Below are 227614 nucleotides of genomic sequence, written 5' to 3' on the forward strand. Positions count from 1 at the left end.
CGCGCATCGCCGAGATTGGCGTCGCAGGAATAGGAGAAGACGCGGCCGATCTCCTGCCCCAGTTCATGCGCCATGCCGCGAAGCTCGGCGGTGAAAGCCAGCGATCCCCGCCGGACCTCGCCGACATTGCCGGTCCGCATGATCACCGCCTGCCCCGGATCGGCCCAGTTGGCGCGGCGAAGCTCGATCGCCGCATTGTCCCAGAGCCCGGCCAGCAGGTCCGCTTCCGTCAGGCTGTCGGAGGAGAGCGCGCCGTCCACCTCCAGGTCGTCGACGGAGAGCCCCAGCGAGCTCTTCGCCTCCGACGCAGTGAAGCCGCTCGCCGCCGCGTACGCCACCCCATCGACCGTGAGATCGCGGTCGTGGTCGGTGAAGCCCAGCACCACGCCATCGGTGCGCACCAGCTTCCAGCACCAGCACAGCGTCGTCGCACCGCCGTCGAGATGGGCCTGCAGGCCGGAGGGCAGCGTCTTCATAACCGGATCTCGATCAGTTCGATGTCGGGAAGCGTTCCGGCACGCCAGGAAGCCAGCGTGGCGTCGAGCGTGTCGGAGTTGAAGCGCACAGGCACGTCGAATTCAAAGCCGGCCGTGATCGCGACGCCGTTTGCGGGCGCGGCATCGAAGGTCAGCAGGCCGGTCGTGGCGTCGACCGTCCAGCCGGAACTCCGATCGCCGCCACCGACGGCGACACTCACACTGCCCGCAACGGGCTTCGTGATCTTGCGCGTCCACGGCGCGAACTTCGCGCCATAGACCTTCACCAGCTGGAAGCTCTTCGTCGCTCCATCGCCGGTGCCGATCGGCTGATCCAGCGCCGTCGGCTTCTGGCCAGGACGGGTGGACTGGAAGTCGGTGATATCCTTGAACCGGAACCCATAGAGCCGGCCGCGTCGCTCCTCGAAGAACACGTGCAGGTCATAGAGGTCGTCCGCCGTGCGAAGCCCCTTCGTCACGTTGTACTTCCGCCGCGAATTCGACCAGGAGGCGTTCCGCTCTTCCCGTCCGTCGTTGAGATCGACGATCTCCGTCTTCCGCTCCGGGCCACCGGATGATCCATTCGAGACCCGGAACGGGAACGACACCTCATGAAAGCTTGCCATCAGCGTGCCCGTTGCGCGCCCTGCAGGACCTTGTAGAGCCCGCCGGCGATTTGAGTTTTCGACTTGCGGAACGACTGGGCATCGTTGGCGATGACGGTCATGTTGAGCGCAGTCTGATTATTGACGTTGGTCCCACCGCTCCGCTGTTGGGCCGAACGGAAGCCGCTGAGGTTCGGGATCACCAGTTCACCCTTCTTCAGGATCGCCGGCATCTCTCCTGGCTTCAGTCCGGCAATCCCGCCGGAATGATAGCGGGGCGCTCCGGAGAAGACGCCCGACGGAACGGATCGGCGCGGTGCGCCGCCGCCGACAATGCCGCCCTGGTGATGAACCGAGGCGCTCGTCGTGCTGCTTCCCCCAAGCAGGCCGGAAAACAGACTGGTCAGGATGCCACTGCCGCCCGAGGTGCCGGTCTTTCCAAAAAGGGTGCTGATCACGTCGTTTTCGGCAAGGTCGAGCAGCTTGCTATCGATGCCGCCGATCACGTCGCTCAGCGCCTCGGCCCCGGATTTCCCCTCGCGAAGATCGGAAACGAAGGTGCTGAGGGCGCTCTTCGCCGACGAACGCACCTCATCCATGCGGCCGGTGAGTTCCTTGAGCGCTGCCTGTTGTTTTTGCTGCGCAACGATCTCGTTCGCTCGCGCGGCCGCCAGCTGATCGACCTTCTCCGTGTAGGCGGCCAGGTCGGTGACGCCGGCCGCCTTGAGCTTGTTCTCCAGGTCCTGCTTCGCCGCCGCCGTTTCCATGGCAACGTTGGAGCGGTTCACCGCGGTGACCTGCAGGCCAACCGCATCCGTCTCACGGCTGTAGGAGGCCAGGACCTGGTCGGCCTTCTTGGAAAGCTCTTCCTGCTGCTTGACCTGGTCGAGCATGCCGGGCGCCTTGGTCAGCACCCCCGGCCCATATTGCAGCGTCTCTTTAGAGAAGCTGCCCTTGCCAGCGCTCACGGCCTTCACCTTCGCCGGGCCAGCATTGTAGGCGAGCACAGCCTTCTCGATGTCGCCATTGAACATGTCGATCAGCAGGCGAAGATATTTCGCGCCCGCCATGATGCTCTGTGACGGATCCGAGGTGTTGGTCACACCCATGTCGGACGCGGTCCCGGGCATCAGCTGCATGATGCCACGAGCCCCCGCGGGTGATACGGCATCGTTGTTGAACTTTCCGCGCGTTTCCCACCAGCCGACCGAGGAGAGCAGATTGGGATCGACGTTGTACTTGTCGCCGGCGGACAGGAACGTCGATCGGTATTGATCCGGCACGTCGGCGACCGAATGAGCATACGGGCTGGACTTCGCCGCGTACTCCTTGTTGTAGGCGGCGATCTCTTTCGCTTGCGCTTCTTTCAGACGCTCGATCGCGCCCTGAGCGCCCCTGGCGCCCTTGATGAGCCCGGCGAAGCGTTCATTGATCGCCGCCAGACCGCGTGCATAATCGGTAAGCCCGGCATTCTGCAGGCTGGCATCGGCGGCCTTAAGGGCCTGTGTTGCCGTCTCCGCAGCCGCGATCCGAGCCGTTCTCTGGCTGCCTTCCAATAATTCGAGAGAGGCTTTTTCCGCGGATCGCGCACTCTGTGCACCCGTGGACGATGATCCCCCCGCGTGCTGCTGAAGCAGCCCCAATGCGCTCTGCTTCGGGATCAGCGAGTCCCCGATCTTTTCGAGAACCTCCAGGTCCTTTTGAAGACCGGGCGCCTGCCTGACGATGTCGTCCAGCCGCTGATGGAAGGTCTCGACGGAAGGGATCGCATCATTCTTCAGAGCGTCAATGATCTCCTGCAGGTTGTTCGCCAGCGGCTTCAGGACCGGATTGTCCGCCATGCCTGACATCTGCAACTGCGTGGAGATCGGGTTGAAGAGCTGGCTCTTCAGCCCATCAACGGATTCCTGCCCGCCCCGGATCTTACGATTCGTGTCAAGAAGAGGCATGCCGTTGATGGCGTCGCTCATCTTGGTGATGCGGTCGCTCGCGCCATCGGCACTTGTGCCGATGGAGTCCAGCCACTTGGTGAATTCCTCAGCTTCCTCGCTCGCGTGCGCCGACGAGCTGGCAAGGTAAGACGCACCAGCGGAAAGCACACCGATACCGGCAATGGCCAGGTTGGCGGGCGTCAGCATAGCGGCAAGCAACGTTCCGAAGCTTGTCACCGAAGCCCCGGCACTGCCACTCCCCATCCCAAACGCTTCGGCCACTTCGCTTCCCTGCTGGGCAAGGATCGTCATCGGGTTGGCGCCTGCCGAGAGCGAACCGAGGGTGTGATGAAGGGCTGATTGCAGCATCATCACCTGCACACGGCTGGCGCCGATCGGCTTGCTGATATCGAGGCCGGTTTCCGCCTGTTTGCCGAATGCCGTCATTTCGCTGCGGGTGCGACGGAAGCTCGCCTGGATGCGCGTCGCCGCACGGTCGGCACTGGTTGCAGCAGCGTCGAAGTTCTTCTCGAAGCCACCAGTTCCGGTCTCGGCCAGAGTGCCCTCCATCTGCCCGAACCGCTTCTCGATCTGCGCCGCGCGCTGGTTCGTCGTCGCGACGGCGCTCGACATCATCTTCTCGAACTTGTTGATCTGCGCTTCGAGCTGCACGACCAGCCGATCGGTTTCGGTGCTTGCGGCCATTCAAAACCTCACTGCGCTGTTGGCGATGATTGCCGCCTCGAATTCTTCGTCGGTCGGCGCTTCCGTCCGCGCACCACCATTGGCAGCGAGGTAGCCGTCGACCAGCGCCGAGAACTCCCAGAGGGACATCCGGTCGATCTGTTCCGGAGCGAAGCCTAGGGCGCCTCCGGTTCCGTAGAAGGCGGCGAAGCGGAACCGTCCGTCGGGGAGGGCTTCGTCTCCCCCTGCTCCGCCGCCTGCGGTTTTCCCACGGGCTCCTCCGGGCTTCCCATGATGGCGGCGCCGATGATAGCCTGCGCCACGGGAACGCTCTCCAGCAAGGGTCGCTCGTCGACGTAGCGGGCGACAAGCACGAGAGCCTCGGTCGGGCGAAGCGCACCGCCGCCGATCAAACCGAGGCGGATCGTCTCGCGGACTTCGTCGATCCGCCAAATGCCCGTCATCAACCGGTTGAGGACCTCGTATGGTCCGGCATTGCACTTGTCCTGGAGTTCCCGCAGTTCGCCGATGCCGAGCCGGAACCGGTGCTCGGAATCACCCCAAGGAAAGACGACCTCTCCATGCCGGCTCATCAGACGACCGGGGCCGCGGTAAAGGCGCCGACCTCGCCGTCGGACTTCAGCGTGAGCGACACCGTCGCCTTCGATCCACGATCGCCGGTGATCGACCACTCCGTCAGCTTGAACTCGCCGCTCCAGTATCCCTTGTCGGCAACCCAGACCTGGATCGTCTTGGCATCGTCGCTGCGGAACCAGGTATCCCAGAACGCGATATCGGAAGTGTCGAGCTTGCCGGCGCCGGTGATCGTGGCGTTCAGCCCGTCCTTGGTTGTCTGGTTCCAGCCCGGCGCTTCTGGAGCATCGCAATCCGGCACCACGTCATCGTTCGAGGTCGACCCCCACTGAATGCCACGCTCGGCATTGATCAGGCAGGGATGCACGAAGACCTGCGGCGATGCGCCGTCGCCGACTTTGATCAGGAGCCGCGTGCCGCTGATCGTCGAGGGACTCGTCATGGATATATCTCCTGTAGGAAATCCGCGCTCGGCGGATCAGAGGGGTTCGACCAGATACCGGAAGGTCAGGACGCCATGGGCGGTAAGCCCGTCGCCGGGATCGGTGAGATAGTGGGACCGGTAGAACTGCCCCACGATGGTGGCGAAGCCCTCCATCGGGATCGGGCCTCCAAGCGCCGCACGCACCGCGCCGCCGATCGACTTCGCTTCGACCTTGCCGGGGCGGCGCGACCAGACATGCACGTCGACAAAGATCTCGGAGCCGTCCGAGCATCCGTCGCCGTCATCGTTCACCTGGTCCTCGCCGATGACGACATAGGGAAAGCTCTTCTGCTCCGGCACGCTGTCATAGACACGGCCGCTGATCAGGGCGACCAGCGACGCCGACGCGGTCAGTTGCTCGTAGACCGCCTTCTGGACGGCCAGCGCCGGATCGCTCATGTCCCCGCCGCCCCGTCCTTGATCGCCTTGCGCATGGCGCGCGTAACCCGGCTCTTGAAGCGCTTCTTGTTGGCCCGATACGAGGGATAGAAGAACGGCTCTGCGGCCATCTTCTCCGTGCCGAACTCGACAGCCAGCGCGTAATCGTAGGTCACCCCGGCGCCTTCCCGGACCGGCCGGGTCGTCGTCGGCCCACCCGCCTGCACCTGGTAGCCGAGGTAGCCCTTCTCCTCGCTCAATTCCGTGGCTGTGATGCTGTCACGCAGCACACCCTTATCGACCACCACGAGGCGCTTCTGCAGCAGGACCAGTTCGTCGGCATTCTGAGCAAGAGCGGCCTTCGTGGCTTCCTTTACCCTGGCAGGCAGCGCTTGCAGCACCTTCGCCAGGCGCTCGCGGTTCCGGACCTTCGCCATCAGCTCGCCACTCCCGCCTTGCAGGTCAGCGTGATCCACTGCCGGCGGCCTTCCATGTCCTCGGCCGTCTGGATCGCGAACTCGCGCTCCGAGCCATCATCGCGGAGGTGGATTGCACGCCAGTCAGCGGTGATGGCGCGCGTCTTCTCGTCGAACCGCAGCACGATCGTTGCCGGCTGAACGCCCTCCAGGCGGCTCGCGAGAACTTCCTCGCCGCCCCGCATCATCTGCACGGCCGCGCGGCGCTCGAATTGAGCCTGCCAGGCCGAGACGGAATTGCCGAACCCGTCCTTTTGCGGCGTGCGCCTCTCCAGGCGCACACGCTCACGAAGCTGTCCGGACGTTATCGGCATCGGGCTTCTCCTCGCGATCGACGCGCTTGCCGCAAACGGACGCTTCGGCCGCATCGGCGCAGGCGCGGCTCACCAGCTCCGTCGTGCCCGCCGGATAGTGGATCGTGATCCGGCCGCCGCGTCCCGGCACGTGCCACGGGAAGTCGCGCGTGAAGGCGATGCGCGGCATCAGAGCGCCCAGACCCGGAAGGGTGCGAGAAGCGCCTGTACGCCGAGGGGCATCTCGGTGATGACGCTGTTGCCGACCGCGACGGCTTCCCGGTTCATGTACCAGTGCCCGAGCATCAGCAGGATAGCCTGCTTGATCGGTGCCGGCACGTCCTCATAGCCGGCGGTGTAGCGGATACGGACCGTTTCCGGCCCGTGATGGGCCTCCGGCCAACTCTGCCAGAAATCATGCACGAGGCGTGGAGAATCGGTGCCGATGAGACGCCGATCCGCGGCGTCCATCACCTGCTCTGTGCCGCTTCGATCGCGGTAACGGATCTCATCGACGGAAATGATCGGCGGATAGGGCAATTCGATGCCGGTGCTGCAGTGATACGGGAAGGTGTCAAGCCGCAGCTCCAGCACCTGCTTGCCGATTGCCCTCCCCAGCCATCCGGCTGGGCCATCGATCGATCCTGCCGCCGCTGCCAGATAGGCTGCGATGCTCAGATCGTCGTCGCCGGACTCCACGCGAAGATGACGCTTCGCCTCATCCAGCGTGACCACCTCCTCTGGTGGAGCGATGACAGCGACCTGCATCACTTCGACCCGGACGGCTTTGCAGCCTTGTTCTTCGGCTCCGGCGTCATCTTGTTCTGCGGCAACGGCGCCAATTTCTCCCCCATGTCGCCGATCAAGCCGCTGCGCCGAAGCTCACGCGCCCTGGCTTCTGAAAGCAAAACCCCGCTACCACGCTTCACATAACCGTCCTCGCCTTCAGGAGCGGCGAAGCCCTTCAGAGCTGCATATTCGCGCATGGATGATCTCCGGCATCAGGAGGAGCCGGCGAGTGCCGGCTCCGGTTCTCGGTTAAGTGCTCAGCCGGTGACCGGCGCGGCGAACTCGCCATGCACGAAGCTGGCGGGACGGAAGACCGCGAGGCCGAGCCGCTCCTCCGCTCGGATCGTCACCATGTTCTTGACGAAATTATCCCCATCCTCGGTCGAGACCTGGACGTTGGCCTCCTCGCGGTCGAAGACCTGCGCCGCCATGTTGAAGGCGCCGACCATGAACTCGCCCAGGGGCATCGCATTGGTGTCGACGACAGGGATGCCCCAGAGGTTCTGCCCGTTGTTCACGATCGGATTGGACCAGATGTAGTTCCCGTCGGCGTTCTTCAGGGTCTCGATGTCGGTCCAGTCCACCGGGTTCATGACGATGCCGCTGGCCCTGTATTCACCGATGCGGACCTGCAGCATCGCACGACGGATCGTGTCGATCGCCGTGTCGCCGGCCCGGCGAAGGGCATCGTTGAACACGGTCGCCTGCGGGATCAGGCCAAGCAGGTTCTGCCCCGTGCCATCACCGGCGAGGAGCTGCTGCTCTTCGACGTACATCAGACCATAGCGCAGGCGGCCGTCGACATAGGACTGGAGCGCCGGCACGTCCGCCAGGACCTGCACGGAGGCCTTGATCCAATGGGCAATAGTCCGCACCACGGTCGTCTTCAGCTCGAATGCCAGATCCGACTGCGGCTTCAGCGCGCCTTCGGCGACCGTCGCCGCCATGTTCTGGAAGCCGCTTTCCTGCACATACTCGATCGACGGCGATGCCGTGCGGCCGGGCATGATCAAGTCGCGGATCGTCATCGGCCGATCGGGCGGCGCGATGATGCCGGGCAGGCGGTTCGGCGTAATTGCCGCGCCGATGCCCCCCGTGCCGGTCGTGCCGCTGTTCAGGTTCGTCACGGCTTTCAGCGCCATGCGAGCCGTGCCACGGCCCTTGGCGACAAGCGACTTGAAGTCCTCGTTATCGGTGAACTGCTCACCGATCGACTTTTGTGCCTGGCCGCCACCGGCACCTGCCCGACGCGCCATCTTCTGCTCGACTTCCATCAGCCGCGCCTGGAGGTCGGAACCTTCCTTGGCGAGCTTCTCCAAGCCACCCTTCGTGTCGTCGAGGACCTTGCCGTGTTCCTTAATCTCGGCAGTCGCCTTTTCAGCGAAGGCCTTGATCTCGGCATCGCGCTGGTTCAGCGCATCGAGCACCTGCTTGAACTCGACGCGATCGGCCGCGGGATCGCCCTGGCCGGCATCTTTGCGCGCGAACTGGCCGCGCTGGTATTCGAACGGCTTCATGGCCGTGTCTCCTAGAATGAGGGCAGTTTGAAGCCAGACAGCTGCGTCAGCAGCGACTTGGCGGCTTCGGTTTGGATCGCCTCGCCCTCGGACTCACTCCGGAGCAGATGAGACAGGCCGCGATTGGCGAGCACCGCGGACTGTGATTTCGAGAAGCCGGCCTCGCGCAGGAACTTCTCGAATTCGGGAAGCGTGGGAAGCGAGCCATGGGCCAGCTTCATCTTGATCGCGTCGACCCGGGCCTCATCGTTCGCCGGGAAGGTGACGAGCGAGATCTCGACCAGGTCGAGCTGGTTCAGGGTGCGGATGCCGGTTTTCTCGTCGTACGACGAGTTGCGGACATAGTATCCGATGGAGAGACCGGACACCGCGCCGGCCTTCATCAACGCATAGGCTTCCTTGGCCTGGGCAACGTCATCCTTGAGGAGGCGGCCCTTCACCTGCAGGCCGGTCGCGTCCTGCTTCAGGTCCTCATAGACGCCGATCGGCTGACCGCTACGGTGCTGCCAGAGCACCGGCACGGGTCGGCCCTTCGCCTTGATGTCGGCCAGCGTGGCGGAAAACGCGCCGGGTGCCACCACCTCGTTGTAGCTGTCGATGGCGCCGAAGACGGAGCCGTACCCAGAGAAAAGGCCGTCATCGCTGACGGCCTTCACTTCGAGATCGAAGTCCCTGATCTTCAGGGCCGCGTGCTTAAGCTGCATGTTGGCGTTCCTTGTCGTCGATCCCGAGCCAGGCGCGGAAGGCGGCCTTGGCCGCCTCGTTGCCCTGCAGGCTGCCGAGCTGGTCGAGCGGCGCGAGGTTGGTCTGGGCCGTCAGGGCATCGCCACCCGGCTTCTTCGGCAGGTTCAGCTTCGAGCGGCCCTCGTTGCGGGTCATCAATGCGTTCTGGACCATGGTGGAAAGGAAGGCAGCCTTTGCCGCGCTGTCCGCCTGCAGCAGCCCCTCCCGATTGAATTCGGCATAAAGGGTCCGGCGATCTCCCGGCCGGATCAATTGCTTGCGGATCCGCTGCTCAATCCGGTTCAGCATAGGATTGAGGCCCGTCGTCAGCCAGCCGAGCAGGATTTGCTCGACGCCCGATCCCCACATGGTCTGCCCATCTCCGGCATGGCCCACCATGATCGGCGGCACCCCGAACCAGCGGCAGATTTCCTCGATGTTGAAGCGCCGCGTCTCCAGGAGCTGGGCGTCTTCCGGGTTCATCGTCAGCTGCTGGTACTTTAGCCCGGCTTCGAGGATCATCATTTTGCCGGCGTTCGTCGAGCCGACATACTGCTTCATCACCTCGGCGAGCTGCGTCCGCTGGGCGTCCTTCAACACCTGGTCGGAGGTGAGGACGCCGGCGACCTGCATGCCGTTGCCGAACATTTTCGCGGCCGTTTCATCCGCAGCGATTGCGGAGCCCATGGTCTGGACGCCGAACCGGATCGGCGACAGGCCGACATCCCCACCAAAACCAAAGGCGCGAAGGTGCAGCATCTTTTCGCGCGGAAGATCCTCGATCTGCCCGCGATCAATGAAGCGATAGCGGAGCTCTCCCTCTTGCGTCCGATAGGGCTGCACCTTGTCGGAATCGAACGGCTGCAGTGCTGTGATCCGCTCGCCAGATGTCGCGATTTCGGCGTAGGCGTTGCCGTTGGTGCAGAGCCAAGCGACCATCCCTTCCCAGAATTCGACGGTCGTCTGATCATCGTTCGGGCTGTCGAGCAGGATTTCTGCGAGGGGATGATCATCCCGCCCCACTCGGCCGCCGTCCGACTGCTTCTCGTAGAAGCCCATCGGCAGTCCGGCGACTGCTTGAGCCGTCAGGCGGATGCAGGACCATACTGCCGAGAGTTGCAGGGCTGTGTGGTTGGTGACCGCCTTCCCCGCATGGCTTCCGCCGCCAAAGAACGCCTGGAAGAAGGCCCCATCTGTCAGGCTGATGGATCTGCCGCGCCAGCGATCGAGCACTCCCATCAGATCACCATGATCGGGTTCGCGAGGAATTGATCCAGATTGACCCCGGTCTCGCCGATGGTCGCGACGCCGATGCTCATGGCGAGCGAGACCATGCCGTCGATGCGGCTGGTGGCCTTGTCCTTGTCGAACATGCGGTGCCCCGTTCGGTTTTGCTCGAAGACCACGCCGGCCGCGCACATCGTCATCACCGGGTTCGGGTCGACAACGATGCGCGTTTCCAGCAGCGCCGCCTCAAGCTTGTTGATGGAATCCGGCATCCACAGCGCGACATCTTCCGCGCCGGCCGGGCCATCGTCTTTCTCGCCGACCACACGACGCCTGAAGCCCTGCGGATGGACGACACAGGGTAGCGTCACCCCGATATCGTCCAGCTGATCGCCAAGGTTCTCCAGCCCGTATTGGTCGCAGCCGATCTGCAGGGGATCGTAACGGGCGCAGAGTGATGCCAGCGCGCTCGCCACCCACCGATAGGAGACACGGTTGCCCGGCACGGGCTCCATGTGCCCCTGCTTTGCCCAGAGATCGTAGGGCGCCCGGTCGATGCGAGCGCGGTCGACCAGCGTATCTGCCGGCGTCCAGAACCAGGTCCGGCTGGCGAAGCGCCAGGCGTCGCGTTTCGCTTCCAGCACCCAGGTCAGGGTAAAGGCGGTCAAATCCCGTGTGCGGGAGAGATCCAACCCCCCGAAGCAGGGTACGCCCCGATCGGTCAGTTCGTCCGGATCAACCTCGCCTTGGCAGGCTTCCCAGATCCGCCGCGGGATCGCCGCCGTCTCGCTTTCCGTCCAGACGCAGAAGTGCAGGCGCCGCACCAGGCCGTCCTTTGACGGCATCCCGACCGCTTCCTGCACCTGCTCGCGGATAAACGGCTTCTGGATAGAGATCCCCAGATTGGGATTGGCCTTCACCCAGCAGTCTTCGTCCGCAAACGGATCGTCGCCTTCGTCCAGCGAGCAGATAAAGGTGAACCAGGCATCGTTCTCGATGACGCCAGTGACCACCTTGGTGGAATATTCGTGCTCCTGCCAGCACACCGATTTCCGGTCGAAGCCGGAATTGGTGATCTCGAAGATCAGCGCTTCCTGGTTGCCCTTGGTGCCGGCCCGGAGCATCTCGATCACGCTGTTGTCTCGGTGCTCGTGCACCTCATCGATGAGCGCGCAGTAGGGTCGGATGCCCGACTTGCCCTTCTTCTCCGACGAGATCGGCTTGAAGAACGACCCCGACTTTGTATGCGTCAGCTGCCACACCGGGTTGAGACCGCTCGGTTCCAGTCGCCGCTTCAGCGCCCGCGACCGCTCCCACATGGCAACGGCGTCCCGGAAGAGGATCGCGGCCTGGTCGCGATCCGTCGCGGCCGAATAGATCTCCGCCCGCAGCTTGCCATTGGCCGAGCACATGTAGTGCCCGATGCCAGCCGCCAGCGGCGACTTGCCGTTGCCCTTGCCGATCTCGCAATAGCCACGGCGAAAGCGCCGGAAGCCATGCGCGTTCTTCCAGCCGAACAGCGAGCCGACGATGAAGGCCTGCCAGGGCTGCAGCACGAACGGCACCGCCTTGCTGACGATGCCACCGTCGTCGCCGGGCAGCTCCACCTCGACCGTGAGCACGTCACGGAAGAAGCCGATCGCGCGCTCGGCCGCGGCAAGATCCCAGAAGAGACCGCGATCCGGCCCGCGCTCCAGGTCGGCCAGGTGGCGCTGGCATGCCGCCCGCACCAGTGGACCGGCGACGATATCCTTCGCCACCACCGCCTCGGCATAGGCGGTCGTGCCATCCTCCAACCGTTCAGGCATTGTCAGAAGTAGCCGTCGCTCGGATCGAAGAGATCGCCCTGCCCGACTGCCATGTTGCGCTCATCCGCCGGCGACAGGCCGAGCATGGCGACCAGCGAACGCCAGTGCCGCCAGGTCTCGTTGAGCTGCGCTACTTCCGGTCGGCTCTTCATCTGAGAGCCGTTCCGACCGGTGACCTCGTAGGTCTCATCGTCGAGCTCCGGCATACGCTCGCGGAGAGCCCTAAGCCTGACGACCGCCCGGCAGTATTCCACGACGGTGTCGACGAAGTGCGATTTGAGGCGACCGATCGCGGGATCAGCCAGCAGCGGCGCGACGCGATCCCATTCGCGGCGCAGTTCCGGTGTCAGGTTGCGCGGGCGAAGCCGCCGGGCTTCCCGTATGGCCGTGTCCCGGCGCAGCTTCTCGGCATCGACGCCCGCATCGGAGCGCATGGGCACGACATTGTCGAGCTTCGGCTTGCGTCCCTTCATGGTGATACGCCCTCAAGCCCGACCCGAAGCTCAATCGCGGAGCTCCCCGGCATGGGCTTTCTCTATTTAATTCCAGCTTTTTGCGCGCGAATGGTGGAGCCCGGTCCGCGGCGGGAAGGGCCTGGACTTTCGATACCCCCTCCCGGCAGGCCATATCCGCCTACTTGGCGCGGGAAGCGCTCTACCTCAGGTACGGAGTCTCACTTCCACCGCGTGGCACATCCAGCCAAACCGTCCCGCCGAGGAGCTCGTTCGCCAGCTCTTCCGCGAGCCGTTCAGGCTGCTCCGCCATGAAGTCGAACCAGTCGCTCCCATTGCGTTGAATTCGACGCCGGTTGTTAGGATGCCGATCCTGAGCTGTGGCTTTGGCCAAAGGCACCACCCCCTTCACCCGGCTCATAACGCCTCCTGGAGGGCACCGCGCAAGCTCAACGGCGAACGATCCTCCGTGGCGGTTGAACTGGAAAGAGATCAGATCACCACCCTCCTCGGTCAACCTCCGAAAATGAGGGAACGAGCCTGTGAACCCAGCCAATCGCAGGCGTGGCAGAGCCAACGCTTGCAAGGCCGCAGTCATCTCAGTTCGCGATGCCATAACTCCATAATAGCGGACTGCAGGCCGAGATCACAATCGAACCAGCTGCGGCCAACCAGCGGCTTCACCTCAGTCTCTGTCCTTCGGCCAGCCATCAGCCCCGAACGTCAGCACCTCGCGGCCGTGTTCGGCGCGTTGCTTGTCTCGGTTATGGTGGCGGGGGCAGAGGGACTGGAACGGTCCAACCCAGAACTTGCCCTCGTCTCCCCGGTGCGGCTCGACGTGGTCGCAGACCGTCGCCGGCGTGAGGTCGCCATGCTCCAGGCAGAAGCGGCAGAGCGGTTCGGCCTGCAATTGCCGCAGCCGTAGCGATCGCCAGCGCGCCGTCTTGTACCAGGCGCGCCACTCGTATCGGTCGCTCCGGCGCTGATCCGCTTCGCGCCTGTCCTGCACCCTTGATCCGGGACGAGGCGTCGGGCGCGGCATGCTTGGCTCCAGATACGACAACGCCCGGAAGCGAGGACATCGCTCCGGGCGCAAATCATGAAGTGACGCATAACTGCTCTTAACCCCGGGGGTTGTCAACGCCCTTTCTTCCAACTCTCACGCCCGCTGAGCTGGCATGCGCGACCGGAGTCGCTTCAACGGCCCTCCGGAACGGCGCGCCCTCTGCGGCCATCTCTGCCCCTTCCCCGCGAACAGCGCGGATGTGCGACCGGTCTGCCTTCTCCGGCCACCAGTGATCCGCCAACTGCGTTAGTGCGATCCGTAGCCGCATTCCAACATGCTCGCGCATCTGCCGCCCTTCGGACTGGAACGCTTCGCGAGCAGCATCCTCGACCGACTGCCCCTCGCCCACAATGCGCCTTACCACTGCGCCGTCGATCTGCCCCAGCACCGCCGCCGCTTCCCGCAACACGCCCGCAGCCCAGAGCTGATCGTCCGTCGGCGATGCCGTGCCGGGCACGCCGGCACGCGGGCTGACATCGAGGGCGCAGCGGATCGAGCCCGGGCAGGTCTCGAAGGCGTTGCGGTACATGTCGGCCGCGCTGCGCTGGCGAATGTCGATCTGCCGGCGGCGGTGCATGGCGGCGATGGTGTCGACGATGCGCTCGACCCGGTCCATGCCGTGCGCCCGGCCGTAGGGGCTGTCGACCAGTTCCGGCTGCGTCTCGCGGCGGTCCGCCTGCGTCTTCGGTGCCCGGGCCTGCCGCTTGGCGCCACCTTTCCCAGTCTTGCCCGCCTTCCCGGCCTTGCGAGGATCGCGAGGGTTGGACGAGGGTTCCGGGGCAACCCTCGCGGTCTCTTTTCCCTTTTCCTTCATAGACTTCGTCTCTTCCTTCGAGGGTTGCGAGGGTTTGGTGGAGTTTCTAGAAAGATTTTCGTTTTCCATCAGAGCCCCCAAGCCGGATATCTCTCACACGCGTACGCGCGCGCGACCCTCGCGACCCTCGCAAGGGTCGTGTTAAGTGATTGATTTTGTTTATTATTGTTGTTCGCGAGGGTCATGCCAGACCCTCGCGCAACCCTCGCGACCCTCGCATCAGAAGCTGTCCTCCCATCGATCGCCGGAGGATTTTTTCTGCCGCGTCGGGTCTTCCGGCACGTCATGCAGGCGCACGTTTTTATACTTGCGAATACGTCCGCTGATCTTCTCGATGCCTTTTTGAGGCATCAGCACCGCGAAGGTCTTCTCGCTGTAGGGTCGCACCGAGCTGGCGTGGCACCAGGCGGAATAAGCGAGATAAACGTCCCGCGCCGTCTCGTCATGGCCCTCCGCTGGCTCCACGCAGGCCGTCAGGAACTCGCCCAGCGGATCCATATCGGCGCGGTAGCTTTCCGTCGCCTGGTGGATCTCCGGCGGCACCACGAGCCCGCCTTCCAGATAGGCCAGCAATCCCTCCAGCAGCCAGTTGAGGATGCCGGCGCTCTCGGCCGCGAACTCCGCCAGCACCTGCTCCATCGGCCGCCTTTCTGCCGGTGGAATGGTCACGGTCCAGGGGATCAGCTTGACGCGTCGCCAGATGCCCTCGTCAATGCCGCCGATGTCCGGCTTTTCGTTGCAGGAACCCACCGCCTTGAAGGCGGGGATCAGGTCGAAGAAGCGGCCGTGCAGGTGGCGCACCGGCATCTTCTCGCCGCCGGTCAGCATCTTCAGCGTGTTCTCGCGGAAGCCCTGCCCGCGCGGCAGCTCTGCGCAGCGGACCATGCGCGCGCCGGGCAACCGGGCGAACTCTGGCGTGGCCTGATCACCGCGGCGCTGCAGCTCGCCCGTCAGCGCCTCCGCCGGCAGCGTCTGGGCATAGGAGCCCATCAGCCGCGCCAGCGCCTCCATGTAGGTCGACTTGCCGTTGGCGCCGAGGCCGTAGTTCAGCACGAAGGCCTGCTCGACAATGCCGGTCAGCGCCAGGCCGTGATAGACCTGCAAAAAACGCCGGATGCCCGGGTTGGGCTGGAAGCGCTCCATGAAGGCCGCCCAGGTTGGACACGTCGCCTCCGGATCGTAGGCGACCGGCATCAGCTTGGAGATCCGATCGTCGCGCCGATGCGGATCGAGGCGCACCTGCCATATCTCACGGGTGGCATCGGGATCCGGACATTCGGGATCGGCTACCTTCACCATGCGCAGCGTACCGTTGCGCACGTTCATCGCCAGCGGTTCAACGTCGAGATCGTCGGGCGCCACGGTGCAGTGAGGCAGTGCCTGGGCAATCATGCCGTTGAGCCGGGACGTGTTTCCGCAGGAGATCGCAAACTTGCGCCGCCCCGTCTTCCGCCCGCCCAGCGCCTTGCGCGCCACCTTGGCGGCTTCGATGGCGGTTAGGTCGGATTCGTCCCGGTCATGGACGGCTTTTTTCTCCGCCATCCGGCCGGCCTCGATCGCCGTCTCCTCCCATGGCATCGCCGCCAGCACGTCGGCTTCCGCCACGATGCGCTCCGCCACGATCTGGGCATAGCGCTGCATCGCCTCATCGCCGCCCTGCGCGTCCCAGTGGGCGCCGGCCCAGACATGCTGGCCGACGTCGCGCACGTTCAGGATGTCGTCGCCGAACCAGGTGCGCAGTCGCCGGGCGTTTCCGGTGTCGTTCTGCGGCTCGGCGGCCGCGCGGGCGAGACGTTCGGGGTCGAGGTCGTCGAATTGAACGGTGGAGCCATCGTCCACGGGATCGTCATCGCCGTCCTCAGGCTCCTCCCCGTCCCCCTCGCGGGCGCTGGCGACGTCCTCATTCGCTCTTCGCGAGTCCGGCTTTCCAGCCGACTGGGGGGCTGCGGGGCCGGCGAGAGAAGGACCCTCGGGAGGGTCGGAAGGTAAGGGAGCGCGGAGCGCCGCCCCCGGGCGGCGCCCGTTATTCCCCCTCGCGATCTCCGCGAGATCACGAGGGCTGTCCATGCCGGCGCGGATCGAGCGTTCGATGTTGCGATCGACCAGCACCCAGCCGTCGACCTGGGCGAGCCCGTTCCGATCGACCGCGCCGCGCATGCCGGCGACGACGACGCTCTCGGTTAGCACGCCGGCGCCGACCAGCTGGCCCAGCACGAAGCCGCATTTGTTCAGCGTATGCCCGCGCGTGCCCCGCCCGGCCCGCTCCAGCTCCCGAAGCTCGTTGTCGAGCGCGGAGAGGCCATAGCGGCGGATCCGCTCGTCATCATGCGCGCGATCGGCGCCGGCAGCATGAGAGGGCGCGGGAGAGACTGCCGCGGCTTGTGGCGCATCCCGCCGGTGCTTCTCCAGCACGAAGCGGATCAGCTCCGGCGGCGCCGCCGGCGGATCGAAGTCGTCGAGCCCGCTATCTTCTTCCCAGAGATAGGCGACGCCGTCGCAGCCATCGTCCTTGGCCTTGCGCCCGCGACGGGTGGAGGGCGGCAGGATGACATAGCCGCCCGTGCCGCGCACATCGACGTCGGGGATCACGCCGGCGCGGTTGCCGATCTCCAGCCCATCCGGCATCGCGAACCAGAGATGCAGGCCGCCGCGCGGCGTGCGCACCATCGGGCACGGGGGAAGCGCGAAGGGCGCGCTCAGCTCCTGCTCCAACGCTGCCGCGAAGCCGGCAGCATCGTCGACGCCCTCGCCTTCTGCCCGCAGTTCAGCGAGGCGCTCGATCACCAGGCCGAGCAGTCCCTCGGCCGTCGCGCCGTCCTTGGGATCCAGGTCGACCACAAAGGCGCCGATCGGCGCGCCCGTGGGCACACCGATCATGGCGTTAGGGTGCTTTTTCCACCAGGCGCGGATCCGCTCCGGATCGGCCGAGGCGTTCTTGAGCCCATGTTCCGTCAGCGGCTGCTTGGTGTTGGGATGGCAGGGAAAGACCGGCCATCCGCGCAAGCCATAGCCCAGCGCGTGCGCAATCATGTCGGGCATCTCGGGTCCTAGAACGGGATCTCGTCGTCCAGATCGTCATGGCGCGGCGGCGAGCTCGCCTCCCCGCCGCCATAGCCGGCGTCGTTGTCGGGCAGGCCCGGCCGGCCACCGCCGCCGGAGCCGAGCAGGTTCAGCTTGGCGTCGAAGCCGTTCAGCACGATCTCGGTCGTGTAGCGGTCAGTATTGCCCTGGTCGGTCCACTTCCGGGTGCGGATCTCGCCCTGGATGAAGAGCGGCGTGCCCTTGCGCACATATTGCTCGACGACGCCGACCAGCCCCTCGGAGAAGACGACGATGTGATGCCACTCCGTCGCCTGCTTCTTCTCCCCGCTCTCGCGATCCTTCCAGCTCTTGGTTGTGGCCAGGCTGAAGCCTGCCACCGGCTTGCCCGACGCGGTGCGGCGGATCTCGGGATCGCGCCCGACATTGCCGATCAGCATCGCCGTGTTCATGCCCTGCATTTTCGAACCCCTTCGGATTGACCGACGCTATTTCCGTAACTACATAAATTCAGATGTTGATCTGGGACGAAGCCAAGTACGACGCGAACGTCGCAAAACACGGCATCGAATTCACGGAGGCAGAGCGGTTCGACTTTGCCTCGGCTCGGACTGTGATTGACGACCGATTTGACTATGGCGAGGTGCGGGAGATCGCTTTCGGATACATCGGGACGCGTCTCCACGTGCTGGTCTTCAGCAGACGAGGCAGCGACCTCCGGGTGATCAGCCTGCGGAAGGCAAATGCACGCGAAAGGACGTTCTATGAGCAAGCGCAAGCCTGAGCATATCTCGCAGGAGGATTGGGACGCGGTGGATTCGCCGCCTCTTTCCGACGAGATGCTTGCCCGGATGAAGCCCGTCCGCGAGGTTGCTCCCGAGCTGATTGAGATGCATCGGCAACGTGGCAGGCCACGCTCCGACGATACCAAGCGCTCAACAACGCTGCGCCTTTCTCCAGATGTGCTTGACCACTTTCGATCCACTGGCCCTGGCTGGCAGACCCGCATCGACGAGACGCTCCGAGCAGCTATCGTAAGGAATCCGTCGACCGGCAGGTTCTCCCGCGTCACGAGCGACGACAAAAAAATCAATGCAATCTCGGCGAAGGACGATAACAGCAGGTCCTCCAGACTGACCCGAGGGAATGAACCGAAAGGATCTAAAGGAGCAGCCTGACTCATCGCTCGCCCCGCCTCAGCACCGCGCGAACCTCGCGCGCGTTCGCCTGGATCTTGTTGAGCAGCGCGACGGCCTCATCGAGCACGTCGGCGAAGAACAGCTCCGCCTTGTCCGGCCGGCAAAGCGAGCCACGGGTGGCGAGCAGCGCATTGCGCTCGCGGATCATCTCGCTCTCGTAGGAAAGCCGCCCAATCATCTCGATCAGCGAGATCTTCTCGCGCTCTTGAGTCTCACTCATTCCGGCAGCTCCCGGCGCAGATGTTCGAGGTGAGCGCGAAGCCGCGAGGCGACGTCCATCTGCTCGTCCAGCTCGCGGATTGCGCAGTCGAGTTCGCGGCGATCCAGCACGCCGTCGGAAAGGCCCTCGGTGACGGACTGCCAGACTTCGGCGGTTTCCTTCACCAACCGCGCCACGATCTCGCAGATGTTCTCCGTGGCGGCGCTGGCGACGCGGGTCAGGCCGAAGCCGAGGATCGCTGCGTAGGTTTGCAGGATGAAGGGCTGCGGCGCCCGCCGGTCGATATCCAGCGCCACGTCGATCGGCACGAAGCGCTTGGCGTAATGCGCCTTGCCATAGCGGGTGAGATCGCCGGCTTCGACGCGGGTTGCCCATTGCATGGAGACCGGGCCGCCCGCCTGTTCGATTGCTGTCTCGGTGATCGACTTCAGCGCCCGGCGCTCCTGAGGCGTGGAGGGTCGGAGCTTCTCAATCAGGCTCATGCCGACCTCCGGAAGAAAAAAACCGGGCGGGCAAACGGCAGGAAAGCCCGCCCGGCCTCACGCGCGCTGGACTGGAGGAAAATCCGCGACGTGATAGGATGCCGCTCATGTGGATGAGCATGGCATGGAACTGGTTCGCTCTGCTGTTCGGCGCCTGGACGATCGTGGCGGCGATCATCTGCGTGCCAATCATCCTGCGTGACGAGCGACGTGCACGCCGGAAGCGAGAGGCTGCGGAGAAGCATTAGGCCCCTCTCCCCTGGAAACGATTGGCCGGGGAATTTCCAAGCCAGGCTTGCTGGCGTCGTGCATGGTTCTCTTCGGAATCGCCGGCGCCGAGGCTGCGGGCGATCCGGCGGCTGCTGGCCTGCCGGGCGATAGCCTTCATGCGGTCGAGGAAAGGAACGATGCGATGTGCAACGACGCACGGGGACTTGAGCCAGGGTTGGAGGATCTGCTCGCTCTCTCCGCTCCAGTCCGTGATGCGATTGAGCTTGTTCAGTTCGGCTATGAAAAGCTTGTGATCGATCTCCTCGATGGCGATCGTGGCGCGGCCGATTTCGATTGGCAGCTCGCCCGCGATCAGGCGCTCAAGGCGATCAAGATCTTCCCGATGGACGGCGCGGCCCCGGATCACGAACTGCAGGCAAAGCGCGTGGCTCTCGCCGCCATGGGTCGAGCCTTCGACCGGCTCGCCGCAACCTTCGGGCATGATGAAGGCGCGGATGGCTCGCCGATATGTCCAGCCGATCAAAGCCCGCCGCGACTCTGACCAGCAAACCATCAAAGGCCTGTCATGACCCTGCCTGTTACCGATGCTGCCATTCCCGATGCAAACGGCGTCGGCGCCCGCCTCGCCTTCTCCATCCTGCAGGAAGCCTTCCTTGACATGGCTGTCGCTCTCGGGAGGATCGATCCGGATAAGGCCGGCGACCTCATCACCGCTCTGGAGATCAATGCCGTCGCGCGGCTGAAGAGCTTCGGGGATGCCGCCGGTCCGGCCAGCGTTCCCGTGCAGCGCAATGCAGCCGCTTCCGTCCGTGAGGTCACGAAGGAAGCAAAGCAGCGGATCGCGGCAGCCCGGACACGGAATTGAGGATGCTGTCATGCGGCAGCCCTCTGCTGGGCAACAAGGGGCCGGGGCACGTCATCTGGCCAAGGTTCGCCTTCCGGCCAGTGATGACCAAACCAGGTGACCGCGTGCTCATAGCTTCCCGTGGTCAGGTCTTTTCCCGCGCGAAGACCGCCGAGCCTCTTTCCGTCATTGAAGAGGATCGTGGAGAGGCGCGAAAGCGAGATGCCTCTGCAGCCAGCATAGGCTTCTGCCAGAACGACGATGTGATCTTTGAGCCGCATGGGAGCAGACTATGCGGTTCAACAACCGCACTGTCAACGGTTCTTAAACCGCTATTGCCCCTCGTCGCGTGCGGTTAGAATACCGCATATGAGTGGAAGCATCGCAGAACGCATTGAACAAAGACTGGCAGTGATCGGGATGACCGCCCGCGCTGCCTCCCTTTCCGCGGGTCTCAGCGGGGATGCAATCCGCAACATACAGCGGAAAGCCGACACGAGCCCGGACTCCGCTCCGCGCGGCAGCACGTTGAAAAAGCTGGCCAAAGTTCTTCAGGCCTCGGAGCAATGGCTTCTCACTGGAGAGGGTCCACTCGAGGCAAAGAACGAGATCCCGGTCATGGGATATATCGGCGCCGGCGCCGAGATCCTTCCTGAGTACGAGCAAGTACCGCCTGAGGGCATTTGGCAGGTGGAGCTACCGATCCCCATTTCCGAGGAAATGGTTGCTTTCGAAGTGCGAGGAGACTCCATGCTTCCTCGATACGATGAGGGTGACGTGATTGTCGTCTACGCGGAGCAGCAGAGACCGGCTGAGAGTTTCTTCGGAGAAGAAGCTGCAGTCCGGACGAGCGATGGCAGACGCTTCCTAAAGCGCATCACCCGGGGATTTGAACCGCGCACCGTGAACCTGGAAAGCTTCAATGCCAAAACCATCGAGAGCGTGTGTCTCGAATGGATTGGGGAGATCTGGATTACAGTGCGTTCCGGCCAGCGACGTCGATTGAACCTCCGGGAGAACCTTCGAGGCTCGGCCACGCTCGACGATACGGAATAGGGTTTTAAAACCGCTCGTCTACTTGACGCGGTTTTAAAACCGCTACATGTTGCTCCTGCGTTGAACAGGAGCAGTCATGAACACGCTCATTTCCGAAACTGAAACCGCATCTGATGATCGCGTCATTGCGCTAGACCTGATCGTCGCCCAGATCGGTAACACCGTACTCGTGCGCGCAGCGAACGGCACCGTCGGCTACATCACGGCAGCCGTATGGCTGGAGCCGCTAAGCACCGACGAGATCGTCGATGCGCTCTCGGCCGACGAGGCCGACACCTACCGCAACCTCATGGATGCTCTTCGCGAGCAGGCGCCCAATCCCGATCCCGCCAAGCGGCTGATTGCGCTGACCGACTTCGTTGCTGATCGCCATGCCCTGACAGGGAACGTCACGCGCGACGAATTGCTCGACGCCGGCTTCGATGCCATCGAGATCGAGCAACTGATGCCCAAGGTCCGCAAGCGCCTGGCCGACCGCCAGGTCCGCGAAGCGGCCTGATCCGGCGTGCCATGGCCGCGCTCGGCTATGACCTCGCGATCGGCACGATCTTCCTCGTGACGATCGCCCTCGCTCTCGTCAGCCTTTCGCTGAGCCGGAGCGAGGTCGTCGCGGCAACAGGCCCGCGCAATCCCTTCCACACCCCCCGTCCCGGACACAACAGGAGCACGCAATGACGTTCCTGACAGACCTCAGCCAGGCTCAACGCACCGCTTTGGCAAGCGCCGCCCGTCAGCCCCTCTTTCGCGTCGCTCATGGCTGGCGAGCGCAGGGCAGCAACACAACCGTGAAGCTGGCCACCGCCAAGATCCTGACGGATCGCGGCCTGGTCACGGTCGAGCGAACCCGCTTCCGCCACCCGGCACTCGTGGCCACGGCCGAAGGCAAGCGCCTGAACAGATCCGCCCGCAAGCAGGCGGTCCCCTCCCGGCCAGACTTCACAGCCACCATCAGCATCGGGGGCCCGGCATGACCGAGAATACGAAGCTCGTGATCGACGAGGCGGGCAGCCGGGCAGCCGAACAGCAACTCGTCGGCATCGTTCCCAGCGACTGCATTCCCACATTGGTCAACGCTGTGGTCGGAGCCTACCTCACCGCCGCAGCCAGGAACGCGATCAAGGCCGAACATCAGCCTGACCACCGCGACGATCCGCTCGGGCACTTCCTCTCGCAATGCATGGTCGACGAGATCGGCCACACCGAGAAGGCCCGCGATATGTACGGGGCCTATCTCGACTGGTGTCGCGACCAGGACCTCCCGCCCTTCGGAGAGATCTATTTCCGGCGAGCACTCGCGGAAGAAGGCTTTCAACGTGCAGAGGACTGTCCTTCTGCCTATCGCGACGTTCGCCTGAAAGGAAAACCCGGGGGAGAGGATGAGTGACCCTGCCCCCGGTTCTCCCGAAGCGATCGCCGCCGGTTGCCTCTGCCCGGCGGCCGATCCGGAGCGGCCGATCTTTGCCGTTCACGTCCACTGCCCGCTCCACCGCCAGCTGATTGCGCAGAAGGTGGCCGAGCTGCTGGCCGAAAAACACCGAGGAGTGACATGGCCCGAACCAGCTCCCTCGCCTTAGCCATCCCGCCGCGCGGCCTGACGAGAGAGCAGGCAGCCGGATACCTTGGACTCACAACCTCGGCATTTGATCATTGGGTGAGGCAGTCGCGAATACCCGGCCCGCTGCCCGGGACACGAAGGTGGGATCGCAGCGCGATCGACTCCGCTCTGGACAAGCTCTCCGGCTTGACCACAACCTCGGCACCTTCTGCTTACGATCGCTGGAAGGCAGAACAGAATGCTGATGAAGACTAAGGGCATCCACCGCGTCAGGCGCGAACTCGCTGACGGCACGCTTCGCTACCACTACTACGCCTGGCGCGGCGGCCCGAAGTTCTGGAGCTCGGAGGTTGCCGTCGCGAGCCCGGCGCCTCAGGCATTCCAAGATGCGTATCGACAAGCGCAGGCACGCCGAGCTGCTCCTGTTCAGAGCGAACGGAACACGATTTCCGAGCTGATCGGCAAGTTCAAGATCGAGGTCATGCCCGGGCTGAAAGCCAGCACGCGGGAAAGCTACGACTTCTCTCTCCAGCTAATCGAGAAGAAATTCGGCCGGGCCGAGATCGGTGCCTTCACCGTTCCTGCGATGCGAGGCGATATCAAGGGCTGGCATCGTTCTTTCTCGGAAACGCCCCGTGCTGCCGACATGCGCCTGGGCGTCCTTGTCCGCCTGCTGAACTATGCCAAGGACGAGGGCCTGATCACCGGCCATTGCGCGGACGATATCGACCGCCTCCACAAGGTATCGCGCGCGGACATCATATGGACGCCGTCGGAGATCGAGAACTTCGCGGCCGAGGCACCTTTTCCGCTCTGGCTGGGCATCCATTTCCTGCGCCTCTCCGGCATGCGTCGCGGCGATGCCCTTCGCGTCCAGCTATCCGCGGACAAGGGCTCCTGGTTGGAGTGGCGGACCTCAAAGTCCAACGAACGGACCGAAGTGGTGATTCCAATTGTTCGCGAGCTGCGAGCCGTCCTCGACGCTGCCAAGCGCTATCGGGAAGCCAAGCGGGTCGAGAGCACTACGATCCTGTTCAACTCCCTCGGCCGCCCATGGACCCCGAGCGGCTTCTCGACGTCATTCGACCGCCGGCGCGAAGCTCTGGGGATCGAGAAGCACGTTCACGACCTCCGCGGAACAGCCGCCACAAAGTTCATGGAAGCGGGCCTTACCGATGGTGAGATCGCCGAGGTGATGGGCTGGCGCACGGACGATATCGCGAAGATTCGGAGCCGTTATGTGTCCCGCGCGGCGATCGTCTCCGCGGCCATCCGACGCCTCGAAGGGAACGGCTGAGGAACAGAAACTGTAAACCGCCTGTAAACGGTCGCAGAGGCTGGACACAGGCGTTTTTCTAAGGCAATGGCTTCAAAGCCCTTTTAGCGACAGGCCGGCTTAGCTCAGTTGGTAGAGCACCTGATTTGTAATCAGGGGGTCGGGGGTTCGAGTCCCTCAGCCGGCACCACCCCACTCGTTACGCCCTCGGCCGCGTTTGCTCTGCTCGGCGCAGTCATCGAGGGGTCAGCGATGGGTGCGCTCAGGTCTCCCGCCGCTGCGCCAAGTTGGTGACGTTGCAAGCGGAGGCTTTACCCCGCAGCGCTCTCACTCTTGCTTGCACCGCTAAGGCAGAGTTTCGAACCGACGCATCGCGCCTCGGATACGGATATCATTATACGCCGGAACTCTGGAACCGAGGCGGGAGGATCCGTCGCGGGACTTCCAGCGTTGGACCACGCCAGCTTCCATATCGAAAAAATCCAGCACCCGCAAAGCGGCGTGAATCCGCCCCGTCTCGTCCACCGTCGCAATGACATCGAGTTCCGCGGCGGAGTTCCGATCCGGGTCAGGAGGGCCGGCACTTCCGCCGGCATCCGCTTCTCTCTGCCGATCACGGCTGCCTGCCGCCCTCCTGACCCTTGCGTGATCTTCCGCTCGCTCCCCGGTCAGACCTGCTCCCACTCCGCTTCGACTTCCAAGGCGAGCTTGTCTTTCTTGCACGTGGCGAGTGCTGATTCCTTGCCTTCGTCGAAGAAGCGGATGGCGAATTCGCCGTCTTCCACCGAGCCCTCAAGCCGGGGCTCCGCCTGCTTTCCGGCATGGCCGACATAACGCAGGCTGGTGCCATAATGGGCGCTCCAGAAGAAGGGCGGCAGGCGGAAATCCCCGGTCGCGCCCATCAGCAGGCGGGCGACATGCTGGCCCTGCCGTTCGGCGTGCACCCAGTGCTCCACCCGGATATGCCCGCCCCCATGCGGGTCAGGATAGCGGGCGATGTCGCCTGCCGCGTAGATCCCTTCCGCCGAGGTTTCCAGCCGGCCGTTGACCACGACGCCGCCGCCCTTTTCCTTTGACGCGACTTTCAGCCCCGCCGCTTCGGCAAGCTCCGCGCGTGGCGCCACACCCGTGCCGGCGACCACGAAATCGGCTTCGAGCTTCGAGCCGTCATCCAGCGTCAGCGTCCTGCCGTCGAAGCCCTTTACCTTCCGTCCAAGATGGAAGGTGACGCCCTTCTTCTCATGCAGCCCTTGCACGAACTTGCCGCCCTCTATCCCCAGCGTCTTCCCCACCGGCACCTCGTCGGGTGAGATCACGTCGACCTGCAGTTTGCGGCCGATCATCGAGGCCGCGACCTCCAGACCGATATAGCTCGCGCCGATCACCGCGACCCGGCTCGCCTTCTCCGCCGCCTCGATCAGCGCGTCGGCGTCGGCGAGCGTTCGGAGCACATAGACGTTGGGACGCTCGAAGCCCGGAATGTCCGGCCGCTGCGGCTCGGCGCCGGTTGCCAGCACAAGCGCGTCATAGCCGATCCGCTCGCCGCCGGAGAGCGTGATCTCCTTCGCGGCCGGATCGATCGCCTCGACGTTCGTCTTCAGGCGCAGCGCGATCCCGCCCTCGCCCTTGCCCTCGCCCTCGCCAGCGGCGTAAAGCGGCTTGTCGGCGAGCGCTGCGTTCTCGCGCGACACCTTGCCGGCCAGATATTGCTTGGAACAGAAGGTCCGGTCGTAGGGCGCATCGCTGTCGTTGCTGATCATTGTTACGGAACCCGGGAAGGCGGAGCGAGCCAGCATTTCCGCGCAGGCGTGACCGGCGGCCCCACCGCCGACGATGACCACGCGGCGTGCGAGCGTCTTCTCCGGCGCGGGTCTGGAAATCGTCTCCCTTCCCTTGCCGACAACGATCCGGCCGTCACTTTCCTCGGCGCGGAAACAGCCGACGGGATCGAGTGCGGGCGCCGACACCGCCTCGCCTGTTTCAAGGCTGAAGCGGGCGTGATGCCAGGGGCAGCGAAGCTCGCCATGGACCATGATGCCCTTCGCGAGCGGGGCGCCGAGATGGGTGCATTTCGCGCCGAGGGCGAAGAGCTTGCCGCCGGACCGGGCGACCAGCACGTCCTCGCCGTCGAGCGTGCCGACCAGCATCTGGCCCTCCGTCAGGTCGGCGCTGGCAATGCCCTTTGCGAGATCCGGTTTTTCCTGCTGGTTTTCAGATGCCACGGTGCGCTCCTTCTTCGCTGGATCAGGATCGTGAACGCACGGGGGCGCCCGAAGGTCCAGCGAAGCGGGAGCGCCGCGTCTCAGCCCTTCACGGCGCCGGCCATCATGGAGCGGCCGATATGCTTGTAGGCGGCGAGGCCGACGAAGAGCGGCGGCAGGGTTCCGACGATCATGACGGCCGCGGCGATGCCCCAGCGCACGTCCCCGCCGCTGGCGGAGAAGAAGAAGGACGCGCCCACCGTCACCGGCACCGCGGCGCGGGTCGTCAGCATCAGCCCGAAGAGGAACTCGTTCCAGGAATAGATAAAGGAGAGGATCAGCGACGAGGCGAGCGCCGGCTTGGCCAGCGGAAAGACCACGCGCGTCAGGATCGCCATGGTGCCGAGCCCGTCCACGCGCGCCGCTTCCTCGATCTCCTTCGGCATGTCGCGCAGCGCGTTGGCGATCAGGATCAGCACCAGCGGCAGGTTGATCAGGCAGAGGATCAGGCCGAGACCGAAGCGGGTGTCGAGCAGGTGAACCTGCTGGTAGATCAGGTAGAGCGGGATTGAAAAGATGATCAGCGGGATGGCGCGAAGGTTCGTCACAATCGGCAGCAGCCAGCGCTCACCGGTGCCGAAACGCACCATGGCGTAGGCCGCCGGGAAGGCGAGCACGATAGACAACACCGCGCCGAAACCCGCCGAAATGAAGCTGTTGGCGAGGTAATGCAGCATGTCGAAGCGGTCCGACATGGCGAAGATCGCGCGGTAGTTTTCCAGCGTCGGCTGCTGGATGATCAGCGAGGCGCTGGACGCGATCTCGGAATCCGACTTCAGCGACGTGATCAGCGTGGAGATGATCGGGAAGTTCAGGACCAGCGCGGCGACGACCAGCACGAGCCAGCGGACGGCCATCATCAACGGCGAGGGCTTCATCGGCGGGCCCTCGCGAAACGGAGAAGCACCACCAGCACGACGAAGGAAAGGAGCAGCAGCACGATGGAAGCCGCGACCGCCTGGCCGATATCGTTCTGCTTGAAGAAGGCCTCGTAGATATAGATGCTGATGGTCGTGGTGCTGCCGCCCGCCCCGCTGCCGGTCAGGACATAGACGTTGTCGAAGACGCGGAAGCTGTCGATGAAGCGGATGAAGAAGGTCAGCAGGATCGTCGGCATCATCCAGGGAAAGTCGATGTAACGCAGCTGCGCCAGCGCGCGGATGCCATCCACGGCGGCCGCCTCGCGGATCTCGCCGGGGATCGCGCCATAGGACGAATAAAGGATCAGCAGCGCGAAGGGCGTCCATTGCAGGACCTCGATCACGGCAAGCGTCCAGAACGCGTTCTGCGGATCGAGGAACGCCGGGGAATCGCCCGTCCAGAGCACGAAATAATAGGGCAGCACGCCGACGAATTCGTGCAGGATCAGCCGGTACATGAGGCCGACCAGCGCCGGCGCCACCATCATCGGCAGCAGGAAAATCGCGATCAGGAACGACCATCGGGCCAGGATCGGCGCCAGGAAGATGGCCAGGAACAGGCCGAGCAACAGCTCCGCCACGGCCGTGACGAGCGCGAAGCGCAGGGAAAAGCCCATGGCGCTCCAGAAGGCGCCGTCATGCAGCACCTTCAGGAAATTGCCGAAGCCCTGAAGCGTCGGCGCGCGCAGGTTCTCGAAGCTGACCTGCGAGACGGAATAAAGCAGATCGATCGCCAGCGGCAGCGCCAGCATCACGAGAAGAAACGCCGTCACTGGCGCAATCAGCACAATGGAGTCGCGCCGGTCCGCTGCCTGCATGGGTAAAGCCTCTGCGAGAGGGAGATCGGCGGCATGTCGCCGCCGGGAGAGAGGACCGGCCCGGGGTGGGGGCCGGTCCGACAGCTTACTTCAGGAGCTTGCCCATCTCGTCGGAGGTTTCCTTGAGCGTCGCGTCGAGGTCCTTTGTGCCGGCCCAGTAGCCGGTGAACTCCTTGGCCTGGAGCTCGTAGACCTGCAGCGCGTTCGCCGTCGTGCCGCCGTTCATGATGAAGCCGTACTTGTTGGCGAATTCGCCGAGCGTCACGAGATCCGGCCGGTCGGTGGCGAGCTGCTGCGCGGCATCCCCCTGCAGAGCCGGAGAGCCGCCGGCCTTGGCATAGGTCACCATCGCGTCGGCGCTGGCGAGCCAGTTCAGGAACTTCGTCGCGCCTTCCTTGTGCTGGGACGACTTGTTGAGGCCGAGGCCCAACCCGTGGATGTGGGTGAAGCGCCCGGCCTCGCCCGCCGGAGGCGCAACAGTGCCGATCTTGCCGGCCACGACGGGACGCTTGGCCTTGTCGTTGAGGTCGGCGAAGGCGGCATTCCACTGCATCATGGTCGCGACCTGCCCGGAGCCGAAGGCGGCATTCGCCTCGGGGAACTCGTAGGAAAGCGAGTCCTTGGGCGACGTGCCGGCGTCATAGAGCTTCTTGTAGAGCTCCAGCGCCTTGCGGTAACCGGCTGAGTCGACGCTCACCTTGCCGTTCTCGTCCAGCCAGTTGCCACCCTCGGACCGGGCGGAGGACTGGAAGACCATCATGTTGAACAGGAGGTTCTTCATCTGCAGCACGGTGCCGTAGCGCGTCGGGCTGGAGGAGTTGATCCCCTTCGTGAAGAACAGCGCGGTCGCCGCGTAATCGTCCCAGGTCCACTGGTCCGGAGCCTTCGGCTCCAGCGTCTTGCCGAGGTACTTCTGCGAGATCTCGCCGTATGTCTTCTTCCAGGCGGCGTCGGACTCGAGCTTCTCGATCAGGTCCTTGCGGAAATACATGTAGATCAGCGAGAGGTCGGTCGGCACGCCGTACTGTTTGCCGTCGAATTGCTGGGTGGCGAGTACCTTATCGCTGAAGATCTGCTTCGCGCTGTCCGGCAGCGTGATCGGATCCATGAAGGGCGCGTAGCGGCCGATCGAGTAGGTCGCGACGAGGTTGATGTCGAACTCCGACGAGCCCGCCGCGAGATCGGCCTGCAGCTTGTCCCAGAAGCCGTCGCGGTTAAAGAAGATCAGCTTGACCTTGTCGTCCGCCGCGACGTCGGAACGGGCATTGTAGACCTCGACGGTCTTGCGCAGCGCCACTTCCTCCGGTCCGCCCGGCCAGCCGAGCACGGTGACGTCGGCCTGCGCGCTACCGGCGGCGAGCGCCAGAAGCGCGACCGTGCCGGCGAGAACTGACTTGAACCCCTTCATCATCTTCCCCTCCTCAGGCGCTTTGCGCCGTTGAAACCAGATCCGCGATCCCGAGCAGGCCGGCTTCGGCGCCGAGCGCCGCAGGCCTGATCTCCGGCCGCGTCAGTGCCGGCAGGTCCCCCAGCATGGAGCGGAGACCGTCGATGTAGCCCTCCGCCAATCCGACACCGCCGCCGATGACGAAGCGGGCGGGGTCGAAGAGCATCTGCAAGGAGCGAAGCGTGTGCGCCATGCGGGTCAGCGCTGCCTCAAGCAACTCCCGTGCCCAATCCTCGCCGGCCCGGCCGGCCGCGAAGATGGTGGGGGCATCGGCCGGGTGGCCGGCGGTCGCGGCAAAGCGGGCCAGCGCGGAGCCGGAGGCGAAATCCTCCAGCCGGGCAGCATCGCCCTTTCCCGTCTCGACCAGCATCTGGCCGACATGTCCGGCAAGGCCGCTGCGGCCGGAAAGCAGCCGGCCATTGCTGATCACGCCGCCGCCGATCCCGGTGGAGACGGTCAGGAAAATCATGTCGATCCCCTGCCCCGCCCCGAAGCGATATTCGCCCCAGGCGGCCGCCTGCGCATCGTTGACCGCCTGCACCGGCACGCCGAGGCGATCGGAAAGCCCCGCCACCAGCGGCAATCCATCGGGAACGGGCAGCGTCGCGGGGTTGAGCGCATGCCAGCGGCCGTCGCGCACGATCCCGGTCACCGCGGCGCCCGCCGCACCGAACGAGCCGCGCCACTCCGCTGCGAGATCGCCGATCAGGTCGAGCCAGGCATCGGCACCCGCCTCGCGCGGTGTCGCGGCCCGCCGCTGATCGAGAATGCGTCGGCCTTTCACCAGGGCGACGAGCGTCTTGGTGCCGCCGACATCGATCGCGAGGACGGGGCCGCCGTTCATGCTCAGAGCGCCGCCTTCCGCGCCGGGGCGGGCCGGGCTGCGCGGACGGCATCGAGGAACCAGGATGTGATGTGTTCGGGCCGCGTGATCGCGGAGCCCACGACGACGGCCGTCGCGCCGAGCCTTACCGCCGTCGCCGCGAGTTCGGGAGAATTGTAGCGCCCTTCGGCGAAGACCGGTGCGCCCAGCGCCACGCAGTCCCTCAGGAGATCGAGGTCGGGGCCCTCCGGCACGGTCCCGTCGGTATAGCCGGACATGGTGGTTCCCACGACGTCGACACCGGCCGCGAGCGCGGCCTCCGCATCGGAAACGACCGAGCAATCGGCCATGGCGAGCGCCCCGGCCCGGTGGGCTGCGGCGGCAAGATCGGCGACGCTGTCGGGGCGAACCCGCAGGGTCGCGTCGAAGGCCACGATGTCCGCGCCGGCCTCGGCGAGCTCGGCGACGTCCCGGACTCGCGGCGTGATGAAGACGGGGGTGTCGGGCTCGTCGCGCTTTACCAGACCGATGATCGGCAGCTTCGTGGCAGCGCGCACGGCCGCGACATAGCTCACGCCCTGAATGCGCAGTCCGGAAGCGCCGGCCGCTTCGGCGGCCAACGCAAAGGCCACGACGATGTCGGCCCGGTCCATCGACCCGCCGATGACCGGCTGACACGAAACGACCAATCCGCCACTCAGACCATCAAGCACCGACACGGGAACCTCGCAGAACCACCCGGCCAACAGGTCTACATCAGAAGAATACCAGATGCAAACCAGTGAAGCTGGGACTCATGATCAGCGGTGGAGTTCCACGAGGAAATCGTAGCTGTCGCCGCGGTAGCGGCTGCGGGCGAACTCAACCGTCTCGCCACCCTCGCCGAAGCAGCGCCGCTCGATATCGAGGATGGGCGAACCGACGGGAACTTCCAGCAGCGCCGCTTCCTCTTCGCTCGCCACGTCGGAACGCATCCGCTGCAGCGCGCGCACCGGGAGGTGGCCCTGCTGAGCCAGCGTTTCGTAGAGCGACTCGCTGACGAGATCCGGTTCGGGCAGGAAAGCGCCGGGAACGACGGTATTCTCCAGCGCCATGGGAATGCCACCGGCCGTGCGAAGGCGGCGGAAACGGCAGACCGCGGTGCCGGGAGAAAGCCCCAGCGCCAGGCATTCCTCCGAAAGCGCCGGCCCCTGCTCGCGGCTGAGCCAGCGAACGCCGGGCTCCAGGCCGCGCGCCAGCATGTCCTCGGTGAAACTGGAAAGGCCGGAGAGCGACTTTTCAACCCTCTCCGCCACGCTGGTTCGCGCGCCATGGCGCTGCACGAGCAGGCTGTCCTCGACCAGATCCTTGAGCGCGCGGCGCACGGTGACGCGCGACAGCGCCAGCTTCTGCGCGAGTTCCCGCTCGCCCGGTATCGCCTCGCCCGGTCGCAGGAGGTCCTGCCTGATCGCCGAGCGGAACGCATCCTGCAGCCGCTTGTAGAGCGCCGTGGAGCCCGGCTGGTCCAGTCGGCCGTTCTCCCGCAGGAAGGCGACGAGAGCGTCCTCGGTGCCGAGATCGCGCAAGCCTAGCTCGGACATGCCCGACTCCGCTTCATGATCAGTTGGTGCATTTGAATGATTTCATAGCTCATCCCCTTACGATGGTCGCAGGAAAAGAAGGTGGTAACCCTCGCGGGTGGCCAGTCCCCCGAACCGGTCCGCCGGTCCGCCCGCCGCGAAACGCCTCAGTGCCGTCGTGGCGAGAAGCTGGAGATCAATCCCCGCAATTGCGGCTCGTCGACCAGCAGGGCCGCGTCGTGCCGGGAAAGCCAGCGCATGTGCCGCTGACCCTTTTCCCGGAAGGTTTCCTCCTGCCCCGTCACTTCGAAGGGAAAGACGTCGACCCGGCAGAGCTCGAACCGATCCTTGAAGCGCTTGAAATATTCGTAGTTGCCGATCGGCTCCTTGCCGATCTTCCCGATCAGCCCGGCTTCCTCATTCGCCTCGGTGGCGGCCGCTTGTGCATTGGTCTTGCCCTTCATCGGCCATCCCTTCGGAATGATCGGGCGCAGAGTGCTGCGCGAGGTCAGGATCAGGATCTCAAGGGTGCCTGTTTCGGTCCAGCGGTAAGGGAGCGCTGCAACCTGCAGCCCGCGCTCTCCCTTCTTTCCCCGCTTCTTGAAAGCCATTCTTCTCCGCCCCACAGGTCCGACATCGCAAGTGCCGACTTCGGCGGCAGCCAATCGCCCAGCATTTCAGTTGCCGACCCAGCGTTTCATGACACTTTTGTGACAATTACATGACGATCCGGCCAGCCGAAAAGTGCCGGAGGGCATCGTTTCCCCCTGTTGAGGGATGTCCCAAGAGTTGATCCGCTCGTCCTCGACCGGTCAGGCCACAGCCGAGTCGTTGTCCTTTCGCCCGGCACGGCGGCGTTCCATGTCGTCGACGACCAGCGCGGCGAGATCCTTCAGGATCGCCCGGTCGGTCGCGTCGAGCTTCGGCCGGGGAACGCTGTCGGTCACGCAGAGCGCACCCAGCGGCTGCCCGCCTTCCCGGCTGACCAGCGGCGCGCCGGCATAGAAGCGGATCGCATCGTCGCCATTGGCGAGCGGGTTCTCCGCAAAGCGCGGATCCTTCTGCGTGTCCGGAATGACGAGCAACCCGTCGCCGGTGATCGTATGGGCGCAAAAGCTCACGTCGCGCGGAACCGTTTCCAGTTCGATCCCGTGCCGGCCCGTGAGGCGGAGTTCGTCGATTCCCACCAGCGACACAAAGCCGGTGGGTGTGTTCAGGAGGGTCGCCGCCAGGCGCGCGATGCGGTCGAGGCTCTCGGAAGGCTTGGTAACGCCGGCTTTCTCGTAGAGTCGAAGGACGGCCAGCCGTTCCTCCTCCCGCGCCGGGACAGGCGCCACGGGAGACCGCGGCACGTCTTCCGTTCGCATGCTGCGGTTTCGACCGTTCCGCTTGGCCTCGTACAGGTTCCGATCGGCCTCAGCCACCAGAGTACGACCGTTTTCGGCCGAATAGCCGGCGACCGGCATCATGCCGGCAACGCCGATGCTGACGGTGACGACGCCGCCGTTGGCGGCGTTTCCCTCATGCAGGATGCCCAGGTCCTCGATCGCCTTGCGAACGCGTTCGGCGACATGGGCGGCCCCCGCCTCGTCCGTGCCGGGAAGCAGCACCACGATTTCCTCGCCACCATAGCGGGCCGCGAGATCGCCGGGCCGGTTGATGCAGCCCTCCACCGCGGCGGCAACCTGCTGCAGGCACGTATCGCCCGCCTGATGGCCGTAGCGATCGTTGTAGAGCTTGAAGCGGTCGACATCCAGGAGCAGCAGGGAAAGCGGCGTCCCGTGACGCGAGGCACGGCGGCATTCCGCATCCAGCGCCTCGTCGAAACGGCGACGGTTGGCAAGCCCGGTCAACCCGTCGCTCGCAGCCAGCAGCGCGAGTTCCGAGTTCAGCGCGGCCAGCTTTATCTCCGCCGCCTTGCGCTTCGAGACATCGCGGAGAACGACGATAAAGCTTTCGTCCTGCTCGACGTAGCTGTACCGCCCCTCCATCCAGATATACTCGCCCTGCTTGTTGCGGATCCGGTATGTGGTGTCGGCCGTGCCGGCGTCGCTCCGGGCTGAATCGACAAGCCCGGCGACGGCTTGCCAGTCATCGGGGTGGATCAGCGCGCGGGGATGACCGCCGATGAGTTCTTCCGGTGTGTAGCCGAGAACCGCCAGCGAGGCGGGCGACACATAGGTGCGGAAAAGACCGCGATCCAGCCGCATGATGATGTCGCTGGCATGGTCCGCGAGCAGCCGGTACTGCGCGTCGGCCTTGCGCCGCTCGAGTTCAGCCCTGTTGCGACGACGCAGTTCCCGGGCCAGGAGCCCGCCGAAGCCTGCGGCGACGGCGCAGAGGGAGATCAGCATGCCGCCGATCATCCAGGCGCGCTTGCGCCAGCCGGCATAGATGTCCCGCTCGCCGGCCGCCACGTCGAGCACCAGCGGGAACGCCTTCACCCCGGTGAAGGAATAGATGCGCCGCACGTTGTCGACGGCAGAGCTCGCCGTGAAGTTTCCCGTCCCTTCCCTCACGAAGCGCCTGAAGTTCGAACTGGTGCCGATGCTCTTGCCGATCTGATCCGGATCGTAAGGCAGGCGCATGACGTAGGTCCCGTCCATCAGGAAGAGATTGATGGCGCCCGCGGGGCCTATCGTGGCGCCGCTGAAGAGATCCTTGAAGTAGTCCAGCCGCAGCGTTCCGACCACCACGCCACCGAAGCTTCCATCGGGGGCGACGATGCGACGGCTGAACGCGATGACCATGTCGTTGCCGGTCAGGCGGCGGCGGAAGGGATGGCTGATATAGAGGCCCACATCGGGCCGTTCCTTCTGCGCGACGAAGTATTCGCGGTCGCTGAAATTGTCCTGGCGTGGCGGCGATGCGCCGGAGTCCAAAACAACGTTGCCGGCCGCGTCCAGAACAAGGATCGCGCCCAGATACTTCGCCGTTGCCGCGCGGTCGAAGAGAACCTTTCGTTGCAGGTCCGGCGTCAGCCGCAGGAGGTCGGGATCGTGCAGCCCGTCCGTCGCCGATTGCAGCGACAGGTCGTAGCTTGTCAGCGTGCGGGTGATATCCTGCGAGAACGCGTTGAGGAGATTGTCCGCGCCCGTCAGAGCGCGACTTCCCGTGTCGTGGCGCAATTCCAGGAGCATGCTCACCGAGAGCGCGCAGAAACCCAGGATCAGCAGAATCACGACAGCCGCGATCAGGCGCGGGCCTCTGAAGATGGACGAGTTGCGCTTTGTTCCAAACACTCGACTGTCAGCCGATCTTCTATGCTCCGGAAATCCTAGAAAGCATGACTTGCGATAGGATTAAGGCGCGGGACGCAATCTTTAGCTCAGGTGCCGCCTCGACTTTCGGATGGTGGCCTACCACCGAAGGTCAAGTTTCGACAATCCATGGAAATGATACGTATCGGAGTACCGTGGGGTTTCAACGATGCGAAGCTGCGGTAACCGCGCGAAGAGGGTCGGTAGCGCCACCTGAAGCTCCAGCCGGGCCAACGGTGCCCCGATGCAGAAGTGAATGCCGCCTCCGAAGCTCGTGTGCGCCACCTTCGGGCGCTCCGGCCAGAGCCGGTCGGGATCGGGATAGACCGCCGGATCGCGATTGGCCGCGCCCAGCATTAGTCCGACCCGGTCACCCGTGCGGAACGGAATCCCTTCATATTCCAGATCCTCCAGCGCATACCGGGTGAACATGTGGAGCGGCGGGTCGAAGCGCAGCAATTCCTCCACGGTGTTCTCGGTCGCTTCCGGCGAGGCGAAGGCCCGCCCTGCGTCGATCCCCTCTTCCAGCAGCGCCTTGACCGCATTGCCTATGGCGTTGACCGTTGCCTCGTGACCGGCATTCAGGAGCAGGATGCAACTGGTGATCAGTTCGTCCTCGCTGAGCCTCTCCCCTTCCGCCTCCACGGAAATCAGATGGCTGATGAGGTCGCCTTCCGGCCGGTCCCGACGCTCGGTCACGTAGCCCTTGAGGAAGGCGACGAAGTCGAGCGTGGCCCTGACCGCCGCATCCTCGTCGGCGCGCGTGCGGCCGAACTGGTACATGGCGACCATCCGATGCGACCACTCCAGCAGTTGCGGCGCCATGGCGACGGGCACGCCCAGAAGCTCCGCGATCAGCGTCACCGGGATGGGGGTCGCGAAAGCGGCAAGCAGGTCGACCTCCCCTTGCCCTTCGAAACCGTCGACGAGTTCGCTGGCGAGCGCCGCGATGCGGGGCCGCAGGCGTTCAACCTGCCGCGAGACGAAGGCGCGGTTCACCAGCGTGCGCAGTCGCGTATGAACCGGCGGCTCGCGCTCCAGCATGGAATGGGCATCGACCTCATAGAAGGGCGCCACATGCGGCTCGATCTCCGGCCAGCCGAGCGCCTCGCGGCCGACGAGATGCGTGATCTCCCGACCGAACCGGCGGTCGCGAAAGAGCGCGGCGACGTTGCGGTGATCGAAGAAGCACCAGTGGCCGTATTCTTCCCAGAAGAGTGCCGGGCCGGCCTCCCGCATGTCTCGATAGAAGCGATAAGGATCCTGCACGAAGGCGGGATCGGTGGGCTCCTGGGAAAGGCGGCGGCGCGTCGGGTCGATCTTCATGCGCTCTTTTTGCGGGAAGCCAGCCGCCCCCGCAAGCCGCGCCGGACAGAGCGGGCCGTCTCTCAGCGCTCCCTGGAGCGGGTGATGATACGTCGCGCGCGGGGACTGACGGAGGGGGCACCGCGCGCCTCAACGGCGAGCCCCATTTCGATCAGCCGCTCCAGGATCGTGCGCGGCACCAGCCGGGATTCCGGCGCGCCGCGACTGACCCTGAGCAGCGCTTCCCATTCTTCGTCGGTGAGGTCGAGGCGATCCTGCATTCCGCCTTCCTAGGCAGCCACGGGCCGCGCCGCAATATGCGTTGGCCCCTGAAGCGCCATGTAATAGGGTCCGCGCGCAAGATCGAAGCAGCTGGAGCCGACCCGAATGGTCACGCGGTGCGCAATCTATTCGCCGAGCGGATTCGGCACGCCGGAGAACCCGTTCGGCAAGGATGTCGCCAATCTCGGCCTCTTCCGCGCCATCGCCCGGCATTCCGGCTATTCCGACATCAACTTCCTGCTTCACGCCCAGACGCCGCCGGAGCAGGTCGCGCAGGCGCTTCTCGGACGAGAGCGAACCGCCACCCGCATCAACACAGGCGGCCTGCTGAGCGTGGGACGCATGCGCGAGTCCGGCGTGCTGCTGCGCGGCAAGGCGGATCTCGCCGACCTCGCGTGGCTGCGGCGCGGCGCGGGCAGCGACCGTGATTTCAGCCTTGTCGGCCTGGTTCACTGCATCGCGCCTCCCGCGCTGCGCCGCTACATCGCCGATGCGGCGACGGCGCCGGTGCAGCCCTGGGATGCCCTGATCTGCACCTCGCCGGTCGTTCGCGACAATCTCGCCCGCATGTTCGAGGGCGTCAGCGATCATCTCTCCTCGCGCTTCGGCGGGAGCAGGCCGCCCTCGCCTCCCATGCCCGCCTTGCCCGTGATCCCGCTCGGCGTCGATGTCGAAAGGTTCGCCCGCGCCGCCGACCGGCCCGACGTGCGCGAAGCGACGCGAACGCGGATGCAACTCGGACCGGACGACGTGCTCGTGCTCTGGGTCGGCCGCCTGTCCTTCTTCGAGAAGGCCTTTCCGCAACCCATGTTCCAGGCCGTGGCGGAAGCGGCGGCGCGGACCGGCAAGCGCATCCACTTCGCCATGGCCGGCTGGTTCCCGGCGGGCGAGACGGGCCGGCAGGAATATGCCGACGCGGCACGTCTTCACGCGCCCGGCGTCACGGTTCACCTTCTCGACGGTCGCAAGAGCGAAACCGTGGATGCCCTCTGGTCCGCTTCCGACATCTTCCTGTCGCTGGTCGACAACGTCCAGGAAACCTTCGGCATCACGCCGATCGAGGCAATGGCGGCGGGCCTGCCCGTGGTCGTCAGCGACTGGGACGGCTACCGCGCCAATGTCGTGGACGGCGAGCAGGGTTTTCTGGTGGAAACGCTGGGCGGTCCGGCGGGCCTCGGCGCCACCATGCTGCAGCGGCATGTCTTCGGCCTGGACTCCTACCAGAACTATGTCGGCAATGTCGCCCAGCATACGGCGATCGATATCGGCGCGGCGGCGGATGCTATCGGCCGGCTGGCCGGCGATCCCGAACTGCGGCGCCGGTTTGGCGAGGCCGGTCGCCGTCACGCCCGCGAGCGCTACGACTGGCCGGTGATCGTGAGACAGATCGACGGCCTTTTCGACGAACTGGCCGCGCTTCGGCAGGATGCCGCCGCCTTCGAGGCCGGGTCGGCTCTGGCGCGCCAGGATCCCGTCCGGTGCGAGCCCTTCGGCGATTTCGCGGAGTTCGCCACGAACGTGCTGTCCGGAAGCACGCGGCTACGGGCGCGCGCGGGCGTGACCGAGGCCTCGGTGGCCAGGCTGGCGACCGTCGGGCTCAATCGCTTCGGCGGCATGTGGCGACCCCGGGCGGAAGCGACAACGGCGCTGCTTCGCGCGGTGGTCGAACACCCCGACCGCGACGTGGAAGCGATCCTCGCGGGCTTTCCCAACGAGCCCAGGCAACCCCTGCAGGCGGCGCTGATGTGGATGTGCAAATACGGCTTGCTGGACTGGAAGACCGGGTGACGCTTCCGCCGACGCCGCTGGTCAGAACTGGAAGGAGAAGCTCTTTTCCACGACCGTCTTGCCGTCGCGGGTGACCGTGTACTCGGCGGCATAGGTGCCAGCGGCCCAGCCTTCCGGAGGACGCTTGCGTCCGACCAGCATCAGGTACTGATCCTTGTTCTCGTCGAGCGGCACGATCTCCTGCTGGATAAGCACGGAGCCATCGGGCTTGCGGACGACGAGGCGCTGCTGATCGCCCTGCCGCAGGCCGATGGAGCGGACATAGGCGACGATGGCCGGCGCGTCCGTTCCCTTCGGCGGCACGACCCCACCGCTTTCCACGTCGGCCATGGAGAGCTTCTGGGTGGCGAATCCGGCGTTGAGCACGGTGCCGGCATGGTAGGCCAGCGCATCCTTCAGCGCGGGATCCCAGAGCGATGTCCCGCCGCCGCACTCGCCTTCCTTCTCGCCCACCGCGAAGGGATCGAGCGACGTCCCCTCCTCCATCACCGTGAAATGCAGGTGGGGGAATTCCGTATCGCCGGACAGGCCGACCTGACCGAGCTTCTGTCCGACCTTCACGCGATCGCCAGGGTGCACGACGATGCTGCCCCGCGCCATGTGGCAATATTGAGTTTGCAGCTTCCCCTCGTTCTGCACGACGAGGCCGTTGCCGCATTCGCGACCGCGCACCGCTTCCCGGCCCGTCGTGGCGACCGACACGTCTTCCATGCCGTCGCGGACGCGGAGCACGGTTCCGGGCGCCGCCGCCAGGACGTTCACGCCGGCCGCCTTGTCCTTCATGCTGAGCAGGCGGATATCGACGCCGTTGTGGCGCTGATAGGTCATCGTCCCGCACATGTAATCTTCGGCGGCGGGACCGAAGTCGCGGTCGAAATAATGCTGGATGAAGCAGGTCTTGCCGACCGTGCAATCGACCGGCCATTCCAGCTTGAAACCGGCCGGGATTTCCACGGGGCTTGCTGGCTCGGCAGGATTTCCGGCCATCGTCCCGGCCAGGGCGCCAGCGGGCGCCAGGGACAGCACGGTAATGCAGACGATTTTAAGCTTCATTCCTTTGCTGTGTAACAGCCGCCCGAGCGAAGCGACAAGAGCGGCCAGCGCACACTGTAGTGAACAGCCGGTGAGCGAGACTGACGAACGGGCCTAATGAACCGAGACGGTGAACGATGCGGGCGAGCCAAGCTGGCGAACGGGGCCGGTCGGGCGGCTACCGGACCGCCATGGTCCTGGACCAGAAGCGGTCGAGCGCCTCGATGAAACGGGCATGGGACCAGTGCGCCGCCGTCTCCGCCGCCGCCCCGCGCATCATCTGCGCGCCCGGCCCCCCGCGCTCCACCAGCGTCACCGCCTTGACCAGCGCATGGGCGCAGGCCTCGCAATCGTCCTCTTCCACCCAGAAACCGTTGGCGCTGGTCGCATATTCGCGGCCGCCGATCCCGGTGAAGCCCGCCACGACGCATTCGGAGGCCATGGCCTCCAGCGTGGTCATGCCCAGCCCTTCCAGCCGGCTGAGGCTCAGGAAGACGTGCGCCTCCGCGAAGGTGCGGGCGACCTGTTCCTCCGATGCGGCTTCCAGCACGGCGAAACGCCAGCTGAGCTTCCCGCCATAGAGGCGGCGGAACATGAAGTTGACGATCCGCAGTTCCAGCGGCCGCTTGCGGGAGGCGCAGGCGATGATCGGCTGCTTCTCCCCGGGTCGGAACCGCCGTTCATCGGCAAAGGCCGGCAGCACGTCCACCGAGCGATGCGGCAGGAAGCGTGCGATCCAGGACGCGGCCGACCGGCTGCACGCCACGAACTCGCGATAGCTGGCAAGCTCCTCCTGCGTCAGCCGCCCCAGGCCGTTGGCGGCGGCATAGAAGTGGTTCTGGCAGAAGACGATCTTGCGATGAGGCGATGCCGCGTAGTGCTTCAGCACCGCCGTCGCGTCTTCCGGGATCACCAGCACGTCGCCGTCGCGCGGCGGCGTACCGCTCTCCACCTCAACGTCGTGGCTGAACCAGTCAGGCACCGGAGCGCTGCCTTCGATGCGCAGCACGGCGGGGTAGCCCAGCGCTTTTAACGCCTCGACATGGCGAACGATCATCTTGTGACCGCCGGTCAGGCGCTGCGTGCCGATCAGCACATAGACGATGCGGCTCACGATGCCGCCGGCGCGCTGGCGCTGCCGAAATCGAATTGCAGCGCCCCCACCTTGGAGAGCCAGGCGACCGGGCCCAGCAGCGCCGCGACGGTGCGGCCGGTCCGGGCGGCCAGCGTCTCCAGCGTGGTCCATTCCGTCTCGGTCAGCGCTTCAAGGATGAGCGTGATGGTCTCGGGCGGCGGCAGCACCACTGCCGCGAACTTCGTGGACCCAAGATCTCGGCGCGCGATCGCCGCATCGACGCTGGTGCCCGGAATGCGCCGGAAACCCGTTTTCGCGCCGATGGCGCGGGTCGGGTAGCTCGCGAACATGGTGAAGGGATCGGGACGGTCGGGGCGGCGGCGGCGCGTGAGGGGCGGATGCAGGCTGGCATCGCTGCGCCGGCGTTCGCCGAGATCGTCCCAGAGCTCCTGGTAGCGGCGGAAGACGACGGTCCAGTCGAACGTCGCGCGGGCGCGCTGGCGGGCCGCCTCACCCATCCGCCTGCGCAGCGCCGGATCGGTGATGAGCTTGCGATAGGCTTCCGTGACGGCGGCCACGTCCACCGCGACCAGCTGGCTCGTCACACCGCAATAGATGTCGTAATTGTCGATGCCGATATCGAACCGGTCGGCCAGCACCGTGCCACTGCCCGGCGGCAGCGTCGTCGTCGGCACGCGGAACCCGTCGATGCCGTCGCGAACGGTGTCCTTGTAGCCGTCCCAGTCGGAGACGACGACCGGCAGGCCGGAAGCCATCGCCTCGATGGGCGTCAGGCCGAAGGTTTCCTGCACGTTGTCGGAAAGCGACGTGAAGATGTCGGCCGAGGCCCAGACATCCCGCAGCTGTTCCTGATCGCGGCCGTCGACATAGATGGTGCGGACGGACGGACACAGCGTCTCCGCGTCGTCCTTGAAGGCCTTTTCGGTCTGATCGTTGCCGAACCAGCCGGCCTGAATCAGCGTGACCTTGCTGTCCTTCGCGCAGGCTTCCAGGCCGAGATACATGGGCACGGGATGCGCCTTGCCGTGGAAGGAGAGCCGCCCCACGAAGATCACCACCGTTTCGTCCTCGCCGATGCCGAAGGTGGCGCGGGCGGCGGCCCGGCGCCCCTCGTCGAGGGCCAGGGTATCGCAGTGGACGCCCAGCGGGATCACGGGCAGCTGCGGCAGCGTGAAGCGCGTGGCGCCCGTCCGCTCGCGCAGATATTCGGCGTTGTTTTCCAGCAGCGAGCGCACGCTGTCTCGCACCGCGCGCGAAGTGCAGACGATCGCGTCCCATTCCTCCAGCGGCGCGGTGACGAGCCCGGCCAGGGCCTCCATCACGCTCTGCGAGGCGGTCGTGTGCGTCACGCCGCAAAGGCTGTAGGCGCGTGGATTGGCATGGGACAGCCGCATCCAGGCGTCGACGAAGATGCGGGGGTCCGGGCGGTAGAGAAGGCCCGGCTCGGCGAGCCGCTTGGGATCCATGAACGGGACCCATGCCACGCCGGTCTTGGGTGCTCCGGACTCGGCCAGTTCCCGGGCCATCTGCTCGGCCCCGGCGCGGGCGCGGGCATAGGCCCAGACGCGCTCGGGCGCGGCCTTGGCCACGGCCCGCATGAAGGCGGCACCGGCCGACTGCCTGCCCATCAGCTTGCCCTTCAGCGAATAGGCTTCCGGCTCGTAGTAAATCGCGAACTTCGACATGAACTGCCCGTACCCGGTCAAGGCGGCCGATCGGCCCGTCAGGAAGAGCGCTATAGCATGTCGCGGATGTTTCGTAGCGAGGGCCGGCTCGAACAGGCCCTGCCGCAAAAGAAAAGGCCGCCCCAAGGGGCGGCCTTTCCGTTTCGAATGATCGAAGCCGATCAGGCGACGGTCGTACCACCAACGATGTCGTTGTAGCTGACGCCCGTGATGCTGTTGTCGCCCGTCAGGGTGACCTCGGAGTTACCGCCATCCGTGAACAGGTAACCGTCGCTGCCGCCGGCCACGAAGACGTAGTCGAGGTCCGTGTTGGAGCCGAAGAGAGCCGCAGCCACCGCAGCGGCATCGTCAGCACCGCCGGAAACCTGGGCAGCCGTGAAGTTCGCGGCCGTGCCAGCGTCGCCACCAGCGAACGAGATCGAGTCGTTGCCGGTCACGAAGTCAGCGATGGTGCTGGTCGTGTCAGCGCCGTTGATCTGGAACAGATCGTTGCCGAGACCGCCGACGAGAACGTCGTTGGTGCCGGTAGCGGTCAGCGTGTCGTCGCCCTGGCCGCCGTAAACGGTCGCATCAGCGCCCGAAGCGGAGAGCACGTCGTTGCCGCGGTTGCCGTACACCACGTCGCCAGCACCCGAGGAAACGACAACATCGTCGCCCTGGCCGCCGAACACCGTGGAAGCACCACCGGAGACGTGGATCGCGTCGTCGCCCTTGTTGCCATAGACGAGGTCACCGCCGTCGACACCGTAGATCAGGTCGTTGCCCTGGCCACCGTAAACGGTGTTTTCGCCGCCGGCAGCGTAGATCGAGTCATCGCCCTTGTTACCGTAGACGAGGCTCGTGCCGCCCGACGCAAAGACCGAGTCGTTGCCCTGGCCGCCGAACACGGTGTTGTCGCCGCCAAGAGCGGAGATCGAATCGTCGCCCTTGTTGCCATAGATCAGGTTGGCACCGCCCGACGCAAAGACCGAGTCGTTGCCCTGGCCGCCGTAGACCGTGGACGCGCCGCCGGCAGCAGAGATCGAATCGTCACCCTGGTTACCATAGATCAGGTTGGTGCCACCGGTCGCGGAGATGGAGTCATCGCCGTAGCCGCCGACGAGAACCGAGTTGCCGGTCGCGGAAAGCGTGTCGTCACCCTGGCCACCGTACACGGTGGAATCGGCGCCAGCGGTGAGCAGGTCGTCGCCGAGGTTGCCATAGATGACATTGTCGCTGCCAAGCGTGCCGTAGACGGCGTCGTCGGAAGCGGTGATCGTGTCGTTGCCCTGGCCGCCGTAAAGCACGTCGTTGCCGGTGCCCGGAGCAGTGATGAGATCGTCGCCCTGGTTGCCGTAGATCACGCTGTCGGCGCTGCCCTGGATCGTGTCGTTGCCGAGGCCACCGAAGACCAGATCGTTGCCGCCCGAAGCGTAGATCGAGTCGTTGCCCTGGCCGCCGAACACGCTGGAGCCGCCGCCGTAGGCGTTCAGGGTGTCGTCACCGAGGTTGCCGTAGACGACCGAGTTATTGTTCTGCGCCGTCAGGGTGTCGTCGCCCTGGCCGCCATAGATCGTGTCGTTCTCGCCGATCGCATTGATCGAGTCATCGCCCTGGAAACCGTAGATCAGATCGTTGCCGCCGGCGGCGATCGTGATCGTGTCACCGACCTCGGATCCCGGAACCGTCTGGTCGCTCAGCGTCTCGTAATTGATTTCAGCCATCGTAATCTGCCTCCGAAGAGCCGTTTCTAGCCTATGGCCTGCGCGTATCCGCATCTCCCCGCCGTCCCCGGACCATTCCTGGTCGGGACGCCCACTCAGGTTCCCCAGACGCCGACCGCACGCGAGCCAAGCCGAGCGAAGTGATAAAGCAGCCTACCAACAAAGTGCAAGCTAGGGGTGTAAGAAGAGGCAAAACAATCAAAGACTATACATCGAAAGTTGTATTCTGATTTCTCTAACACAACCTGAGATTACTTAGCGGGCTTATAATTTCCCCTATAAGTCGAAATTGTGACGGAAAGCAGTTCTAGAAATGGTCTCTCGCCACTTTCGTCGAACGATTCAGAAGCGAGTCAGCATTGCCAACGAGTCATCGTGGTGACCCAGACGCCGAATGCCGGACCGCCCCGTTGAAGAGGCTCGCACCGGCCCGGTTTCCCCGATAGAACCGGGCGACTGTCGAAGCTGGAGGAGAAGCGGGTGGTCCAGATTTTCTTCGTGTCCGGAGCGCCGAAGTCCGGGACCACCTGGCTGCAGAAGCTGCTGGACGCCCATCCCGAGATCGTCTGCTCCGGCGAGGGGCACTTCGTCGAGAAGCTCGCCGCGCCGCTGATGAACGTCCGCAACGAGTATAACAGGCACATGCAGCTCGTCGCCGAGCGCGTGTACCAGGGCAAGCCGTACTACCAGCCGATGGGCGGCCGCGAGACGCTTGGCCTCGCCCGCTCCTTCATCCTGCAGCTCATGGGAAAGCGGCAGACGCCCGAGACCCGCGCGCTCGGCGACAAGACGCCCCGCTACACCCAGTTCCTGCCCGACCTGAACGTGCTCTTTCCCGAGGCGCTCTTCCTCAACATCGTGCGCGACCCGCGCGACGTGACCGTCAGCCGGTTGCACCATGCGCGCCGCGCCGGCTATGCCGCCGCCCTCGATCCGGCGTCCGACGATTATCGCCAGCTGGTGAAGAACGCGGCCGAGGCGTGGCTTGCAGCGCAGCAGAAGGTCGATGCCTTCGCCCAGGCGCATCCCTCCCGGCTCCTGGAAGTCCGCTATGAGGATCTCCTGGAGCGACCGGAAGCGGAGGCGGCTAAAGCTTTTCTCTTCCTCGGCGTCGGTCACGTCCCGGACGTGGTGACGGCAGCGGTCACGGCTTCCTCCTTCGAAGCCCTGAGCGGCCGCAAGCGTGGCGAGGAAAGCGGCAGTTCGTTCTTCCGCAAGGGCGTCGCCGGCGACTGGGTGGACGTTCTCGACGCCGCCGCCCTGCGCACGGTCCGCGCGATCTGCGGCGACGGGATGGACCGCAAGGGCTATGCCGACGGGCGAAGCCGGGAAGAACACGCCCCGACGGAACATTCGCCCATGGGCGGAGCCTGATCCCGAAACGAAAGCTGAGACGAAGCCAGACTTCAATGATGTCCTCTCCTGTCGCACTGCTCGCCTGGGAACTCGGTGCGGGCCTCGGCCATGCCCGCCGTCTTCTGGTCGCCGCCAAGGCCCTGCAACAAAGAGGGTTCCGGCCCATCGTCGCCGCGCGCGAACTCTGGGCGGCGACCGACGAGTTCCACGCGGCCGGGATTCCACTGATCCAGGCGCCGCATCATCAGGGACAGGCGCCGAAGGTGCGCCCGTTCCGGGCACGCGGATTCGCCGACATGGTCGCCATCTGCGGCTTCGCCAGGGCGGAAGCGCTCTGGCCCGCGGTGCATGGCTGGGACGGTCTTTTCGACCTGGTCCGCCCGGACGTGGTGGTCGCGGATTATTCGCCGGTGCTGTCGCTCGCGGCTTACGGGCGGGTGCCGCTGGTCGCGATCGGCGACGGGTTCGTCCTGCCGCCGCCGCATCTGCCCACCTTCCCTCTCCTGCGCGAAGGCTCGGACATGCCGGGCGAGGCAGAGCTTCTGGCCAATGCGGCGAAGGTACAGGACCGACGCGGCCTTCCCGCTCCGGCGACCCTGCCGGGCCTGATCGGCGGCGATGCCCATGTCGTCTGCACCCTGCCGGAGACCGATATCTATGCCGATCGGCGTGAACGGCCGGCGAGCGGCCCGCTGACGGCAACGCACGAGCCGCTGGGGCCGGCAACGCAACAGGGTCTTTTCGCCTATCTCGCCGCCGATCACGGCCTGACGCCCAAGCTCCTGCAGGTCCTCTGCGACATGCGCGTGCCGGCGGAAATCTTCGTGCGGGATGCACCGGACAGCCTGAAGGCGTCGCTGCGAAATGCGCACGTCACGGTGCACGACACGCCGCCGCCCCTGCCCGAAGCGCTCGCGCGCGCCGCACTGGTCATTCACCACGGCGGGATCGGCACCAGCGAATCCTGCCTGGCGCTCGGCCGGCCGCAAGTTGTCCTGCCCCGGCACTTCGAGCAGACCCTGAACGCGCGACGGCTGCGGCAGCTCGGCGCCGCCGTGGCACTGCCGTCGGAGTTCAAGCTGGCGGAAGCGCAGGACCTGATCGCGGCCGCTCTTGCCTCGGAATCGATGAAGAAGCTGGCGGAAGCCCGCGCACACCAGATCGCCGATCGCCACTATGACAGCGTCGGCGAGATCGCCGGTCACTGCGAAGCCCTGGCCGGGCGCGGCGTGATGCAGGTTTAGAGAGAATCCGGAGCCGGGCCAGGAAGAGCCGGGTCGAGAAGAGTCGGATCGGACCTTATCGCGGCCGGACCGAAAAGACGGAGGTCGATCCGCCGTGGCGGATCGACGATATCAGCGGCGGACTATTCGTCCCGATAAACCCGCTCGCGTCGTTCGTGGCGCTCCTGCGCCTCGATCGACAATGTCGCAATCGGGCGTGCATCCAGCCGCTTCAGGCTGATCGGCTCGCCCGTGTCCTCACAGTAACCGTAGGAGCCATCCTCGATCCGCTTCAACGCGGCGTCGATCTTGGAGATCAACTTGCGCTGGCGGTCGCGGGCACGGAGTTCGATCGAACGATCGGTCTCCGAGGACGCGCGATCCGCATAATCGGGATGGTTGTGGCTTTCGGCTTGCAGGGCCTCCAGCGTCTCCTTGCTCTCGGCGAGGAGATCGTCTCTCCAGGCGAGAAGCTTCTTGCGGAAATATTCCCGCTGCCGCTCGCTCATGAAGATCTCGTCCTCGCTCGGCCGGTAAGTTCTTTCCTCATTCAACAGCATCGGTCAGTTCCCAATGTGTTGCCCCTCTCCGTCGCGAGCCGCATATACCGAAAAAGCGGGACGACTTGCAAGCCGGAAAGAGTTGAAGCTTTTGTGAAACCTTCTGGAAGTGTAATAACTTAGCCGGGGCATCAGCAAAGCCGGACACGGCCGGCGGAGAAACGCCGACGCCCGGTATCGATTGCAAACCTGCGGCTCTGTCGTCCGTCTCTCTGGCGTCCGTACAGATCTTCCAGGCACTCGCCTACCATTTCCTCCACCCGCCAAGCAAGAACCTTGCCAACGCCTCTTCCGGTCGCGGGAAACAAAAAACCGCCTTCGCTGAAACTTCCCGGGCGAACCTCCCGTATTCCCTCTCAGACGCGACAGCGATCGTGTCGCAGGGGAAACTAGGAGAGAGAAATGATCCACCTCAGGTCGAAATTCACCACCGCCGCTACCGTTGCGCTGATGGCCGCCGCGCCGCTCGCCTTTGCCGGCCAGTCCTATGCGGCATCGATGAAGTCGGACATGTCGGGCATGCAGTCCGGCGATATGCAGTCCGGCGACATGATGAAGCACAAGACCAAGATGGTCGGCGGTGCAGCGATGTACCCGAACAAGAACATCGTCGAGAACGCGGTGCACTCCAAGGACCACACGACGCTCGTCGCGGCCGTCAAGGCGGCAGGGCTCGTGGACACGCTTTCCGGCCCCGGTCCCTTCACGGTGTTCGCGCCGACCAACGAAGCTTTCAAGATGCTTCCCGCCGGCACGGTGGAAACCCTGCTGAAGCCGGAAAACAAGGCGATGCTGACCAAGGTGCTCACCTATCACGTGGTGCCTGGCGAACATGACGCCGCCAACCTCGTCGGCCTGATCCAGAAGGGCGGCGGCAAGGCGGAACTGAAGACGGTGGAAGGCGACACGCTCACCGTCACCAAGCTCGACGGCAAGACGCTCGGAGTGACCGACGACAAGGGCCAGACGGCCAAGATCACCATCCGCGACGTCTACCAGTCCAACGGCGTGATCCACGTCGTCAACAAGGTCCTGATGCCGTAACCCACCCACCTGCGGCAGAGGGATGGCGGGGAGTTCGCTTCGGCGTGCTCCCCGCCTCTTTTTTTGCGCAGGCTGAGACTTTCCGTCACGGCCCTGCAGGGCGGCTATGCCAAGTTGATGCAGGTCAGACCGTTTCGAAGGCTGTATTAAGGTCGAAGTATCAACCTTCGCGCGCGTTTGATTCGGCCCTCCGACGGCGGCCGTCGAGCGTGCCTGCCCGGCGACGCGACCCCATGAGATCCGACCTTGCGCGCAACGCGCTGATCCTCGGCCTGCTTTCGGCGGTCGGGCCCTTCACCATCGACATGTACCTCCCCTCCTTCCCGGATATCGCGAAGGAGTTCGGCGTTCCCGTCGGCGAAGTGCAGATGAGCCTCGTCAGCTATTTCGTCGCCATCGCGATCGGGCAGGCCTTCTACGGTCCGCTGGCCGACATGTACGGCCGCAAGATACCTCTCTTCGCCGGCATGCTGATCTTCGTGCTCTCCTCGATCGGCTGCAGCCTGGCCAGCGACATCCCGATGCTGGTCGCCATGCGCTTCCTTCAGGGCATCGGCTCCTGCGCCAGTATGGTGATCCCGCGTGCCATGGTGCGCGACCTCCATACCGGCGACGAGGCCGTGCGTCTGATGTCGCTGATGATGCTGGTCTTCAGCGTCTCGCCGATGCTGGCGCCGCTGGCCGGCGGCGCGCTTGCCAGTTTCGTCACCTGGCGGGCGATCTTCTGGGTGCTGGCCGGGATCGGCCTGATCGGCATGGTCGTCGCCTTTCTGTACCTGCCCGAGACCGGCGCCAAGCGTGTGCGTTCGCCCGGCGGACTTGGCCGCTCGATGCGGAGCTTCCGTGAACTGATCGTGGACGGACGTTTCGTCGGCACCGTCTTCATCGCCGGCTTCGCCCAGGCCGGCATGTTTGCCTATCTCGCCGGATCGTCCTTCCTGTTCATCGACGTCTTCGGCTTGTCGAAGACGATGTACAGCGTGGTCTTCGCCACAAACGCGATCTTCTTCATCGGCGGCGCGCAATTCAATCACATCCTGATCCGCCGCCTTGGCATTGCCCGGCTGATCCGCCGCACCACCCCGATCTTCGCGCTGGCCGGCATCGCGCTCCTCGTCCTGACGGCGTCCGGCATGGCGGGTTTCCTCGCCACCTGGCTCTGTCTGATCGTCTGGTTCGGCTGCCTCGGCTTCATCATCCCGACCGCAACCGTGCTGGCGCTGGAGCCCCATGGCCATCAGGCGGGCACGGCTTCCGCCCTGATGGGCACGCTGCAATTCGCCGGCGGCTCGGTCAGCAGCGCCCTGGTCAGCGCCCTCTTCAACGGCACGGCCATTCCCATGGTGGGCGTCATCGCGCTGACCTCGCTGGGTCCGCTGATCCTCGCCTACACACTCCTCCGCGTCCCGCGCGGCGTCGTCGCGGCCTGAGCAACGCTGCTTTCCACTTCGGGAGAGCAACAAAAGCCTGCGTGAGAGGGGTCGCCGGAGCTTGCCGCCCGGCGCGCGCCGCCCTAGCCTCACGGGATGCCGCGACTTCTCCTGCTCCGTCACGCCGAAGCCGAAATCCCGCCGGGCACCGCCGATGCGGATCGCCCGCTCTCGTTGCGAGGTCACCGCGATGCCGAGGCGATGGGCCGCCTTGTCGCCGCTCGCGACTGGCGGCCCGACCTGATCCTCTGCTCCCCGTCGCGGCGGACGCGGGAAACGCTGGTCGAGGTGCAGAAGTCGCTCGACGGGGGCACGGCCGTCCACTTCCTGCCCGAGCTCTATAACGGGGCGGAAAACGAGTACCGCGCGGCCATACGGCGCTCTGGAGCCGAGGCGGCGTGCCTGCTCCTGATCGGCCACAATCCGACGATCCACCAGACGGCATTGCATCTGTCCGCCAGCGGAAGCCCGGGGCTGATCGAGCAGCTTCGGCAGAGTTTTCCGCCGGCAGCCTTCGCCACGATCGAGGTGGACGGCGCATGGGACGCGATCAACTCCGATGCGGGGCGGCTGGTCGATCTCGTCACCCCCGAGGAAGCCTTCCGGCAACTTGCCCTTTGAAGCCGGGCCGCGCCGAACCATATTGAGGCGCAAAGGAAGGGCTGCTTGGCACCATCTATCACTAGCCTCGGCGACGAGGCACGTATCGTCGCGGACAATGTCGCGGGCAGGATCTTCGGTGGCAGCACGCCGACGCTGCGCCTCGGCGTCACCGGCCTTTCGCGCGCGGGCAAGACGGTGTTCATCACCGCGCTCGTCCACAACCTCATCCACGGCGGACGGCTGCCGCTTTTCGACGCCTCGGCGACGGGGCGGCTGACCGAGGCGAAGCTCGAGCCGCAGCCGGACGACGAGATCGCCCGCTTCGACTACGAGGCCCACGTCCGCTCGCTGGTGGAGGACCGGATCTGGCCGAAGTCCACGCACCGGATTTCCGAGCTGCGCCTGACGATCGATTTCGAATCCGCCAGCGGCTGGCGGCGGAGCTTCGGGCGCGGCCGGCTGCATCTCGATATCGTCGACTATCCCGGCGAATGGCTGCTGGATCTCTCGCTGCTCGGAAAATCGTATGCCGAATGGTCGGCGGAGGCCCTGCGGCTGGCGCGCGAGCCGGAACGGAGCGACATTTCGGGCGCCTGGCTGCAGGCGCTTGGCGGCGTCGATCCCGCGTCGGGCGCGATCGAGGACCAAGCGCGCGCGCTGGCGGAGAGCTTTACCGCGTATCTCCGCGCCGCCCGCTCCGACGAGCACGCTCTGTCCATGCTGCCGCCCGGTCGCTTCCTCATGCCCGGGGACATGGAGGGCTCGCCCGCCCTCACCTTCGCTCCGCTCGATCTTCCCGAAAGCTTCTCCGCGCCCAAGGGCAGCCTCGCCGCCATGATGGAGCGGCGCTATGAGGCCTATAAGAGCCACGTCGTGAAGCCGTTCTTCCGCGATCACTTCGCCCGCCTGGACCGGCAGATCGTGTTGGTGGACATGCTGGCCGCGCTGAATGCGGGACCGGCGGCGCTTCGGGACCTGGAAACGGCGCTGGCCGACGTGCTCGCCTGCTTCCGCCCGGGGCGCGCGAGCTGGCTTACCTCCATCCTCCGCCGCCGCATCGACCGGATCGTGTTCGCCGCGACCAAGGCCGACCATGTCCACCACACCGACCACGACAATCTCGCGCGGCTGCTGGCCCGGCTGACGCGCCGAGCGGCAGAGCGGGCGGAGTTCGCCGGCGCTGAGGTGCGGGTCGTGCCGCTGGCCGCCGTTCGCGCGACCCGTGAGGTCGCCGTCACGCGCGCCGGGGAGACGCTGCCGGCGATTGCCGGCGTGCCGATGACCGGGGAACGCGTCGACGGCGAGACCTATGACGGCGAAACGGAGATTGCGCTTTTTCCGGGCGATCTGCCTCGTGATCCTGAAGCGCTTTTTGACGGGGACGGCGGAGCGGACAAGGGCGTGGAGGCCGACCCCGCGCTGCATTACCTTCGGTTTCGGCCGCCGCGGCTGGAGCGCACAGCCGAAGGCGCGACGTTGTCGCTGCCGCATATCCGCCTGGACCAGACGCTGCAATATCTCATCGGAGACCGCCTGAAATGAGCGATCCCGGTTCCGGTCAGCCCTATCGCCGCCCCACCGCTTTCCGCCTCGACGATTCCCGGCTGGAGATCGCCGAGGAGCCCGCCTACGAGGAGATCGAGGATCTCGCACCCGGCATTGACGATGCCAAGGGCGCGGTGGAGCAGATCGCCAATCCCCGTCGGCGCGGTTTCCGCTGGGGCGCGCTGGTGCTTTCGGCCGCTGGCGCGCTCGTCTCGCTGGCGATCGGCCTCGGCGTCGACGCGCTGATCCGCGACCTCTTTCAACGTGCCCCTTGGCTTGGCTGGGTGGGGCTGGTCGCCTTGTCCCTCTTCGTTCTCGGCCTTGTCGTGGTGATCGGACGCGAGCTTGCCGGGATCGCGCGGCTGAAACGGGTCGCGCGGCTGCGGCTTGCCTGCGACGAGGCGGCCGCCAGCAACGATCGCGACCTCGCCATCGCGGCGACCCGTTCGGTGATGGACCTTTATTCCGCCCGCCCGGAGACGGCGAAGGCCCGCGCCGACGTCCGCAACTATCTTCGCGAAATCATGGACGGACGCGATTTGCTCGTGCTGGCCGAACGCGACCTGGTCGCGCCGCTGGACGCGCGCGCGCGGGCCATGATCTCCGGCTCGGCCCGGCGCGTATCGGTCGTGACGGCCGTCAGTCCCCGCGCCTTCCTCGATATCATCTATGTGCTTTGGGAAAGCGTGCGCCTCATCCGCCGCGTTTCCTCGCTTTACGGCGGGCGCCCGGGCGCGATCGGCATGCTTCGGCTGCTTCGCGCCGTGCTCGGCCATCTCGCGGTCACCGGCACCATCGCCGTGGGCGACACGATCCTGCAGCAGGTGCTGGGCCATGGTCTCGCCGGGCGTATCTCCTCCAAGCTCGGCGAGGGCGTCGTCAACGGATTGATGACGGCGCGCATCGGGCTTTCCGCGATGGATGTGTGCCGGCCCCTGCCCTTTCTCGCGGCGGAGCGGCCGCGGCTCAAGGATCTCGCGGGCAATCTCGTTTCGCGCGAATAGAGCCCGAACAAGCGGAGTGCGGCACGCGCGCCACACCGGCGCCAAAGCGTCCAGGGCAATCCTTACCGCGCCATTAGGGTTAACCGTCCGTTGACATTTGCGGCCCTAGTTTGGTCGCACGCCAATCGACGAGTACCGGATTCATGTCCCGACTGACTGCTCTCTTCCTGTCGTGCGCCGTTTCCGTCGCCGCCTTCGCCGCCCCGGCTCGTGCCAACGACGACGCCGCCGTGTTCATGGCCAAATTTTCCGGCGAATGGATGGGCATCGGCCGCATCCTGATCGGCCCGCAGGTCAATTCCAAGTTCTACTGCTCGCTGGACGGCGATCCGACGCACACGCAGTTGACGTTCAACATGAAGGGCAAGTGTTGGATGGGGAAGCTTTCCGCCCCGGTCTTCGCCGACCTGCACTACAACAATGACAACCAGCGCTTCTACGGCGCCTTCCTCGACGGCGCGCGCGGCAACGGCGTCGATATCATCGGCGAGCGCAAGGGCCCCGACGGCTTCGACCTGAAGCTTACCCGGGGCTCGAATTCGGGCGTGATTTCAGCTTCGCCCGTCGGCGATAACCAGATCAACGCCACGCTGCTCCTGCATGACGGCATCAACAACCGCGACGTGCCCGTCGTCGCGATGGGCATCTACCGCAAGGGAACGCCCGCCTACGATCCGGCGCCGGTGCCGGACGTCACGGGTTCTATCGCCCGGGCGAACTGAACGAGGGGCCGCGAGGCCCCTTTTTTTTCGCTCACTCGCACCATGCCGGGCACTGAAAGGCACAAGACGCGTTTAACCAACAAAGCGCATTTCCACGCACGGTTACACTTGCAAAGCGTTGAACGGGTATAGTTCAACCTCTGCGGTCGCGTGGCTGTGATGACTAACCTTTCGATGGCGGCCGACCTGCCCTGGACCCAAGAGGTGCGAATGCCGCCCGCTTTGCCGCACGCCTTTGACGTCGCGGTGGCGACGAGCGCCGCCGAACTCAAGGCGCTCCGGCCGGAATGGCTGGCCCTGGAGGAGAAGGCGGTTGCTCCCCTGCCCTTCCAGAGCTTCGGCCAGATTTCGACCTGGCTGCGGCATCAGCCGGAAAGTCTGAGGCTGCGTGTCGTGGTGGTCCGGGAAAACGGGCGCGCGGCGCTCATCCTGCCGCTTGCGCTGCGTTCGCGCATCGGCCTCGCGGTTGCCCGCATGGCCGGCGAGCCGGTGGCGCAATACGCCGACGTCCTGCTCGATCCCGAGATCGCATCCGAGGACACCTTCCGCGCCGCACTCGGGGCAGCCCGCGCGGGAGGACTGGACGCGATCGAGTTCACGCGCGTGCGGGCCGACTCGCACCTCGCGCGTTTTGCGGCGCTCCTCGGCACGCCGGAGCATCTCCGCGTCGCGCCCTATGCCGATGTCGGAGCGTTCGGGAGCTACGACGGCTTTCTCCAGACCCTTTCCAAGAACACCCGCAAGAGCCTGCGAAACCGCCGCAACAACCTCGACAGGCAGGAAGGCGTGGCCTTCGCCATCATCGAGGGCGGCGCGGAAGCGCGCGCGGCGCTGGCCGCCTGCATGGCGCTGAAACGCGAGTGGCTCCAGAGCCGGGGGGCGATCTCTTCCGCTTTCCGCGATCCCCTCACCAGCGAGATCCTGCTGGATCTGGCCGAGGATCACCGGAATTCCGGCTCGGTGGTGCTGACCATGCACGTCGCCGGGCGGCTCACCGCGATCTATCTCGGCTTCGAATATCGGGGAACGTTCTTCACCTATATGAGCGCCTACGATCCGGATTTTTCGGATCTCTCACCCGGCCGAATGCTGCTCGATCATTATCTCGCGACGTTTCCGGAGCGGAACATGCGGAGGCTCGACCTGCTGCCGCCCGACGACGGCTATAAGCGGGAATGGTGCTCGGCCGCGGAAGAGGTCGCAGACTACACGCTGGCGCTGTCCCCGGCCGGCCGCCTCTATCGCGACGTCTACCGGAACCGGGTTCGGCCGGTCATGCGCCAGACCTGGGCGCGGCTGCCGGAAAGCGTGCGCGGCAGGATCGTGGCGCGCCTTCTCAAGGTCTGAAGGCAGAACGGGCGAGCGACTTGTCGGTGGTACCGACGAGCCGCCCGCGTGCCCGTGCGTCAGATGACTCCGAGCTTCTTCTGCAGGCTGGACGACGAGGTCGTGTACTGGAAGACGACGCGCGCGTCCGGATTGACGATCCGCTTGGCCGCCTGTGCCATCAGCGCCGCCTCGTGGAAGCCGGAGAGGATGAGCTTCAGCTTGCCCGGATAGTAGTTGATGTCGCCGATGGCGAAGATGCCGGGTTCGGAGGTCTGAAACTTCTCGGTATCCACCGTGACGAGGTTTTCCTCCAGATTGAGGCCCCACTCCGCCACGGGACCGAGTTTCATGGTCAGCCCGAAGAACGGCAGAAGCCGCGTGCAGGCAATATCCACCTCGCCGTTCGGCCCCTTCACGGTGATCGACTCGAGGTGACCGTTCTCGCCCTTGAGGGCTGACACCTGCCCCTGCTCGAACAGGATCTCGCCGCGCTCCTGCAGCGAGAACATCTTGTTGACGCTGTCGGGTGCGGCGCGGAATTCCGGCCGGCGATGGATAAGCGTCACGCTCTTTGCGAGCGGCTGCAGGTTCAGCGTCCAGTCGAGCGCGGAATCGCCGCCGCCGACGACGACCAGGTGATGGTCGCGGAAATCTTCCATCCGACGCACGGAATAGAAGACGCTCTTCTGCTCGTAATTCTCGATGCCGGCGATCGGCGGGCGCTTCGGCTGGAAGGAGCCGCCGCCGGCCGCGATCACGACGACCTTGGCGAGAAGCGCCGTGCCCGTATCGGTGCGGACGCGGAAAGCGCCGTCTTCCGTGCGCTCGATCTCCGTCACCATCTCACCGAAGTGGAACTCGGGCGCGAACGGCTCGATCTGCTTCAGGAGGTTGTCGACCAGGCCCTGGCCGGAAACCTCGGGCAGGCCCGGAATGTCGTAGATCGGCTTTTCCGGATAGAGCTCGGCGCACTGGCCGCCCGGGCGATCGAGAATGTCGATGAGATGGCATTTGAGATCGAGGAGGCCGAGTTCGAAAACGGCGAAGAGGCCGCAGGGGCCCGCGCCGATGATCACCACATCCGTTTCGACGAAATTCGACAGCATGAACGCTCCGGAACGATCTAGCGGCGGCCGATCAGGCCTGCCGCTCGGGCAGATTGACGACGAGGCCGTTCAGGGCCTCCGAGATACGGATCTGGCATGACAGACGCGAATTCGGCCTGACATCATAGGCGAAATCGAGCATGTCCTCTTCCATGGCTTCCGGCTCGCCGGTAACCTCCTGCCACTCGGGATCCACATAGACGTGGCAGGTCGCACAGGCGCAGGCGCCGCCGCATTCCGCCTCGATCCCCGGAACGCCGTTCCGGACCGCGGCTTCCATCACGGTGGAGCCTGTTTCTGCCTCGACGTCGTAGCGCGTATCGTCAGGTGCGATGAAGGTAATTTTTGCCATCTTGCTCTGTCGATTTGAAAAGCCGGTCGGGTTTAGACCGGGATACGGGTGAGTCAAGCTCGGATCGCCCTCGGCGGCCCTGCGGAAACCGAACCTCAGGTGGAGAAGACGCTCGCGGCTTCTGGCTTTCCTCAACCGAGATATGATGTTGCGCAGCGGTCGCAAGTGCCTGGGCGGCTGCCCGCCCGCGGATGCAACGCTCGGCCGGCCAATGCGGTCCCGGGCCGCGGAGTTGTACCAGGCTGATACGGGACTTCGGATCGCCCGCTTAGGCCGTTATTCGCGTTCGGAGATTCCATGGGACGAATTTTCGACGGAATTGGTTTTTTCTTTCGGCATCAGGATTTCACCAGTACACTGTGAACACCTGAAGCTGTGATCACAGGATCACTGTACTCGGGTTGCTCCGGCGCATGCTGGGCTGACGACCGGATGAAGACGGCGCGAGGCAGGTCGGTACCCCCTTTGGGGAAGCCATTCCGATGCCCTCTCCGTTGCCTGTCGCAGGTGCGGCAGTGCGTCCGTTTTGTGTTGTGTACGGACCGAGGCGACTGAAAAAATGAGCAAACTTCCGAAGGCGGACGCGACAGAAGCTGCTCTCTCGGCGGTCGAGGAAGCGCTGAAGATCGACTTCTCGAGCGAATTCCGAGGAGCCCGCGCAGCCGGACAACCGAACGCCCAGCCCGTGGATCAGCCGGCCAGGAACCCCGTCGGAAGCGAAGACGCCCAGGCTTCCCAGCCAGCCGCCGGATCGCCGGGCCCGGTCGCGGGAGCCCGCTCTCCCCTTCGCGCCCCCGCCCAGAACGCACAGAACGCCACGTCGGATACCGCAGCGCAGAAGCCCGCCGCCTCCGGGTCTCCTGCCGCCGCGCAGCCGGGCCAGCCCCGCCAGACCGCGCCGAACGGCCAGCAGCGCCCTGCCCAGCGGCCGGATACGTCCCGACCCGAAGCTGCCGCCGGCGAGCCGTCGCGCAACGAACGCCAGCGCGCGCAGGAACGCGCCCGCGCCCAGCGCGCCGCCAATGACGACGTCCGCTCCGTCGGCAACCTCCTCTTCGCGCTGCAGCGCCGCCCCTCCTACACCCCCCTCTGGACGGCGCTGGTCATCAGCGTGATCTGGATCGGTCTCGGCGTCGCGCTCGGCCTGAACCTCTGGCATCAGGACCTCTTCGGCCTGAATTCGCTGAGCGGCATGACCCGGATGGGCGCCCTCGCCCTGGTGATCGTGGCGCCGCTCTTCCTCTGCTGGTCCATCGCGATCCTCGTCTGGCGCAGCCAGGAAATGCGCGTCGTTTCCCGCACGCTGACGGAAGTGGCTCTTCGCCTCGCCGAGCCGGAGAACATCGCCAAGGAATCCGTCGTCAGCGTCGGCCAGGCGATCCGCCGCGAGGTCGCGGCCATGGGCGACGGGATCGAGCGTGCCCTGGCGCGCGCCAGCGAACTGGAAACGCTGGTCCATAACGAAGTGGCCAGCCTCGAACGCTCCTATACCGACAACGAACTGCGCATCCGCCGCCTCGTCGACGATCTCGTGACGGAACGCGAAGCGATCATCCAGAACGCCGAGCGTGTCCGTTCCGCCATCAGCGGCGCGCGGGACTCGCTTTCCGGCGACCTCGCTTCCACCACGGAAGAGATCACCAACCGCGCCGACCAGGCCGCCCGCGCGCTTTCCGACCTCCTCGCCGCCCGGTCCGAGCAGATCACCACCGCCTTTACCCAGGGCGGCGACGCGATCTCCGGCATCGTCACCGAGCGCACGGACCACCTCGTCGCGCGCCTCAACGAAGCCAGCGACAATTTCTCCGGCGTCATCAGCGAACGCGGCGACGCGATCGTCGCGCGCTTCAACGAAAGCACCGGCTCGCTGATCGGCGCGCTTGGCGACGAGCGCGTGAACGGCCTGGCCGACAATCTGTCGCGAAACTTCAACACGCTGGGCGAGGATCTTCTCCGCCGCATAGCGCAATCCGCCGACAGCCTCGCGCAGATGGTCACGACCAACAGCGACCAGGTCATCGCGCGGCTTGAGGAGACCAACGGCCGGGCCGTGCGCTCCTTCACCGAGCGCGGCGGCGAACTGATGGCCGAGATGGCTCGCACCAGCGGCGAGATCGACCGCAGCGTCACCGCCAACACCGACGACATCACCCGCCGTCTCGTGGAAGCGCGCGAGCAGCTGGCGACCACTTTGACGGAGAATTCGTCCGAGCTTCTGGGCAAGCTGGAGGGCGCCAGCGAGGCGATCACCCGCGCCGTTACCGTGGACGGCGAGGCGCTGGCCACCCGGCTGCAGTCAAAGGGCGACGAGATCTCGACCCGGATCACCGATCATTCAGAATCGACCGCGAGCCGGCTTGAACGCGCCGCCGATATCGTCTCCACCGCGCTGGACCAGCGCTCCCGCGCCGTGATCGAGCGCCTTGGCCAGACCGGCCAGGAAATCTCGCGCGGTATGATCAGCCAGGTGGAGACGGTGGAAGCGGCCGCGGCCGACGTCACCGCTCGCCTGGACGGCAAGGGTATCGAGGTCAGCGAGGCGATGCGTCGCCAGATCGAGGCGGCCTCCGAGATGCTGTCGGCCGCCAATGCTCGCTTCGGCGAGACGGGCGGCACTGTGGAGCGCGGCATCCGCGAGCAGATCGAAGCCATCGAAACGGCGCTCAACGGCGTCCAGAACAGCTTCACCAGCACCGGCCGCGACGTGGTCGGCGAGATCGGCAGTCGTGTCGATGCCGTGGAAGCGGCACTCGGCTCCGCCAACACCCGCATCGAGCAGACCGGCGAGCGCATCAACGCGACGCTGGCCGAGCGGCTCGCCGCCGTGGAGCAGGCGCTTGCCGGCGCGGATGAGCGTCTGAGCGGCACCGGCCACGGGCTGGTGGAGCGCATCGGCGAACGCGCCGACCGCATCCATGCCGCGTTCGAACAGGCCAACCAGCGCCTGAACGACACCAGCGAGGACCTGGGCTCCGCTCTTTCCGGCCGCATCGGCGGCATCGAGGCGATGCTCCTGGCCGCGCATGAGCGCTTCGGAGCGGTGAAGGATTCGCTTTCCGGCGATATCGGATCGCTGATCGACACGGTCGAGGAAGCCCTGGCTTCCGCCGACCGCCGCTTCCTCGAATCCGGCCGTCAGGCAGCCGAGGGTTTGCGTGGCGAACTGGAGGATATCCAGAACGCGCTTCGTGGCTCGACCGAAAATGTCGGCACCGCCCTGACGGAGCGCAGCGAGCGCATCCAGACCGAAATAAGCGACCATCTCGGCCGGCTGGCGGACCTTCTCTCCACCCGCGGCGGCGAAGTCGCTGCCAGCATCGGCGAGCGCACCGAAGCCTTCGGCGCGGCGATCGATGCCCGGCTGGAAGACATCAACGACCGGGTCAAGGTCGATCTCGGCGACTTCGCCTCCCGCCTCGGCGAGACGGCGGAAAAGGCCGCCAACCGCCTGACCGGCTCTGCCGAGACGATTGAGACGGCCGTCACCGGCCGCTTCGGCGAGTTCGAGACCCGCATTTCCGAAAGCACGGACGGCGCGGTCAGCCGCCTGTCCAGCGCGGCCGAGCGGATCGAGGGATCCTTCGCCGCCCCGCTCAGCGAGTTCGAAACGCGCATCTCCAGTGTTGCCGAGGGCGCCGTCGTGCGCCTCAACAGCTCCGCCGAGCGGATCGAGGGCACCCTCACCGGCCCCCTGGGCGAGCTGGAGAACCGGCTGACCGACGCGACGGACCGCGCGGTCGCCCGCCTCGATGCGTCGACGGAGACTGTCGAGAGCGCCTTCACCGGCCGTCTTGGAGATTTCCAGAGCCGCATCACCGACCGGCTCGACGACGCCGCCGACAACTTCGGCCGTCGCGGCGACGTGCTGGCCGAAACCCTCTCGGAGCGCTTGTCGCGCATCGACACGGCGCTCGACGATCGTGCCCAGCACATCAACGAGATGCTGGTCGCCCGCACCCGCGAACTGGCCGAAGGCTTCACCAACGGGCAGAACGTGATCGGCGTCGCCCTGGACGATCGCCTCTCCGGCCTGAACGATGCCCTGGCCGACCAGACCCGCGATCTCACGGAAGCGCTGGCCAGCCGGATGCAGGAGGTCAACCGCAACCTCGCCGACCAGCTGGTTTCCGCGGAAGGCCGGTTCACCGACCGGGCCAACAGCTTCCAGACGGCGCTGGAGGAAACTTCCGGCACGCTGGAAGAGCGTGCGGCGGCGCTGCGCGAGATGCTGGCCCATCGGCAGAGCGAGCTCGCCAACCTCTTCGACAACCATTCCACCGACGTGCTCTCCCAGATCGAGGAACGCGCCCGCGGTGTGCTCGACGGCGTTGCCGGCCAGACCCGCGCGTTCTCCGAGACGCTGGAAACGCATGGCCGCGACCTGGAAGCCTCGCTCGAAGAGCGCACCCGCCGCTTGGTCGACGGTCTTCAGGAAGGCACGCGCACCGTCACCGACGGGCTGGAGGAAGCCCGCCGCCAGCTGGTTCAGGACATCATCCTGCATTCCCGCGGCATCACCGATGGCTTCGACGAGAGCGCCCGTGCTCTCATGGAAGAGATCAGCCGTCGCTCCGGCAGCCTTACCGAGGGCTTCGACGAAAGCACCCGTCGCCTCCTGGAAGAACTCGACGCGCGTTCGCAGGGCCTCAATGGCGGCATCGACGAGCGCAGCCGCGCCCTCATCGAGGACCTGCAGGAACGCGCCCGCGAGTTCCGCGACAGCCTGGAGGAAACCTCGCAGACGCTGCTGGAGAATGTCCGCGAACGCACGCAGTCCGTCGCCGAAACCATCGGGGCGACCTCGCGCAACCTCGTTGACGAGATCGCGGGCCGCACGCAGGGCCTGACGGACGGGCTCGACGACCGAAGCCGCGCGCTCGTGGCTGCGCTGGAAGAGCGCAGCGGAACCTTCACCGAAGGCGTGGACGCCACGACGCGCGGCCTGATCGAAACCGTGGAAAACCGCACGCGCGGTCTTTCCGAAGAGGTTGCCACGCGCAGCCGTGAGCTTCTGGAAGGGCTGGACAGCCGGACCCAGGGTCTTGCGGCCGACATGGAAAGCTCCGCACGCGGCCTTCTCGACGAACTCGACCAGCGCCGCAACGCGCTTTTGGAGAATCTGGAGGCACAGGGCCGCAGCGTCGTGGAGGCGATCGGCGCACAGGCCGATCAGGCCGGCGATGCACTGGATGCCAGCGTCCGCCGCCTGCTTTCCACGCTGGGCACGCAGACCCGCAGCATCCTGGATGCCATCACCGGCACGAACGATCGCTTCCGCTCCGATATCGTGGACATGCTCACCCAGCTGGAGGACACCCACAAGCAGTTGCAAGGCGTGCTCTCCGGCAGCGGCGAGCAGCTGGCGACCATCGAAAGCAACCTGTCGGAGCAGACGGTCGGCCTGCGCAACGCGCTCGACGCCGCGGCGCGCGAGACGGGCTCTTCGCACGCCCTCCTTTCCGACCAGATCAAGACGCTTCGCGACGTTTCGACCTATGTGCTCCGCGACATCCGCACCATTGCCGGCCAGATCGACACGGAAGCGCAGACTCTGTCCGGAACCGCGGCCCAGCTCGTGGAAACCAACGAGACCATGCGCGGCGGCTTCGACGAACGCCGCGAGGTGCTGGAGCATCTCTCCGGCGGTCTCGCCGAACAGGTGCAGGCCGTCGAGGAACGTCTCGGCCGCTTGAACGACCTCGTGAACCACACGCTCGGCAGCGCCGAGGACCGGATCAGCACCGTGGCGCAGGCGATGAGCCGCACCACCGAGGACACCGCCCGCCGTGCCGGCGCCGCCCTCGCCCAGGCCATGGCGAATGCCGGCCAGCAGGTCGGCGATCTTTCCGGAGAGATCAACCGGATGGGCGAGGAGTTGGAGCGGCTCAGCAACGAGCAGACCCGCGATGCGTCCGGCCGGATTAGCGCGGCCCTGGGCGATGCCGAGGAGCGCTTCCGCAACCTGGCCGCCGCCGTCAGCCGTCTGACGGAGGAGTCCACCACGCTCGCTGCCGGCAAGGTGTCGGAAACGGTCGACTCGGTCGAAAACCGCGTCCGCGCCCTTGGCGACGCTCTCGGTCGGCGTGCGGAAGAAGCCGCGCGCGACGCCATCGGCCAGTTCGAGGCGATGCGGCATGCCGCCGTCTCCGAAGGTCGCCGCGCCGTGGAAGGTATCCAGGCCGCCCATGCGGATCTCGACCGCGCCATCCGGGAAACGACCGGCGGTTCCGACGAGAGCATCCGCACGGCGATCCAGGCGCTGGTCACCGAGATCGGCGAAGCCATGGACGGCGCCTCTCGCCGCTTCTCCGGCACCGCGGAGGATATGCGTGGAGCCGTCGGCACCCTGCAGCGCGAGCTCGACAAGACTCGCGAGGAGCTGAAGCGCAGCCTGCTGCAGATGCCGCAGGATGCGCGCGACGCCTCCGACACGATGCGCCGTGCGATCACGGACCAGGTGAAGGCGATCGCCGAGCTTTCCAACATGGTGGCCCGGCTGGGCGGAGACATCGGCAGCCCTGCCGTCGCGGCAATTCCCGCGGCCCCGGCAAGGCGCGAAGACAATCGGCCTGTCCGGCCGACCGCGCCCGCCTCGGTCCCGACTCCCGGCCCCGCGCCGCAGCGCGCGGAACCGGAAGCGCACGGGGTTGCTTCGGCCCAACCGCACGCACAGCCGAGTGCACAACAGGCGGCACCCGTCCGCTCCGTACCGGCCCCGCAGCCCGTCGCCGCTCCCCGCAATGATGTGCCTGCCGAGCAGAATGCCCCGGTCATTGCTCGCAACGGGGACGATCGCGCAACCCGGCCGGCCGTGACAGCCGCACAGTCACCGGCGGCGGAGCTTCGGCCCAACGCGGCCGGCCTGTCGGCCCGGGTCTCCCCGGCAGCACCGCAGGCGGCTCCTGCCCGTCCGGCTCCGGCCCAGCAGGTATCTCGGGAGCAGCGCGCCGCGCCGGCGGCTCCCAATGCGGCCCGTCCCGCAGCTCCGGCTCCCCAGCCGGTCGCCCGTCCCGCATCCGCGGCACCCCAGCGCCCGGCGGAAGCTCCGCGCGCCCCTGCGCCCCAGCGTGCTCCGGCACCTGCCGCACGGGTGACACAGCCGGACTTTGGCAACGAACTTGAAGCCGCATTGGCTTTGGATGCGCCGGTCCAGACCGTCGCTTCGGGCTCGGCAGCCCGGCTTCTGCGGACCCCTTCCGTCAATGACGCTCCTGCTCACGGCGGGCGAGGTCATGTTGAGCGTGGCGAGAGTGCGCGGAGCGAACCCGCTCGCGCGGAGCCGGCGCGGGACGAGCCCGAAGCGGCCGAGCCCGCGCCCGCACTCGCCGTTCCGTCCTTCCTGGTGAAGTTCGGGAGCAACGGAACGGCTCGAGCCAATCCGCGTCCCGCCGCGCCCGCGAGCTCCTCTCCGGAAGCTCCGGCAAAGGCCGGCGCGACGGCGGAAGTTGTCCGGCCATCCGAGCCGCGTCCTGCACAAGGTCGCGCCCAGGAAGGCCGTGGCTGGGTGGCCGACCTGCTTCGTCGCGCTTCCTCCAAGGACAGCGACGATGCGGAAACCGCCCACCGGGCTTCGGCGGAAACCCAGGCCGAGCCTTCGCCGCAGCGTTCGCCCGAGCAGGTCGCGGAGTCACTCAGCGCCCTGTCCCTCGACGTGGCGCGGGCGATCGACCATGAAGCGGCCGTCGAACTCTGGGATCGTCATCGCCGCGGCGAGCAGAGCGTCTTCACTCGCCGCCTTTACACGCTGCAGGGCCAGAAGACCTTCGACGAGATCCGCCGCAAGTACGAGCGCGACGGCGACTTCCGCAAGGCGGTCGATAATTACGTCGGCGACTTCGAGCGGCTCCTCGACCAGGTGTCGCAGAACGGCAGCGACCCGCAGGTGGCCCGGAGCTACCTGACCTCGGATACCGGTAAGGTCTACACCATGCTGGCGCATGCTTCAGGGAAGCTGAACTGAGGGGTTAGGCACCTCGCCTGATAACAGGCCGTCGCACCCCGGTGCGGCGGCCTTTTTTCATTTGTCGGATCGGACGGGCAGGTCCTCAAGCCCTCCCCCACAGCGCCCCCGAACGTTCGGGGGCTCCCCGGCGGTTTGGCTCGGGCGTGCTGCTGCCGGAACGGCGGTAGCTTGCGGGCCGCCCCTCCACCTCACTCGCGGGAAGCCAGGCTGCGGAAAGGGCATCGAGAGATACTCAGCCCAAGACTCGTTCGACGAGAGGGACAGGACCCTGCCCTGTTCGAACAGGGACACGGTGGTAATGGCCGAGCCCCGGATAGCGGGATCAGGCTCGATGCGGGCCAAAGAAGATCAGGCCGGCACCGAGCAGGCAAAGGAAAGCACCTCCCAGATCCCATCGATCGGGCCGCACACCTTCCGCCCACCAGAGCCACACCAGCGCAGACGTGATGTAGATGCCGCCATAGGCGGCATAGGCCCGCCCGGCGTCTGACGTGTCGGCCCGTGTCAGGAGCCAGGCGAAGAGCACCAGCGATGTGCAGCCCGGAACGAGCCACCACGCAGACTTGCTCATGCGCAGCCAGGCCCAGAAGGCGAAGCAGCCCGCGATCTCCGCCAAGGCCGCTCCGATGTAGATGACCGCGGTCTGCATGGCCCGACCATATCAGCCTCGGCCAACGATGTCCGCGCAGGCGTGCAGCCCATCCGCCATCTGCCGTGCTGAAAGCATCGCTGTTCGACCGGCCAAAGAAAAACCCCGCCGGAGACCGGCGGGGTTTCAGGAGACTCGAAGCGCAGTGGGCTTTCAGGTCTGGCCGATGACCCAGTTCGTGATCTGCTCAAAAACCGATGCCATGGACTGGTCCAGGCCAGCCACCACCGCCTCGGCGGCGCGTCCCTGAACCGGGGCGACGGCGCGGAACTCGCGCGAGCTGACCACGCGGCCGGTCTTGTCGTTCATCAACTTGACGTCGAGGTCCGCCACGGCGCCCTCGCGGGTCAGCTCAAAGGCCCTGATGTCCACGATGATCTGATAGTCGATCAGCAGCCCCTGTCCCGGCACTGCCGCGGCGTGAACCCGGCCGGTGTTCTGCAGTGTCTCGGAAAGACGGGTCTGCAGCAGACGCGGCAGCGAATCGACCCAGTTGGCCTGAGGCAGATAGGCGTATTCCTGCTCGGTCGGGCGGGCGGCGATGCGGTTGTTGTCCAGCGACTTCAGCGTCGTGGGCGTCGGCACCAGCAGTTGCGCGCTGCTCGTTCCCCGCACGGTGAAGGCAGGCGGGGCCTTCAGATCATAGATCGAGCTCGGCTTCGGCGGAATGATCAGCGAGCATGCGCCCAGGCTGGCCGCGAGCGCCAGAATGGCCGCCCGCAGGGCCGCCCGCGGCAGCAGGCGCTTTGTGGTGGAGGTTCTCGTCAGCACGTTGGTACCTCTCGCCTTAATGCCGCTGGCCGTTATAGGTCGGCGCCCGATCACCGTGCAGCAGGAACTGCGACGGATTCTGCTGCAGATCGGTAATGACACTATCCAGATGCGTTACCGTCCGTTGTGTCTGTCCGACAAGCCCCTGGAGCTCGCCGTAGCCGCGTGTGCTGAACTTGTCCACACCGGCGCCGATGCCCTTGACCTGGACGTTGAACGTATCGGCCGCGGTCTTGATCGAGGCCAGCGTCTCGCGAGCCTGCTGGATCAGCCCGTTCGTCTGGCCGTTCTGCGGACCCGTCATCGTATTCAGGTTGCCCAGCAGCGCGTTCGCCTTCTGGCTGATCTCGTCCAGCCGCTGCGAAGTCGCCTTCACGTTCGCCACGATGGTGGTGATATCCTGGCTGTTGTCGCGAAGCGTGCCGGCAAACGTGTGGATGCTGTCCACGGTGTCGCCGACCTTCCGCTCGTCGATCGATGCCACGACCTTGTTGGCGTTGGCGAGCAGCGTGTTGGCATTGTCGCCGATCGACGGCAGACGCGGCGTGAAGGCGGCGAAATCACGCGAGGCCGCCGAGAGGTTGGTCACCAGCGTGTCGATGTCCGCCTTATGGTCGCCCAGCGTCTGGGCCACGGTGGAGATGCCGTTGACCGTGGCGCGGATGCGCTCGGGATCGATCGCCGAAGTGATCTGGTCGAAGCGGTCCACGAGGTGGCTGATCTTGCCGGGGTCGACCGCATCCACGATGGTCTCCACCTTCTGCGCCACCGTCGGCAGGCGGGCGGTGAAGGCGCTGACGTCGCTGGAGACGGTGGAGAGCCGCGTCACGATGGCGTCGATGTCCTCGCTGTGGCGTCCGAGGGACTGCGCGAGGCTGTTGACGCTGTCGACGGTGCCACGGATCTTCTCCGGGTCGATCGCATCGGCGACGCCCTGAACGCGATCGACAATCCCGTGCAGCTTGTTGCTGACATCGGCGATGCTCTTCGCGGCAGTCGAGGCGTTGCTCATGAAATCGCCGATCTGCCCGGAATTCTGGGCCAGCGACTGCGTGAGCGTGCGCACGTTATCGATGGAATCGTGGATCGCGCCGGAGTTCTCGTCCACCAGCTTCTGCACGGCGCTCAGCGTGTCCTTGGTCGTGGAGAGGATCGTGCGCGCGCCGGCCATCAGGTCCTGGATGCTGGAGCGCTGGGCGACGATGGTCGGATTGGGATTGTCCGCCCAGATGCTCGGCGCCGTGGGCGATCCCGCCGAAAGGTCGACATACCCGACGCCCGTGAGGCCGGCGAAGCCGAGCGCGACGTTGGTGTCCTTCTTGACCGGCGTGGTGCTGGCGACGCCGAGGTCCGCGATGACCCGGCCCGGATGCTGCGGATCGAGCCGCAGGCCCTTCACGTCGCCGACCTTGATGCCGTTGAACACGACCTGTCCGCCGACGCTGAGGCCGTTCACCGGATCGTTGAAGATCACCGAGATCGGCAAATTGTTGTTCTGGCTCGTGCCGCGCTCCAGCCAGTAGACGAACAGGGCCGCGACCACCAGGACGACCAGGGTGAAGGCGCCGACGAGTGCTGAGTTTGCTCTGGTTTCCATTTTTCTATCCGAAAGCTGCCCGCGCCCGTTCGCCCTGGAAGTATTCCTTCACCCAGGGATGATCGAAGGTCTTCATCGTATTGAGATCACCCTCCACCAGAACACGTTTCTCCGCGATTACCGCGATACGGTCCACGATGGAGTGCAGGGTATCGACGTCATGCGTCACCATGACCACGGTCAGGCCGAGTGTGTTGCGCAGGTCGACGATCAACTGATCGAACCCGGCGGCGGAAATGGGATCGAGGCCGGAGGTCGGCTCATCGAGGAAAAGGAGGTCGGGATCGAGCGCGAGGGCGCGCGCGAGCGCGGCGCGCTTGATCATGCCGCCGGAAAGCTCGGACGGCATCTTGTCGCCGTCGCTGGCCTTCAGGCCGACCATTTCGATACGCAACCGGGAAAGGTCCTGCACCAGATCTTCCGGCAGCTTCAGGAACTCGCGCATGGGCACCGCGACGTTTTCCGCCACGGTGAGAGCGGAGAAGAGCGCGCCGAACTGGAAGAGAACGCCCCAGCGCTTTTCCATCTCCACGCTCGGACCGCTCGGGCCGATTTCCTCGCCGAAGGCGGAAACCGTGCCGGCCTGATGCGGGACGAGGCCGAGGATGGCGCGCGTCAGCACGGACTTGCCTGTGCCGGATGCGCCGACGATCGCCAGGATCTCGCCGCGCCGAACCTCGAAGTCCAGGTTTTCCAGGATCGTCCGTCCGCCAAAGCCAACGGTGAGGCCGCTGGTCTGGAGAATGGTCTCCGGCTCGGCGTCGGGGGCCTTAGAAGTTGATAGCGGCATAGAAGATCGCAAAAAGACCGTCGACGACGATCACCATGAAGATGCCTTTCACAACGGAAGCCGTCGTGTGCCGACCCAGCGATTCGGAGCTGCCCTGGACGAGCATACCTTCCGCGCAGGCGATAATCGCGATGATTATCGCCATGAAGGGTGCCTTCAGGAGGCCGGCGGCGAGCGTTGAAAGGGTCACCGCATCCTTGAAGCGGCCGATGAAGGCCGTGGGCGAGATCCCCGCGTAAAGCCAGAGCGTGAAGATCGCCCCGGCAATCGACGCCATGGCCGCCATGAAGGTGAGCAGCGGCAGCACGATGACGAGCGAGATCACGCGCGGCAGGACCAGCACGCTCATCGCGTCGAGCCCCATGGCCTGCAAGGCGTCGGTTTCCTCGCGCATGCGCATGGAGCCGAGCTCGGCCGTGATGGCGCTGCCGGACCGGCCGGCTACCATGATCGCCGTGATGATCATCGCCAGTTCGCGCAGGGCGAGAATGCCGACGAGATCGACGGCGAAGATGGAGGCGCCGAAATACTGGAGCTGGAACGCACCCTGCTGCGCGATGATGCCGCCGACGATCAGCGAGAGGAGCAGCACGATCGGCATGGCGCGCACGCCGGCGGAATCCATCTGGTGAAGGATCGACGTAAAGCGAAGATTGCTCGGATGCCGGATCGTATAGCCGACCTGCAGCACCAGCGCCCCGAAGATCCGCAGCAGGTAGCCGGCGTAATCGACCGTGGAGAGCACGGCGTCGCCGATGGCCGACAGGATGTTGGGCGAGCTCCGCTTGCGGAACGGCTCGGCATCCTCGCCGACGACGGCGCGCACCCGGTCGAGCAGCACGGTGCGGGCGTGGTCCGCCCCGCTCCATTCCACCTTGCGGCCGGCGTCCGACCATTGCCGCTCCACGCGGGCGAGCAGGAACGCACCGGACGTATCCAGCGCATCGACAGAGCCCACGTCGATCAGCAGGTCCTTGCCGCCTTGCTGATCGGGCGCGCTGCTGGAGCGAACCGCCCGGTCGAGCTGGGCCGCCTCCGCAATGACCCACGATCCCTTCGGACGCAGGACGAAGCGATTGCCGTCGGTCTGGACATCGAGAGCCGCTGTCATTTCAAAGATGTTCCAGGCTGACGAATCCGCCGTTGCGTGTTAGGTCTGTCCATATGTCGGGGAAACTGCCCATTTCCCGTGGTTCAGGCAAGAGCAGGAAAGTCACAGGACGACTAATGTCCATTGAGAAACCTTATCTTCTCTTCCTGGGCGACGTGCCTGACCAGCTCGCGGCCAAGACCGCGACCGGCGTGGTCGATTGGCGCCCGGATTGGTGCGTCGGCCAGACGCGGCTGGAAGGCTGCAAGGCCGATACGGGCCTGCCCGACATGACGATCGCGGAAGGCCGCGCCGCGGGCGGGAGGACACTGGTGATCGGCGCCGTCAATCCCGGCGGAGTGCTGCCGGACAACTGGGTCGCTTCGGTGGTGGAGGCGATCGAGGCCGGCATGGATGTCGCCAGCGGGCTGCACATGCGCCTCGGCTCCAGCCCGGAGATCCGCGAGGCCGCCGAGCGTCGCGGGGCGCGGTTGCACGACGTTCGCCATGCCGACCGCCAGTTCGCGACCGGCAAGGGTTTCCGGCGCAGCGGCAAGCGGCTGCTGACGGTCGGCACCGACTGCTCCATCGGCAAGAAGTACACCGCGCTGGCGCTGGAACGCGAGATGTCGGCGCGCGGCTTCGATGCGGAATTCTGCGCGACGGGACAGACGGGCGTGCTGATCGCCGGCCGCGGCGTCGCGATCGACGCCGTCATTGCCGACTTTATTTCCGGCGCCGTGGAATGGCTGACGCCCGAAGCGGCGCCCGATCACTGGCAGATCGTTGAAGGTCAGGGCTCGCTCTTCCATCCGTCCTTCGCGGGCGTATCGCTCGGGCTGCTGCATGGCGCCCAGCCCGACGCCTTCATTGTCTGCCACGAGCCGACGCGGACGACCATGAGAAACGTGCGCACGCCTATCCCGGATGTCGCAGATGTGATCGACCTGACGGTGCGCCACGGCCGCCTCAACAATCAGGACATTCGCTGCGTCGGGATTTCGGTGAATACCTCGGCCCTGGATGCCGCCGAGGCGGATGCCTGCCTTCGCCAGCTTTCCGAGCGCTTCGATCTGCCGGCCGTGGATCCGATCCGCATGGGCGTCTTGCCCATCGTGGAGCGTCTCGAAACCGAGTTCCCACGTCCCTGATGCCGGCGCTACATGCTTCCATCGAACGCTGGCCGATCGCCGGCAGCTTCACCATCTCCCGTGGCTCGCGCACGGAAGCGGTCGTCGTCGTGGTCGAAGTCTCCGACGGCACCCACCGGGGCCGAGGCGAATGCGTCCCCTATCCGCGCTATGGTGAGACGCCGGAAAGCGTCGTCGCCGAGATCGAAAGCCTCGACCCGACGGATCTCGACCGGGAGAGCCTGCGCACGCGCCTTCATCCGGGGGCCGCGCGCAACGCCGTCGACTGCGCGCTCTGGGATCTTGAGGCGAAGCGATCGGGCATATCGGTCGCGCGCAGCCTGGGTCTTTCCGATCTTCGTCCATTGGAAACCGCTTATACGCTGAGCCTGGGCGACCCCACGTCGATGCAGGCGGCGGCAGCCCGCGCGGCGGAGCGCCCGCTCCTCAAGGTGAAACTCGGCGGCGATGGCGACGTGGAGCGTATTCTCGCCGTGCGTGCCGGTGCGCCGCGCTCGCGCCTGATCGTGGACGCCAACGAGGGCTGGAGCGAAGCGAATTTCGGGGCGAACAGCCTTGCCTGCCGGGAAGCCGGCGTGGTGCTGATCGAGCAGCCGCTGCCCGCCGGAGCCGACGATTTCCTGCGCGGGGTGGATCGACCGGTGCCGATCTGCGCCGACGAAAGCCTGCACGTGGCGGCGGACCTCGAAGCGCTCGCCGGCAAGTACGACGCCGTCAACATCAAGCTGGACAAGACGGGCGGGCTCACCGAGGCGCTCGACCTCTTCCGGGAAGCGCGTCGTCGTGATTTTTCGATCATGGTGGGCTGCATGGTCGGCACGTCGCTCGCCATGGCGCCGGCCGTGCTGCTGGCGCAGGGCGCCGATATCGTGGACCTCGACGGACCGCTGCTGCTCGCGCGCGACCGCGACCCCGGCCTCCTCTATGAAGGCGCGATGGTCTCCCCGCCCGGGACATCCCTCTGGGGGTGAAGCCCTCGCTCCAGCGGGAACGAGAAGAACAGCCCTGCCCCGGCCAGCAGTGCCATGACCGAGAATGCGTAGGCCGGCGACAGGCGGTAGAGCGGCCCCGCCGCGAGTGTCGCGACTGCCAGCACCAGTCCACTGGTGAGCTGGTAGAGCGCCTGCAGGCGCGCGGTGTGGCCGGGCGCGCTCACCGAGCCGATCGCCCGCATCACGCCGATATGGTTGAAGGCGAACGTGATGGCGTGCAGCGCCTGCAGCAAGAGCGCGGCGCCCGGCGCGACGGCAAAGGGAAAGAACGCCCAGCGAAGGACGGCGACGAGCGCGCCGGCCACCAGACAGCGGCGCGCCCCGGGCTGAGGAATGCGGCCGACGACCCACAGCACCAGCAATTCCGCCGTCACCGAGACCGCCCACATGGCAGCGATGCTGAACGCGCTGAAGCCTATCGAGTGCCAATAGAGGCTGGCGAAAGTGTAATAGGCGCCGTGGCTGCCGACGGTGCAACTGGCTCCGAGGAAAGCCCGCCGGATCACCGGCTCGGAGAACGCGGTGCGCCAGCCGATCCCGTCGCGCGAGGGGAGCGAGGGACCGACTTCCGGCACTGCGAGCGAGATGACGCCGCCGATCAGGAAGGTCGCGGTCAGCAGCAGAAAGACGCCGGGCAGCGCGATTAGCCGGATCGCGGCGGCGGTGATGAGGCTCGCCACGATGAAGGCGAAGGACCCCCAGATGCGCAGGCGCGCGTAGACCAGGCCGTGATCCCGAACGCCCACGAGATTGACCGCATCCGACAGCGGAATCAGGAAGTTCCACAGCATGATCGCCAGCGCGGTCAGGACGAGGGTCGGCCAGAAGCCGTGGACGGCGCCGAGGCAGGCGAAGGCGATGCCCGCCGCGAAGGCGAAGGCCGCGGCGGCGTGGGCGAGGTTGCGGAAGCGATCCGTCAGTGCAGCCAGGGGCGCGGTGAGAATCGGGCGCAGGAACAAGGGCGCGGCCAGAACGGCGGCGAGTTCGGTATCGGCCAGCCCGCGCGCCGCCAGCCAGACCGGCAGGAACGGATAGATGATCCCGCTCGCGAAGAAAACGACGGCACAGAAAGCCGAAGCGCGGATCGCAAAATCAGTCCCGGAGCCTGATTGTTTCAAGTTTAATCCTTTTCTAAAAGGTTTAATCAAGACTCAGGCTGGAGTGATCTCGAATATCGCGCCAGCCCCAAGGGAAAATCATGGCCGGTCGCACACAGAGCCGTCTCGCCGATTCGGACTATGAAGATGTTTTACAGGCGCTGTCGGCGACAACAAAGGGCCGGCTGTTTCTTGCAGAATATCTTCGCCGCACCCGGCCACAGGAAACGCGCGGCCTTCTGAAGGCTTTAAAGCGCGTCGAGAACAATATCGACCTGTTGCGCAGCGAAGTTCGCCAGGAACATGTGGGCACCGAGATCCGCCGCATCGCGACGACGCTGTCGGGAGCCGCCTCCCTGCGCGCGGCGGGGCCGGAACAGGCCGAGCTTCACCGTTCCATGCTGGGCAAGGCCGGCGACGACCTCCTGAAGCTTGCCGAAAGCCTGCTGCCCGCAGCCTCGACGTCCTCCGGCCCTGCGCCGGCAGAGATCCCCCCGACGCTATCCGGGGCCACGACCCTGACCGCTGCCACTGGCCATGCCCCTCGTCCTGCCGCTGCCACGGTGACCGACGAGCGGCCGGCAGACGTCTTCGCCAGCGCGCCGGAAGGCGAGAAGGGCCGCTATATCGAGGACGACATGCTGTTCTTCGAAGCGCCGGCGCGGACGGTTCAGGCGGAGCGGCGGTAGGCTTTCACCGCATCCATCAGCATTTCGTCATCGATATTGCCGCCGGACAGGACGATCACGGCGGTTTTTTCCCTGAGGTCGAGCCGCCCGGCCAGCACCGCCGCAAGGCAGACGGCCCCGCCGGGTTCCAGCACCAGCCGCATCGTCTCGGAGGCAAAGCCGACGGCGTGCAGCGCCTCGGCATCGCTGACGGCAAGGCCGCCTGCCATGCGATCGCGGTTGAGCGCGAAGGTCAGGACGCCCGGCTTCGACGCCAGCAGCGCGTCGCAGATGGAGCCGGAAAGACGCTCGTTCCGCACCGCTTCGCCTGCCCGCAGCGAGCGGCCGTAGTCGTCGAAGCCTTCGGGCTCAACCACATAGGACGCGATCTCGGGAAAGCGCTCGCGGAGCGCCAGGGTCACGCCCGCCGCAAGCCCGCCGCCGCTGGCCGGCGCCATCACCACGTCCGGCACGACGCCCGCGGCCTCCAGGTCGTCGGCGACTTCGAGCCCGATCGTCCCCTGGCCCGCAATGACATGGCGATTGTTGTAGGGGTGGATGAAATGTCCCCCCTCTTCCGCGATGATGTCGGCGGCGATCGCCTCGCGGTCTTCCGTCTCCCGGTCGTAAAGCACGACGCGCGCACCGAACGCGGCGGTCCGTTCGCGCTTCAGCACCGGCGCATCGCTCGGCATGACGATCACGGAGGAGATCCCGGCCAGACGGGCGGCTTCCGCCACGCCCTGCGCGTGGTTGCCGGAGGAGCAGGCCACGACGCCCGCGCGGGCATCGTCACCCAACGCCTGCACCGCGTTTCGCGCGCCCCGGAACTTGAACGAGCCCGTTCGCTGCAGGCATTCCGGCTTCAGATAAACCGTCCCGCCCGTCATCTCGGAAAGCTGCGGCGAGCGGATCAGCGGGGTGCGCACGGCCGCTCCGGCGATGCGCTCCCTTGCTTCCAGAATGTCGGCATAGCCGGGAAGGTCTGACATGGGGCGCCCCTGTTCAAGCGGATCGGTCAGGCCGCTTTCTGCGCCAGAGCTCCATGCCCGGCAAGGATATTGTTCCGGAACGCCGCCGCGCTCGCCTCCCAGCTGAACCCCTGCGCGAACTGCCGCGCGTCCGCGCCGGAAAGTTCAAGGGCGGCGAGTGCCGCCTTCCGGAGATCCACATCGAGGACGCCGACCTTGGGATCGGTGATGACGTCGCGCGGACCGGTCACCGGAAAGGCCGCGACCGGCAAGCCCGAGGAAAGCGCTTCCAGCAAGACGTTGCCGAAGGTGTCGGTGCGGCTGGGGAACACGAACACGTCGGCCGATGCATAGGCCTGCGCCAGCGCCTCGCCCTTCATCATGCCGAGGAAATGCACGTCGGGAAAGCGCGCCTGCAGGCCCGCGCGCGCCGGTCCGTCGCCGACGACCACCCTGGAGCCCGGCAGGTTCAGGGCGCAGAACGCTTCCAGGTTCTTCTCCACCGCCACACGGCCGACATTCAGGAAGATCGGGCGCGGCAGATCGAGGTTCGCCTCCGGACGTGGATGGAACAAGTCCGCATCCACGCCGCGCGACCATCGCATGAGGTGCCGGAAGCCGCGCGCGGTGAGTTCCGCTTCCAGCGACGGCGTGGCGACCATGCAGCCCAGCCCGGAATTGTGGAAGCGGCGGACGACGGCATAGGCCCAGCTTTCCGGCAGGGGGAAACGAGCGGAGACGTATTCCGGAAACCTGGTGTGATAGCTCGTCGTGAAGCCGATGCCGGTCTTCAGGCAATGGCGTCGGGCCAGCATCCCGAGCGGGCCTTCCGTGGCGATGTGCACGTGATCCGGCTTCTCCGCGTCGATCACCCGCGCGATCCGCCCCGGCCCGACCAGCGACAGCCGGATATCGGGATAGGTCGGGCACGGCACGGTGCGGAACCGGTCGGGCGCCACGACGGAGACCTCGTCGCCCTGTCCGCGCAGCACCGTCGTGATCCGGTTCAACGAATGAACGACGCCATTGACCTGCGGAAACCATGCATCCGTCACGATGGTCAGGCGCATCGCCACCCCCGTTTGCGGTGCCGTGGCCTCACGCGGCGACCTTCGCGGCCGGCGCAGTTCCCGCATCGGCATAGGCGGCGGCCACTTCCGCCCAGCGAATGATCTCGAAGCGACCGTCGTGGTTCTCCACCAACGCGGTGCAGCTTTCCACCCAGTCGCCGCAATTCATGTAACGGATGCCGTTCTGCTCGCGCAGCGCCGCGTGATGGATATGGCCGCAGATCACGCCATCCGCCTCCACCCGCTCCGCCTCGCGCGAGAGCGCATCTTCGAAAGCGCCGATGAAATTCACCGCGTCCTTCACCTTCAGCTTCGCCCAGGCCGACAGCGACCAGTAGGAGAAGCCGAGCTTGCGGCGGATGAGGTTTACGTAGGTGTTGACGCCGAGGGCGGTCTCGTAGGCCCAGTCGCCGAGAAAGGCTAGCCATCTGGCGTGGCGCACTACGACGTCGAACTGATCGCCGTGCAGCACCAGCATGCGCCTGTGGTCGGCGGTTTCGTGGATGATGGAATTCACCACCTCGATACCGCCGAAATGGGTGCCGAGGTAGTTGCGCAGGAACTCGTCGTGATTGCCGGGAACGTAGACGATGCGAGCGCCCTTGCGTCCCTTGCGCATCAGCTTCTGCGCGACGTCGTTGTGGGCCTGCGGCCAGTACCAGCTTCGCTTCAGCCGCCAGCCGTCCACGATATCGCCGACGAGATAGATCGTCTCGGCATCGTGCCAGCGAAGAAACTCAAGCAGCATCTCCGCCTGGCATCCGCGCGTCCCGAGATGGACATCGGAGATGAAGAGCGCATGAACGTGACGGGGAAACATCTGGGTGTGCATGGCCGGAAACCTCGATCGCTCGAGAGAAAGAAACCGGATTCCCGTCTCAGTTTCATGACGCTAAGGTTCCCGGAGCGCAGGCCGCCGGGCCTCGGTTCCCTTGTCCGGCCGGCGTGGCTGAAGGCATCGCCGGGAGATGACATGGATCTTGGAATTACGGGCCGGACGGCCGTCGTCTGCGCCTCCAGCAGGGGCCTGGGACGCGGCTGCGCCATCGCGCTGGCGGAAGCCGGCTGCCGGGTGGTGATCAACGGCCGCGATGCGGAGCGGCTTGGCGAAACGGCAAAAGCGATCCGCGACCAGACCGGCGCGGAGATCATCCCGGTCGCGGCCGATGTTTCGGCTGCCGAGGGGCGTCAGGCGATCCTCGACAGGGCTGGCGAGGTCGATATCCTGGTCAACAACAATGGCGGACCGCCCTCGCGCGATTTTCGCGAGCTGGACCGTGGGGCGATCGTCGCCGGCGTCACCCAGAACATGATCACGCCCATCGAATTCCTGCAGGCGGTGATCGACGGCATGACGGCGCGCGGCTTCGGGCGTGTGGTCAACATCACCTCGTCCTCGGTGCTGGCACCCATCCCCGGCCTCGACCTCTCGTCGGGCGCGCGGGCCGGCCTGACGGCATTCCTCGCCGGGGTCTCCCGGCAGGTCGCCGGTCAGGGCGTCACCATCAACAATATCCTGCCGGGCAAGATGGACACCGACAGGCTGCGCGGCACGTTCAAGTTCCAGGCGGACAAGGCGGGGCTGAGCGTGGAGGAATTCGCCGGGAAGCAAATGGCGCAGATCCCGGCCGGCAGGTTCGGCTCGGCGGAGGAATTCGGAAAGCTCTGCGCTTTTCTCTGCTCCGCCCATGCGGGCTACATCACCGGCCAGAACTTCCTGGTGGATGGCGGCCTGCTGCAGCGCGCCTTCTGAGGCGGCCAGACTCCGTCCTTAAAAAGAAAGAGGCCGGGTTTCCCCAGCCTCTTTCCCGCCACCCCGTTGGCAACTTCAATTCGCATGGCTGCCGGTCGGTGTCCCGCCGAACCGGTAGCGAAAGCCGAGCGAAACGATATGCGCGTCGGCATTGACCTCGCCGCGCACCGCTCCGCTGCTGCTTTGCACATGGTCGTCGCCAACCCCGGCCACATAGGCATAGGAGGCGTCGATCAGGCAGCGCTCACAGGCTTTGTAGGTGAAACCCGCCGAGCCGGAAACACGGTCCACATCGGGCAACCGGAATTGACGGGCACTGTTGCCCACCGGCGACAGTTCGTAGGCGACACCGGCCCGCAACGTCCATTTCGGGCTGACATCGTATTCCGTGCCGCCGGAGAAGAACCAGCCGTCATCATAGCCGAAGACGATGTCCTGCTCGGGAACGGTGATCTCGCCGACGCCGCTCACCGCGACCTTGTCCTTCGCCTGGACGGAAACCTGCTTGAAGCGGCTCCACTGGTCCCATTCCACGCCGCCCATGACGCGCCAGCGATCCGTGATCGCCTGCCGCACGCCGACGCTGAGCTTGGCCGGCGTCTCCAGCTTGGCCGTGGCATCGAGGTCCAGCGGCACCGTGAGAAGCGACTGGCCGAGCAGCGACCCCGTCACGCTGCCGGTGAGCTTGCTGTCGATGGAATATTTCAGGCCCGAACGGTAGCCGATGCCGATCTCCGTGCCCTCGCGCGGCTTCAGGAGCACACCGACATTGTAGCCATAGGCCCAGGAATCGCCGTCCAGCGAAGCGTTCGCACCGAGGCTGAGCGGCAGCGGCACGCCGGGCACGGAAAGCTGGCCGAGCGAAGCGCCCACGCCCGTATAGCGAATGTCCAGATATTGCGCCTGGAAGCCGGCGCCGACGCTCAGCCAGTCCGTCAGGTCCACCGACAGCATCGGATTGATGTTGAACGTGGTGATCGAGGAGGTGCCGGCGATCCCCTGATTGCGCAGCTCGGACCCGAAATCGTATTTCGACCGCATCCCGAAGGGTTCGGTGATGGCGAGGCCCAGCACCACGCGATCGTTGATCCGGTAGGCGTCGTAGCCGCTCACCAGTGCCGCGTTGGCGACGACGTCGCCTTCGTTCGACGTGAAGGGCGAGAGAACGTCGATGCTGGCCCGAGGAGCAACGAAGGTCGCGCTCGTCTCGGTCTGAAAGCCCATAACGGCCGACAAGGTCGCCGGATTCCAGAACATGGAGGAAAGCGAGCCGCCCGCCGCCATGCCGGCAAAGGCCAGCCCTTCGCCATAAGCGCTCTGGTCGCGGAGCCCGAAGGCACCCGCCTGCGCTTCGCTCATCAACGCGGAGGACGTCAGCAGGATGACGGCGCCAGCCGCTCCGGCGCAAGCCAATCTCAAGTTTCTCAAGGCCCTAGTTCGTCTCATGGCAGCGTCCCGGTGGCGGGAATCGCCACCGACAAGACGCGTCGAACCAGACCTAAACCATCGATGTTACCGTTTCGAAAAGGTCGGCGGGAACCCTGTGACGAATGGGCTGTGGATCGGAGGAGCCGCGAACCCGGCAGATTTCATTTCGCCGGCCAGGAGCGCCAGAAATGGTGCACGGGTCCGTTGCCCGCGCCGATGTCGAGGGTATCGGCTGCGGCGATCGCTCCGTGCAGGTAGCTCTTCGCTTCCGCGACGGCGATGCCGAGTTCATGCCCCAGCGCCAGCCCGGACGCGATGGCGGCGGAAAGCGTGCAGCCGGTGCCGTGGGTGTGCCGCGTGGCGATCATCGGCGCGTCGAGCCAGACCTGCCTTTCCCCGTCGGCCAGGAGATCGCTCGCCCGACCACCCGGCAAGTGGCCCCCCTTCAGGAGCACCGAGCGCGCACCGAGACGGAGCAGGCCTTCCGCCTGCCGGATCATCGCGTCGCGATCCTCGGCCATGGAGGCGCCGAGAAGACGGGCGGACTCGTGCAGATTGGGTGTGATCAGGGCGCAGCGCGGGAAGAGCTCCGATTTCAGCGTATCGATCGCCTCGTCGCTGATCAGCACGACGCCGGTGCTCGTGACCATGACCGGGTCCAGCACGACCGGCCCCGTCGAAAGCGCATCGAGTCCACCCGCCACCGCGCGGATGATCTCGGGCTTCGATAGCATGCCGATCTTTGTCGCGTTCACCCGAAGGTCGCCGAAAACGGCGTCCATCTGCAGGCGCACGAAATCGGGCGGCACATCGTGCACACCCGTGACCGTCAGCGTATTCTGCGCGGTCAGGGCCGTGATCACGCTGGCGCCGTAAACGCCCAGGGCCGAAAAGGTCTTGAGGTCGGCCTGGATCCCGGCCCCGCCTCCGGAATCGGAGCCGGCGATCGTTACGGCGATGGCAGTCATTCAGGTCCCGCTGTCTCCGGCCCGTCCGGATCGAGACCGATCTATGGGTTTCCCGGCGCAATTGCACGAGGTTGTTGCGGCGTCGTCTCGCCGGTCGTGGTGCCGGGGCCAGCCAAACCGCCTGTTGGCGCCGTGGTGCCGGTCACCGCCGGATCGTTGGTCTTGGGCGCGGCGTCGGGCACGCCGCCCGTGCCGTTGCCGAGCCGGCAATGCGCGGAATCGTTACCCTTGGCCAGGCAATTGGTGAAATCGAAATTGTTGGCCGGAGAGTTGGGCGAGCTCGGCGGCGGCACGGCCGGCTGCGCTGGCGCGTCCGTCGTGGTCTGGGCATGAGCGCCCGCTAGCGGAAGAGCCGCGAGCACGGCTGCAAGCAAGGCACCTCTGACACTTTCGATTTTCATGGCCGGGATCCTTTCCCTCGAACAAATCCAGGCGGGATTGTTTGGTTCCGCGAAAGTACCGGAGCGGAAACCCGCCGGATCAAACCTCCAGACAGCGCGGCCGGGATGTTCTAAAAGCCCCTGCAAAGGCAGCCTGGAGACAGCGATGACCCCCTTCTTCGTCCTGATCAAATGCCAGCTCGGACGCGCCTACGAGGTCGCGACCGAACTGGCCGATGCGGAGATCGCGTCGGAGATCTATTCCACCGCGGGTGACTACGACCTGCTCGCCAAGTTCTACGTCGAGCCCGGCGGCGATATCGGTCACTTCGTCAACGAGAAGGTGCACCGCATTCCCGGTATCCAGGACACCAAGACGATCATCACCTTCAAGGCGTTCTGAGATCGCTCGGGGCACCGCCCCTCACGGCGCGGTATAGGCTCCGTCCACGAGATGATAGCTGCCGGTCACGAAGGATGCGCGATCGCTGAGCAGGAAGCAGGTCAGCTCGGCCACTTCCTCGGCGCGACCGAGTCTCCCGATCGGGTGCAGCGAAATCAGATGGTCCTTGGTCGCCTTGTCCATGTGGCTCAGTAGCGGCGTATCGATAAAGGCCGGGCCGACCGCGTTGACCCGCACGCCCTTCGCCGAATATTCCATCGCCGCCGTCTTGGTCAGGCCGATCACGCCGTGCTTCGCGGCGACATAGGCTGGCGAACTGACGAAACCGCTGGTGCCGAGGATCGACGACATGTTGACGATGGAGCCGCCGCCGGAGGCGAGCATCGCCGGAATCTCGTACCTGGTGGAATAGAAGACGCTGTTGAGGTTGACGTCGATGACGCGCTTCCAGTCGTCGATGCCGTAATCGGCCGTGAGCGCGCTCGCCCCCCCGATGCCGGCGTTGTTGACGGCGAGATGCAGTGCGCCGAAGCTTTCCACCGTGAAGTCGACCATGGCCTTGACCGCTTCCGGGTCGGTCACGTCGATCTTGTAGGACCTGGCCACCGCCGACCCCAGCTCCTCGGCAAGCTGCCTCGCGCCGTCCTCGTTGAAATCGGCGATCACAACCTTAGCGCCGCCGGAGGCCAATTGCCGCGCGACGGCCGCACCGATACCGGATGCAGCACCCGTCACCAGCGCAACCTTGCCCTCGAACTCTGCTGCCATTCTTCATCTCCCGGGAGTGGTGACCTCGTTGCGAGGCCGGTATTGCACACTACCCGGCCGCGCCGCGGCAAGCCTTGATCGAGATCTATGGGCCAGACCGGGCCGAGGCGAACCGGGGTGGGCCGGCTCAGGCCGACGTTGCGAGCTGGATCGTCTCCCAGATGCGGAGGGGCGTCGCCGGCATGTCGATATGGGTGATGCCGTAGGCACGGCTGAGAGCGTCGACCACGGCGTTCATGACCGCCGGCGCGGCGCCGATGGTCCCGGCCTCCCCGGCGCCCTTGATCCCCATCGCGTTCGACTTGGACGGCACGTTGCGCGTCGAGAACTCGTAAACCGGCACATCCCAGGCGCGCGGCAGCGCGTAATCCTGCAGCGTCGCGGACAGAAGCTGGCCGTCCCCGTCATAGACGGTTCGCTCGTGCAGCGCCTGCCCGATCCCCTGCGCCACGCCGCCATGGACCTGGCCCGCCAGCAGCATCGGGTTCACCACCGCGCCGAAATCGTCGACGATCACGTAGCGGAGGATGTGCGTGAGCCCCGTTTCCGGGTCGATTTCCAGCTCGCAGACATGCGTGCCGTTGGGGAAGGTCGGCGCCTTCGTCTCGTAATCGCCGGTCGCCACGAGCTTCGTGCGATCGCTCGCCCGCAGGGCCACCTCGGCATAGCCGATTTCGCGATCGGTGCCGACGATCCGGGCGACGCCGTCGACCAGCTCGATATCGCCGGCCGATGCTTCCAGTTCGTCGGCGGCGAGTTCCCGGATCTGCTCGGCCAGCATCCGCGCGCCGCGATCCACGGAGGGAACGCCGATCGGGATGGAGCGCGAGCCGCCGGTGCCGCCGCCCGTGGGCAGCGCGTCGGAATCGCCCTGCACCACGCGGATGCGGCTGTAGTCGAGGCCGAGATGACCGGCCACGAACTGGGCATAGGCCGTGTGATGCCCCTGCCCGTTCGCCTGCGTGCCGATATGCAGGGTCACGGTGCCATCGCCTTCGAGCACCAGCTTGGCCGGCTCGGAGCCGGGAAAGGCGCAGGCCTCGATATAGGTCGCCAATCCGAAGCCGCGGATCCTCCCCCGCTCGCGGCTCTCGGCAAGGCGGGAGGGGAAGCCGGCGGCGTCCGCCTCGGCCAGAGCCGCATCCATGTGCGCCTCGAACTCGCCGGTGTCGTAGGTGCGGCCGCCCTGCGTCTTGTAGGGCATCTGCTCCGGCCGGATGAAGTTGCGGCGGCGGATCTCTTCCGGCGTCAGCCCCGCGACCCGCGCCGCCTGATCGATCAGCCGCTCCACCAGATAAGCCGCCTCCGGGCGGCCGGCGCCGCGATACGCATCCACGGGCACCGTGTTGGTGAAGACGCCCTTGCAGGCGATATGCGCCGCCGGAATATCGTATACGCCGGTGGTCATCGTGATCCCGCCATAGGGCACGTACGGGCCGAACGGCGAGAAATAGGCGCCCATCGCAGCCGTGAGATCGACGCGCATGGCCAGGATCCGGCCCTCCGCATCCAGCGCCATCGCGGCTCGGGCGACGTTGTCGCGGCCATGCGAGTCGGCCAGGAAATGCTCGTTGCGGTCGCAGACCCACTTCACGGGCCGGCCGAGGACGCGCGCCGCCTTCATCACCAGCGGATATTCCCGGTAGACGACCGCCTTGGTGCCGAAGCCGCCTCCGACATCGTAGGTGCGGACATGGATCGCCTGCTCGTCAACGTCGAGCAGCTTGGCGAGCGCGGAGCGAATGCCGTGAACTCCCTGCGTGCCCGTCACGATGGAGTAGCGGCCGGTTTGCGCGTCGAACTCGGCCACCGCTGCGCGGGGCTCCAGATAATTGCTCACCACGCGGTTGTTGACGATGGTCTGCTCCGCCACGCCCGCGGCCTTCGCGAAGGCCGCGGCTGTGTCGGCGGCATCGCCCAGTTCGTATTCGAAGGCGACGTTGCTGCCGTGCTCGGGCCAGACGAGCGGCGCGTCCGGCTCCAGCGCACGCGCCGTGTCGACGACCGCCGGCAGCATCTCGTAATCCACCTCGATCAGTTCGGCGGCCGAGCGGGCGGTTTCCAGATCGTCGGCCACGACGAAGGCGATGGCCTCTCCGACATAGCGGACCGTGTCGCCGGCGAGCACCGGGAATTCCGGCGAGAAGGCTTCGGTGCCGGGCTTCAGCTTGCCCATCGCATCGCAGGGCAGCGGCTTGATGTCCGTGACGTCGGCGCCGGTCCAGACGAGATGCACGCCAGGCAATTCGCGGGACGCGCGCAGATCGCCGATGCGAAGCCGGGCATGCCCCGCGCCGGAGCGAAGGAGGAAGGCATGAAGGCAGCCCTCCGGCGTGACATCGGCGGTGTAGCGGCCCTTGCCTCGGATCAGGGATTCATCCTCGATGCGGCGGACGGACGCTCCCATCCCGAACTTCAATGGAGCATGGTCGGTCATCTCGCCCTCGCCGGAAGCTGTTCCTGATTGCGAGATAACCATGTCGCTCCCCGTCATGCCAGAGGCGTGACCGGATGGCGCGGAACGCGGCGATCCCGACCGACGTTCACGGTTCGAACCCTCGGGATCTTCTTCATGGATTATCATTTTCGCGAACGGGCCGGAGCCTTCGGCCTGAGCTATGTCGATGTCCATCAGCTCTGCTTCAAACGCCGCAAGAGCGGCCGCGGCTTCACCTATCTGGACTCGCAGGGCAACGTGATCCGCGACCCCGAGGTCCGCGCCCGCCTCGAAGCTCTGGTGCTGCCGCCCGCCTGGACCGACGTCTGCCTCGCCGACGATCCACGCGCCCATGTGCAGGCCATCGGCCGCGACAGCGAAGGGCGGCTGCAATATCGCTATCACGACGACTGGACGAGCGTCCGCGACCAGATCAAGGCGGAGCGCCTGCTGCGCTTCGGCCGCGCGCTGCCGAAGATCCGGGCACGGCTGGAGCGGGATCTGCGCCGTCGCAAGACCGACCGGCGCTATGCCTCGGCGGTCGCCGGACGGCTGATCGACCGCGCCCTGCTGCGTTCGGGCCACGACATCACCAACATCGACGACGGCGGGCGCGGGGCGACGACGCTGCTGAAGCGCGACGTGCGCATCACGGCCTCGGCGGTGGAGCTCAGGTTCACCGGCAAGAGCGGCAAGAAGATCGAGAAAACGGTGCGCGATCCCCTGCTCGTCAAGCGCATGAGCAAGCTGAAGACCATCGGCAAGAAGCGGCTCTTCGCCTTCAAGGACGAAGGCGGCGGCGCCGCGCATTACCTGTCCGCCCGCGATCTCAACGCCTATCTGCAGGAGGCCGCCGGCGCCCCGGTGACCGCCAAGGACTTCCGCACCTTCGCCGCGTCATCCACCGCTCTCGCGATGCTCGCCGACGCGCCGCCGCCGGAAAGCGAGTACCAGAAGAAGCGGCTGCTCGCGAAGGTGATGAAAAGCGCCTCGGAGCGGCTCGCGAACACCCCGGCCGTCGCCCGCGCCAGCTACGTGCATCCCATGGTGGTCGCCGCCTTCGACGAGGGACGACTCAGCCCGGCCATGCTCAAGGGACAGCTGCGGCAGGGACTGGACCGCGCGGAAACGGCGCTGATGCGCTTCCTCGAAAGCGAGGTGGAAGCCGCGGCCCGGGACGCGAAGGCCGCCGCCGCCAGCGACAAGACGAAAACTTCACACCCGGAACGACCGGCAAAGGCTGGCGTTGTCGAACCAACCTCAATGACGGAGATGCATGCATGAGCGACGATACCCTGGACACCTTCTGGAAGCTCGTGAAGGACGTCCACACCTGCATGATGACCACCCGTGACGGCAATCATCTCCGCGCGCGTCCCATGGCGCCGCTTTTCGATGAAACCACCCACGAGATCCGCTTCCTGACGCAGCTCTCCTCGCACAAGACCGACGAACTCGCGTCCAACCCGGACTGCAATCTCGCCTTCGCGAACCCCAGCAAGGGCGATTACGTATCTGTCTCCGGGCAGGCTTACCTGACGCAGGACCGCAAGCTGATCGACCTCCTCTGGAAGGATGACTTCAAGGCCTGGTTCAAGAACGGCAAGGACGATCCCGATGTCGGCGTCATCCGCGTCGTGCCGGCACAGGCGGAATATTGGGACAGCAACGGCGCGCTGAAGCAGGCTTGGGAAGTTTTCAAGGCCAAGCACAGCGACACGCAGCCGGACATGGGCGAAAACAAGAAGCTGTCGCCCTGAGCGGCAGCGTCTTCTCGGCTCGGGGCGACACTGCCATCTCACCCCGAGCAGAAGTCCGGGCGGCAACGTTATTCTGAAAAGGAAAGGGCCGGATCATCGATCCAGCCCTTCTGTTATCGAGCGACCTGTATCCGGGAGACGATGCGGGTCAGGAGACCGAGCGCATGATCACCGTGGCGGACAGCGCGTCGGCGCCGTAGGTCTCGCCGGCTTCCAGCGCCAGCAATTCCGCCAGGCGGCTGCGGGCGCGGCTGACGCGGCTCTTGATGGTGCCGACGGCGCATTCGCAGATCTCGGCGGCTTCCTCGTAGGAAAAGCCGGAAGCACCGACCAGGATCAGCGCTTCGCGCTGGTCGGACGGAAGCTGCGACAGGGCCTCGCGGAAGTCGCGAAGATCCATGTGGCCGTTCTGGGCGGGCTGCGAAGCCAGACGCGCGGCATAGGTGCCCTCGGCGTCTTCAACCTCACGGCCGCGCTTGCGGACCTGGGAATAGAATTCGTTACGCAGGATCGTGAACAGCCAGGCGCGAAGGTTCGTCCCTTCCTGGAAGGAATCGAACTTGGCCCACGCCTTCATCAGCGTTTCCTGCACGAGATCGTCTGCGCGCTCGCTATTGCCTGCCAGCGACACCGCAAACGCGCGGAGATTGGGGATCGACCCAAGGAGATCGTCTCTCAAGGCATCCGAAACGGGCATAAACTGCTACCTTTCAGCGCTTTTGAGTCGAGCGTTCCAGCTGTTCCAACAGTTCCATGAAGCGGTTTGGAACGGGCTCGTTGATGACATCGTCATAGAAGGCCCGGAGATGCTTGCCGATCTCGCCCTGTACGCGCTGATCAACCTTGCCCTCGGAGTTTTCTCCGCTCGATCGTCCAAATGCGTTTTCGCTGCCCATGCCGCCCTGATCGTTGTCTCTAGCCGCCATAATAATCTCCGAGGGCAGAGCCATCGCCTGCTTTATTGCTGTCATCATGGCCGGATCGCCGTCCCTGCTGAAGATGAAAGCCTGAGCGGCCTGTTAACTCTTCAGACAGCAAACGGATTGGACTAGCCGCCGTTCCAGAGAGCATCAATTTTCCCTAAAAATTGCTATAGCTAAGGTTACTTTTCAGTTGCCTCTGACGAGAGCCCTTGCTCCTCGCGACCTTTCACGGGGGTGCGAGGGAGAGGATTTATTAGGCTCGGAGGGGAAGGCAAGTTAATTCGTGCCGGCAAAAAATATCGCTGTGGCTTTGGAACCCGGAGGAAAGCACCCCGTTATCCCGCGGCTTCCAGGAGCGTGACCAGCGCATCTGGACGAGGTCATCTTCAAAATCGGACCGACCCCGTCGACCGATTTTCCTGATGACCGACCCCGGTCGGCTTCTCCTCATGCCCCTTCCCCCTCGTGGCCGGCCGGGGTCTTCTCTCCCCATCCCACTCCATCGCAGCGTCTGGATCGAGCCGTGCCAAGGCCTGCGGCCGCCTGCACCTATGGCCGACCGGTCCTGAAACCGCCCATCCGGATCGGTCCGTTCAAGTCGGCTCCGCCTCGGTCGGCGCGGCGTCGCCCCTCAAACCCAGATAAAGAGAACGACGGCGAGAACGATCACCGCGAGGATCGTCCCGAAGATTAGCGGCCGCATGCCCATGCCGCCGGTGCGCTCGCCCTGCCGGGCATCGTTTGTGGGCGTCGGATGTTGGGTCATCGGAGCCTCCTGATCGCCGAACGTGCCGCCGTCCCGCAGGTTCCGGCAGGTGGCCGCGGCAGACGGAGCGGACCGATCCCCACGACCTTCAGCGCCTGGGCTGGATGATCTTCAGCCCGCCCGCATGGATGCGGACATGCAGGGGCGGTCTCAGCTTGACGATTTCCCCATCGACGGACGCCACGCGCGGCTTGTCCAGCGTGATCTCGACCTCCCTGCCGTCCCAGCGTTCCAGCAGCGGGCTCTGGGCCATGTCCCCCACCGCAACCGTAGCGGAAAGTTGCAAAAGATCCGACCATTTGCGCGAGTTGCTGACATAGAGGCCAAGCCTCCCCTGCCGGGGATCGTCGGCGAACGGCAGGTGGCCCGGACCGAAGAGATTGTTGGAAACCACGATCGCAGCGGTTCGCCGGTGGATGACCTGCCCGTCCACCCGGATCTTCGCGTGCAACGCCGGGGGCTTCCGCAGCGCCGTGCGCAACGCCTGGATGTTGGCGAGGATCTTGCCCATGCGCGAGCCGTACTTCATTCGCTCCCGCAGGGCGATCATCCGGGGATGCAGCCCGAGCGTCACGTGATGCACGAAGAAGCGGCCGTTAACCTCGGCGATATCGACATGATCCGTCGTGCCCCAGGCGAGCGCGCGAGCGGATGCCTCCAGCTCCAGTGGAATGCCGAGACTGCGCGCGAACAGGTTCATGGTGCCGAGCGGCAGGATGCCCAGCGCGACCTCGCCACCCGCGGCAGCCCGGGCCGCCGCCGAAACGGAACCGTCGCCGCCGCCGATGATCAGGCCCTCGCAGGTACGATCGCGACAATGAACGGCAACGGCCTCGATCGCCTCTCGACCGGCATGCGACTCGAATGCAACCTCATGCCCCGCCTCCTCGAAGATGGCGCGGAGACGGGTGATCGTCCGTTGCGTCTCGAGTCCCCGAAGGGTCCCGGCATTCGTATTGAGAACGACGGTCAGCTTCATCGGGCGCGGGCAGGAATCCTCGCTCACTCGCGCTCTTCGGCCTCGTAATCCTCTTGCCGCTCCAGGATCTCGTCGGGCTGGTCGAGCCGGTCGTCCGGATCCATGCCGTAGCCGCCCGGGGTGCCGAAATCTTCCGCCGGGCTCTCCAGCGTGGCCAGGGCGTCCTCGACGCGGGAGACGAGCGAGCCGAACTCGTCGCTCTCGTCCATGCCGCCACGGGTTCGCAGCTGATCGAGCATGCCCGTCAGAACGGCCCGGCGCTCCTCGACCGAACCCTCGGGGCCGCTGAGGACGGCGTCGATGTCGTCGGCACTGATCGGCTGATCGTAACCCGGCAGGTCGGAATCGTCGCCGACATCGAAGTCGGCGCTGATCGGGGATCCTTCACGCGTGTCGCGGCTCATGACTTTCACTCCATTTGTCTGGAAAATGAGCCCGGCGGAGGTTGGTTCCAGAACTCTTAGCCGGCAAGGCTCTCTGCACCCTCCCGCGCACACCCGGAAACCCGGCCGCCGGCCGCAGCGCGCGGGCTGCCGGGAACAAGGATCCCTGCCAGCCGATTGTACCGGTCTGACGCGCCGGAGAGTTCGACCGCGATGACCGACAGCGAGCCACAAGCCGACAAGCACCGGGCCCGTCATCCGGAAGAAGACGAAACGGCCGCGCGGGATCAGCGTCGGGACGGCGGGAGAGACGACGCCGAGAACGAGGCGATCGAGGAAGCGCAGTCGCTTTCCGCCGTCGCCGTCTACGAAGTCGTGCGGCGGGAAGGCGACGAGGAACTCTCCCGCCCCGCCACGTCGCTCTGGTGGTCGGGGGTCGCCGCCGGGCTCTCCATCAGCTTTTCGCTTCTAGCCCAGTCGCTTCTGGAGACGCACCTGCCGGACACCGGCTGGCGTTCGCTGATCTCCAGCTCCGGTTATTGCGTCGGGTTCCTCATGGTGGTGCTGGGGCGCCAGCAACTCTTTACCGAGAACACCATCACCGCGATCCTGCCGCTGGCGAAGGATTTCTCCGCGAGCAATCTGGGCCGGGTCGGCCGGCTCTGGAGCATCGTCTTTCTCGCCAACATGGCCGGCACCCTCTTCGCCGCCCTGTTCTGCACCTTCACCCCCGTGCTGCAGCCGGAGATCTATGACGGAATGCTCCGGATCAGCCGCGTCATGATGGCGAACGACTGGTGGTCCATGCTGATCCGCGGCATCTCCGCGGGATTCCTGATCGCCACGATGGTCTGGCTGATCCCCAGCGCGGAGGGCGCGAAGTTCCACACGGTCACGCTGATCACCTACCTCATCGCGCTCGGCGGCTTCACCCATATCATCGCCGGCAGCATGGAGGCCTTCCTGCTGATGCTGCACGGCGAGATCGGGATCCTGACGGTGGTGGGGGGCTTCATGCTGCCGGTGCTTCTCGGCAACATCATCGGGGGAACGGCGCTCTTCGCGGTGCTCGCCCATGCGCAGGTGATGAACGAGATCTAGACCGCCCCGCCGCAGATCCGGCATCGGCTTATCGGGCGCAGTATCCCGATCCGGTATCTTCGGCATTGCCTCGCGAAGTCCGAAAGTTTATCTGTTCGGGCAAGCAGGCGGGGCGCCTAGAGGGTTCAATTATGGAAATTGGTATCTGGAAGCTGGTCATCACCGCCGCAGTGGTCGTCCTTCTCTTCGGTCGCGGCAAGATTTCCGACCTGATGGGCGATGTCGCAAAGGGTATCAAGAGCTTCAAGCAGGGCATGGCCGACGACGAGACGACGCCGGCTCCCCGCATCGAGCAGACCGCTACCCCGGTCGCTCCGGAAGCCTTCGAGAAGAAGCAGACCGTCGCCTGAAAGCCTGATCGATCCGCAGTCGCATGCCGGGCCGCGAGGTTCGGCAGGCAGTGATCGGATTGATGATCGTTCGAGGAGGCCGGACTGGCGCGATTTCGGCCTGGCCGCTCCCCGATCGCCGGATCGGTGCGTGAAATGAAGGCCGGCGTGGTTCGTTCCGCGCTGGCCTTTTTCTTGGCCGCCGTCCTGTTCGCTATCCTCCCGGCCGGATCCTTGTCGGCCGATCCCCTTCCCCCAGCCATCCGCGACCTGGACGGGCACTGGAAGGGCGACGGGCTGGACCTGACCTTCGATATCCGCCGCTCACAGGCCCGCGTCGATCCGCAGAAGCCCTTCGCATGGAAGTCGCTGGTGGTGACCAACATCACCGACGACATGGTGGTCTTCTTCATCGGCCCGATGCGGTTCGTGGGAACGGTCGGCAACGATGGACGCCTGACCCTGACGGGAACCGCTTTCGCCGGCAGCCGGACGCTGATCAAGGTCCCCGGCAACGAACGTCCTGGAAGCCAACATCCCGGAGGCCGGAGTGCCGATCCCGCGCCTCGGTGACAGCCTTGAGTCGCAGACAATCACGAAGAGCAGAACTACAACTATAAGTTTACTGTTTCTGATTTATCCCTCAGAGGTAGAATATCTTCCTGGTTGAGATGGCCTTCCGGGGTTTCCTCGCAGATGAATTTATGGTTTTGGCGCGCGATATGCCGGAAAATAACCCGCTGTTGCTGGCACGACACGCATGTTTTCTTTTTCGTAAACCAGAATTGCTGCATGGTCGGCTCCGTTCAATAAGCGGCTGAAGCCGAATGGGACCGGGCCGGATGAAGCTTCTGAAGTTTGTCGCCGTGGGATTGATGACATCGGCTGCAGCGGGTTGCGGGCTTCCATCGTCGAGCCCGACCTTCTCCCAGGTGCAGCGGGGCGCGGTCCAGCCGGCGGGCATGAACTTCTGCTCCGTGCAGCTCGATCCCCGGATCACGGCGATCCTGAAGCGACCGGCGACGCCCGGCTTTTCCTCCGTCTTCCGCGACCGGGCTGGCGCGCCCACCCTGGCGCTGCGCCCCGGGGACGTCGTCTCCGTCACCATCTACGAGGCAGGCGGAGCCTCGCTCTTCGGGACGGCCCCGTCGGCCGACCAGCTGCCGGATGCCTCATCCAAGACCAGCACGACCCTGCCACCGCAATCGATCGAGGCGGACGGGCGGATCACCGTTCCCTATGCAGGGCGCATCATCGCGGTCGGCAAGACGCCGGGTTCGCTGGCGCGCGAGATCGAGCAGCAGCTCGCCGGCAAGGCGGTGCAGCCGCAGGTGATCGTTTCCACGGTGTCGAACGGCTCCAGCATCGCGACGGTGGGCGGCGAGGTCGGCAAGGCCGGCGTCGTTCCGCTGACGCTGCGCGGCGAAAAGCTCCTCGACGTCATCGCCGAGGCCGGCGGGGCGAAGTACCCGGCCTACGAGACCTACGTGCAGATCATCCGGGGCAGGACGTCCGGCATGATCCAGCTTCAGCGCGTGCTGGACGATCCGGGCAACAACATCTTCATCCGGCCGAACGATCAGGTCTTCCTCAGCCGCAACCCTTCCAGCTTCACGGTGCTCGGCGCGACCCAGAAGGTCTCGCAATATACATTCGACACCGAGCATGTGAGCCTTGCCGAAGCCATAGGCCGCGCCGGTGGCCCGATCGACACGATCGGCAATCCCGGCGGCATCTTCCTCTTCCGCTACGAGCCCGCTTCGGTGGCGAGCGAGGTGCTGCAGGCCCCGGCGGCGAACCCGGCCTCCTGCACTCTGGCGATGCAGTCGCCCTATGTCCCCGTCATGTACCGGATCGACCTCAGCCAGCCGTCGGGCTATTTCCTGGCCCAGCAGGTGCCGCTGCGCGACAAGGACGTCATCCTGGCGACAGACGCCGATGCGGTGCACCTGCAGAAGGCCATCTCGGTCGTGCGCGGCTTCACCGGCATCGCCTATGACCTGAACAGGAACGTGAAGGACTAATCTCCTGATCCTCTTCGAGAATGTCTCCAAGGAATTGCGCAGCGGGACGCTGCGCACCCTGGTTCTCGACGATGTCAGCATCGCGCTGCCGACCGATCGGCGGCTGGTCGTCCTTGGCCAGCAGGGAAGCGGTCGCTCCACGCTGATCCAGCTTCTGGCCGGGCTGCTGCTGCCCTCCTCCGGCGAAATCCAGCGCTATGCCCGGCTATCGTTTCCGGTCGGCTATTCCGGCCTGCACCGGCCGGATCTGACGGTCCGCCAGAACATCGTGCGGACGGCCGGCCTTTACGGCGCCAATCCCGGCGAAGTGCTGCACTTCATCGAGACTGTCGCAAATCTCGGCCCGGCGCTGGACGAGGAGTTCCGCCGACTGCCGCGAGAGATCCGGCAGATGGTGTGCATCGCCCTCTCCTACGCGATCCCGTTCGAGACCTATCTCGTGGACGAGCATGTGGCGGCCGGACCGCCGGAATTTCGCAAGCTCTGCGTTTCCATGTTCCGCAATCGGCTGGCGGAGGCCGGATGCATCCTGGCGACCCGCCACGTGAACAACGCCCGGCGCTTCGGCGACATGGGCGCGATCATCCATAACGGCATGATGGCGCTCTACGAGGACCTGGACGAGGCGATCGCCGATTTCGAGGAGCTTCAGCAGCACGCGGCGGAAACGAGCGCGGCGGACCGCGACCCGGACGAACGCTACGTCTGAACGGGCCCGTTGCGCGATGCCGGAATGCCGGCAAACGCCGCCGCGGAAAGCAGCCGCGCCGCACGTCTTCCGTCTGTCCAGCCCTCGGCGATGCGCACTTCCGCAACGCCCAGCCGCCGCAGGCGCTCGGCGACGACCTCGACCGGAGCACGCAGATCCACCGGCGCGAGGTTCGGCGCGACCGGCACGACGTCTGCCTCAAGCCGAAAACGGCCGAGGGAAGGCCCGACATCGGGTAGAAGCCACAGGCCCGGGAACGGCTCTTCCGTTGCACGAGATGTCCGGCCGAGCGTCAGAACAGCCGAAGGCACGGCCCGGCGAACACGGGCCTCGTCCAGCCTCTCGCGACAGGGCGCCAGCGGATCGTCCCGGATGAAGCGGGCGACGACCCGACCGTAGTCCGGGTGCAACTGCCGCATGGTTCGGAGCGCCGCCTCGATCCGCTCCTGCTTCTCCTGCCGGAAGGAACGGCCGCCATAGTGCCGCACATAGACATGGGGCGCCGCCATGCTGCGCCACCCCGCCTTCAGCGCGCGGCGGCAGAAGTCGTTCTCCTCGCCATAGCCGCGCCCGAAGCGCTCCGCGTCGAAGGGCCCGACCGCATCGAGGCAGGCGCGACGGATATAAAGACAGAAGCCGACGCCGGTCGGGATCTCCACAAGCTCCGGGGCCAATCCGGCCGCGAGCTCATCCAACTCCCGGTCGCCGAGTTCCAGCGGCATCGAATTGTTGCGGAGCCGGATGGGGTAGCTCAGGATGGTCGCATCGCTGGAAAGCGGCGTCACCGTACCGATACCGGCATGGCTGAGCGCCGCATTCCGCAGCCGGTCCAGCCAGTTTCCGAAGACCTCGGTATCGGCATTCAGCAGCACCACGTCGCGACCGGGATGCAGCCGGATGCCGCGATTGACCGAGCCGACGAAACCGAGGTTCCCCTCGTTGCGCAGAAGGGTGATCAGGCCCCGGTCGGCGAGGTGGCGAAGTCGCATTGCCAGAGCCGGATCGGGCGAAGCATCGTCGATCACGACGATCTCGGCCGGGCAGAGATTGCGCGCAGCCAGCGCCCTCTGGATCGAGCGCAGCGCTTCGGTACGCCCCGCATAGACCGGAATGATGACGTCGACCCTAGGCTCCGCCGCATGCTCGCGCGGGATCAGAGCGTCCCACTCGTCCTCGCGCGGCTCCGTGGGCTCGACCTGCGGGAGCACCGGGGGGAACTCCCCGCCGGCTGGGTCGGAACCGCGAGGCCCGGGCTCCCGCATCTCGCGGCGTCCACGCGTGGCGTAATGCGTCAGCGGCTCGCAGCCTAGAACCCGGACGTCGGGATTGGCCCGGAGATACCATAGCGGATCGAAGCCGGGATTCGGCCGCAGCCCCTGTAGCCAGCCTTGGTGAAGATAGTGGCGCAGAGGGTTTTTCGCCGCCGCTCCGGAGCCTGCCTGAGACAAATAGTGCTCCGCATCGAAAAGAGGCGATGAGCGCAGCCCACCACGATCGTCCGTCGGGCCGCCCGAAAGAAAGAGGCCGGACAGCAGCTCCAGGTTGCAAGACGAAAGGACATGACCTGCCGGGAGCAGACCCCGGCGGTTCAGAATTCCGCGGACAGTGCGCAAGTCATGCAGATTGATCGATCTCAGGATCAACTCCGCCTTGTACGCCAATATTCTATTCCAAGTTGAACGCATTCAGGCCTTTGCGAAACTTCTCCTCGGGTTGAGGCTAGCATACTCGCAGGAAAGCTCCCGAAATCTTCTTGCCTGCCCGGAAAGCCCCCTCGTACCATGCAAAGGGGGACGATCCTGATGGGTTGCTGAGCAAGACATGAACCTGCGTGAGATGTCGCCGCCCCTGCCCCTTGATCGCCGTCCGGTGATCGTGGGGTGCTCGTGTCGGCTCCCCGGCGCGGCCAGCCCCGATGCGCTCTGGTCCCTGCTCAGCTCCGGCAGCTGCGCGATTACCGAGGTCACGGCCGAACGCTGGCCGTTGGAACGTTTCTGGCATCCGCGCCGCTCCGAACCCGGCTTCAGCTACACGCTCGCCGCCGGCCTCATCGACGCGCCCTACGATTTCGACCCCGCGCTCTTCAACATCTCGCCGCGCGAGGCGGAGGAGATCGACCCGCAGCAGCGCCTGCTCCTGGAACTCACCTGGGAGGCGCTGGAGGACGCTGGTATTCCGCCGTCGTCGCTGGCGGGCACGGAGACGGGCGTCTATGTCGGCGCCTCCGCGCTCGATTACGGCAGCCGGCAGGCAGCGGATCCCGCTTCCATCGGCAGCCATTTCATCGCCGGCAACACGCTGTCGATCGTCTCCAATCGCATCTCCCATGCCTTCGGCTTCACCGGGCCGAGCTTCACGCTGGATACCGCCTGCTCGTCCTCGCTGGTGGCGCTGAACCAGGCCGCGATGGCGATCGAGAGCGGCGCTGTGGAGACGGCCATCGTCGCGGGCGTGAACCTGCTGCTCAGCCCCACCTCGTTCATCGGTTTCTCGCGCGCGGGCATGCTGTCGCCGACCGGTCTTTGCCGGCCCTTCGCCGCCGGGGCGGACGGCTATGTCCGCGCGGAAGGCGGCGCCGTCGTCGTGCTGCGCCGCGCCGACCTCGCTTCGGCCCGTGGCGAGCAGTCGCTGGCCACGATCCTCGGCACCGGCATCAATTCCGACGGCCGAACCGCCGGGTTGAGCCTGCCCTCCAGCAACGGGCAGCGAAGCCTGCTGGAACGGCTCTACCGCGAACGGGATGTCGATCCCGAAACGCTGGCTTTCGTGGAAGCGCATGGGACGGGCACGCGCGTCGGCGATCCCGCAGAGGCGGAAGCGATCGGCCGGGCGCTCGGCCTGGCGCGTTCGCGACCGCTGCCCATCGGCTCGGTCAAGTCCAACCTCGGCCATCTCGAACCCGCCTCCGGGCTCGCCGGCATCCTCAAGGCCGTGCTCGCCTTCCGGCATCGCAGCCTGCCGCGATCGCTGCATCTGGACGAGCTCAATCCGGATATCGACTTCGCCGCGCTCAATCTTTCGCCCGCGGAAGAAGCCGTCGATCTTTCCGGCCATGCCGGACCGCTGACGGCCGGCATCTCGTCCTTCGGCTTCGGCGGCACCAATGCCCATGCGATCCTGCAAGCACCGGACGTTTCCCGGCCGCCGGCTTCGTCGGGAGTCGACGAAGCGCCGCGCCTGCTCGTCATCTCCGCCCAGACGCAGACCGCGCTGGCAGAACTCGCCGGGCGGCATGCCGTCGCGCTGGAGAGGCGTTCACCCGAGGCGGTTGCCGGCGCCGCCGCGCACCGTCGCGATCTCCTGCCCCACCGCTTGGCCGTACCGGTAACCGATGCGGCCGAAATGGCGGGCACGCTGAGTGCCTTCGCGGCCGGGACCGGCGGGCAGGAAGCACATGCCCGGTCCGGCAACCGCGATGCGCCGGTGGCCTTCGTCTATTCCGGCAATGCCTCGCAATGGGCGGGCATGGGCCGCGCCGCCTTTCGGCAGAACGCTGCATTTCACGCCCGCTTCACCGAGATCGCCGACCTCTATCTCCAACACGACGATCTCGCTCTGGTCGAGGCTTTGCACAGCGCCGATCTAAGGGCGCGGCTGCGCCGCGCGACGGTCGCCCAGCCGCTGCTTTTCGCGCTGCAATCGGCGGCCACGATAGCCCTCGGGGAGGCGGGGCTACGGCCGGATGTCGTGCTCGGCCATTCCATCGGCGAGATCGCGGCGGCGGAGGCCGCCGGGGGGCTGGACCTGCAGCAGGCCGTCAAGCTGCTCCACCATCGCAGCCATCATCAGGAAGCGCTCTTCGGCAGGGGCGGCATGGCGGCCCTGAAGCTGCCGGCGGAAGAAGCGAGCACCTTCCTGGACGTAAACGGGCTCGACGACATCGCCATCGCCGCGATCAACAGCCCCACGGCCGTCACCGTCGCAGGCTCCAGCGAGGCGCTGCAGCGGCTTCTCGACGCCGCCGCAAGGGCACGTGTCGCCTGCCGCTCGCTCGACCTCGCCTATCCGTTCCACTCCGCGTTGCTGGACCCGATCGAGGCGGAGTTCCGCGCAGCGGTCGGGAGCCTTGCTCCCCATGCGGGAAGCGTGCGCTTCGTCTCCACCGTCACCGGCGACGTGCTGCCCGGTACGGCGCTCGACACGGATTACTGGTGGCGCAACATCCGAGAACCCGTGCGCTTCGGCGACGCCGTCGAAACGACTGAAAAGTTGGGTTGCCGCGTCTTCGTGGAGATTGGACCGCGCGCCGTCCTGGTGAACCACATGCGGGCGACACTGGCGGAAGCGGCATCGGAGACGGCCGTCATCCCAAGCTTCGGCCAGGGTGACCGGCAGGACGGACCGGACCCGATCTTCCACATCGTGACCCGCGCGGTACTCGCCGGTGGGCGAGCCGACCGGCGGCGGCTCTTCGGCTTGCCCCCGACAGGTCGCGTGGCGCTGCCCGCCTATCCCTGGGAGCACAAAAGCTTTCGCCTGCCAGCGTCCGTCGAAGCGACAGATACCCCCGCATTCGCCTCGCATCCGCTGATCGGGCGCCGCGACCGCGCCGATGCGCTGGAATGGCATACGCTGCTCGATACGGCGCTGGTGCCCTATCTCGCCGAGCACCGGCTGGAAGGCGAGCCCGTGCTGCCCGGCGCGGCTTTCGCCGAGATGCTGCTGGCCGCCGGACGCGACTGGCTGGGTGACGGTCCGCTCGCGGTGGAGGATCTCGACATCCTCCAGTCGCTGCCGCTGCCGGAAGGCGGGATGCGGGAGATCTCCGTGCGCCTTTCGCCGGAAACGCAGGTAGCCGAGATCTGGAGCCGGCCCCGCTTTGCGGCGGAATGGGCGCTTCACGCGCGCGGCCGCATTTCCTGGCTGAGCGCCGAACCCGGCCCGTTTCCAGCCTTCGCCTCGCCGGTGCAGGAGCACGATCCCGAGGCGATCTACAGGCTGGCGGAGAGCCTCGGCCTCTCCTACGGCCCGGCGTTCCGGCTGGTGGAAGCCGCGCGCAAGAGCGACGAACTCCTGGAGCTGGATCTAGCCCCGGAGCACGCGGAGAACGGCCTCTCTCCGCTGTCGCACGTGCTGCATCCGACCGTGCTCGACGCCGCCCTGCACGGGCTTTTCCTCTGCTATCGTCCCCGAGATATCGAGGAGCATCGCTCCTATCTGCCGGTGCGCTTCGGCTCGCTGCGGGTGCATCGACCGGGCGCCACCATCGCCCGCGCCTTCGTGCAAGTGGACCACCACACCGACCGCTCGCTGGCCGTCTCCATCGTGCTGGTCACACCGGATGGCCATGTCGCGGCGGAACTTCGCGACCTGCGCCTGCGCGCGGCGATCCTCGTTCGCCGGTCGGAGGAACTGTTCTTCCGCTTCGACGAAAAGCCGGTTCCCCGGCCGGTCCCCGCGCTTGCCGAAAAGGTTCTCGCGGCGGTCGACCAGGGGCCGCACGATCAGACGGAAGAGGACTGGCTGCTTCTGACCGCCTTTGCCCGCTCGCTGACCCATCGTTCACTGACGACTCTCGCCGGAGTGGAGGCTTTCCGGCTGGACGATCTCATCGCGGCGGGCCGCCTGGCCCCCACGGCACTGCCCTTCGCCGCGAGCTTGCTGGACGGGCTGGAAGGTGCGGGGCTTGCCGAAGGAACCGACGGCCAGTGGCGGCTCGCGGCCGAAAGCGGCTTGCCGGAACCGGAAAGCCTGGCACTGACGCTGCTTGCCGACCATCCGCACCGCGCGCTGGAAGCCACACTCGCGGCCCGGCTCGCGGCGGATCTGGATACGATCTGGCAAAGCGGTGAGCGGCTGACCTACCGCACCTCCGTCATCGAGCAGATCGGGACGCACTCCCTCTTTGTCTCCGGCGCGCTTCAAACGCTTCGCCGGGCCGTGCAGGCCGCCGTCGAGACGGCACAGCCTCAGCCGCTCCGGGTGCTCGTGGCCGAACCCGGCAGTGCCGGCGTCGTCGCGACGCTCGCGCCCCTACACCGGTCGGGCCGCATCGATCTCGTGCTCGCGGGCCTCGATGCCGATCACCTCCGCGCGGCAGCCATGGCGGCCGGCAACTTGCCCTCATTGCTTCTCGATCCGGCGACGGGACCGGGCGACCAGCCGTTCCACATGCTGCTGGTCGGCCCGCAGGATTTCGCTCCGTCCGACCAGCCGATCGACTGGCCCGACTTGCTGGGCGCGGCCGGGGCGGCGCTGCTGCCGGAGGGCGTCGTGCTTGCGGCGCAGCCCGAGCCCGATCTCGTATCGGAACTCTTCCTCGGCAGTGCCATGGCCGCGTCGGCTCGGGAGGCAGAGCGGGCGCGTTTCGCTCCGGGCGATGCAGACTTCCATGCTCTGCTGGCGCAGGCGCGGTTCCGCGAACTTCAGGAGAAGATGCTGCCCGGCAACGGCCGGCGCTCCTTCCTGTTCTTCGGCAAGGCGCCCGAGCGTGTCGCCGCAGCCGAAGGCGCGACGCCGGTTCGGATCTTCGGTTCGGACAAGGACTGGACGCGCTGCCTCCAGAGCGCGCTGGAGGCGCAGGGACGCGCGGTGCAATCGAGCCCTCTCCCCTTCGATGCGGCGCAGCCATTCGACTGGACCGAGGCGCTCGAAAGCTGCGGCGAAACACCGTCGGATCTCGTCCTCGCCTGCAACTGGGACGCGGCTGGCAGGGAGGCCTTGGGTGCCACCATGCTCCGCGCCGCCGCCCTGCTGGAGGCTGCACGCGCGGCGACAAACACGCATCGCCTGTGGCTTCTCTCCCTGACGGAAGCGAACGGCCATGCCGAACAGCTGGCCGCCGCCTTTCGCGCCTTCGCCCGCGTGGCGATGAACGAATATTCCGACCTCGATCTCCGGCTGGCCGAGATCGCCCTCGACGCCGATCCCGGAAAATCCGCAGCAGCATTCGCAGCCGTCGCGGTCGATCCCGACGCTGACCGCGAATGGACGATCCGCGGCGACGCCGTCACCGTTCAGCGAGCGGTGCGAGGCCTTTCCCCGAGCGGCAAGGAAGCTCCGCTCGCGGATGCCGCCCGGCTGGATTTCAGCACCGGCGGCGGGCGTGAGCGCGTGACGTGGCAGGCGGCGGGGCGGCGAGTGCCCGGGCGGGGCGAGGTGGAAATCCGGATCGCCGCCAGCGGCATCAACTTCCGCGACGTGATGTTCGCCATGGGCCTCCTGCCGGACGAGATTCTGGAAGGCGGGTTTGCCGGCCCGGTCCTCGGCTTCGAAGCGACGGGAACCGTGGAGCGCGTCGGGCCCGGGGTGACATCGCTGAAGCCCGGCGACCGCGTCATGAGCTTCGGCTCCGGCGCTTTCGGCACGCACATGACCGTGCCGGAAGGCATGGCCGTCACGATCCCCGGCGGGCTCGGGCTTGAGGAAGCCGCGACGCTGCCCGTCGCCTTCACCACAGCATGGTACGCGCTGGTCGAGCTTGCGCGGCTGAAGCGGCGGGACTGGGTGCTGATCCATGGAGCGGCCGGCGGCGTGGGACTGGCGGCCCTGCAGATCGCGAAATGGCGCGGAGCCAGGGTCGTCGCGACCGCCGGCTCGGAGGACAAGCGTGCTCTGGCCCGTCTGCTCGGCGCGGACATCGTGCTGGATTCCCGCTCCCTCGCCTTTGCCGAAACGATCCGCCGCGAGATCGGCGGCGTCGATGTCGTGCTGAACTCGCTTTCCGGCGCCGCGATGGAAGCGAGCCTGAGGGTGTTGAAGCCGTTCGGTCGGTTCCTGGAGCTCGGCAAGCGGGATTACGTGGCGGGCACGCACATGCCGCTTCGTCCCTTCCGGCAGAACCTCACCTATTTCGGCGTCGATCTCGACCAGCTTCTGGCACACGATCCGAAACTCGCGACGCGCATGATCCGCGACCTCGGCCGCCTCTTCGAGAAGAACGCGCTGATGCCGCTGCCCTTCCGCAGCTTCGCCGCCGAGGATGTCGGCGCGGCCTTCACGTTGATGCAGCGCTCCGGGCATGTCGGCAAGGTGCTGCTCCGTCCGCCGCTAGCGATGCCGGCCCGAGCCGGCGGGAAGGCGGCGTTCAAGGCTGCGGCGAACGGCGCGCACCTCGTGGTCGGCGGTACCGGCGGCTTCGGCTTCGAAACGGTGGAATGGCTGGCCGAACAAGGCGCGCGGACGATCGTCGCGGCGTCGCGGCGCGGGCGTTTCGCCGAAGAGATGGAAGCGCGCGTCGCCGCCATGCGGGCGAAGGGTGTGACGGTCGTCGCGGTTACGCTCGATGTGACCGACAAGGCGGCGGTGGATGCGGTGCTGTTGGAGCTTCGCGAGGAACATGGCCGCATCGCCGGCATCGTCCATGCCGCCATGGTGCTGGAAGACGGGTTGATCGCGGATCTCCGGCCCGGAACCCTTCAGGCGGTGCTTTCGCCCAAGATCGACGGCGCGCTCCATCTGGATGCCGCGAGCCGGGCCGCGCCGCTCGATTATTTCGTGCTCTATTCCTCGGTGACGACGATGATCGGCAATCCCGGCCAGGGCGCCTACGTCGCCGCCAACGCCTTTCTTGAAGACCTCGCGCGGCAGCGGCGACGGGACGGATTTCCGGCGCTCGCGGTCGGCTGGGGCCCGATCCTCGACGCCGGTGTTCTCGCGCGCAGCGCCGAGACCGGCACGAAGCTCGCGCGCCGCGCCGGCAATATGGGCCTGAAGGCACGCGAGGCGCTGGACCAGCTCGGCCGCCTGCTCGCAGCCGACGCCGACCATCCCGCCAGAGCCGCGATCGTTTGCGCGCCGCTCGACTTCGGTGGGGTGCTGACGGAATTGCCGACGCTGCGCTCGCCGACATTTTCCGGGCTGGTGCAGCGGGGAAGCGGCGCGCGCGGGGGCGACGACATCGACCTCCTCGCCTTGATCGAAGGCAGGACGGACGCGGAGGCGCGCGACCTCGTGACGACGTTGCTGGCGCACGAACTTTCAGCCGTGCTCCGGCTGCCGGCCGCCGAGATCGACCTCAAGCGCCCCCTCGCCGATCTCGGCATGGACTCGCTGATGGGCATCGAACTTCGCATGGGCATCGAGAAGCGCTTCGCGCTGGAACTGCCGCAGATCGCGATCACGGCGGGCAAGTCGCTGACGGAGATCGCCCAGACCATCCTGGCGCAGGCCAGGACCGGCGGCGCGGCGGATATGCCGGAAGCCGCAGCCGGGATCACGGGTCGGAGCGGCGCGGTCCTGCTCGCCCGGCACGGCGGCGGGTCGATGGACAGGAACGCGGAGGCGGATGCGCTGGCCGTTGCGGTCGAGGAAAAGCGGCTGACGCTGGAAAGGCTGGCCTCATGAGCCGCCCCCCGCATACGCGGCTTTCAGGCGACGCCAAACAGGCGCTTTTCGCCTCGCTGAAGACCGGCAAGCCGTCGGAAGCGACATCCCGCAAGCGTGCCGCTGATCGATCGGCTCCGGCGCGAAGCTATGACACATCCTTCGAGTCGCTGCCCGGCTTCCGGGAAGCGCAGGTGCAGCGCGCGGCGGCCGAACTCTTCGGCGTCGGAAACCCCTTCTACCGCCTGCATACGACGCAAGCGGGCGCGAGAAGCGAGATCGACGGCAAGCCGGTCCTGAACTTCGCTTCCTACGATTATCTCGGGCTCAATGCCGAAACGGAGGTGCAGGAGGCGGCGCGGGCGGCGATCTCAGAATGGGGCACCAGCGTTTCCGCCAGCCGCATCACGGCGGGTGAGCGGCCGTTCCATCGGGAACTGGAGGCCGAGCTTGCCGCCGTCTACGAGGCCGAGGCGGCTTTGGTCTTCGTCAGCGGGCATGCGACCAACATCTCGGTCATCTCGCAGCTTGTTGGCCCTGGCGACCTGATCCTGCACGACGCGCTGATCCACAACAGCGCGGTGGTCGGGGCGCAACTTTCCGGCGCGCAACGCCGGACGTTTCCGCACAACGACATGGATGCGCTGGAGGCGATGCTCCGCGCCGAGCGCGACAGCTTCGGGCGGGTGCTGGTCGTCACCGAGGGGCTCTTCTCCATGGACGGAGACAGCCCCGATCTTGCGCGCCTGATCGAGCTGAAGACCCGCTTCGGCGCGTGGCTGATGGTCGACGACGCGCACGGGCTGGGCGTGCTCGGCCGCACCGGCCGGGGTCTGGCCGAGCATTGCGGCGTCGATCCCGGTGGCGTCGATATCTGGATGGGCACGCTGTCCAAGACGCTGGCGAGTTGCGGCGGCTATATCGCCGGCAAGGCCGCCCTCGTCGACTACCTCAAGTTCACCGCACCGGGTTTCGTCTATTCCGTCGGCATTCCCGCGCCCGCCGCGACCGCGTCGCTTGCCGCGCTCCGGATGATGCGCCAGGAGCCCGAACGCGCCGCGCGATTGCAGGAAAACGGCCGCCTTTTCCTGGAGCTCGCATGCGCAGCCGGCCTCGACACCGGCACCAGCAACGGCCATTGCGTGGTGCCGGTCATCCTGGGCGACAGCCTAAGAACGGCGGTGCTGGCACAGCGACTGCTGGCGCGCGGGATCAACGCCGTGCCGATCATCCCGCCCGCCGTGCCGGAAAAGGCCGCACGGCTGCGCTTCTTCATCTCCTCCACGCATCGTCCCGAGGATCTCAGGCAGGCCGTTTCCGGGGTGCGCGAAGAGGTGGACGGCCTGGACCGCGACGGCATCTCGCTCGCCAATCTCGGCGCGCTGGCCGGGGGATTGGCCGGCCGCTGACCTCAGTCGCGTCCTTTCTCCACGGTGAAGCGGAAGAGCGTGTCGACGACGGCGTTGCGCAGAATGCGCGGCACGAGGTGGCCGAGGCGGATCAGCCAGACAAGCGGCCATGGAAACGCCAGCACCAGTCTTCCCCGCGCCGTCGCATCGGCAATGCGGCGGGCGGCGTCCGCCGCGCTCACCTCAAAGGGGCGCCAGCCCTTGTAGCTCTCCGTCATGCCGGTCGCGATGAAGCCGGGACAGGCGATCGTGACCGTGACGCCGAAGGGTCGGAGCCAGCCGGCAAGCGCATGACCCCAGGCGGCAAGACCCGCCTTGCTGGCGCTGTAGGCCGGCTGGTCCGGCATCGGCTCCATCGCGGCCAATGAGGAAATCAGGGTGATCGCGCCTTGCCGTCTCGCGCGCATCGGCTCCAGCAGCGGCGTGACAGTGGCCGCCGCGCCTTCCAGATTGACGCGGAACTGCTCGATCGCGGCATCCAGAGGTTCCGCCGAGCGGCCCGGGCCGAGGCTCGCTTCCACCCCTGCATTGGCGATGACGAGATCCACCGGGAAGACTGCATCGAAGGCGAGAAGCCGGGCGGCCAGTGCCTCGGTTTCGCGAATGTCGATGGCAGCGATTTCCACGCTGGCCCCGGCGGCGCGGCAAGTTTCCGCGACGCCGGTCAGCCGCCCTTCATCGCGGCCGATCAGCAGCAGCGTTACGCCGGGACGGGCATGGTGCCGGGCCAGCGCCGCACCGAGCCCGCTGGAGGCCCCGGTGATCACGATCGCGCGAAAGTCTCGCTTCATTCCGCATCCCCGGCCAGCATCCGCGCGGCAGCCGCCGCCGTTCCGCGTTCGATGCCGTCGCGCGTGAAGAAGTCGCCGGTAATCTGCGTTTGCGCGATCAAGACGCGATGAAATGCGAGAACGAGTTCGGGATCCGGCGCGTCCGGGCTCGTCCAGAACCGGTCCAGCGGCTCCTGAAAGGTCAGGCCGGGCATGTCGTAGATCGCGCGGCCCAGCGCCTTCAGCTTCTTGCCGAGTTGCAGGGCCAGCAGTCCGGCCGAGGAATTGACCAGCACCACGCCTTCCGAGCGCGTGGTCAGCGTGGGCAGATGCCCGTCCTTGATGAAATGCATCCGGTCGGCCACGCCGTGCCGGCCGGCGATGGCGGCGATCTCGCGGGCATAGGGGATGAGGCCGGGATCGAGCGGATGCAGCTTGAAGAGGAGCTGGCTCTCCCCCGTCGCATGCCGGGCGAAGGAGGCGATGATGTCCTCGATCGGCTCGAACGGGCTCTCGAAGCGGGAATGCACGCGGATCTGATAATCGCTGTGCAGTTGCAGCGGCACGAGGAAGAACGGCTTGCCGGAACCGAGGAGCGCGTCGACTACCCGCCGCGACCGGCGGCCCTCCCCGGGTGCCCGCGCGAAACGGGCCATCCAGCCCGCATATTCCCGGAAGGGATGCGTCGGACCGTGCCAGCGGTAATGCGGAAAGAGCGGCGACAAGGCGAAGCCGACGATGTTCGCGCCGACGTCCCACGCGGCACGGTTGAAGAAGCTGCTGCGAACGCTTGAGGACGCCTCCGGCCCGGTGAGACGCGCCGCCCGTTCGAGGATGGTCCGGGGATCGCGCGACAGGCGGGAATAGCCGTTGGTCCCGCCCCGCTCCAGCGTGATCCAGCCCGGCCGGAGATAGCCTTCCTCGAAGACATGCACCCGGAGGCCCAGACGCTCCGCCGCCTCGATCGCGGCGCGATGGTACGGCCGGCAGTCGCCGAAGAGCACGAGATCGGTGACGCCGCGCCCCTTCATCAGGTCCGCCACGAAGACCGGCCAGTCTGCGAGGCGGCCGCGATAGAGGATCGCCCGTCCCCACCAGAAGACGAGATCCGCGCCGGAGACATGCACGCGCGTCGTCCGGTGGCCGGCCCTGCTAAGACGGCGCGCCAGCCGGAACGAGAACGGCGTCGCCAGCCCCTGCAGGAAGAGGAAATGACGTGCCCCCGCTGTTCTGTCCCCCCTCATGGGGCCTCCAGTACAAGCGCCGCGCGGACCAGCGCATTCAGGTGCTCGGGCCGCGAGATGGTGCCTAGCACCGGCGTCGCCTCGGCCTCCCGGCCAAGCTCGACCACGAGAAAGTCGGTCCGCGTATCCGGGAACGGATCGGCGAAGCCCGGCAGGACGGGCACATGGTCGCCGTAGTGCACGAGCAGCACGCGCCGGGCTTCCGCGTCGAGCGCCTCGGCGAGACGCGCCAGCATGCGGTCGGCATTGCGGAGGTGATGCACGAACTGTCGCACCGGATCGTCCTCTCCGGGAAGCCGACCCGGCCCGAAGGGATCGTGCGCCTCCATCGTCACCGCCTGAGCATAAAGGCACTTGCCCTCGCCCCGCGCCTTGCGAAACGCACCGATGAGGAAATCCGCGACTGCGAGATCGCCGACATAATGCCCCTCGCGATCCGCCTCGGAGAAGCAGGAGATGTCGGCGAAGCGGTCGAAGCGAAAGCGCGGGATAGCGATCTCGCGACGAAAGAAGGCGGGATCGTAGGGATGCACGAAGATCCGCTCCCACCTTTCGCCATGCAGCGCCCGCGGCAGGGCGAAGGGTGCAAGCCGCCGGCTGCGGAGATAGGGATGGAAGCCGCCGAAGCCGAGATCGTCGAAGCCGAGCCCGGTGATCGCGGCCGCTTCCGGGCGCAGCGTATAGGCGCCAACGCAGGGAACCTCGATCAGACCCGTGGCGCGGGCGCGCTCCTTCAGCGAATCGTATGCGGGAAGGTCCAGTCCGGCCATCCCGAGACGCCGGAGATCGACGAAGCTTTCCGCCTGGATCACCAGCACCGCATCGTAGTCGCCGCGTTCCATCACGGGGGCCGGTATGGAGGGACCGCGCTGCGGCCGCCGCCCCTCGTCGACCCAGCGCGTCCAGTAGGCGGCGAGCGAGCCGACGAGCCCAAGGCTCCCGAGATGGCCGTCCAGACGGGGGACCGGGGCCACGCCGGCGGCGAGCCGATCAAGCCATCCGCCGCCAGGCCGCAGCAGCACGACGATGGGCAAAGCGAGCGCGCCAGCCAGCGGAATGAGCCACATCGCGCCACCCAGCGCGACCGGCTCCACATGCCACCACAGGACGATCAGGCCCAGGGTGACGGCAATCGCGGCGACGATCAGCAGAACCGCCCGCCGCTCAAGATAGAAGAGCCGGGGGTAGCGCAGGATCGGGCCGAGAAAGGCGAAATCGGCAAAGACCAGCGGCTCGGCAAGGCTGAGCGCCTTGAGGTTCGAGATAACGACGAGGATGACGCCGGTCACGATCGTCGCGACGAAGGCGAAGGCGGGACGGCGCGATATCGCCAGCGCGACCAGCCAGATCCAGGCGAGAGCGGCGAAGCGGAACAGCAAGGCGCGCCAGCCGCCGCAAAAGGGTCGGCGCCTCGGCCGCGCGAAGGAATCGACGAAATCGCTGACGGCAAGCGTCAGGCAAAGAGAGATCGCTGTCCACATGGACGGGCGGAGATACTCCGATACCCCGAAGCTCCCACGGCCCGGTCTTGCAACAAAGCATAAGGGCCGCCGGGAAGCCTCACAAGGGCGGGCTTGCGGCGCGCTCCGCCGCTGGTAAGTTTCCCTCCGCAAAGGTCCGGGGTCCATGCCGCTTCATCTGTTTTCGCTGCCCCGACCAGGGTTTTCGCCTCATCCCTCATGGTGGCGGCCGACTCGCAAGGAGGGGCGACTGGAGGGGATCGGCGGCGGCTTGCTGCACGGCTGGGCATTCGATCCCGGTGAGCCCTCCCGGCGGCAGCGAGTGATCCTCGTCTCGCGGACGGGCCAGCGGCTGGAAACACTGGCGGACCGCTACCGTGCCGATCTCGCAGCGGCCGGCATCGGCGACGGGCATCACGGCTTCGCCGTGCCGCTGGAGCTTGTCGGGAGCGCCGCCGGTATCCGCGCCCTTGTCGAAGATGGCGGCTTCGAACTGCCGGGCAGTCCGTTCGCCGACGATGACGGTGTCCCGCCCCTCGAGTTCGACCGCGGATCGATGCGCGCGCGCATCGACGGCGCGCATGGTAGCCGCGCCCTCACCGGCTGGGTTCTCGATCGCCAGGATCGGAGCTACAGGCCGCTGCTGGCGCTGCGGCAGGGCGAACGTGTTCTCTCGCAAGGCCGACCGACGCGCGCGCGACGTGACATGCCCGAGGGTTTCGACGGCCTGCACGGCTTCACGCTGCCGCTGCGTCCAGGAGTTCGCGGCCGCTGCACGCTGGTCGACGCCGAGCGGGGGACCCTGCTCGCCACGTTCAGGATCGGGCGACACGCAGTGCGATCATGAGCACACCCATGCGGATCCTGTTCCTCGATACCGCGCGCCACGGGCTTTGGGGCGCGCAGCCGAACCGGTTTGCGCCGGCTGCGGCGGAGCTGACCCGCGCCGGCCATTCCGTGCTGCTCGCGAGCGACGAAGACGTCGCGGATCTGCCGTTTCCGCTGGTTTGCGGCAGCGGTCGCGCCGGCGACACCGCCCCGCTCCGCGACACATACAGGCTTACCCAGCAGCTTCGCGGCGAGACGTTCGACCTCATCGTCGCGCCGCTTGGGGGCGGCATCGCCCATGGCTTGCTCACCATGCGGGCCTGCGGCGAAGCGTTCGGCACCACACGGATCGCGCTCTGGGGACACCGGCCGTCGCGCTCGGTCGCGCTCGGCGAGGATCGTGCACCCAGCGGGCTTTCACCGCTGGTGGCCGACGCGATGGAACGGACCTGCCTCCGCCTTGCCGATCGGCTCATCGTGCCCGGCCAGCACGCGCTGGACGAGATCCGAACGCTCGGGACCGACCTGCCACCGATCCTCAACGCAGGCCTGCCGCTGCCCGACATCGCGCCGACCGGACCCGCCCCATCCCCGCTCCGCGACATCACCTTTGTCGGGCCGCTTTCCCGGGAAAACGGCGCCTACCTCTTCATGGATGCCATGGAAGAGCTGGCGCGACGCGGTGAACTCGAACCTCGCACGGTGACCTTTCTCGGCCCTGCCAACGAGCGCGACGGAGCGATTTCGCTGGAGAACATGGGGGTCCGCGCCGCCCGCTGGGATTTCCGCTTCCGGCTGGAAGGCACGACCGATCGCGAACACATGCTCCAAACCCTCGCCGAGCCCGGCCGCCTCGCCGTTTTCGCGGCCCTTCGATGCGGCGACGACCCCATGCTGCGGATGGCGCGAAAGGCCGGCGTGCCGCTGATCGCGACCGCCGCTTACGATAGCGGCGAGGATGGCGCCGGACCGGCCTGCCCGGCCAACGCGCAGGATCTCGCCGATACCATCGCGGCAGCGCTCCGCACGCCGCCGAAACCTTCGAACGTACCGGAGGACGCGACGGACTGGCCGGCGCTCCTGCGCGAGATCGCTGCAGCACCCATCCGATCACCCGCGACACAGAACACCGCGATCGAGAGCATCAGCGTCTGCGTGGTGACGCGCAATCGCGAGGCCACCCTGCTGCAGGCGCTCGCCAGCGTCGGCGATTGTCCGGGTTGCGCCGTCGAACTGGTCGTCTTCGACAATGCCGGCGACGCCCCGCTCGCCTTGCCGGTGCTTGGGGCCGCGACGCCGCATCCGGTTCGGCTGGTCCGGTCGGAGCGCCATCTCTCTCCGGCAGCCGCTTACAACGCTGCGGTAGCGGAGGCCGGAAGCGATGCCCTGCTGTTCCTCGACGACGACAACATTCTCACCGAAGACGGTCTTTCCCGCTTCGCCACCGCCCTGCGAGCCGGATGGTTCGACATCGTCACCACGACGCTGGACCTCGTCGACGGCAACGCTGCGGAAGGCGTCTCAACCGGCCGCTTCATCTTCATGGGAGAAGCCGCGAGCGCCGGGCTTTTCTTCAACGGCTTCGGCGACCGCGCCGCCATGATGCGGCGGGACGCGTTTCTGGCGCTCGGCGGCTTTCCCGATCCGGGGTACCATGCGCCGGTTTCCGACTGGGCCTTTTTCGCCCGCGCGCAGGCTGCCGGCCTGCGGATCGGGGTGCTGCAGGACCCCGCCCTTCGCTACGCCCGACGCCTTGGCGGCGAGGCGACGAACTGGCTGAAGAACGACGGGGAAGGCGCAAAGCGCTTCGTGCTGGAAACCTGCGGTTCGGCCATCGACGGCGCGCTGGTCGCCCGCTTCGCTCAGGCCCTCCAACGGCTCAGAGGTTAAGGCCAGCCAATTCCTTCGGCCGCAGGAGCGGCTCGGCGCGCGCGTTCATCGTCTCGACGTGCGCCCGGTTGAGATCGCGCAGGCGTTCCAGCCTCGGCCGGTCGTGGGCGAGCGCCACCAGCGCCTGGCTCCAGCGGCCGGGCTCGATCGGCACGCACATGCCGAGCGCCAGTTCCTCCGCGTTCGGCTTGTAGATCTCCGCGTCCGAAACCAGCAGCGCCGCGCCGAGCCGCATGGCATCGATACGCTTGGTTGCGGCACGAGCGGCGTTGGCGGGGCTCGGCAGCAGGGGTGCCAGCAGCAGGTCCGCGCCGCGCTCGGCCGTGTCGCGGCGAAAATCGGGCCAGGATCGCGACCGCAAGAAGCGGATGCCACGCTGGCCACGCCAGAGAAGCCGCAGCCGCAGGCCCGCCGCCACTTCGGCCGTGATGCCGGGCTCCGCCTTCAGCGCGTCGCGCAGGACGGGGCGCAGCCACCGATGCTCGCCGCGATGCACGGAGGTGGAATGAAACGCCACCCGCAGACCGATCTGCGGCTCGCGGGATCGAGGCTCATCGCGAGGGCCGGACATCGGGGAAAGCAGCCGGAGCTCGGCAAGGCTATCGCGCTCCGCGATCCGGGGATTGGCGACATAGAGCAGGTCGAGACAGCTTGCGAGCCGGCGGCGATGGCTGAGGTGCAGCCTGAGCAGGCGCAGCTTGTAGTCCGCCGGCACGCTGCGATCGGCGAAGAGCGCATCGATGTCGTCGTCGAGGAACAGCGCGACCCCGGCCAGAATGCCACCCCGCGCCTCGATCAGGTCCAGCCATGCGGCCGTCAGATAGCGGCAGAAGAGAATCAGCGTCCCGTCCAGCCGTTCCGCGTCGAGCAGCGACGGCACCCGGTCGATGTCCACGATCTCGTAGGGCATCTTGCCGAACCGGCGCAGGCGGGGGCCGAGATAATAGTCGAACGAGGGGTTCGGTCCCGCCTGGACGGCGATGATCCTGCGAACCGGCCGGCGAAGCCGCCCCGAGGGCATCAGCGCCGGAAACCGCCATTTCATTCCTGCAACTCTCCCGTTTCGCGTGCGGCTGCCGATTGCCCGGTCGCATCAGGAAGGAGCGCGAGGAAATGGTCGAGCAGGTCACCGGGCCTATCCGCAAGCTCGGGATCAAGCAAGGTGCCATGACCGATGGCGCGCAGGCGTTCCGCGATCGCGCCGAGATCGAAGGCATGGACCGGCACTTGCGCGCGGAGGGCATGCGTCAGGACGAAGGACCAGGTTTCCGGCCAGATCGCGGGGATAAAGACGACGTGCGGAGCCGTCCGCCGCAAAAGATCCTCCGCCCCGCCGGGAGGATAGCGCCCGAGCACCTCCACGCCGGCCTTCCGTAGCGCGGCATCGCCGACGGACTGGCCAAGCAGGAGCAGCCGGACGGGAGCCTTGCGCCGCGCGATTTCTTCGGCCAGCCGGAGCACCACCTCGTAGCCCTTCGCCACATTGAGCCGGCCGAGCACGGCAACGCGCAGGGTTTCTCCCGGCCCGATGGACGGCATTCGGGGTGGCGTGATTTCGTTGTCGTCTTCCGGGCGCCAGACCCGGATGGAAAGATCCGGCCAGTGGCGGTGCAGTCGGTCGACGAGGTCGCGGCTGGGGGCGATGATCCGGTCGCAGGCGGCGAGGAACCGATGCGCCTCGCTCCGCCATTGCTCGAGCGATTGAGCTCCGCCGTCCTCCGCCGGCACGCAGCCGACGCACGCGCGCCCCTTCTGCCCTCCGCAAAAGCGACCCTCCGCATCCACGAGATTGATGCGCGGGCAGATCCAGAAATAATCGTGCAGGATGACGCCCAGCCGCAGATCGGCCACGCGGCAGAGCTCGGGCAATCGCGAGAACGCGCTGGCGGGGAGGTCCACCAGATGATTGACCACGAGGGCGACCGCCTTCGTGGCGGCAGCCAGTTCGCCCACGCGCTCCGGTTCCTCGAAGAGGTCGAAGACGGGCGAAAGCGCCTCGCCGGTTTCCGTGTCCACGGCCTGGAAGAGCGGCGCGGCCCGGCTCAGGCGGGAAAGGCGCACCGGGCGAAAGCCCCGGCGGCGCAGGCTTTCCTCGTAGAGGTCGAGAAAGTGGCTGCTGCCGCCGCCGCGGGAGTGGTGCAGCGTAAGGACCCCGGGGCGCGACGCGGCGTTTCCCCTTTCCCGCCGCCCGACGGGCCTAAGCGGGACCGTGGGGCCGGCTTTTCCCCCCAGGCGGGCATGGTGCAGCACCGGATCGTCATGCCAGCGCAGCTCCGGGTGGCGCTCGCGGTAGAAGATCGGGTCGAAACCGGGGTTCGGCGCCCAGTTCTGGAAGCGGCCGACGAGATGATAGTGCAGCACCGGATCGCGCGCGGCGGCCCCACGGGCCGCACCATTCAGCTGGCGAAGGTAGAAGCCGCTCTCCACGGACGGCCCGATCTGTCGGAGCCGGCGAGACAGCAGGAGCCGAACCGCCCCACGGGGAAGAGCAAGGCGCCCCAGGAGGATGCGCTCGACGGCAAAGCGCAGAACGGGAAGCCCGAAGCGCCGATCCCAGTCTCGGATATCAAACCAGTCGCGGATATCAAACAAGGGTGCCATCGACGCTCGCCGCCCCATACCGTCAGGCGGCGGGCGCCTCCCCTCGCTGCCCCAGGAACCAGTCCCAGGTTTGCGCCAGGCCATGGGCCAGCGGGGTGGAGGGGTCGAAGCCGAGTTCCCGCCGCGCCTTGGAGACGTCGCAATAGGTCGCGACCACCTCGCCCGGACGGAAGGGCTGATAATCGACCTCCAGCGCGCGAGGCGCCACCACGTCCCGCATCGTGTCCAGCAATTCGTTCAGCGACGTCGGCCGCCCCGAGCCCAGCTGGATCACCCCGGAGGCACCTCGCTCGATACCGGAAAGGATGCCGCGGCAGAGGTCCTCCACGAAGACGAAGTCGCGGATCTGGCTGCCATCGCCATAGACGACGGGTTGCCGCCCGGCCAGGATCGTCTTGAAAAACGCGGCCACCACGCTGCCCTTGTGGAAGGAGCGCGGGCCGTAGACATTGGCGAAGCGCAGCGACAGCGCCTTCAATCCGTAGCTTGCGGCATAGGCGCTGCAATAGCCCTCGACAGCGAGCTTGGAAGCGCCATAGGGCGAGGCCGGCCGGGGCACCATCTCCTCATGAACCGGCGGCTCCACCTCGCCGACGATCGCGCCGCCCGTGGAGGCATTCACCAGCCGCATGATGCCCCGCGCGCGCATGGCTTCCAGGAGGTTCAGCGTGCCCACCACGTTGGAGCGCATGTTGAACATGGGATCGGCGATGGAATCCATGACGCGGGTGTCGGCGGCCAGATGCACCACCGCGTCCACGCCTTCCAGCGCCGCGTGGATCGCATCGGGATCGGCGAGGTCGCCGGAGATGAAATCCGCCTTCAGGCCGGCAAGGTGCTCCCGCTTGCCCATGCTCTCGTTGTCGAAGACGCTGACCTCGTGGATCCCCGCTCCGTTCAGTGTCGCGACAAGGTTGGTCCCGATAAAGCCGCAGCCGCCGGTGATCAGAATCCGCATCGTCAGGTCCTTCGAGTTGAGCCGGCTCTGCCAGCGTTGCGTCAGGCCCAGGGCCAGAATCGTCGTTGCCGGACCTGCCGTCCGGCGATCACCATCGGCGACCGTTTCAGGCGCAGGCCGTTCTGCGCGATGACGATGTCGATCCGGTGCGCCTCGCCCGTGCCCAGGCTTTCCGTCAGCCGCAGGCGGAAGCCGTGTTCGCCCGTGCCGACCGATTTCTGCGCGAGGTCGTCGCGATACTGGTCCGCCCGGATCGCAGCCAGGAATCGCCCGTCCAGGAAGATCGCGGCATCGAGCTCGCCATCGGCGTCGGAGCGCGACCGCAGCCAGCCCTGCACCACGCCCTCGTCGCTCGGATCGCAGAAGCCCTCGAAGCGCGTGGGTCCGATATCCGCGGCCGGCGCGAAAACCTCGATCGGTGCGCCCAGAATTTCCCCCGTGCCTGCGATCCTGAGCTGGACGGTGCGGGTTCCTGTTGCGAGCCGGGCGAGAAGCCCCGGCGCGAAGGCGGGGAGCTGGAACAGATGGCCGTCCCAGCTCGGCGGGAGATCCGCCCGCGCGAAGCTCGCCCGCCGCATGGCCGTATCCACCGCGACGACCCGGCCCGCACAGACGGCCTCCAGCGTCAGGTATTCGCCGGGACGATGCCGGTCGCGCACCCAGCCGTGGATCGCGCCGTTACGCACGAAGAGGACGCGCCCCTCGGCGCTTTCGCCCGTCAGCAGCATGGAACCCGCGGCGGGCCCTCGGCCCCTCCGGGAGGGGTCATGCGGTGCAAGGACTTCTCGGCCGCTCCGCCCGGCCATGAGGATCGCTCCCACACGGGCAACGATCGTGCGGTTGGCGGATGGCGGGGCATTCAGTTCGAGACGCCGCTGCCGCTGGATGGCCAGCCGCGTGAACAATCCCTTGGCGAGAAGAAGGCCGCCCGCGATCTCGCCGGACGGCCCCGCAAGCTCCGGGCGGACGGCACGCACCGCGCTACCCAGTTCGTCATAGCCCCGGTCCCTCAGCCATTGGCGGGAGAGCCGGGGAACCGTGCCGATGACCGAGAGGCCGGTCGTGCAGCGAAAGCCCGAGCGGGCCGCGCGTATCGCGAATTCGCGCTCGTAGCCCAGCACGCGGTAATCGCCGGTGAAGCCACCCGTTGCCCGGAAGCAGGCGCGCCGCACGGCCAGCGGCTGGGCCGCGACCTCGTGGGAGAAGAAGCCGCCGCCTCGCTCCGCGACGATCGGCGCCCGCAGCAATTGCCGTCCTTCCCCGTCCGCCGCCTCTTCCCGGAACAGGAAGTTCAGGCAATCGGCGCCCGAGGCATCGAAGATGCCGGCCGTCTCGGCGAGCGCCCGCTCGGCCAGCTCCATCCCGCTCCAGATGAAAAGCAGGATGTCGGCTGTCGCGATCGCGGCCGCACTGTTCAGCGATGCGCCGGCATCCTGGTCGGCGGTATCGATGACGCGGACGGTTTCCCGGGCCGAAGTCAGCTCGCGGGCGGCCGCGACCGCACCATGCGCGGGCGAATCGATGGCGATCACGACTTCCGCCGGCGGTCGCCCCTGCGCATCCAGCGAACCCAGAGTTCGGGAGAGGCTTTCGAGATCGCCGGCATGATAGATGCAGACGGCCAGCGACGGCTCCGGCGACGCCGCCGTCTCCCGTTCATGTTGCGGAGCGGCGGGCGCGCGGGTCGACAGGCGACGGTGGAAAGCGCGCCAGACCTCCGTGTTGGCGTCGTTGTCGAAGCTGGGGGCGGCGACATAGGCTCCCTCCGCCAGCGCCTTGGCCAGGCAGGCGGCGAGCGGGATCGGGTGCGGTCGGCAGAGCACCTCGCCGCGATCCTCGGCGCGGATCAGTTCGGCCGTGCCGCCGACATCCGAAGCGATGAACGGTATCCCCGCGGCCGCCGCCTCGTGGACGGCCAGCGACGCATTCTCGATCAGCGACGGCATGACGGCGAGCCGCTTGCCGGAAAGCAGATAACGCAGCGCGTCCGGCTGCGGGAACTCGGAAAGGATCCGCACGTCCGTCGGCCAGTTCTCCGTCACCTCGCGGATGAAATCGACGACGGACTGGTCCGGCCGCGCCGGAAGGCGGGCGCCGGGCTTGCCCATGAAGCTGACGACTGGGGGAAGCTTTATGCCCTCGCGGATCATGCGGGCGACCGCGTCGCAGAAGATCACCAGTCCCTTGCGCGCTTCCAGCCGTCCGAAAAAGACGATCTCATCCACGGCCCGGCGCTGGCCCGCCTCATCCGGCCGCGTCGGCAGGACAGAGGGCAGCTGCAGGATGTTCGGCTGGACGTATGTGCGGCCCGGCGGGAGTTCGTAGCCCTGCGCCGCCATCCAGCGAAGCAGGTGCGCGCTGCCGCCGACCACCATGTCGGCAAGCTCGATGCTCCGCCGTTCCGCGTAGATGCGGTCGAGTTCGTCCGGCCGCTCCAGCGGCTGCAGTCCGTACATGCGGTTCCACAGCCAGGGCGACGAGGACTTAACCACGAAGAGAGTGTCGCGGCAGGCGAGGCCCTGCTCTTTCGCCGTCAGGCTGAGGAGCCCCGCGCCGCGCCATTCCGACAAGTGGACCACGTCGAAGCGATGCTCGGAAAGATAGCGCATCATGTTGAAGGACGGGCGCAGCCAGCGCTCCTGCGGCCCGACAAGGCCTTCCCGCATCGCGTGGTTGGGCGCCGCCACCAGCCTCACCCCGAGCCGCAGATAGTGCTCCGCCCATTCCTCCACCGAGCCGACATCCACCTTGTGGCCGGGCAGATAGAGGATCGTGACATCGTGGCCGGAGGCGGCCAGCACCTCGGCCAATACCGCATAGGTTGATCCGATGCCGCCATTCTGCACCGGGCCGACAATGTCTTCGGTCACGATGCAGATGGAAAGCGGCCGGACCTTGGCCGGCCCCTCCGGCGCGGCGCTCCGGAGATCGGGAAACGCGCGCGACCATGCATCCTCGATGCCCGACCCCGCTCCCAACCCGGAGTCAGGCTCCATTCCCGCCCCGGTTTCCAGCCAGGACCTTTCAAAGTCCGACAAAGAACAGAGTGGTTGGACGGAGTGCTCCATGAAGTATTTCACAGATGGACTGTGCCGATCCTGTCAGGACCCGGCTCTGCCCGGATCAAGATATCCATGACGCAAGTAGATTTACAATACACACCAATAGGTTGCATATCTTCACTTGTCGATATCGTGATTTATCACGGTCCAGTTGCCAATTCTCGTGACTATGATCAGATTCTCCTTTCGGTCCAGTGGTGACATTTCCGAATCTCTCGTGATAATCTCCTGCAGACACGCTCCGCGGAGAAGCATTGGTGACTGTCCCCGAAGCGGATCACAGCCAAGGAATCGGGGACCGCGGGTTCGCTGCCCGGGAGAGCGCCGAGTCCTATCGCGAGGGTTATGCCGCCGAGGACCGTCCGGGGCAGGACGCTCCCGGCGAGCAGGAAAGCTCCGGAGCAGCCGCCGAGACCGCGGCGCTGCGCCGGGCCGTCGCCCGGACGGAGCCCCTGCCCGCCCCGCTGCCGCCCCTTCGCTCCGAAGTCTGGCCCGACTGGAAGCCCCAGAATCCTCCGGCCGTCCCCCAGGTTCAGCAGCAGCGCATCCCGGACCTGCCGTCCCTGCCGCGCATTCAGGAGCGCCGAACCGGCGCCATCGCGCTTTCCTTCGCCGTCTTCGTGCTCCTGCCGATCCTGCTGACCGCGCTTTATTCCTTCTTCATCGCCTCCAAGGAGTACGTCTCCGAATTCCGCTTCTCCGTGACGGACACGAGCGCAAGCTCCGGTTCCGGCAGCCTCCAGACGCTGGCGACGGTGATCGGCGGGGGCGGCAGCAGTGCCGGTGGCAGCCAGCAGAACTACATCGTCACGGATTTCCTCACGAGCCGGCAGGCCGTGGACGAACTGGAAAAGCGCATCCACATCCGCGAACTCTATTCCGGCGATGTGGGCGACCGGTTTTCCCGCTTCGACGATTCCCGCTCGATGGAGGATTTCGTCGCCTATTGGAAGCGGATGATCAGCGCCAGCTTCGACCCGGTGACGGGCATCGCGAACGCCCGGGTGAAGGCGTTCCGGCCGCAGGACGCGCAGCTGATCGCACGGACGCTGGTGACGCTCTCGGAAGAGCTGATCAACGATCTCGCCTTGCGCTCCCAGAAGGACGCCGTCCGCTTCGCCGAGCAGGAGGTGCAGCGCGCGCAGGACCGGATGCAGACGGCCAAGGCCGCGATGGATGCCTACCGCAACACGGAAGGCGTGATCGACCCCAACTCCAATCTCGTTTCAAGCAACATCGATCTGGCCAAGACGCTGCGGGCCAATCTGAGCGCGTTGCAAACGCAGCTGGCGACCCTGACGCGCCAGCACCTCGATGCGTCCTCGCCGGCCGTGCAAACGGTGCAGACGCGGATCAATGCCACGCGCGACCAGCTCGCCAGCATCGAGCGGCAGGTCGGCAACAATCGCGGCGGCAGCGAATCCTTGACGCGCGTGGTCTCGCAATACGAGAAGCTCGACATGGATCGGCAATACGCACAGACCATGCTGGTCAGCACCATGCAGGCACTCGACCAGGCCCGCGCCAATGCTGCCGCCCAGCACCTTTATCTCACGCCCTATGTGCAACCCGCTCTGCCGGAAAGCGCCAGCTATCCCCGGCCCTTCCTCGCCACCATGCGCACGGCCATGATCGCCGCGTGCCTCTGGTTCATCGGACTTGTTCTTGTCCGCGCCATCCGGGACCACGCGCGATGAGCGGCATGCCTGCCCCGCGGGCGCTGGCCTGCCGCAAGGTGCCGTCGACCGCCCGGTTCGCGATCGCCTGCGCGGTTCTCCTCGCAGCAGCGGCGAGCGGGCCGGCAACGGGCCAGACGCTCGGCCTTCCCTATGGCACCTCGCCTCCAAGCGCGACCTCGTCCGGCGGCGCGGCGGCGGACCAGCCGAATCCGGGCGCCGTGAACAGTGCGATCGGCAGCCAACAGGCCGGCGCAGGCTGGGGGCACTACGAAGCACCCGGCCGAACCAGTGCCACGACAAAGCCCCTGTCCTATGGCACGGACGCGCAGGGCAATGCCTGGGTCTACGATCCCGCCACGGGTCTCACCCAGAATTTCGGAACGGGCGAGACGCGTTATAGGGGGCGGAAGTGAGATTTCAGAACAATGATGCCCCAGAGAGCTATTGAGAAATAATAGACTTAAAACAATTCTATTCTTGGCAAAACATTTCGGCAGAACCACAACCTGGAGTTATTAAAATCACCCTGCGGTTTATGGTGGGGAACTCCAGAGGCTTTATCCTGATACCGCATTGAACGAGGTGGGTACCTTCCTATGCTTATCGTTATAGACCAGCCTAAGAGCCTCCGGGTGCTTCGAACATACCAGGATGCAACGGGATCGGTGAAGCGGGAGCGTCTCGGCGTCGTTTCTAAGAGCACCTTCGACGTGCCCGACGAGATCGCCTCGACGCTGGCCGACGACGAGGCACGGGATCTTGCCGAAACGATCGAGGTCTATCGCCGCGCCGGGCAGATGCGGAAGCAAGTCGCCACCCTCACTTTTCCCGAGACGGTTCGCGAAGTTCTGGAATATGTCGAGAACGGCGCCAGCGAGAGCGAGAAGAAGGTTGTGATCACCAGCCTTCTTGAAGCAATGCGTGTGATACGCAAATTGGAACGCGAGGAACACGGGAGCCTGATGGCATGAGCATTCTGACGCGACACCCGAGAGCCAAGGGCACCGTGATGGTGCTGGGTGGCGATGGATTCTGCGGCTGGCCGACAGCCCTTCACCTGTCCAATCTGGGCTACGAGGTCGTCATCGTCGACAACCTTTCGCGTCGGAAGATCGATGTGGAGCTCGGCGCCGAATCGCTGACCCCCATCGCAACCATGGAAGCCCGGCTCGCGGCCTGGAAAGAGGTGAGCGGCAAGACCATTCGCTTCGTCGACCTGACGCTGGGCGAGGACTTCCACGAGTTCGTGGAACTGCTGAGCGAGGTGCAGCCCGAGGCCATCGTGCACTTCGCCGAGCAGCGGGCGGCCCCCTATTCCATGAAGGGCGCGCGCCAGAAGCGCTACACCGTCTCCAACAATCTCTGCGCCACGCACGACGTGCTCTGCGCCATGGTGGAAGCGGGCGTGGATTCACACCTCGTCCATCTCGGCACGATGGGCGTCTACGGCTACGGCACCGCCGGCCTGACGATCCCGGAAGGCTACCTGCCCATCACGGTTCAGACCGCCAATGGCCCGCAGGACCTTGAGGTCCTCTACCCGGCCAATCCGGGCAGCGTCTATCATATGACCAAGACGCAGGATCAGCTGTTCTTCTTCTACTATAACAAGAACAACGCCATCCGGATCACCGACCTCCACCAGGGCATCGTCTGGGGAACGCAGACCCCCGAGACCGCCCGGCATGAAGCGCTGATCAACCGCTTCGACTATGACGGCGACTACGGCACGGTGCTGAACCGCTTCCTGATGCAGGCGGCGATCGGCTATCCCCTCACCGTGCATGGTTCGGGGGGCCAGACCCGCGCCTTCATCCATATTCGCGACACCGTCCGCTGCATCGAGATCGCCATCGCGAACCCGCCGAAAAAGGGCGATCGCGTGATGATCCTCAACCAGATGACGCAAACGCATCGCCTGATCGACCTCGCCGAGAAGATCTCGGAAATGACCGGCGTGCCCTACGAGCACGTCCGCAATCCTCGCGTCGAGGCGGCGGAGAACGAACTGGTCGTCAGCAACGAGCAGTTCCTGGCGCTGGGCCTCAACCCGACCAAGCTTGAAGACGGGCTGATGGAAGAGGTGCAGACCATCGCCAAGCGCTTCGCTCACCGCTGCGACAAGAGCAAGATCCCCTGCGTTTCCACCTGGCGACGGGACGAGCCGCAGCCGGTCGAGACGACGGAGCCGCCGCTGGCCGCCACGGCCTGAGGGCCATAGCCTTCTTGGATCAATTCACTGCCGGCCCTCGGGCCGGCAGTTTGCGTTTGAAAGATGCGCCGGCTCCGATGCGGGCGTCTCGGGAGGCCTTCGCGAACTGGACGGAATTGCCCTCCAGCAGCAGCCAGCCGCGCTTCAGGAGCAGTCCGGTCTCCGACGAGACGACTTCCACGGTTTTGGCGGGGCCTTCCCGTAGCACCTTGGGCACGGTGATCGAGAAGCCGTAGGCGCCCGAACCGATCCCGTTGTCGCGAAGGTCGAGCCGCTCCGCATCCGCCGGGATCCGCGCGAGGAAGCGCCCGTCGATGAAGATGCTGACATCCACGACGGCATCCGGCTGCTTCGGCATCCAGGCCCAGCCGCGCACGACGCCGCTCTGGCTCGGATCGCAATAGCCCTCGATGCCGAAGCTCTGCAGCGGCCGATCCGGCGGCGCCACGAGCGAGGCGGGAAAGGCGATGTCGGTCCCTGCGATGCGGAAGGACACGCTCTTGCCGCGCCGCTGCAATCCCAGTGGAAAGCGGCTACTGAAGACCGGCAGCACGAAGCCGTGCCGCTGCAGCGCCTTCGGCAGGTTCAGCGCGGTCGGCAGATCGGCATTGGCCTTGATGCGCGACACCGGCTTGTTGTTGATCAGAACTTCCAGCTCGACCGGACGCGCCGGCTGCTGTTCGTCCACGATCAGCCCGAGAAGCTCGCCCTTGCGGGCCGTCAGCACCGCGCCGCTGAACCGCCCCTCCGGATCGAGGCGGGAGCGCGCCATCTGCTCGCCGATGTTGCGGACCGTCCGGTTGGGTGAGGACGGGGGAGCGGCCTGTGGCTCCGCAGCGTCCGCCACGTCGCCCATGAAGGCGGAGAACATGCGCGAGAACGTGCCCTTGGCGGCCGGACCGGCGGAGGCCCGGGCGGGCGCCGAACGTCCCGGCTTGGCCCTCCCACCGCCGCCCGGCCGCGCCTGCAGGCCCTTGCTCATCAGCAGCAGCTCGCGAAGCGCCAACGGCACGGAGGCAAGCTGCGGGCGAATGGCGCGGAACTGGCTGACCGGCTCGTCGTAACAGCGCTGGTAAAGCCATTCCTCGTTCCAGGCAGGAACGGTGCCGAGTTCGACCAGAGCCGTCTCGCAATGCAGGCCGTTGATTTGCGCGTTGGCCACGAATTCGTAATCCTGCCCGAGGACACGGTAATCCGTGGAGAACCCGCCGGTGACCGCAAATGCGGACGCGCGCACGAACAGCGGCAGCGCCGTCAGGTCGGTGCGGAAGAAAGCCTCCGTCACGCTGCCCAGCACGATGGCGCTGAGATAGTCGCGGTCCGCTTTTTCCGGCCCATGGGCGACCCGGTAGAAGTAGTTCACGACATCGGCGCCGCTGGCCTGAGCGATCCCGGAAAGCGCGGTCAGCCCCTCGGCGCGAAGCGTCGAACCGGCCCAGAGAAACAGCAGGAATTCGCCGCTCGCCTGCCCGGCCAGAAGGTTGAAGGCCGGCCCGCTATCGAGGTCGAACGCCTCGATCGCGCGAACGGAAAACGGATATTCCGCGCCCATCCGCTCCACCTGGCTAACGCCATCCGGATCGTCGCCATCGACCGCCACCAGCACTTCCGCCGGCAGATGCCCCTGCGCGGCCAGTGAATCGAGGGTTTGGCGGAGTTCCGCGTCCCCGCTTACATGGTAGAGGCAGGCCGAAGTCGCGGCCTCGTGCAGGACCGGCGGAGGCGCCCTCTTCAGCAGATGCTCCTTCAGCCCGCGCGACAGATCGAGGTGGAACTGCCTCCACTCGCCCAGGACGTCGTCGTTGTGGAAGCTCGGCCGGGCGACATAGCCACCGAGCCGGACCGCCTCGGAGATCTTCTCGGCGAGCGGGATCGGATGGGAATCGCAGAGCACGAAGCCATGGTCCTCCGCCGCGATCAGCTCGGGCGTTCCGCCGGAATCGGAAGCGACGAAGGGGATGCCGCAGATCGCAGCCTCGTAGACGGCCAGCGATGAGTTTTCGATCATGGACGGCATCACCGCCAGCCGGTCGCCGCTCAGGAGATAGCGGATCGCGTCATATTGCTGGAACTCGGTGAGGATCTGCACCTCGACCGGCCAGTCCGCCGTTTCCGAGCGGATATAATCGAGGATGTCCTGGTTCGGCCGCGCGGTCAGCCGTGCGCCCGGCTTGCCCATGAAGCTGATGCGCGGCGGCAGGCGCCCGCCTGAGCGGATGATGCGCTTGATCGCCTGGACAAAGGTGAAGAGCCCTTTTCGCGATTCCAACCGGCCGAAAAAGACGATCTCGTCGATCGGCAGTCGCATGCCCGGCGTCACCGGCCGCTCCGCCATGAGATCGCGGAGATGGTCGAAGGAGACGACATTGGGCTGGACGAAGGTATGCGAGCGGGGAATACGGTAACCTTGGCTGCCCATCCAGCGCAGGAGGTGCAGGCTGCCGCCGATCACCATGTCGGCATATTCCACGCTGCGCCGTTCCGCCGTTGTCTTGGCAAGGTCGTCGAGACGATCCAGCGGCTGCGACCCGTAGAGGCGGTTCCAGAGCCAGGGCGATGACGTCTTGACGATGAAGAGCGTGTCCTGGAATGCGATGCCCTGCCGCTTGGCGAGCAGGCTGAGGTAACCCGAACCGCGCCACTCCGAGACGTGGACCACGTCCATCGGGTGATCCAGCAGGTAGCGCATCATGTTGTAGGGCGCCAGTAGCCAGCGGTCGGCCGAGGTCTGGATCCGTTCGATGCCGCCGTAATTCGGCACGGGTACGAAGGTCACGCCGCGTTGGGCGTAGTATTCCACCCATTCCTCGATCGTGCCGTTCTCGCATTCCTGCCCCTTCAGGTACAGGATCGTCGTGTCGTAGCCGATCTGCGCCAGGAGCTGCGCCAGATAGGAATAGGTCGTGCCGATGCCGCCGTTTCGGACGGGACCGACGATGTCCTCGGTGGCGATGCAGACCCTGAGCCGCCGGGTCTCGCCGTCGAAACGGGGCAGCGCGGCGAGGCCGGGAAATTCCACGTTCCAGGAATCGTGAACGCGCGGGACGAGATCTTCAAGCGAGCCGGTCTGCAGCGGATTGCAGAGGAGTTTCTCGAGGGCGGTACTTCCCAACAGCAAAGAGGCAACTCCTGATCAGGGCGGCGATATCCGGGAGCGTTCAGCCCGGCTTCGGTTGCAGGGCGCGAGCCAGGACGCGGCTCATCAGGTCGAACCCGGCGGCGGATGGATGAACGCGGTCCTCGGCGAAGAGCGGGCAATCCGTCGCCTCGCCGCATTCGGCGGCAAAGGCTCCGTGCACATCGACATAGGTGAGGCCGAATTCTGCCGAGAGCTCGCGGAGAACGTCGTTGGCGGCCAGCACGCGGTCCGACATGCGCCCCTCCACCCTGCCCTTCTGCAGGATGTTGACGAAGTAGACCCGGGCGGCGGGAAATCTCGGTTTCAGCGACCGCAGGAGATCGCGGGCCTTCGCCTCCAGGCTGCAGGGATCGTCGCGGTTGACGCTGTTGGACCCCACCATCACGACCACCGAGGACACCGCCCGGGCGGCTGGCGCATCCACCTGGTCGATCATCCAGCGCGTATTCTCGAAACGGTCGCCACCTTGCGCGAAATTCAGGACAGGCGTGCCGAAGAGATGGTCAAGTTGGTCGGCCGGCCAGCGTCCGGCATCGGAATCGCCGAAGATCAGGGCTCTTGTATCAGGCGGGAGCACGGCGGCCTTATCCGCCAGCCGATCGCTGTAGGGCGTGCCGCGCGGCACTTCCGTCTGCACGGCCGCGCCGCCGCAGGTCGCCCCGGCCGCGACTGCCGCGCTTCCCGTTCCGGCCAGCAGGAGCGCCGCCAGCAGGAACGCCTTCGGCACCGGCCCTGGCAGTCCACCTGTCGAAATGTCCCAGGCTCGTGCGCGCTTGACCATGTCTGCGTCCGCCAATGCGGCATCGGTGCCGCGGCCTCACTATACTCGACGGGGAGGACCCGTCCGCCAGCCTCAGGTTGTATCTCGCGCGAAAGGCTCGGCTCAGGGTTGCTTGACGGTTCGGGCCGATGCGAACAACCTCCGGGCACTCGGGCGAACCGGTCCGCTCTCGCGTTTCAACGTCCCAGAGGTGTGATTTGGCGATACGCGCCCTGCTGTTCGGGGGTTGCCTGCTGCGTGGCCCCTTCCACAGAATCCGCAATGCCGAGCGTCGCAAGCCCGGCACGGACTGGGACGGCGTTCCGGAAGACCTGACCTTCGGCGGCGTCCCCTACTTCACCTATACGCTGGGCGAGATGCTGCAGACAGTGCAGATCTACAAGGGCCAGCGCTACGTCCCGCGCGAGATCAAGACGCTGTGCGGGATCAACCACGATTTCTCGCCCAATCCACGCGTCGCGCTGAACAAGATCGACGTGATGCTGATCGAGCCCAACACCTCCAACGAGATCGAGTTCGAGGGCTATTACCTCAACCGCAATCGCGTCATGGATCTGCTTGAGCGGATCCGTGCGCTCGGCGAGGCGGCGGACAAGCTTGCCGGCCAGTGGTTCCACAAGGGCGTCAACGGCATGAACGACGAGCTGCGTCGTTCCCTGGCCGAAAAGCTCATCGACCTCCTGCCCGACGACATCGAAGACCGGGATTTTCTCTGTGTCTTCCTGCGCAATGCGCGCGGCGAGAAGCGCGATGTGCACACGGCACTGAAAGCCTTCCTCGACGCAGTCGACATCCCGGTGGGACTGGTGACCTTCACATGGCAGTACATGCCAGACGGTCGCCCGATCAGCTGGCCGGCGGACTTCTACAAGAAGCTCATGGCCGCGGCGCACGCGCTGGATCTGCCCTATATCGAGCCGCGTGAATACGTGACCGAATTCGGCATCAAGGCCGCGATGCGGAAGGACTTCAAGCACTACACCGAGGAATTCCAGCCGATCATGGCGAAGGCGCTGGTGCAGTTCGCGAAGGACGTGATCGCACGCGGCAAACCGGACGGACAGGAGATCGGGCGGCTCTCCGGCGATGCCGGAGAGGCCGGTGCCGCCGGAAACGGCGCTATCGAGACTGAGGCTGAGGCCGAGGCAGTCAGAGCCGGCGAAGCTCCGGTAGCCAATCCGGCGGAAAGCGGACGGGCGCCGCTTCTGGCAGCTTCGCCCTGAGCGCCCCGTTCGCCTCGCGCAGCCACAGCGCCGCCTCGCGCCGGCCCTGCCCCGCCACGCGACCGGCGGGCGCCGCTTCGACGAGGAAGCCTGCGGGATGTGCAAGTTGATGGACGCAGAGCAGTTCCCGAGCCTCGCCCGGCTGACGGAGGCCATACTCGCGGTATGGCCGCAGCACCGGCGCTACCTCCAGAGCAACTTCGCCGAACGCGATACCGACATGCTGCGTCATTCCGAGCGGCTGACGGCCATGATCCTGCGTCTCGCGGACAGCACGGAAGGCGGGTTGCCGGCACTCGCCACCGACTACCGATTCCTCTGCGAGAAGATCATCCTGCCGGAGGAGATGCACTTCCGCAGGACGAACGCCTACCGGCTGACCCGCTTCGACGACGCGCTGGAGCAGGTCTACAGCCGCAAGGAGTTCATGACGCGCTACATGAACGGGCTGCTCGTCTCCGACGTGATCTGGCTCAATCATTGCCGCTGCATGAAGCATTATGCGGACACCTTCCTGCCGGGCCTTCCCGAGGGCGCCAGCCTGCTGGAAATCGGCCCCGGCCACGGTCTTCTTCTCTGCCTGGCCGCCGAACGACCCGGGATCGGCGAGATAACGGCCTGGGACGTATCGGAGGCGAGCCTCGACGCATCCCGCCATTCGCTGGAGGTGCTAGAGGCGAAGCGAACGGCAAGTTTCCGGCAGGTCGATATCTTCGACCGCAGCCAGCGGCGGGAGAACGATCTCTTCGACGCGATCGTGCTCAGCGAGGTGCTGGAGCATCTGGAAGATCCGGCGGCCGCGCTCTCGGCTCTGTTCGACCTCACCCGTCCGGGTGGCCGGGTGTGGATCAACGTTCCCGCCAACAGCCCCGCCCCCGATCATCTTTTCCTGCTGAGAAACGCCGACGAGGCGACGGCGCTGGTGCGGAATGCCGGCTTCGAGGTGGTGGAATCGGTCGTCTACCCCATGAGCGGCGTGACGCTGGAGCGGGCCAAGCGAGAGGCGCTGACCGTGAATTGCGTCGTCGTCGGCCGACGGCCCGCGCATTGAGATCCGCATGACCGCCACTGTCGCCACCGGGTCACCGGAACCCACCGCGACCGCTCATGCGCGCAGCTTCAGCCTCGCCGACCAGCAGCTTTTCGCCGCCCTTTCCGGCGATCGCAATCCCATGCACCTGGACGCGCAGGCCGCGCGACGGACGCAAGCCGGCGATTGCGTCGTCCACGGCGTCCACGCCGCACTCTGGGCGCTGGATTGCCTCGCCGCCGATGGCGTGCCGCTCTCGTCGCTGGCCTCGCTCCGCGTCGCCTTCAACCGCTTCATCCATCTGGATCAGCCTGTCCGGTTGACGTGGCGGAGCCCCGCTGCCGGCAGCCTCAAGGCGCAGGTCGAGCTTGAAGGCACCGCCGCCGTCACCCTGACGCTGAAGTTCGGGCCGCGCGGCGAAGCGGATGTTGCGGGATGGTCGGGCCTGTCCGATCTCGCCATCGGCAACGTTCCCGACCAGCCGGCGAGCGCCACGTTCCCCGACATTGCCGGACGTCTTGTCGCTCCGGCCGCATCGGAGACGTTCGGGGCGGCGTTCCCCCATGCCTGCCAGGCCTTGGGCACCGCCCGCATCTCCGCGCTGGCCCTTCTCTCCACGCTTGTCGGGATGATCTGCCCCGGCCTGCACTCGGTCTTCTCCGGCTTTGCGGTGAAGCTGACGGAGCCTGCGAACGCGGCCGGCCTCTTCGTTCGCACCCGTTCCTTCGACGAACGGTTCCGGCTGGCGACGATCGACATCTCCGGCTCCGGCGTTGCGGGCGAAGTCTCCGCCTTCGAGCGCTTTGCGCCGGTGGAAAGCCGCTTCGCCGATCTCGCGGCGCAGGTCACGCCGGGAGAATTCGTCGGCCGCCGCGCCCTGATCGTCGGCGGCTCTCGTGGCCTCGGCGCGGCGACCGCCAAGCTGATCGCGGCAGGCGGCGGCCAGGCCGTCATAACCTATGTGCGCGGCGCGGAGGAAGCGGAGAAGGTGCGCGCCGAGATCGTCGCGGCGTGCGGGGCGAAGAGCTGCACGGTGCTCCCCTTCGACGCCGCCCGGGATGCCGCGCCGCAGCTCGCGGGTCTCTCGGGCGAGATCACTCACTTCTATTATTTCGCGACGCCGCGCATCTTCCGGCAATCCGGCACCGTCTTCGATCCGGCCGTCTTTACCGAGTTCCTGCGCTTCTACGTCGACGGCTTCGCCGCCACGCTGCAAGCTCTGCTGGAACGAAGCGGCGGCACGCTGCATGCGCTCTACCCGTCTTCCGTCGCGGTGGCCGACCGGCCGAAGCAGATGACGGAATATGCCATGGCGAAGGCCGCCGGCGAGATCCTCTGCGCGGACATGGCCCGCGCCCAGGCCCGCCTCACGATATCAGCGCCGCGCCTGCCGCGTATCCTCACCGACCAGACCGCGACCGTTCCGCCCGTGGAGGCTGCCGACGCCGTCGCCACGATGCTGCCCCTTCTGCGCGCCGAGGCATGACGACGGCCGGACGGCGCATCCGACAACACACGCATCAACTTGAGAACCGGAGCTTCCAGTGAACCGTGACCAGATCCGCAGCAAGATCGCCGAACTTCTTGGCGACATCACCGACAATGACGATCTCGCTTTGACCGACGAAACCACCGCCGACGACGTCGATGGCTGGGACAGCGTCAACCACGTCAAGCTGATCGTGGCGCTGGAATCCGCGCTGAAGATCCGCTTCGACAGCGACGAGATCACGGCACCCGACAATGTCGGCGCACTGGTCGATCTCATCGCGGAAAAGCTCCCCTCGGCCTGACGGGCGCAGCATTTACGGCAGCGCGAAACGGAGACGCAGCATGGTCGCACCCTTCGTCCAGCTACCCTGGTTGCCCGCCGCCCCGGCCGATTTCGCGTCGCTCTGCCGGCGGTTCGGCAGCGGCGAAGGACCGGCGGGTGCGGAAGCGCAGCGGCTTTCCAATTTCGCGCTGGACGCCACGCAGTCCGGCAGCCTGAGCCGGGCCATTGCCAGGCGTCGCAAGGCGAAAGCCGATTTCGCGCCGCTTTCGCCGTTCCGGCTGGGCCTCCTTTCGAACGCCACGACGGACCTGATCGCGGATTGCCTGCCCGCCGCCGCCGCGCGGCATGGCGTGCTGCTGGATCTCGTCACGACGCCTTTCGACCAGGTGATGCAGCAGGCGCTGGATCCTTCCTCCGAAACCAACAATGCCGGGCTCGACGCGGTGCTGGTCGCGGTGGACCATCGCTGGCTGCAACTCGATCGCTCCCGGCTCGGTGGCGGCGATGAGCAGAGCGCCGCCGCGCTGGAACAGCTGAGGACCGTCGTCACGGCGCTCCGCGGGAATCGCGCCGCGCCGCCCATCCTGCAGACCGTTCCCGTACCGCCCTCGCCGCTCTTCGGCAGCTACGAGCGGCGCGTGCGCGGCACGATCCGCACCATGATCGAGGACGTCAATCGCGGCATCCTCGACCTCGCCGACGAGACCGGCTGCACCGTGCTGGATACCGCCGCGCTGGCGGAGCGGATCGGCACCGACCTCTGGTTCGACGCGGTGCAATGGGGCGCCTACAAGCTGCCCTTCGCGGCCGAAGCCGGGCCGGCCCATGCCGACATGGTGGGGCGGCTTCTCGGCGCGATCCGTGGCAAGGCCCGCAAGTGCCTCGTGCTCGACCTCGACAACACGGTCTGGGGCGGCGTGATCGGCGACGACGGGATGGAGGGCATCAAGATCGGCCAGGGCAGCGCCGTCGGCGAGGCATTCCTTGCCGTGCAGCATGCCGCGCTCGACCTTCGCGACCGCGGCATCATCCTGGCCGTCAGTTCCAAGAACGACGACGAGGTCGCCCGGCGGCCCTTCCGCGAGCACCCGGACATGGCGCTGAAGGAGAGCCACATCTCCGTCTTTCAGGCAAACTGGTCGGACAAGGCCAGCAACCTGGAATCGATCGCGCGCAGCCTGAATATCGGCCTCGACGCCCTCGTCCTGCTGGACGACAACCCGGCGGAACGGGCGCAGCTTCGCGCCGCGCTGCCCATGGTAGCGGTGCCGGAGCTGCCGCAGGACCCGAGCTGGTACCCGGGAATCCTGTTCGCGGCCGGCTATTTCGAGGCCGTGACCTTCTCGGCCGAGGATCGCATCCGCGTCCAGTCCTATGCCAGCGATGCGCAGCGCGCCGAGGTGTTCGCCACATCCCGCGATCTCGGGGATTACCTCGGCTCGCTGGCGATGGTGATGACCGCTACGCCTTTCGACGTACAGGGCCGGCAGCGGATCACCCAGCTCACCAACAAGACCAACCAGTTCAACCTGACCACCCGCCGCTACCGCGAAAGCGACATCGCCGCGTTCGACGCGGACCCGGCGGTCTGGACGCTGCAGGTGCGGCTGCAGGACAGGTTCGGCGATCTCGGCATGATCGCGCTGGTGATCTGCCGCACGCGGCGGGACGGCGAAGAGACGGCCTGGGACATCGACACCTGGCTGATGAGCTGCCGCGTTCTCGGCCGCAAGGTCGAGGAGGCCATGCTGGCTGAGGTGGTCGCGGGCGCCCGCGAGACCGGGGTCGCGCGGCTCAGGGGCACGTATATCCCGACCGCCAAGAATGGCATGGTCGCCGAGCATTATTCCAGGCTCGGCTTCTCGATGGTGGAAGAAGCGACGGACGGCACCCGATACTACGAACTCGACGTGGCGCGCTACGAAGCGCCCGACCTGCCGATGACGGTGCGGCACGGCTCGGTTCGGACGCCGGAGAGCGCGTGACCATGCGGGCCGCCCGCAAGTTCGTCGCCCTCGCAGGCGTGCTCGCCGCCTTCTTGGGGGGCGCGACCGCCGCTGGCGCGCAACAGTGCTTCTCGCCGCAGGACGCCGCCAGACTTCCCTTCGCGATCATCCGGCAAGCGCCGCCTCCGCCGACGGATGACGCCCGGAACTACCGCTTCTATCCCCTGACAGATTCCGCCTCGCTGAATCTCGACCGGCTGAACGAATCCCGCGCCTCGGTCGGAAAGTACTGGTTCCAGTGGGCGAACCGCTGCCAGGACCTCGGCTTCAACAAGGGAGCGTGCGGCCGCAATCCCAAGGGCAACGTGCCGATCGACGGTCCCGGTGGCGATCGGGAGCGGCGGCGCACCTTCTTCTCCAGTCTCGACCGGGCGAACGACTGCACGCTGGCGCAGGCGGCTCTCGTGCTCGGCCATTCCCAGGTCGAGGCGGAGAAGCTCGCGGCCCGCAGCGGCGGCAAGCCGATCGGCGAAGAACAACTGCGTTCGGCCCCGCCGCCCGGTCGCCTCGTGGATCTCTGTCCCCTGCCCGCCAGAACGCTGCCGCCGGAGGGCAAGGGCATCGTGCTGGACTACGAAGTGCAGGACGGGCGGACACCGGCCGAGACGACCGCATTCCTCCAGGACTATGCCCGGCTCGTCCACGCTTCGGCCAAGGAGGCGATCCTCTACACCAATCCGCTGAACGCGCCGACGCAGCGCTTTACCGGCATTGACGGCAGCAACGCCCACGCGCTCTACCGGGCATTCGACCGCATCGGCGTACAGCTCTGGAGCCGCAACCGCGAAGGCGATCTGGGCCGAAGCGCCGCCGCGCAGCTGGATCTCCTGAGGGCCGGCGGGGCCGTCGATCCGAAACGGCTGATCCTCGTCTACGAGCTGCGGGGCACGGACATGGCGGACGCCCGCACCGCGCGCGCTCCTGATGGCGGGCCGCTTCGGCGCACTGATGCCGTGGCGAAACGGGGCGGATGTCGGGGACGACTGCGACGGCGATACGACGCGCAAGCTCCGCTGCCTCATCTCCGGCGAATGCTCCTGAGAGGCCCAGCCTCTAGAACTGCGCCTCGACCTCCGAGCTCGCATCCGCGATCTGCTCCGGGCCGGTCTCCGGCTCGCGTGCGTTCGACCCGCGCATGCCGCCCAGCTGGTTGAAATCCTGCACGCAGTCTTCCACGTCCTCGTAGAAGGCGAGCTGCCCGTCGTTCAGGATCGCCGCGCAGTCCGCATAGGCGCGGCCGACACGCACATTGGGCGCCAGCATGATCAGCCCCGCATGCTCCAGCCGCTGCCATAGCACGGCCTCCACATAGGCCTGCATTTCCGGCACCTCGCCAAAGGGCGCGCCGTCGAAGACATAGACATCGAAGGGGATGGCGAGGCTGATCAGCTGGCTCGTCCAGACGCGGGTCTTGCGCGGCAGCACGCCCCAGTGAAGGTCCATCCGCTGCCCGATCAGCGGCAGCGAGGCGACGTAATCCAGCACGGCGCGCCGGTCCGCGCCGTAGATCTCGGCCAGATAGGACGCGTTCTGCGCGATCGTCAGCTTGGGGCGAAAGCCGCCGAAGAAGCCGACGGGAGGCGAGACGCGCACGTCGCGGCGCACACGGCCGCGCGCGGGGTCGATCAGCTCGGAAAGCAGCCACGCCAGCGTCGTGCGCCCGCTGCCGCGCGCGCCGAAGACCACCAGCCGGCGGTCGGTCGGCAGTTCGCCCGAGAGGTTCTCGAAGACGCGTGTCCGGCCCTTGTTGCCGACGTGGTAATACTCGACGTCTTCCAGCGCGATCATGGGGTCAGGCCGGCCGGCTGATGCGGGTACGGTTGACCTCCATGCAGGCCAGCCCGAACACCACCACGCCAATCGCGCAGGACCACATGAAGAAGGGGTCGAAGACCAACGTCGGATAGGTCGGATAAAAGCCCATCCGGAACAGGCTCACCGCGTGCAGCACCGGATTCCACGACAGGATGTCGCGCAGGAAGACGGGCTTGAAATCCGTGATGAAGAGCACCCCGGAAAACAGCATGAAGACGCGCGAGACCGGTGCGTAGATGAAATGCCAGAGCGGAAAGATCGGCGCGATGGCCGCGTTCACCGCGCCCATGCCGAAGCCCAGAACGGCCAGCACCAGCATCGACTGCGCGATCGCGCCCCAGTCGGAGGGGATCGCGTCGGGCGTGATGAAGACCGCCTCCAGCCCGAACAGCACGAAGCCGATCAGCGTATAGGCGAAGAGCCTGAGCACGCAGTCTGCGATGACGAAGTCGAGCGGCGTTTCCATGCTGAAGCGCTGGCCGATCTTGTTCTGGTTCACCGACGTGTGGGAGTGCGAGGACAGCTGGATGAAGACGAAGACGGGATAGAGCCCGTTGGAGATGAACAGGATGGTGCTGGAGCCGAACACGGGCTGGATGCGCGTGGCGAAATGCCAGGCGGCGATCAGCGCGATGTGGAACACCGGCTCGATCAGCGAGAGCAGGAAGCCTACGCCGGTCAGATTGTAGAGGTTGCGCCAGAAAATGGCGCGGATCACCCGGATCTGAATGGAGAAAGCCGAGGTGAAGGTCATGCGTCCCCAATCCGGAGCACCAGCGCCCGGAGCACCGGCGCCCGGAACCACCAGCGGGACCGCCCGGCGGGAGCGAGATTGCCCGCTTCATCCGAATGGGTCAATGCGGCCGCCGCGTCATCCTCCGATTGCGGGCTCCCCCCTTGTCAATTGCTAAGGACGGCAGCCTCCCCACCATGAACAATCCACAAGCGTCGGTCTGCGGCGCGGGTTCCGACGGTGACGGGCGATCTCTCCTCCCTCCCAGCGTCACCGTCGGCCCCTTTTCCGATGGCCCTTTTCAAGTGGTCCGTTTCGAGTGGCTCGTTTTTCTGGAGAGCAGAATGCCGGATGTGCGACGGTGTCGGTCCACCGCCGAAAAGTATCGCCAGCTAGGCGCGCGTTGCGGTGACCCGGATCTCCGCCGCGCCTACAAGGATCTGGAAGGGCTGTGGCTGCTTCTGGGCGAGTTCATCGAGGAAATCCGCCTCTCCGGCACCGGCAACCACGAAAAGATCTTCGCCATGCTGGACCGTATCGCCCTGATCCGGTCGGAGGTTCAGGTTCTCACCGAGGAAACGTCCCGCTCCCGCAGGGGCGAGGATGCGGGCGACCTCGACGGCAACGCAGGCGGGGCGGATATCGTCCGCCTTGCCCGGCCCGTCTCCCGGATCCACTGAGCCCGCTCCCTCCGCCGCATCGGCAAAGCCCTGGGCGAACAATGCCGACACCGCGCGGGCAGGATACCCCGGCCTCCATACTCGCGCCTCCACGTCAGCCTCGCGGCGAGTTTGACGGCTGCCCGCCGCGAGGCTGCGGCCAGCGTCAGCCGGGTATTACTCCCGGCGGTAGGATCCGCGATCCCCTACCACATTCTCGTTATACGAGATCTACGCCTTAAGAATTCTCTTCTTGGTTGTTCATTGGGCTATGAGAGGTCCCGGCTGGCTCGCGTTGTCGGGATCCGCCGATCACCCCGCTCATGCCCCAGAGGCGAGCGACCGGATTGGTTGGTGGGCGACGGAACGCACGGCTTGGAGCGACACGCCTTTTGGAGGCAGAACACAGATGCCCACTACGATCACTGGAACGACTGGCGCCGACACGATCAATGCATCCACGGCTGATGTCAGCAACCCGACGATTTACGGCCTGCAGGGTGACGACAGCATCCTCGGCAGCAGCACGAGCGCCTCGCTGATCTACGGCAACCAGGGTGACGACATCATCTATGGGTCGGGAACCGGCACCGGCACCGCCTCCGGCGCCGATCTGTACCAGGACACGCTCTATGGCGGCCAGGGCAACGATTCGATCTTCTCGATGTCGTCGGGCGCTCAGATCTACGGCAACATGGGTGACGATTCGATCGTCTCCGGCGGCGGCCGGGCGACGATCTTCGGCGGCCAGGGCGACGACACGATCGACCTCTCCGGCCCCACGGGGGTGACGGGCGTCGGCAACAACACCGTTTACGGGGGCATGGGCGACGACATCATCTATGGCGTCAGCTCCGACATGATCTACGGCAACCAGGGCGATGACAGCATCACGTCCGGCGCCTCCTCCACCGTCTATGGCGGGCAGGGCTCCGACACCGTGATCGCAGCCGGCGGCAGCAACGAGATCTACGGCAACCTGGGCAATGACCTCGTCACGGTCGCCGGTGACAGCAACACCGTCTTCGGCGGCCAGGGCAACGACCGCGTGGTCGTCACCGGCGGCACCACCGACGTGATCTACGGAAATCTCGGCAACGACGCGATCGACCTCGGCGGGTCCGGCGGCGACGCCACCGTCTATGGCGGCCAGGGTGCCGACACCATTCTCGGCGGCGCCGACACCGACTTCATCTACGGAAATCTCGGCAACGACCTCTTCGACCTCGGCGCCGGCGGCACAACCGGTGTGACCGTGGCCGACTTCGTCAGCGGCGAGGACCAGATCGCGGTCGGTGCCGTTGCCGGAACGGCGACGAACTTCACGTCGGCCACCACGACCGGCGGCCTGACGGCGGCTCAGACCGCGGCGGCGTCCCTGTTCGGCACCGACACCGGTCTGGAATACGTCTTCGTCTCCTCCTCCGATGGCGGCTACCTCTTCGACGGCGGCGCGGACACCTACGCCGTGCTCAGCAACACGAGCAGCATGGCCTACAACGACATCGTCGCTTCCTCGGGCGCCGGCCTCACGGCGGGCGCTGGCCCCACCACCTGATCGAAGCCGGACGGCAACCACAACGAGAGCCGCCCTTCGGGGCGGCTCTTTTTCGTTTTCGCCTTCGCCTTCGCGTGAACCGGGCGGTGTCCCGCGCCGCCCCTCTCCCGGGCGGCACGCATCGAGGATGGGCGCGCGTCCGATCTACCACTATCGGCACCACGGCTTCTTGAGCATTCGCAACCAATAGGTGTAAGTTCCTTTTCCGCATCCGACGACGGGGTGGAAGGAAGCCATGCCGGAACTGCGCGAAGATCCCGAGGAAACCCGGATCGAGGCCTATGTGGCCGAACAGATTCGCACCCGGCGCAAGCTCGCGGGGCTCAACCAGACCGAGCTGGCGCGCGCCCTCGGCATCTCCTTCCAGATGATCGGCAAATACGAGAACGCCGCGAATCGGCTGACCGTCGGCCGCCTCTGCCGGATCGCGCGGGTGCTCGGCATATCGGTGGAGGAACTCCTGCCCCCGGATGCGATCGCCAGGTCTGCGGCCTCCCCGCCCCTCCCGCTCGGTCAGATGGAATCGGGCGAGTCTTTGCCGCCCGACGGTCCGGGCCTTCGCGACATGCTGGAGAAGGTCGAGCTCGTGCAGAAGTTCTCCGCGATCGACAGCGCGCGCGCCCGCCGCTTGCTGATCAGCGTTGCCGAAACCTTCGGCCCCTCCACCGAGTGAGGTACGCGCTCCCCGATAGGTGGCGGCGAGAACCTTGGATGTTGCCGAAATACTACCGGAGCGTCAGCTAATCGTATTTTCTCCCTTGTAGGTTGTACTTCTTTCGGGTTCCGGGCTATGAGAGTCGCGGCTGGCTCGCGTGTTGTCGACGTTCCCGGTGATCAGCTGGAGCCGTCCTTATCCGAAAGGAGGGGGCGGGCAGGACGGCGACACGCACTCGGCCTGAGACTCTTCGAAGCCTCTGGAGGCAGGTCTAAATGGCGACTGATTTCATCTACGGTTCGGACTCGGACGACGACACCATCTACGGTGGTGAAGGTTCGCAGACGATCATCACGGATAACGATTCCGACTATACGATCTACGGCAACCAGGGCGACGACACCGTCGAACTGCGCGGCAGCGGCACCAGCACCGTCTATGGCGGCCAGGGCGATGACCTCGTGACGGCCGATCAGGCCGGCCAGGCGCTCGTCTACGGCAACAAGGGCGACGACACGGTCGACCTGCGCGGCTCCTACGGCAGCGGCACCGTCTACGGCGGCCAGGGCGACGACCTGATCTACGGCGGCGACACGAGCAACATCCTCGTCGGCGGCCGTGACAACGACACGATCTACGGCGGCTCTTCCGCTGGCGACCAGATCATCTATGGCAACCAGGGCGACGACGTCCTCTTCGCCATCGGCGACGGCAGCGCCACGCTTTACGGCGGCCAGGGCGCGGACAGCATCTCCGTCATCAGCGGTGAAGCTGCGCTGGTCTACGGCAACAAGGGTGACGATACGATCGTCCTCGGCGCTGACGTCGAAGACGGTTCCACCGTCTATGGCGGCCAGGGTGACGACAACATCACCGGCTCGGTGAACGACGAGACATTCTACGGCAACATCGGCGATGACGTGATCGTCACCGGTGGTGGCGACGACCTCGTCTACGGCAACCAGGGCGATGACTCGATCTCCGTCACCGGCACCGGCGACGTCACGGCCTATGGCGGCCAGGGCGCGGACAGCATCGTTGCGACGGGCGCCATTGGCGACATGCTCGTCTACGGCAACCTCGGCGACGATCTCGTCGATCTCTCCGGCTCGACCGGCGACGCGACCGTTTACGGCGGCCAGGGCGACGACGTGATCTACGGCAGCGTCGGCAACAACACGCTGGTCGGCGGCCTCGGCGACGACGTCATCTACGCCACGACCTCGGCTGCTACCGGCTCGCTCATCAATGGCAACTTCGTGGCCGGCTCCTCTGCGCTGATCTACGGCAACGAGGGTGACGACGCGATCTTCGTCGCGGCGGCAGGCGATGCGTCGGGTTCCGCGACCGTCTACGGCGGCCAGGGGGCAGACAGCATCACGGTTGACGGCGACGCTACCGTCTATGGTGGCGAAGGCGACGACCAGATCGCTGTGACCGCGGTAACTTCCGCGCTGGTCTACGGCAACGAAGGCGACGACGCGATCGCGGTTTCCGGCGACGGAGTCGCAAGCGTCTATGGTGGCCAGGGCGATGACGCGATCAACCTGAGCACGTTTACTGGCAGCTCGACGGTTCTCGGCGGCTACGGCAACGATGCGATCACTGTAAACGCGGCTGACGGCGAAACGGCCCTCATCTACGGCAACCAGGGCGACGACTTCGTCTCCGTGACGGGTGCCGGCGATGCGACGGTCTTCGGCGGCCAGGGCAACGACGCGATCAACGCGAGTGGTTCCTCGGGTTCCGTGACCCTTGACGGCGGCGTCGGCGACGACACCATCCTCGGCTCGACCGGTGGCAACAGCCTCCTCATCGGCGGCGCAGGTAACGACAGCGTCGTTGCCAATGGCACCAATGACACCCTCGTGGCTGCGGCTGGCGATTTCGACACGCTGGTGAGCTCTGCTGGCGGGTCGATTTTCGACCTCACGTCCGGCGGTGACTTCACCAACACGCTGATCTACGGCACGACGGCTGCTGAAGGTGTCGCGGGCGATGTCATCTATGCTGCCAGCGATGTCACCATCGGCAACAATGACGTATTCGACGTTCGCACGATCGACGTAGCTAGCGGCGGCAATCTGGATGCGTCGGCGGTCACGGCGATCTACGGCCTGAACATCTCAGCTCAGGACCTGTCCGACAACGTTTTCGGTGTGGCGAACTCCGCCGTCACGATCACCAGCGGTGCTGGCGATGACACCATCACGGGCGGCAACGGCAACGATCTCCTCATTGGTGGTGCCGGTGCTAACCTGATCTACGGCGGTTTGGGCGACGACACGATCACCAGCTCGGGTGACAACAGCCTGCTCTACGGCAACGAAGGTAACGACAACATCACCGCTGACGGTGCCAACAGCACGGTTTACGGCGGCGCCGGTGACGACACCATCACCAGCACGGGCGACAACAGCGTCTTGTTCGGTGAAACGGGTAACGACGTCCTTGTCAGCTCGGGCGATAACAGCCAGATCTCCGGCAACGAAGGTGACGACAACATCACCGCCGACGGTGCCAACAGCACTGTTTACGGCGGCACCGGTGATGACACCATCGTCAGCTCGGGTGACAACAGCCTGCTCTACGGCAACGAAGGTGACGACAACATCACCGCTACCGGTGCCAACAGCACTGTTAATGGCGGTGCAGGCGACGACACCATTACCAGCACGGGCGGCAGCAGCCTCCTGATCGGTGGCGATGGTGCTGATACCTTCGTCGTCGGCAACAGCGGCACTGCGGGGACGGCGGACACGATCGCCGACTTCACGTCTGCTGATGATGACGCGATTGCTCTGATCGGCGGCGTGGCTGGAACGGCTGACAACTACTACGAGATCACTCTCGGGAAGGGTCAGACCGGCTTCGACGCAGCACTCGAAGCTGCGACCACGGAGTTCAACAGCACCTCCCCCGGCGCAAACGCTCACGACTATGTCTTCGTGACCGATGGCACGGATGGCTATCTGTTCGCCGACTTGGACAACAGCGGCACGGCCGACGTGGCGATTACCCTGACGGGCGTCAGTTCGACCGACGACTTCAATTACACGGACATCGTCAGCAACCCTGACACCGTCGCGTAATCGACTGCCGTTAGCGTATCCAACAACGAGGCCGCCCTACGGGGCGGCCTTTTTCTTTTCGAATACAGCGTCGTCTTTCACGCCCTGATTTCCTCTCACCCGCAGCTTTCGGCGGCCGGATGGCATCTCACGGGAGCGATCACCATCACCGGCAGCCTCTGGTTCGAGCGGCCGGTGATGATCGGATCCGGCACGACACTGAAGGCCTGTCGCCTTGGTGCCCTGTCCTGTGTCGCGCCTCTCGCCATCCCCCTCCGGGCCGATATCGCCGTTCGAGCGGCATCCCGCATCGGCCCGTCCCCGCACCCGACGGATCGGCTGACGACCAGCCCATTGCCTTACGACAACCTCTTCCCCGCTCACCTCCCCTGCGGTCCGCAAAACCGCTGGAACGAGATCGCGCCATTGAGATCGGCTACGAGGTCTGGATCGGCGCGGGAACCTTGGTCATGGCAGGCACGAAGATCGGCCACGGCGCGGCGGTCGCCGCCCGGGCAGTCGTCGCCGGGATGTGGAGCCCTACGGGAGCGTCGGCGACGTGCCCGGCAGAACCATTCGCCGCCGCTCCGCGAGCGCCCATTGTGACTCGTCTGGTGGCGCTACGATTGGTCGGTCTGGCTCGCCAGAGTTAAACGCCGACCGAACGGATCGCTTTCGGAGATGCCCCTCGGCGCGTTCGCCGGAACGATTCGGAGCGGCGACCTCGCAACGCTCGACGCCCGAGGCAGATGCCGCGACCGGAGCGCGGGAACCGGATGCTCTCGCTGTAGCGGACGGGCGAAACCCTGCCCGACCTCGCGGCTGCCTGATCGTTCCACCTGGCAACGGGGGGAGCGATCCCCGCCGCCGATCGGACGAAGGCATTCCGGGCCAGATCCACCCGGCGGAGGTCACGAACATCGCGGCAGGCCGTGGAAGGGCAAAGCGCGATCAGGAACGCGACGCTTCATCCGCAAGGTGCAACCACGTTCGCCGCCGTGTTTCGGTATCGGGAGCGGCGGTGGTCGATCTGGTCGATGCCCACGGAGCTCGATGCAGTGGTGAGGCGAAGACCTCGGTCGATGTCTCCTCCGCTCCGATTGAGCGGAAAGCGACCTCTGCGGAAAACAGTCCCCTCGGTCCAACGCGCCCAGCATGACTCCCGCGCTACGGCCCGGCCCGACTTCGAAAGCGTCGGCGGGAACACTCCGCTCGCGGTCTCGGACCCTCAAGGGAGGACGTCCTACCGGCCCGCCTGAACACCCGCCGGTCTTGCCCCGGCGATTCCAGCCACAGCTGATTCATCGACTGCCGAAACAGAAACAAGGCGCGGTATTTCCGCTGCACGAGGTCTCGGTCGCCGCTGATGGTCGATCAGCCGCGCAAACCGCGTCTTGCGGGATCAGAATACCCAAGCCCGAAGGCTGGTGACCGCCAGAAGGCGGTAATCAATGCCGTGTATGGGGAAAATCATGATCGGTCTAGGACCGTCATCTTGCCGTCAGCGGGAACGGCGTTACTCCAAAAGAGGAGTGGTGGGTGCACCAGGGCTCGAACCTGGGACCCGCTGATTAAGAGTCAGCTGCTCTACCAACTGAGCTATGCACCCGGCCCGAGGAGGTGTATAGCCAGCCAGCCTCGGCGGTGCAACCCCCCTTCTTCGGCTTTCCAGGAAAGTTGAAGTTATCCACAGGACTGCGCTTTCCCCCTCCATCAAGGCTCGCCAGAACGAAAGCCCTTCACGCTCAATTCCCCGGAACTCCGCCGCTTTGCCGCGAGTTGCGCCTTTATGCCGGGTGATCGGCGACAGGATGGAGCAGGACGATGGCGTCAGCGAAAGACAGACTTCTCCAGTGGCTTCGAGACGCGCATGCCATGGAGGAGCAGGCCGAGACGATGCTGAAGGCGCAGGCCTCGCGCATCGAGAATTATCCGGAGATCAAGGCCCGCATCGAGCAGCATATCGTTGAGACGCAGGGCCAGCAGAAGAAGCTGGAAAGCTGCATCACCCGGCTCGGCGGCAGCACGTCCTCGTTCAAGGATCTCGCCGGCAAGCTGATGGCCACCATGCAGGGCCTCGGCGGCGCCACGATGGGCGACGAGATCGTCAAGGGCGCGGTGATCAGCTACGCCTTCGAGAACCTCGAACAGGCAACCTATACCGGCCTGATCGGCGCGGCGGACTATGTCGGCGACACCGAAACCAAGCGGATCTGCGAGGAAATCCTGCAGGAGGAAATCGCCATGGCGGACTTCCTGAAGCAGCATCTGCCGGGCACGGTCCAGCAATACCTCACCCGCGAGGAAACGCCGGACGTCATGTCCAAGCGTTGATCGTCCGCCGGGACGAACACCCGCCCGGAAACGCAAAGCCCCGCCATTGGCGGGGCTTTCTGTTTGATGAGCTTTCCCGGTCGCTCAGGGCGTCACGCGGCCATAGCCACGCCCCGGAATGAAGCAGGAGCTGCCCAGCGGCTGGGCGCGGTACATCCCATACTGTCGCGAATGGCTGATCCGGCAGGTCGCGCCGAGCGGCGGCGGACCATAGGGGCGCGGGCCGTAGAAAGGCGGAGGTGGCGGCGGAGGCGCGCCCCACTCCGGCGGCGGGCCCCAATGAGGCGGCGGCGGAGGTGGCGGCGGACCCCATTCCGGAGGCGGTGGCGGACCATAATACTGCACCGGCAGGAGCGAACCTGCCGAAGGCGCCGAAACGCCGCCCAAAACGGGCTGCGCGCCGACGGATGCCGCGCCGGCGAAAGCTGCCGTCGAGCAGAACAGCGACAGGCCGACGCCCAGCGCTGCGAGGAGACGTTGCATTTGATGACCTCCAGAGCGCCGCCTACCCCCGGCGATGCGCTCGAAGCACTCTTGAGCCGGGATCATGGCAGGAAGAAGTCCTGAGATATCCGGTTACTTTCGGAACGCAGACATATACTTATCTCTCGCAAGACTTACAGTCAGGCTCCGATATCATCAGGTTCCCGAAGAGAGGATGGCGGCTACTCCTCTCCGGCTTGTGCCCGGCACTCGCCTCCGAGCTTCTGATAGGCGTCGCTTTCGTCGGGGGAAAGCTGGTTGGCGAGCACATGCGGCCAGATGCCTTGCGACTTGGCGGTCGACACCACGCAGCCACAGGCGCGGGTGCAAATGCCCGTATCAGTCCCGCCGCTCTCGCAAATCTCCTGGCAGGTCTCCACGAAATTGGCCGCCGGCCCCGGCAGGTTCGGGCCGAACGCCTGCGCGATGCACCAGAAAATGCCAAAGAGAAGCGGCTGGTGAATAAGATAGATGGCAAGGCTGTGCCGCCCGGCCCAGACCAGCGGCCGCAGCAATCGAGCTCGCACCGGCGGGAGACTCAGCCTCGGCGTGGGCCCTTGCAGGCCAGCGAGCCGGGCCAGCACCATTCCCGCCAGCACGCAGCCGAACCACGGGAAGACCGGCACGTAATCGTTGGTCTGCGGCGCATAGTCCATCAGCCCCAGCCATTGCAAGGCGGGCGCATCGAAGACGGGGCCAGCCAGGAAATGCGGGGCGGCAAGGCAGAAGATCGCAGCCAGCACCGCCACCCAGACCGGCAGGCGCAGGAACGGCAGCCCCAGAACGCTGGCGACGGCGATACTATGAAGGATGCCGAAAAAGATGAAGGCGTCCGGGAAGACGAACCAGGTAACGACGGTCACGGCGGCTGCCGATACGGCCAGCATCGCCAGCCGCCGGCCGAAGCGCCGAAGTTTCAGACCGCGCCGGTTCGCCAGCACGAGGCTGACGCCGACGAGGATCAGGAAGGTGCCGGCGATGCAGCGGGCGAACAGGCGCCAGCCCGGCAAGTCCGCGACCGGATGGGCGATGAGCCCGAGCGCCCCGACATCCCAGGCGCCATGGAAGATCGCCATCGCGATGATGGCGATGCCCCGCACGAGATCGATAAAGCCGAGCCGCCCTGCCCCGGCGGCACTTGGCGCGTCGATGCGCAGCGGACCTCCAGTTCCGGTGGCTGGCCCGCTCGCGGGCTCGGCGGGAGTGACGGGCGAGCGCGGGGCTTTGTCGTCCCGGCGTTCGCTCTCGGCGGAAACAGGCTCGCTTTTGATGATCAGCCCGCCCGAAGTGCTTCGGGAGCCGTCTTGGCACGCCGTGTCATCAGCTTGTTGAGCCCGGAGACATAGGCCTTGGCGGAGGCGACCATGGTGTCGGTATCCGCGCCGCGGCCGGTGACGGTCTTGCCGTTCTCTTCCAGGCGGACCGAAACCTCCGCCTGCGCGTCCGTACCTTCCGTCACGGCGCTCACCTGATAGAGCATGAGGTCGGCGCCGTGCTCGACGATCTTGCGGATCGCCGCGAAGGTGGCGTCGACCGGACCGTCCCCGTGCGATTCCCGCGTCTCGTGCCGACCGTCCACGTCCAGCGTCACCGTGGCGCGGGCAGCACCGCCCGTGCCGGAGATCACGGTGAGCGCGATCATGCGGATGCGCTCGCCCGCCGCGGCGACTTCGTCCTCGACCAGCGCCTCGATATCCTCGTCGAAGACGTGCTTCTTGCGGTCGGCGAGATCCTTGAAGCGCTTGAACGCATCCTCGAAGGCGTTTTCGCCAAGCTGGTAGCCCAGCGCCACCAGCTTTTCGCGGAAGGCATGGCGGCCGGAATGCTTGCCCATGACCAGCGAGGTCTGGCTGACGCCGACATCTTCGGGCCGCATGATCTCATAGGTCTCGGCGTTCTTGAGCATGCCGTCCTGATGGATGCCGCTCTCATGCGCGAAGGCGTTCTTGCCGACGATCGCCTTGTTGTACTGCACCGGGAAGGCGGAAACGGTGGAGACCATGCGCGAGGCGCGGACCAGCATCCGGGTGTCGATGCCGGTGTCGAAGGGCAGCACATCGCCGCGTGTCCTGATCGCCATCACGATCTCTTCCAGAGCGGCGTTGCCCGCGCGCTCGCCAAGGCCGTTGATCGTGCATTCGATCTGCCGCGCGCCGGCGCGGATGCCGGCCAGCGAATTGGCAACCGCCATGCCGAGATCGTCATGGCAATGCGTGGAGAAGATCACATCGTCCGCCCCGGGCACGCGCTGGCGCAGCATGGAGATCAACGCGAAATATTCCTCCGGCACGGAATAGCCGACCGTGTCCGGGATATTGATGGTGCCGGCGCCCGCCTTGATGGCGGCTTCGACGCAGCGGCAGAGGAAATCGTGCTCGGTACGCGTGCCATCCTCCGCGGACCATTCCACGTCGTCGGTGTGGTTGCGCGCGCGGGTGACGGAATCCGTCACCTTCTGCAGCACCTGCTCCGGCGTCATGTTCAGCTTGAACTTCATGTGAAGCGGGCTGGTGGCGATGAAGGTATGGATGCGGCGACGCTCCGCCGGCCTCAGTGCCTCGGCCGCGCGGTCGATGTCCTTGGCGGAGGCGCGGGAGAGCCCGCAGATCACCGAGCGCTTCACCCGGCCGGCGATCTGCTGCACCGCCTCGAAATCTCCGTCCGAGGCGATCGGGAAACCCGCCTCGATGATGTCGACGCCCATCTGGTCCAGAATGTCGGCGACCTGGAGCTTCTCCTCCAGCGTCATGGACGCGCCGGGCGACTGCTCGCCGTCGCGCAGCGTGGTGTCGAAGATCAGGATGCGATCCTTGTCGGAGGCAGGCTGAGGCGTCGATTGCGAAACTTCGGAAATCGTATTCACGGGAATTTTCCTTCAGGCATGCGGTGCTCGGGCCGCGAGGATCAGCTGTCTCGATGATCTCCCCTGAGGACCCGCCCTGTGCGGCTCGCGTGGAGCAAGCCCGGGCTGCCGGCGCTCAGGGGCGCCTAAGAAGAAGGAGGAGTCCGAGGTCGAGCGCGAGCGGCCGTCCAGACGGCACGGCATTCCGCAGCTTCATGACATCGGTGGACCGCATGGTCATCCCGTCAAACCTCGATAGGCAGGAGAATAACGTTTCATCGTGAATGGCGCAACCGCTCGCCTCGACACTTCGCAGAGGATGTTCACGCCTCGTTAACCTTCACGGTCTCATACTGTCTTCTTCGGATTTCTCGCGACGTTTTGCTCTGCCTGGCAACTTTCTTGCTTGGCAAGGAACGCCCGCTTGCACCCTGGAGACGGAAATGCCGATCCGGCAGGATCTCTATATTGCCCTTGTTCTGGCCGTTCTCGGACCGACGCTTGGCGCGGGAGCGACGGCGCGCGGTTGGGTCCGGGACGAAAGCGGCTTGATGGACGAAATCCTGAGCTCCGACCGCCTGTCCGAGACCGATGCGGATTCCGTCCGCACGCTGATCGCCGAGGCCCGCATGCTGCAGGCCGATGGCAACGAAAACGGCGCGGCAGCGCGGATGGCCGAGATCGTCGGCATTCTCCGCGCCGCCTGACCCGCGCTCCGTCACCGGAACGACAGGATCAGCGCTCCAGCGTTCCCTCCTTGACGCGGATGGCGTCGCCGCCGATGCGGACAGTGGCAAGCGCTCCGCCATCCACGATCAGCTCCAACGAGATCAGTGAGGGCTGCCCCATTTCGAAGCCCTGCTCGATGACATGGCGATACTCGCCGTCGGGCAGCGCGTCGAAATTGAGGATAGCGCCCGCAAGGGCCGCCGCGGCCGAACCCGTCGCCGGGTCCTCATCGATGCCCATGGCGGGCGCGAACATGCGGGCGCGGAAGGAATGGTCGTGCCCTTCCGTCTCGCGGGTATACAGATAGGCGTCTTCCTTCCCGAACGCCGTCTCCCAGGCATCCTTGACCACCCTCGCCTTGGCGAGCGCTTCCATGCCGCTCACCGGAACGAAGTTGAAGGCAACGCCCGCCGACCAGCGACTCGGGCGATGGTTCTCGAACATCAGGTCGGAAGGGGCGAGCCCCAGCGCCGCGCCGATCAGCTCGGCCTCGATCGCCTCCCCGGCTTCTTCCGGCAGCTTCGGACAATCGAACTCCGCGAAGCCCGACGAGGGGTCGTGCAGTTTGACGCCGCAGCGTACCAGCCCCACGTCCTCCACCAGCGTGACCACCGCCTCCTTCTCGCCCGGCTCGCCTCCGAAGCGCTTCACGGCCAGGGAAACCGCCGCGCCCACGGTGGGGTGGCCGGCGAATGGCAGCTCGGATACGGGGGTGAAGATACGCACCCGCGCGGAATGAGCGGGGTTCTCGTCCTTCAGTATGAAGATCGTCTCCGACAGGCCGAACCGGGTGGCGATCGCCTGCATCTCCTCGGCCGAAAGATCGTCGGCGTCATGGACGACAGCCAGCGGATTGCCGCCCTCCGGCCCGTCGGTGAAGACGTGGTAGATCTCGTAGCTCTTAGTCATTGGGCACGCTTTCGAACGGAGTTTTCTGGATCAGGAAGCGCATCGTAAGCCCCTGAATCAGGATGGAGAATATGACGACCGCATAGGTCGCCAGCACGATCGGGGTCCGCGCGTTGGGATCTCCGATGGACAGCGCCAGCGCGATCGAAATGCCGCCGCGCACGCCGCCCCATGTCATGATCGGAATGGCGCGAGTGGCGAATGTCCCTTTCAGGAGCAGCAGGATCGGGACGGAAACCGAAACCAGTCGGCCCACGAACACGCTGATCACCGCAAGAACGGCAAGACCGATCACCTGGAAGGCGATGGGCAGCACCAGCAATTGAAGCCCTATAAGCAGGAACAGCAGGCAGTTCAGGAGTTCGTCCACCAACTCCCAGAACTGGAACAGCATACCCTTCGTCGTTTCCGACATGGCCGTGTCGGCGCCACGGCTGCCGACAAGGATGCCCGCGACGACGACGGTGACGGGCGCCGACGTCTCCAGATCGGTGGCGAGCGTATAGAGCCCGGCCACGGTCGCCAGCGTGATCAGGATTTCCACGGGAGGGTTATCGATGCTCTTGATCGCGCGCACGGCGATCCATCCGCCGATGGCGCCAAGCACGACGGAACCAAGAGCTTCGCGCAGGAAAAGCAGACCGACATCGCTCAGATGGATTTGATCGTTGGGCTGGGCCAAAGCCAGGGCGATCGTGAACACGACAATGCCGACACCGTCGTTGAAGAGGCTTTCTCCGACGATGCGGACCTCCAACGGCTTGGGAATATCGAGGGTCTTCAGGATCGCCAGCACGGCCACGGGATCGGTCGGCGAGATCAGCGCTCCGAAAACATAGGCCCATGCGGCCGGCATTTCCGACCCGAGCAGGCGCGATCCCTGCCACACGCAGGTTCCCACGATCAGCGTCGACAGGATCACGCCGACGGTTGCCAACGCGCCCACCGCCCAGCGCTCCTGCTTCAGCCGCCCCGCGTCGACATTCAGCGCGCCTGCGAAGAGCAGGAAAGCCAGCATGCCGTTCATGAAGGTCTTGTAGAAATCGACCTTGTTGATCGTCCCCTCGATGGACTTGTGGATCGGCAATGAGGGAACGAGGCGATCCACGATCAGGACGATGATGGAGCCGACGAGGGTGACGACCAGAACCCCGATGGCGTTCGGCTGACGGAGAAACCGGCTGTTGATCCAGCTACAGACCGCCGAGAGAACCAGCAGCAGCGCGATGAGTTCTCCAGTGTCCAATCCGGCTCCTCCTGAGGAGTTCAGACGTTTGCGAATGGACAAAGGTTCCAGTCCGGCGGGAATTCATTTCCTCCGGCAAAGAAAAACCCCGCGGCGCCGGGCGCCGCGGGGTCTGATTTCTCGCCGGAAAGCGAGGCTTAGTTCTTGGCCTTGTCGACCAGCTTGTTGGACGAGATCCACGGCATCATGCCGCGCAGGCGCTCGCCGACTTCCTCGATCGGGTGGGCGTCGTTGAAGCGGCGCGTGCCCTTGAAGCGGGCCATGCCGCCCTTCACTTCCTGCATCCAGTCGGAGGTGAACTTGCCGGTCTGGATGTCAGTCAGGACGCGCTTCATCTCCGCCTTCGTCTCCGACGTCACGATGCGCGGGCCGGTGACGTACTCGCCCCACTCGGCGGTGTTGGAGATGGAGTAGTTCATGTTGGCGATGCCGCCCTCATAGATGAGGTCGACGATCAGCTTCACTTCGTGCAGGCACTCGAAATAGGCCATCTCGGGGGCGTAGCCGCCCTCGACCAGCGTCTCGAAGCCGGCGCGGATCAGCTCGACCAGACCGCCGCAGAGCACGGCCTGCTCGCCGAACAGGTCGGTCTCGCACTCTTCCTTGAACGTCGTCTCGATGATGCCCGAACGACCGCCGCCGATGGCGCAGGCATAGGAGAGCGCCAGGTCCTGCGCGTTGCCGGTCGCGTCCTGCGCGATGGCGATCAGGCACGGCACGCCGCCGCCCTTCTGGTACTCGCCGCGCACCGTGTGGCCGGGGCCCTTCGGCGCGATCATGACGACGTCGAGGGTCGACTTCGGCTCGATCAGGTTGAAGTGCACGTTGAGGCCGTGGGCGAAGGCGAGCGCCGCGCCGTCACGGATGTTGCCCTCGACGTGCTCCTTGTAGATGTCGGCCTGAAGTTCGTCCGGCGTGCACATCATCAGGAGGTCGGCGACCTTGGCCGCGTCGGCGACGGACATGACCTGGAAGCCGGCCTCTTCGGCCTTCTTGGCGGTGGCCGAACCCGGACGCAGAGCGATGATGACGTTCTTGACGCCGGAATCGCGGAGGTTCTGCGCGTGCGCATGGCCCTGGCTGCCGTAACCGACGATGACGACCTTCTTGTCCTTGATCAGATTCACGTCCGCATCGCGGTCGTAATAAACGCGCATCTTTATTCCTTCCCTTGAGATCCGAGGCCGGCAACCGACATTTCGATGAAATCGGCGGATTTCTAGCCCTCAAGGAGGCTGCGGGCAACCGCGGATGCCGGAAAAAGCTGAGCTTTGTTGGCGCGTCAAAGCTTCAGGAAGTGAAAGGCGCGTCCGTCCCACAGCGAGAAATCGCGCGTGCCCTCCCGCCGGAGACGAAAACCCGCTGTTTCCGCAAGCAGTCGCGCGTCCCGCAGGTCCGTCTCCCCATCGCCTCGATAGGAGAAGTTGAGGATGACGAAGCTGCCGCCGGGCCGCAGGATTCGGGCGGCCTCGCGCATCATCGTCTGCGCGAGAAGAAGCCCCGGCTGCACGAGGTAGGGAAAGGAATCAACGGCCAGCACGAGGTCGAAGCTCGCATCGGCAAAGGGGCGGAGATCCTCCCCCGTCGATTGCTCGAAGCGAACGTTTCCGAGCCCGCGGCACCGGATGCCCGCGGCTTTCACCATGCTGCCGGAAACGTCTACCCCGACGATCGAGGCCACCTTGGCGGACAATGCTTCCTCGATGCGCCCATTGCCGCAGCCGAAATCGAGCACGTCCCCGGTCGGGCCGAGCAGGCCCCATTCGTCCAGCCGGCCAACGATCTCGGCCGTCGCGGCGCGAAGGATCGCCGGGTTGCCGAGGGAATAGAGCGCGACGCTCCCCTCGCCCGAGATCGCGGCCACCCGGTCGAACACCCCGCGCCAGAGGGCGATCTCCTCCGCCGGCGTGGCCGCCGCGCCGGGCTCCCCCACTTCGGCAAGCACGGAGCGGATCACGTTCCATGCCTGCGGATTGTCCTGCCAGAGTTGCCGCATCTCGGCGAGCCGTAGGGGATCTCCCTCCCTCCCATGCAGCACCGCATCGATATCGTCGGGGCTATCCGCCGCAACGATCATCTGCATCAGCGCGATGTTCGCGGGCAATCCCCCACGTGCACCCTGCGCCATCGCGTGCTGCAAGGCGTCCCGGCTCACGCCGCGCCCGCGTGGCTGATCGTTCGCTTGCGATTCATGCGGTCCGTCGCGCCCCAATCGTATTTGTGCGCCTCCCGACCCCGCAGGAAGCTGAAGGTCCGCACACCGCCCGCCGCAAGATCGGCCAGCACGTGCTCCATCAGCACCATGCCGGGGCTTTCGAACTCGTAGTCAGGATCGAAGCCGTTGATGTAAGTCGCGGCCCAGTCACCCCGGCGCAGGCAATACTGGACGGCGACGATCTTGCCGCCGATCCTGAGGGAATCGAGCCGCAACAGCCCGGCTTTCTGCAGGCGCGGCACGGCAGCCCGCTGGAATTGCTGCACGACGTCCGGCGCCAGCACGCCTTCCTCGCCGCGTTCCCCCCAGCGCCTCGCATGAAGTCGGAAAAGGTGCCCGAGCAGATCGAGGCAGGTCTCGTCAGTCGCGGTCTCGAAGCTGACGGCGCCCCGCTTCGCCGCGCGGTTCCGGGCAAGCCGCAGATGCCGCTTCTTGCTCTTGCGCGCCTGCGCGAACACGTCCTCCCCCTCGACGACTTCCAGCACCGGACAGGCGCTGGCAGGCGTGATCTCGTCGCGGCAGCCCAAGGGAATTGGAACCCGGAACGCCGCCGCATGCTCCGGCAGTTCCTCCAGATCCCAGCTGTCCCATTCGTCGCTGTGGGCGGCGGCGAGATCGGAGAGAGCGGAGAGCGCGGAGAGCGCGGGGTCGCCTGCCGCCGGGTCGAGCAGGACGTCGTGGTAGTCGCTGAGCGAGATGCCGACCGGCAGGATACGGCGGCCATATACGCCGTCTTCAAGATAGCCCGGCGACAGCGCCACGAGGCGCCCGCCCTGTCGCACTGCGAGGGTGAAGAGCGCGCCGGGATGGAAGCTTTCCCACCACGGGATCAGCCATGCCGGCGACTGAAATGGCGTGGCGCTCCCAGAAGCGTGCCAGAGTGCCCACCAATCCTTCTCCAGGGCGCGCAGACCATTGAGGTCGCGGATCAATTCCGTCGTGAAAGCCGCTCCCGGGAGTTCGAGCGAGATCGCATCCGCACCCGACATTCTCACTGCGCGGCGCTCATCGCTCGCCCCGCGCCGAACTCCGCCAGCCGCTGGTAGACCTCGAAATAACGGCCGATCATCTGTTCGTTGGAGAAACGATGCCGTGCCGTCTCCCGGCAGACGCTCGGGCTGAGCTCGGCCGCGGCACGCATGGCCGCAGCCATCTCGTCCAGATCGTCGACGATGAAGCCGGTGCGGCCATGCTCCACCGTTTTCGGCAACGCCCCCTTGCGGAAGGCCACGACGGGCGTGCCGCAGGCGGCCGCCTCGCGCGCGACCAGCGAACTCGTCTCGTCCACCAGCGACGGCACGACCAGACATTGGGCAGCCGTCAGGAGCCGGCGCTTGCGGGCAAAGCCGATGGGGCCGATGAAACGGCGGCGCCGGTCCAGTCGTGGCACGATTTCCTCGGTGAAATAGCGCTCGTGCTCGGCATAGGGAAAGACCTCGCCGGCGATCAGCAGCGACATGTCCGCCTGCCGGGCCGCATCGATCGCGAGATGCAGGCCCTTCTCCGGGCAGACGCGGCCAAGCACCAGGGCAAAGCCGCGCTTGGCGTGCCACGCCGTGAGTGCCTCCACGGGGACGCCGTTCTCGATGGGATCCAGGAGGCTCACTGCCGCGGTACAATCGTCATGCTGGGCATGGCTGACGCAATGCAGCCAGGTATCCGGCCGATCCGGCGTCAGTGAGCCCTCCGGATACCATGAGATCGGCAGGTGCAAGGTCGCGAGCACCGGCAGGCCCGCCGGCGGCAGATAACCCCAGAAGTCCAGACCGTGCATATGGATGACGTCGACGGGGAAGCGGTCGAGTGCCTCGGCGATGGCGGCACGGTGGGCGGGCCAGCACGCCTCGCGCACCTCGTTGCTGAGCGGCCCTTGGCGCCGGGGCACCGACACCAGCGTTCCCGCGACTTCAGAGCCGTCCACCGCCACGACGATCGAGCGATGGCCCGCCGCGACCAGCGCTTCGTCCAGCGCGTGCAACACCTGTTCGGAACCGCCGACAGCATCGGGTCCGACGGGCGCCAGGGGATAGGCGACGCTGAGGACGGTGAGGCTCATGCGGTGCGCACCAGCCCGAGCTCCCGCTCCGCCTCGGCGACGCGCTGGAGCCAGAGGTCGCCGGTCAGGCCCCAGTCGTACATCTCATAGAGCAGGTTGCCGCCGTTCGGCAGCCGGGCGAAGTCGATCTCGCCCGCCGGGCGGAACCGCTCCACATCCAGCTTGAAGAGCCTCAGAACCTCTTCCTGCGTGACATGCGCCGCCATCATCTGGAGCTTGCGCGCTCTCTGCCCGGCATCGAGGACAATGGACGTTTCCGGCGCGGCGGGCTCCGGCAGGAAGGTCTGCGTCACCCAGCCATCCGGTCCCCGATGATAGAACGGCATTTCGATCACCGCCGGCGCCCTGCCCTCGCCGGCGAGAAGCTTGCAGGCTGCCGCCACGGCAAAGGCCGTCGCCTCATGATCGGCGTGCCCGCCTTCGAAGGCATGGGTGAGCACGACGTCGCTCTCGGCAAGCACCCCGGTCAGCTGGCGCGCGATGAGCGTCAGGTTCGCGGACGCCTGCTGGTCGGGGACACCGAGGCAGACGAGTTGCTGCGGCACGATCCCGACGACCCCGGCGGCATGCTCCAGTTCCGCCCGGCGCGCGGCTGCATAATCGGCGGGCGACGCGAAGCCCTGCACCTTCGCATCGGCCCCGTTCCGGGGTGCCCCATCCGTGACGTGGACGATCTTCGGCGAGGGGAAGCGGGAAAGTTGTCCGCCGCAACCGATCGTCTCGTCGTCGGGATGCGCCACGACGACCACGACCCTGAATGGAATGTCGGCGGCAGGATCGACTAGCGCCCGGAGGAATTTTTTACCGTCCACCTGCCCTGTCCGGAGATCCGCCGCCGACATGATGTCTTACTCCGCTGCTTCCGAAACGCGGTTGGAGCCGTAGCGCGCGATCATGGAGGCGCAGAACTCGGCGAATTCCTCCTTCACCTGCGGCGGGCTCGTATGGTGCGGGGAGATGCCACGATGCTCCGGCGTGAAGCAGAAGGTGACCGTCACGTCGAAGTCGGCCAGCGCTTCCATCTGCCGGTCGAACCAGCGCAGCGCGTCCGGGCGATAGGAATCGGCCCAGGAAAGGCCGGTGCGCAAATATTTCACACCGAGCCGCTTCATCCAGGCGACGCCCTCGTCAAGGCGCGGGTCCTCGAAGTGGAACCACTGGCAGAGCCCCATGTCCGGCGTATGCTGCGCAAACGCTTCCAGCGAAGGCTTCGGCGTGCCGTCCTCGCGGATCAGGCCCATGTAGAAATGCCGGTAATAGGACGAGCCTTCGGCCTCCTTGTGCCGCGTGGTCGCGCCCCAGGCCTGCGGCAGGTCGAAGAGGCTGTACCACTGGATACGGTCCACCTTGCCGACCAGCAGTTCGGCCGTGCGGTTGACACCCCAGGCCTGCACCTCTTCGGCGCCGAAGGATGATACGCCGACCTCCGTCACCCAGATCGGCTTGTCGGTGACCGCGCGCATCTCGTCGATCTTGTCCGGCCATTCCTTGATCTGCCACAGGTTCCAGTCGAGCGGGAAACCGTGCACCGCGACCACGTCGATATGGTCGAGCAGGCCGTAATTCTGCATCCGCTGGATGAAGAAGGGATCGATCGGTGAAATACCGCCGAGAACGCGGGGAATGTTGGCGTTCTCCGCCCGGATCGCCTGCGCGGCAATCGTCATGGTCTCGGCGAACATCGACCAGTCCGGATCGATCTCCGGGTCCCAGTGCGACTTGTTGTTCGGCTCGTTCCAGAGCATCGCCGCTTCGATCATTTCGACGCTCCTTCAGCCGGCCCCTTCACCGGATAGACCGGGCCGGACCACGGCGGCGGCTCCACGTCGCGGTGACGGCAGAGGTAGACCTCCTCCTCCGGGTGGGAGACGATCTCGAAGCCGGCGCTGCGGAGCATCGCCTCGGTCGCGGCCGCGTTCGGCGCCCACCAGTTCGTGGGATCGTGCGAATATTCGTGTTCGATGAAGTGCAGCTTGGGATAGCCGGGGCTGTCGAAATGATCGGCCTGGAAGAAATCGTAGTCCGCCTGGACCGGATCGACCTGGTTGGAACCGCGCTGCATCGACTGGAACAGCATGAGATCCCGGGTGACGTGCTCGTGGATGAGGTCCAGCGCCAGCAGCGGGTGGCGCAGGTGATAGAGCACGCCCATGAAGATCACCACGTCGAAGCGCTCGCCCAGCGAGGCGACGTCATAGACGGAGAGCTTCTCGAATTCGATATCGCAGCCCAGCACTTCGGCCGCGAAGCGCGCCTGCGCCAGATAGTCGTCGTCGAAGTCGATGCCGAGCACCCGCTCCGCGCCGCGTCGCTTCATCTCGATGGAATAGAAGCCGCCGTTGCAGCCGATATCGAGAACCGTCTTGCCCGTCAGGTCCTTCGGAATGGCATCGGCGAAGTTGCGGAACTTCACGTTCGGGTAATCGCCCAGGAAATGCTCCGGGGCCGTGCGAACGCCGCGCAGGTCCAGGTTGTGGAACCAGGGGCCGAGGGCCTCCGCCTTGCGACGGATGTCCTCCGCACTCAACGTCATTTCGTTCATCGTGTCTCCTAGACCCTTTGCTGGGTCAGATAACTGAAGGCGCGCCCGGTTGGCCAGCCGATGGCGACCCGGGCGCCCCCGCCCCCTTCCTGCGCCCCGGCGGCCTCGCTCAACAGGCCGATGGCGCTGCGATAGCCATGCAGCGTGCCGACGTCGACGTAGGATTGTCCCGCCTTCACCCCGCAGGCTTCCCCGCCGGCGGCGAGATAGGCGTTGACCAGCGTGCCCACATATTCGTCCCGGCACTCACGCTCCAGCCAAAGCTGCCGGAGCTCTTCCAGCACGCGGCCCGGCATCTTGAACGCCCCCCAGATCCACCGCGAAGCGGGTTCAGACTGCTTCACCTGAATTTCGCAGACACGGTTTTCCGCATCAAGCACCACGGCGTCGAAGACTTCCGGATGCTCCACCGGAAAAAGCAGGAAGGACAGCTTGTCGTCCGGCAGTTCGGCCAGCGCCCGCTCGGGAAACCATACCGTGTCGGGCAATCCGACGATCACGCATTCGTCCCGGCCCATCAATGGCGACGCGCTGAAGATCGCGTCGCAAAGCCCGCTCGGCTGCGGCTGCACGACATAGGCGATCGCCGCATGCCCGTAGCTGCCGCCATAATATTCCATGATGTCGGATTTGCCGGGCGAAATGACGAAGCAGATCTTGTCCGCGCCGCCGTGGATCATCCGTTCCACGAGATATTCGGAAACCGCGCAGGGCCGCTCGATCCCGCAATCGAGACGACTGCCAACCGGCAACAGCTCCTTGGAGAAGGCGAGCGGCTGGATGCGACTGCCTCGGCCAGCGGCCGGAACGATACCCCACATCAGCGAAACCCCTCCCGGTTACGGAGCCATGTCGAGCGTCAATGCCTGTTCCTCGCCGGCGGGACCGCCGGCCGCTTCATCAAAGAGCGCCAACATCTCTTCAGCGCGCTTCTCTGAAGTATGTTCCGTCAAAACCCGCTCGCGCGCACGATTTGCGATGCGCTTCAGTTCGTCGTCGCCAAGATCGAGTGCGGCGATCGTGTCGTCCCGCGTGCGGCAGACCAGAATGTCGCGGCCGGGCTGGAAGAACGCGTCGAGCCCTTCCCACCAGTCCGAAAGCATGGGCACGCCACACGCGGCCGCTTCGAACAGCCGACCGGACGGGCACCAGCCCATCCCGGCCATGGCCGAACGCGTGACGTTGAGCGTCAACCGAGACGAGGAGAAGAAGGCCGGATGCTCGGGGGGCGGCAGGTGGCGGACAAAATAGATGTTCTTCGACCAGGGGAAGCTCTGCGGATACTGAGCGCCGCCGATCAGGAAGCGCTGCTCCGGCCGCGCCCGCGCCGGCTCGATGAAGAGCTCCACCAGTGCCTGCTGGCGGTCTTCCGAATAGGTCCCGAGATAGGAAAGGTCGTTGGCATAGGGTCCGACCGGCTGAACGGGATGGTGGATATCGGGGTCCACATGCCCATAGAGCGGCGCGACGCGACCGGCGCCGAGAAGCGACTTCAGCTGCTCCAGCGCATCGCCGCCGGTATAGCTGAGGACGAGGTCGAAGCCGGTCAGGCCGTGTGGACCGAGATAGGCGACCCCTTCTCCGGCTTTCAGGCGCGACAGGGTAACCGGCGTGTCGAGATCGTAGAAGACACGCAGTGCGCGGCCGGCGAGCACGATGTCCGTCGCGGGAAGGCCGTCCGGACAATAGGACGTGACCATCGCCACGTCCGCGGACGCGACCTCCCCCTCCGCGCGCGAGCGGATCTCGTCCCAGTCGGAATAGAGCACCAGCTCACCGCCCGGGATTTCGGAAAGGTCGCGGTTCTCGGCGTAATAGGGGACGTCGCGCTCGAAGAAGGTAACGTGGTGACCGGCTTTTGCCAGCGCCCGGATCAGGCCGCGCCAGAGGGTGGCGTGTCCGTTGCCCCAGGACGAGCTGACGGTAAGGCCGAACACCACGATCTTCATGCTGGCCGACACCTCATCCCGGAACCTCGTTGATATTCAGGACGCGGCCGCCCCACGGGCCCACCGCGATCCGGCTGATCGAGGCGGGGCTCACGTCGAACCTGAGGATGCAATCGAGCGAAAGCCCGAGATAATGCGCCAGCGCGGCCTTGATCACGTCGCCATGGCTGACCAGAACGACGTTCCCGTCCGCATGTTCCTGCTGGATGGCATCGATCACGGCGACGATGCGGCCCTGGACCTCCGCCATGCTTTCGCCGCCCGGAACGCGGGCTTCGCCGCGCATCTCGTTCCAGCGCGCCCAGCGCGGATCGGCTTCCAGTTCCGCGAAGCTCCGCCCGGTCCACTCGCCGAAATCGATCTCGGCCAGCCCGTCGCGGACCGATGCGGGACAGCCCGTCGCCACGGCGATGGACCCGGCCGTTTCCACCGCCCGCTGCACGGGGCTCGTCAGCACCGCCCGCACGCTTTCGCGCGAAAGGGCGGCCCCGGTGCGGCCCGCCTGCTCGCGACCCTCCCCGCTCAGCCCGACCCCCGGCATCCGGCCGACCAGCATGCGCGAGAGCCTGTCGTGGGTGGCGTGGCGGACGAGGAGGATCGTGGTCATCGTCGACCCTTCGCTAGTCGCGACCGAAGATGAACCGCTCGGTGCGCTCGCGCGCTTCCGCATCGGTGAACTGCTCCGGCGGCGACTTCATGAAGTAGCTGGAGGGGCCGATCAGCGCGCCGCCTTCCTTGCGGTCCAGCGCCACCTTGGCGCAACGCACGGCGTCGATGACCACGCCGGCCGAGTTGGGCGAATCCCAGACCTCCAGCTTCAGTTCGAGGTTCAGCGGGACGTTGCCGAACGTCGTGCCTTCCAGCCGGATGAAGGCGAACTTGCGATCCGTCAGCCACGGCACGTAGTCGCTCGGGCCGACATGCACGTCGCCGGCCGGCAGGGGCACATCGAGCTGGCTCGTCACGGCCTGCGTCTTGGAGATCTTCTTGGATTCCAGACGCTCGCGTTCCAGCATGTTCTGGAAGTCGCTGTTGCCGCCGACATTCAGCTGATAGGTGCGATCGAGCCGCACGCCGCGCTCGCGGAAAAGGTTGGCGAGCACGCGGTGGACGATCGTGGCGCCCACCTGGCTCTTGATGTCGTCGCCGACGAGCGGCAGCGAGCGCTCCTCGAAACGCTTCCGCCATTCCGGGTTGGACGCGATGAAGACGGGCACGCAGTTGACGAAGGCGCAGCCGGCTTCCAGCGCCTTTTCAGCGTAATATTCGGTGGCGCGCTGCGAGCCGACCGGCAGGTAGGAAATCAGAACATCCGTTCCGCTCTCCCGCAGGATCCGGACCACATCGTCGGCCTCGCCCTCGGCCTCCTCGATCTCTTCGCGCAGATACTTGCCGAGGCCGTCCAGCGTTTCTCCGCGATGCACGCGCACGCCGGTTGGCGCCACCTTGGCAAAGTTCTGCGTGTTGTTCGGCCCGGCGAGGATCGCATCCGCGACATCCTGCCCGACCTTGGCGGCATTGATATCGAAAGCGGCGGAAACCTCGATGTCGCCGATACGGTAGCCCCCGAGTTCCGGGTGCATCAGCCCGGGAATCGGCTCGTTGGATTCGGCATCGGCGTAGAAGGTCAGCCCCTGGACGAAGGAGGATGCGCAGTTTCCGACACCAATGATGCCGACACGCAGTTTGTTAGATTTCAATGGTCCAGCTCCATGACACGGTCAGCTTTCTGTGACCGCATCCGGGACATCAGGCAACAGCGGGAGTTCTGGAGAACTTGCGCTCCGACCAGTTCCGCTCGTCGCCGGGCTTGCCCGGATAGGTGGACATCGCTCACTCGGTTGCAACAAACGGTGTGAGATTAGCCTTTGTTCCCCGCCGTGCCTATGCGCGCGTCGGCTTTCCACGATGCGGCATCCGAAAGATCCGCCACCCGTCCGAAAGGCGATGCTTGTTCCCGAACCCGTGATCGAAGGACGGAGACGAGGGTCCGCTCATCAGGCGCCGGGTTCGTCAGGCTCCACTTGTCCGCGCCGCTGCAGCCAGCCCGCCACCAGCCAGCAGATCAGCGCCCACGCCGAGCCGATGGCCCATCCCGCCAGCACGTCGGTCGGCCAGTGCACGCCGAGATAGAGCCGACTGAAGCCGATCAGCAGCGTCAACCCGATGGAGGCGGCGATCAGGAAGATCCTCACCCGCCGCCGTGATTCCATCTGCGCCACCAGCGCGCCAAGCGTCAGGTAGGTGACGGCGGACAACATCGCGTGACTGCTCGGAAAGCTGAACGAGTTCACGTGAACGAGATGCGGCACCACGTCGGGCCGCGGCCTCTGGATGTCGAACTTGAGAAAGGCCGAAAGCAACGCTCCGCCGGCGATCGCGACCAGGACCAGCAATGTCGCGGCACGCTTCCCGCTGACCAGGAGGTAAAGGCACACAAGCCCGGTAATCAGCGCGAGAACCGCATTGCTGCCGAGGCTCGTGATGTCGTGGAGCGCCTTGTGCACCCAGGCCGGGCCGATCGGCTTGGCCAGGTTCTCCGGATGGCGAAGCGCAAGAAGGACAGCCTCGTCGAAAGCGTGGCCTTGCGTTCCCCTGATATCGTTGAGGATCAGTCCGAAGGCGAGCAGGCTCGCCGCGGTCAGGCAGAGAAGGACCAGGACACCGAACTCGACGGGTATCCAGCGCGCCAGACCCGAGGGCCGACCTTGCTCGTTGCGAACTGTGCGCGCCATGACGCCTCCTGTTGCTCCCGTCCCGCGTCGTGCACAATCAAGGCAAATACAAGGACGCCCCGGCATTTCCACCGGGGCGTCCCTCATTACATTCGATTGAGACGGTTAGATCTCGTCGCGGTGGCGACCCCCGAGAGCGGCGGCGGCACTGGCGATGAAGGCACCGATCAGCAGGGCCAGGAACGAGCCCATCGCAGCGGCGGACGCAGCCTTGCGAGCCTCGTCCGCAGCCTTCTTGGCCTTCTCCTTGGCGGCATTCACCTGACCGAGCACATCGTCGACGCGCTTCTGGGCGTCGGGCTGGCTGAGGCCGGTGCGCTGGGCCACGAGCTGGCTCAGATAAGCCTTGTCGGCCGGCGACACTTCACCGTTCGCCGCGCTGTTGGCGAGGATCCGCGTGGTTTCAGCACGGACATCGGCAGCGTTGGCGTTCGGATCGGGGTTCGGTGAACGGAACAGGCTGTCGACGAAGTAACCCGTCGCTTCGCCGGCACCGCTGTTCTGGCCGGCCTGCTGGCCAGCGGCCTGGGTAGCACCCTGCGCCGCACCACCGAGAACGGTGGAGACGGAATGAGCGGCACCGCCGACGATGGACGTCGCGGCAGAAGCCAGGAACACCACGCCGATGACGGTTGCGACCGCCCAGGACAGGAAGCCATGCGCCGTATCGCGGAAGAAGACCTCGTCACCGTGCATGTTGGACCACTTGGTCCGCAGGCGACCCGTGAGGTAGCCACCGAGACCGGAGGAAATCCAGAGCACGAAGACCAGCCACGCCGCGGCGCCTGCCGTGAACGCGCCTGCCGAGGGATTGGAGCCCGAGTAGGGCGAGACCGCCGACAGACCGAAGCCGGAGCCCAGGATCAGCAGGATCAGGGTGACCGCTGCGGCGACGAAGGCACCGCCCAGGACCGCCGACCACGTGACCGCGGAATGGGACGATTCGACCGAGCCGCCGACTTCGACGGGCGAAGTCGCGACCCGGGACCCGATGGGGACCCCAGTGGGGGTAAGTGCCATTTGATCGATCCCGCTCAATGCCAGAAGAGCATGATAAGAAGAATGATCGGGATCGGAATCCCAAGGAACCAAAGAAGAATACCGCGGCCCATTTTAGCCTCCCTTACAAAAACGTGAGCAGAGAACGACCGCGCAGGTTCATGGTTCCTCGCCAGCTAAGTTTTTGTCGGAGGGCGTTCAGCGAACGATGGTGATCTTCTCCGCCGCGCGGGTCACGGCCGTATAAAGCCAGCGCTCCCGCGCCTCCCGGAAGGCAAAACTCTCGTCGAACAGGACAACATTGTCCCATTGCGAACCCTGCGACTTGTGCACGGTCAGCGCATAGCCATAGTCGAATTCGTCGGAATTCTTGCGCAGTTCCCAGGGAACGCTTTCCGGCCCGGTCTCGAACATCGCCTTCTGCACGCGAACCTTGGCAGACGGGCCGAACCGCCCCTCCTCCTCCGATTTCACCACCAGGTTCATCACCGGGCCGGGCTTGTCGCCGACGAACGTCACGCGCCAGAGGCTGCCGTTCAGCAGTCCCTTCTCGGAATTGTTGCGGAGGCAAACGAGCTTGTCGCCGGCCGAGGGAAGCAGGCCGGTGAAATCCTTCAGCTGCCGGATCCGCTGGTTGTAGAGCTGGCGTGTCTTGTTGCGGCCGAGAAGCACCTGGTCGGCCGCCAGCACCTGCTCGCTGTCGATCTCGCGCTTGGAGATCACACGGCTCTCGCCGAACTCGCCGTATTCGAGCCTGCCGCCCTCGCGGATCACCTGCGCCAGCGCGATGATCGGGTTGTCGCGCGCCTGCCGGTGCACCTCCGTCAGCATCACGTCGGGTTCGTGCTCGGTGAAGAAACCGCCACCGGAAACCGGCGGCAACTGGCCGGGATCGCCGAGCACCAGGATCGGCGTGCCATAGGACAGGAGATCGCGGCCGAGTTTCTCGTCCACCATGGAGCATTCGTCGATGACGACGAGCTTGGCCTTGGCGACGGAGCTCTTCCGGTTCAGCGAAAAACTCGGAAGCAGGTCGCCCGATTCCTCCTCCGTGGCCTCGCCACGCGGGCGATAGATCATGGAGTGGATGGTGGAAGCGCCGGCGCAGCCCTTGTTGCGGAGCACCTGCGCGGCCTTGCCGGTGAAGGCCGCGAACAACACGTCGCCGTCCACGCCTTCCGCCAGGATGCGGGCAAGCGTCGTCTTGCCCGTGCCGGCATAGCCGAACAGGCGGAAGATCTGCTGCTCGCCATCCTTGAGCCATTTCGCAACGGCCTTGATGGCATCATCCTGCTGCGGGGAAAATTCCACGGTCGCTTCGGGTCTGTTTCAGGTCGGGAGGAACGGCCGGCGAATCCGGCCACTCACCACCGCATAGCATTCAATCCGCCCGGAACACAACGCGAACGCGCGTCACATCGCTTCCGGGCCGCGGGCGAGCGCAGCCACGCCGGTACGGCAGACCTCGACCAGCCCGACCGGCTTCATCACGGAGATGAAGCGTTCCACCTTGGCGGTCCGCCCGGTGAGCTGGAAAATGAAATGGTCGGAAGTGGCGTCCACCACCTTGGCCTCGAAGGCATCGGCCAGCCGCAACGCCTCCGCGCGGATGTCGCCGGTGCCGGTCACCTTGACCAGCGCCAGTTCCCGCTCCAGCGACGTCTCGTCGTTGCGCTGCAGGGAGAGTTCCGTGAGGTCGTTCACCCGGTGCACCGGCACGAGGCGGCCCAGGTGGTTCTTGATCTGCGTCAGCACCGGACGTGTCGCCGTCGTCACGATGGTGATGCGCGACAGATGGCGGTCGTGCTCGGTTTCGGAGACGGTGAGGCTGTCGATGTTATAGCCCCGGCCGGAGAAGAGCCCGATCACCCGCGCCAGCACGCCCGGCTCGTTGTCGACCAGGATCGACAGCGTATGCCGCTCTTCCGGATCGTGCCTGTCTTCCAGGAAATAGGCCGAGGCCGGCGGGATAAGCGCAGATTCAGACATTGTGTTTCCCCAGGTCGGTCGGTGGCGGCGGCGCGATCTCGCCGGGCCGCTCGCCGCCGCGTGTTTCTTCAAGAGGCGGAATCGGCTCCGCGGCGGGTTCTTCCCCGTGGCCGAGTTCCAGCAGCCGGATCGCAACCGCGATCATCAGGATGGAGCCCGGCAGGACCAGCATGGTCCAGGTGAAATGCCCTTCCGATTCCACCACCACGCGGGCAAAGATGACGATGAGGACGACGACGACGACCTCGGCCAGGATCTCCTTGAGCTGGCCGACACCGTCGATCTTCATCCAGTTGGGCAGGAGGCGCGTCGTCCGCTCCGGCAGGCGGAACACGAAGCCGATGGCGATCCCGTAGGCGAAGATCACCAGGACGACGCCGAACAGGAAAGCATCCACCGCCTCCAGCACGGGGACGGTGACATGCCCCTCCGTTCCGGCCGCCAGCAGATGCCAGGCATGGATGAGGTGCAGGCTGCCCTGATAGAACATCAACAGCGAGCCGATCAGCGCGCCGGCCGACCCGATCAGCATGATCCCGCGAAACCAGAGCAGAACCCGAAGCATCAATCCCCCTCGCCCGCGCGTGCCCGAAAGCGTCCGGTCGGAACTCCGGGCAGGAGCCACCGGCCGGACTTCCAAGCCGCAGTCTAGACCAGCGCCCTGCCGGCCGCGCCGATGGCGTTCGCGACCGCCTCGTCGTTGGCTTCGTCGGCAAGCAGCATCTCGTTATGCGCCTTGCCCGACGGAATCATCGGGAAGCAGTTCTCCAAGCTTGCCACGCGGCAGTCGAAGAGCACAGGCCGGTCGACGGCGATCATCTCGTTGATGGCGCTGTCGAGTTCGCCGGGCGTCTCCGCCCGAATGCCGACGGCGCCATAGGCTTCCGCCAGCTTCACGAAATCGGGCAGCGATTCCGTATAGGAATGCGACAGGCGGTTGCCGTGCAGGAGCTGCTGCCATTGCCGCACCATGCCCATGTACTGGTTGTTCAGGATGAACACCTTGATCGGCAGGTTGTGCTGAACGGCGGTGGAAAGTTCCTGCATGTTCATCAGCACCGAGGCATCGCCGGCGACGCAGACGACCAGGCTACCGGGATGCGCGACCTGCACGCCGACCGCGGAGGGCAGTCCGTAGCCCATCGTGCCGAGACCGCCGGAGGTCATCCACCGGTTCGGCTCGTCGAAGCCGTAATACTGCGCCGTCCACATCTGGTGCTGGCCGACCTCGGTGGTGACGTAGCTGTCGCGTCCGCGCGTGAGCTCATAGAGCCGCTGAACCGCGTATTGCGGCATGATCACGTCGTCGGACTTCTTGTAGGAGAGCGACTTGCGGGCGCGCCACTTCGCGATTTGCGTCCACCAGTCCGCGAGTTCCTGGCGCGGGCGGAGCCCCTCCTCCCGCCAGACGCGCTGGATTTCCGACATGATCTGCCCGGCGTCGCCGACGATCGGCAGATCGACACGGATGTTCTTGTTGATCGACGACGGATCCACGTCGATGTGGATCTTGCGCGAGCCCGGCGAGAAGGCATCGGTGCGGCCGGTGATGCGGTCGTCGAAGCGCGCGCCGACGCAGATGATCAGGTCCGCGTCATGCATCACCATGTTGGCTTCATAGGTGCCGTGCATACCGAGCATGCCCAGCCAGTTGTCGCCGGAAGCCGGATAGGCGCCGAGGCCGGTCAGCGTCGAGGTGACCGGGAATCCCGTCGCGGCGACGAGTTCGCGCAGCAGGCGGCTCGCATCCGGGCCGGCATTGATGACGCCGCCGCCCGTGTAGAAGACCGGCCGCTCGGCTTCGGCCATCATGCGCGCGGCATAGCGGATCGCTTCCGGATCGCCCTGACGCGGCGGCTGGTAGCCGAGATGGCGGCGCGCCTCCACCTGGTTGGGGCCGACATAGGTGCCGATGGCGAATTGCACGTCTTTCGGAACGTCGACGAGAACCGGGCCGGGACGGCCGGTGGTCGCGACATAGAAGGCCTCGTGCAGGATGCGGGCGAGGTCGTTCACGTCGGTGACGAGGAAATTGTGCTTGGTGCAGGCGCGGGTGATGCCGACCGTGTCGGCCTCCTGGAAGGCGTCCGTGCCGATCAGATGCGTCGGGACCTGCCCGGAAATGCAGACCAGCGGGACGGAATCCATCAGCGCGTCGGTCAGCGGCGTCACCATGTTGGTCGCGCCGGGACCGGACGTGACGAGGACGACGCCGGGCTTGCCGGTGGAGCGGGCATAGCCCTCCGCCGCATGGCCCGCGCCCTGCTCGTGCCGGACGAGGACGTGGCGGACCTTATCCTGCTGGAACAGCGCGTCGTAGATCGGCAGTACGGCGCCGCCGGGATAGCCGAAGAGGTGTTCCACCCCCTGATCGGCCAGCGCTCTCAAGACGATTTCCGCGCCCGTCATCTGTTCCGCCATCTTATCCTCCGGTCCAGCGCTTTCCTGTGCGCCGGGTCTTCCGTTTTCTCGAATTCGGCAACAAAAAAGGGCCCCATCGGGACCCTTGAAACGCGCACCAGCTTTCGCGGCGACCCTTAAAAGGCCACCCCGCCGGTGCGCAGACATACGATAAGCTCGAATTTGCTCATGACGAGCTTTCTAGGGCTCTGGCTTGCGCCGGTCAAGCCGCAACTCACTCCGCCGTCTCCTTCTGGTGCGCCTCGATCTCGTCCAGCACCGCTTCGGGCGCCACGTCCTTCTTGATCTCGTTGATTTCGGCGTCATGGCCGGAAACCGGAACCTGAAGATGCTTGGCGATCATTTCCACCAGTTCCGCGAGCTTCGTCAGTTCGTGCTCGGCCAGAAGATTGATCTGCAGGTCGAGATCGGCCCGTCGGTCGGCCGCGGCAGCCATCCGGTTCTGGCTGATCAGCACGAAGGTGGACAGAAAGATCGCTTCCACCGAGGCGATCATCGCCAGCGTCACCAGCGACGGATCGAAGCGGGGGACCTTCGGGATCAGCCCGACATTCACTGAGATCCAGAGCCCGTAAAGGACCAGGTGGACGTAGACGAAGACCATGCTGCCGGCGAAGGCTGTGATCTTCTGCGCCACTTTCTGCTGCGTGGAAGCGGAGGCTGCCTCCCGCTTCCGCCGCCCCTCCAGCGCCTCGATATTGCGCCGCAGCGATTCGCTCAGGGACTCAGGCTTGGGAGGAGATACGGTCGGCGTGTTCGATGACATCGAAGGCTCCACAGCGGGACCGCCGATCCCGCATCAACTCTGGTTATCCAGAAAGCGGTTGGCCACCGATAGGTTTCCTCTCCTGCCCTGCGGCGGAAGGCCCGTCAGAAGATACGCCGCATGTAGCGGGCGTTTTCGTCGTAGCTGGCGAGCTTGGCCCGGAGCTCGGGACGATCCTCGATCCTCAGGCCGTGGCGCTCCCAGAATGGCGCCGAACCATGCACCGCCACCAGTGAGAGGCTTGGGAAGCGTCGACCGGCGCGGTCGATCAGCTCGATCACCGCCTGCGACCCCGCTCCTCCCCGCCGCGCCTCCGGCAGGAGCGCGATGTCGTGGAGATAACAGGTGCCGGGCACCTCCGGCAGGCGATGAAGGAACGTGTCGAGAGCGGGGACCGCGCCGTCGTCCCAGGGATGCGAGATCAGGTAGCCGACGACGACGCCGCTTCGCTCCAGCACGCGGCAACCCTCGGGATAAAGCGCCAGCCGCTCCGTCAGCACCTCCGTTCGCTCGAAAAAGCCCGGATGCACCACGGCCGCGACAGCTTCCACCGCCGCCATGTCATCCGGAAGCATGAGCCGCCAGCTTTCAGGCATCGATCCTCTCCCAATCCGACATCTGGTTCCTGAACCACGTTCCCTGTCGCTTCGCATAGCGGCGCGTCTCCTGCTGGGCCCGCGCGATCGCGTCCGCCGGTTCCATTTCGCCGGCCAGCACGGCGGCGAACTCGCGAACGCCGATAGCCTTCATGGCCGGCAGCTCCGGCGATAGTTCCAGCTTCAAGAGATCGCGCACCTCGTCCAGCGCTCCCGCCGCGACCATTCCCTCGAAGCGCCGGTCGATGCGGCCGTAGAGGACCGGTCGCTCGGGCGAGAGGACCAAGCGGCGAGCCGACCCGGCGGGCAGCAACGGCGCCGATGTTTCCTGCTCCTGCCAGTCGAGCAGCGAGCGGCCGGTCGCGTCCAGAACCTCCAGCGCGCGGACGATACGGGTGGAATCGCCGGGCTTCAGCCTGGAAGCGGTCGCCGGATCGCGTTCCGAGAGCAGCGCATGGAGCTCTTCCGGCCCGCTCTGCTCCAGAGCCTCCAGCCAGCGCCGGCGGATTTCCTGCGCGATCTCGGGAACGGCGGTGAGCCCTTCCGTGAGCGCGCGAAAGTAAAGGCCGGTGCCGCCCACCACGATTGCCAGCGCGCCCTGTGCGCGGGCCTCCGCCAGAACCGGCGCGATATCGCCCAGCCACCGGCCGACGGAATAACGCTCCGACGGCGGCACATGGCCATAGAGGCGATGCGGCACGTCCGCCTCGGCCTCCACGTCCGGACGCGCGGTCAGCACCCGCAGGCCGCCATAGACCTGCATGGAATCGGCGTTGATCACCGCCGCCGCGCGGCCTCTGTCCATGGCGTGGACCGCCAGCGAAGCGGCCGCGGCCGACTTGCCGCTGGCGGTAGGCCCGGCTATCAGCACCGGACGCCCTTCTTCCACCAGATCCGCCGGGAAATTCATGGCCAACGTCCTCAACCTCATTGCCAATCCCGCCCGGTCGCCGATCGGGGATGCCGCCGCCGAACAGGCCCGCCGCGCCGTCGAAGATGCCGGCGGCGCTCCGGCCGGGGCCGACTGGCTTTCCCCCGGCGAAGCGCTGGACCTTCCCTTCTCGGGCGATCCGGCTGCCGTGCTGTCGGCTGCCCGTGCCGCATTCCGCGATATTCCGGTCGACGTCAATGTGGTCGCGGTCGAGAAGCGCCGGAAGCGTCTGCTTCTGGCCGACATGGATTCCACGCTGATCGAGCAGGAATGCATCGACGAACTCGCGGCCGAGATCGGCGTCGGCGAGCGGGTCGCGGCGATCACCGAGCGGGCGATGCGCGGCGAGATCGAGTTCGAGCCGGCGCTCCGGGAGCGGGTGGCGTTGCTGGAGGGGCTCGCCACGGCCGTCACCGACAAGGTACTGGCGGAACGCATCCGCGTGACGCAGGGCGCGCCCGCAGCGGTCGCCACCATGCGCAGACACGGGGCTTATGCGGCCCTGGTTTCCGGTGGGTTCACGGTCTTCGCCGGGCCCATCGCCATGCGGCTCGGCTTCGACGAGTTCCGCGCCAACCAGTTGATCGTCTCCGGCGAGACGTTCGCCGGCCGGGTCAACGAGCCCATTCTCGGGCGCGAGGCCAAGGTGGAAGCGTTGCGCGATCTCGTGGCCCGGCACGGTCTCGACCTGTCCGAGACGCTGGCCGTCGGCGACGGCGCGAACGATCTCGGCATGATCAAGCTCGCCGGTCTCGGCGTGGCGTATCGCGCCAAGCCGGCCGTGCGGGCGGAAGCGGCGGCGGCCATCGAGCACGGCGATCTCACCGGTCTCCTGTTCCTGCAGGGCTATCGCCGCGAGGAATTCGCCGAAGGCTGACCGCGTCGGGTCCGGGCAGGCTTACCTGCCGTTGAGGGCCAGCGTCACGAAGTGAAGCTTCCTGCCGGCGCTGGTGACCAGCAGCAGCGCCGTCTTCCGTCCGGCCTGCCTCAGCTTGCCGACCTTGTCCTGCAGGTCGTCGGGTGAATCCACGGCCGTCTGGTTGATCTCCAGCACGACATCGCCGGGCTGCATCTTATTATCCTCGGCAGTGCTGCCGGACGAAACGGCCGTGACCACGAGGCCCCGCACGTCGGGGGCGACGTTGTACTGCTTGCGGTTTGCCGCCGAGAGCGTTTCCACGGTCATGCCGAGCACCGAGCCGCCTTGCGAATGCGTGCTGGTGCCGCCTTCCGGCTTCGGCTCGTCGCCCTCCTGCGCCAGCAGGATCGGCACGCGCAGCGTCACCGGCTGCCCGTCGCGGATCACCACCACATCCACCACGCGGCCGGCGGGCGTATCGGCCACCAGTCGCGGCAGATCGCGGGAGGTGTTCACGTCCTGCCCGTTGAAGGTGATCACCACGTCTCCCGGACGAAGGCCCGCCTTGGCGGCGGGTCCGCCATCGGAGATGCCGGCCACCAGCGCCCCATGGGGCTTGTCCATGCCGAGGCTTCGGGCGACCTCGTCGCCGACCTCCTGGATGCGGACGCCGATGAAGCCGCGCCGCGCCTGCCCGTATTGCCGGAGCTGCTCGATGACGGGGGCCGCGATTTCGGTCGGGACGGCGAAACCGATACCGATCGAGCCACCGGTCGGTGACACGATGGCCGTGTTGATGCCGATCACCTCGCCCTCCATGTTGAACAGCGGGCCGCCGGAATTGCCGCGATTGATGGCGGCATCCGTCTGGATGAAACTGTCGTAGGGGCCGGCATTGATGTCGCGGTTCAACGCGGAGACGATGCCGGCGGTGAGGCTGCCGCCGAAGCCGAAGGGATTGCCGATCGCCAGCACCCAGTCGCCGATGCGCAGCTTGCCGGAATCGCCGAACTTCACCGCCGTCAGCGGCAGCTTCGGCGTCACCTTCAGGAGCGCCAGATCTGTTTTCGCGTCATGGCCGACCAGCTTCGCCGTGAGCTTCGTGCCGTCGGCGAAGCTGGCGATGATCTCGTCGGCGTTCTCGATGACGTGATTGTTGGTGATGATCAGGCCGGAGGCGTCGATCACAAAACCGGAGCCGAGCGATTCGACCTTCTTGGGCTTGGCGGGATCCTGTCCCTCCTCGCTGTCGCCCTGCCCATCGCTCCGCTCGTCGCCGCCCTGCTCCGAGCCGCCCTCGCCCGACGGGTTGGCGGGGTTGCCGAAGTACTGCTGGAAGGGCGAGCCCTGCGGCACGTCGGGCATGGGAAGACCGCCGGACGGGCTGACCGTGGTGCGTGTGGAGATGTTGACCACCGAGGCCATCAGGCCGGCCGCGAGATCGGCGAAGGACGCGGGCGTGGAACTCGCGACTGCCGGCGTGACGATGCCGGGACCGGCCAGGGCAGCCGCAACCATCGCGATGCGGACAGCCGCCCGAGCCATCCGAGCGAAAGACAAAGGTGCCGGATTCATATCATCCCCCGCGGCTGCGGCCCCGGAACAGTCTCCGGAGCCGCGCGGAAGGCAATATAGGGGCTCAGCCCCGCGCCATCCAGACGATGCCGAAGCCGAGCAGCGCGAAGCTCAGCCCGGCGAGGCGCAACGCGTCACCCTTCGATGCCGCGAGATGCCCGGCCATGCGTCGCATCGCGTTGGGAAAGAGGGCGTAGACGATGCCCTCGATCACCAGGACGAGACCGATCGCGTCGACCGCATCCTTCACTGCGCCGCTCCGGCGGCGGGAGGCGTGGGAGCGCCTCCCGGAGACTTCAGGTAACGGAAGAACTCCGAGTCCGGTGACAGGACCAGCGTTCCGTTACTGCCCTCCAGCGCGGTGCGATAGGCGCCGAGCGAGCGGTAGAAGGCGAAGAAGTCGGGGTCCTTGGCAAAGGCCGTGGCCAGAACCCGGCCCCGCTCCGCGTCGCCCTGACCGCGCAGGATATCGGCGTCGCGCGTGGCGTCGGCCACGGCCACGACAGCCTTGCGGTCCGCTTCCGCCCGAATGCCGGCAGCGCGCTGCGTACCCATGGCGCGGAGCTGGGCGGCTTCCGCCAGTCGCTCCGCCTTCATGCGGTCGAAGGTCTGCTGCGAGACTTCCGGAAGGAGATCCGTGCGCTTGATTCGGACATCGACGATATCGATACCGATGCCGGCCGCTATCGGCCGGATCCTGTCGCGCACTTCCACCATCATCTGCTGGCGTTCCGCCGACAGCGCGTCCTCGAAGCTTCGCTGGCCGTACACGCTGCGCAGCGCCGAGTTCAACTGCGTGCGCAGGTTGTCCTGCGCCTGCGCGAGGTTGCCCGCCATGTTCTCGCGGAACTTGCGGGGGTCGGAGATGCGGAAGGCGAGGAACGCGTCGACGAGATAGCGGCGGCCGTCGCGGACCTGCACGCCCAGATCGTCGATGTCGAAGCTCATCAGCCGCTTGTCGACATAGCTGACGGTTTCCACGAGGCTCGTGGGCACCTTGAAGTAGAGGCCGGGCTTGTCCACCACGCGGCGGATCTCGCCCCAGCGCAGCACCAGCGCCTGCTGGTTGGCATAGACCACGAAGAGCGAGGAATAGGCCAGGAACAGGAGGACGAGAAGGCCGATCAGGCCGGCATAGAAGCGCCGCATCACTGGCCTCCCATGTCGGACGCCGACAGCGTCGGCAGCGCCTGCTGCTGCACCGACGCGACGTCCGATTCGGCCGACCCGGAGGCGGCCGGCGGCGGCGCGATCGAGGCGCGAGCCTGCCCGCTCGCATTCAGCGGCAGATAGGGCAGGATGTTGCCCACGCCCTTGTCGATGATGATCTTGTTGGAGTTCTTCAAGACGTCCTCAAGCGTCTCCAGATAAAGGCGACGGCGGCTGATGTCGGGCGAGGCCTGATAGGAGCCGAGAACGAAGGTGAAACGCTGCGCCTCGCCCTGCCCTTCGGCGATCATCTGGTCCTTGTAGCCGGCGGCCTGGCCGCGGATCTGAGCCGCCTGCGCATTGGCGTCGCCGAGCTTCTTGTTGGCATATTGCTCGGCCTCGCGCTGGTAGCGATCGAGATCCTGCTGGGCGCGCTGCACTTCCTCGAAAGCGTCGGCCACCTGCTCGGGCGGATCGGCCTTTTCAAGCTGCACGCCGATCACGGTGATGCCGGCGCCATAGGTATCGAGCGTGCCCTGCAGCAAGGCGAGAACCTGGCCTTCCACCTCGGCGCGCTTTTCCGTGCGCACATCTTCCGCACGTGCGCGACCGACATATTCGCGCATGGCGCTGTCGGCGATGCGGGTGACGAAATCATCCGCGCCCGCCACGTTGAAAAGGTATTTCTTCGGATCGCTGACGCGCCAGATCACCGTGAAGGTGACATTGACGATATTCTGGTCCGCCGACAACATCAGGCCGGAAGTCTGGCCGCCGCGATCGGTGTTGGAGCCGATGGAGGTGCGGCGCTGGCGAATGGAAACCTTCTCGACCGTCTCGATCGGCCACAGCATGAAATGCGGGCCCGGCTCGGCCACTTCCTGCTTGGGCTTGCCGAAGACGAGTTCCTGGCCGAGCTCGTCCGGCTGCACCGTGTAGATGCATTCCATCAGCCAGACGCCGAGAAGCACGAGAACAACAAGGGCGCCGATCGCGAGATTGCCACGACCGCCCGAAGGCATGAGCGTGCGCAGGCGGTCCTGGCTTTGCCGCAGCAGGTCGTTCAGATCGGGAGGAGAATTGGGACCCCGGGGAGGCTGCTGCGGGCCGGAGCCCCAGGGGCCGCCGCCTTTCCAGCCGTTTCCACCGCCATCACCGGTGTTGTTGTTCCAGGGCATCCCGCCTCCAATGCTTCAAGAGGTCGCATATAGATGAGGGAACCCGCCGTCACAACGCCGCCGATTTGACCCGGCTGGCGATCGGGCTTCGCCGCCGGTCAGCGCAGCCGTTCGTAGACGTGAAGCTCGGCCGTCGCGTCGTCGCCGGGCGACGGGAGAATCGCTTCGCGGCTTACTTCCTTCCACTCGTCCCGGCCGATCTCCGGAAATGTCACCGCCCCGACGGGAGACACGTTCACGCGGGAAAGACAGATACGGTCGGCGCGATCCATGAAGCGGCGGTAGATCTCGCCGCCACCGATGACACAGACTTCCGAAACCCCGGATTTCAGCGCTTCCGCCCGGGCGACCTCCAGCGCTTCGTCGGGATCGCCGGCATGGACGACTCCTTCGGGTAATGCGCCTTGCGAACGGCTGACGACGATGTTCAGCCGCCCCTCCAGAGGCTTCGGCAGGCTCTCGAACGTCTTGCGTCCCATGATGACCGGCTTGCCCATGGTGCGGGCGCGAAACCCCTTCATGTCCTCGCGGACGCGCCACGGAATGCTGTTGTCCGCGCCGATCACATTATTGTTGGCCACGGCAACGACGATGACGACCAGCGGCTCGGGCGCTCGGGCCCCGGAAGCGCTTTCCGTCATACCGCGACCGCCGCCTTGATATGGGGATGCGGATCGTAGGCCTCTATCGTCACGTCATCGTAGACGAAGTCGAAGATCGAGCTTCGCTCGGGGTTGAGCACCAGCTTCGGCAGCGGGCGCGGCGCACGGGAAAGCTGCTCGCGCGCCTGCTCGAAATGGTTGCTGTAGAGATGCGCGTCGCCCAGCGTGTGGATGAAATCGCCGGGCTGGAGGCCCGAGGCCTGCGCCATCATCGCCGTGAGCAACGCATAGGACGCGATGTTGAAGGGTACGCCCAGGAAGATGTCGCCGGAGCGCTGGTAGAGCTGGCAGGACAACCGGCCATCCGACACGTAGAATTGGAACAGGCAGTGGCAGGGCGGCAGCGCCATCTCCGCGATCTCGGCCGGATTCCAGGCCGTGACCACCAGCCGCCGCGAATCGGGGTTGCGGCGGATCTCGTTCTGCACCCAGGCCAGCTGGTCGATGCTCGATCCGTCGGAACTCGGCCACGAGCGCCATTGCTGGCCGTAGACCGGGCCGAGGTCGCCGTTCTCGTCCGCCCAGTCATCCCAGATCCGAACGCCGTTATCCTGCAGGTAACGGACATTGGTGTCGCCGGCGATGAACCAGAGCAGCTCATGCACGATGGAGCGGATGTGCAGCTTCTTGGTCGTCAGCAGGGGGAAACCGTCGGCCAGATCGAATCGCATCTGGTGGCCGAAGACCGAACGGGTGCCCGTGCCCGTGCGGTCGCTCCGGTCGGTGCCCTCATGCAGGACGCGGGAAAGGAGGTCGAGATACTGGCGCATGGTCGGTCCCTTACTCCAACCGCGATGCGCCTGCGAGTCGGATTGCTTCCCACTCCGGCCGAAGCACCGCCATGATCAACTGGTCGCGGAACTCCCCGTTCATGTAGACGCTGCTGCGCTCCACGCCCTCCGCCTGGAAGCCGACAGCCTGATAGGTGCGCCGCGCCCGGAGATTTTCCGGGAAGAGCCCGAGCCACACGCGATGGGCATCCGTCTCGTCGAAGATCCGCGAGACCACTGCCGCCAGCATGCGCCTTCCATGCCCCTGCCCCGGCTGCCGCACCGCGATCCGACGCACCAGGGCCTTGCGATTCGCCGCCCCCCAGAACTCGACGAGAACGAAGCCCGCGGGCACTCCGTCCTTCTGGCCGATGAAATACGCGAAGGAGGGATCGGCGAAAGCCTGGCGGTGGCGCGCCTCCTCCCAGCGTCCGACGAACCGCTCGTATCCCTCGCCGCGCTCGGTCGCCATGATGAAGGGAATGTCCGCGGGGCTGGCTCGACGAAGCGGGAAGTCTCCCTGCGGAGACGGTGCAGGCTGGGCGTTGGCGTTCATGAAACCCCGATCATTTGCACCACGGGGCTTTGCAACCTCGCGGACCTTGCCTATATTCGTTTCGTGCCGGTCGCACCGGCTATGGCGATAAACGACCATCGTAATAAACCTATCGGACCCGGGGGCGGTACCCGGCGCCTCCACCACCAACGGTCTTCAGGACCGCTGCTGCTGGGGGCGAAACAGGATCGACGAGGGCGTAAAGGGTGTGTTTTTGCTCGGCATGGTACCGCCGTTATCGGGCTCTTAAAATAGTTGCCAATGACAACTATGCTCCGGTTGCTGTCGCCGCGTAATGCGGTGCCGGTAATGGAAATCAAGTCCTAGGGGGTAGCACTTCTGGGCGGGGTTCGGAGGCACCTGGCAACAGAAGCCTCCACTTCCTCCTTTTATTTCTGTCTTTCCCCTGCTCGTTCGCCGCATGCGCTCGTGGGCCATTGCAAGCTGCGTCCTCCCGACGTAGATTCCGCGCGATGTCGGAAGATCTGATCCGTTATGACGTGCTTGCGCAGGAAGCCCTGCGCGGTGTCGTTCGCAAGGTTTTGTCCGAGGTGGCCCAGACAGGGCTCCCCGGCGAGCACCACTTCTTTATCACCTTCGATACGCGTTCTCCCGGCGTCCGGATCTCTTCCCGCCTCCGGGGACAGTATCCGGAGGAGATGACGATCGTCCTGCAGCACCAGTTCTGGGACCTGAATATCGGGGACCAGCAGTTCGAGGTCGGGTTGTCCTTTCATGGCATTCCCGAGCGGCTCGTGGTGCCCTATCCCGCGATCAAGAGCTTCGTCGATCCGCATGCGAGCTTCGGCCTGAAGTTCGACCTGCCGGAAGAGGCGGAGCAGGCAACGGACGCGCCTGTCGACGTCGTGGCGGAGGTCGAGGGACCGGAAGTCGCGGCCGGGGCGCCCGAAGCGCAGGAAGAGCCGGCCAAGCAGGGCCCGGCCGCCGAGGTCGTGTCGCTGGACGCCTTCCGCAAGAAGAACGGCTAGCGCCGCCACTCGCCCTTTCGGATCGGGCCGCGCGCATGATCGCGGCGCCGCGCTTCGCAACCTTCGAAGGTCTTGCATCGGCTCCGGTCAGATGGGAAAAGGCTGCGTCGGCGTTTCCGCCGATGCCCGCCTGCACCTGATCTCGCCCGGTGCAGACGTCTCGTGCCCATGAGACCAGGACTGATTCAATGACCGGAACACGCACGGAAACCGATTCCTTCGGGCCGCTGGAAGTCCCCTCCGACAAGTATTGGGGCGCCCAGACGCAGCGCTCCCTGCAGAACTTCAAGATCGGCACGGAGACGATGCCCGCCCCCCTGGTCCGGGCGCTCGGCATCATCAAGCGCGCCGCTGCGCTCGCCAACCAGAACCTCGACATGCTTGACGAGAAGCTTGCAAGGGCGATCTCCGACGCGGCGCAGGAAGTGATCGACGGCAAGCTCAACGACAACTTCCCGCTCGTCGTGTGGCAGACCGGCTCCGGCACGCAGACCAACATGAACGCCAACGAGGTGATCTCCAACCGGGCGATCGAACTTCTCGGCGGCGAGATGGGCTCCAAGAAGCCGATCCACCCGAACGACCACGTCAACCGCAGCCAGTCCTCCAACGATACCTTCCCGACCGCGATGCACATCGCCGCGGCGGAGCAGATCGTCCACCTGCTGGTGCCGGCGTTGCAGCACCTGCGCGACGCGCTGCATGCCAAGGCGGAAGCGTTCAAGGACATCATCAAGATCGGCCGCACGCATACGCAGGACGCCACCCCGGTCACGCTCGGCCAGGAATTCTCCGGCTATGTCGCGCAGCTGGAATACGGCATCCGGCGCGTCAAGGATTCGGTCGACTACCTCTTCGAGCTGGCGCAGGGCGGCACCGCCGTCGGCACGGGCCTCAACGCCCATCCGAAATTCGCGGAGGCTTTCGCCGAGCAGGTCGCCGAGTCGACCGGCCTGCCCTTCCGCACCGCCCCGAACAAGTTCGAGGCGCTCGCCGCCCACGACGCCTATGTCTTCGTGCACGGCGCGCTGAACACCGTCGCGGTGTCGCTCTTCAAGATCGCCAACGACATCCGCTTCCTGGGCTCCGGCCCGCGTTCGGGCCTCGGCGAACTGAACCTGCCGGAAAACGAGCCGGGCTCCTCCATCATGCCGGGCAAGGTCAACCCGACCCAGTGCGAGGCCATGACCATGGTCTGCGCGCAGGTGATGGGCAACCAGACCACCGTCACGATCGCCGGCAGCCAGGGTCATTTCGAGCTCAACGTCTTCAAGCCGGTGCTCGCCTTCAACATGCTGCAGTCGATCCGGCTCCTGGCCGACGCCTCCAATTCCTTCGCCGACAATTGCGTGGTCGGGATCGAGGCGAACGAGGCGCGAATCAAGGACCTGATGGAGCGTTCGCTGATGCTGGTGACGGCGCTGGCCCCGAAGATCGGCTACGACAACGCGACCAAGGTCGCCAAGACCGCCCACAAGAACGGCACGACGCTTCGCGAGGAGGCCGTCCGCCTCGGTTTCGTAACGGAAGCGGAGTTTGACGAGGTCGTTCGCCCCGAGCACATGATCGGACCGAACGCGGCCGGCTGATCCCGGCCGGTCGATCGCGAGGAACTGAAGCCAATGGTCGAGCCGATCAATCTGCGTCTGGCTCGCAAGAGAAAGGCCCGCGACGAAGCCGCGGGCCAGGCGGCCGCTAACCGCGTCGCCTTCGGCCGCACGAAGGCCGAAAAGCAGGGCACGGCGCTGGAACAAGAGAAAGCGGGCCGAGCCCTTGAAGGTCACCGCCGGCCGCGCGAAAGCTCCGGCCCGACCGGAGAAGTTCCCGGAGATTCCGGGGCCGCGTCCGGGCCTGACGCCCCTTCCCGCCCCAAACGCTGACCTGACCATCATGAAAAAGCGATCGGTCACCCTGCAGGGCCATTCCACCAGCGTCTCGGTGGAGGAACCCTTCTGGCAGGAACTGAAGCGCATGGCCGCCGCGGGAAATCTGTCCCTCTCGCAGTTGATCTCCGGCATCGATGAGGCGCGCGGTACGGAGAACCTGTCCTCGGCTCTCCGGCTGGCCGTGCTTCAGGATCTCAAGACTCGGCTGGAAACCTCCGCCCTCACCTGAGCCTGGGGCGGATCGACATTCAGGATTCCCAGACGGGTAGAGTGTTGATTCATAGGGTTCCCTGCGGGAGCGCGGAGCGGATTATGACGAGCAAGCGCTGTGAGGTAGACCACAGGCAGTGAGCACGGTCGCGCCGTTGCTGCCGGGGCAGGCTGGAGATCCGGGCCGTGCAGGGTCGGACAACCCTTGTTCGTGATGGACGTTTGTGGGGGGCAGCGCTCAGGCGCGCATCGGTGTGACCTGCCGGAGCGCTACGGCCAATGGAAGACGGTGCATCGCCGCTCAAGCCGCTGGTGTCATGCCGGGGTGTGGGAGCGAGCCTTCGAGGCACTCACCGCCGATCGCGACAACCTGTACCTCGTGATCGACAGCACCATCGTTCGCGCGCACCAGCAGGCCGCGAGCGGGGCTCTGGATCAGTTGCTGGGGCGTTCGCGAGGCGGACTGACCACCAGGATCCACACGCTGGCAGACGCGCTCCGTCGGCCGTTGCGGTTCATCATCACCGCAGGCCAGCGGCGACATCACACAAGTACCTATCTCCCGAGAACTCCACGCCGGAAGCGCCGTGCTCTCCGCCGAAGCCTATGGCAGCAATGCCTTGCGCGCCACCATCGCCAGCATGAACGTCCTAGCGGTGATCCCCTCCAACCTCTTCCGCATGATTTCCATTCCCCACGACGCGATCGCCTACAAGCACCGCAACCTCATCGAGCGGCGGTTCAGAAGACTCAAACACTTCCGCCGCTTCGCCATCCGTTACGATCGCCGCACCATCCATTTCACCGGCTTCGTCCACCTCGCCGCCATGATGATCTGGCTACGCTGAACGTCGATCGCCCTAGCCGGGCGGCGTGCCGGCTGCCGGGCCGCCGGATGCTGCGCCCGGATCGTGCGAGGGCCCGAGATCACGCAAGGGGCTCGAATCCTGCAAAGGAAACGACTTGCGCAGGATCTGGTCGAGCTTTTCCGAATCCTGTTCCACATTCCGGGTGCCGGCAGCGGGTGCCGGCACGCGCGGCGTCGGTCGCGGCTCCGGGGTCGGCGGCGGCGCTGTCTCGGCCTGTGGCGGTTGGCTGGGCGGGTTGGCCTGTCGGCTGTCGGGCTGCGTTTCCGGCATTGCCGGCCTGCTTGCGGCGGAAGGGCTGGCCGAGGAGGCGTCAGGTGCCGCCGGGGGCGGCGTTGCCTCGGCGGCAGGTGCGGGTTCAGGCTTCGGCGGGTGGGCCTCGACCTCCCGCTGAGCGGCCTGCTGGCGCTCCAGCTTCATCAGGCGGTCGAGCCTTTGCTTTTCCACAATATCCGCCTGCAGGGTCTCGATTTCGTCCACCTGACGGCTGAGCGCGCGCACGTTCAGGAAGCTCACGAGCGGGCCGACATCGATCGAGCGACGCGGCGCGGCGGCGGGTCCGTCGAAGTTCAACACAACCTCGGGCCGGGTCTCGCCGAGCTTCTTGTCCGTCGTGGGCATCTTCAGCGACCAGGAGCTGGCGAGATGCATGCTGTCGAGATCGAGGGTGGCGGTCGCAAGGCCGGTCAGTGGCTGCGCGGTGAAGGACAGCGCCGGAATCCGGATTTCGCCCGAGCCGACCGAGAACGAGCCCGTAGCATGCGGCACGGCGATGGAGCCGTTGCCGAACGTGCTTCCGAACGTCTTGCCTATCGTGTCCTTGTTGATCGCGAGCCCCGCATCCACCGCATGGATCGTGTTGCGGAATGCCGCCGGATTGATCGCCGGAAACACCGCGCCGTCCAGCGTCAGAGTACCGCCGCCGTTCAGCGCGGACACCAGTTCGGCGATCGAGCGGCCGTGGCTGCTGACGTCCAGCGAGCCGGCCACCGTGCCGGAGCCGACGGGCTTGCCGCCCTGCGCCCAGACGAGGTCGCCCAGCCGCGCGCCGTTCAGCGAAGCCCGCAGCGTCACGTTCGCCTCGCCATTGTTCATGCCGGACTGCAGCATGCCCTTGAGCTGGCCGCCCGCGAGGCTGGCCGTGAGCTGGCCGATGTCGAGCTTGCCGCCGGCATAACCGAGGTTCATCGCGGCGTCGCTGCCGCTGATGCCGGAACCCAGGTCGATCTTGGCAGCCGAGACTTTCAAATCGACGCTCACCGGCCCCGGCAGCGCACTGGACAGGCTGCCATCCGGCCACTTGCCGTCGATGAAACGAGGCGGAACGCCGACGAAGAAACCGACGAGTTCCGGCAGGTCGACCGTGCCCGTACTGATATCTCCGGTGAGCTTCTGCCCGGCGGAGAGGTCCGCCGCCAGCGAGCCCTTGAGATCCGCCCCGTTCAGCGTGCCCGAAACAAGCCGCAGCTGCAGGGCGCTGCCCTTGCCGGTAAGCGGTCCATGCAGCGCCAGCGAGTGTCCGGCGCCGAGATCCGGCACGGCCATGCCCGCCATCATCAGCGCGGGATCGATATCGGCGGTGCTCGCATCGAGCCGGCCCGAAATCTGCACCGACTCGCCTTCCACGGCGCCGGCCGTTCCATCGAAGCTCGCCTTGATCCCGGCGAGATCGCCCTGCACGTTCAGCGCGCCGATGGAATTCAGCGCCCCGCTGAAGCTCACCTTGACGTTGGCCGGGCCGGAGCGCTCGACGGGCACGGGAGCAAGGCCGAACTGCCGCAGCAACGTGACGCTGTCATCGGCGGCGATCACCCCATCGACACGCCCCTTGATCGCGGCGGGCTCGTTGACGCTGCCCTTGCCGGACGCGTTCAGCGTGACGCGCGTGCCGGCGAAGGTGCCGTTGACGTTGAGGCTCAGCGCCTCCTGATCGTCGATCTCGAAGGAGATGTCGGATTTGGCTGGGGTGAGCGCCGGCGCGAGGGCGGCGAAGCGAAGTGCCGCCGGATTGTCGGGCCTGACCGTCGTCAGGAACGCGGCCGCCGCCTTCAGGTCCTGCGCGGAAACGGAGGCGTCGATCCGACCCTGGGGCTTGCCGAGCGGGTCATGGATATTGCCGTGCGCGTTGATCTGCGCGCCCGCGAAATCGCCGATCGAGAGATTGCTGATATCCAGAGCGTTGGCGTCCATGGTCGCCTGCACGGCAACCTTGCTGGCCTCGAAGCCGCTGGCGACGAGCTTGTCCGTCTTGAGATCGAGCAGCATCTCCGTACCGTCCGGGCGCCACTGGCGTCCGGTCACGAGATGCAGGAGCGCGCTGCCTTGATCGATATCGAAGCGGTCGGCCTGAAGATTGGCCGCGACGAAGGTCTGGTTGTTTTCCGGGAAGTGCCGGAAGGAAATGGCGCCCCGCACCTGGCCCTCGCCGAGCCCGGCCTTGATCGAAGAAAGCTTCTGGATGCGCGGACGGAGATCGAGATCCGCCTCCACGGAGAAGGGCGAAAGGCCAGCCGCCGCGGCGGGATTGCCCTGCCACCATCCGGCAAAAGCCGCCGGCTGATCGCAGGTGAGCTTGCCGTGGCCCTGGAAGGCCGTTTCCTCGCCGGGCAGAAGCCCGCCGCTGAGGCTCGCCTGCGTGTTGCCCGGCAGGAGCGCGCTCGCCCGGCTGAGGCGCCAGCCGCCCTTTTCCGGCGCGATTTCGGCGGCGACGTTCTGCATGACATTGCCGCCGATCACCACACTCTTGGCGGCGAGGCTGAGCGTGCCGGGCACGGGCGGCAGCGGCGCGGCGCGGGCCAGCGCGACGAGGCGGTCGAGCGCGGTCTCGACGGAAACGGGATCGTCGACTGAGCCGCCCAGCGCCCGGTCGACATCGATCTGGTTTGTCCCGATGGAAGCATCGAAGCGCGCGGCGGGACCGAGCGCGGCAGTGGCCTTGCCCTCCAGGATCAGCGCGCGGCCGGGCGGGCCGTAGTTCACCTTGATCTGCGGCAGCTTCAGCGACTGCGCGTCGAGTTCCATGTTGGCCGTGGCGGAAAGGGCCGCCCAGGGCGACGGATGCTTCTCGTCGGCGGGAGGCTTGATACCGGAGAGCGCCGCCGTTCCGGTGAAGCTCGGCACCTGCCCCGCCGCCAGCCGCAAGCGACCGTCGAACAGCGTGGAAACCGGGATGCTCGCCGGCGTGACGGAAACCTTCACGGGCAGGTCACCCGCGGGGGTCAGGGCGCCGGCGCCGAGATCCACGTCGAATGGCTGGCCTTCCAGCGAGAACTGCGCCCGCATCCGGCCCGGGCCTTGCAGCGACTGCGCGCTGATCTGCGCCGCGACCTGCTCGGCGTGCCAGCGCCGCCCGGTGCGGCTGTCGGTGATATCGGCCCTGCCGCCAGTCAGGGAGACGTTGGCGAGCCCTACATTGGCGAGGTCGATGGGCGGGCGCTCGGGCCCCGCGGCGCCCGGTTGAGAAAGATCCGCGAGATCGAAGCGGAATGTCGGCCGCTCCACGTCCATCTGGGTGATCTGGAAGCGGCCGCTGAAAAGCGAGGAGAGTTCGAGCTCGGCGCGGAAGCGCTCGACGCTGACCTGCGCCTTGCCCTCGTTGCCGATCCGCACATCGGTGAAGCTCAGGGTGGGCGTCGGCAGGATCCGAAGTTCCGCCTTGCCCGCGACCGTCACCGGCACGCCGAGATAACGGCTCCCCTCCCGCTCGAAGGTCGTACGGTAATTCGTCCAGTCCACGAAGTAGGGGCCGACCAGAGCCGTCACGAGGACGGCGATGATCAGGATACCGACCGATATGAAGATCTTGTTCAGATCGCCCTCCCCTCCCGTGCGGCGTTCAGGTCCGCATGATCTTCCCGGGGTTCATGATGTTGAGCGGATCGAGCGCCCGCTTGATGGTGCGCATGACATCGACCGCGTGGCCGAGTTCATGCTCCAGATAGGCCATCTTCCCCTGGCCGATCCCATGTTCCCCCGTACACGTTCCATCCATGGCAATGGCACGCTTGGCAAGGCGGGACATCAGGGTTTCCGCACTTTCCAGTTCCTTTGCGTCCTTTGTGTCGACAAGGACGCTCAGATGGAAGTTGCCGTCGCCGACATGGCCGACGATGGGGGCCAGGATACCGAGTTCGGCAAGATCGGCCTGCGTCTCCGCCACGCAATCGGCGAGCCGGGAAATCGGCACGCAGACATCGGTGGAAATAACGTCGACGCCCGGTCGCAGGCCCTTGGCCGCCCAGTAGGCGTCATGCCGCGCCTGCCACATCCGGGCGCGGTCCTCCTCACGGGTGAACCACTGGAAGCCGGAGCCGCCGAACTCCCCGGCGATCTCGCCGAAGTTCTCCGCCTGCTCCTTCACGCCTTCCGGCGTGCCGTGGAATTCCAGGAGCAGCGCCGGGGTTTCCGGCAGGTCGAGCTTGGCGAAGGCATTCGTGGCCTTCACCTGCAGTTCGTCCATCAGCTCGATCCGCGCGACCGGGATTCCGTACTGGATCGTGGCGATAACGGCGTTGCACGCTTCCGGCACGCTCGGGAACGAGCAGAAGGCCGAGGATACCGCCTGCGGGATACCCTGCAGCTTCAGCGTGAGTTCCGTGATGATGCCGAGCGTGCCTTCCGCGCCGATCATCAGCCGCGTCAGGTCGTATCCGGCCGAAGTCTTCTTGGCGCGGTTCGCGGTCTTCATCACCGAGCCGTCCGCCATCACGACGGTGAGGTTCAGGACATTGTCCTTCATCGTGCCGTAACGCACGGCATTGGTACCGGAGGCCCGGGTGGAAGCCATCCCGCCCAGCGTCGCCTCAGCGCCGGGATCGATGGGGAAGAAGAGCCCGAGATCGCGGAGATGCTCGTTCAGTTGCTTGCGGTTGACCCCCGGCTGCACCACGCAGTCGAGATCCTCGGCGTGAACCTCCACGATGCGGTTCATCCGCGTCATGTCGAGGGAAACGCCGCCGGCCGGCGCATTCAGCTGGCCCTCCAGCGAGGAGCCGGAACCGAAAGGCACGATCGGCGTGCGGTTCGCCGCGCAGATCCGGACGATCTCGCTCACCTCTTCCGTGCTCTCGGGATAGAGAACCGCGTCCGGCGGCTGGTTGCCGACCCAGGTGGTCGTGTGCCCGTGCTGCTCGCGAAGAGCCTGCGCCTGGCTCACCCGATCGCCGAAACGCGCCTTCAGAGCGGCGATCGTCGCGGCAATGCCGCTTTCGTTGCGAGGCAGAAATTCAGCGCGTCCCATGGCGTCCCTCAAGGAGAGCCGGCTTCCCGATGAGCCGGTCCATCGTTCTCGCCTCTTTTGCGACTTCACATCGTCGAAGGGCAAGCCCGCAAGCGCAATCTGGCGGATTGGCACAGACCGGAGAGGGAATAAGCCTGCGCCGAAAGGAGAAGACGGGGGGGTCACGACGGGGTATCGCCGGATTCGTCAGCCCGTCTTGTCGCGCCAGGCCGGAACGAGCGCCCCGTCCCCGCCCAGAACCGGATCGGTCGCCGGGAGCGGCAAATGCTTGATGGCGGCGGCGGCCTTTTCGATATCCGAGCTTTCGGGCCGGATCACGCGACCGTTCTGGCCGGGTGGATAGGCCCCGACGATGCTGAAGTCGGACGAGGCGGACAGGCGCTTGTGGCCGGTGCCGGCCGGCAGCACGACGACGTCGCCCGCTTTGAGATCGACCTCGATCCGATTATCGCCGCCGAGCCCGATCTTCGCCTTGCCGGAGACGACGCCCAGCACTTCGTGCCCTTCCGTGTGGAAATGCCAGTAGGCGAAGACGCCGTTGACCCACGTGCCCTCCCAGCCGTTGCGCTGGAAAAGCGTCTGGCAGCCTTCCGCGAAGCAGTCGCCCGCCTTCAGCGCGTCTCTATAGAAGAGCACCGGCAGGCTGTTGTTGGGAATGCCGCCATCCGGCTCCAGCGAGAAGATCTCAACATCCGCTTCAGCCATTCCGCCCCTCCGAAAGCCCGGCGGCAAAGGCGCCGCCGGGCTCTAACGCGGAGAAGCCGAACCGGCTCCCGGTCAGCTTCGCGCGGAGAGATACTGGTGCAGGAACTCCGTCGTCCGATCCCAGGCGAGCTTCGCGTCCTCCGCGTCGTAGCGCGCGCCGGTCGGGTTGGCGAAGGCATGGTCGGCATCGTACCAGTAGGCGGTGAAGAGCTCCGACTTGCCGGCCTTCTTCAGCTCCGCCTCGAAGCCCTCGACCATCTCCTTGTTGATGTGATCGTCCTCGGTGCCGAACTGGCCGAGCACCGGGCAGTGAAGGTTCTGCAACTCGCCAGCTTTCTTGGCGACGCTGCCGTAATAGACGACGCAGGCATCGACGGGCGCGGCCAGCGCCGTATTCAGCGACCAGCCGCCGCCGAAGCACCAGCCGACCGTGCCGACCTTACCGGTGGAATCCTTGTGCCCCCGGAGATAATCGACCGCCCCCGCCAGGCTCTCGGTCGCTTCCTTGGAATCGACCGCCTTCATGGCCGCCTGCGCCTCGTCCGGGCTCCTGGCGACGGTTCCGCCGTAGAGATCGACGGCAAGCGCGATGTAGCCCTGCTCGGCCAGCTCCGCCGCGACCGACTTGATCTGGTCATTGAGCCCCCACCATTCGTGGATCAGGATGACGGCCGGCGCCGGCAGCTGCTTCGGCATTGCGATCACGCCGGACACCTTGCCGCCCGTCTTGGTGGTCACGTTGACCGGCTCAAGCCGTGCCGCCTGCGCATGCGCGAGATCGGGGAAGGCCAGCACGGTCGCCAGCGGCAGCGCCATCGTTCCCGCCAGAAAGGCGCGGCGATCCGTCTCCGCCAGCGGGATCGGCGGCATGTCCCTGTGGCTTCCGCATCCGTCGAGTGTACACATGGCGTTGCTCCCTTTTGGCCAGAGACGAAGGTCAGGGCGGCGATCATAGCGCCGGATCGTCACGCCGTCGCCTCACCGAAACGCGACGGCCCTCATCCCGATGCGAAGTCGCCCCGCCGTTCCCATATGAAGGCGACCGGCTTTGGTTGGGCCTCGCCATCGGGCTCATGTTGCCGTATTGTTCTCCGAACTCATGTCTTGGGAATCGATGTCCGAACCCGTCCGCCGCACCGACCTCACGAAACCTGCAACGGAGCTCGACGCTTCTGAGGGGGCTGCGGACGGTGCGCCGCGCCCGCCGAAACAGGGGATCGCCGCGCGTGCGATGGCGGCGCGATCGGGTCCCAGCCAGGCGTCGTTCTTCGACGGGATGAACCCGGAGCAGCGCGAGGCGGTGGAAACGACCGAGGGTCCCCTGCTCGTGCTGGCCGGCGCGGGCACGGGCAAGACGCGTGTTTTGACGACACGCATCGCCCACATCCTCGCCTCCGGCCGCGCCTATCCCTCGCAGATCCTCGCCGTCACTTTCACCAACAAGGCGGCGCGGGAGATGAAGAACCGCATCGGCCGGCTGATCGGCGAAGGCTCGGCGGAGGGCATGCCGTGGCTCGGCACGTTCCACTCCATCGGCGTCAAGATCCTGCGCCGGCACGCGGAGCTGGTGGATCTCCGGTCCGACTTCACCATCCTCGATACCGACGACCAGATCCGGCTCCTGAAGCAGATCCTGTCGGCCGCCAATGTCGATGAGAAACGCTGGCCCGCGCGCCAGCTCGCCTCCGCCATCGACGGCTGGAAGAACCGCGGGCTCTCTCCCGACAAGGTGCCGCAGGGCGAAGGTTACGCCTATGCCAACGGCAAGGGCGCGGAGCTCTATGCGGAGTACCAGGGACGGCTGAAGGCGCTGAACGCCGCCGATTTCGGCGATCTCCTGACGGAGTGCCTGCGGCTCTTCCGCGAGCATCCGGATGTGCTCGCCGATTTCCAGAAGCGCTTCCGCTACATGCTCGTGGACGAGTACCAGGACACCAACGTCGCCCAGTATCTCTGGCTGCGGCTCCTTGCGCAGGGCAACCGCAACATCTGCTGCGTCGGCGACGACGACCAGTCGATTTATGGCTGGCGCGGCGCGGAGGTGGACAACATCCTTCGCTTCGAGCGGGATTTCGAAGGCGCCAAGGTCATCCGGCTTGAGCGCAACTATCGCTCCACCGGGCACATCCTCGCCGCCGCCTCCGGGCTGATCGCGCATAACGAGGACCGGCTGGGCAAGACGCTCTTCACCGAGACGGCGGAGCTGGGCGACCGCGTCGCCGTCACCTCCGGCTGGGATTCCGGCGAGGAAGCCCGCGCGATCGGCGAGGATATCGAGCAGCGGCAGCGGCAGGGCCACTCGCTGAACGAGATGGCGATCCTCGTCCGCGCGTCCTTCCAGATGCGCGAGTTCGAAGACCGCTTCATCACGCTCGGCCTGAATTACCGCGTCATCGGCGGCCCGCGCTTCTTCGAGCGCATGGAGATCCGCGACGCGCTGGCCTATCTCCGCGCGACGGTGAACCCAGCCGACGACCTCGCCTTCGAGCGCATCGTCAACACGCCCAAGCGCGGGCTTGGCGCCGCCACGCTGCAGCAGATCCACGCCCATGCGCGCAGCCGCAACATTCCGCTGATGGCGGCGGCGGCCGAACTCAGCCAGTCTGAGGAGCTGAAGCCGAAAGCGCGGCAGACGCTCGGCGGCATCGTGCAATCCTTCGCGCGCTGGTCGGCACAAGTCCCCAACATGCGCCACGCGGACCTGGCGGAAATGATCCTGGAGGAAAGCGGCTACACCGAGATGTGGCAGCTCGACCGCTCGGCCGAAGCTCCGGGTCGGCTGGAGAATCTCAAGGAACTCGTCAACAACATGGGCGACTACGAGTCGCTGCAAAGCTTCCTGGAGCACGTCTCGCTGGTGATGGACGCGGAAGGCGCGGAGGCGGAAGAAGCCGTTTCCATCATGACGCTGCATTCCGCCAAGGGGCTGGAGTTCGATACGGTCTACCTTCCGGGCTGGGAGGAAGGCCTTTTCCCGCACCAGCGCTCGGTCGACGAGAACGGCCGCGCGGGCCTGGAGGAAGAACGCCGCCTTGCCTATGTCGGCATCACGCGCGCCCGGCGGAAGGCGTCGATCTGGTTCGTGTCCAACCGCCGCGTCCACGGCCTCTGGCAATCCACGGTGCCGTCGCGCTTCCTGGACGAATTGCCGGAGGACCACGTCGAGGTGTCGGAACCCGCAAGCTATGGCGGTTACGGCGCGGGCGGCATGGGCGGCTACGGCATGTCGCGCTTCGACCAGATGGAGCCCTTCAACTCCGCCTATCGCACACCCGGCTGGCAGCGCGCGCAGGCGAACCGAGACCGGGTCGATCCGCGCAAGCGCACCACCGCGTCCCGCCAGCCACTGACCATCGAGGGCGACCTGATCGCCAAGAGTGTGATCGGCGGCACCGCGAAGTTCGCCAAGGGCCAGCGCGTCTTCCACCAGAAGTTCGGCCCCGGCACGATCGCCGATGTCGACGGCAACAAGCTGACCGTGGACTTCGACAAGGCCGGGCAGAAGCGCGTGCTGGACAGCTTCATCGAGGAGAGCTGAGAATTCCTCAGCTCTCACGCCCCGTAGCGTTCGGTTCGGATAACCTGCGGCGGCACGCCTTCGTCCACGAGGCCGGATGCGACGTTTTCCACGAAGGGATTGGAGCCGCAGACATAGACGAGTGACGGCGGGACCCCCCACTTTCCCAGCACTTCCGCGAGCATCGTCCGGTCGATGCGCCGGCCGTAGTCGCCTTCCCGTTCCGGCGTCTCGCGCGTGGTCACGGCCACGAAGCCAAAGGCGGGCAGCCGCGCCTGGAGGTCCAGCAGCTCGTCGCGAAAGACCAGATCCTCCGAGCGGCGCGCCGAGTGGATCAGCAACGCCGGCGTGTCCGGCGCGGCAACTGCCAGATCGCGGACGATCGCCATTAGCGGCGCGATGCCCGAGCCGCCGGCCACCAGCAGCAGCGGCCCCCCATCGTCCTTCCTCCAGACGAAATAACCCCCGATCGGCCCGCGCACCTCGATGACGTCGTCGGCCTGCGCGATCTCGTGAAAGAAGGGCGAGACCTCACCGCCTTCCAGCCGCTCGATGATGAGTTCGGTGCTGGCGGAGCCCGGCGCGGAGGAGATCGAATAGCTCCGCTGCGCCTGATAGCCGTCCGGCGCCGTCAGCCGGACATCCACATGCTGCCCGGCGACGGATCGCGGCAGGTCAGCGCGGAGCAAGACGCTGACGATATCCGGCGTGCGCGGCACGATCCGCTCGATCGACGCCTCGCGCCAGCGCAGCCGCTCGGACACCTCGCTCACGATCCGTCAGAGATCGTCGCGGAAGCGCTGCTCCGCCCAGGGATCGCCGCGCATATGGTAGCCCCGCAATTCCCAGAAGCCGGCTTCGTCCCTCTCGGTGAATTGCAGGCCATTCAGCCATTTCGCCGATTTCCAGAGATAGAGATGCGGCACCAGAAGCCGGGCGGGCCCGCCATGGTCCGGCGTGATCGGCTCCCCGGCATAAAGCAGCGCGATCATCGCCTTGCCCCCGACGAGATCGTCGGTCGGCACGTTGGTGGAATAGCCGTCATAGGAATGGGCGAGCGTGAAGCCGGTCGGCGCGGAGATGTTGGCGGCGGCGACGATGTCGTCCACCAGCACGCCCTGCCACGCCGTGTCGAGCTTGGACCATCTGGTGACGCAATGGATGTCGCGCGTCATCCTGCTCTGCGGCAGGTCGTTCATCTCCTCCCAGCTGAAGGTCGCGACCTTGCGCGGGCCGACCTTCAGCGTGAAGGACCAGTCATCCAGCCGCACGCGCGGCGTCGGCCCGGCTGAGAGGACCGGAAAATCCTCCGTCAGGTATTGCCCAGGCGGAATGCGGTCCGCGACTTCGGAAGGCTGTCGCCGCCCGGTGAACCCACGGGTGATCATGCTTTCCTCCTGACGGCCCATGCAGGGCGCCGCTGCGTCAACACCAGAGGTCGGCAACAGTGCCGCTTTCGTCAATCCCGCGACCGTGCGGCCGATTGGATTTCCTTGCGCATTCCGGTAGTTCATCGATCATGTCGGACACGCCCCCAGCCGACAGGAGACCCTCGATGAACCTCAAGATCGCTGCCGCCGCCCTGCTGATCGCCTGCTCCGGCCTTCCCGCCGCGGCGCTGGCCCAGAGCCAGCCTTCGGCGCCCAACTACACGCACGATCCGCGCGAGGTGAAGGCGGGCGAGTACGTGCTGGATTCCGCACACGGCAAGATCACCTGGGTCATCAACCATCAGGGCTATTCCAGCTTCGTCGGGCACTTCACCGGCGTGAAGGCGAACCTGACCTACGATGCCTCCAACGTCTCCAAAATGGCGCTTTCCGTCACCGTGGACATCAACAATGTCGCGACGCTGGTGCCGGAACTCGACGAGCACCTGAAGACACCCGATTTCTTCGACGCGGCGAAATTCCCGGCCGCGACCTTCAAGGCGACCCGTTTCCAGAAGACGGGCGCGAAGACCGCCAAGGTCACGGGCGAACTGACGCTGCATGGCGTGACGAAGCCCTTCACCATGGAAGTGAGCTTCAACCAGGCCGGCTCCGATCCGTTCGAGAAGCAGTACCGCGTCGGTTTCACCGGCAAGGGCGTGCTCAAGCGCTCCGATTACGGCATGAAGCAGTTCCTGCCGGCCATCGGCGACAGCGTCGCGCTTGAAATGGAAGGCGAATTCGTAGAGGCCAGGTAGACCTTACGCCGGACCCTTCGATGACCCTGAAAGCCAGCCTGACCGCCAGCCGCCGCGACGCCACCCGCATCTCCGACCAGCTCGAACAGGAACTGACGGATGACGGCGTCGTGGTGGCGCTCACCGAAAAATCGGAGGCGGACGGCATCTGGGCCGTCGAGGTCTATTACGAGGAAGGCGACGCGGAGGCGATCGCCGCGGATCTCGACGCGCGCGTCGGCGGCAGCGTGGCGGGGAGTTTCGCGGTCGAGACGCTGCCCGAAACCGATTGGGTCGCGGCGGGCCTCGCCGATCTCAAGCCGGTGCCGGCCGGGCGTTTCCTGATCCACGGCAGCCACGACAGCGACAAGCTGCCCGGCGGCCGCGTCCCGATCCTCATCGAGGCCGGGCAGGCTTTCGGCACCGGCCATCATGGCACGACCGCCGGCTGCCTCACCGTGTTGAACCAGTTGCTGCGCACCCGTCGCTTCGACAACCCGCTGGATGTGGGCACCGGCAGCGGCGTGCTGGCCATCGCGCTGGCCAAGCTCCTGCGCAGGCCCGTGTTCGCCAGCGACATCGACCCGATCGCCGTCCGCGTGGCGCAGGAGAACGTCGTCAAGAACGCCGTGGCGCCGCTAGTCCGTACCTTTGTGGCGGACGGGCTTTCCCATCCGATGATCCGCGACAACGGACCGTTCGACCTGATTGTCGCCAATATCCTGGCGGAGCCGTTGATGAAGCTCGCGCCGGCCATGGCACAGGTGCTGGCGCCCGGCGGCACGCTTGTGCTCTCCGGCCTCCTGAAGCGGCAGCGCGAGCGCGTGGTCGCCGCCTATTCCGCTCAGGGCATCCGCCTGCAAACGGTCCACATCTTCGAAGGCTGGGGCGTGCTCGTCCTGCGCTCTCCGTCCCGCAGCCGCCCGCTCGGCACATCCGCCGTCCAGTTCTCCGGGCCGACCGGCCACGCCTGGGCCAACGACTGAATTCCTGCCGGCACGCTCCGGCCCGAACGAGAGACCTGAACCATGTTCCAGAGCTTTACGGAAACCAGCGATCCCACCCGGGGCGCGGAGCGGGTTTCGGCTCTCCGCGAGGCCATGCAGCGGCATGACGTGCAGGGTTTCATCGTGCCCCGCGCCGACGAGCACCAGGGCGAGTATGTCGCGAAATCGGCCGAGCGGCTGGCCTGGCTAACAGGCTTCACCGGCTCCGCCGGAACCGCGGTGGTGCTGGCCGACAAGGCTGCCGTCTTCGTCGACGGGCGCTACACCGTGCAGGTGCGCAATCAGGTCGATCTGGACGTCTTCCAGCCCGTGCCGGTGATGGAAATCTCCGTCGCCGAATGGCTGAAGGGGAACGTCTCGCCCGGCATGACGATCGGCTTCGACCCCTGGCTGATGACGCGCAGCGAAGTGCGCCGCATCGAGCGGGCGCTGGAAAGCGTCAGCGCCCGGCTCGCTCCGGTGGACATCAATCTCGTGGATGCCGTCTGGACCGACCGGCCGGAATCGCCGCTCTCCCAGGTTTTCGAACAGACGGACGCGCTGGCCGGCCGCTCCGCCGCCGAGAAGATCTCGGAAATCCAGGGCATCCTCCGCGACAAGCGGGTCGTCGCCTTCTGCGCCACCGATCCCGCCTCGATCGCCTGGCTCTTCAACATCCGCGGCAAGGACGTGGCCCATACGCCGTTGCCGCTGTCCTTCGCCATCGTGCGGGCTGAGGGGCGCCCTTCCCTCTTCATCGACGGCCGCAAGCTCGGCAACGAGATGCGCGACCGGCTGGAGCAGCTTGCGGACGTGAGCGAGCCCGACCGCCTGCTGCCCGCCCTGCACGAACTGGGCAGCCGCGATGGCGAGGTGCTCTACGACGCCTCCGGCTCGGCCGAGGCGATCGCGGTCGCGATTGAGACCACGGGCGGTCACATCGTCGAGGGAGCGGACCCGATCGCGCTCCCGAAAGCCCGCAAGAGCGAGGCGGAACTTGCCGGCTCACGCGCGGCGCATGCCCGAGACGGCGTGGCCATGATGCGCTTCCTGATGTGGCTGGAGGGGGAAGCGACCGACGGGGGCGTGACCGAGATCGACGCGGCGAAGCGACTGGAAGAGCTTCGCGCCGAGGTGGGCGAAACCGACGGCGTGGCGCTGGAGGACATTTCCTTCGACACGATCTCCTCGACCGGGCTGAACGGCGCGATCAACCATTACCGCGTGACGGAAAAGAGCAACCGGGCGCTCGCCGCCGGGGACCTCTTCCTGCTGGATTCAGGTGCGCAGTACCGCGACGGCACCACCGACATCACGCGGACCGTTCTTTTCGGCGAGGCCGAGGCGGCGCGGCTCGATCTTTACCGCGATCGGTTCACCCGGGTGCTGAAGGGCCATATCGCGCTGGCCATGGCGCGCTTTCCCAAGGGCACGACCGGCGCGCATCTGGACATTCTCGCCCGCTCCGCGCTCTGGACCAGCGGCCTCGATTTCGACCATGGCACCGGCCACGGCGTCGGCGCCTATCTTTCCGTGCACGAGGGACCGGCGCGTATTTCCAAGGCCGGCCACGTGCCGCTGGAGACGGGCATGATCCTTTCCAACGAGCCGGGTTACTACCGCGAGGGCGATTTCGGCATCCGCATCGAAAACCTGATCGTCGTGCGCGAGCCGCGCGAGGTGTCGGGCGGCGACCGCGCGATGCATGCCTTCGAAACGATCACGCTGGCCCCGCTGGACCGCCGGCTGATCGCGACGCGCCTCCTGACGCAGCCGGAGATTTCCTGGCTCGACACCTATCACTCGCGCGTCTTCGGCGCGCTCTCCGGCTGGCCAGACCTGACCGCCGAGGAACGGCGTTGGCTGGACGCCGCCTGCCGCCCCATCGTCGGCTGAGAGTACGAGGAATAGTTCAGTTTTTATTCACCGTCATTGTTAGTCGCCAGCACAGATTGGACGATTTATAAGGAAGCGCCGTTCGATACTGGACACGACCAATCTCGGAGCGACTGATGCCGGCACGTTTGCCAGCGGAAGAGCAGGAAAGACTGCGGGCACTTGCCGAATACGACCTCATGGACACGGGTCCGGAGGTCGATTTCGACCGCATCGTGCAGCTTGCCACCCGCGTCTTCGATTGCAAGATCGCGCTGGTTCCGCTGGTCGGCACGGACCGGCAGTTCTTCAAGGCGCGCGTGGGACTGCCGATCTGCGAAACGTCGCGCGACGTTTCCTTCTGCGCCTACGTCATCCTGGGCCACGAGGTCGTGGTCATCCCGGATGCCACGAAGGATGAGCGCTTCGCCGAAAATCCGCTGGTAACCGGCGAGCCGTTCATCCGCTTCTATGCGGGCGCCCCGCTGACGACGCCTTCCGGTTTCAACATCGGCTCCCTCTGCATCATCGACGACGAGCCACGGGCCTCCTTCTCCCCGGCCGAGAAGCAGATGCTGCAGGACATGGCCAGCATGGTCATGGACCGGATGGAGGTTCGCAGACTTGAGAACCTGCGCCGGCTGGTCAGCTCCCGCTTCGAGAACATCGCCTCCACCTCGCCCGATGGCATGATCTGCGCCGACCGGGACGGTTGCATCACCTTCTGGAACGGATCGGCGGAGACGATCTTCGGCTGGAAGGCGGAAGAAGTACTCGGCCGGTCGCTTGACGTCATCATCCCCGAACGGATGCGCAGCGGTCACAACGAGGGCATGGAGCGGCTGGCCGGGGGCGGCCCTGCGCGACTGGCAGGCAAGACCGTGGAACTGACGGCGTCGCGCCGCGACGGCTCCGAGTTCCCGGTCGAGATTTCGCTTTCCTGCTGGGGGGAAGGCGAGTCGATGGGCTTCGGCTCCATCATCCGCGACATCACCCACCGCCGCAACAACGAGGCCCAGCTCTTCCGCCTCGCCTATCGCGATCCGGTGACGGAGTTGCCGAACCGTACCGCGTTGCGGACGCGCCTCGGCCAGATCATCAAGGGAGGCGCCCCGGCCACCCTGTTCCTGATCGACCTCGACGGCTTCAAGGCGGTGAACGACACGGCCGGGCATTCCGCCGGCGACCACGTGCTCAAGACCGTGGCGCAGCGGCTGCAGGAAGAGCTGTCACCCGGCGATTTCCTCAGCCGCGAAGGCGGCGACGAGTTCGCTCTCGTGCTGTCGGGGCCGGCCCTGCCGGCGCGGCACGCTATGCTGCGCGAGCGTATCGTCGAACGGATCGGCGAGCCGATCGCGGTGGACGAACGGCCGTTCCAGCTCACCAGCAGCATCGGCGTGGTGCGTTGTCCGACGGACGGCACGACCAGCGACGAGCTGCTGGGAAACGCCGATCTCGCCCTGCACGAGGCCAAGAAGCAGATCGGCAATTCGTTCAGGCTCTACACCTCCAATCTCCGCGAGACGGCGGCGCATCGGCGCGAAGTCGAGTTCGAACTGCGCGGCGCGATCGAGCGCGGCGAGCTTGAGCTTTTCTACCAGCCGCAGGTCGATCTTCGCGACTTCGATGTCACCGGCGCGGAAGCGCTGATGCGCTGGCGGCACCCGGAGCGGGGATTGCTGGCTCCCGGCCTCTTCCTCGGCGTCCTGGAAACCAGCGCCATGGCGGTCGACGTGGGCACCTGGTCCCTGCGGGAGGCCTGCCGCATGGCCCGGGATTTCGAGGCGCTCTCCGGGCGGCCGTTCCGGATGGGCGTCAACCTCTTCGCCGAGCAGTTCCGTGCCGGCAACCTCGTTGAGGTGGTGCGCGATGTGCTGGCGGAAACCGGGCTTGCCCCGGACCGGCTGGAGCTGGAGATCACCGAGAACATCGTGCTGTCGCAAGACGAGACGCTGATCCCGGTTCTCAAGGAATTGCGCGATATGGGCGTCGGCGTGGCGTTCGACGATTACGGCACCGGCTTCGCGTCGCTGAGCATGCTGAAGCGCTTTCCCGTCACCCGCCTGAAGATCGACCGCTCCTTCGTGCAAGACGTCGTGGACGATCCCGAGGACACCGCGCTGGTTCAGGCAGTGCTCTATCTGTCCGAGAAGTTCGGCCTGGAAGTGATCGCCGAGGGCGTCGAAGGGCCGGAGCAGGAAGCTTTCCTGCGCGAGCGCGGCTGCCCGGAAGCGCAGGGTTATTATTACGGCAGGCCGATGCCCGCACCGGACTTCATCGCCTTCCTGCGCCAGAAGGCCAAGGCGGCACAGGTCGCCTGAGATGAGGGCGACTGAAAGGCCGCCCTTTACTGACCGACCCTGACGAACCAGGCCTCCTCGTCGATAACTTCGATGCCGAGTTCGGCAGCCTTCTTCAGCTTGGATCCACCCCCCGGCCCCGCCACGACCAGATCGGTCTTGGCAGACACGGAGCCCGCGACCTTGGCGCCCAGGCGCTCGGCCATGGCCTTGGCTTCTTCCCGCGTCATCCGTTCCAGCGATCCGGTGAAGACCACCGTCTTGCCGGCGACGGGCGAGTCGATCGCGACGCTTTCCATCGGCCGGGGCGTCACCTGCTCCAGGAGCCGCGCGACCTCCTCGCGATTGTGCTCCTCGCGGAAAAACTGGACGATTGCCTCGCCGACGACCGGGCCGATCCCCTCGATCGCCACGAGATCGGCCCAGGCCGCCTCGTTCCCCTCCCCGGCTGAAACCGCCGTCTCGCGGAAGGCCGGGAAATCGGAATAGTGCCGCGCGAGGAGCCGCGCATTCGTCTCGCCGACATGGCGGATGCCCAGCGCGTAGATCACCCGGTTGAGATCGATCTCTCGCCGTTCGTCGATGGCGGCGAAGAGATTGGCGGCGCTGGTGAAGCCCCAGCCTTCCCGCGCGCTGAGCTTTCGCAGCGAGCGCTCGTCCCGCTGCCGCAGCGTGAAGATATCGGAGGGATGGGCGATCAGCCCGTCACGATAGAAGGCCTCCACCTGCTTGTCGCCGAGGCCGTCGATGTCGAAAGCGTCCCTCGCCACGAAATGCTTGATCCGCTCCATGGCCTGCGCCGGGCAGATCAGGCCGCCGGTGCAGCGGCGCACCGAATCCTCGCGGCCGGATTTCGGATTATGCTCGCGGACGGCATCGCTGCCGCATTCCGGGCAGGCATGCGGGAAGCGGAACGGCTCCGCGTCCTCGGGCCGCTTGGTCAGCACCACATCGACGATCTGCGGGATCACGTCCCCGGCGCGCTGCACGATCACGGTGTCGCCGATGCGGATGTCCTTGCCATCGCGGAGTGGCTTGCCGTCATTGCCGATGCCGCGAACATAATCCTCGTTGTGGAGGGTCGCGTTGGACACGACCACGCCGCCGACCGTCACCGGCTTCAGCTTGGCGACCGGGGTCAGCGAGCCGGTGCGGCCGACCTGGATCTCGATATCCTCCAGCACGGTCAGCGCCTGCTCGGCCGCGAACTTGTGTGCGATGGCCCAGCGCGGCGCCCGGGACACGAAGCCCAGCCGCAGCTGCAGGCCAAGATCGTCGACCTTGTAGACGACGCCGTCGATGTCATAGCCTAGATTGGCGCGATCGGCTTCGATCCGGCGATAATGCGCCACCAGTTCTTCCGGCGTCCGGCAGCGGACCATCAGCGGGTTGGTCCGGAAGCCCCAGCCGCCCAGGCGTTTGACGGCATCGAACTGCGTCTCGCCGATATCCTCGCTGACCTCGCCCCATCCATAGGCGAAGAAATGCAGCGTGCGCGACGCGGTGATCGACGAATCGAGTTGGCGCAGCGAGCCGGCGGCGGCATTGCGCGGGTTGGCGAAGGTGCGCCCGCCGCCATTCGCTTCCATGCGTCCGTTCAGGGCGCGAAAGTCGGCATGGCTCATATAGACCTCGCCGCGAACCTCCAGCACCTCCGGCACGTCGTCCGGCAGGATCTGCGGGATCTCGCCGATGGTGCGGATATTTGCGGTGACGTCCTCGCCTTCGGAGCCGTCGCCCCGGGTGGCGCCCACCACCAGCCTGCCACGCTCGTAGCGGAGCGAGGCGGAAAGGCCGTCGATCTTCGGCTCCGCGACAAAGGTCAGGGGCGCATCGGCGGAGAGCCCCAGGAAGCGGCGAATGCGGGCGACGAACTCCGCCACGTCTTCTTCGGCGAAGGCATTGTCGAGCGACAGCATGGGAAGCGCGTGACGCACTTTGCTGAAGCGGCTGACCGGACGCGCGCCGAGCCGGGCGGAAGGCGAATCCAGCCGCACCAGATCGGGAAAACGAGCCTCTATTTCCTTGTTGCGGCGGCGCAGCGCATCGTAATCCGCGTCGGAAATCTCCGGAGCGTCTTCCTGGAAATAGTGACGATCATGGGCCGCGATCGTCTCCGCGAGCCTCTCCAGTTCCGTCTTCGCTTCGTCTTCCCCGAGTTCGCCAACCGGCTTTGTCGCGCCGTCATCGGCCATCATTCAAACGTCCTCCCGCCTCATCAGGCTCTCGGCGGCGGCGCGCGCCTCGTCCGAAATCGTGGCGCCGGCCAGCATTCGAGCAATCTCTTCCCGGCGCTCTGGCCCTTCCACCTCGATCACATCGGTGGCGACCCGCTCGCCGTCGCCGACGAGTTTCTTGGAAATAACCAGATGCGAACCCGCCCGGGCCGCGACCTGGGGCGCATGCGTAACAGAAAGAACCTGAACCCGTTCCGCCAGCCGGGCCAGCCGCCGACCGATCGCCTCGGCAACGGCACCACCCACGCCCGTATCGATCTCGTCGAAGACCAAGGTGGGCGCGGAGCCGCGATCCGCCAGGGCAACCTTGAGCGCCAGCAGGAAACGGGAGAGTTCGCCGCCCGACGCGACCTTCATGATCGGACCGGCTTGCGTGCCGGGATTGGTGCGGACATGGAAGGCGACGAGGTCGAAGCCGTCGGCCGTCTCGCGCTCCTCGTCCACCTCGCGGGCGACGATGAAGCGCGCGGCGTCCAGCTTCAGCGCGGGCAATTCGGCACTGACCGCGGCCTCCAGCGTCTCGCCCGCTTCCGCGCGACGGACCGTCAGCCGGCGCGCCGCCTCGCGGTAGGCATCCCGGGCTTCCGCCACGGCGTGTCCCAGGGCCACGGTGCGCTCCTCGCCCACGTCAAGGTCGGAGAGCTTCGCGGCATATTCGGCAGCCAGCGCCGGCAGCGCTTCCACCGCGACCTGATATTTGCGGGAGGCGGCGCGCAGCGCGAAGAGCCGGGTCTCCGTCTCCTCCAGTTCGCGCGGATCGAACTCCGTCTCGCGGATCGCCTCTTCCAACCCGATTCGGGCTTCGTCGAGCCGGTCGAGCGCCGCGTTTATCGCGGCGAGAGTCTCGTCCAGAAGCCCCGGAAGATCGGCGGCCTTACGGTCCAGCCGGCGCACGACGCTGACGAGTTCGGGCGTCGGCGACGACGAGCCGGCGATGGTTTCATAGGCTTCGGTGAGGTCGCCGGCGATCTTCTCCGCCCGCATCAGATATTGCCGCCGCTCCGCGAGGCGCTCTTCCTCGCCCGCTTCCGGGGAAAGCTCCTCCAGTTCCGCCACGGCAGAGCGCAGGAACTCCCCTTCCCGCTCCGCTTCGTCCAGGCTGCTCTGAAGCTCGCGCAGTTCCCGTTCCAGCGAACGAAGCGCGCGGTAGCGGCGGCCGACTTCCTCAACCTCGGCATTGAGGCCGCCGAAGGCGTCGAGGACGCGACGATGCTCCTCGGGATCCACCAGCGCGCGATCGTCGTGCTGGCCGTGAATCTCGACGAGTTGCGCGCCCACGGCCTTCAGGAGCGATACGCTGCAAGGCTGGTCGTTGACGAAGGCGCGGGTCTTGCCGTCGGATGTCTGCGTGCGGCGCAGGATCACCGCGCCGTCGGGATCGATGCCATTGTCCGACAGCGTCCTGCGGACCGGATGATCGTCCGGCACCTCGAAGACGGCGACCACCTGCCCGCGTTCGGCGCCGGAGCGCACGAGACCCGCGTCGCCGCGCGCGCCAAGCGCCAGCGAGAGCGAATCGAGCAGGATCGATTTGCCCGCGCCCGTCTCGCCCGTCAAAACAGTCAGCCCGGCGTCGAAATCGATACCGAGCCGCTGAATAAGGACGATGTCCTGAACGGTGAGTGTGGCCAGCATGGCCGGCGAGGCTTCAGCCGGAAGCTTTTCCGCGGAAGGAACGGGAGATCCAGGAGCCCTGGTTCTCCTTCGGCTCGACGCCACCCTTCTGCAGCAGATTATAGGCGTTGTGATACCACGGGCTATCCGGGAAGTTGTGACCCAGCACGGCCGCGGCCGTCTGCGCTTCCGGAACGATGCCCAGCGCGAGGTAACATTCGACAAGGCGCAGCAGCGCCTCCTCGACTTCACGCGTGCTCTGGTAATCGGTCACGACCGACTTGAAGCGGTTCACGGCCGCGAGATATTCGTGCCGCTCTTCGTAGTAGCGGCCGATCTGCAGCTCCTTGCCGGCGAGCTGATCCTTGGCGATCTGCAGCCGCTTGCGCCCGTCCACCGCGTATTGCGAGTCCGGGTACTTGTCGACCAGCAGCTGCATGGCATCGATGGCCTTCTTCGACTGATCCTGGTCGCGCGTGACGTCCGGGATCTGGTGGAAGTAGGACATGCCGATCAGATACTGGGCGTAGGCCGCGTCCTCACCCGTCGGGTAAAGCGTGGTGTAGCGCTTCGCGTCGTTGATGGCGTCCTGGTACTGGCCGCGCCGATAGTTCGTCGCAGCCGACAGCACGACGGCCCGGCGCGCATAGACCGAATAGGGATACTGGTCGTTGACCTGATTGAAGGTCTTGGTCGCAGACTTGCTGTCGCCGGCGTTCATCTCCGCCAGGCCACGATTGTAGAGCACCTCGGCCGAATCGCTCGAATCGATATCGGCCTTCGGCTTGGAGGAACAGCCGGCCATGAGCAGGGCGAGGACCGGAGCTGCGAAGACCGCGGCCCGCACGCGCCCGGCAGAGAAGACGGAAGAACGATGCTGCATAAGGTTAACGCCTGACATCCGGCCGCATACGATGCGCCTGTGAATACCTGACGTAGCGGACTTGTCCAAGCCGTTCATGCGCAAAAAGCGGTGCAGGGCTTCGTTCAGGAGTGATCCGGCGCAAACGCCGGGGCGAGCATGCCGGACAGAACGTCGGAACGGCCCTCGGAAGCGCGCCCGTCCCGCTCGGCGGACGCCGTGGCGCCGGTCACGTACGTCCACGCATCGCGGCGGGCGAGAAGCGCCTTCAGCGCCATCGCATTCACCTTGTGGCCGCCCTTGTAGGAACGGTAGCAACCGACGAAGGGCATGCCGGCAAGCGCCAGATCGCCCACGGCGTCCAGCAGCTTGTGGCGCACGAACTCGTCGGGATAGCGGAGCCCCTCGGGATTGAGGACACGGTCCTCGCCGATCACCACGGAGTTCTCCAGCGAAGAACCCATGGCGTAGCCGGCCTTCCAGAGGCGCTCGACGTCGCTCATGAAGCCGAAGGTGCGGGCACGGGAAATCTCGGTGCGGAAGCTGTCCGGCGTGATGTCGATCGCCATTTCCTGCCGGCCGATCAGTTCGTTGGCGAACTCGATCGCGACGTCGAAACGGAAACCGTCAAAGGGCACGAACTCGGCAAACGATTCGCCGACGGCGATCTGCACGGGCTTCAGGATTTTGATGAAGCGCTTGGGCGCCTTCTGCTCGACCAGGCCGACCTGATCGACTGCATCGACGAAAGCCGCCGCGCTGCCGTCCATCACCGGCACTTCCGAGCCGTCGATCTCAATGGAAACATTGTCGACGCCAAGCGAGATCAGCGCCGCCATCAGATGCTCGACGGTGGCGACGAACAGGCCGGCCGGATCGCCCAGCAGCGTGCAGAGCTCGGTTGCGGCGACAGCGGAGTGGATGGCGGGGATCTCGATATCGGCCTGCCCTTCCGCGGTGCGGACGAACACGATGCCGGTATTGGCATCGGCCGGAGAGAGGGTCATGCTCACCGGCTTCCCACTATGGACGCCGATACCCGACAGCTCGATCCGGCTCTTCAGCGTCTTCTGGAAAGGGGTGGTGTTCTTCTTCATGACCGCACTCAACTCCAAGGCAACTGCCGCACGTCGGGAATGACGTTCGATTCGCCGCCTCTCGATGAGCTATCTAGAAACAGATCGGCCGCCGGGCCAATCAAGGTTCGTTACCGTTTGTTACGGATGCCGACTCGGATTCCTCAACGGGTTCAGCACGTTAACGGTGTGTAAACAAAAACCCGGCGTCGGGGGTCCGACGCCGGGCTTGAAGGTTGGGCTGAGCCTTGCGGCGATCAGCTGGACTGGCGGCGGAGGAAGGCCGGAATTTCCAGCGGATCCTCGTCGCGCTGCTGTTCCACCATGGCGACGCGGCCACGGGTGTCGAGCTGGCCGTGGGCGGCCTGGGGCTCGCCGGTGCGGCGCGGCTGCGGCTGCTTCACGAACGGGGCGGCTGCACGGGCCTGCGGAGCCGGAGCCTGCGGCTGGCGACCGCGGGGCTCGATCTCCATGCCGGAGGTCAGGTCGTCGTCATCGCGCTTGCCGAGGCTCTGCGTGATTCGGGCGATCAGGCCGCGCGGACGGCGGTCTTCCTCTTCAGCCACCGGAGCGGCGGGCTGGCGCATCTGGCGCTGCACGACCGGCGGGAAATCCTCCACGCGGGGCATGCGGGGCTGCGCTTCCTGCGGACGCTCGGCAGCCGGCGGGATGAAGGCTGCGGACTGGGCCGGAGCCGGACGGGGAGCCGCCGATTCCTGCTGGGCCGGACGGGTGGCGACCAGCGACGGGTCCTGACGGAACGGGCCGACGCGAACCGGCTCGGCCGGCTGACGCTGGGCCGCCGGGCGGGGAGCCGCCGACTGGGCCTTCGGGCCGACGCCGAGTTCTTCTTCCAGGCGGTCCAGAGCGAAAGCGGTGACGGCAGCGTCGCGGCCCTGCGAAGCAGGAGCGGCAGCCGGATTAGCGGAGACGGACTTCAGCCGCCGGGTCAGTTCGGCGACGCCCGCGTCAGCCGTGACCGTCTCCTGCTGCTTTCCCAGCTGGTCGACTCCCGTCGCCACCACGGAAACGCGGATGATGCCTTCCAGGTTTTCGTCGAACGTGGCGCCGAAGATGATGTTGGCTTCGCCGTCCACTTCCTCGCGGACGCGGCTGGCCGCCTCGTCCACTTCGAAGAGGGTCATGTCGCGACCGCCGGTGATGGAGATCAGCAGCCCCTGCGCACCCTTCATGCAGACATCGTCCAGCAGCGGGTTGCAGATCGCCTTCTCGGCCGCTTCCACGGCGCGCTTGTCGCCCGAAGCCTCGCCGGTGCCCATCATCGCCTTGCCCATGTTGCGCATCACGGAGCGCACGTCGGCGAAGTCGAGGTTGATGAGGCCTTCCTTGACCATCAGGTCGGTGATGCAGGCAACGCCGGAGTAGAGCACCTCGTCGGCCATCGCGAAGGCGTCGGCGAAGGTGGTCTTGTCGTTGGCGATGCGGAACAGGTTCTGGTTCGGAATGACGATCAGCGTGTCGACATTCTTCTGCAGTTCCTCGATGCCCGCCTCGGCGAGCTTCATGCGGCGGGCGCCCTCGAACTGGAACGGCTTGGTGACCACGCCGACCGTCAGGATGCCCATCTCGCGGGCCGCGCGGGCCACGACCGGAGCCGCGCCTGTGCCGGTGCCGCCGCCCATGCCGGCGGTGATGAAGACCATGTGCGCGCCGGACAGGTGATCGTTGATCTCATCGATCGTTTCCTGGGCGGCCGCGCGGCCGATCTCCGGCTGCGAGCCGGCACCGAGGCCTTCCGTCACGGAGTGACCCATCTGGATCAGCCGCTCGGCCTTGCTCATGGTGAGGGCCTGGGCATCGGTGTTGCCGACGACAAAGTCGACCCCTTCAAGCCCGGCCTCGATCATGTTGTTGACCGCGTTGCATCCGGCACCGCCGACACCGAACACGGTGATCCGGGGCTTGAGTTCCTGGATATCGGGCATTTTCAGGTTGATGCTCATGTGCTCGATCCTCTTCCGCCTTTCCGCGAGGGGCGCCGCCGCGCCGCCTGCTATTCCGTTGATTAGAAGCTTTCTTTCAGCCATCGCCCGACCCGGGCGAGGTATCCCGTCGACTCCATCGGGAGCCACGAATTCGCGCGAGCATGAAACTGCTCGATACCCGCCACCTGCGGGTAGATCGTCAGGCCCGCCGCCACCGCGTAGCCCGGTCCCTTGGCGGCGTCCGGCAGGCCGGAAATCCCCAGGGGCCGGCCAAGCCGGACGTTGCGCCCGAGAATGCGCCGGGCGGCTTCGGTGATGCCGGTGAGCTGGCTCGCGCCGCCCGTCAGCACCACGCGCTTGCCGACCTGATCGGCAAAGCCGGATTTCACCAGCATGTCCCGCGTCATCTCCAGCGTTTCCTCGATGCGCGGCCGGATGATCCGGGTCAGCGAGGAGCGCGGAGCGGTGTTGGGATAGTCCCGCTCGTCCTCGCCGACCGCCGGGATCGTGAGGATTTCCTTGTCGTCGGAGCTGGAAGGCAGCGCCGAGCCGTGGCGCGCCTTCAGCCGCTCCGCATCCGCCAGGCCCGTGGAAAGGCCGCGGGCGATATCCAGCGTCACATGCTGCCCACCGATCGGGATCGCGCCGGAATAGACGAACTGTCCGCCGTGGAAGACGGAAAGCGTGGTGGTGCCGCCGCCCATGTCGATGCAGGCGACGCCGAGCTCGACCTCGTCGTCCACCAGTGTGGAGAGACCGGAGGCGTAAGGCGCGGCCACGATCGTATCCACTTCCAGGTGGCAGCGGTTGATCGCGAATTCCAGATTGCGCAGCGGGCTGTCGTCGGCGCTGACGATGTGCATGTCGACGCCGAGATTCTCGCCGAGCATCCCCTCGGGATCCTGCATGCCGCGCTGGCCGTCCAGCGAATAGCCCACCGGCAGCGAGTGGATCACCATCCGGCCTTCACTGACCGTGTGGGCGGCGCCCGCCGCCAGCACGCGCTGGATGTCGACCTGCGAAACCGCGGCCTCGGCCAGCGGCACCGTCGCCGTGAAGCTCTCGCTCTTCAGCCGGCCGCAGGAGACGTTGACCACCAGGCTGGAGATCGTCATCTGCGCCATGCGCTCGGCCTGGTCGACGGCGATGCGGATCGCCTTCTCCGCTTCGTCCAGATCGACGACCACGCCGGACTTCACGCCGCGCGAGCGGGTGAAGCCGAAGCCCAGCACCTCGACCGAATGGGTCCGGTGACGGAGCTGCTCGCCGGTCTGCGGCTTCAGCCGCGCGATCAGGCAGCAGACCTTGGTGGAGCCGACGTCGAGAACGCTGACCACCTGCGTCCGCTTCAGGCCCAGGGTCTTGCCCCGGGAAACGCTCGAATGTTGGGTCGTGCCATGCATCAGTGGGCCCTCGCCAGCTTATAGGGCTTCACGTTGGGGTTCTGCTTTTCCAGGTCCTTGATGTCCCGGCCCTGCGGCAGGCGGACCGCCACGCGATCCGGCAGCCGCAAGTCGACGATGACGATGTCGCGGGACAGGAGCTGATGATCTTCCTGCAGCTTGACCAGCTGCGCCATCGCCTGCTCGATGCCCGTCTCCGGCAACTTCACCGTGATGCCGTTGTCGAGCACGAGGTCCCAGCGGCGACCGGCGACGAGAACGGCCGCCTTGGTGCGTTCGGCGATCGACGGGAAATCGTCCAGCGTCTCGCGGAACGGTCCCGCCTCCAGGTTCGCCTCGGGGCCAACCAGGAAGGGGAGACCCGCATGGGGACGCCCGTCGAAATCCATGATCTTCAGGCCGTTCCGGTCGATGATCGAGATCGCGCCGCCGTTCTGCCAAAGCGCATATGGCTGCCGCTCTTCCACCTCGACCGACAGCTTGTTCGGGTAGAGCTTGCGGACCGTCGCATGCGTGATCCAGGGCAGCTTCGCCAGACGGTCGCGGGCCGCGATCGGATCGTAGGTCAGGAGCGACACGTTCTTGACCTGCAACTGGTCGAGGATCTCGCGCTCGGAGGTTTCCGCCTCCCCCGTCATCTTGATCTCGTGGATCCCAAGCCCGGCCGCGACCAGGGCCGCGTTCGAGAGTTCCTGCACGTGGCCGCCGGCGATCACGCCATAGGCGACGGTCGCCATCAGGAAGACGAGCGCGGGAAAGTGGCCGATGCCGGACGGCTTCGCCTCGATGCGGGCCGCGAAGCGGCGGATGCGGCGAGGCAGCTGGCCGACCGTGCGACGATCGCGACCGTCGAACAGGGCGCTCACCCTGAATCCCCCTTGCGTAGCGCCTAGCGACGACACGATGCGTCCTCCACCATCCAGGTCATGAGTTCCGAGAAGCCGATACCGGCGTGGGCCGCGAGTTCCGGAACAAGGGAGGTTGGCGTCATGCCGGGCTGGGTGTTGACCTCCAGCCAGACGAGCTCGCCCGTCCCGTCCTCGTCGAATCGGAAATCGGAGCGGGAAATCCCGCGACAGCCGATGGCACGATGCGCTTCCAGAGCGAGCTTGCGAATGTTTTGGTAAACAAAGTCTTTAAGCGGTGCCGGAACGATGTGTCGGGAGCCGCCAGCCACGTATTTGGCGTCGTAGTCGTAGAATCCGGGACCGGTGGGGAGAATTTCGGTCACGCCGAGCGCTTCGGTTCCCATAACGGCACAGGTCAGCTCGCGCCCGGCCACATAGTGCTCGACCATCACGTCGTCACCGAAGCCCCAGCCTTCGCCGTCCAGCGATTGCGGCGGGCACGGCTGATCTTTCGCCACGATGATGACGCCGAAGGACGAACCCTCGGCGATGGGCTTCACCACGTAGGGCGGCGGCAGCACATGCGACTTCGATACCGCGTCGCGGCCGACGATGCGATGTTCTGCGACGGGAACGCCTGCCGCAGCCGCCACGGCCTTGGCCTTTTCCTTGTTCATGGCGAGCGCGGAGGCCATGACCCCGGAATGCGTGTAGGGAATGCCGAGCACTTCAAGGATGCCCTGGACACAGCCGTCTTCGCCGAACGGGCCGTGCAACGCGTTGAAGACGACGTCCGGCTTCAGGTTGGCGAGGACATCGGCAACGTCGCGGCCGACATCGACGCGGGTGACCTGGTAACCGGCTGCTTCCAGACCGTCGGCACACGCCTTGCCCGAAGCAAGGCTGACCGGTCGTTCGGAAGACCACCCGCCCATCAGCACCGCAACGTGCTTGCCTGCCGCCATTAACCAAGCCTCCCGCGATTCCGTTCGCGTGAGGCCACTATGGGCCGGCAATTCGTAAATAAAGGTTAATGAAGGTTACCCCTCAGTGGGACCTTAAACACTTCGCTTACCATTTCAGGATGCGCGAACAAGGCTCTGACAGCGCAATGAAATCCTGCTCCGATCAACACTCATCACGGCGCTGTGGCAGAACCGTGAACGTCGTTAAGTTCAGAGATCGGATGAGATTTTTTTTGGAGCGGACGCTGCCGGGCGGTCCAGATTCGGGAAGGAATCAACCCCGCGGGGCTCGCTTCCTCGTGCGTTGGTTAACGCGGGAGCCTGGGGCGACAAAGCGGACGGTCCTGGCCGCCCGCTCGAGGCGCGTCAGCCCTGGCCGAGAAAAGGCAGGACTTCGCCGGTCGCGCCGAAACGCCCCATGCGCTTGATTTCCCATTCCAGCCGGATGCCGCTGGTCTCCAGCACGCGGGCGCGAACCGTTTCGCCCAGAAGCTCGATATCGTGGCCAGTGGCCGCGCCGACATTGAGCAGGAAGTTGCAGTGCATCTCGGATACCTGCGCGTCGCCGACCCGCAGGCCGCGGCAACCGGCGGCGTCGATCAGCTGCCAGGACTTGTTGCCCTCAGGGTTCTTGAAGGTCGAGCCTCCTGTGCGGCTCTTGATCGGCTGCGCGGCCTCACGGTGCGCCTGGACGGCATCCATGGCGGCGCGGATCGCCTCCGGCTCTTCCGGTGCCCCCTCGTACACCGCCTCGACGAAAATGAAGTCGTCGGGCGCGCCGCAATGGCGATAGGAATAGCCGAGATCGGCATTGGAGAGGACGTGCCTCTCGCCGCGCCGATCGATGGCGACCGCCTCGACCAGCCGGTCACGGGTTTCCGTCCCGTTGGCGCCGGCGTTCATGCGGAGCGCACCGCCGATGCCACCGGGAATGCCGTGATAGAAGGCAAAGCCGCCGAGGCCCGCGTCGAGCGCATGCGCCGCGACGCGGCGATCGGCCAACGCCGTACCGACACGCAGCCGGTTCCCTTCCACGGTCGCATGGCCGAAGCCTCGCGCGGAAAGCCGGATCACCACGCCCGGCATGCCGCCGTCGCGCACCAGCAGGTTGGAGCCGAGACCGAAAACGGTAACCGGCAACTCCTCCGGCAGCGCGCGCATCAGAAACGCCAGATCGTCGGCATCGGCGGGCATGGCCAGGATCTCGGCCGGGCCACCGGCGCGAAACCAGACGATCGGCGCCAGCGCTGCATCCGCCTGCAAGCTGCCGCGAAAGCCTGCCAGCCGGTCCTTCAGGCGAGCGAGCAACCCCGCTCCGTCCAGAGGAGCCCCGTTCAGCGCACGGGTCGCGGCGGTTCCTTCGGCGAACGTCTGGCTCATGCCTGCGCCTCCGCCTTCTCCGCCATCTCGTCGAGTTGGGCGAGCTCGTTCGGCAGCGCCTGGGCCCAGCGCGTGATGGAGCCGGCGCCGAGGCAGACCACCATGTCGCCGGGCTTGGCGATGGTGGAGATCAGCGGCGCGAGATCGTCGGCGCTGGGCAGCGGCCGCGCGTCGCGGTGTCCGCCGGCCCGCAGGCCTTCCACCAGCGCGTCGCGATCGACGCCCTCTATGGGCGCCTCGCCCGCGGCATAGACGTCCGCCACGATCACCGTGTCTGCCTCGTTGAAGCAGGCACAGAATTCCGGGAAGAGGCTCTGCAGGCGCGAGTAGCGATGGGGCTGGACGACGGCGACCACCTTGTTGGTCGCGGCCGAACGCGCGGCCCGCAGCACGGCCAGGATCTCGACGGGATGGTGGCCGTAATCGTCGTAGATATCGACGCCCTTCCACTCGCCCGTATGGGTGAAGCGCCGCTTCACGCCGCCGAAGCCCGCCAGACCCTTGCGGATATCGTCGGCGCTGATACCGAGGGTCCGCGCCAGCGCGATGGCGGCCGTGGCGTTGGAAACGTTGTGCTCCCCCGGCATGGGCAGCACGAGGTTGTCGATCGTCTCCATCTCACCGGTAACCCGGTCGCGCCGTTCCACCGTGAAGAGGCTCTTGCCGCCGGAGAACGTGACGTCGAGAAAGCGCGCCTCGGCCTGCGGATTGCGGCCATAGGTGATGACGCGACGATCCTCGATCTCGCGAACCAGCGCCTGCACCACCGGATGATCCAGGCACATCACGGCGAAACCGTAGAATGGCACGTTCTCCACGAAGGCGCGGAAGGCGTCGCGGACCTTGTCGAAGGAGCCGTAATGATCGAGGTGCTCGGGGTCGATATTGGTGACCACCGCCACGTCGGCCGGCAGCTTGACGAAGGTGCCGTCGGATTCGTCCGCCTCGACGACCATCCAGTCGCCCTCGCCCATGCGGGCATTCGTGCCGTAGGCGTTGATGATGCCGCCATTGATGACGGTCGGGTCGAGGCCGCCGGCATCCAGCAGCGCCGCGACCATGGAGGTGGTCGTCGTCTTGCCGTGCGTGCCGCCTACGGCGACGGCCGATTTCAGGCGCATCAGCTCGGCCAGCATTTCCGCGCGGCGCACCACCGGCAGGCCCTTGGCGCGGGCTTCCTTCAGCTCGGGATTATCCCGCTTGATGGCGGAGGAAACGACCACCACGGCCGCATCGGCCAGCGCCTCGGCGGAATGGCCGATCACGACCTCCACGCCCTTTTCGCGCAGGCGCTGCACGTTGGCGCTGTCGGAAGCATCCGACCCGCGCACCCGGTAACCCAGATTGACCAGCACCTCGGCGATGCCGCTCATGCCGATGCCGCCGATTCCAACGAAATGGATCGGTCCGATGTCGCGCGGCAGCTTCATTCGAAAAACTCCTGTTACGAGGCGAGCCGCTCCACCAGATCGGCCAGCCGTTCGGCCGCATCCGGCCTGCCCTGCGCCTTCGCTCCCGCCGCCGCCCGGGCCAGCTCGGCCGGGTTTTCCATGAAATCGCGGAGGCGCGCGGCCAGAGCCTCGCTTGTCAATTCCCGTTCCGGCACAAGCCACGCCCCGCCCGACGATGCAAGCGCCTTGGCGTTTTCCGCCTGGTCGTGGTCCAGCGCGTGCGGATACGGCACGAGGATCGCCGGGCGGCCGATGACGGCGAGCTCCGACACCGTGGAGGCTCCCGCGCGGCTCAGCACCAGATGCGCGTCGGCAAGGCGGGCCGGCATGTCGTCGAAGAAGGGTCGAAGCTCCGCGTCGAGGCCGATCTCGCGATAGGCCGCGCCGGCGCGCTCCATGTCCTCCGGCCGCGCCTGCTGCACGAGGTGGAGGCGGCTTCTCAGGTGTTCCGGCAGGAGGGCGATCGCGGCGGGGACGGCTTCCGAAAAGTATCGCGCGCCCTGGCTGCCACCGAAGACCAGCAGGTTGAAGGGGCCATCCGCTGCGGGCACGTCATAGGGACGGTGCGCCGCCTCGGCCACTGCGCCGCGCACTGGATTGCCGACATGCTCGACCTGCCGCGCGCCTTGCGCTCCCTTTGGATCGGCAAAGCCGGTGGCGACCACCGCGCCGAAGCGGATCAGGAGCTTGTTGGCGCGCCCCACCACCGCGTTTTGCTCATGAACGAGGATCGGCAGTCCCGAGGTGCGGGCCGCCACCAGCGGCGGTACGGTCGGATAACCTCCGAAGCCGACGACGATTGAGGGCTTCAACCGGGCAAGCAGCTTGCGCGACTCCAGCACGCCGCGTCCCAGCGTCGCGACAGATCCGGCCATCTTCACCGGGTTGCCGCCGGCAAGCGATGCGGAGCGGACGATGTGGGTATCCCCGGCCGGAACGCCCTTCACGAACTCGCCGACGCGAGGGTCGGTGGCAAGTTGAACGTTCCAGCCACGACGGAGCAACGCCTCGCGCAGGGCGAGCGCCGGAAAGAGGTGGCCGCCGGTTCCCCCGGCGACCAGAAGGGCGGTTCCTGCCATCCGCTCAGGCCGCGACCATGGCCGAGTGCGGACGCGGCACGATGGTGTTCTGCTGCGACACGGAGCGGCGGGAGAGCGCCAGCAGGAAGCCGGTTGTCAAAGCCGTCGCGATGAGCGTCGAGCCGCCATAGGAGATGAAGGGCAGTGTCATGCCCTTGGCTGGCAGAAGCTGCAGGTTCACGCCCATGTTGATGAAGGCCTGCATGCCGATCTGCGTGACGAGGCCGGCGATCGCCATGCGTTCGAAGGCGCTGTTGCGCTTCAGCGCCTGGCTCATGCCGCGAAGCACGAGGATCAGGAAGAGCGAGACGATGATCAGGCAGAGGATGATGCCGAATTCCTCGCCCACGACGGAGAACACAAAGTCGGTATGGGCGTCCGGCAAGACGCGCTTCATCACGCCTTCGCCCGGACCGGTGCCCGACCAGCCGCCGAAGCGGAAGGATTGCAGCGCCGTGTCGATCTGGAACGTGTCGCCCGAGGAATGGTCGCGGAAGCGATCGATACGTGCCGCCACGTGGGGGAACACGAAGTAGGCCGCGGCAAGACCGCCGCCGGACAGGACACCGAGACCGACCACCAGCATCGGCGACACGCCGGCGAGGAAAAGCAGCGTGCCCCAGCAGGCGGTGGTCAGCATCGTCTGGCCAAGGTCGGGTTCGGCAACCAGCAACGCCAGGACGACGACGAGCAATCCGACAGCCAGCAGTCGGCCGGGAATGTCCGGCCGGTTACCCTCACCGAAGAGCCACGCGGAGATGACGATGAAAGCGGGCTTCACGAACTCGGAGGGCTGGACGGAAAGCCCGGCCACGGAGAACCAGCGCCGGGAACCCTTCACCTCCGCCCCGAAGAGCAGCACGCCCACCATCATGCCGAGCCCGAGAACCAGCACGATCAGCGCCGCGCGCCGTATTTGCCGGGGCGTCAGGAAGGAGATGCCGATCATGATTGCCGCCGAAACCGGAGCGAACAGGGCCTGGCGGTAGAAGAAATGCAACGGCTCCAGCCCGATTCGCTCGGCGACGGCCGGACTGGCCGCCAGCGACAGGACGACGCCGCCGAGGAGCATGATCAGCACCAGCGACAGGAGCGTCCTGTCGATGGTCCACCACCATTCCGCGAGAGGAGAGCGGTTCGCGCGACTGATCATGCTGATGTCTCCTGATGAGAGCGATCGAGAACGTTCACGGCTTGTCTGAAAGCGTCGCCCCGGGCTTCGAAATCGGGGAACTGGTCGAAGGACGCACAGGCCGGCGAGAGGAGGATCACCGGCTCGGCAGCCTCATCCAGGGCCGCGTCGTCGGCAGCAAGCCGGACGGCGGTTTGCAGGTCGCCCGCGATGACGTGCGGCACCTTGCGGGAAAGCGTGGCGGAGAAGTCTTCCGCCGCCTGCCCGATGAGATAGGCCTTCGCGATCCGGGGGAAGAACTCCGCGAGATCGGCGATGCCGCCGGCCTTGGGAACACCGCCGGCGATCCAGTAGATCGGCTCGAACGTGGCGAGCGCCTTTGCAGTCGCGTCCGCGTTGGTCGCCTTGGAATCGTTGACGATGAGCACCCGGCCGCGACGGCCGACCACTTCCATCCGATGCGCGAGCCCCGGAAAGCTCTGCATGCCCGTCATGACCTGATCGATCGTGAGGCCGAGCGCGCGGACGGCGCCATAGGCGCAGGCCGCATTCTGCCAGTTGTGACGGCCGCGCAGCGTCGGCAGCGGCGCGAAGGACACTGACGGCTCGCCCGATTCGATCAGGCGCCCCTCGGAATTGACGAAGAACGAAGCGCCCTCGTTCTCTTCCACCGACACCGTTTCCAGAATCGGCACGCCCCACTCCACGAGCCTGGCCGCGACGTCTTCCATGACGGGCTCGTCGATGCCCAGCACGGCCGTGTCGTGCGCGCCCATATTGGCGAAGATCCGCTCCTTGGCCAGGCGATACCCGGTCATGTCGCCGTGCCGATCGAGGTGGTCCGGCGTGAGGTTCAGCCACACCGCGACATGGGGACGGAAGCGCACCGTCAGGTCGAGCTGGTACGACGACATTTCCAGGACGTAGATCCGGTCGTCGGCGGGATCGTCGAGATCCAGCGCCGAGCGTCCGATATTGCCGCCCACCGAAACCCGCATCCCGGCTTCCGCCAGCACATGGCCGATCAGCGCGGTGGTGGTGGACTTGCCGTTGGTGCCGGTGATCGCGACGAAGCGGCACTGGTCGCCCAGCCCGCGCGCATCGACCTCGCGCCAGAGCAGCTCGATGTCGGAAATGATCTCGACGGCGGCATTGGCCGCGAGCCCGACGACCTTGTGCGGTTCGGGATGGGTCAGCGGAATGCCGGGCGCCAGCACCAGAGAGGAGAGTTCCGGCCACGCCCAGTCCTCGGGCTCCGCGATGCGGGCGCCGAGTTCGGCGGCGGCGTCGCGCGCGCTTTCGCGGTCGTCCCAGGCCAGCACGTTCGCGCCGCCGGCGATCGCCGAGCGCACCGTTGCCAGCCCGCTGCGCGCGAGCCCGACAACCCCGATCCGCTGTCCCTGGAGATGGTTGAGCTTCACCGTCATGGTTATCTCAGCTTCAGCGTGGAAAGCCCGATCAGGGCGAGGATCACGGCGACGATCCAGAAGCGGATCACGACCTGCGGCTCGGTCCAGCCGAGTTGCTCGAAATGGTGGTGGATCGGCGCCATCCGGAAGACCCGCTTGCCGGTCAGCTTGTAGGAGCCGACCTGGATGATGACCGACAGCGCCTCGACCACGAAGAGGCCGCCGATGATCGCCAGCACGATCTCGTGCTTGGTCGCGACCGCGATCGCACCGAGAAGACCGCCCAGCGCCAGCGAGCCGGTATCGCCCATGAAGATGGCGGCAGGTGGCGCGTTGAACCAGAGAAAGCCCAGCCCGGCGCCTATCAACGCGCCGCAGAGCACCGAGAGCTCACCCGTGCCCGGGACGTAATGGATCTGCAGGTAGTCGGCGAACACGGAGTTGCCGGAGAGGTAGGCGATCATGCCAAGCGAGGCCGCTGCGATCATCACCGGCACGATGGCGAGGCCGTCGAGGCCGTCCGTCAGGTTCACCGCGTTGCCGGCGGCCACCACGACGAAGCCCGCGAAGACGATGAAGAACAGGCCGAGATTGAGGACCCAGCTTTTCACGAAGGGGAACGCCAGCGACATCGGCAGCGGGCGGTCGCCCGCGCGGGTCATCACGAAGACCGCGACGGCGGCGATCAGGAACTCCAGGCCCAGCCGCGCCTTGGCGGAGAAGCCGCGCTCCGTCGCCTTCGTCACCTTCAGATAATCGTCGTAGAAGCCAATCAGCCCGAAACCGACGGTGACGAGCAGCACCGACCAGACGTAGATCGACTGGAGGTTCCCCCAGATCAGTGTCGAGACCAGCACGCCCGTCATGATCATCAGGCCGCCCATGGTCGGCGTGCCCGCCTTGGCGAGATGCGTCTGCGGTCCGTCGGCGCGGATCGGCTGTCCCCGCCCCTGCTTCAGCCTGAGCATCTGGATCATCGCCGGCCCGAACAGGAACACGAACAGCATGGCCGTGATCGTCGCCGCGCCCGTCCGAAACGTGATGTAGCGGAAGACGTTGAAGGCAGGGCTGTGATCGGCGAACTGGCCGAGTAAGGTTAGCATTCGGACATTCCAGACATGGCTCAGGTTTCGCTTTGCGGGTTCGGCGCAAACCTGCGCTTGATTGTTTCCACCACCGGGCCGAATCGCGTGCCCAGCGATGCCTTCAGCATGATGACATCACCGGGGCGGATTGCATCGACAAGGATGGGCTCGAGTTCCGCGGCGGTTGCGGCATAGGCGCCCCTGCAGGCATCGGGGAGTTCGTCCCACAGCGTCTTCATCTCCGCGCCGGCAAGGTAGACGAGATCCGCGCCATTGCTGGCGATGTCGGCGGCCAGTCCACGGTGCAACGCCTCTGAATCGTTGCCGAGTTCCAGCATGTCGCCCAGCACCGCCACGCGGCGGCCCAGCCCGCTCGGACGCACCTGCGCCAGCAGCGACAGCGCGGCCTGCATGGACGTCGGGTTGGCGTTGTAGCTCTCGTCCAGCAGGATGAAGTCGCCACCGGAATGGCTGAGGAGAAAGCGCTCGCCCCGGCCCTTGGCCGCGCGGAACCCGGCGAGGCCGAGAGCCACCCGCGCGACGTCCGCGCCGATCTCGCGAGCGACGGCCAGCACGCCAAGCGCATTCTGCAGGAGATGCCGACCCGGCGCGCCCACGCGAAACGCCAGTTGCTCGCCGAAGATGGAGGCCTGCGCCGTGGAGCCGTCCTCCTGCAGCGCGCAACGCTCCAGACGGATGTCGGAGGTGGGATCCTCGCCGAAGCCGACGACCTTTCCGCCATGCTCGCGGGCGCGCTCGGCCAGGAGCTCGAACCATTCGTTGTCGCGGTTGATGATCGCGGCGCCGCCGGGCAACAGGCCTTCGAAGATCTCGGCCTTGGCTTCCGCGATCTCCCGCTCGTCGGCGAAGAAGGCGAGATGCACGGGGGCGACGATGGTGACGATCGCCGCATGCGGGCGGACCATGCCGACCAGCGGACGGATCTCGCCGGAATGGTTCATGCCGATTTCGAAAATGCCGAATTCGGTGTCCGCCGGCATGCGGGCGAGCGTCAGCGGCACGCCCCAGTGATTGTTGAAGGAGCCGACCGGCGCGTGGGTGCGCCCCAGCGGCGAGAAGACGGTGCGGAGCATCTCCTTGGTGGAGGTCTTGCCGACCGAACCGGTGACCGCGACGACCTTGCCGGTCATGCGCGCGCGCGCGGCGCGACCGAGACGCTCCAGCGCATCCAGCGGATCGTCGGAGACGACAAGCAGTGCCCCCTCTACCGGACCGATTTCGTCAACACGGGATTGCGAGACGACGGCCAGCGCCGCACCGGCTTTCAGCGCGCCGGCCACGAAGGCATGGGCGTCGAAGCGGTCGCCTCTGATGGCGAAGAACGCTTCGCCCGGGCCGACGGTGCGGCTGTCGATGGATATGCCGGTGATCTCGGCGGGAGCGTTGCCGATCAGCCGGCCGCCGATCGCGGCGAGCAGAGCATCGAGGGACCAGAGAGCGCTCATTCGGACCCTCCGGCAATGGCTGCGAGCGCGTCGCGCACTTCCTGCTGGTCGGAGAAAGGCAGCACCTTGTCGCCAATGGTCTGGCCGGTCTCATGTCCCTTGCCGGCCACCAGCAGCACGTCGCCCTTGTTCAGCCCGGCAACGGCATGGCGGATGGCTTCACGGCGGTCACCGATCTCCTCGGCGCCCGGGGCGGCGGCGAGCACGGCCTTGCGGATAGCGGCAGGATCCTCGCTGCGGGGATTGTCGTCGGTCACGATGACATGGTCCGCGTTCCCGGCGGCGGCCTTGCCCATCAGCGGGCGCTTGCCGGTATCGCGGTCGCCGCCAGCGCCGAAGATCACCACGAGACGCCCCTCGGCGTGCGCACGCAGGGCCTGCAGCGCCTTGGCCAGCGCTTCGGGCGTGTGGGCGTAATCGACGAAGACCTGCGCGCCGGACGGGTGACTGCCGATCAACTCCAGCCGCCCGGAAGCGCCCTTCAGGTCGGCCAGCGCTTCCAGCGCGACCTTTGTCGGGACCCCGGTCGCGATCGCGAGTGCCGCGGCGACCAGCGCGTTGGAGACCTGGAAGTCGCCGACCAGCGGCAGCGGCACATAATGGCGCTCGCCTTCCGCTTCCACGACAAGCCGGACGCCGTCGGACATTCGCGTCACCGAGACGAGCTTCAGCGTCTCGCCCTTGCGTCCGATGCTGCCGAAGATCTCGCCGCGTTTCTTGGCGATCATCCGGATGGTTTCGGCCTGCGGCTCGTCGGCATCGACGACGATGTGCGAGCCCTCTTCCAGCAGCGTATCGAACAGCCGGAGCTTGGCGCGGAGATAGTCTTCCAGCGTCCGATGATAATCGAGGTGGTCGCGGGTGAGATTGGTGAATGCGCCCGCGCTCAGCCTGACCCCGTCGAGCCGGCGCTGCTGGAGGCCGTGGCTGGAGGCTTCCATGGAGAGATGGGTCACGTTATCGTCCGCGAGGTCCGCCAGCATCTGATGCAGGCTGACCGGATCGGGAGTCGTCAGGCTCGGACGCACGGAACCGTCCGGCGCGATCAGCCCGATCGTGCCGAGGCTCGCGGCCCGGAAGCCCGCCTTCTGCCAGATCTGCCGCACGAAGACGGCGACGGACGTCTTGCCGTTGGTGCCGGTGACCGCGATCACCGTCTTCGGCTGACGCTCGTAGAAGCGGGCGGCGGCGAGCGCCAGCGCCCGACGCGGATCGGCCGAGCGAATCAGGGGAACGGAAATCTTGCCTTCCAGCGGCTGGTCGCCGATCAGGATCGCGGCCGCGCCGGCCTCGATGGCCTGCGACACGAAACGGGCGCCGTCGGCCCGCTCGCCCGGCAGGGCTGCGAACAGAAAGCCGGGCTTCACGGCCCGGCTGTCTGCCGTCATTCCATTGATGAGGCGGCCCGCGACTTCCCCGGCGACCTCAGCCGTATCGGGAAAAAGCGCGTCCAGCCTTCGCGGAGAGTGTCGTCGTTCGGGCGTCACATGACCTCACTGTGCCGAGGCAATCGCCATGACGGCGGCGTCTTCCTGATCGGCCGGGCGCGGTGCGACGTCAAGCATCGGCGCGATACGGCGGATGATATTGCCGCACATCGGGGCAGCATTGTGGGCCGACTGGTTGTCGCGGCCGTCGACGTTCTTGGGATCGTCGATCAGCGTGAAGACGAGATAGCGCGGCTTGTCCATCGGGAAGGCGGAGAGGAAGGCGTTCATCACGCGCGTCTTGGAATAGCGCCCGTTCTCCACCTTCTCGGCCGTGCCCGTCTTGCCGCCGACGAGATAGCCCGGAATGTTGGCCGAGCGGCCGGAACCGTCGATGACGTTGAGGCGCAGGAGCTTGCGCATGTCGGCGCTCGTTTCCGGCTTGATCACCTGGCGGCCGACCTGGGCGGCCTCGTCCTGCGAACGGGTCAGGAAGGTCGGAGGGAAGTAGACGCCGCCATTGACGACCGCGACGCCGGCTGCCGCCGTCTGCAGCGCGGAAACGGAGATGCCGTGACCGAACGCCACCGTGACGGAGGTGATCTCAGGCCAGGCCTTCGGCACGATCGGCGCACCGGCTTCCGGCAGTTCGGTGCGCAGCGTGTCGAGGAAGCCGAACCGCTTCAGATATTCCTTCTGCTTGTCCACGCCGAGCTTCAGGACCATACGGCCCGTGCCCACGTTGGAGGAATACTTGAAGATCTCGGGAACGGTCAGCCAGCGACCCTTGCTGTGGAAGTCGTGGATCGTGTTGCGCCCGATCTGCAGCGAATGGCTGGCATCAAAGGACGAGTTCAGCGTCGCCGCGCCCGCGTCCAGCGCCATGGCGGTGGTGAAGGTCTTGAAGGTCGAGCCCATCTCGTAGACGCCGACGGTGGCCCGGTTCATGTTGTTCTTGTCGAGCGCCTGCGCACGATCGTTCGGGTCGTAATCCGGGCCGGAACTCATGGCGATCACTTCGCCGGTTCGGACGTCCATGACGATGCCGACCGCGCCGGTCGCCTCGTAATGCGCCAGACCCTGGGCGATCTCGTCGCGCACCACGTTCTGGACGCGGAGGTCGATGGAAAGCTTCACCGGTTCGGAATTGTGACCGATGTCGAAGCCGGCCGCGTTCAGGTCGGTCAGGCCGCTGCGGTCGATATACTTCTCGATGCCGGCGATGCCCTGGTTGTCGATATTGACCTCGCCGAGGACATGCGAAGCCGTGGCGCCGCCGGGATAGAAGCGCTTGTTCTCGACACGGAATCCGATGCCGGGAATGCCGAGATCGTGGACCGTCTGCTGCTGGCGCGGCGTCAACTCGCGGCGCAGGTAGACGAAGCCGCTGTTCGTGGAGAGCTGGCGGCGCAGGCGCGCGCGGTTCATGTCCGGGAAGACGGTGGTCAGCAGTTCCGTCGCCTCGTCCGGATCGACGATCTTGCGCGGCTCGGCGAAGAGGGAGGCCGTCTTGATGTCGGTGGCCAGGATCTCGCCGCGACGATCGGTGATGTCGGGCCGCGCCTGCGACGAGGACACCGCAACGGGCGAGCTCTTGTCGTCGGTCTCGCCGCCGACGCCGATCATGACCAGCCGCATGGCCAGCACGCTGTAGAGAAGTCCGAAACCGCCCATCGCCAGCGCGACGCGCACCTTGCCGCCGCGCGAGCCGCCCCGGTTGCCGCCGAAGGCGGCGTTGCGGACATGACGCCAGGCCGATTGTGAGGTCTGCTGGATCATTTGGCGTCTCCATTGGCGCCCAGGAGCGCCGAAAGGGCAGCGGTGTCTTCAGGCTTGGGCGCCGGGCGCATGGGCAGGATGCTGGGGTCGATGATCTGCACGGGATCGACGCGCTGCAGCTGCATCTGGTCGTTGTGCCGGTTGATCAGCCCCTCGATCCGGCCGGGCTGCTTCAGGAAGCTCCACTCGGCGTTCAGCAGCGAGATGGTTTCGCGCTGCTGGTCGACCTTGCGCTGCAGGGCCGCGACGTTCTCCGCCACGGCCTCGGCGCGATACTTGATCTGGAAGACCACGAAGGCCGCCGTGGCGGCAGCCATCACGGACAGGATTTGGAGCCAGCGGATCATGCGTATGCCTCCGGTCCCGGAATACCGGCGAGGATGGGAACACCCACCGCCCGGAAATCCAGGGCATGGGCGGGAGCGGATGTGCGGATGGCGGCACGCAGGCGAGCAGAGCGGGCGCGCGGGTTGACGGCGGTCTCGGCCTCGCCCGGCTCAACCGAGCGGCGGGTCAGGAGTTCGAAACTGGGGACGGCGGACTGCACCAGCGGCGCGTGGCGCGAGCCGCGCTCCTCGCGCGAACGCTCCTGCAGGAAACGCTTCACGATCCGGTCTTCCAGCGAATGGAAGGCGACGACGACGATGCGTCCGCCCTCGTCCAGAACGGACTCGGCGGCGGCAAGCGCGCGGGCGAGTTCTTCCAGCTCGCGATTGACGAAGATGCGGAGCGCCTGGAACGTCCGGGTCGCGGGATGGATGCGCTGCCCGCCCTGGGGCGCGGCCTTGGCGATGATCTCGGCGAGCTGGCGCGTGGTGACGATCGGCGCCTCCTTGCGGGCGGCGTCGATCGCGCGCGCGATCCGCACGGCCTTGTTCTCTTCGCCGAGGATGCCGATGATCCGGGTCAGCTCGTTGACCGGCGCATTGTTGACGACGGTCGCGGCATCCGGCCCGCTCTGGTCCATGCGCATGTCGAGCGGCCCGTCGAAGCGGAAGGAGAAGCCCCGCTCCGCCTGGTCGAGCTGCATGGAGGACACGCCGACATCGAGAACGATGCCGTCCGGCGGCAAGAAGCCCTGCGCCTCGGCATGGGCATCGAGATCGGAGAAGCGCCCCTCCACCAGACGGAGGCGACCGGCGGATGCCTGCACCAGCGCCTGGCCGGCATCGATCGCCGTGCGGTCACGGTCGATGGCGAGCACCTCGCCGCCCTGCCCGAGGATCGCGCCGGTATATCCGCCAGCCCCGAAAGTGCCGTCGATATAGCGGCCGCCCGGCTTCACGGCGAGATGCTCCAGCACCTCGGCGAGCAGCACGGGAATGTGACGCTCGGCGCCGCCGGCGGCCGGAACGTCGTCGCGATCGTTGAGCGAGGATGTCATCACGCGTCGCCCCCAGCCGGGTTCTTGGAGGAGAGGCTTCTGGTCACAGAGCGCAGATGGGCGCGCGCCTGGCGCTGCCGCTCGGCGAACTGGCCGGGCTCCCAGATCTGGAATTTATAACCCTGCCCGACAAAGACGGCGCTGTCGGAAATGCCGGCATGCTCGCGGAACTCGTCCGGCAGCACGATACGGCCGTCGCCGTCGATCTTCAGCACGCGGCTCTCGCCGTAAAAGGCGGTGGAGAGAATTTCATGCTCTTCGGAAAAGGTCTCGAAGACGGAAAGGCGCTCGCCGATCGCCTGCTGCAGCTTCTGGCCGCCGCCATCGATCGCGGGCTGATCCAGCGCGGGATAGCAATAGACGCCCTCATGGCCCTCGCGCGCCATCACCGCCCGAAAGGGCGCCGGCACCGACACGCGGCCCTTGCCGTCGAGCCGGTTCGTGAAGGTTGCAACGAAGCCGTCCATTCCCTGCGCCCTGCCCCTCCTGCGCCATGCCGCGCCGCTTCCCGACCTGCCGCGAACGGACAGCCGAACCCGTTGCCTGCGACCCCTCCACTCGAGAGAGGCTGCCGACGGGCCGAAGGCGGTCCCTCTTGGAGGGAAGCACCGATCCGATGCCGGGATGATTTGGACTATCATGGGATGGTATGGGTGTCCAATGGAATTACGTCCCACTAACCATGTTCGGCATGGGCGCTTGCCACGCCGAAGCAGCTCGCATCGACGAAGCGACAGGGTGAACAAAGATGGTAAACAGGTGGTAAGCGAAGCCCCTTCCCCAGCTTTCCCAGAGGACGGCGCAAAGCCGGAGTTCCGGGCCCGGAAGACGGCGGGGAGGCCTTCGGCCGCACGCGGCCCGGGCCTCGACATCCACGATCCCTTCCGCCGGAGAGCAGCTGGCGTTAGGACCTGATCAGCATGGACGCAGAGAGGACGATGGGCCTTTTATCCAGACTGGGAGACCTGATCTCCGGAAGCGCCGCGGCGGTCGGCAACGCGGTTGCCGGAATGCGCGGGCTGGTGGCCGGCCTTTCCAGCCGCGACACCCGCAAGCAGGTGGCCTTCACCATCGCCATGGTGGCGCTTTCGGCCAAGATGGCGAAGGCGGACGGCGTGGTGAGTCCGCCGGAGATAGACGCCTTCTGCCGCATCTTCACCATTCCGCTGGGCGAAGAGCGGAATGTCAGCCGCGTCTACAATCTCGCCAAGAGCGATATCGCGGGTTTCGAGAGCTACGCGCGCGACGTACGGGAGCTGTTCCCAGACGATCCCACCATGCTGGAGGAGATCGTCGACGGGCTCTTCCACATCGCCAAGGCGGACGGCGCCGTGCATGAGCGCGAGTTGGCCTTCCTTGCCCGGGTCGCGGAGCTGTTCGGCTTTTCCGCCGAGGAATTCGCCCGCATTTCCGCGCGACATATCGGCGGCGAAACCGACCCCTACCTGATCCTGGGCGCCGACCGGACGTGGGACAACGCGACCCTGAAGCGCCATTACCGCAGGCTGGTGGTGGAAAACCATCCGGACCGCCTGGTCGGCCACGGCCTGCCGCAAGAATTCATCAAGATCGCCACGGATCGCCTCGCCGCCATCAATGCCGCCTGGGACGACGTGGCCCGGCAAAGGAAGATCGCATGACCTCGCCTCTCCCGATCGAGGATTGCCCCTCGCCCAATCACGGCGAGCGCCGCACCGGGCCGGTCGACATCCTGATCCTGCATTATACGGGCATGCCGGATGACGGCGAAGCGCAGCGCTGGCTCTGCAATCCGGAAAGCGAGGTTTCCAGCCATTACGTCGTCCACCGGGATGGCCGGCTCGTCCGCCTTGTGCCGGAGGACCGCCGCGCCTGGCATGCCGGTGCCTCCAGCTGGGCCGGCGAGACCGACATCAACTCCCGTTCCGTCGGCATCGAGATCGCCAACCCCGGCCATACCGGCGGCCTCCCCGAGTTCCCGCCGGCGCAGATCGAGGCCTTGATCGCGCTCTGCCGCGAGATCGTAGGACGCCATCCCATTCCACCCCACCGGGTGCTCGCCCACTCCGACGTCGCCCCGTCCCGCAAGGTCGATCCCGGCGAGCGCTTCCCTTGGGACCTCCTTCATGAGGCGGGGATCGGCCATTGGGTGGAACCAGTAGAAACAAGTGGAGGGATGTTCTTCTCAAGAGGAGATCAAGGCCAGCCAGTAGAAGCCCTGCAAGCAATGCTTGCGCTTTACGGTTACGGACTTTCGATCAACGGAGTCTTCGACAAGGCGACGGAAGAAATCGTGAGCGCCTTTCAACGTCATTTTCGCCCGGCCAGAGTCGATGGAATAGCGGATCGGGGGACTATCGAGACGCTACACAAGCTTCTGGTAGGGGTTTCTTAACCCTTAAATGCTCCGGAAACTTTTAATCGGCTTTGTAACATTTCGTGATGGAACGTGCACATTCTCGCCACATCATGACTTTAGTGCCCCTTCTCGCCGCAGGGCGACAATGATCCCACGGGTACAGGGAATTGAGTATGAGCGTATGCAGCCGAGCGACAGCCTTGATCTTCGCATGTCTTCTTGGACTTCCTGCCGCGGAAGCCCAGGCAGCCAGCGGACATCACACGAAGCACTTGGCTAATTCTCATCACCATGCCTCGAATACTTCTCACGGAAGTAAGCATTCGGCCCGGCACGGCCGCTACCACAGAAACTCCCATGTATCGAGCCGGGCGAAAACTCGGTCCGGCGGCCGAGTGGCCCGCGCCAACGCACCGGCCGCGATCGAAAGCCTGATCGCCAAGCACGCCCGAGCCAACGGCATTCCGGTCGAGCTCGCCCGTGCCGTCGTGCAGATCGAAAGCCGCTTCAATCCCCGGGCTGCCGCGGGTGGCGCCATCGGCCTGATGCAGATCAAGGCCCAGACGGCACGCGGTGTCGGCTATCACGGAAGCGTCGCCGGCCTCTACGATCCCGAAACCAACATTACTTACGGCATGAAGTATCTTGCCCAGGCGCACGAGCTTGGCGGCGGCAGCGTCTGCCGTACGATCCTGAAGTACAATGCGGGCGTCGCGGCCACCTCGATGAACGCGACCTCGGCCCGCTACTGCAGCATGGTGAAGTCCATCATGGGCGCCGCTGCCGACGAGCCCGATGAGCGCGTCGCCACGATCTCGGACGTGGACACCAGCAAGCCCGGCCTGCTGTAAGCCCTTTTCCCGATCGAAAGTTACCCTGCTGAAAGCGCCCCGCGAGGGCGCTTTTTGCTTTGGGCGAGGCGGTTTCGCGGTTGGATGCGAGCGCCGCTCGCCCTTACGGAAATGGGGAAGATGCCAGCCGGCCTGTAAGCCGGGTTCTGTAAGGCCGGGATCTTGCGATCCCGACGCGACGACCATTCATCTGGAGCGCCCGTTACCGAACGCTTCTCGCGACCGACCCGGACGGCGGGCCTGGAAAAGGCTGGGCTGCTAGAGCCCGTGCCGTCCCTTTTTGGTCTTGCTCCCGGTGGGGTTTACCTTGCCGTCCGCATTGCTGCGTCCGCGGTGGGCTCTTACCCCACCCTTTCACCCTTGCCGCGCGAGCCGAAGCCAATTGCGCGGCGGTTTGCTTTCTGTGGCACTTTCCCTGGGGTCGCCCCCGCCGGACGTTATCCGGCACCGTTTTTCCATGGAGCCCGGACTTTCCTCCCTTCCCGCGAAGCGGAAAGAGCGGCCGTCCAGCCGACTGGCGCGCTTCTGGTGACAGGTGGCACGCCCGAGGTCAAGGCGATCGGTCGGGCGGTCCCATGTTCCTCGCCGGTCGCCCCCGTTTATTGCGCCGGGGCAGCCGGCGGAGGACTGGCGGGCTGCGGGTCCGCAGCTGTCCCGTTTACCGGAGCGGGGCTCCGCGGCATCGGGTCGACAGCAGGAGGGTTTGCCTCCGGGCCGACAGGCGCCGGCTGCTGCCGCGCCGCATCGTTCCGCGCGCGGGTCGCCGGGGGACTGGCGTCGCCGTTGTCGCTCCCCTCGCTGGCACCCTCATCCATGGAGGCGTTCAGCGCGTCCGCTGCATCCTGCACCGTATCCACGGCCTGATTGGCTGCGTCCTGCACGGTGTCGGCCGCGCTCTTCAGGTTTTCCTTGATCTCCGGAGCCTTGGCCTTCAGCGCATCGATCGCGGCGCTGCCGGCCTGGCCGGCCTTCACCGCCATCTCCTTGGCGGCCGCAGCTGAATCCCTGAGCGCCGCCTTGGCGCGGTCGCCCGCCTCGGCAGCCTTGCGGTCAGCCTCGGAATGATCGGCCGCCTGAGCCGGCGTCTGGTCGGCAGGCGCCTTCTCGGCTTCCTTCTTGTTGTCGCATCCCGCGACAAGCAAAGCGGCAAATGCGGCCGCGACGACGATACGCTTCATAGGTGACGCCTCAAAACAGATCCCGATACGGGCCGCCGAAGGGCCATTCGCCTAACGCGCAGCCCCCGAATCGTTCGTGCGACTATCATTACGGCCGGGGAAGGTGACAAGGCTCTTGCGCGTGCGGGGCAGCCGGGCCGTTAAGCCCGGCCGCCCCGCTTGCTCGGTCAGATCGACCGCCCTGATTACAGGACGTCGGCCGGCAGCTTGCCGCCGTTCTCAGCGAGTTTCTGCATCAGCGCCTTGTGCAGCCACATGTTCATCGCGGCGGAATCGCTGGTGTCGCCGGTATAATGCAGGTCGCTGGCAAGCTCCTTGCGGGCGCCAAGGCTGCTGTCGAGGTCGAGCGCCTTCATCAGATCGACGATGGAATGTTTCCAGTCGAGCTTCTCGCCCTTGGACTGCACGGCCTTGTCGAGAACGGCGGCCACATCGACGCTCCCACCACCGGAGGCGGAGGCACCGGCGCTCGCGGCCGGGGCCTGCGCCGCTGCCGAAGAAGTCGCCGCAGGAGCAGCCGATGCCGCGGACGAGGCAGCGCTGGACGAAGCAGCCGGGCTTGCGCCGGAAGCGCCACCTGCCCCCGCGCCCGCCGGCTGTGCCCCCGCCGGCTGTGCCCCTGCAGTCGAAGCGTGCGCACGGTTGAAGATGGATCCCATGATCCTGTCGAGAATGCTCATCGAAGCTCCTTTGGGTGTGGTGTTAATCGCTCGATGGCAAGCCAACGGCTGGGGCAAGCGCATGTTCCCCGGCGAAGTTCGGCCAGCCGGAACGGCGATCCGCCAGAAGCTTCACCGGCCCGCCCGGGACGGAATGAAAAGTCAACCGTTGCGCGGCAACAACACTCCTTCGCGCGCCACTCCTTTATGAGTAGCAGCCAACACCCTCGAATCCGAACTCTCCGGAGCACATCCTGCCATGTTGAAGAAGAGCCGCGCCGCCCTCGCAGGCGCCGCCGCAATGAGCGTTCTCCTGCTCGCCGGCTGCGTGGAAACCACGCCTCCCCCGCCCGCTGCCGTCCTGCCGCCGGCCGCCATCGGCGCCCCCGTCGCGGAAGCCGCTCCGATGATGGAAGCTCCTCCCGGCCCGGGCGAGACGCCCGATTACCAGGCGATGTACGCCGCGAACCCGAACGAGCCTTTCCCGGTTCCGGCGATCAACCTGTCCAAGGTCGATCCCCAGTTCCTGCGCCGCGAGGTCGATTACCAGACCGACCAGCCGGTGGGCACGATCGTGATCGACCCGCATGCGCACTACCTCTACCTCGTGGAGCCGAACGGCCGCGCCATCCGCTACGGCGTCGGCGTCGGCAAGGCGGGCTTCGCCTGGTCCGGCATCGCCACGATCAAGACCAAGCAGCATTGGCCGGATTGGTACCCGCCGAAGGAAATGTACGAGCGTCAGCCCGAGCTGAAGTCGCATATGAGCCAGCTGCAGAGCGGCCTCGGCGTTCCCGGCGGCCCGCGCAACCCGCTGGGCGCCCGCGCCATGTACCTCTGGCAGAACAACAAGGACACGCTCTACCGCATCCACGGTACGCTTGAGCCCTGGACGATCGGCAAAAGCGTCTCGTCCGGCTGCATCCGCATGATCAACCAGGACGTGATGGACCTCTACGAGCGCGTTCCGGAAAACACGGAAGTCGTGGTCGTGCCGTCCAGCGGCGTCATCCCGCTCGCAAACGGCCAGCTTGTCGACAAGAAGCAGGGCAACAAGGGCCCGATGCTCAAGGGAAAGGGTCCCGTGACCCAGACCACGGCGACGGGCAAGGTGCCGGTGCCCAACACGATGGGCCAGTAAGGGCCTGATCGCCATTGCGGTCCCGGTTTCCGGGGCTGCTCCGAAGCCTCGGCGAACGTTCGAAACGTGGAACGATTCAATCGCCGGGGCTTTCTTCGAGAAGTTCCCAACCTTGGCGGAAATAATGAAACGCTCTCTCGCCGCTCTGGCTCTCGCAGCCGTTGTCCCGCTCGCCGCCTGCCAGTCCATGGGTGCCGGCGGGGGAATGAAGTCCGCCTCCAACCTCGAAGGCCGCTGGGAATCGGCGGATGGCGTCTCGGTCGCCACCTTCCATGAAGGCAGCTTCACCTCGCGCTTCACCAAGAACAACGAGGTTCTCGCCGATGGCCGCTACACCAACACCGGCAATGTCACGCAGGTGAATTGGTACTCCAAGCAGGGCAAGCAGCAGAAGTCGGCTTCCTGCACCTTCCAGAGCAAGAACAGCCTGAAGTGCAACCAGCCGACCGGCGGTTCCTTTGTCCTGAACCGCGTCTGATCCAGACGTCAGTTCGACGATCCTGAACGGCGCTCCGCTGCAAGGCGGGGCGCCGTTCTCGTCCGAGACGACGTGTCGGCGCAATAGGGTTGTTCCGGAGCGATGTCGCCACGACTGGTGCCGACGTCGGGTGAGCCGGCCTGTCTTTCCGACGACCCCGCTCCATCGTCGCTCCGCCTTGCATCGCGCCGGACGCTGCCTTAGCCGGTTGACGTCCGGAGATGCCGTCGATGTCCCTGTCGCAAATGCTGGCCTTCCTGCTCTTCGCCGCCGTCGCGACGGTGACGCCAGGGCCCAACAACGTGATGCTCACGGCCACCGGCGCAAATTTCGGCATCCGTCGGGGATTGCCGCATCTTCTCGGCATCGCAATCGGCTTCGCCTTGATGATCTTCATCGTGGCGCTCGGGCTCGGCAGTCTCCTGATCCAGAGCCCCACCCTTCTGCGCGCACTCAAGATCGCAGGCATCGTCGTGCTGCTCTGGCTGTCCTGGAAGATCGCCACGGCCGGCCGTTCGAAAACGTCCGATCGCGCAAACCCGGTCACGTTTTTGGAAGCGGCGCTGTTCCAGTGGGTCAACCCGAAGGCGTGGCTGATCTGCGCCAGCGCCGTCGGCACCTATCTCGACGCCCACCCCGGCAGCGCCGCCACTCAGGCGACGGCCTTCGCGGTGATCTTCGCGGGGACAGCCCTGCCCTGCGCCGGGATCTGGCTTCTTTTCGGGGCGGGCCTGCAGACATGGCTCCGATCTGAACGGGCTCTTCGCGCCTTCAACATCGCCATGGGCGTACTGCTCGCCTCCACGCTCGTCCTGCTCGTCTGAGCTGTCCGTCCGGAACTTGGCCCCGGCTCCGTCGTTGCTCCTGCCCGATCACGAAGCAGGAAAGCACGGAACATGCAGGCTCCCGGCCAGGACAGAAGCGACAAGGAGCCGATCCACAAGCCCGCGCTTGAGCTTTCGCCCGAGGCTTCGCAGTTCTACACGGAAGTGCTGCGCGTCCTGACGGAATCGAACATCCGGTTCCTCGTCGCGGGAACCTTCGCCGTCGGCGCCTATACCGACATCAGCCGACCGACCAAGGACATCGACATCTTCTGCAAGCCGGGTGATTACCCGCGCATCCTGCATACCTTTCACGAACTCGGCTACGAGACGGCCATCGAGGACGAACGCTGGCTCGCCAAGGTCAAGAAGGGTCCGCTCTTCTTCGACGTGATCTTCAATTCCACCGCTTCGGTGACGCCGGTGACAGACGCGTGGTTCGAGGACGGCCACGAGGCGGACATTCTGGGCTTCAAGGTTCCGGTCCTGTCGCCGACCGAACTGATCTGGTCCAAGGTCTTCGTCCAGAACCGCGAGCGCTACGACGGCGCCGATGTCGTGCACGTGATGCTGCACGAGAACGACAACATCGATTGGAAGCGGCTGCTCAGCTACATGGAGGCCTATTGGGAGGTGCTCCTCGTCCACATCCTCAATTTCCGCTTCATCTATCCCACGGAGCGGCATCGCATTCCCTCGTGGCTCATGGCGGAGCTCATGGACCGGCTGAAGTTCCAGGAGGAACTGCCGGTGCCGGAGACACGCATCTGCCGCGGTCGGATGTTCTCCAAGCACGATTACCGGATCGACGTGATGGAATGGGGCTTCTCCGACGCGATCGGCGAAGCCGGAGTGAGAGACGACGCATAGGAGCGCGCAATGAGAGTGGCCGGACTGGCTGACCTGCATGTCACAGAGACCGACAAGCATCCCTTCCGCGAACTGTTCAGCGAGATCTCAGGCAGCGCCGATGTCCTGACGCTTTGCGGGGATCTCACCAATCTCGGCACGGTGAAGGAAGCGGAGATCCTTGCCGAGGACCTCGCCTCCCTGTCCATTCCGGTGGTGGGCGTCCTCGGCAATCACGACCACGAGTCCGACTGCGTGGAGAAGGTTTCCGAGATCCTGCGCGAGGCGGGGTTGTGCCTGCTCGACGGCACCTCGACCGAGATCGACGAAGTTGCCTTCGTGGGCACCAAGGGCTTCGCCGGTGGCTTTGGCCGCTTCATGCTGGGCTCCTTCGGCGAGGCGCCGATCAAGAGCTTCGTCGCGGAAGGCGTGCAGGAAGCATTGCGGCTGGAGAATGCGCTTCGCCGTGTGCGGCAGGGCCGCGTGGTGGTGTTGCTGCACTATGCGCCGATCGTGGAGACGGTGATGGGCGAGCCGCCGGAAATCTTCCCCTTCCTCGGCTCGTCGCGGCTGGCGGAAACGATCGGCCGTTTCGAGGTCAACGTGATCCTGCACGGCCATGCCCATCGGGGTGCCTTCGAGGGCAAGACCCCGAACGGAGTTCCCGTATTCAACTGCGCCCGCATGATCGAAAAGCCGGCGGGGCGGCCCTATCACCTGATCGAGGTTTAGGCGTCAGGGTTGGTCCGAGAATTTCGGTCGACCTTCCCCCCTCACAGACCTCTTTCCGAGGGATCGAAGGCCAGAGACAACCTTCAAGGCCCCGTGCGTGCCACCTGCCCGGGAGGCGGTGTCGGGTACAGCTGAGGTCGCAGACGATCCCGGCCCCGGCGTTCCGGCCTGCGAAACCGGCGGCCACATTCCAGATGACCAAGCTGTCACCCGACCGCAAGCCCCCCGGCTTAGCGGGCTCGTCATGTCGCGCTCGCACTCGGAGCCGGGCCGGTGCAGGCTTACGCGCATAAACGCGCACGAAAAAGGCCGGAGCATAGCTCCGGCCTTTTCGTTCAGCTGAAGATCAGCTTACTTGTCTGCGGCGTCGCGCACGGCATCCTTGGCGCCACCAACGGTGTTCTGCACCTTGCCTTCGGCCTTGTCGGCCTTGCCTTCGGCCTGGAGCTTGGTGTCGCCCGTGACCTTGCCGGCGGCATCCTTGACAGCACCCTTGGCCTGCTTCGCCATACCTTCGATGCGATCGCTATCCATGATCTTGCTCCCTTGTTTCACGTCATAATCGACTGTTGAGAGA

204 protein-coding genes, 2 tRNA genes, 2 other RNA genes and 3 pseudogenes are annotated in these 227614 nt (G+C 66.1%); 74 read left to right on the forward strand and 137 right to left on the reverse strand.

The window, feature by feature from the left end:
* From BMY25_RS06800 to ssb, 22 genes are all read right to left on the reverse strand, one after another.
* Positions 1-476, reverse strand: a 476-nt coding sequence (locus BMY25_RS06800; RefSeq protein ID WP_143061896.1) for a DUF2163 domain-containing protein, incomplete at its 3' end; no start/stop codon positions are given.
* A complete protein-coding gene (locus BMY25_RS06805; RefSeq protein ID WP_092495892.1) occupies positions 473-1102 on the reverse strand; it encodes a DUF2460 domain-containing protein in 630 nt (209 codons plus the stop codon). The genes BMY25_RS06805 and BMY25_RS06800, both read right to left, overlap by 4 nt.
* Positions 1102-3717 (reverse strand): transglycosylase SLT domain-containing protein, encoded by a 2616-nt coding sequence (locus tag BMY25_RS06810; protein ID WP_092495893.1) that lies wholly within the window; start codon positions 3715-3717, stop codon positions 1102-1104. The genes BMY25_RS06805 and BMY25_RS06810 overlap by 1 nt, the downstream gene beginning before the upstream one ends.
* A complete protein-coding gene (locus BMY25_RS21310; protein ID WP_255365488.1) occupies positions 3718-3846 on the reverse strand; it encodes a hypothetical protein in 129 nt (42 codons plus the stop codon).
* A gap of 26 nt (positions 3847-3872) precedes the next feature.
* Positions 3873-4289 (reverse strand): gene transfer agent family protein, encoded by a 417-nt coding sequence (locus BMY25_RS06815; protein ID WP_092495894.1) that lies wholly within the window; start codon positions 4287-4289, stop codon positions 3873-3875.
* On the reverse strand, positions 4289-4732 hold the full coding sequence (locus BMY25_RS06820) for a phage tail tube protein (RefSeq protein WP_092495895.1): 444 nt from the start codon (positions 4730-4732) through the stop codon (positions 4289-4291). Before BMY25_RS06820 ends, BMY25_RS06815 begins: the two co-directional genes overlap by 1 nt.
* A gap of 36 nt (positions 4733-4768) precedes the next feature.
* Positions 4769-5173 (reverse strand): DUF3168 domain-containing protein, encoded by a 405-nt coding sequence (locus BMY25_RS06825; protein WP_092495896.1) that lies wholly within the window; start codon positions 5171-5173, stop codon positions 4769-4771.
* Entirely contained in the window at positions 5170-5589 is a 420-nt protein-coding gene (locus tag BMY25_RS06830; RefSeq protein WP_092495897.1) for an HK97-gp10 family putative phage morphogenesis protein, read from the reverse strand. Before BMY25_RS06830 ends, BMY25_RS06825 begins: the two co-directional genes overlap by 4 nt.
* On the reverse strand, positions 5589-5942 hold the full coding sequence (locus BMY25_RS06835; RefSeq protein WP_092495898.1) for a phage head closure protein: 354 nt from the start codon (positions 5940-5942) through the stop codon (positions 5589-5591). The genes BMY25_RS06830 and BMY25_RS06835 overlap by 1 nt, the downstream gene beginning before the upstream one ends.
* Positions 5914-6111, reverse strand: coding sequence for a hypothetical protein (locus BMY25_RS06840; RefSeq protein WP_092495899.1), 198 nt, complete (start codon positions 6109-6111; stop codon positions 5914-5916). The genes BMY25_RS06835 and BMY25_RS06840 overlap by 29 nt, the downstream gene beginning before the upstream one ends.
* On the reverse strand, positions 6111-6689 hold the full coding sequence (locus BMY25_RS06845; protein ID WP_092495900.1) for a head-tail connector protein: 579 nt from the start codon (positions 6687-6689) through the stop codon (positions 6111-6113). The genes BMY25_RS06840 and BMY25_RS06845 overlap by 1 nt, the downstream gene beginning before the upstream one ends.
* On the reverse strand, positions 6689-6907 hold the full coding sequence (locus BMY25_RS06850) for a hypothetical protein (protein WP_092495901.1): 219 nt from the start codon (positions 6905-6907) through the stop codon (positions 6689-6691). The genes BMY25_RS06845 and BMY25_RS06850 overlap by 1 nt, the downstream gene beginning before the upstream one ends.
* A 60-nt stretch (positions 6908-6967) precedes the next feature.
* Positions 6968-8227 (reverse strand): phage major capsid protein, encoded by a 1260-nt coding sequence (locus BMY25_RS06855; protein ID WP_092495902.1) that lies wholly within the window; start codon positions 8225-8227, stop codon positions 6968-6970.
* Positions 8228-8238: 11 nt separating this feature from the next.
* Positions 8239-8931: an HK97 family phage prohead protease gene (locus tag BMY25_RS06860; protein WP_092495903.1), complete on the reverse strand. Its 693-nt coding sequence runs from the start codon at positions 8929-8931 to the stop codon at positions 8239-8241.
* A complete protein-coding gene (locus BMY25_RS06865) occupies positions 8921-10189 on the reverse strand; it encodes a phage portal protein (protein ID WP_092495904.1) in 1269 nt (422 codons plus the stop codon). Before BMY25_RS06865 ends, BMY25_RS06860 begins: the two co-directional genes overlap by 11 nt.
* On the reverse strand, positions 10189-11985 hold the full coding sequence (locus BMY25_RS06870; protein WP_092495905.1) for a terminase large subunit: 1797 nt from the start codon (positions 11983-11985) through the stop codon (positions 10189-10191). Before BMY25_RS06870 ends, BMY25_RS06865 begins: the two co-directional genes overlap by 1 nt.
* Positions 11986-11987: 2 nt before the next feature.
* Entirely contained in the window at positions 11988-12458 is a 471-nt protein-coding gene (locus BMY25_RS06875; RefSeq protein ID WP_092495906.1) for a P27 family phage terminase small subunit, read from the reverse strand.
* 181 nt (positions 12459-12639) lie between these two features.
* A complete protein-coding gene (locus tag BMY25_RS21430) occupies positions 12640-13053 on the reverse strand; it encodes a DUF4304 domain-containing protein (RefSeq protein WP_092495907.1) in 414 nt (137 codons plus the stop codon).
* 69 nt (positions 13054-13122) lie between these two features.
* Positions 13123-13446 carry a hypothetical protein gene (locus BMY25_RS06885; protein ID WP_092495908.1) on the reverse strand — a complete coding sequence of 108 codons (324 nt, stop codon included), beginning with the start codon at positions 13444-13446 and terminating at the stop codon, positions 13123-13125.
* A gap of 112 nt (positions 13447-13558) precedes the next feature.
* Positions 13559-14317, reverse strand: a complete 759-nt coding sequence (locus tag BMY25_RS06890; protein WP_092495909.1) for a hypothetical protein — start codon at positions 14315-14317, stop codon at positions 13559-13561.
* A gap of 219 nt (positions 14318-14536) precedes the next feature.
* Positions 14537-17356, reverse strand: coding sequence for a phage/plasmid primase, P4 family (locus BMY25_RS06895; RefSeq protein WP_092495910.1), 2820 nt, complete (start codon positions 17354-17356; stop codon positions 14537-14539).
* A gap of 8 nt (positions 17357-17364) precedes the next feature.
* Positions 17365-17817, reverse strand: a complete 453-nt coding sequence (gene ssb, locus BMY25_RS06900; protein ID WP_092495911.1) for a single-stranded DNA-binding protein — start codon at positions 17815-17817, stop codon at positions 17365-17367.
* Positions 17818-17870: 53 nt separating this feature from the next.
* Between ssb and BMY25_RS06905 the strand changes: the two genes are divergently transcribed.
* Together BMY25_RS06905 and BMY25_RS06910 are read left to right on the forward strand one after the other, a co-directional pair.
* The gene (locus BMY25_RS06905) at positions 17871-18140 is read left to right on the forward strand and encodes a BrnT family toxin (RefSeq protein WP_092495912.1); all 270 of its coding nucleotides are present in this window, start codon (positions 17871-17873) and stop codon (positions 18138-18140) included.
* Positions 18121-18534 (forward strand): BrnA antitoxin family protein, encoded by a 414-nt coding sequence (locus BMY25_RS06910; RefSeq protein ID WP_238858204.1) that lies wholly within the window; start codon positions 18121-18123, stop codon positions 18532-18534. The genes BMY25_RS06905 and BMY25_RS06910 overlap by 20 nt, the downstream gene beginning before the upstream one ends.
* 1 nt (position 18535) lies before the next feature.
* On the opposite strand, the gene BMY25_RS06915 is transcribed toward BMY25_RS06910, so the two are convergent.
* Together BMY25_RS06915 and BMY25_RS06920 are read right to left on the reverse strand one after the other, a co-directional pair.
* Positions 18536-18775 carry a hypothetical protein gene (locus BMY25_RS06915; protein WP_092495914.1) on the reverse strand — a complete coding sequence of 80 codons (240 nt, stop codon included), beginning with the start codon at positions 18773-18775 and terminating at the stop codon, positions 18536-18538.
* Complete coding sequence (locus BMY25_RS06920) at positions 18772-19257, reverse strand: hypothetical protein (RefSeq protein ID WP_092495915.1); 486 nt, start codon at positions 19255-19257, stop codon at positions 18772-18774. The genes BMY25_RS06915 and BMY25_RS06920 overlap by 4 nt, the downstream gene beginning before the upstream one ends.
* A 107-nt stretch (positions 19258-19364) precedes the next feature.
* On the opposite strand from BMY25_RS06920, the gene BMY25_RS20720 reads away from it, so the two are divergent.
* Positions 19365-19505 (forward strand): hypothetical protein, encoded by a 141-nt coding sequence (locus tag BMY25_RS20720; protein WP_177176754.1) that lies wholly within the window; start codon positions 19365-19367, stop codon positions 19503-19505.
* On the opposite strand, the gene BMY25_RS20395 is transcribed toward BMY25_RS20720, so the two are convergent.
* Positions 19502-20365 carry a hypothetical protein gene (locus BMY25_RS20395; RefSeq protein WP_143061897.1) on the reverse strand — a complete coding sequence of 288 codons (864 nt, stop codon included), beginning with the start codon at positions 20363-20365 and terminating at the stop codon, positions 19502-19504. The genes BMY25_RS20720 and BMY25_RS20395 overlap by 4 nt on opposite strands.
* 336 nt (positions 20366-20701) lie before the next feature.
* Here BMY25_RS20395 and BMY25_RS06935 point away from each other — a divergent pair, with 336 nt between their 5' ends.
* From BMY25_RS06935 to BMY25_RS06965, 7 genes are all read left to right on the forward strand, one after another.
* Complete coding sequence (locus BMY25_RS06935; protein ID WP_092495918.1) at positions 20702-21388, forward strand: S24 family peptidase; 687 nt, start codon at positions 20702-20704, stop codon at positions 21386-21388.
* Positions 21389-21464: 76 nt separating this feature from the next.
* Positions 21465-21887 carry a type 2 periplasmic-binding domain-containing protein gene (locus tag BMY25_RS06940; protein ID WP_092495919.1) on the forward strand — a complete coding sequence of 141 codons (423 nt, stop codon included), beginning with the start codon at positions 21465-21467 and terminating at the stop codon, positions 21885-21887.
* 11 nt (positions 21888-21898) lie between these two features.
* Positions 21899-22063 carry a hypothetical protein gene (locus BMY25_RS20725; protein WP_177176755.1) on the forward strand — a complete coding sequence of 55 codons (165 nt, stop codon included), beginning with the start codon at positions 21899-21901 and terminating at the stop codon, positions 22061-22063.
* Positions 22060-22359: a hypothetical protein gene (locus tag BMY25_RS06945; protein WP_143061898.1), complete on the forward strand. Its 300-nt coding sequence runs from the start codon at positions 22060-22062 to the stop codon at positions 22357-22359. The genes BMY25_RS20725 and BMY25_RS06945 overlap by 4 nt, the downstream gene beginning before the upstream one ends.
* Positions 22356-22772, forward strand: coding sequence for a primase-like DNA-binding domain-containing protein (locus BMY25_RS06950; protein ID WP_092495921.1), 417 nt, complete (start codon positions 22356-22358; stop codon positions 22770-22772). The genes BMY25_RS06945 and BMY25_RS06950 overlap by 4 nt, the downstream gene beginning before the upstream one ends.
* 409 nt (positions 22773-23181) lie before the next feature.
* Positions 23182-24240, forward strand: coding sequence for a tyrosine-type recombinase/integrase (locus BMY25_RS06960; RefSeq protein ID WP_092495922.1), 1059 nt, complete (start codon positions 23182-23184; stop codon positions 24238-24240).
* 93 nt (positions 24241-24333) lie between these two features.
* Positions 24334-24409: transfer RNA gene (locus tag BMY25_RS06965), tRNA-Thr, on the forward strand.
* 478 nt (positions 24410-24887) lie between these two features.
* Here BMY25_RS06965 and BMY25_RS06970 read toward each other — a convergent pair.
* The 10 genes and pseudogenes from BMY25_RS06970 to BMY25_RS07015 all read right to left on the reverse strand — a co-directional run bounded on the left by BMY25_RS06970 (position 24888) and on the right by BMY25_RS07015 (position 36893).
* Positions 24888-26441, reverse strand: a complete 1554-nt coding sequence (locus tag BMY25_RS06970; RefSeq protein ID WP_238858205.1) for an FAD-dependent oxidoreductase — start codon at positions 26439-26441, stop codon at positions 24888-24890.
* Positions 26442-26521: 80 nt separating this feature from the next.
* Positions 26522-27358: a carbohydrate ABC transporter permease gene (locus tag BMY25_RS06975; protein ID WP_238858206.1), complete on the reverse strand. Its 837-nt coding sequence runs from the start codon at positions 27356-27358 to the stop codon at positions 26522-26524.
* On the reverse strand, positions 27355-28218 hold the full coding sequence (locus BMY25_RS06980; RefSeq protein WP_092495923.1) for a carbohydrate ABC transporter permease: 864 nt from the start codon (positions 28216-28218) through the stop codon (positions 27355-27357). The genes BMY25_RS06975 and BMY25_RS06980 overlap by 4 nt, the downstream gene beginning before the upstream one ends.
* 85 nt (positions 28219-28303) lie before the next feature.
* Complete coding sequence (locus BMY25_RS06985; protein WP_092495924.1) at positions 28304-29629, reverse strand: ABC transporter substrate-binding protein; 1326 nt, start codon at positions 29627-29629, stop codon at positions 28304-28306.
* A 10-nt stretch (positions 29630-29639) separates the two neighbouring features.
* Positions 29640-31207 (reverse strand): annotated as a pseudogene (locus tag BMY25_RS21435) (putative N-acetylmannosamine-6-phosphate 2-epimerase).
* Positions 31208-31288: 81 nt separating this feature from the next.
* Entirely contained in the window at positions 31289-32068 is a 780-nt protein-coding gene (locus tag BMY25_RS06995; RefSeq protein WP_092495925.1) for a GntR family transcriptional regulator, read from the reverse strand.
* A 146-nt stretch (positions 32069-32214) separates the two neighbouring features.
* Positions 32215-32658, reverse strand: a complete 444-nt coding sequence (locus BMY25_RS07000) for an NUDIX hydrolase (RefSeq protein ID WP_092495926.1) — start codon at positions 32656-32658, stop codon at positions 32215-32217.
* Positions 32659-32859: 201 nt separating this feature from the next.
* Entirely contained in the window at positions 32860-35289 is a 2430-nt protein-coding gene (locus BMY25_RS07005) for a diguanylate cyclase domain-containing protein (protein WP_092495927.1), read from the reverse strand.
* Positions 35290-35406: 117 nt separating this feature from the next.
* A complete protein-coding gene (locus tag BMY25_RS07010; RefSeq protein WP_092495928.1) occupies positions 35407-36633 on the reverse strand; it encodes a cytochrome P450 in 1227 nt (408 codons plus the stop codon).
* 62 nt (positions 36634-36695) lie between these two features.
* A complete protein-coding gene (locus BMY25_RS07015) occupies positions 36696-36893 on the reverse strand; it encodes a hypothetical protein (RefSeq protein WP_092495929.1) in 198 nt (65 codons plus the stop codon).
* 106 nt (positions 36894-36999) lie between these two features.
* On the opposite strand from BMY25_RS07015, the gene BMY25_RS07020 reads away from it, so the two are divergent.
* Complete coding sequence (locus tag BMY25_RS07020) at positions 37000-38682, forward strand: glycosyltransferase family 4 protein (RefSeq protein WP_092495930.1); 1683 nt, start codon at positions 37000-37002, stop codon at positions 38680-38682.
* A gap of 21 nt (positions 38683-38703) precedes the next feature.
* Here the strand turns inward: BMY25_RS07020 and BMY25_RS07025 are convergent, their stop codons facing one another.
* The 4 genes from BMY25_RS07025 to BMY25_RS07040 all read right to left on the reverse strand — a co-directional run bounded on the left by BMY25_RS07025 (position 38704) and on the right by BMY25_RS07040 (position 44198).
* Positions 38704-39735: a M23 family metallopeptidase gene (locus BMY25_RS07025; RefSeq protein WP_092495931.1), complete on the reverse strand. Its 1032-nt coding sequence runs from the start codon at positions 39733-39735 to the stop codon at positions 38704-38706.
* A gap of 157 nt (positions 39736-39892) precedes the next feature.
* A complete protein-coding gene (locus tag BMY25_RS07030) occupies positions 39893-40828 on the reverse strand; it encodes a glycosyltransferase (protein ID WP_177176756.1) in 936 nt (311 codons plus the stop codon).
* On the reverse strand, positions 40825-42495 hold the full coding sequence (locus tag BMY25_RS07035) for a glycosyltransferase family 4 protein (RefSeq protein WP_092495933.1): 1671 nt from the start codon (positions 42493-42495) through the stop codon (positions 40825-40827). Before BMY25_RS07035 ends, BMY25_RS07030 begins: the two co-directional genes overlap by 4 nt.
* A gap of 161 nt (positions 42496-42656) precedes the next feature.
* Positions 42657-44198: a calcium-binding protein gene (locus tag BMY25_RS07040; RefSeq protein WP_177176757.1), complete on the reverse strand. Its 1542-nt coding sequence runs from the start codon at positions 44196-44198 to the stop codon at positions 42657-42659.
* Positions 44199-44678: 480 nt separating this feature from the next.
* Between BMY25_RS07040 and BMY25_RS07045 the strand changes: the two genes are divergently transcribed.
* Both BMY25_RS07045 and BMY25_RS07050 read left to right on the forward strand, forming a co-directional pair.
* Positions 44679-45572 (forward strand): sulfotransferase, encoded by an 894-nt coding sequence (locus BMY25_RS07045; protein ID WP_177176758.1) that lies wholly within the window; start codon positions 44679-44681, stop codon positions 45570-45572.
* A gap of 35 nt (positions 45573-45607) precedes the next feature.
* Positions 45608-46798: a glycosyltransferase gene (locus BMY25_RS07050; protein ID WP_092495936.1), complete on the forward strand. Its 1191-nt coding sequence runs from the start codon at positions 45608-45610 to the stop codon at positions 46796-46798.
* A gap of 122 nt (positions 46799-46920) precedes the next feature.
* Here the strand turns inward: BMY25_RS07050 and dksA are convergent, their stop codons facing one another.
* Positions 46921-47337, reverse strand: coding sequence for an RNA polymerase-binding protein DksA (dksA, locus tag BMY25_RS07055; RefSeq protein ID WP_092495937.1), 417 nt, complete (start codon positions 47335-47337; stop codon positions 46921-46923).
* Between the two features lie 402 nt (positions 47338-47739).
* Between dksA and BMY25_RS07060 the strand changes: the two genes are divergently transcribed.
* From BMY25_RS07060 to BMY25_RS07090, 7 genes are all read left to right on the forward strand, one after another.
* On the forward strand, positions 47740-48381 hold the full coding sequence (locus tag BMY25_RS07060; RefSeq protein WP_428976941.1) for a fasciclin domain-containing protein: 642 nt from the start codon (positions 47740-47742) through the stop codon (positions 48379-48381).
* 233 nt (positions 48382-48614) lie between these two features.
* Positions 48615-49811: a Bcr/CflA family multidrug efflux MFS transporter gene (locus BMY25_RS07065; protein ID WP_092495938.1), complete on the forward strand. Its 1197-nt coding sequence runs from the start codon at positions 48615-48617 to the stop codon at positions 49809-49811.
* A gap of 96 nt (positions 49812-49907) precedes the next feature.
* The gene (locus tag BMY25_RS07070) at positions 49908-50432 is read left to right on the forward strand and encodes a SixA phosphatase family protein (protein WP_092495939.1); all 525 of its coding nucleotides are present in this window, start codon (positions 49908-49910) and stop codon (positions 50430-50432) included.
* 45 nt (positions 50433-50477) lie between these two features.
* Positions 50478-51956, forward strand: coding sequence for a YcjX family GTP-binding protein (locus tag BMY25_RS07075; RefSeq protein WP_092495940.1), 1479 nt, complete (start codon positions 50478-50480; stop codon positions 51954-51956).
* Entirely contained in the window at positions 51953-52963 is a 1011-nt protein-coding gene (locus tag BMY25_RS07080) for a YcjF family protein (protein ID WP_092495941.1), read from the forward strand. Before BMY25_RS07075 ends, BMY25_RS07080 begins: the two co-directional genes overlap by 4 nt.
* Positions 52964-53106: 143 nt before the next feature.
* On the forward strand, positions 53107-53685 hold the full coding sequence (locus BMY25_RS07085; protein WP_092495942.1) for a hypothetical protein: 579 nt from the start codon (positions 53107-53109) through the stop codon (positions 53683-53685).
* Positions 53686-53895: 210 nt separating this feature from the next.
* Positions 53896-55032, forward strand: a complete 1137-nt coding sequence (locus BMY25_RS07090) for a GNAT family N-acetyltransferase (protein ID WP_177176759.1) — start codon at positions 53896-53898, stop codon at positions 55030-55032.
* Between the two features lie 59 nt (positions 55033-55091).
* On the opposite strand, the gene BMY25_RS07095 is transcribed toward BMY25_RS07090, so the two are convergent.
* The gene (locus tag BMY25_RS07095) at positions 55092-56120 is read right to left on the reverse strand and encodes an NAD(P)/FAD-dependent oxidoreductase (protein WP_428976942.1); all 1029 of its coding nucleotides are present in this window, start codon (positions 56118-56120) and stop codon (positions 55092-55094) included.
* Between the two features lie 31 nt (positions 56121-56151).
* The gene (locus tag BMY25_RS07100) at positions 56152-56472 is read right to left on the reverse strand and encodes a 2Fe-2S iron-sulfur cluster-binding protein (RefSeq protein WP_092495944.1); all 321 of its coding nucleotides are present in this window, start codon (positions 56470-56472) and stop codon (positions 56152-56154) included.
* A 559-nt stretch (positions 56473-57031) separates the two neighbouring features.
* On the opposite strand from BMY25_RS07100, the gene BMY25_RS07105 reads away from it, so the two are divergent.
* A complete protein-coding gene (locus BMY25_RS07105; protein WP_092495945.1) occupies positions 57032-64432 on the forward strand; it encodes an apolipoprotein A-IV repeat region-like domain-containing protein in 7401 nt (2466 codons plus the stop codon).
* 325 nt (positions 64433-64757) lie between these two features.
* Here the strand turns inward: BMY25_RS07105 and BMY25_RS07110 are convergent, their stop codons facing one another.
* From BMY25_RS07110 to BMY25_RS07130, 5 genes are all read right to left on the reverse strand, one after another.
* Complete coding sequence (locus tag BMY25_RS07110; protein WP_092495946.1) at positions 64758-65084, reverse strand: YnfA family protein; 327 nt, start codon at positions 65082-65084, stop codon at positions 64758-64760.
* 153 nt (positions 65085-65237) lie between these two features.
* Positions 65238-65855 (reverse strand): ABC-type transport auxiliary lipoprotein family protein, encoded by a 618-nt coding sequence (locus BMY25_RS07115; protein WP_177176760.1) that lies wholly within the window; start codon positions 65853-65855, stop codon positions 65238-65240.
* A 16-nt stretch (positions 65856-65871) separates the two neighbouring features.
* Positions 65872-67452 (reverse strand): MlaD family protein, encoded by a 1581-nt coding sequence (locus tag BMY25_RS07120; protein ID WP_092495948.1) that lies wholly within the window; start codon positions 67450-67452, stop codon positions 65872-65874.
* Between the two features lie 4 nt (positions 67453-67456).
* Positions 67457-68242, reverse strand: coding sequence for an ABC transporter ATP-binding protein (locus BMY25_RS07125; protein WP_092495949.1), 786 nt, complete (start codon positions 68240-68242; stop codon positions 67457-67459).
* A complete protein-coding gene (locus BMY25_RS07130) occupies positions 68223-69353 on the reverse strand; it encodes an MlaE family ABC transporter permease (protein ID WP_092495950.1) in 1131 nt (376 codons plus the stop codon). Before BMY25_RS07130 ends, BMY25_RS07125 begins: the two co-directional genes overlap by 20 nt.
* Positions 69354-69469: 116 nt before the next feature.
* Here BMY25_RS07130 and dgcN point away from each other — a divergent pair, with 116 nt between their 5' ends.
* Both dgcN and dgcA read left to right on the forward strand, forming a co-directional pair.
* Positions 69470-70483 carry an N-acetyltransferase DgcN gene (gene dgcN, locus BMY25_RS07135; RefSeq protein WP_092495951.1) on the forward strand — a complete coding sequence of 338 codons (1014 nt, stop codon included), beginning with the start codon at positions 69470-69472 and terminating at the stop codon, positions 70481-70483.
* Positions 70483-71454, forward strand: a complete 972-nt coding sequence (gene dgcA / locus BMY25_RS07140; protein WP_092495952.1) for an N-acetyl-D-Glu racemase DgcA — start codon at positions 70483-70485, stop codon at positions 71452-71454. Before dgcN ends, dgcA begins: the two co-directional genes overlap by 1 nt.
* Here dgcA and BMY25_RS07145 read toward each other — a convergent pair.
* Positions 71406-72593 carry an MFS transporter gene (locus BMY25_RS07145; protein ID WP_177176761.1) on the reverse strand — a complete coding sequence of 396 codons (1188 nt, stop codon included), beginning with the start codon at positions 72591-72593 and terminating at the stop codon, positions 71406-71408. The genes dgcA and BMY25_RS07145 overlap by 49 nt on opposite strands.
* Positions 72594-72673: 80 nt before the next feature.
* On the opposite strand from BMY25_RS07145, the gene BMY25_RS07150 reads away from it, so the two are divergent.
* Positions 72674-73261, forward strand: coding sequence for a hypothetical protein (locus tag BMY25_RS07150; protein ID WP_092495954.1), 588 nt, complete (start codon positions 72674-72676; stop codon positions 73259-73261).
* Here BMY25_RS07150 and BMY25_RS07155 read toward each other — a convergent pair.
* From BMY25_RS07155 to BMY25_RS07165, 3 genes are read right to left on the reverse strand one after another with little or no spacing between them, the layout of a single operon-like run.
* A complete protein-coding gene (locus BMY25_RS07155; protein ID WP_092495955.1) occupies positions 73243-74232 on the reverse strand; it encodes a threonine ammonia-lyase in 990 nt (329 codons plus the stop codon). The genes BMY25_RS07150 and BMY25_RS07155 overlap by 19 nt on opposite strands.
* 26 nt (positions 74233-74258) lie before the next feature.
* Entirely contained in the window at positions 74259-75281 is a 1023-nt protein-coding gene (locus tag BMY25_RS07160) for a glycosyltransferase family 4 protein (RefSeq protein WP_092496136.1), read from the reverse strand.
* A 28-nt stretch (positions 75282-75309) separates the two neighbouring features.
* Entirely contained in the window at positions 75310-76113 is an 804-nt protein-coding gene (locus BMY25_RS07165; RefSeq protein WP_092495956.1) for a UDP-2,3-diacylglucosamine diphosphatase, read from the reverse strand.
* 141 nt (positions 76114-76254) lie between these two features.
* On the opposite strand from BMY25_RS07165, the gene BMY25_RS07170 reads away from it, so the two are divergent.
* Entirely contained in the window at positions 76255-77034 is a 780-nt protein-coding gene (locus BMY25_RS07170; protein WP_092495957.1) for an SDR family oxidoreductase, read from the forward strand.
* A gap of 75 nt (positions 77035-77109) precedes the next feature.
* On the opposite strand, the gene BMY25_RS07175 is transcribed toward BMY25_RS07170, so the two are convergent.
* From BMY25_RS07175 to BMY25_RS07185, 3 genes are all read right to left on the reverse strand, one after another.
* Positions 77110-78447, reverse strand: coding sequence for an OmpP1/FadL family transporter (locus BMY25_RS07175; protein ID WP_177176762.1), 1338 nt, complete (start codon positions 78445-78447; stop codon positions 77110-77112).
* 176 nt (positions 78448-78623) lie between these two features.
* Complete coding sequence (gene thiD, locus BMY25_RS07180; protein ID WP_092495959.1) at positions 78624-79430, reverse strand: bifunctional hydroxymethylpyrimidine kinase/phosphomethylpyrimidine kinase; 807 nt, start codon at positions 79428-79430, stop codon at positions 78624-78626.
* Between the two features lie 41 nt (positions 79431-79471).
* Positions 79472-79831, reverse strand: coding sequence for a hypothetical protein (locus BMY25_RS07185; RefSeq protein ID WP_143061901.1), 360 nt, complete (start codon positions 79829-79831; stop codon positions 79472-79474).
* Between the two features lie 145 nt (positions 79832-79976).
* Here BMY25_RS07185 and BMY25_RS07190 point away from each other — a divergent pair, with 145 nt between their 5' ends.
* On the forward strand, positions 79977-80213 hold the full coding sequence (locus BMY25_RS07190; protein ID WP_092495961.1) for an Lrp/AsnC ligand binding domain-containing protein: 237 nt from the start codon (positions 79977-79979) through the stop codon (positions 80211-80213).
* Between the two features lie 21 nt (positions 80214-80234).
* Here BMY25_RS07190 and BMY25_RS07195 read toward each other — a convergent pair whose 3' ends face one another.
* Both BMY25_RS07195 and BMY25_RS07200 read right to left on the reverse strand, forming a co-directional pair.
* A complete protein-coding gene (locus BMY25_RS07195) occupies positions 80235-80981 on the reverse strand; it encodes an SDR family NAD(P)-dependent oxidoreductase (RefSeq protein ID WP_092495962.1) in 747 nt (248 codons plus the stop codon).
* A 127-nt stretch (positions 80982-81108) separates the two neighbouring features.
* Positions 81109-83418, reverse strand: coding sequence for a xanthine dehydrogenase family protein molybdopterin-binding subunit (locus BMY25_RS07200; RefSeq protein WP_092496137.1), 2310 nt, complete (start codon positions 83416-83418; stop codon positions 81109-81111).
* A 135-nt stretch (positions 83419-83553) separates the two neighbouring features.
* Between BMY25_RS07200 and BMY25_RS07205 the strand changes: the two genes are divergently transcribed.
* Together BMY25_RS07205 and BMY25_RS07210 are read left to right on the forward strand one after the other, a co-directional pair.
* Positions 83554-84702, forward strand: a complete 1149-nt coding sequence (locus BMY25_RS07205) for a DNA topoisomerase IB (protein WP_092495963.1) — start codon at positions 83554-83556, stop codon at positions 84700-84702.
* Positions 84699-85178, forward strand: coding sequence for a pyridoxamine 5'-phosphate oxidase family protein (locus tag BMY25_RS07210; protein WP_092495964.1), 480 nt, complete (start codon positions 84699-84701; stop codon positions 85176-85178). The genes BMY25_RS07205 and BMY25_RS07210 overlap by 4 nt, the downstream gene beginning before the upstream one ends.
* 148 nt (positions 85179-85326) lie before the next feature.
* Here BMY25_RS07210 and BMY25_RS07215 read toward each other — a convergent pair whose 3' ends face one another.
* From BMY25_RS07215 to BMY25_RS07230, 5 genes are all read right to left on the reverse strand, one after another.
* On the reverse strand, positions 85327-85875 hold the full coding sequence (locus tag BMY25_RS07215; RefSeq protein WP_092495965.1) for a sigma-70 family RNA polymerase sigma factor: 549 nt from the start codon (positions 85873-85875) through the stop codon (positions 85327-85329).
* Between the two features lie 13 nt (positions 85876-85888).
* Positions 85889-86152, reverse strand: coding sequence for a NepR family anti-sigma factor (locus BMY25_RS07220; RefSeq protein ID WP_092495966.1), 264 nt, complete (start codon positions 86150-86152; stop codon positions 85889-85891).
* Positions 86153-86732: 580 nt separating this feature from the next.
* Positions 86733-86867: a hypothetical protein gene (locus BMY25_RS21315; protein WP_255365489.1), complete on the reverse strand. Its 135-nt coding sequence runs from the start codon at positions 86865-86867 to the stop codon at positions 86733-86735.
* Positions 86868-86955: 88 nt separating this feature from the next.
* Positions 86956-87873 (reverse strand): diacylglycerol/lipid kinase family protein, encoded by a 918-nt coding sequence (locus tag BMY25_RS07225; RefSeq protein ID WP_143061902.1) that lies wholly within the window; start codon positions 87871-87873, stop codon positions 86956-86958.
* Positions 87870-88250, reverse strand: a complete 381-nt coding sequence (locus tag BMY25_RS07230) for a hypothetical protein (RefSeq protein ID WP_092495968.1) — start codon at positions 88248-88250, stop codon at positions 87870-87872. The genes BMY25_RS07225 and BMY25_RS07230 overlap by 4 nt, the downstream gene beginning before the upstream one ends.
* Positions 88251-88442: 192 nt before the next feature.
* Here BMY25_RS07230 and BMY25_RS07235 point away from each other — a divergent pair, with 192 nt between their 5' ends.
* From BMY25_RS07235 to BMY25_RS07255, 5 genes are all read left to right on the forward strand, one after another.
* Positions 88443-89330 (forward strand): formate/nitrite transporter family protein, encoded by an 888-nt coding sequence (locus BMY25_RS07235; protein WP_092495969.1) that lies wholly within the window; start codon positions 88443-88445, stop codon positions 89328-89330.
* A 131-nt stretch (positions 89331-89461) separates the two neighbouring features.
* The gene (locus BMY25_RS07240) at positions 89462-89680 is read left to right on the forward strand and encodes a twin-arginine translocase TatA/TatE family subunit (RefSeq protein WP_428976943.1); all 219 of its coding nucleotides are present in this window, start codon (positions 89462-89464) and stop codon (positions 89678-89680) included.
* 126 nt (positions 89681-89806) lie between these two features.
* The gene (locus BMY25_RS07245) at positions 89807-90232 is read left to right on the forward strand and encodes a hypothetical protein (protein ID WP_143061903.1); all 426 of its coding nucleotides are present in this window, start codon (positions 89807-89809) and stop codon (positions 90230-90232) included.
* Positions 90233-90501: 269 nt separating this feature from the next.
* On the forward strand, positions 90502-91683 hold the full coding sequence (locus BMY25_RS07250; protein WP_177176763.1) for a polysaccharide biosynthesis/export family protein: 1182 nt from the start codon (positions 90502-90504) through the stop codon (positions 91681-91683).
* Positions 91684-91717: 34 nt separating this feature from the next.
* A complete protein-coding gene (locus tag BMY25_RS07255; RefSeq protein WP_177176764.1) occupies positions 91718-92392 on the forward strand; it encodes an ATP-binding cassette domain-containing protein in 675 nt (224 codons plus the stop codon).
* On the opposite strand, the gene BMY25_RS07260 is transcribed toward BMY25_RS07255, so the two are convergent.
* On the reverse strand, positions 92383-93840 hold the full coding sequence (locus BMY25_RS07260; protein WP_177176765.1) for a glycosyltransferase family 2 protein: 1458 nt from the start codon (positions 93838-93840) through the stop codon (positions 92383-92385). The two genes, BMY25_RS07255 and BMY25_RS07260, sit on opposite strands and share 10 nt — an antisense overlap.
* Positions 93841-94213: 373 nt before the next feature.
* Here BMY25_RS07260 and BMY25_RS07265 point away from each other — a divergent pair, with 373 nt between their 5' ends.
* Positions 94214-101677, forward strand: coding sequence for a type I polyketide synthase (locus tag BMY25_RS07265; RefSeq protein WP_092495974.1), 7464 nt, complete (start codon positions 94214-94216; stop codon positions 101675-101677).
* Positions 101674-103065, forward strand: coding sequence for an aminotransferase class I/II-fold pyridoxal phosphate-dependent enzyme (locus BMY25_RS07270; protein ID WP_092495975.1), 1392 nt, complete (start codon positions 101674-101676; stop codon positions 103063-103065). Before BMY25_RS07265 ends, BMY25_RS07270 begins: the two co-directional genes overlap by 4 nt.
* 2 nt (positions 103066-103067) lie before the next feature.
* Here BMY25_RS07270 and BMY25_RS07275 read toward each other — a convergent pair whose 3' ends face one another.
* The 3 genes from BMY25_RS07275 to BMY25_RS07285 are packed head-to-tail and all read right to left on the reverse strand — an operon-like array spanning position 103068 to position 106560.
* The gene (locus BMY25_RS07275; RefSeq protein ID WP_092495976.1) at positions 103068-103856 is read right to left on the reverse strand and encodes an SDR family NAD(P)-dependent oxidoreductase; all 789 of its coding nucleotides are present in this window, start codon (positions 103854-103856) and stop codon (positions 103068-103070) included.
* On the reverse strand, positions 103853-105079 hold the full coding sequence (locus tag BMY25_RS07280; RefSeq protein WP_092495977.1) for a capsule polysaccharide biogenesis protein: 1227 nt from the start codon (positions 105077-105079) through the stop codon (positions 103853-103855). The genes BMY25_RS07275 and BMY25_RS07280 overlap by 4 nt, the downstream gene beginning before the upstream one ends.
* Positions 105076-106560, reverse strand: coding sequence for a sulfatase-like hydrolase/transferase (locus tag BMY25_RS07285; RefSeq protein ID WP_177176766.1), 1485 nt, complete (start codon positions 106558-106560; stop codon positions 105076-105078). Before BMY25_RS07285 ends, BMY25_RS07280 begins: the two co-directional genes overlap by 4 nt.
* A 250-nt stretch (positions 106561-106810) precedes the next feature.
* Here BMY25_RS07285 and BMY25_RS07290 point away from each other — a divergent pair, with 250 nt between their 5' ends.
* A complete protein-coding gene (locus BMY25_RS07290) occupies positions 106811-107386 on the forward strand; it encodes a hypothetical protein (RefSeq protein WP_238858209.1) in 576 nt (191 codons plus the stop codon).
* Complete coding sequence (locus tag BMY25_RS07295; protein ID WP_092495980.1) at positions 107383-109257, forward strand: glycosyltransferase; 1875 nt, start codon at positions 107383-107385, stop codon at positions 109255-109257. Before BMY25_RS07290 ends, BMY25_RS07295 begins: the two co-directional genes overlap by 4 nt.
* On the opposite strand, the gene BMY25_RS20730 is transcribed toward BMY25_RS07295, so the two are convergent.
* From BMY25_RS20730 to BMY25_RS07315, 4 genes are read right to left on the reverse strand one after another with little or no spacing between them, the layout of a single operon-like run.
* Complete coding sequence (locus BMY25_RS20730; protein ID WP_092495981.1) at positions 109247-110302, reverse strand: hypothetical protein; 1056 nt, start codon at positions 110300-110302, stop codon at positions 109247-109249. The two genes, BMY25_RS07295 and BMY25_RS20730, sit on opposite strands and share 11 nt — an antisense overlap.
* Positions 110299-111858 carry a glycosyltransferase gene (locus tag BMY25_RS07305; protein WP_177176767.1) on the reverse strand — a complete coding sequence of 520 codons (1560 nt, stop codon included), beginning with the start codon at positions 111856-111858 and terminating at the stop codon, positions 110299-110301. The genes BMY25_RS20730 and BMY25_RS07305 overlap by 4 nt, the downstream gene beginning before the upstream one ends.
* Positions 111859-111880: 22 nt before the next feature.
* Positions 111881-112816, reverse strand: coding sequence for an NAD-dependent epimerase/dehydratase family protein (locus BMY25_RS07310; protein ID WP_092495983.1), 936 nt, complete (start codon positions 112814-112816; stop codon positions 111881-111883).
* A 41-nt stretch (positions 112817-112857) separates the two neighbouring features.
* A complete protein-coding gene (locus BMY25_RS07315) occupies positions 112858-115812 on the reverse strand; it encodes a glycosyltransferase (protein ID WP_177176768.1) in 2955 nt (984 codons plus the stop codon).
* A 323-nt stretch (positions 115813-116135) separates the two neighbouring features.
* On the opposite strand from BMY25_RS07315, the gene BMY25_RS07320 reads away from it, so the two are divergent.
* The 4 genes from BMY25_RS07320 (at position 116136) to BMY25_RS07335 (ending at position 119769) form a co-directional block, all read left to right on the forward strand.
* Entirely contained in the window at positions 116136-117575 is a 1440-nt protein-coding gene (locus tag BMY25_RS07320) for a KpsE/RkpR family capsule polysaccharide export protein (protein WP_143061905.1), read from the forward strand.
* Complete coding sequence (locus BMY25_RS07325; protein WP_092495986.1) at positions 117572-117970, forward strand: hypothetical protein; 399 nt, start codon at positions 117572-117574, stop codon at positions 117968-117970. Before BMY25_RS07320 ends, BMY25_RS07325 begins: the two co-directional genes overlap by 4 nt.
* Positions 117971-118222: 252 nt before the next feature.
* The gene (locus BMY25_RS07330) at positions 118223-118528 is read left to right on the forward strand and encodes a hypothetical protein (protein ID WP_092495987.1); all 306 of its coding nucleotides are present in this window, start codon (positions 118223-118225) and stop codon (positions 118526-118528) included.
* Positions 118525-119769 (forward strand): NAD-dependent epimerase/dehydratase family protein, encoded by a 1245-nt coding sequence (locus BMY25_RS07335; RefSeq protein ID WP_092495988.1) that lies wholly within the window; start codon positions 118525-118527, stop codon positions 119767-119769. Before BMY25_RS07330 ends, BMY25_RS07335 begins: the two co-directional genes overlap by 4 nt.
* A 19-nt stretch (positions 119770-119788) precedes the next feature.
* Here the strand turns inward: BMY25_RS07335 and BMY25_RS07340 are convergent, their stop codons facing one another.
* Together BMY25_RS07340 and BMY25_RS07345 are read right to left on the reverse strand one after the other, a co-directional pair.
* Positions 119789-122881 carry a glycosyltransferase gene (locus tag BMY25_RS07340; protein ID WP_177176769.1) on the reverse strand — a complete coding sequence of 1031 codons (3093 nt, stop codon included), beginning with the start codon at positions 122879-122881 and terminating at the stop codon, positions 119789-119791.
* 46 nt (positions 122882-122927) lie between these two features.
* On the reverse strand, positions 122928-123689 hold the full coding sequence (locus tag BMY25_RS07345) for an SGNH/GDSL hydrolase family protein (RefSeq protein WP_092495990.1): 762 nt from the start codon (positions 123687-123689) through the stop codon (positions 122928-122930).
* Positions 123690-123886: 197 nt separating this feature from the next.
* On the opposite strand from BMY25_RS07345, the gene BMY25_RS07350 reads away from it, so the two are divergent.
* From BMY25_RS07350 to BMY25_RS20405, 6 genes are all read left to right on the forward strand, one after another.
* Positions 123887-124912: a hypothetical protein gene (locus tag BMY25_RS07350; RefSeq protein ID WP_092495991.1), complete on the forward strand. Its 1026-nt coding sequence runs from the start codon at positions 123887-123889 to the stop codon at positions 124910-124912.
* A 109-nt stretch (positions 124913-125021) separates the two neighbouring features.
* A complete protein-coding gene (locus BMY25_RS07355) occupies positions 125022-125963 on the forward strand; it encodes a class I SAM-dependent methyltransferase (RefSeq protein WP_177176770.1) in 942 nt (313 codons plus the stop codon).
* Between the two features lie 7 nt (positions 125964-125970).
* The gene (locus BMY25_RS07360) at positions 125971-127428 is read left to right on the forward strand and encodes an SDR family NAD(P)-dependent oxidoreductase (protein WP_092495993.1); all 1458 of its coding nucleotides are present in this window, start codon (positions 125971-125973) and stop codon (positions 127426-127428) included.
* A 58-nt stretch (positions 127429-127486) separates the two neighbouring features.
* Positions 127487-127735, forward strand: coding sequence for an acyl carrier protein (locus tag BMY25_RS07365; RefSeq protein WP_092495994.1), 249 nt, complete (start codon positions 127487-127489; stop codon positions 127733-127735).
* A 40-nt stretch (positions 127736-127775) separates the two neighbouring features.
* Positions 127776-129701, forward strand: coding sequence for an HAD-IIIC family phosphatase (locus tag BMY25_RS07370; RefSeq protein WP_177176771.1), 1926 nt, complete (start codon positions 127776-127778; stop codon positions 129699-129701).
* The gene (locus BMY25_RS20405) at positions 129698-130876 is read left to right on the forward strand and encodes a hypothetical protein (protein ID WP_143061906.1); all 1179 of its coding nucleotides are present in this window, start codon (positions 129698-129700) and stop codon (positions 130874-130876) included. The genes BMY25_RS07370 and BMY25_RS20405 overlap by 4 nt, the downstream gene beginning before the upstream one ends.
* Here the strand turns inward: BMY25_RS20405 and BMY25_RS07380 are convergent.
* Both BMY25_RS07380 and BMY25_RS07385 read right to left on the reverse strand, forming a co-directional pair.
* Complete coding sequence (locus BMY25_RS07380) at positions 130776-131510, reverse strand: P-loop NTPase family protein (protein WP_092495997.1); 735 nt, start codon at positions 131508-131510, stop codon at positions 130776-130778. The two genes, BMY25_RS20405 and BMY25_RS07380, sit on opposite strands and share 101 nt — an antisense overlap.
* A gap of 4 nt (positions 131511-131514) precedes the next feature.
* Positions 131515-132291: an ABC transporter permease gene (locus BMY25_RS07385; protein WP_092495998.1), complete on the reverse strand. Its 777-nt coding sequence runs from the start codon at positions 132289-132291 to the stop codon at positions 131515-131517.
* 323 nt (positions 132292-132614) lie between these two features.
* Between BMY25_RS07385 and BMY25_RS07390 the strand changes: the two genes are divergently transcribed.
* From BMY25_RS07390 to BMY25_RS07405, 4 genes are all read left to right on the forward strand, one after another.
* On the forward strand, positions 132615-132950 hold the full coding sequence (locus BMY25_RS07390; RefSeq protein WP_143061907.1) for a hypothetical protein: 336 nt from the start codon (positions 132615-132617) through the stop codon (positions 132948-132950).
* Positions 132951-133338: 388 nt separating this feature from the next.
* On the forward strand, positions 133339-134487 hold the full coding sequence (locus tag BMY25_RS07395) for a calcium-binding protein (RefSeq protein WP_092496000.1): 1149 nt from the start codon (positions 133339-133341) through the stop codon (positions 134485-134487).
* 235 nt (positions 134488-134722) lie between these two features.
* A complete protein-coding gene (locus tag BMY25_RS07400) occupies positions 134723-135160 on the forward strand; it encodes a helix-turn-helix domain-containing protein (protein ID WP_092496001.1) in 438 nt (145 codons plus the stop codon).
* Between the two features lie 257 nt (positions 135161-135417).
* On the forward strand, positions 135418-138234 hold the full coding sequence (locus BMY25_RS07405; protein WP_092496002.1) for a beta strand repeat-containing protein: 2817 nt from the start codon (positions 135418-135420) through the stop codon (positions 138232-138234).
* A gap of 415 nt (positions 138235-138649) precedes the next feature.
* Here BMY25_RS07405 and BMY25_RS20735 read toward each other — a convergent pair whose 3' ends face one another.
* Both BMY25_RS20735 and BMY25_RS07410 read right to left on the reverse strand, forming a co-directional pair.
* Positions 138650-138814, reverse strand: a complete 165-nt coding sequence (locus BMY25_RS20735; RefSeq protein ID WP_177176772.1) for a hypothetical protein — start codon at positions 138812-138814, stop codon at positions 138650-138652.
* 932 nt (positions 138815-139746) lie between these two features.
* Positions 139747-139822: transfer RNA gene (locus BMY25_RS07410), tRNA-Lys, on the reverse strand.
* Between the two features lie 215 nt (positions 139823-140037).
* Between BMY25_RS07410 and BMY25_RS07415 the strand changes: the two genes are divergently transcribed.
* Positions 140038-140547: a ferritin-like domain-containing protein gene (locus tag BMY25_RS07415; RefSeq protein WP_092496003.1), complete on the forward strand. Its 510-nt coding sequence runs from the start codon at positions 140038-140040 to the stop codon at positions 140545-140547.
* Positions 140548-140631: 84 nt separating this feature from the next.
* Here BMY25_RS07415 and BMY25_RS07420 read toward each other — a convergent pair whose 3' ends face one another.
* From BMY25_RS07420 to BMY25_RS07430, 3 genes are all read right to left on the reverse strand, one after another.
* Positions 140632-141030, reverse strand: a complete 399-nt coding sequence (locus BMY25_RS07420; RefSeq protein ID WP_177176773.1) for a hypothetical protein — start codon at positions 141028-141030, stop codon at positions 140632-140634.
* Positions 141031-141212: 182 nt separating this feature from the next.
* Positions 141213-142307, reverse strand: coding sequence for an acetyltransferase domain-containing protein (locus BMY25_RS07425; RefSeq protein WP_346432143.1), 1095 nt, complete (start codon positions 142305-142307; stop codon positions 141213-141215).
* Complete coding sequence (locus BMY25_RS07430; RefSeq protein WP_092496139.1) at positions 142304-143884, reverse strand: 2-isopropylmalate synthase; 1581 nt, start codon at positions 143882-143884, stop codon at positions 142304-142306. The genes BMY25_RS07425 and BMY25_RS07430 overlap by 4 nt, the downstream gene beginning before the upstream one ends.
* A gap of 431 nt (positions 143885-144315) precedes the next feature.
* Here BMY25_RS07430 and BMY25_RS07435 point away from each other — a divergent pair, with 431 nt between their 5' ends.
* Positions 144316-144579: a hypothetical protein gene (locus BMY25_RS07435; protein ID WP_092496005.1), complete on the forward strand. Its 264-nt coding sequence runs from the start codon at positions 144316-144318 to the stop codon at positions 144577-144579.
* 28 nt (positions 144580-144607) lie between these two features.
* Here the strand turns inward: BMY25_RS07435 and BMY25_RS07440 are convergent, their stop codons facing one another.
* The 22 genes from BMY25_RS07440 to miaA all read right to left on the reverse strand — a co-directional run bounded on the left by BMY25_RS07440 (position 144608) and on the right by miaA (position 165934).
* Positions 144608-145510 carry a PhzF family phenazine biosynthesis protein gene (locus BMY25_RS07440; protein ID WP_092496006.1) on the reverse strand — a complete coding sequence of 301 codons (903 nt, stop codon included), beginning with the start codon at positions 145508-145510 and terminating at the stop codon, positions 144608-144610.
* A complete protein-coding gene (locus BMY25_RS07445; protein ID WP_092496007.1) occupies positions 145503-146756 on the reverse strand; it encodes a cation:proton antiporter in 1254 nt (417 codons plus the stop codon). The genes BMY25_RS07440 and BMY25_RS07445 overlap by 8 nt, the downstream gene beginning before the upstream one ends.
* A 137-nt stretch (positions 146757-146893) precedes the next feature.
* On the reverse strand, positions 146894-147913 hold the full coding sequence (gene ilvC / locus BMY25_RS07450; protein WP_092496008.1) for a ketol-acid reductoisomerase: 1020 nt from the start codon (positions 147911-147913) through the stop codon (positions 146894-146896).
* 125 nt (positions 147914-148038) lie between these two features.
* Positions 148039-148884, reverse strand: coding sequence for a class I SAM-dependent methyltransferase (locus tag BMY25_RS07455; RefSeq protein WP_092496140.1), 846 nt, complete (start codon positions 148882-148884; stop codon positions 148039-148041).
* A 23-nt stretch (positions 148885-148907) separates the two neighbouring features.
* On the reverse strand, positions 148908-149960 hold the full coding sequence (locus BMY25_RS07460) for a GNAT family N-acetyltransferase (RefSeq protein ID WP_092496009.1): 1053 nt from the start codon (positions 149958-149960) through the stop codon (positions 148908-148910).
* 2 nt (positions 149961-149962) lie between these two features.
* On the reverse strand, positions 149963-151027 hold the full coding sequence (locus BMY25_RS07465) for a glycosyltransferase (RefSeq protein WP_092496010.1): 1065 nt from the start codon (positions 151025-151027) through the stop codon (positions 149963-149965).
* Positions 151024-151869: a PIG-L deacetylase family protein gene (locus tag BMY25_RS07470; protein ID WP_092496011.1), complete on the reverse strand. Its 846-nt coding sequence runs from the start codon at positions 151867-151869 to the stop codon at positions 151024-151026. The genes BMY25_RS07465 and BMY25_RS07470 overlap by 4 nt, the downstream gene beginning before the upstream one ends.
* Positions 151870-151875: 6 nt before the next feature.
* On the reverse strand, positions 151876-152787 hold the full coding sequence (locus BMY25_RS07475; RefSeq protein ID WP_092496012.1) for a glycosyl hydrolase: 912 nt from the start codon (positions 152785-152787) through the stop codon (positions 151876-151878).
* Complete coding sequence (locus BMY25_RS07480) at positions 152784-153569, reverse strand: TIGR04290 family methyltransferase (protein ID WP_092496013.1); 786 nt, start codon at positions 153567-153569, stop codon at positions 152784-152786. Before BMY25_RS07480 ends, BMY25_RS07475 begins: the two co-directional genes overlap by 4 nt.
* 8 nt (positions 153570-153577) lie before the next feature.
* Positions 153578-154390, reverse strand: a complete 813-nt coding sequence (locus tag BMY25_RS07485) for a nucleotidyltransferase family protein (protein ID WP_092496014.1) — start codon at positions 154388-154390, stop codon at positions 153578-153580.
* Between the two features lie 18 nt (positions 154391-154408).
* Positions 154409-155518 carry a CgeB family protein gene (locus BMY25_RS07490; protein WP_092496141.1) on the reverse strand — a complete coding sequence of 370 codons (1110 nt, stop codon included), beginning with the start codon at positions 155516-155518 and terminating at the stop codon, positions 154409-154411.
* A 13-nt stretch (positions 155519-155531) separates the two neighbouring features.
* Positions 155532-156125: a histidine phosphatase family protein gene (locus tag BMY25_RS07495; protein WP_092496015.1), complete on the reverse strand. Its 594-nt coding sequence runs from the start codon at positions 156123-156125 to the stop codon at positions 155532-155534.
* A gap of 13 nt (positions 156126-156138) precedes the next feature.
* Positions 156139-157218, reverse strand: coding sequence for an inositol-3-phosphate synthase (locus BMY25_RS07500; protein ID WP_092496016.1), 1080 nt, complete (start codon positions 157216-157218; stop codon positions 156139-156141).
* A gap of 297 nt (positions 157219-157515) precedes the next feature.
* Positions 157516-158253 (reverse strand): phosphatase PAP2 family protein, encoded by a 738-nt coding sequence (locus BMY25_RS07505; RefSeq protein WP_092496017.1) that lies wholly within the window; start codon positions 158251-158253, stop codon positions 157516-157518.
* Between the two features lie 105 nt (positions 158254-158358).
* On the reverse strand, positions 158359-159273 hold the full coding sequence (locus BMY25_RS07510; protein WP_238858211.1) for a hypothetical protein: 915 nt from the start codon (positions 159271-159273) through the stop codon (positions 158359-158361).
* A gap of 177 nt (positions 159274-159450) precedes the next feature.
* Entirely contained in the window at positions 159451-160563 is a 1113-nt protein-coding gene (locus BMY25_RS07515) for an ATP-dependent DNA helicase (protein ID WP_092496018.1), read from the reverse strand.
* Between the two features lie 102 nt (positions 160564-160665).
* On the reverse strand, positions 160666-161241 hold the full coding sequence (gene ilvN / locus BMY25_RS07520) for an acetolactate synthase small subunit (protein WP_092496019.1): 576 nt from the start codon (positions 161239-161241) through the stop codon (positions 160666-160668).
* Positions 161234-161806 carry a YqhA family protein gene (locus tag BMY25_RS07525; protein WP_092496020.1) on the reverse strand — a complete coding sequence of 191 codons (573 nt, stop codon included), beginning with the start codon at positions 161804-161806 and terminating at the stop codon, positions 161234-161236. The genes ilvN and BMY25_RS07525 overlap by 8 nt, the downstream gene beginning before the upstream one ends.
* Before the next feature lie 83 nt (positions 161807-161889).
* On the reverse strand, positions 161890-163662 hold the full coding sequence (locus tag BMY25_RS07530; protein ID WP_092496021.1) for an acetolactate synthase 3 large subunit: 1773 nt from the start codon (positions 163660-163662) through the stop codon (positions 161890-161892).
* Positions 163663-163876: 214 nt separating this feature from the next.
* Positions 163877-164428 carry a DUF1003 domain-containing protein gene (locus tag BMY25_RS07535; protein ID WP_092496022.1) on the reverse strand — a complete coding sequence of 184 codons (552 nt, stop codon included), beginning with the start codon at positions 164426-164428 and terminating at the stop codon, positions 163877-163879.
* 104 nt (positions 164429-164532) lie between these two features.
* Positions 164533-165024, reverse strand: a complete 492-nt coding sequence (locus BMY25_RS07540) for a GNAT family N-acetyltransferase (protein ID WP_238858212.1) — start codon at positions 165022-165024, stop codon at positions 164533-164535.
* On the reverse strand, positions 165017-165934 hold the full coding sequence (miaA, locus tag BMY25_RS07545) for a tRNA (adenosine(37)-N6)-dimethylallyltransferase MiaA (protein WP_092496023.1): 918 nt from the start codon (positions 165932-165934) through the stop codon (positions 165017-165019). Before miaA ends, BMY25_RS07540 begins: the two co-directional genes overlap by 8 nt.
* Here miaA and serB point away from each other — a divergent pair.
* Complete coding sequence (serB, locus tag BMY25_RS07550; RefSeq protein ID WP_092496024.1) at positions 165933-166832, forward strand: phosphoserine phosphatase SerB; 900 nt, start codon at positions 165933-165935, stop codon at positions 166830-166832. The two genes, miaA and serB, sit on opposite strands and share 2 nt — an antisense overlap.
* A gap of 21 nt (positions 166833-166853) precedes the next feature.
* On the opposite strand, the gene BMY25_RS07555 is transcribed toward serB, so the two are convergent.
* From BMY25_RS07555 to BMY25_RS07585, 7 genes are all read right to left on the reverse strand, one after another.
* A complete protein-coding gene (locus BMY25_RS07555; protein WP_238858213.1) occupies positions 166854-168332 on the reverse strand; it encodes a Do family serine endopeptidase in 1479 nt (492 codons plus the stop codon).
* 121 nt (positions 168333-168453) lie between these two features.
* Positions 168454-168639, reverse strand: a complete 186-nt coding sequence (locus BMY25_RS07560; RefSeq protein ID WP_092496026.1) for a DUF2065 domain-containing protein — start codon at positions 168637-168639, stop codon at positions 168454-168456.
* Positions 168636-169538, reverse strand: a complete 903-nt coding sequence (hflC, locus tag BMY25_RS07565; RefSeq protein ID WP_092496027.1) for a protease modulator HflC — start codon at positions 169536-169538, stop codon at positions 168636-168638. Before hflC ends, BMY25_RS07560 begins: the two co-directional genes overlap by 4 nt.
* On the reverse strand, positions 169538-170716 hold the full coding sequence (hflK, locus tag BMY25_RS07570; protein ID WP_092496028.1) for an FtsH protease activity modulator HflK: 1179 nt from the start codon (positions 170714-170716) through the stop codon (positions 169538-169540). The genes hflC and hflK overlap by 1 nt, the downstream gene beginning before the upstream one ends.
* Before the next feature lie 98 nt (positions 170717-170814).
* On the reverse strand, positions 170815-171357 hold the full coding sequence (locus BMY25_RS07575; protein ID WP_092496029.1) for a dihydrofolate reductase: 543 nt from the start codon (positions 171355-171357) through the stop codon (positions 170815-170817).
* Positions 171354-172148 carry a thymidylate synthase gene (locus BMY25_RS07580; RefSeq protein WP_092496030.1) on the reverse strand — a complete coding sequence of 265 codons (795 nt, stop codon included), beginning with the start codon at positions 172146-172148 and terminating at the stop codon, positions 171354-171356. Before BMY25_RS07580 ends, BMY25_RS07575 begins: the two co-directional genes overlap by 4 nt.
* Positions 172149-172158: 10 nt before the next feature.
* A complete protein-coding gene (locus BMY25_RS07585) occupies positions 172159-172704 on the reverse strand; it encodes a GNAT family N-acetyltransferase (RefSeq protein ID WP_092496031.1) in 546 nt (181 codons plus the stop codon).
* Positions 172705-172728: 24 nt separating this feature from the next.
* Between BMY25_RS07585 and ssrA the strand changes: the two genes are divergently transcribed.
* The 6 genes and pseudogenes from ssrA (at position 172729) to BMY25_RS07610 (ending at position 176637) form a co-directional block, all read left to right on the forward strand.
* Positions 172729-173085: a transfer-messenger RNA gene (ssrA, locus tag BMY25_RS21085) on the forward strand.
* 92 nt (positions 173086-173177) lie between these two features.
* Positions 173178-173693: an SspB family protein gene (locus tag BMY25_RS07590; RefSeq protein WP_092496032.1), complete on the forward strand. Its 516-nt coding sequence runs from the start codon at positions 173178-173180 to the stop codon at positions 173691-173693.
* A 188-nt stretch (positions 173694-173881) separates the two neighbouring features.
* Positions 173882-175282 carry a class II fumarate hydratase gene (gene fumC, locus BMY25_RS07595; protein ID WP_092496033.1) on the forward strand — a complete coding sequence of 467 codons (1401 nt, stop codon included), beginning with the start codon at positions 173882-173884 and terminating at the stop codon, positions 175280-175282.
* A 33-nt stretch (positions 175283-175315) separates the two neighbouring features.
* Positions 175316-175573, forward strand: coding sequence for a DUF4169 family protein (locus BMY25_RS07600; RefSeq protein WP_092496034.1), 258 nt, complete (start codon positions 175316-175318; stop codon positions 175571-175573).
* Between the two features lie 10 nt (positions 175574-175583).
* Entirely contained in the window at positions 175584-175808 is a 225-nt protein-coding gene (locus tag BMY25_RS07605) for a ribbon-helix-helix domain-containing protein (RefSeq protein ID WP_092496035.1), read from the forward strand.
* A gap of 118 nt (positions 175809-175926) precedes the next feature.
* Positions 175927-176637, forward strand: a pseudogene (locus tag BMY25_RS07610) (IS5 family transposase).
* Positions 176638-176649: 12 nt separating this feature from the next.
* Here BMY25_RS07610 and BMY25_RS07615 read toward each other — a convergent pair.
* The 4 genes from BMY25_RS07615 to BMY25_RS07630 all read right to left on the reverse strand — a co-directional run bounded on the left by BMY25_RS07615 (position 176650) and on the right by BMY25_RS07630 (position 183469).
* Complete coding sequence (locus BMY25_RS07615; protein ID WP_346432144.1) at positions 176650-180465, reverse strand: AsmA family protein; 3816 nt, start codon at positions 180463-180465, stop codon at positions 176650-176652.
* Positions 180466-180490: 25 nt separating this feature from the next.
* Entirely contained in the window at positions 180491-181894 is a 1404-nt protein-coding gene (locus tag BMY25_RS07620) for an FAD-binding oxidoreductase (RefSeq protein WP_092496037.1), read from the reverse strand.
* Between the two features lie 186 nt (positions 181895-182080).
* Entirely contained in the window at positions 182081-182599 is a 519-nt protein-coding gene (locus tag BMY25_RS07625) for a cupin domain-containing protein (protein ID WP_092496038.1), read from the reverse strand.
* Positions 182600-182671: 72 nt separating this feature from the next.
* Positions 182672-183469: a dienelactone hydrolase family protein gene (locus BMY25_RS07630; RefSeq protein ID WP_238858214.1), complete on the reverse strand. Its 798-nt coding sequence runs from the start codon at positions 183467-183469 to the stop codon at positions 182672-182674.
* Between the two features lie 244 nt (positions 183470-183713).
* Here BMY25_RS07630 and BMY25_RS07635 point away from each other — a divergent pair, with 244 nt between their 5' ends.
* On the forward strand, positions 183714-186137 hold the full coding sequence (locus tag BMY25_RS07635) for an ATP-dependent helicase (RefSeq protein WP_092496144.1): 2424 nt from the start codon (positions 183714-183716) through the stop codon (positions 186135-186137).
* Positions 186138-186151: 14 nt separating this feature from the next.
* On the opposite strand, the gene BMY25_RS07640 is transcribed toward BMY25_RS07635, so the two are convergent.
* Both BMY25_RS07640 and BMY25_RS07645 read right to left on the reverse strand, forming a co-directional pair.
* Positions 186152-186889 carry an FAD-binding oxidoreductase gene (locus BMY25_RS07640; RefSeq protein WP_092496040.1) on the reverse strand — a complete coding sequence of 246 codons (738 nt, stop codon included), beginning with the start codon at positions 186887-186889 and terminating at the stop codon, positions 186152-186154.
* 6 nt (positions 186890-186895) lie between these two features.
* Positions 186896-187504 carry a sulfite oxidase-like oxidoreductase gene (locus BMY25_RS07645; protein WP_092496145.1) on the reverse strand — a complete coding sequence of 203 codons (609 nt, stop codon included), beginning with the start codon at positions 187502-187504 and terminating at the stop codon, positions 186896-186898.
* 167 nt (positions 187505-187671) lie between these two features.
* On the opposite strand from BMY25_RS07645, the gene BMY25_RS07650 reads away from it, so the two are divergent.
* The 4 genes and pseudogenes from BMY25_RS07650 to BMY25_RS07665 all read left to right on the forward strand — a co-directional run bounded on the left by BMY25_RS07650 (position 187672) and on the right by BMY25_RS07665 (position 193465).
* Positions 187672-188304, forward strand: coding sequence for a YceI family protein (locus tag BMY25_RS07650; RefSeq protein WP_092496041.1), 633 nt, complete (start codon positions 187672-187674; stop codon positions 188302-188304).
* A 20-nt stretch (positions 188305-188324) separates the two neighbouring features.
* Positions 188325-189188 (forward strand): annotated as a pseudogene (locus BMY25_RS07655) (50S ribosomal protein L11 methyltransferase); the annotation flags it as partial.
* 123 nt (positions 189189-189311) lie between these two features.
* A complete protein-coding gene (locus BMY25_RS07660) occupies positions 189312-191165 on the forward strand; it encodes an aminopeptidase P family protein (RefSeq protein ID WP_092496043.1) in 1854 nt (617 codons plus the stop codon).
* 116 nt (positions 191166-191281) lie between these two features.
* Positions 191282-193465: a putative bifunctional diguanylate cyclase/phosphodiesterase gene (locus tag BMY25_RS07665; protein ID WP_092496044.1), complete on the forward strand. Its 2184-nt coding sequence runs from the start codon at positions 191282-191284 to the stop codon at positions 193463-193465.
* 26 nt (positions 193466-193491) lie between these two features.
* Here the strand turns inward: BMY25_RS07665 and ligA are convergent, their stop codons facing one another.
* The 20 genes from ligA to mraZ form a co-directional block, all read right to left on the reverse strand.
* The gene (ligA, locus tag BMY25_RS07670) at positions 193492-195642 is read right to left on the reverse strand and encodes an NAD-dependent DNA ligase LigA (RefSeq protein WP_238858215.1); all 2151 of its coding nucleotides are present in this window, start codon (positions 195640-195642) and stop codon (positions 193492-193494) included.
* Entirely contained in the window at positions 195643-197316 is a 1674-nt protein-coding gene (gene recN / locus BMY25_RS07675) for a DNA repair protein RecN (protein ID WP_092496045.1), read from the reverse strand.
* A gap of 13 nt (positions 197317-197329) precedes the next feature.
* The gene (locus BMY25_RS07680; protein WP_092496046.1) at positions 197330-198178 is read right to left on the reverse strand and encodes an outer membrane protein assembly factor BamD; all 849 of its coding nucleotides are present in this window, start codon (positions 198176-198178) and stop codon (positions 197330-197332) included.
* A 104-nt stretch (positions 198179-198282) separates the two neighbouring features.
* Positions 198283-199254, reverse strand: coding sequence for a UDP-3-O-acyl-N-acetylglucosamine deacetylase (gene lpxC / locus BMY25_RS07685; RefSeq protein ID WP_092496047.1), 972 nt, complete (start codon positions 199252-199254; stop codon positions 198283-198285).
* 236 nt (positions 199255-199490) lie between these two features.
* Entirely contained in the window at positions 199491-201197 is a 1707-nt protein-coding gene (ftsZ, locus tag BMY25_RS07690; RefSeq protein ID WP_092496048.1) for a cell division protein FtsZ, read from the reverse strand.
* A 62-nt stretch (positions 201198-201259) separates the two neighbouring features.
* Positions 201260-202582: a cell division protein FtsA gene (ftsA, locus tag BMY25_RS07695; RefSeq protein ID WP_092496049.1), complete on the reverse strand. Its 1323-nt coding sequence runs from the start codon at positions 202580-202582 to the stop codon at positions 201260-201262.
* Complete coding sequence (locus tag BMY25_RS07700) at positions 202582-203448, reverse strand: cell division protein FtsQ/DivIB (protein WP_092496050.1); 867 nt, start codon at positions 203446-203448, stop codon at positions 202582-202584. The genes ftsA and BMY25_RS07700 overlap by 1 nt, the downstream gene beginning before the upstream one ends.
* 23 nt (positions 203449-203471) lie before the next feature.
* On the reverse strand, positions 203472-204395 hold the full coding sequence (locus BMY25_RS07705; protein ID WP_092496051.1) for a D-alanine--D-alanine ligase: 924 nt from the start codon (positions 204393-204395) through the stop codon (positions 203472-203474).
* Between the two features lie 366 nt (positions 204396-204761).
* Positions 204762-205775, reverse strand: a complete 1014-nt coding sequence (gene murB, locus BMY25_RS07710) for a UDP-N-acetylmuramate dehydrogenase (protein ID WP_092496052.1) — start codon at positions 205773-205775, stop codon at positions 204762-204764.
* Positions 205772-207205 (reverse strand): UDP-N-acetylmuramate--L-alanine ligase, encoded by a 1434-nt coding sequence (gene murC / locus BMY25_RS07715; protein ID WP_092496053.1) that lies wholly within the window; start codon positions 207203-207205, stop codon positions 205772-205774. The genes murB and murC overlap by 4 nt, the downstream gene beginning before the upstream one ends.
* Positions 207206-207219: 14 nt before the next feature.
* Positions 207220-208305, reverse strand: coding sequence for an undecaprenyldiphospho-muramoylpentapeptide beta-N-acetylglucosaminyltransferase (gene murG, locus BMY25_RS07720; RefSeq protein ID WP_092496054.1), 1086 nt, complete (start codon positions 208303-208305; stop codon positions 207220-207222).
* Between the two features lie 4 nt (positions 208306-208309).
* Positions 208310-209458 carry a peptidoglycan glycosyltransferase FtsW gene (locus BMY25_RS07725; protein ID WP_092496055.1) on the reverse strand — a complete coding sequence of 383 codons (1149 nt, stop codon included), beginning with the start codon at positions 209456-209458 and terminating at the stop codon, positions 208310-208312.
* Positions 209455-210864 (reverse strand): UDP-N-acetylmuramoyl-L-alanine--D-glutamate ligase, encoded by a 1410-nt coding sequence (gene murD, locus BMY25_RS07730; protein ID WP_092496056.1) that lies wholly within the window; start codon positions 210862-210864, stop codon positions 209455-209457. The genes BMY25_RS07725 and murD overlap by 4 nt, the downstream gene beginning before the upstream one ends.
* Positions 210865-210866: 2 nt before the next feature.
* On the reverse strand, positions 210867-211949 hold the full coding sequence (gene mraY, locus BMY25_RS07735; protein ID WP_092496057.1) for a phospho-N-acetylmuramoyl-pentapeptide-transferase: 1083 nt from the start codon (positions 211947-211949) through the stop codon (positions 210867-210869).
* A gap of 20 nt (positions 211950-211969) precedes the next feature.
* Complete coding sequence (locus BMY25_RS07740) at positions 211970-213397, reverse strand: UDP-N-acetylmuramoylalanyl-D-glutamyl-2,6-diaminopimelate--D-alanyl-D-alanine ligase (RefSeq protein ID WP_092496058.1); 1428 nt, start codon at positions 213395-213397, stop codon at positions 211970-211972.
* Entirely contained in the window at positions 213394-214785 is a 1392-nt protein-coding gene (locus BMY25_RS07745; RefSeq protein ID WP_092496059.1) for a UDP-N-acetylmuramoyl-L-alanyl-D-glutamate--2,6-diaminopimelate ligase, read from the reverse strand. Before BMY25_RS07745 ends, BMY25_RS07740 begins: the two co-directional genes overlap by 4 nt.
* A 105-nt stretch (positions 214786-214890) precedes the next feature.
* The gene (locus tag BMY25_RS07750) at positions 214891-216603 is read right to left on the reverse strand and encodes a peptidoglycan D,D-transpeptidase FtsI family protein (protein ID WP_092496060.1); all 1713 of its coding nucleotides are present in this window, start codon (positions 216601-216603) and stop codon (positions 214891-214893) included.
* A complete protein-coding gene (ftsL, locus tag BMY25_RS07755; RefSeq protein WP_092496061.1) occupies positions 216600-216950 on the reverse strand; it encodes a cell division protein FtsL in 351 nt (116 codons plus the stop codon). The genes BMY25_RS07750 and ftsL overlap by 4 nt, the downstream gene beginning before the upstream one ends.
* Positions 216947-217987: a 16S rRNA (cytosine(1402)-N(4))-methyltransferase RsmH gene (gene rsmH, locus BMY25_RS07760; protein ID WP_092496062.1), complete on the reverse strand. Its 1041-nt coding sequence runs from the start codon at positions 217985-217987 to the stop codon at positions 216947-216949. Before rsmH ends, ftsL begins: the two co-directional genes overlap by 4 nt.
* Positions 217987-218454, reverse strand: coding sequence for a division/cell wall cluster transcriptional repressor MraZ (gene mraZ, locus BMY25_RS07765; protein WP_092496063.1), 468 nt, complete (start codon positions 218452-218454; stop codon positions 217987-217989). The genes rsmH and mraZ overlap by 1 nt, the downstream gene beginning before the upstream one ends.
* 471 nt (positions 218455-218925) lie before the next feature.
* On the opposite strand from mraZ, the gene BMY25_RS07770 reads away from it, so the two are divergent.
* From BMY25_RS07770 to BMY25_RS21090, 3 genes are all read left to right on the forward strand, one after another.
* On the forward strand, positions 218926-219627 hold the full coding sequence (locus tag BMY25_RS07770) for a TerB family tellurite resistance protein (protein ID WP_092496064.1): 702 nt from the start codon (positions 218926-218928) through the stop codon (positions 219625-219627).
* Entirely contained in the window at positions 219624-220361 is a 738-nt protein-coding gene (locus BMY25_RS07775) for an N-acetylmuramoyl-L-alanine amidase (RefSeq protein WP_092496065.1), read from the forward strand. Before BMY25_RS07770 ends, BMY25_RS07775 begins: the two co-directional genes overlap by 4 nt.
* A 359-nt stretch (positions 220362-220720) precedes the next feature.
* On the forward strand, positions 220721-221176 hold the full coding sequence (locus BMY25_RS21090; RefSeq protein WP_346432142.1) for a lytic transglycosylase domain-containing protein: 456 nt from the start codon (positions 220721-220723) through the stop codon (positions 221174-221176).
* A gap of 119 nt (positions 221177-221295) precedes the next feature.
* Here the strand turns inward: BMY25_RS21090 and rnpB are convergent.
* The 3 genes from rnpB to BMY25_RS07795 form a co-directional block, all read right to left on the reverse strand.
* Positions 221296-221694: RNase P RNA component class A (rnpB, locus tag BMY25_RS07785), an RNA gene on the reverse strand.
* A gap of 81 nt (positions 221695-221775) precedes the next feature.
* A complete protein-coding gene (locus BMY25_RS07790; protein WP_092496067.1) occupies positions 221776-222354 on the reverse strand; it encodes a hypothetical protein in 579 nt (192 codons plus the stop codon).
* A 185-nt stretch (positions 222355-222539) separates the two neighbouring features.
* Positions 222540-223034, reverse strand: coding sequence for a DUF3597 domain-containing protein (locus tag BMY25_RS07795; protein WP_092496068.1), 495 nt, complete (start codon positions 223032-223034; stop codon positions 222540-222542).
* Between BMY25_RS07795 and BMY25_RS20740 the strand changes: the two genes are divergently transcribed.
* The 6 genes from BMY25_RS20740 (at position 223012) to BMY25_RS07820 (ending at position 227037) form a co-directional block, all read left to right on the forward strand.
* Entirely contained in the window at positions 223012-223224 is a 213-nt protein-coding gene (locus BMY25_RS20740; RefSeq protein WP_177176752.1) for a hypothetical protein, read from the forward strand. The two genes, BMY25_RS07795 and BMY25_RS20740, sit on opposite strands and share 23 nt — an antisense overlap.
* Before the next feature lie 90 nt (positions 223225-223314).
* A complete protein-coding gene (locus BMY25_RS07800; RefSeq protein ID WP_428976945.1) occupies positions 223315-224154 on the forward strand; it encodes a L,D-transpeptidase in 840 nt (279 codons plus the stop codon).
* Between the two features lie 124 nt (positions 224155-224278).
* Positions 224279-224632 (forward strand): Omp10 family outer membrane lipoprotein, encoded by a 354-nt coding sequence (locus tag BMY25_RS07805; RefSeq protein WP_092496070.1) that lies wholly within the window; start codon positions 224279-224281, stop codon positions 224630-224632.
* Positions 224633-224862: 230 nt separating this feature from the next.
* The gene (locus tag BMY25_RS07810; RefSeq protein ID WP_177176774.1) at positions 224863-225456 is read left to right on the forward strand and encodes a LysE family translocator; all 594 of its coding nucleotides are present in this window, start codon (positions 224863-224865) and stop codon (positions 225454-225456) included.
* 72 nt (positions 225457-225528) lie between these two features.
* Positions 225529-226326 (forward strand): nucleotidyltransferase, encoded by a 798-nt coding sequence (locus tag BMY25_RS07815; RefSeq protein WP_092496072.1) that lies wholly within the window; start codon positions 225529-225531, stop codon positions 226324-226326.
* Between the two features lie 9 nt (positions 226327-226335).
* Complete coding sequence (locus BMY25_RS07820) at positions 226336-227037, forward strand: metallophosphoesterase family protein (protein WP_092496073.1); 702 nt, start codon at positions 226336-226338, stop codon at positions 227035-227037.
* A 351-nt stretch (positions 227038-227388) separates the two neighbouring features.
* Here the strand turns inward: BMY25_RS07820 and BMY25_RS07825 are convergent, their stop codons facing one another.
* On the reverse strand, positions 227389-227571 hold the full coding sequence (locus BMY25_RS07825) for a CsbD family protein (protein ID WP_092496074.1): 183 nt from the start codon (positions 227569-227571) through the stop codon (positions 227389-227391).
* Between the last annotated feature and the right edge of the window lie 43 nt (positions 227572-227614).

It is taken from the genome of Faunimonas pinastri (assembly GCF_900110915.1).
Lineage (GTDB): Bacteria > Pseudomonadota > Alphaproteobacteria > Rhizobiales > Afifellaceae > Faunimonas > Faunimonas pinastri.

What these genes read in the sequence shown, in the direction of transcription:
- ligA (WP_238858215.1), bottom strand. Translation starts at nt 195,642, where the DNA reads ATGATGGCCGATGACGGCGCGACAAAGCCGGTTGGCGAACTCGGGGAA.
- BMY25_RS07455 (WP_092496140.1), bottom strand. Translation starts at nt 148,884, where the DNA reads ATGGCGCAGGGTGCACGTGGGGGATTGCCCGCGAACATCGCGCTGATG.
- BMY25_RS06960 (WP_092495922.1), top strand. Translation starts at nt 23,182, where the DNA reads ATGCTGATGAAGACTAAGGGCATCCACCGCGTCAGGCGCGAACTCGCT.
- mraZ (WP_092496063.1), bottom strand. Translation starts at nt 218,454, where the DNA reads ATGGACGGCTTCGTTGCAACCTTCACGAACCGGCTCGACGGCAAGGGC.
- BMY25_RS07740 (WP_092496058.1), bottom strand. Translation starts at nt 213,397, where the DNA reads ATGAGCGCTCTCTGGTCCCTCGATGCTCTGCTCGCCGCGATCGGCGGC.
- BMY25_RS06855 (WP_092495902.1), bottom strand. Translation starts at nt 8,227, where the DNA reads ATGAAGCCGTTCGAATACCAGCGCGGCCAGTTCGCGCGCAAAGATGCC.
- BMY25_RS07270 (WP_092495975.1), top strand. Translation starts at nt 101,674, where the DNA reads ATGAGCCGCCCCCCGCATACGCGGCTTTCAGGCGACGCCAAACAGGCG.
- BMY25_RS07185 (WP_143061901.1), bottom strand. Translation starts at nt 79,831, where the DNA reads ATGAAAATCGAAAGTGTCAGAGGTGCCTTGCTTGCAGCCGTGCTCGCG.
- BMY25_RS07630 (WP_238858214.1), bottom strand. Translation starts at nt 183,469, where the DNA reads ATGCCGCCGATCCCGCTGGCGGAGACGGATCGCCGCGCCTTTCTGGCG.
- ilvN (WP_092496019.1), bottom strand. Translation starts at nt 161,241, where the DNA reads ATGTCTGAATCTGCGCTTATCCCGCCGGCCTCGGCCTATTTCCTGGAA.
- BMY25_RS07285 (WP_177176766.1), bottom strand. Translation starts at nt 106,560, where the DNA reads ATGTGGACAGCGATCTCTCTTTGCCTGACGCTTGCCGTCAGCGATTTC.
- BMY25_RS06805 (WP_092495892.1), bottom strand. Translation starts at nt 1,102, where the DNA reads ATGGCAAGCTTTCATGAGGTGTCGTTCCCGTTCCGGGTCTCGAATGGA.
- BMY25_RS07200 (WP_092496137.1), bottom strand. Translation starts at nt 83,418, where the DNA reads ATGACCGACCATGCTCCATTGAAGTTCGGGATGGGAGCGTCCGTCCGC.
- BMY25_RS07745 (WP_092496059.1), bottom strand. Translation starts at nt 214,785, where the DNA reads ATGACGGCAGACAGCCGGGCCGTGAAGCCCGGCTTTCTGTTCGCAGCC.
- BMY25_RS07080 (WP_092495941.1), top strand. Translation starts at nt 51,953, where the DNA reads ATGAGCGATCCCGGTTCCGGTCAGCCCTATCGCCGCCCCACCGCTTTC.
- BMY25_RS07220 (WP_092495966.1), bottom strand. Translation starts at nt 86,152, where the DNA reads ATGATGACAGCAATAAAGCAGGCGATGGCTCTGCCCTCGGAGATTATT.
- BMY25_RS06870 (WP_092495905.1), bottom strand. Translation starts at nt 11,985, where the DNA reads ATGCCTGAACGGTTGGAGGATGGCACGACCGCCTATGCCGAGGCGGTG.
- BMY25_RS07275 (WP_092495976.1), bottom strand. Translation starts at nt 103,856, where the DNA reads ATGAAGCGAGACTTTCGCGCGATCGTGATCACCGGGGCCTCCAGCGGG.
- BMY25_RS07205 (WP_092495963.1), top strand. Translation starts at nt 83,554, where the DNA reads ATGGATTATCATTTTCGCGAACGGGCCGGAGCCTTCGGCCTGAGCTAT.
- BMY25_RS07160 (WP_092496136.1), bottom strand. Translation starts at nt 75,281, where the DNA reads ATGCGCCTGACCATCGTGACGGATGCATGGTTTCCGCAGGTCAATGGC.
- BMY25_RS07465 (WP_092496010.1), bottom strand. Translation starts at nt 151,027, where the DNA reads ATGAGCCTCACCGTCCTCAGCGTCGCCTATCCCCTGGCGCCCGTCGGA.
- BMY25_RS06985 (WP_092495924.1), bottom strand. Translation starts at nt 29,629, where the DNA reads ATGATGAAGGGGTTCAAGTCAGTTCTCGCCGGCACGGTCGCGCTTCTG.
- BMY25_RS07440 (WP_092496006.1), bottom strand. Translation starts at nt 145,510, where the DNA reads ATGACTAAGAGCTACGAGATCTACCACGTCTTCACCGACGGGCCGGAG.
- BMY25_RS06865 (WP_092495904.1), bottom strand. Translation starts at nt 10,189, where the DNA reads ATGGGAGTGCTCGATCGCTGGCGCGGCAGATCCATCAGCCTGACAGAT.
- BMY25_RS07315 (WP_177176768.1), bottom strand. Translation starts at nt 115,812, where the DNA reads ATGGAGCCTGACTCCGGGTTGGGAGCGGGGTCGGGCATCGAGGATGCA.
- BMY25_RS07035 (WP_092495933.1), bottom strand. Translation starts at nt 42,495, where the DNA reads ATGTCGAAGTTCGCGATTTACTACGAGCCGGAAGCCTATTCGCTGAAG.
- BMY25_RS07485 (WP_092496014.1), bottom strand. Translation starts at nt 154,390, where the DNA reads ATGTGGGGTATCGTTCCGGCCGCTGGCCGAGGCAGTCGCATCCAGCCG.
- BMY25_RS07400 (WP_092496001.1), top strand. Translation starts at nt 134,723, where the DNA reads ATGCCGGAACTGCGCGAAGATCCCGAGGAAACCCGGATCGAGGCCTAT.
- BMY25_RS07495 (WP_092496015.1), bottom strand. Translation starts at nt 156,125, where the DNA reads ATGACCACGATCCTCCTCGTCCGCCACGCCACCCACGACAGGCTCTCG.
- BMY25_RS06830 (WP_092495897.1), bottom strand. Translation starts at nt 5,589, where the DNA reads ATGGCGAAGGTCCGGAACCGCGAGCGCCTGGCGAAGGTGCTGCAAGCG.
- BMY25_RS07510 (WP_238858211.1), bottom strand. Translation starts at nt 159,273, where the DNA reads ATGGCACTTACCCCCACTGGGGTCCCCATCGGGTCCCGGGTCGCGACT.
- BMY25_RS07815 (WP_092496072.1), top strand. Translation starts at nt 225,529, where the DNA reads ATGCAGGCTCCCGGCCAGGACAGAAGCGACAAGGAGCCGATCCACAAG.
- BMY25_RS07800 (WP_428976945.1), top strand. Translation starts at nt 223,315, where the DNA reads ATGAGCGTTCTCCTGCTCGCCGGCTGCGTGGAAACCACGCCTCCCCCG.
- BMY25_RS06975 (WP_238858206.1), bottom strand. Translation starts at nt 27,358, where the DNA reads ATGAAGCCCTCGCCGTTGATGATGGCCGTCCGCTGGCTCGTGCTGGTC.
- ftsZ (WP_092496048.1), bottom strand. Translation starts at nt 201,197, where the DNA reads ATGAGCATCAACCTGAAAATGCCCGATATCCAGGAACTCAAGCCCCGG.
- BMY25_RS07025 (WP_092495931.1), bottom strand. Translation starts at nt 39,735, where the DNA reads ATGAAGCTTAAAATCGTCTGCATTACCGTGCTGTCCCTGGCGCCCGCT.
- BMY25_RS20720 (WP_177176754.1), top strand. Translation starts at nt 19,365, where the DNA reads ATGTGGATGAGCATGGCATGGAACTGGTTCGCTCTGCTGTTCGGCGCC.
- BMY25_RS07540 (WP_238858212.1), bottom strand. Translation starts at nt 165,024, where the DNA reads ATGCCTGAAAGCTGGCGGCTCATGCTTCCGGATGACATGGCGGCGGTG.
- BMY25_RS07725 (WP_092496055.1), bottom strand. Translation starts at nt 209,458, where the DNA reads ATGATCAGTCGCGCGAACCGCTCTCCTCTCGCGGAATGGTGGTGGACC.
- BMY25_RS07110 (WP_092495946.1), bottom strand. Translation starts at nt 65,084, where the DNA reads ATGCAGACCGCGGTCATCTACATCGGAGCGGCCTTGGCGGAGATCGCG.
- BMY25_RS20735 (WP_177176772.1), bottom strand. Translation starts at nt 138,814, where the DNA reads ATGGGCGCTCGCGGAGCGGCGGCGAATGGTTCTGCCGGGCACGTCGCC.
- BMY25_RS07155 (WP_092495955.1), bottom strand. Translation starts at nt 74,232, where the DNA reads ATGTCAGACCTTCCCGGCTATGCCGACATTCTGGAAGCAAGGGAGCGC.
- BMY25_RS07090 (WP_177176759.1), top strand. Translation starts at nt 53,896, where the DNA reads ATGCCGCCCGCTTTGCCGCACGCCTTTGACGTCGCGGTGGCGACGAGC.
- BMY25_RS07605 (WP_092496035.1), top strand. Translation starts at nt 175,584, where the DNA reads ATGAAAAAGCGATCGGTCACCCTGCAGGGCCATTCCACCAGCGTCTCG.
- BMY25_RS07825 (WP_092496074.1), bottom strand. Translation starts at nt 227,571, where the DNA reads ATGGATAGCGATCGCATCGAAGGTATGGCGAAGCAGGCCAAGGGTGCT.
- BMY25_RS07280 (WP_092495977.1), bottom strand. Translation starts at nt 105,079, where the DNA reads ATGAGGGGGGACAGAACAGCGGGGGCACGTCATTTCCTCTTCCTGCAG.
- BMY25_RS07060 (WP_428976941.1), top strand. Translation starts at nt 47,740, where the DNA reads ATGATCCACCTCAGGTCGAAATTCACCACCGCCGCTACCGTTGCGCTG.
- BMY25_RS06825 (WP_092495896.1), bottom strand. Translation starts at nt 5,173, where the DNA reads ATGAGCGATCCGGCGCTGGCCGTCCAGAAGGCGGTCTACGAGCAACTG.
- BMY25_RS07770 (WP_092496064.1), top strand. Translation starts at nt 218,926, where the DNA reads ATGGGCCTTTTATCCAGACTGGGAGACCTGATCTCCGGAAGCGCCGCG.
- BMY25_RS07230 (WP_092495968.1), bottom strand. Translation starts at nt 88,250, where the DNA reads ATGAGCCGCGACACGCGTGAAGGATCCCCGATCAGCGCCGACTTCGAT.
- BMY25_RS06905 (WP_092495912.1), top strand. Translation starts at nt 17,871, where the DNA reads ATGTTGATCTGGGACGAAGCCAAGTACGACGCGAACGTCGCAAAACAC.
- BMY25_RS07435 (WP_092496005.1), top strand. Translation starts at nt 144,316, where the DNA reads ATGCCGATCCGGCAGGATCTCTATATTGCCCTTGTTCTGGCCGTTCTC.
- serB (WP_092496024.1), top strand. Translation starts at nt 165,933, where the DNA reads ATGGCCAACGTCCTCAACCTCATTGCCAATCCCGCCCGGTCGCCGATC.
- BMY25_RS20740 (WP_177176752.1), top strand. Translation starts at nt 223,012, where the DNA reads ATGATCCTGTCGAGAATGCTCATCGAAGCTCCTTTGGGTGTGGTGTTA.
- BMY25_RS07650 (WP_092496041.1), top strand. Translation starts at nt 187,672, where the DNA reads ATGAACCTCAAGATCGCTGCCGCCGCCCTGCTGATCGCCTGCTCCGGC.
- BMY25_RS07395 (WP_092496000.1), top strand. Translation starts at nt 133,339, where the DNA reads ATGCCCACTACGATCACTGGAACGACTGGCGCCGACACGATCAATGCA.
- BMY25_RS07325 (WP_092495986.1), top strand. Translation starts at nt 117,572, where the DNA reads ATGAGCGGCATGCCTGCCCCGCGGGCGCTGGCCTGCCGCAAGGTGCCG.
- BMY25_RS07335 (WP_092495988.1), top strand. Translation starts at nt 118,525, where the DNA reads ATGAGCATTCTGACGCGACACCCGAGAGCCAAGGGCACCGTGATGGTG.
- BMY25_RS07415 (WP_092496003.1), top strand. Translation starts at nt 140,038, where the DNA reads ATGGCGTCAGCGAAAGACAGACTTCTCCAGTGGCTTCGAGACGCGCAT.
- BMY25_RS07620 (WP_092496037.1), bottom strand. Translation starts at nt 181,894, where the DNA reads ATGGGACGCGCTGAATTTCTGCCTCGCAACGAAAGCGGCATTGCCGCG.
- recN (WP_092496045.1), bottom strand. Translation starts at nt 197,316, where the DNA reads ATGCTGGCCACACTCACCGTTCAGGACATCGTCCTTATTCAGCGGCTC.
- BMY25_RS06835 (WP_092495898.1), bottom strand. Translation starts at nt 5,942, where the DNA reads ATGCCGATAACGTCCGGACAGCTTCGTGAGCGTGTGCGCCTGGAGAGG.
- BMY25_RS07265 (WP_092495974.1), top strand. Translation starts at nt 94,214, where the DNA reads ATGAACCTGCGTGAGATGTCGCCGCCCCTGCCCCTTGATCGCCGTCCG.
- lpxC (WP_092496047.1), bottom strand. Translation starts at nt 199,254, where the DNA reads ATGAAGAAGAACACCACCCCTTTCCAGAAGACGCTGAAGAGCCGGATC.
- murB (WP_092496052.1), bottom strand. Translation starts at nt 205,775, where the DNA reads ATGAGCCAGACGTTCGCCGAAGGAACCGCCGCGACCCGTGCGCTGAAC.
- BMY25_RS07585 (WP_092496031.1), bottom strand. Translation starts at nt 172,704, where the DNA reads ATGAACGCCAACGCCCAGCCTGCACCGTCTCCGCAGGGAGACTTCCCG.
- BMY25_RS07635 (WP_092496144.1), top strand. Translation starts at nt 183,714, where the DNA reads ATGTCCGAACCCGTCCGCCGCACCGACCTCACGAAACCTGCAACGGAG.
- BMY25_RS07015 (WP_092495929.1), bottom strand. Translation starts at nt 36,893, where the DNA reads ATGCAGGATCGCCTCGACCTCACCGACGAAGAATGGGAAGCGCTGCTC.
- BMY25_RS06845 (WP_092495900.1), bottom strand. Translation starts at nt 6,689, where the DNA reads ATGCAGGTCGCTGTCATCGCTCCACCAGAGGAGGTGGTCACGCTGGAT.
- BMY25_RS07165 (WP_092495956.1), bottom strand. Translation starts at nt 76,113, where the DNA reads ATGCACACCCAGATGTTTCCCCGTCACGTTCATGCGCTCTTCATCTCC.
- BMY25_RS06920 (WP_092495915.1), bottom strand. Translation starts at nt 19,257, where the DNA reads ATGAGCCTGATTGAGAAGCTCCGACCCTCCACGCCTCAGGAGCGCCGG.
- murG (WP_092496054.1), bottom strand. Translation starts at nt 208,305, where the DNA reads ATGGCAGGAACCGCCCTTCTGGTCGCCGGGGGAACCGGCGGCCACCTC.
- BMY25_RS07775 (WP_092496065.1), top strand. Translation starts at nt 219,624, where the DNA reads ATGACCTCGCCTCTCCCGATCGAGGATTGCCCCTCGCCCAATCACGGC.
- BMY25_RS07125 (WP_092495949.1), bottom strand. Translation starts at nt 68,242, where the DNA reads ATGCCGCTATCAACTTCTAAGGCCCCCGACGCCGAGCCGGAGACCATT.
- BMY25_RS07355 (WP_177176770.1), top strand. Translation starts at nt 125,022, where the DNA reads ATGGACGCAGAGCAGTTCCCGAGCCTCGCCCGGCTGACGGAGGCCATA.
- BMY25_RS20730 (WP_092495981.1), bottom strand. Translation starts at nt 110,302, where the DNA reads ATGAAATGGCGGTTTCCGGCGCTGATGCCCTCGGGGCGGCTTCGCCGG.
- BMY25_RS07480 (WP_092496013.1), bottom strand. Translation starts at nt 153,569, where the DNA reads ATGAACGAAATGACGTTGAGTGCGGAGGACATCCGTCGCAAGGCGGAG.
- BMY25_RS07390 (WP_143061907.1), top strand. Translation starts at nt 132,615, where the DNA reads ATGCCGGATGTGCGACGGTGTCGGTCCACCGCCGAAAAGTATCGCCAG.
- BMY25_RS06815 (WP_092495894.1), bottom strand. Translation starts at nt 4,289, where the DNA reads ATGAGCCGGCATGGAGAGGTCGTCTTTCCTTGGGGTGATTCCGAGCAC.
- BMY25_RS07490 (WP_092496141.1), bottom strand. Translation starts at nt 155,518, where the DNA reads ATGAAGATCGTGGTGTTCGGCCTTACCGTCAGCTCGTCCTGGGGCAAC.
- BMY25_RS06860 (WP_092495903.1), bottom strand. Translation starts at nt 8,931, where the DNA reads ATGCAGCTTAAGCACGCGGCCCTGAAGATCAGGGACTTCGATCTCGAA.
- BMY25_RS07095 (WP_428976942.1), bottom strand. Translation starts at nt 56,120, where the DNA reads ATGCTGTCGAATTTCGTCGAAACGGATGTGGTGATCATCGGCGCGGGC.
- BMY25_RS07665 (WP_092496044.1), top strand. Translation starts at nt 191,282, where the DNA reads ATGCCGGCACGTTTGCCAGCGGAAGAGCAGGAAAGACTGCGGGCACTT.
- BMY25_RS06820 (WP_092495895.1), bottom strand. Translation starts at nt 4,732, where the DNA reads ATGACGAGTCCCTCGACGATCAGCGGCACGCGGCTCCTGATCAAAGTC.
- BMY25_RS07250 (WP_177176763.1), top strand. Translation starts at nt 90,502, where the DNA reads ATGAAGCTTCTGAAGTTTGTCGCCGTGGGATTGATGACATCGGCTGCA.
- thiD (WP_092495959.1), bottom strand. Translation starts at nt 79,430, where the DNA reads ATGACTGCCATCGCCGTAACGATCGCCGGCTCCGATTCCGGAGGCGGG.
- BMY25_RS20395 (WP_143061897.1), bottom strand. Translation starts at nt 20,365, where the DNA reads ATGACAGCATCCTCAATTCCGTGTCCGGGCTGCCGCGATCCGCTGCTT.
- BMY25_RS07120 (WP_092495948.1), bottom strand. Translation starts at nt 67,452, where the DNA reads ATGGAAACCAGAGCAAACTCAGCACTCGTCGGCGCCTTCACCCTGGTC.
- BMY25_RS07310 (WP_092495983.1), bottom strand. Translation starts at nt 112,816, where the DNA reads ATGCGGATTCTGATCACCGGCGGCTGCGGCTTTATCGGGACCAACCTT.
- BMY25_RS06850 (WP_092495901.1), bottom strand. Translation starts at nt 6,907, where the DNA reads ATGCGCGAATATGCAGCTCTGAAGGGCTTCGCCGCTCCTGAAGGCGAG.
- BMY25_RS07750 (WP_092496060.1), bottom strand. Translation starts at nt 216,603, where the DNA reads ATGATCCAGCAGACCTCACAATCGGCCTGGCGTCATGTCCGCAACGCC.
- BMY25_RS07805 (WP_092496070.1), top strand. Translation starts at nt 224,279, where the DNA reads ATGAAACGCTCTCTCGCCGCTCTGGCTCTCGCAGCCGTTGTCCCGCTC.
- BMY25_RS07790 (WP_092496067.1), bottom strand. Translation starts at nt 222,354, where the DNA reads ATGAAGCGTATCGTCGTCGCGGCCGCATTTGCCGCTTTGCTTGTCGCG.
- BMY25_RS07795 (WP_092496068.1), bottom strand. Translation starts at nt 223,034, where the DNA reads ATGAGCATTCTCGACAGGATCATGGGATCCATCTTCAACCGTGCGCAC.
- BMY25_RS06980 (WP_092495923.1), bottom strand. Translation starts at nt 28,218, where the DNA reads ATGCAGGCAGCGGACCGGCGCGACTCCATTGTGCTGATTGCGCCAGTG.
- ftsA (WP_092496049.1), bottom strand. Translation starts at nt 202,582, where the DNA reads ATGCATGGCACGACCCAACATTCGAGCGTTTCCCGGGGCAAGACCCTG.
- BMY25_RS06935 (WP_092495918.1), top strand. Translation starts at nt 20,702, where the DNA reads ATGAGTGGAAGCATCGCAGAACGCATTGAACAAAGACTGGCAGTGATC.
- BMY25_RS06890 (WP_092495909.1), bottom strand. Translation starts at nt 14,317, where the DNA reads ATGAAGGAAAAGGGAAAAGAGACCGCGAGGGTTGCCCCGGAACCCTCG.
- BMY25_RS06995 (WP_092495925.1), bottom strand. Translation starts at nt 32,068, where the DNA reads ATGTCCGAGCTAGGCTTGCGCGATCTCGGCACCGAGGACGCTCTCGTC.
- miaA (WP_092496023.1), bottom strand. Translation starts at nt 165,934, where the DNA reads ATGAATTTCCCGGCGGATCTGGTGGAAGAAGGGCGTCCGGTGCTGATA.
- BMY25_RS07345 (WP_092495990.1), bottom strand. Translation starts at nt 123,689, where the DNA reads ATGGTCAAGCGCGCACGAGCCTGGGACATTTCGACAGGTGGACTGCCA.
- BMY25_RS06945 (WP_143061898.1), top strand. Translation starts at nt 22,060, where the DNA reads ATGACGTTCCTGACAGACCTCAGCCAGGCTCAACGCACCGCTTTGGCA.
- mraY (WP_092496057.1), bottom strand. Translation starts at nt 211,949, where the DNA reads ATGCTAACCTTACTCGGCCAGTTCGCCGATCACAGCCCTGCCTTCAAC.
- BMY25_RS07810 (WP_177176774.1), top strand. Translation starts at nt 224,863, where the DNA reads ATGTCCCTGTCGCAAATGCTGGCCTTCCTGCTCTTCGCCGCCGTCGCG.
- dgcA (WP_092495952.1), top strand. Translation starts at nt 70,483, where the DNA reads ATGCCGGCGCTACATGCTTCCATCGAACGCTGGCCGATCGCCGGCAGC.
- BMY25_RS07370 (WP_177176771.1), top strand. Translation starts at nt 127,776, where the DNA reads ATGGTCGCACCCTTCGTCCAGCTACCCTGGTTGCCCGCCGCCCCGGCC.
- BMY25_RS06940 (WP_092495919.1), top strand. Translation starts at nt 21,465, where the DNA reads ATGAACACGCTCATTTCCGAAACTGAAACCGCATCTGATGATCGCGTC.
- BMY25_RS07820 (WP_092496073.1), top strand. Translation starts at nt 226,336, where the DNA reads ATGAGAGTGGCCGGACTGGCTGACCTGCATGTCACAGAGACCGACAAG.
- BMY25_RS06895 (WP_092495910.1), bottom strand. Translation starts at nt 17,356, where the DNA reads ATGCCCGACATGATTGCGCACGCGCTGGGCTATGGCTTGCGCGGATGG.
- BMY25_RS07190 (WP_092495961.1), top strand. Translation starts at nt 79,977, where the DNA reads ATGACCCCCTTCTTCGTCCTGATCAAATGCCAGCTCGGACGCGCCTAC.
- ilvC (WP_092496008.1), bottom strand. Translation starts at nt 147,913, where the DNA reads ATGCGCGTTTATTACGACCGCGATGCGGACGTGAATCTGATCAAGGAC.
- BMY25_RS07065 (WP_092495938.1), top strand. Translation starts at nt 48,615, where the DNA reads ATGAGATCCGACCTTGCGCGCAACGCGCTGATCCTCGGCCTGCTTTCG.
- BMY25_RS21315 (WP_255365489.1), bottom strand. Translation starts at nt 86,867, where the DNA reads ATGACCCAACATCCGACGCCCACAAACGATGCCCGGCAGGGCGAGCGC.
- BMY25_RS07385 (WP_092495998.1), bottom strand. Translation starts at nt 132,291, where the DNA reads ATGACCTTCACCTCGGCTTTCTCCATTCAGATCCGGGTGATCCGCGCC.
- rsmH (WP_092496062.1), bottom strand. Translation starts at nt 217,987, where the DNA reads ATGACATCCTCGCTCAACGATCGCGACGACGTTCCGGCCGCCGGCGGC.
- BMY25_RS07535 (WP_092496022.1), bottom strand. Translation starts at nt 164,428, where the DNA reads ATGTCATCGAACACGCCGACCGTATCTCCTCCCAAGCCTGAGTCCCTG.
- hflC (WP_092496027.1), bottom strand. Translation starts at nt 169,538, where the DNA reads ATGCGGCGCTTCTATGCCGGCCTGATCGGCCTTCTCGTCCTCCTGTTC.
- BMY25_RS07555 (WP_238858213.1), bottom strand. Translation starts at nt 168,332, where the DNA reads ATGGTTGCGGCTGCCCTGGCCGGTCCCGGCATCGTCACGCCGGCAGTC.
- BMY25_RS07590 (WP_092496032.1), top strand. Translation starts at nt 173,178, where the DNA reads ATGTCGGAAGATCTGATCCGTTATGACGTGCTTGCGCAGGAAGCCCTG.
- BMY25_RS07085 (WP_092495942.1), top strand. Translation starts at nt 53,107, where the DNA reads ATGTCCCGACTGACTGCTCTCTTCCTGTCGTGCGCCGTTTCCGTCGCC.
- BMY25_RS06810 (WP_092495893.1), bottom strand. Translation starts at nt 3,717, where the DNA reads ATGGCCGCAAGCACCGAAACCGATCGGCTGGTCGTGCAGCTCGAAGCG.
- BMY25_RS07470 (WP_092496011.1), bottom strand. Translation starts at nt 151,869, where the DNA reads ATGTCGGCGGCGGATCTCCGGACAGGGCAGGTGGACGGTAAAAAATTC.
- BMY25_RS07240 (WP_428976943.1), top strand. Translation starts at nt 89,462, where the DNA reads ATGGAAATTGGTATCTGGAAGCTGGTCATCACCGCCGCAGTGGTCGTC.
- dksA (WP_092495937.1), bottom strand. Translation starts at nt 47,337, where the DNA reads ATGCTGTTGAATGAGGAAAGAACTTACCGGCCGAGCGAGGACGAGATC.
- BMY25_RS07295 (WP_092495980.1), top strand. Translation starts at nt 107,383, where the DNA reads ATGAGCACACCCATGCGGATCCTGTTCCTCGATACCGCGCGCCACGGG.
- BMY25_RS07210 (WP_092495964.1), top strand. Translation starts at nt 84,699, where the DNA reads ATGAGCGACGATACCCTGGACACCTTCTGGAAGCTCGTGAAGGACGTC.
- BMY25_RS07150 (WP_092495954.1), top strand. Translation starts at nt 72,674, where the DNA reads ATGGCCGGTCGCACACAGAGCCGTCTCGCCGATTCGGACTATGAAGAT.
- BMY25_RS07530 (WP_092496021.1), bottom strand. Translation starts at nt 163,662, where the DNA reads ATGGCGGAACAGATGACGGGCGCGGAAATCGTCTTGAGAGCGCTGGCC.
- BMY25_RS07405 (WP_092496002.1), top strand. Translation starts at nt 135,418, where the DNA reads ATGGCGACTGATTTCATCTACGGTTCGGACTCGGACGACGACACCATC.
- BMY25_RS07170 (WP_092495957.1), top strand. Translation starts at nt 76,255, where the DNA reads ATGGATCTTGGAATTACGGGCCGGACGGCCGTCGTCTGCGCCTCCAGC.
- ssb (WP_092495911.1), bottom strand. Translation starts at nt 17,817, where the DNA reads ATGCAGGGCATGAACACGGCGATGCTGATCGGCAATGTCGGGCGCGAT.
- BMY25_RS21430 (WP_092495907.1), bottom strand. Translation starts at nt 13,053, where the DNA reads ATGGCATCGCGAACTGAGATGACTGCGGCCTTGCAAGCGTTGGCTCTG.
- BMY25_RS07040 (WP_177176757.1), bottom strand. Translation starts at nt 44,198, where the DNA reads ATGGCTGAAATCAATTACGAGACGCTGAGCGACCAGACGGTTCCGGGA.
- murC (WP_092496053.1), bottom strand. Translation starts at nt 207,205, where the DNA reads ATGAAGCTGCCGCGCGACATCGGACCGATCCATTTCGTTGGAATCGGC.
- BMY25_RS07105 (WP_092495945.1), top strand. Translation starts at nt 57,032, where the DNA reads ATGAGCAAACTTCCGAAGGCGGACGCGACAGAAGCTGCTCTCTCGGCG.
- BMY25_RS07505 (WP_092496017.1), bottom strand. Translation starts at nt 158,253, where the DNA reads ATGGCGCGCACAGTTCGCAACGAGCAAGGTCGGCCCTCGGGTCTGGCG.
- BMY25_RS07575 (WP_092496029.1), bottom strand. Translation starts at nt 171,357, where the DNA reads ATGACGGAAAGCGCTTCCGGGGCCCGAGCGCCCGAGCCGCTGGTCGTC.
- BMY25_RS07420 (WP_177176773.1), bottom strand. Translation starts at nt 141,030, where the DNA reads ATGCAACGTCTCCTCGCAGCGCTGGGCGTCGGCCTGTCGCTGTTCTGC.
- BMY25_RS07070 (WP_092495939.1), top strand. Translation starts at nt 49,908, where the DNA reads ATGCCGCGACTTCTCCTGCTCCGTCACGCCGAAGCCGAAATCCCGCCG.
- BMY25_RS20725 (WP_177176755.1), top strand. Translation starts at nt 21,899, where the DNA reads ATGGCCGCGCTCGGCTATGACCTCGCGATCGGCACGATCTTCCTCGTG.
- BMY25_RS07010 (WP_092495928.1), bottom strand. Translation starts at nt 36,633, where the DNA reads ATGAAGATCGACCCGACGCGCCGCCGCCTTTCCCAGGAGCCCACCGAT.
- BMY25_RS06950 (WP_092495921.1), top strand. Translation starts at nt 22,356, where the DNA reads ATGACCGAGAATACGAAGCTCGTGATCGACGAGGCGGGCAGCCGGGCA.
- dgcN (WP_092495951.1), top strand. Translation starts at nt 69,470, where the DNA reads ATGTCCATTGAGAAACCTTATCTTCTCTTCCTGGGCGACGTGCCTGAC.
- BMY25_RS07215 (WP_092495965.1), bottom strand. Translation starts at nt 85,875, where the DNA reads ATGCCCGTTTCGGATGCCTTGAGAGACGATCTCCTTGGGTCGATCCCC.
- BMY25_RS07525 (WP_092496020.1), bottom strand. Translation starts at nt 161,806, where the DNA reads ATGCTTCGGGTTCTGCTCTGGTTTCGCGGGATCATGCTGATCGGGTCG.
- BMY25_RS07645 (WP_092496145.1), bottom strand. Translation starts at nt 187,504, where the DNA reads ATGATCACCCGTGGGTTCACCGGGCGGCGACAGCCTTCCGAAGTCGCG.
- BMY25_RS07705 (WP_092496051.1), bottom strand. Translation starts at nt 204,395, where the DNA reads ATGGCGGCAGGCAAGCACGTTGCGGTGCTGATGGGCGGGTGGTCTTCC.
- BMY25_RS07475 (WP_092496012.1), bottom strand. Translation starts at nt 152,787, where the DNA reads ATGATCGAAGCGGCGATGCTCTGGAACGAGCCGAACAACAAGTCGCAC.
- BMY25_RS07130 (WP_092495950.1), bottom strand. Translation starts at nt 69,353, where the DNA reads ATGACAGCGGCTCTCGATGTCCAGACCGACGGCAATCGCTTCGTCCTG.
- BMY25_RS07195 (WP_092495962.1), bottom strand. Translation starts at nt 80,981, where the DNA reads ATGGCAGCAGAGTTCGAGGGCAAGGTTGCGCTGGTGACGGGTGCTGCA.
- BMY25_RS07580 (WP_092496030.1), bottom strand. Translation starts at nt 172,148, where the DNA reads ATGCGCCAGTATCTCGACCTCCTTTCCCGCGTCCTGCATGAGGGCACC.
- BMY25_RS07000 (WP_092495926.1), bottom strand. Translation starts at nt 32,658, where the DNA reads ATGGCTTTCAAGAAGCGGGGAAAGAAGGGAGAGCGCGGGCTGCAGGTT.
- BMY25_RS07380 (WP_092495997.1), bottom strand. Translation starts at nt 131,510, where the DNA reads ATGATCGCGCTGGAAGACGTCGAGTATTACCACGTCGGCAACAAGGGC.
- BMY25_RS07625 (WP_092496038.1), bottom strand. Translation starts at nt 182,599, where the DNA reads ATGGCTGAAGCGGATGTTGAGATCTTCTCGCTGGAGCCGGATGGCGGC.
- BMY25_RS07660 (WP_092496043.1), top strand. Translation starts at nt 189,312, where the DNA reads ATGTTCCAGAGCTTTACGGAAACCAGCGATCCCACCCGGGGCGCGGAG.
- BMY25_RS07680 (WP_092496046.1), bottom strand. Translation starts at nt 198,178, where the DNA reads ATGCAGCATCGTTCTTCCGTCTTCTCTGCCGGGCGCGTGCGGGCCGCG.
- BMY25_RS07100 (WP_092495944.1), bottom strand. Translation starts at nt 56,472, where the DNA reads ATGGCAAAAATTACCTTCATCGCACCTGACGATACGCGCTACGACGTC.
- BMY25_RS07600 (WP_092496034.1), top strand. Translation starts at nt 175,316, where the DNA reads ATGGTCGAGCCGATCAATCTGCGTCTGGCTCGCAAGAGAAAGGCCCGC.
- hflK (WP_092496028.1), bottom strand. Translation starts at nt 170,716, where the DNA reads ATGCCCTGGAACAACAACACCGGTGATGGCGGTGGAAACGGCTGGAAA.
- fumC (WP_092496033.1), top strand. Translation starts at nt 173,882, where the DNA reads ATGACCGGAACACGCACGGAAACCGATTCCTTCGGGCCGCTGGAAGTC.
- ftsL (WP_092496061.1), bottom strand. Translation starts at nt 216,950, where the DNA reads ATGATCCGCTGGCTCCAAATCCTGTCCGTGATGGCTGCCGCCACGGCG.
- BMY25_RS07050 (WP_092495936.1), top strand. Translation starts at nt 45,608, where the DNA reads ATGATGTCCTCTCCTGTCGCACTGCTCGCCTGGGAACTCGGTGCGGGC.
- BMY25_RS07360 (WP_092495993.1), top strand. Translation starts at nt 125,971, where the DNA reads ATGACCGCCACTGTCGCCACCGGGTCACCGGAACCCACCGCGACCGCT.
- BMY25_RS06910 (WP_238858204.1), top strand. Translation starts at nt 18,121, where the DNA reads ATGAGCAAGCGCAAGCCTGAGCATATCTCGCAGGAGGATTGGGACGCG.
- BMY25_RS07235 (WP_092495969.1), top strand. Translation starts at nt 88,443, where the DNA reads ATGACCGACAGCGAGCCACAAGCCGACAAGCACCGGGCCCGTCATCCG.
- BMY25_RS07460 (WP_092496009.1), bottom strand. Translation starts at nt 149,960, where the DNA reads ATGTCGGGTGCGGATGCGATCTCGCTCGAACTCCCGGGAGCGGCTTTC.
- BMY25_RS06875 (WP_092495906.1), bottom strand. Translation starts at nt 12,458, where the DNA reads ATGAAGGGACGCAAGCCGAAGCTCGACAATGTCGTGCCCATGCGCTCC.
- BMY25_RS07020 (WP_092495930.1), top strand. Translation starts at nt 37,000, where the DNA reads ATGGTCACGCGGTGCGCAATCTATTCGCCGAGCGGATTCGGCACGCCG.
- murD (WP_092496056.1), bottom strand. Translation starts at nt 210,864, where the DNA reads ATGACGGTGAAGCTCAACCATCTCCAGGGACAGCGGATCGGGGTTGTC.
- BMY25_RS07305 (WP_177176767.1), bottom strand. Translation starts at nt 111,858, where the DNA reads ATGGCACCCTTGTTTGATATCCGCGACTGGTTTGATATCCGAGACTGG.
- BMY25_RS06840 (WP_092495899.1), bottom strand. Translation starts at nt 6,111, where the DNA reads ATGCCGCGCATCGCCTTCACGCGCGACTTCCCGTGGCACGTGCCGGGA.
- BMY25_RS06915 (WP_092495914.1), bottom strand. Translation starts at nt 18,775, where the DNA reads ATGAGTGAGACTCAAGAGCGCGAGAAGATCTCGCTGATCGAGATGATT.
- BMY25_RS21310 (WP_255365488.1), bottom strand. Translation starts at nt 3,846, where the DNA reads ATGTCCCTCTGGGAGTTCTCGGCGCTGGTCGACGGCTACCTCGCTGCC.